Below are 230,686 nucleotides of genomic sequence, written 5' to 3' on the forward strand. Positions count from 1 at the left end.
TAGTAGGTCGTCGTTTGCCGCTTTTGTAATTTGGATACCTTGGATCATCACTATCTCCTAGACCACTTACGTGGTGATTATTGGTGTTAATTTTCGAATTTTCGTTGAGCTGAGTATTATATAGCTAATATCCACTATTTTAATATTGATTTAAGTCAAAAAACAACCAAAAACATTATTTTTATTAAGGTAATTTTGTTGAGTTAAATCAATAAAACCTTTGAAAACAAACTAATTACAATTTATTTGATAATATAAAAAATATTTAATAGCTCATTTTGTTGTAAATTTACTACAAGTTGAGCTTAAAGTTTAAACTGATTAACGCAACTATCTGTATTTAGGTAGCAATACTGAAAGTCTAAAGTGATTAAATGACAAACATGAAAAACAAGCTTGGGAATAAACTCATTGGTGCACATGTCTCTGCTGCTGGTGGGGTCGATCAAGCGCCGTTGAGAGCTCGCGAAATTGGGGCGAATGCGTTCGCACTATTTACAAAAAACCAACGCCAGTGGGTGGCGAAGCCTTTAGAAGCAAAAACCATCAGTGCGTTTAAAGCGAACTGTAAAATGCTGGGTTTCGGCGCAGAACATATTCTTCCCCATGACTCTTATCTAATTAACTTAGGTGCACCAGAAGCGGATAAGTTGGATAAGTCACGCGCTGCATTCATCGATGAGATGGAGCGTTGTAATCAATTGGGTTTAACGTTGCTGAACTTTCACCCTGGGAGCCACTTAAAGAAAGTCTCGGAACAGGAGTGCTTAGCGACGATCGCAGAGTCGATCAATCTTGCGCACAAAGCGGTGCCGAATGTGATCGCGGTAATCGAGAATACGGCTGGTCAGGGTACAAACCTAGGTTGGAAGTTTGAGCATCTTGCTGAAATCATCGATCAAGTGGAAGACAAAGAACGTGTTGGTGTATGTCTCGATACTTGCCACACGTTTACCGCCGGTTACGATCTGCGTACTAAAGAGGATTGTGAGCATACCTTTGCTGAATTCGACCGTATTGTTGGGATGCACTATTTAAGAGCAATGCATCTAAATGATTCAAAAGTTGAGTTTGCCAGCAAAGTGGATCGCCACCACTCATTAGGCAAAGGAGAGATCGGGTGGGATTGCTTTGAGTACATCGCTAAAGACCCTCGATTTGATGGTATCCCTCTGATTTTAGAAACAATTGATCCGGACATCTGGCAGCAAGAAATCAACGCACTGCGTCAGTTTCATCTAGCGGCGATAGATAACCAATGATGTGATCACAGAGTTGGCACCTTTCTTTCTTAGCCACTTAAGTCAATTTGAATTAAGAAAGAAGGATGCCACTATGTCTCGACCACTCTCTTTTGCTTCTTACGCATATAGCCGCCGCGTGCTTCGTTTGCCGATGCCTAATCGTCACATTACCGGACAGGGGCATTTTCGAACGCCACAGAAGCATTAGTCTTTTATTACTGTTCTCAAGTTCGTGGTAAGTTTTTGTTTGTTTGGGTTTCGCTCGTTAGAATAGAAGCAAAATTTAGGACAGGAACTTTCCATGAATCAGTCACCCACTTGGCACGATGTGATCGGCGAAGAGAAAAAACAGAGCTACTTTGTAGACACTTTGAATTTTGTAGAAGCAGAACGCGCCGCAGGCAAAGCGATTTTCCCGCCAGCGAAAGGTGTCTTTAATGCGTTTCGTTTTACCGAGTTTAACGATGTTAAAGTAGTGATTCTGGGGCAGGACCCATACCATGGTCCAAATCAGGCGCATGGTTTGTGCTTTTCCGTTCTTCCTGGAATCAAAACGCCACCGTCACTCGTTAATATGTATAAAGAGTTGGCTCAAGATATTGAAGGGTTCCAAATCCCTCAGCATGGATTCTTACAAAGCTGGGCAGAGCAAGGTGTATTGTTGCTCAATACAGTATTGACGGTTGAGCAAGGTAAAGCGCATTCACATTCAAAAACGGGGTGGGAAACGTTCACTGACCGAGTGATTGAAGCGATAAACCAGCATCAGGAAGGCGTGGTGTTTTTATTGTGGGGCTCTCACGCTCAGAAGAAAGGGCGCTTTATTGATCGCAATAAACATTATGTGTTAGCCGCACCACATCCATCACCACTCTCAGCACACCGAGGCTTTTTTGGTTGTAAGCATTTCTCTCAAGCAAACCAGTTACTTGCCTCGCAAGGAAAAGCACCAATCAACTGGCATTTGCCATTAACTGTATAAAAGAAGAGACAGCGATAATGCTACCATTATCGCTGTTTTTTTGAGCACGCTCGAGGCTGATGGCAAATTTCTCATGTACACTTATTAAAAGTAGGTGTTAAGGAGAGACGCTATGATGATCGAAAGAATTCGACGCGAACACGGTTATATGGTTCGTCTGTTGGCGATACTGCGCCATAAACTTAATGAGATAAAAGAAGAACGTGCGATCAACTACGCATTAGTAAGCGAGATAGTTGATTACCTCTCTAATCATTCAGAAAAAGTTCACCATCCGAAAGAAGATATTCTCTATCACCACTTTCTTGAGCACTATGGTAAGCAACAGACCATGGAAAACTTAGAGAAAGAACACCAAGAGTTAGCAAGTAAAACCAAAGAGTTTGCTTCCTTGATAGAGATGATCCTGCAGGATGCAGTTGTGCCTCAAGACATGTTTGTGGCCCACCTAGAGGACTTCATTGAATCACAAAGACGCCACTTGGAGTTAGAGGAACGAAAAATCCTGCCTCTCATTGAGGAGCTATTCACTACCGAAGATTGGCAGCATGTTGAAAGCTTATGGAGCGTCAGCGAAGATGACCCAGTTTTTGGTGACACTATTGCCGATCGTTATAAACAGTTAGCTGAACGTGTGCGTCAAAGTGATGCTGAGTATGTTTAAGTGTGTGCGGTAAAACCTGAGTGAGCGAAAGTATCACTCGGGTTTGTTAGCTGCATTTCTTATTTATTGAGAATTGGACGTAAATTTATCGTTTGCGCTTCTCGACCCAAAGACGGGAAAATTCCTATTGAGTAATAACGGTACTCATACTCAAATCCTGGTGCTTAAACTCAAGTCGTTTACCGTTACTGTAAACAAAAACAAAAGGCACCCTTAAGGTGCCTTTTGTTTGAATTAGAGTTTAATGTCTTCCAAGTTGTAGTCGGTACAGGCATCAAGTTCGCGTAGCTCTTTAAGCAAATTGCGCCTGTCGTTCATCTCTTCTATTTCACGCCACTTTCGCTTTACTGGTTTGGCACGAGATTTGGTTGTTGAGGTAGTATCCAGATTAAAAATGTCATCTAGTTGAAAGCCTTCCATAAGCCACCTTTACCTTTCTTAAGCTAAACTGTTGTAACCAGTCCTTGTGGAGTTTTTTAAGTACCACAATAGCCGTGAGAATAACCATGATATATTTCGCATTTGTGTCGGTAGCATGACATTTTCGTGCAAAAATATTCTCAAAATCACACTTTTCATTGCAATGTGATGGCTAAAAAATGCACAAACGATCTCAAGAAAACGATTAAATAGAGAGATTTTCAATGTTAATTCGATTTGGCGAGTGGGGGGACAGTGCAAAGGTCAAAGTTGCATAAAACCAGTTTGATGAAATAGTGTTCAATTAGATGGTAAGGCACTAGAGCAAATTTATGTAACACCTTGTGAATACTAGCTTGGTCTTAATTATATGGGTCTCCGTTCTGTTTGGTGGGCGATAATTATTTATGTTGGCATTTGGTAATTGAAATGTTGCGGCTTATGGGTGTTAAGTCTTCCATTTATGTTATTTTTTGGTGACTTTATAGTGAAAAATAACAATGTTATTATCATGATTGCATATTGATTTTTGCGCTCCTAGGTTGCATTATCCGCCCGTCAAAAAATACGCTGGTACGTAAAATGGATGCATGAAGCGACGTTTACGATTCTAGATTGCCCATAAACATTACTTAAAAAGCTAAGCACACTTTGACACTTAGCAGGCAATTTGGTGGATGGCTTGGACGCATAGACCGGCGCAACTCACTTTGAGGTACACATGACAGACTTAATCAATTTGATGAACGATCTCCTTTGGGGTTCGATTCTGGTTTATCTTCTTGTTGGTGTTGGTATTTACTTCACCGTTCGATTAGGGTTCATTCAGTTCCGCCATTTCGGCCACATGTTCTCTGTTCTTAAGAACAGTCGTAAAGCAGACAAAGCTGGTATTTCTTCTTTCCAAGCGCTTTGTACTAGTCTTGCTGCACGTGTTGGTACAGGTAACATGGCGGGCGTTGCAGTTGCATTGACTGCAGGTGGTCCTGGCGCGATCTTCTGGATGTGGCTGATCGCAATGCTTGGTATGGCAACGTCGTTTGCAGAGAGTACTCTGGCGCAGCTATACAAAACCAAAGATGATGATGGCAACTACCGTGGTGGTCCTGCCTACTACATGGAAAAAGGCCTGGGCATGCGTTGGATGGGCGTATTGTTCTCAGTTTTCCTAATCATCGCTTTTGGTTTGGTATTCAACGCCGTACAAGCTAACTCAATTGCAAATGCAATGAGCACCGCATTTGGTTGGAGTGACCTGTACGTTGGTATCGCGGTTGTAGCACTGTCTGCGATTGTAATTTTCGGTGGTATCAAGCGTATCGCAAAAGTCGCAGAGATGATCGTTCCGATCATGGCGCTGCTTTACTTGGCTCTAGCACTGTTCATCATGTTCTCTAATCTAGAGAAGCTACCTGATGTATTAATGCTTATCTTTAAGAGTGCATTTGGTCTGCAAGAAGCGGCGGCTGGTGGTCTTGGCTACGCGATTGCACAGGCAATGATTAACGGTATTAAACGCGGTCTATTCTCGAACGAAGCGGGTATGGGTTCTGCGCCAAACGCGGCGGCTTCAGCAACGCCTTACCCACCACACCCTGCATCTCAAGGTTATGTTCAGATGCTAGGTGTATTTATGGATACGATCGTTATCTGTTCAGCGACAGTGGCTATCATCCTGATGTCAGGTGAGTATGTCGGTCAAGCAACAGAAGTGACGGGTATCGAGCTAACTCAGCGTGCATTGAGCTCGCAAGTTGGTGATTGGGGTGGCATCTTTGTTGCCGTGGCAATCTTCTTCTTTGCATTTACATCAATCATCGCGAATTACTCGTACGCTGAAACGAACCTAATCTTCCTAGAGCACAACCATAAGGCGGGCCTAAGCATTTTCCGCGTTGTTGTTCTTGGTATGGTGATGTTTGGTGCACTTGCTTCGCTCCCAGTCGTATGGTCACTTGCTGATGTTTCGATGGGGCTGATGGCGATAGTCAACTTGGTGGCAATCATCTTGCTATCTGGCATCGTGATTAAGCTAGCAAAAGATTACAACCGCCAACTTGGTGAAGGTAAAGTACCAACGTTTGATGCGAATGACTTCCCTGAGCTGAAATCTCAGCTTGAAGAAGGCATTTGGTACAACGATAAAAAAGACTAAGTGAGCTATCACTCATAGTTGAAAGCTATTAGTACGATGTAAAAAGCCATGCAGACAATGCATGGCTTTTTTTGTACCCTATTAAAAAACAAAATTAGAGAAGGGAAAGTCATGCTTATCGTAGTTTCTCCAGCGAAGACTCTTGATTACGAGTCTCCGTTAGCGACAGAAAAATTTACTCAACCTGAGTTGGTCGAATACTCAAAAGAGCTTATCGATGTTTGCCGCAAACTGACTCCTGCTGATGTTGCCTCTTTAATGAAAGTGAGCGACAAGATTGCCGATTTGAATGTCGGGCGATTTCAAGAGTGGAGTGAAACGTTTACCACAGAAAACTCACGACAAGCCATTCTTGCATTTAAAGGTGACGTTTACACAGGGCTAGACGCCGAAAGTTTATCTGAAGCGGACTTCGAATATGCTCAAGATCATCTGCGTATGCTATCGGGTCTTTATGGTTTACTAAAACCACTTGATTTGATGCAGCCATACCGTCTTGAAATGGGTACCAAGCTTGCAAACGACAAAGGTACGAACTTGTACCAGTTTTGGGGCAATGTTATTACGGATAAGCTTAACGAAGCGATTTCTGCTCAAGGTGATAATGTGCTTATCAACCTTGCATCAAATGAATACTTTAAAGCGGTGAAGCCAAAGAATTTAGATGCGCAAGTGATCACGCCAGTATTCAAAGATTGTAAGAATGGCCAATACAAGGTCATCAGCTTCTACGCGAAGAAAGCGCGCGGCATGATGGCGCGTTACATCATCGAAAACCGTATTGAGAGTGTGGCAGACCTGACTAAGTTTGATACGGCGGGTTACTACTTTGTTGAAGATGAATCGACACCAACAGAGTTAGTATTTAAACGCGAAGAGCAAAACTAAAACTGATTGAGACGTAGTCTACGTTAATCTCAATAAACACAAACGAAAAAGGGTTGGCAGTGCCAACCCTTTGTTATGTTTTAGCTTAGGCTATTTCGCCCCAACAAGATTACTTCTTCTTAGCGGTTTTCTTTTTCGCTGGCTTCTTCTTGTCTTCTTTTTTCTTTTTCTTCTTAAACACAGGTTTTTTGTGTTTCGGACGCATCTCTTTTACGAAACGCTCTTTGATGTCTTCTTTCACGTAACGTGCAACGCGATCCATCATTGGTTGGTCGTGTGCTTCTACGATTGAGATAGCATTACCTTTCTTACCCGCACGAGCCGTACGGCCAATACGGTGAAGGTAGACATCAGCCGTGCGTGGCATGTCGTAGTTAATAACGTGTGACACATCCGGAAGGTCGATACCACGCGCAGCAACGTCCGTTGCGAGCAGCACGTTTACAGTACCATCGCGGAAGCGAGAAATCGCATTGTTACGACGATCTTGAGGCATTTCACCTTGAATCCAAGAACATGGAATCTGTGCGCTCTCAAGCTGCGCTCGTAGCTCTGCCAAACGCTCACGGGTCTTCAAGAAGACGATGGTGCGTTCTGCTTGTTGAGTAATAATGTGTTTTAGTAATTCAAGTTTGTGTTCAGCATCATCAGCACGGTGGTACCACTGAGCAATCTTCTTACGCTCACGCAGTGGCGATTTTGCATCGATCTCTGCTGGGTCATTCAACAGATCAGCGGTAAAGCCCTCTACGCCTTTACCTTCTAAAGTTGCTGAGAACAGAAGGGTTTGTTTACGCCAGCGGCACTCGTTAGATAAACGATCGACAGTAGGAGCAAAACCCATGTCTAGCATACGGTCTGCTTCATCCAGAATTAACCATTCAATCGCACGGCAATCAAAACGCTCTGCATCAATGTATTCTTTTAAACGGCCAGGCGTTGCAACCACAATGTCTTGTGTTGTCGCAAGGATATCGGCGTGCTCTTGGTATTGAACACCACCTGTGATGGTGAAAATGTTCAGTTTAGTGTTTTTTGCCAAAGCTCGTGCTTGATCGGCAATTTGCATCGCCAATTCGCGCGTCGGCGTTAGGATCAAAATACGCGCAGGTCCAGGCTTGCGACGAGGGAAGTCTTGCAAGTATTGCAATGCTGGCAGAACGAAGGCTGCCGTTTTACCAGTACCTGTTGGCGCTGACGCTAGAATGTCACGACCATCCAACGCTTGTGGAATCGCTTCTGCCTGAATTTTTGTTGGGCGTTCATAACCCATCTCTTCAATGGCTTCAAGTAGGTTTTGGTCTAGATCAAGTTCAGCAAAGGTTCTGATCACAATGAGTTCTCCACAAGCAAAGCTTGGTTAATGGTTCGCCACAACAGCATAGAATACAAAAAGGTCGCACATTATAAAGTGATTGGTGATAAGGATCACATGTTATTTCACATCTTAAGATAAAACTCGCGGGTTAATTGGACGAAATCGTCACTGTAACCGTCATGCGAATGAATTATTAAATGTGATTCTTGAGTATCGCAAGGCTGCTTCGCCAGTTCAAATAACAGTCGATGTACTGGTTTCTTTTCTGATGGTTGCACACGACAGATCCTCGATAGATACCAACCTTGGTGTAATGCTAGCTCAATGAACTGCTCGCCTTCGGTGATTGGCAACGCAAAACTAGCCCTCCCTTCGTCATCAAGCAAATGATAGCAACGCTGTAGCAATACGTTATGGCCTAGTGTATCAGTATGCCTCGCGGTTGCACGTTGGCTGTGTTTCGATTGTTCGCCGCTGTTGAAGTAGGGCGGGTTACAAACGATGCGTTGGAATGGATGCGTCGGCGTAAAGTCTAGTATGTCGGAATGATGCACACTCACACGATCTGACCAAGGCGACTGAACTACATTTTTTTGCGCAGCTTCAATGGCTGTTAATTCAATATCGACCGCGGTTATTTGAGCTTCTGTAAAGCGTTGGGCACACATCAGGGCAAGCAACCCGGTGCCAGTGCCAATATCGAGAATTTGAGCGTTGTTCGGGCTTTGAATCCAAGCACCAAGCATTACCCCATCAGTGCTGACGGGCATACCACTCTCGCCGCCCTCAATACAAAATTTCTTAAAATTGAAGCCTTTAGTTTTCAGTTTTTTGCTCTTCATGATTGTTTTATGTTTGCTCAATAATTAAGTGAATTTCTCTATTGTTTCTTAATTGTATAGATTGTTGTTTTGTTGGTTATTAAATTGTATTGTTAATTGATCGAGATAAAGAACTGGTCTGTTATTTAGATCTGGTTATATCCACTGCTTTTAAGTTTGAAAACTAAATTAATATGGTGTTTTTTTCTTAAAGGTTGCCAAATGATGAGTCTTTCGTCATTATGCGGCGAAAATTTTATAGATTGAACCACGTGTACTTATTGACTTTAGGTATACAAAAAGTGGTCTAAGCATACACAACATTCATTAATTAAAAGACAAGGGTTATCTGTGAAGCAGACGTTAAAACTAACAGATATTATCGCAGTAGGCTTTATGCTATTTGCGTTCTTTTTAGGTGCGGGCAATATCATCTTTCCACCTCTAGCGGGTCAGCTAGCCGGTGAAAACTTAATGCCAGCGATGTTTGGTTTCTTGCTAACAGCGGTAGGTCTACCTCTTATTACTATCGTTGCTATTGCTGTTGCTGGTGGTTCTTGGGATCACTTAACGCAAGACCTTCCGAAAAAAGCAGCGGTTATTATGGCTGCGTTGATCTTCATCATCATCGGTCCTGCGTTTGCTGCGCCTCGTACTGGCCTAGTGGCTTACGAGATGGCGGTGAAACCTTTCTTCCTTGAAGCGTCACAAACGCATCTCACTGCATTTTCAGTGATCTTCTTTATTGCGGCGATGATGTTCTCATGGTTCCAAGGCCGTTTGATTGATCTTATCGGTAAAGTACTAACGCCGGCATTGTTCGTGGGTTTAATCATTCTTGCTGTCGCGGTATTTATTGATCCTCAAGGTGACATGCTGGGCGCGCACGGTGAGTACTTAACGCAACCACTGACCAAAGGCTTCCTAGAAGGCTACAACACAATGGATACGTTCGCGTCATTGATGTTTGGCATGCTGATGGTTGATGCACTGCGCGGTAAAGGCATTACTGAGCGTTCTGCAACCACTAAGTATCTAATCTATGCAGGTTGTATTGCCGCTGCCGGTCTTGCGTTTGTTTACATCTCACTATTCTACTTGGGCGCGACGAGTGCAACTGTTGCTGCAGGTGCAGATAACGGTGGTCTGGTACTTAGCCAATACGTTCAAGCGCTGTTTGGTCCATACGGTCAAATCGTTCTGTCTGTCATTGTATTACTAGCGTGTTTGACAACGGCTATTGGCTTGATTTCTGCGTGTTCAGACTTCTTCAGCTCGAAAACGCCACTGTCATACAAGCAATGGGTACTTATTAACGGGTCTGTTTGTGCGTTGGTTGCGAATGTCGGCCTTGCACAACTGATTTCTCTGTCAGTGCCAGTATTGTTTGCGCTGTACCCTGTGGCGATTGCGTTGGTTGCACTAACATTTGTACGCAGCAAACTGCCAAATCCACGTTTTGCTTACCGCGCGGTACTGCTTGTATCTCTGCTGTTTGCGTTGGTTGATGCGGCAAAAGTATCGGGTGTTGATGTTTCTGCGTTTAACATGTTGCCACTATTCGAAGTGGGCATGGGTTGGGTGCTTCCAACATTTGCGGCTATTGTGTGCATGTTCTTCATCGCGAAACCTCGTCCAGAGCTAGCACAAGAAACAGCGTAATAACTTCGCACTATCAAGATATTAAAAAGCCCGATGAATGACTTCATCGGGCTTTTTATTTTTTATCTTTGAAGCGTTCACACTATTAAAGTGTGTCGTGGAACTCCACAAGAACTTGTTCACACCATTTTTCGATGCGCTCATCACTCAGTTCGTACTGCGAGTCTTCATCTAACGCTAGTCCAACAAACTTTCTGCCATCTTCAATCAGTGCTTTCGATGCTTCAAATTCGTAGCCTTCATTTGGCCAGTAACCGATAAAGGTTGCGCCAGTCGCTTGTAATTCATCGTGAAGTAAGCCCATCGCGTCCAAATACCACTCACCGTAGCCTTCTTGGTCACCCAGGCCAAACAGCGCGACAACTTTACCTTTTAATGGTGTTGTTGCGATGTCTTGCCAAATCGCGTTCCAATCTTCTTGGATTTCACCAAAGTCCCAAGTTGAGATGCCAAGGAGTAATAAGTCGTAGTCTGCCATTAGTGATAACGGTGTCTCTTTCACATTGTGAATGTCGACAAGGTCTTCACCAATAATGGTACGAATTTTCTCTGCTGCCATTTCGGTGTAGCAGGTTGTTGAGCCGTAAAAGAGTCCGATTTTCATTATATTCATCGTTATTTGTGTTGCTGTTGTGGAAGATTCTAACCATAAATTGAGGAAGATTGCAGCGAATATCCTAAGCGGGATGATTTTTTTATGGTATTGGATCGGCAGGTGCCTTAATCTAAATACTGTAAATATAAACAGATAAGGAAGCGTTCATGACGGCACAACAGCCTGTCAATCAACAAGATTTTTCGCTTGTTGAGCAATTCTTAGATGCGATGTGGATGGAGCGTGGGCTATCAGAGAACACGCTGGCTTCCTATAGAAATGATTTGATGAAGCTGCTCACGTGGATGGAGAAACATCGCTACCGTCTTGATTTCATTAGTTTGTCTGGCTTGCAAGAATACCAAAGCTACCTTGTAGACTTGGATTACAAGCAGACGTCCCGTGCGCGTATGTTGTCGGCAATTCGCCGTTTATTCCAATATCTGCATCGTGAGAAAGTACGTGCTGATGATCCGAGTGCGCTCTTGGTCAGTCCTAAACTGCCACAACGCTTGCCCAAAGATATTAGTGAAGAGCAAGTGGACGCCTTGCTCGAAGCGCCAGACCCGAATGATCCTGTGGAATTGCGGGATAAAGCGATGCTGGAACTATTGTATGCGACTGGTTTGCGTGTGACGGAATTGGTCAGTTTAACTATGGAAAACATTAGTTTGCGTCAAGGAGTTGTACGTGTCACAGGTAAAGGCGGTAAAGAGCGCTTAGTGCCAATGGGGGAGAACGCGGTAGATTGGATCGAGACGTTTATTCAACAAGGGCGTCCTGCGTTACTTGGTGATACATCATCTGATATTGTTTTTCCTAGCAAACGCGCAAGGCAAATGACTCGTCAGACGTTTTGGCATCGTATTAAGTACTATGCTTTGATAGCAGGGATTGACACTGAACAGCTGTCGCCGCACGTACTGCGTCATGCCTTTGCCACGCATTTATTGAACTATGGCGCAGATCTCAGGGTCGTACAGATGCTATTAGGACATAGTGACTTATCGACCACGCAAATTTATACTCACGTGGCGACTGAACGATTGAAGCAGATCCACAGTCAACACCACCCAAGAGCATAACAATGGTTAGATTCATCCATGTATTCTTGGAAAAACGATTTTATATTAAGGTGAATTTCATGAGCGTATTACGCCGACTAACTCTGCTGACTTTACCATTTTTTGTTACCGCTTGTGGTGCAGAAGAAAGTCAGGCTAAAACGGACACTCCTGCACAGCAATTGGCGCCAGCTGCGCAAAGCAATTTTGATGAAGCAGCATTAAAAACTAAGTTCTCAAAGCTTGGTTTATCTATCGTTGATATTCAGCCATCAGAAGTTGCTGGTTTATTGGAAATCCAAACTAATGGCGGGATCTTGTTTGCTTCAAATGATGGTAGCCATTTTATCGCCGGTACGCTTTATGCCATCAATGACGATGGTAGTTACAAAGATGTCATTGCAGAGCGCCAAGCGCCGCTTAATGCGGAGAAAATCGCGCAGTTCTCCGATAGCATGATTGAATACAAAGCCGACGATGAAAAATATGCTGTGACGGTATTTACTGATATCACTTGTGGTTACTGTGTGCGTCTGCACAGCCAAATGCAAGGCTATAACGATCTAGGCATTACAGTGCGCTACATGGCTTACCCTCGCCAAGGTGCTACTGGCCCAGTGGCAGAACAAATGGCGACGATTTGGTGTGCTGAAGATCCAAAGTCGGCAATGCACAATGCGAAAGTGAATCGTACGTTTGATAACCCTGCGAAAGACTTAAAACAGTGTAAAGAAACCATCCAATCACATTACAATTTAGGTCGCCAATTGGGAATTTCTGGTACGCCAGCGATCTTCTTACCGAATGGCGAAATGGTTGGCGGTTACCTACCACCTGCAGAGCTATTGAAACGTTTAAAGCAACAATAATCCTTTAGGAGCAGAGCCGGCAAAGTCGCCGGCTCTTTTCAAGCATGATAGAAATTCAACGACGTCCTGAACCTGATCTTTCCCTTCTTCCTGATTCCATTCCTCCGATTCTAAAACGTATCTACATCAACCGTGGGATTACGGATCCTGCGCAACTAGAAACGTCAGCTCGTGGTTTGCATTCTTACCAAAAACTCGGGGGGATTGAGCAAGCTGTCGAGCTTTTGTTTCAGGCAATAAAAGAACAAAAACGCATCATCGTTGTCGGTGATTTTGACGCTGATGGTGCGACGAGCTCTGCATTGTCGGTGCTCGCGCTGCGTATGCTTGGTAGTCACAATGTGGACTACCTAGTACCGAATCGTTTTGAAGACGGTTATGGGTTAAGCCCAGAAGTCGTTGACCAAGCATTAGAGCTTGGCGCTGAGATGATCATGACGGTAGATAACGGTGTGTCATCAATCGAAGGCGTGCGTTACGCAAAAGAAAACGGCATTACCGTGCTCGTTACCGATCACCACTTGCCAGGACAAGTGTTGCCTGATGTGGATGCAATGGTGAACCCAAACCTTGAGAGCTGTCATTTTCCGTCTAAAGCGCTCGCTGGTGTCGGGGTCGCGTTTTATCTCATGATGGCACTATGCGTTCATATGCGAAAACACAATTGGTTTGCTGAGCAGGGCATGCAAGAGCCTAAGTTGATGGAACTGATTGACCTTGTTGCACTTGGCACTGTAGCTGACGTTGTCCCATTGGATGAAAACAACCGCATTCTTGTACACCAAGGCTTGCAACGTATTCGTGCGGGCAAAGCGCGCCCTGGCATTCAAGCATTGATTGAGGTAGCGAAGCGCGATGCGCGTCGTTTGGTGGCGTCCGATTTTGGTTTTGCGTTAGGTCCTCGTATCAATGCTGCTGGTCGCCTTGATGACATGTCATTTGGTGTTGAACTGTTGATGTGTAACAACATTCACGCCGCTCGTCGTATGGCAAGTGAACTGGATGGTTTGAACCAAACTCGTAAAGAGATTGAAGAAGGCATGAAGCAAGAAGCGATGGCTTTCTGCGAGCGTCTTCAGTTTGGTGAAGGCAGTGAGCTTCCTTATGGCTTAGCCTTGTTCCAACGTGATTGGCACCAAGGTGTGATTGGTATTTTGGCCTCGCGCATCAAAGAGAAGTTTCACCGTCCAGTCATCGCATTTGCTGATGGCGGAGAAGGGACAATTAAGGGCTCGTGTCGTTCTATTCCGGGGTTACACATGCGTGATGCGTTGGATTTCATCGACACGCAAAACCCAGGTTTGATCATCAAATTTGGTGGTCACGCGATGGCGGCAGGCTTAACAATTAAAGAGCAGGATTTCGAACGTTTCAGCCGTTTATTTGATGAAGTGGTAAAAAAGGAACTCGATGAAGCGGCGCTAAAAGGCGTGATCATGTCAGATGGTGAACTTAAGCCTGAAGAATTCTCTATGCATGTCGCTGAACAGCTGCGGTCTGGTGGCCCTTTTGGACAAGCCTTCCCTGAACCAATCTTTGATGGTGAGTTTAAAGTGTTGCATCAAAAGCTGGTGGGTGAGAAGCATCTTAAATTGATGTTAGAACCGCTTTACAAAGGTCACCCTACCAATGTGATGATCGACGGCATTGCATTTAATGTCGATTTGCGTCGCTGGCCGGATGCATCAGTTAAAACGGTACGTTTAGCTTACAAATTGGATGTGAATGAATTTCGTGGTAATCAATCACTGCAATTGATGATCGATCATATCGAAGCTAAGTAATATTTAGATTAACTTTTCTTATAGAGTACGGTTGCCCCTAAGAGGGTGTAAAATTTTATGACCGTGCTCTCTCTAACCGCAATCTGATTTCTCATCCGAAATTTTCCTGTATCTCGGTCACATTTTTCAGTAGAATTTCTCGGTTAAATTCTATTCTAAAATGTTGAGTAAACATGTTTGAAATCAATCCAATTAAAAACCGTCTGCAGGACGTGTCTCAGCGCACAAATGTCCTGAGGGGGTATCTTTGACTATGACGCGAAGAAAGAGCGTCTAGAAGAAGTCAACGCAGAGCTTGAACAACCTGATGTATGGAACGAACCTGAACGTGCACAAGCACTGGGTAAAGAGCGTGCATCGCTAGAAGCGGTTGTTGAAACTATTGATCAACTAGAGCAAGGTGTAGAAGACGTAGAAGGTCTTCTTGAGCTGGCTGTAGAAGAAGAAGATCAAGAAACATTTGACGAAATCGAACCAGAACTTGCTGAGTTGGAAGAGAAGCTAGAAAAGCTTGAATTCCGTCGTATGTTCTCGGGCGACCATGATAGTTCAGATTGCTACATCGATTTGCAAGCTGGCTCTGGTGGTACGGAAGCACAAGACTGGACCAACATGCTGCTGCGTATGTACCTACGCTGGGCAGAGGCGAAGGGCTTCAAAGCTGAAGTGATTGAAGTCTCTGAAGGTGAAGTCGCGGGTCTTAAGTCGGCAACAGTTCGCATCTCTGGTGAGTATGCCTACGGTTGGTTGCGCACTGAAACGGGCGTTCATCGTCTTGTTCGTAAATCTCCGTTCGATTCAGGCGGCCGTCGCCATACGTCATTTGCGTCTGCGTTCATCTATCCAGAGATTGATGAAAACATCGATATCGACATTAATCCTTCTGACCTACGCATCGACGTTTACCGTGCGTCAGGCGCAGGTGGTCAGCACGTCAACACCACAGAATCTGCGGTACGTATTACGCACGTACCAACGAACACTGTGGTTCAGTGTCAGAATGACCGTTCTCAACATAAGAACAAAGATCAGGCAATGAAACAGCTTCGAGCGAAGCTATTTGAGCTTGAATTGCAAAAGCAAAACGCGGAAAAACAAGCTAATGAAGACGCTAAGTCTGACATTGGCTGGGGTAGCCAGATCCGTTCTTACGTATTGGATGACTCACGTATTAAGGACCTCCGTACGGGCATTGAAAACCGTAATACTCAAGCGGTTCTTGATGGCGATCTGGACAAATTTATTGAAGCTAGCCTGAAATCAGGCCTATAAAGCTTTTCACCGACAAAAACAGGATACATCGAAAATGACTGATGCTGTTCAAAACGAAACTGTACTAGAAGAAAATAAGCTGATTGCTGAACGCCGCGCTAAACTGGATGAAATCCGAAAGAGCTGCAAAGCAAACGGCCACCCAAACGACTTCCGTCGTGACGCACTAGCGGGCGACCTTCAAAAAGAGTTCGGTGAAAAGACGAAGGAAGAGCTAGAAGAGCTTAACCACGTGGTTGCAATTGCTGGCCGTATTATGGCTAAGCGTGGTCCATTCCTAGTAATTCAAGAAACATCTGGCCGTATCCAAGCTTACGCTGCTAAAGACGTACAAAAAGAGCTAAAAGAGAAATACCAAGGTCTTGATATCGGTGACATCATCGGTGTTAAAGGTGCGCTGCACAAATCTGGTAAGGGTGACCTATACGTGAACATGGAAGAATACGAGTTGCTAACTAAAGCACTTCGTCCACTTCCTGAGAAGTTCCACGGTCTTACTGACCAAGAAATGCGTTACCGTCAGCGTTACGTTGATCTGATTGTGAACGAAGATTCACGTAAAGCATTTATTGTACGTTCTAAAGTGATGTCTGCAATTCGTAACTTCATGATCTCAAAGCAGTTCATGGAAGTAGAAACGCCGATGATGCACGTGATCCCTGGTGGTGCAAGTGCACGCCCATTCATCACACATCACAACGCGCTAGACATGCCAATGTACCTACGTATTGCACCTGAGCTATACCTGAAGCGTCTAGTAGTTGGTGGCTTCGATCGCGTATTCGAAATTAACCGTAACTTCCGTAACGAAGGTCTTTCTCCACGTCATAACCCAGAATTCACTATGATGGAATTCTACATGGCGTACGCGGATTACAAAGATCTGATGGACTTTACTGAAGAACTACTAAGCTCGGTAGCGCAAGAAGTTCTAGGTTCAACATCAATGCCTTACGGTGATGAAACGGTTGAATTTGGTGGCACTTACACTCGTATGAGCATGTTTGAAGCAATCAAGCAGTACAACCCAGATCACGCGCAAATCCAAGCGCTAACCGAAGAAGATCTACAAAACCGTGAACTGATGGTTTCTATCGCGAAATCAGTACATGTTGAAGTAGAAGACTTCTGGACATGTGGTCAGCTTCTAGAAGAAATCTTCGGTGAAACAGCAGAACCTAAGCTAATGCAGCCAACGTTCATCACTGGCTACCCAGCGGACATCTCTCCATTGGCTCGCCGTAGCGATGACAACCCGTTCTTTACAGACCGCTTTGAATTCTTCATCGGCGGCCGTGAAGTGGCGAATGGCTTCTCAGAGCTTAACGATGCAGAAGATCAAGACGCGCGCTTTAAAGCACAGGTTGAAGCTAAAGAGTCTGGTGACGACGAAGCTATGTTCTACGATGCAGATTACATCACTGCACTAGAGCACGGCCTACCACCAACGGCAGGCCAAGGTATCGGTATCGACCGTCTGGTTATGCTACTGACTAACACGCACACTATCCGTGACGTGATCCTATTCCCAGCAATGCGCCCACAAGCGTAATTTGGCAGGATGATCAAAAAAACCACCTTCGGGTGGTTTTTTTATGCCTTTTAGTTAAATAAGTTCAAGTTGTTGCATTTGCTTTTTAATAGGATATGCAAATAAACATTCGCCAAATCTCAATCTATTGCATAGTCTTAATACTGAGACAGACGTGGGGGCGCGGAGTCTCGATAATGTTACCTGCTCGCAAAGATAGGTTTGTGGCGCAAAATTTCTATTAACAATGAAAAAGGGTTAGAGAATGGCTGGGCAGTTTAAGATGGATTCCATCCCGGGATCGCTTGTGGTAGTTGGCGGTACTTATGAGCCTTGGTTATCAGTACTTGAGCAAGTGGGCTGGAAGTGTCACCAAGTGGGTGACTTACGCAAAGCTAATACGTTGTTAGAGGATATTGGTCCATGTATCGGTATTGTCGATCTCAGCCATGACGAATTCAGCTTGAACGGTTTGGCGAACTTAGTCAGTTCTCACAAACACGTGCGTTGGTTAGCGTTTATTCGTGAATCTCAGCTTGGTACTGACACCATATGCCAGTTCATTGTTAACTTTTGTATCGACTTTTTCACTGCGCCAATCCCGGATGCCCAGCTTTTAAGCACGATTGGTCACCAGCTTGGTATGCTCAAGTTGGAGAAAAAGTTTGGCCTAGTTTTGGTAGCAGCTTAGACATGGGGCTGATAGGTGAATCTATCCCGATGAAGCGTTTACGCGATCAAGTAAAGCGAATCGGTCCGACGGACGTCAGTATTCTGATTTCTGGGGAAAGTGGTACAGGTAAAGAAGCGGTTGCTCGCGCTATCCACAAAGTCTCTTCACGTTCTCATAAACCGTTTATGGCAATTAACTGTCGCGCACTCAATGAGCAACGTTTCCAAGCTGAAGTATTTGGTATTAACGCCGATGAAGATATGGAAGCATGCCTGCTTGAACAAGCAAATGGCGGTACGGTGTTGTTTAATGACATTCTTACCATTTCAAAAGAGCAGCAAATGAATCTGCTGAGATTCTTGCAAGAAGGCACCATTGATACCAAAGATGGCGTAAAAGCGGTTAACGTACGCATCCTTGCGGCTAACTCGTCAGATGTTGAAAAAGCTTTGATTGACGGAAATTTTAATGAAGAGCTTTATCACTACATTAACGTATTACGCATTAATGTCCCGAGCTTAAAAGAGCGCGCGAGCGATATTTCTTTGTTAGCGCGCTATTACTTACAAGAGTTTTCTAAAGAGTATAACTCGCAAGCAAAAAGCTTTTCTGAGGATGCACTCAAGGCACTGACACGTTATTTCTGGCCAGGTAACGTACGTGAGTTGATGAACCAAGTGAAACGAGCGGTTCTGATGTCTGACAGCGTAATGATTGAAGAGCATCACCTAGATTTGCCTCAGCGTAATGACTCAAAGCGTAGTTTGAAATCGATTCGTGAGAAGAGTGAGCGTGACGCGTTACTGGTTGTTTTGGAATCTCATTCTGGTCAAGTTTCGAATGCGGCGAAGGAGCTTGGTGTTTCACGCGCGACGATGTATCGACTACTGAACAAACATAATTTGATTTCTGATCAAGCCATGTAAATTTGTTCTTTCTGAAGTTAAATTGGTGAATGAATATCAGTGAAGGAGCGGCTACAAAGCCGCTCTTTTTGTTTTGTATTCAGTTTGATTTATAAAATCCGTAATTTCATATATTCCCTAGGTGAATATGTTATATAGAAAAGTATATGAAACTGAATTGCGGTGTATTGATTTGTTTTTAATCAAAAAGACAAAAAATGTTTGATATATATTCATCAAAGCTTACAATTTAACCGTAACTCAATGAGTTATATCTTTCATAAACGGATTAATTTTTAGCTAGGAGGCGCAAGATGAAACATTACGTTGTTAACACCACTGCTTGCGCTGATCGTATGCCTATCGCTCCGATGACTCTTAAGTCGGATGATACCAGTACCACTGGCTCACAAGATAAAAATTAATCCGTAACCTATCTTATTTATTACTAGGCTGCGGAAAAGTAGCGGCTTAGTATAAACAGAACACCTCTGTTCATTTTACGCACTATTTTTCCCAGTCGAATACATCGATAATCGGAGAAAATATTATGCGTCACTCTATTTACTTACAACTGGCAACTTTGCTATTGAAAGCAGACCTTAAACGCGAAGAAAAGCAATGGCAGCGAACCATACGCCGCACTGCTCATGATGTTCCATGGACGAATGTTCATCTATTGAGGGATATTGGTTTAGATAGCGATGGTCGTTCCACACGCGCCAATGTTCCGGATGCAGTAAAAGTTGAACGTCGAGTTCGTCACCTTCGTCGAGTTTTAACGTCGCGAATAATGACGTAATCGTTAGCGTGTTGGACTGACTGAGTTGCTATCGAGTCATTCAACACGCTTAACGTGCGATATGAAGTCATACTTCATTTGATAAACAGCTGACCTTGAAGGTCAGCTGTTTTCGTTTGAGGGAGCTTTACTGTTAAGGGCATGGATTCGAGTAGGTTGTACCAATTGCTTGAATCTCAGTAAGGAGCTCATCGCTTAGTTTTAGATCGATACTGTCGATGTTGGCTTTTAATTGGTCGAGGTTGGTCGCGCCGATAATATTAGATGCTACAAATGGGCGCTGATTGACAAATGCGAGTGCCATTTGTGCAGGATCCAAACCATGCTCTTGGGCTAAATTGACGTAAGCTTCGGTCGCTTTTATCCCCTGAGGAGTAAAGTAGCGCGCAAAACGCTCCCACTTCGTGCATCGAGCACCCTCTGGTCTCTCACCATTCAAGTATTTGCCGCTTAGGCAGCCAAATGCTAGTGGAGAGTAGGCCAGTAACTGGACACCTTCATAGTGGCTGATTTCAGACAAGCCCACTTCAAAGCTGCGGTTCAATAAGTTATATGGGTTTTGAATCGAGACAATGCGTGGCAAATCATGCTTTTCAGCTAAACGCAGTAATGACATCACACCCCATGGCGTCTCGTTTGATACACCGATGTAGCGTACTTTGCCTGCATTCACTAGCTCAGTCAGCGCTTCCAAGGTTTCAATTAATGTGACTTCTTCTTGTTTGTCTGGGTAAGGGTAGTTGAGTTGACCAAAGCAGTTAGTTTGGCGTTGAGGCCAATGTAATTGGTATAAATCGACATAATCCGTTTGCAGGCGGTTAAGGCTGTCATCAATTGCTGTATGGATGTGGCGACGATTAAGGCTCATGTTGTCTCGGATGTGAGGGACGCCGCGAGGGCCAGCCACTTTTGTTGCCAGCACAACTTTTTCACGTTTGCCGCTCTTTGCTAACCAATTACCGATGTATTGCTCGGTGAGTCCTTGCGTTTCCGCTTTGGGAGGTACAGGGTACATCTCTGCGGTATCAATGAAATTCACCCCATGATCAAGGGCAAAGTCGAGCTGTTCAAAGGCGTCCTTTTCTGTATTTTGCTCGCCAAACGTCATGGTTCCGAGGCAGATTTTACTGATCTCAAGTGATGAGTGCGGTAGTTTTGTGTATTGCATATCACGTCCTTGAAGAGTTACCGACTAAATAAGTGATTCCAATATAGGGGATTTTTAACCGCTATCGCAAATGATTTACGTATAAAGGAAGACCAAACTCGAAAGCTATACATAGCCTAACTACACTTAAATGATCGTGTAAAGGAGGTACGTTATGCAGAAGCATCAATTGGACATGTGGTTACACGGTCCCCATAAAGATACTTATAAAACTCCCAAAGTATTTGTGATTGGGTGTTCTGATGTCTCTGACTATTTGCTAGCAGTGGAGTACAAGCATCAACTTGAGCCGATTAAAGACGGTGAAGATCCGATACATTTCGGTTCGCTAGATTTGGTGAAAGAAGAGCTGCTGAGGTTAGGGGTAGATAAAGCGTACTTAAGGCTGCACAATGCGTATGACGAATGTGGCACTGAAGAGGCAGCCTCGTACTGTGATATCGAGTTATCGCTCGTGACGCACTAAATGGCGGAAACAACATTACTCAGATGGCGTGCTGATGTAGTGCTTGAGTAAGATCTGCTCAGTAAACTGTGTTCTGAGGTAAAAACCTCGGGGCAGAGTTTTTATCGGCTTGCCATTTGAGCTATATGCTTCGGTGAGGGCTTTTGCATTCGCGGCTTTAGGGCGAAGATGCAGCGCTTCTCCGTGTCTGGCGGAAATTTGATCAAATTTCCCCAAGACGATCATCTCCATTAGCTCTTCCCAGTCGTTTCGTAAAATACGCTCTTCGTCGTCGTCTGGTGACCAAATCAGTGGGCTACCAACACGTCTTTCTGCAAGTGGAATTTCTCGTTCCCCTTCCACTGGTACCCAAAGCACACGAGATAGCTTGTTTCGAACATGACTTGTTTCCCATGTAAGACCATGAACACCTGTGAGGGGAGCCACCGAAACAAAGGTTGTTTCCAATGGTTTGCCAGAGTGACTGATCGGAATACTTTTCAACTCGATCCCTAGTTTTGCGAAATCTTGTTGAGGTTTACTGCCAGCTGGGGCGCCCAAGTGCCATTCGAGTAATTGACCCACCCAACCTTTATCACGTTTTAAGTTTTCAGGAACAATCATATTCGCCTCGGCGGCCAACTCAGCAAAACTGAGTCCTGCCATATCATGCGCTCGTTCCAATAGCTCAGCTTCTGTTTGTGGTTCTGGTTTCATAGTCACAAGGTGGTATTACAAAAAATATAGTTTATCAAACTCCGGCCAAATCTACTGTTTAAGATTTCACCGAGGCGGTGTAGGAACGATCAATTCATAACTTATCCACAGGTGGAGAAGGTGTTGATAAGATCCTGACGGGGTCTGTATGAATAAACAGGGGTTAAAATGCATTTTTGGGGTTGATTTTGTTGTAATCATCTAAACGAATAGCAGGTGAATGTGGATAAATAGCCTGTTGGTGGATCTTTGACCGATCTGAGTTTGGTGAAAAGATCATCAAAAAACTGAAGATCGATTTATCGTTATTTTTGAAAATAAATATTTTTATATCAATGTTTTATGTTTATTTTCTTGTTTCTTTATTTGTTTTGCTTTTGATGGGATTGAACTGAATTACTCATTTGAATTGAATTCTTCACAAAGTTATTCACAGAAAAGGTGAATAAATGTGGGCAATGTCTCACTCTTGTGTTGATAAGGTATGATTTGATTAAAAGATATCCAAATATGGTGAAAAGGTAATAAATCTTGCTCATATCACATCAGTAAGTTTGCTAGTAATGGGGATATGTGGAAAAATCACGGTAATAAAAAATTTATTCATAGAGGTTAGCCAGTGATAGATGGCGATGGTTACCGACTTAATGTTGGTATTGTGATATGTAATAACCATGGTCAGGTCTTCTGGGCTAAACGATACGGGCAACACTCATGGCAATTCCCACAAGGTGGAATTGACGAAGGTGAAACTCCTGAACAAGCCATGTTCAGGGAGTTATATGAAGAAGTCGGTTTAACGAAAAAAGACGTTAAGATCATTGCAACAAGTCGTCATTGGTTAAGATATAAGCTACCAAAACGATTGGTGCGTTGGGACTCCAAGCCTGTTTGTATCGGCCAAAAACAGAAATGGTTTCTGCTGAGATTAGAATGCGATGAATCTCGTATTAATATGCAACGCGGAAAATCCCCTGAATTTGATGGTTGGCGCTGGGTGAGTTACTGGTATCCAGTTAGGCAAGTTGTTTCTTTCAAGCGAGATGTTTATCGACGAGCGATGAAAGAGTTTGCATCCTTAGCCATGCCTTTTCGAGAGAGAAAAGCGAAAGGGAAAAGAAAAAAGCAACGTAGAGGATAATCATGCTCAGTCAGCTAAGGGAAATAGTTGAGAAAGTCTCCAGGGTCGATGATGTGCATCTGGCACTCGATATATTGGTGAAAGAGACTTGTGCTGCCCTTCGCACTGAGTGCTGTACTATCTATCTTGCTAATGAAGAAATGCAGCGCCTTGAGTTAATGGCAACTCAAGGCCTTATTTTTGAAGGTGATAGTATTCATATCAACTTCAATGAAGGCTTGGTTGGGTTGGTTAAACGAAGCGCAGAGCCACTCAACCTTGCCGAAGCCTCAAAACATCCCGAGTTTAAATTTTTCCCTCAACTCGGCGAACAGATTTACCACTCCTTTTTAGCCACTCCAATCATTCATCGAAAACAAGTTTTAGGTGTGTTGGTGATCCAGCAAAAAACACCGCGCTTGTTCAGTGAAATGGAAGAGTCGTTTCTTGTCACGTTGTCCGCTCAGCTAGCAGTGCTTATTGCGCATGCGCAGAATCTTGGGCATTGGCAGTTGGCATCTAAACCCACGGTATTAAAAGGTTTGCCTGCATCTACTGGTGTCGCGATTGGAGAGTTTTGGTTCGACAATACCCAACCGAGTTTATCGGATGTTTTCCCATCGTCCACGTTAGATAAGGAACGTGAGCACGAGACATTGCTGGTGGCCATAGAGCGAGCGTTAAATGATTTTCGCCGTATGCGGAAAAAGCTGGACAGTGAAATCAACAAAGATGCGCTGGCGATCTTCGATCTGTTTACGCACTTACTCAATGACCCGATGCTTCGTGGTGATTTGAAGAAACAGATTGAAAAAGGAGACAGGGCAGATTGGGCGTTACGCCAAGTGGTAGAATCATACTCGAATCGATTTGCCAGAATGTCGGATGTCTACATGCGCGAGAGAGCGCAAGACATCCGAGAGTTAGGGCAAAGGCTGCTCTATTTTCTACATAACAGTGAGCAAGAAAATTCTGCAATTGATCGTCCCATTATTTTGGTGGCGAGTGAACTCACAGCCACCTTGCTCGCGTCTGTACCTAAAGAGTTTTTGTTAGCCGTCGTGTCACTAGAAGGTGGCGCGAACTCTCATGCGGCTATTTTGTCTCGCGCACTTGGAGTTCCCGCTGTCATGGGCGCCAACATTAACCCGGATGTGGTCAATGGCAAACTCGGGATAGTGGATGGTTATACGGGCGAGATCTTCCTAGAGCCAAACCGTCAATTATTGCGAGAGTATCGCAGCTTAGTGAGTGAAGAGTCAGAATTGTTTGCCATGGTAAACAAGGACCTAGCACTCCCAGCGGTTACGCAAGACAATCACCACATCGAAATTATGCTCAATGCGGGGCTCAGTGCAGACAGTAATATTGCCATCAATACAGGTGTTGATGGAGTTGGGTTGTACCGAACTGAGATTGCATTTTTACTTCAGCATCACTTTCCGTCAGAAGATGAGCAGTATCATCAATACCAAGCGATACTCAACAGTTATCCGAATCAACGAGTGGTGATGCGCACTTTGGATATTGGTGGTGACAAACCTTTGCCATATTTGCCGATCGAAGAAGATAATCCGTTTCTAGGCTGGCGTGGCATTCGTTTTACATTAGATCACCCAGATATTTTCTTGATCCAGCTGCGTGCAATGTTAAGGGCGAGTGCAGAAAGCGGTAATTTAAGTATTTTGTTGCCAATGGTGTCTGGGGTAAAAGAGCTAGACGATGCCATTAGCTTGATTAATCAAGCCCACAGCGAAGCCGTGTTGCTTGATGATAGAATTCAGTTCCCACAAGTTGGGGTCATGATCGAAGTGCCATCAATGGTGTATTTATTGCCAACGATTGCTCACCGTGTTGATTTTGTTTCTGTCGGGACAAACGATTTAACTCAGTATTTATTAGCGGTAGATAGGAACAATTCGCGCGTAGCGGATGTCTATGAATCTATGCATCCTGCGGTACTGTTAGCGCTTAAGCAAATCCATGAGGTGTGTGATAAATATCAGGTGCCCGTGTGTATTTGTGGTGAGCTAGCGGGTGATCCATTTGGCGCTCTTCTCTTACTTGGGTTAGGGTATACCAGTTTGAGTATGAACACCTCCAACGTGGCTAAGGTGAAATATTTGATTCGTCATAGTCAACAAGAAGAATTAGAAAAATTAGCGGAGCAAGCAATGACAAAATCCTACGGGGAGGACATCCATCAAATGATGCATGACTTCTTCATTCAACAGGGCTTTGCGGGCTTTATCCGTGCAGGTAAAAAAGTAGGAAATCGTGACCGTCTCTTTATTTTTGTTATTGTTGGCGCTAGGCGCTTTTGTGGGTGTGATGGCGGGGTTACTCGGTATCGGTGGTGGTTTGATTGTTGTTCCTGCCTTGTTGTATTTGCTTCCTCTTGCTGGAATCTCTCCAGAAATGAGTATGCACATGGCCCTAGCCACTTCGTTAGCGAGTATTATTGTCACGTCAGGCTCATCGGCGATGAATCACCTTAAGCTCGGCAATGTCGATATGTTCGTCGTAAAATGGTTGATGCCAGGTGTGGTTATAGGTGGTTTTGTCGGTGCCAATATTGCTGAGTGGATCCCTACGCACTACTTGCCGAAAGTATTTGGTGTCATTGTTCTTTGCCTGTCAGTACAAATGTTCCGTTCCATTAAAGTTACGAGCAGTAAACCTATGCCGAGCAGCCCGGTGACCGTTGCGTATGGCACGGGGATTGGCGTCGTATCAAGCCTTGCTGGTATTGGTGGTGGTTCACTATCGGTCCCATTTTTAAATAAACACGGGATAGAAATGCGTAAAGCGGTGGGTTCATCTTCCGTTTGTGGTTGCGTGATTGCTATTTCTGGTATGATCGGTTTCATCTTACATGGCTATAAAGTGGAAGGCTTACCTTCATACAGTATTGGCTATGTTTATCTTCCAGCATTATTAGCTATTGCCATGGCCTCGATGCTCACAACAAAAGTGGGTGCGAAGCTGGCAACTAACCTTCCAACTGCGGTATTAAAAAAGATATTCGCGGTGTTCTTAATGTTTGTAGCAGCGACCATGCTGCTCTAAGTTTGTACCCAAGTCATTCTCGCTGAACCAAGCATCTAGAGGTTACTTGGGTATATTTATTTTGTTGTGATAAGAAGAGAATGATTTATGTCTCAGGGATATATTGAATTTCCCAATATTGATCCGGTTTTAATCTCTATTGGTCCTGTTTCGGTTCGTTGGTACGGTTTGATGTACCTTGTGGGCTTTATGTTCGCCCTATGGTTGGCGAACCGACGTGCGGATAAGCCGGGAAGTGGTTGGACACGAGAACAGGTTTCTGATTTGTTGTTCGCAGGCTTCCTTGGCGTGGTGATTGGTGGCCGTGTTGGCTACGTGCTTTTCTACAATTTTGAGCTTTTCCTGGCTGACCCTTTGTATTTGTTTAAAGTGTGGACCGGTGGTATGTCTTTCCACGGGGGCTTACTGGGTGTGATTACCGCGATGTTCTGGTATGCACACAAAAACGGGCGAACGTTCTTCGGCGTTGCCGACTTTATCGCGCCGCTTGTGCCATTTGGTTTGGGTATGGGGCGTTTAGGTAACTTCATGAACAGCGAATTGTGGGGCCGAGTAACGGATGTGCCTTGGGCGATCGTTTTCCCAAATGGCGGTCCACTGCCACGTCATCCATCGCAGCTTTATGAAATGGCGCTTGAAGGTATCGTACTTTTCTTCATCTTGAATTGGTTCATCAAGAAACCTCGTCCTCTAGGTTCTGTTTCAGGGCTCTTTCTTGCGGGTTACGGAACCTTCCGTTTCCTAGTAGAATACGTGCGCGAACCAGACGCTCATTTGGGTTTATTCGGTGGCTTTATTTCCATGGGACAGATTCTATCCCTGCCAATGGTGGTTATCGGTGTCCTAATGATGGTTTGGGCATACAAACGTGGTCATTACAAAGACGAGTTACCACAAAAGACGAAGTAAGGTATTGGTGTGAAACAGTATTTAGATTTGTGTCAACGCATCGTTGACCAAGGTGTTTGGGTTGAAAATGAGCGTACAGGCAAGCGCTGCCTGACCGTAATCAACGCGGATTTAACCTACGATGTTGCGAACAATCAATTTCCGTTGGTCACCACACGTAAAAGTTTTTGGAAAGCGGCCGTTGCAGAGCTACTAGGGTATATTCGTGGTTACGATAATGCGGAAGATTTTCGTAAGCTGGGCACGAAAACCTGGGATGCCAATGCCAACCTAAATGATGCTTGGTTAAATAATCCATATCGTAAGGGCGAAGATGACATGGGCCGTGTCTACGGTGTCCAAGGGCGCGCATGGGCGAAGCCTGATGGCGGACATGTTGATCAATTACGCAAGATAGTGGATGACTTAACGCGTGGTTTTGATGATCGCGGTGAAATCTTGAACTTCTACAACCCGGGTGAATTCCACATGGGGTGCTTGCGTCCTTGCATGTATAGCCACCATTTTTCATTGCTGGATGATACGCTTTACCTGAACAGTACTCAGCGTTCGTGTGATGTACCGCTTGGCTTAAACTTCAATATGGTTCAAGTTTACGTGTTCTTGGCGATCATGGCGCAAATCACGGGCAAGAAACCTGGTCAGGCATTTCATAAGATTGTGAATGCGCACATTTATGAAGATCAGCTTGAACTGATGCGTGATGTTCAGTTGAAGCGTGAACCATTAAAAGCGCCGACGTTCCACATCAATCCAGAGATTAAATCTCTAGAAGATCTGGAAACATGGGTCACACTGGATGACTTTTGGGTTGAAGGATACGAGCATCACGACCCTATTCGTTACCCATTCTCAGTGTAACCAGTGTTGTTCTTCAAGATATGAAAAAAGCTCCGAATGGAGCTTTTTGCTTTTTCGTACTTTGAAGATATTACTTGAGTGCACTGACAATATAGCGGTGAATAGGGTTGGTCTGCTTCGGTGCAGACAGTGCCGGGCTAATAAACTTGGGTTGGGTGAATATTTGTTTGCTCACTAATGAGTGAATAAGCTCAAAATACTTCAGTTCTGTTTTCCCACATAGCAACAATGAAAAGTCATCGCCCAGTTTATCGTAGGCATTGAGCACCTCTCGGAACCCTCTGAGGTACAAGTAATCCTTCGTCAAACCGCCTCCTCGATACACACGAGCAGTCGTTGTAAATGCTTGAAGGTCAGACGTTTTATACTGTTCTTTTAATAGCATGAACGTATGGCGGAAATCTCGTTCCTTGATCATCGACTCTACCGCCAGGACTCGTAAGGCTAAGGTTCTTAGGCGTTTGATACTGAAATGTCCTGACAGATATTCACACAATATAGCCAGCCCTTCTTGGGTGTTGGTATTGGCTGGGCACCCTAAGCTCAGGACCTTTAGCGGTTGTTGACGACCATTAAGCGTAGTAAGAAGGTGTACACCCATTTCATGATGTGCGAGAGCCTCTAACTCATCGGTCGTGATGTATGCTGCGTGGTTAATTTTGACTCGAGACCCCGAAACGAGTGCGTTTGCTAACATCCCATCCAACACCTGTATTTCACACTCATATCTATTACGTTGAGCAAAGTTTTGCATGAAGTGTGCTATCGCACGGCTATCATGCTGCGGTTTGCTCTCTTCTTCCGTGGGAAGGTGTAAAATGAAATGGGCGTTGGCAATATCTTTGGCGCTCGGCTCTCCGTAATAGCGCAAGGAGTTATAAAGAAACTCTTGTGTACCGATAGTATTCACTTGATCCAATTTATCTGCGTAAGACTGAATCACATCCGCGTACAGCTTTTGTAATTGGGTGTCTTGAATATTTTCTAAAGGCAGTTCATACAGACGTCGCTTTGCGCTGTGAGTATCTAGATTGGTAGTTGAGTATTGGAAGTTAGGCTCTTGAGAGTATTTGTTCTTAATAAAGCGCTCTCTTTCCTGAGCATAATTGAGAGGATTCACGCTACTGAGGATATCAATATCAGCAACCAGTTGAGTTAGGTTTTCGTCTATTGCGAGTAGCTGATCAGAAATAGTGCCATTAAGCTGCGTCATGTTGTCGACTCCAAATGAGGTAGCCCAGCATAAGTATGCTGGTATGGCTCAAATTATCACCAGACAACGAATTTGAACAGCGTCATTAACGCAAAAAAGGCCCCACAATGTGGAGCCTAAACAATAAGCGATGGTATGTAAGTTATTGTTATGTCGTTAGGGCTAAGATCGCGCCTGGTAAAATAACGAATACAGACATTAGGTAGCCACCGACAACAGCTTTGTTCTTGATAGCCATTTCAGAAATCATCTCAGCGCCTTTCACTGGAATTTCACGTAGGAACGGAATACCAAAGATAAACAGTGTTGCCATGATATTAAATACTAGGTGTACCAGAGCGATTTGAAGCGCGAATACCGCAAACTCACCCGATACGGCTGTTGCTGCTAGTAGCGCCGTAATACAAGTACCAATGTTTGCACCTAGCGTGAATGGGTAAATATCACGAACTTTAAGAACGCCTGTACCCACAAGTGGAACCATCAAGCTAGTTGTTGTTGATGAAGATTGTACCAACACAGTCACGATTGAACCCGATACAATACCGTGAATAGGGCCACGACCAATCGCGTTTTTCAAAATTTCACGTGCGCGGCCAACCATTAGGCTCTTCATTAGCTTACCCATTACCGTAATTGCAACGAAGATTGTCGCAATACCCAAAACGATAAGCATGATGCCACCAACAGTATCACCGAATGTTGAAAGTGGCTCTTTAATTGCACCCACAACTGGTTTTGTTATTGGCTTAATGAAGTTGAATCCTTTAATGCTCATATCGCCAGTAGCAAGTAGTGGAGAAACAAGCCAATGAGAAACTTTCTCTAAAATGCCGAACATCATTTCCAACGGAAGGAAAATAGCAACAGCAAGTAAGTTGAAGAAGTCGTGAATAGTTGCGCTTGCAAATGCACGTTTGAACTCTTCTTTACAACGTACGTGACCAAGAGAAACAAGCGTATTAGTCACTGTGGTACCAATATTGGCACCCATCACCATTGGAATCGCGGTTTCTACTGGTAAGCCACCTGCAACCAAACCTACAATAATAGACGTTACAGTACTTGAGGACTGAATTAAGGCTGTTGCTACCAAGCCGATCATTAGCCCTGCAACAGGGTGAGCGGCAAACTCAAATAGCACCTTAGCTTGATCGCCAGTTGCCCATTTGAAGCCACTACCAACCATAGATACTGCTAGAAGAAGCAGATACAACATGAATGCCAAGTTAGCCCAGCGTAACCAACGAGCAGTGCTCGAAATTGGCGCCACTGTTGAAGTAGCTTGGTTCATCATAATTTTCTCCGTTGACCTTTCAGTTCATTTTTCGGTCTGTAGTTGAAACTGCGGGCGATGTTAGAGAACAAATATTTCAGTAATATTACAGATTTCTTGCTGTGAGTAATTTTTATTGTTCTTTTTGATAGTGGTGTGAGTAGGGAAAATTGATGGTTTTTAACTCCTTGAATTTAATGAGTAAATTTGACTTTTGTTTTGTGTGGTTTTTGCGTTTTCTTTAGAAAGAAAATGCGCCTCAGTTCAACTTTTATGACAGTATTAATTTTATATATTCGGTAAAACTTATGTTTTTGTAATGTATTGTATGGTTTTGTCGAGTTTATTGTTTGTCTCTGTCACATTTGGTATAAAAAGCATCACTTTCTTTTCGGGACTTGATCATGTCACATCTAAACTACAACCATCTATATTATTTCTGGATGGTGTGCAAACAGGGCTCTGTAACTAAAGCGGCCGATGCGCTTTTCCTGACACCGCAAACCGTGACAGGGCAGATTAAAGCGCTTGAAGAACGCATGAAAGGAAAGTTAACCAAACGAAATGGTCGTACAGTTGAGCCAACTGAGTTAGGGCAACTTGTTTTTAAGTACGCCGACCGAATGTTTGGTTTGAGTTATGAGATGTTAGATATCGTCAATTACAGTCAGCACTCGAACATTCTGTTTGAAGTTGGCGTAGCCGATGCGTTATCTAAGCGCTTGGTCAGTAAAGTACTAATGACGACTGTCCCGGAAGATAACAGTATTCATTTACGCTGTTATGAGTCAACCCACGAATTGCTACTTGAACGACTGTCTCAGCACAAGCTGGATATGATCCTCTCGGATTGTCCCGTTGACTCAACTCAAAGCCCTGGCCTTTATAGCAAAAAGCTAGGTGAGAGCAGCATGAGCTTTTTCGCCTCTTCTGAAATTGAAAATGTGCGTTTTCCTGAGATTCTGGAACAGAAAAAGCTTTTGATTCCTGCAAGCCGAACAGCAATGGGGCGTAAGGTTATTCAGTGGTTTGATCGTCAAGGTCTTCAGCCTAATGTGTTGGGAGAATTTGATGATGTCGCGTTGATGAAGGCTTTCGCACGGTACCACGATGATGTGATTTTCTTGGCGCCGACCGTATACATGTCGGAGATTGAGGACGACCGAAATCTACAGCTAATTGGTCATGTCGATGGGTTAAAAGAAGAGTACTACGTGATTTTTGCGGAACGAATGATCCAACACCCAGCGGTAAAAAATGTTTGTGATGCTGATTTCAGTCAAATGTTTGAGTAAACCCGTATCGTTGCGCAAATAAATAGATTACTATCAATAAAAATATAATTCTAAATAATACCTAAGTAACTCAAGATACTTGTTTTAGTGAGCAAAACTATTAATTATTGATGGCGCATCAATTCTCCACTTTGGTGGATAATATTGGTGTATCACTAACAACTAAATTAGAGGTTCTAATAATGAAGACTCTGGAAGTGTATCTTGATTTTCTTAGATATATAAATCAGTGCAACACAACAAGCTGGCCAGGGTTGGAATAAGTAAGTTGTAGCTAGAGGTCCAACACATGAATCTACAAGAAATGGAGCAGAACTCCGCAAAAGCCGTCGTGTTGCTCAAAGCGATGGCAAACGAGAGACGCCTACAAATCCTTTGTATGCTGCATAACCAAGAGCTGTCCGTGGGAGAGCTGTGTGCAAAGTTAGAGCTAAGCCAGTCGGCATTATCTCAGCATCTTGCTTGGCTTCGCCGTGATGAGCTAGTCACGACAAGGAAAGAAGCACAAACCGTGTACTACACATTAAAGAGTGATGAAGTGAAAGCGTTAATAAAAACACTGCATAGTCTTTATTGTGCTGAAAGCGCTTAGCGTTAATTACATATACCTAATATATCGTTCATTTTAGGCTGTGAGTCTAACTCGTTGGAATATTTGAGAGTGGCGTTAAACTTTTGATGGTAGAGTTGCTGCGCATCGACCAATTTGCTTTGTTCTCAAGTGTTTTATTGGTGCTTTCCAGTTTGAGCTTTATAAGGTAAATAAGCTGATGCCTTTGAATAGGCGTGCAGAAAAAAGAAAAGCTGGCATTGCCAGCTTTTTATTAAGAAAATTTTGTAGATATAAAAAAACCGACACAAGGTCGGTTTTTTCTTCACTGTAAAATCAGGACTCTATTAAAGAGCTTTGATTTGTGCAGCGAAACGAGACTTATGGCGAGCTGCTTTATTCTTGTGAATAAGGCCTTTAGTTGCCATGCGGTCTAGGATAGGTGTAACTACAGCGAATGCAGCAGTTGCAGCTTCTTTGTCGCCTGCTTCGATAGCAGCAACAGTTTTCTTCATGTAAGTACGCATCATTGAGCGACGGCTAGCATTGTGCTGACGACGTTTCTCAGCTTGGATAGCGCGCTTCTTAGCAGATTTACTATTTGCCAAGGGTCTAACTCCCAAAAACTTAGTTCTGTGACAATTTAAGGGCGAGGAATATCCCTCATTTGCGCTTAAATGTCAAATGATTTGTGCAAAAACCGATCTAAGCCAAAACAAATTTTGGTAAGAGAGGTTATCGCGGTTAAGATGGCGGGGATTCTAACAGCATTTTTATACCAATGCTAATAATTATCCGCGAAAGGCACACTTATTCCTTACAACCCGCGGATAGATTTTTGACGTCTATTTACAGCACCTGTCAGAGAAACAGTATAGGGTTAGCTGTCTTATGGTGATATTCCGAGGTTACAGTGAGTAAACGACTACTCAAGTCTGGCATGATCGTCAGTGCTATGACATTTATTTCCCGCGTTCTTGGCCTAGTTCGTGATGTTGTAGTGGCAAATTTAATGGGGGCAGGAGCAAGCGCAGACGTCTTTTTCTTCGCCAATAAAATTCCTAATTTTTTACGACGTTTGTTTGCTGAAGGTGCTTTTTCCCAAGCGTTTGTACCTGTTTTAACGGAAAGCCATGCTCAAGGCGACATGGATAAAACTCGGGAGCTCATTGCTCGCGCGGCGGGTACGTTAGGGGTGATAGTCTCGATTGTTACCATTTTAGGTGTCCTAGGCTCCGGCGTGGTCACTGCTGTGTTTGGTTTTGGTTGGTTCCTTGACTGGATGCATGGTGGCCCGGCTGCAGCAAAGTTTGAGCTTGCTAGCGTGATGCTCAAAATCACCTTTCCCTATTTATGGTTCATTACCTTTGTCGCTCTATCGGGCGCTATCCTCAATACATTAGGTAAATTTGCTGTCTCCTCCTTTACCCCTGTTTTCCTCAATGTGATGATTATTTTTGCGGCGTGGTTTATCTCGCCGCAAATGGAAATGCCAGAAATAGGGCTTTCCATTGGTGTTTTCTTAGGTGGTTTGGTCCAGTTCTTATTCCAAATTCCCTTCCTTATTAAAGCAGGCGTCATGGTTAAGCCAAAATGGGGCTGGCGCGATCCGGGTGTAGTGAAAATCCGCACTTTGATGATCCCCGCTTTATTTGGTGTATCGGTCAGTCAGATTAACCTGTTGTTTGATACGTTCATCGCCAGTTTTTTGCAAACCGGTTCGATTAGCTGGCTATATTACTCAGACCGCTTATTGGAATTTCCTTTAGGTCTGTTTGGTATTGCGATTGCGACTGTGATTTTACCCGCGCTTTCACGTAAACACGTTGACGCACAAAGTGAAGGCTTCGCGCAAACCATGGATTGGGGGGTGCGCATGGTGATCTTGCTTGGCCTTCCTGCAATGCTTGGTCTGATGGTACTGGCAAAACCTATGCTGATGGTTCTGTTTATGCGAGGTGAATTTTCTCCTCAAGACGTACATCAAGCATCATTGTCGCTTTTGCCTACGCTTCAGGTTTGTTGAACTTCATGCTGATTAAGGTGCTCGCGCCAGGTTATTACTCGCGTCAAGATACTAAAACGCCAGTAAAGTACGGCATCATTGCGATGGTGACCAACATGGTATTTAACGCAATTTTTGCGTACTTTTATGGTTACGTTGGTTTGGCTATCGCGACGGCACTTTCGGCGTTTGTGAATATGGCATTGCTGTATCGTGGTCTACATATCGCAGGGGTATACCAAATCACCAAACGAACCGTCTTCTTTATTATACGTTTGGTTATTGCAGGTGCGGCGATGGTGGCTGCGATCTTATGGCAATTGGAAGACATGTCAGTGTGGCTAGATTGGAGCTTTGCTCACCGCAGCGGTGTACTAGGAATGTTGATCGGTCTAGGAGCCGTGGTTTACCTAGTGGTTCTATTTTTAACTGGTGCACGCTTAAAAGACCTAAAAGCTGGGACAGACTAAGGGTGATTAGTATATAATCCGTCAGTTTCACACAGTGTAAAGTAAAAACAGAGGCAGAAAGCAGTATCCAATGGAACTGATTAGAGGCATTCACAATATCACCCCGCGACATCATGGTTGCGTGCTGACTATTGGCAATTTCGATGGTGTCCATAAAGGCCATCAACAAGTATTGCAGCAAGTGTCTGAGCAAGCGGACAGGCTATCATTGCCTTCTGTTGTGATGACCTTTGAACCTCAGCCGATGGAGCTGTTTGCCAAAGATAAGGCACCTGCACGGTTGACGCGATTACGCGATAAGTTCGTGCAATTGAGTAAGCTCGATATTGATCGCTTGCTCTGCGTCAATTTCAATCGTCATTTTGCAAGTTTAACCGCGGAAGAATTTATCCGTGACTTGTTGGTCGAGCGTTTGGGTGTTAAGTTTCTTGTCGTTGGTGATGATTTCTGCTTTGGCAAAGGCCGTACAGGTAACTTTGCAATGCTGCAGGAAGCGGGGGAAAAGTACGGTTTTGATGTCGTGAGTACCCAGAGCTTTTGTTTACAACAATTACGTGTCAGCAGTACGGCTATCCGTCAAGCGCTGGCGCGTGACGATTTGCATTCCGCGCAACAGATGCTGGGAAGAAACTACAGCATCAGCGGTCGTGTTTCTCACGGAAGAAAGCTGGGAAGAACGATAGGTTTTCCTACTGCGAATATTCCTTTGAAACGCTGTGTTTCTCCGGTTTCCGGAGTCTATGTTGTTCAAGCGCTTGGCTTAGGAAATAAGCCAATTGGCGGTGTCGCTAATATTGGTCAAAGACCGACTGTCAATGGCGTTCGCCAGCAGTTAGAAGTACACTTATTCGACTTTCATGCCAATTTATATGGCAAGCAACTAGAAGTGGAACTTTTGCATAAACTTCGAGATGAGCAAAAGTTTGAGTCGTTTGAAGCACTTAAACAACAAATCGAATTGGATGCTGAAGCAGCAAGGGTGTGGCTGCGTCAGCTTAAGCGTTGAGCGGTTTATTCCACCGTTCAACATAATGTCTAATTTTCGCCCAATATAACGGAATTAAGAATCGATGAGTGAGTATAAAGATACCCTGAACTTACCTGAAACAGGGTTTCCAATGCGCGGCAACCTGGCCAATCGTGAGCCAGAAATGCTTAAGCGTTGGTACAAAGAAGATCTTTACGGTGAAATCCGTAAAGCTAAGAAAGGCAAAAAGTCATTCGTATTGCACGATGGCCCTCCTTACGCAAATGGTGACATTCATATTGGTCACGCACTAAACAAGATTCTTAAAGACATTATTATTAAATCCAAAACACTTTCAGGTTTTGACGCACCTTACATTCCTGGCTGGGATTGCCACGGTCTACCTATTGAATTAATGGTAGAGAAAAAAGTAGGCAAGCCAGGCCAAAAAGTGACGGCAGCAGAATTCCGCGAGAAATGTCGTGAATACGCAGCAGGTCAGGTTGAAGGTCAGAAAGAGAGCTTCAAACGCCTTGGTATCATGGGTGAGTGGGACAAGCCATACCGCACTATGGATTTCGCAACTGAAGCGAACATTATTCGTGCTCTTGGTAAGATCGCAAGCAATGGTCACCTGCTAAAAGGTTTCAAACCTGTTCACTGGTGTACAGACTGTGGTTCTGCTCTTGCTGAAGCGGAAGTAGAATACAAAGATAAAGTATCGCCATCTATCGACGTTCGTTTTAAAGCGGCTGACGAAGCGGCACTGTTGTCTAAGTTTGAGCTGACTGAAGGTCATGAAGGTAAAGGCGATATCTCTATTGTCATCTGGACGACAACTCCTTGGACGCTTCCTGCGAACCGTGCTGTGTGTCTACGTGATGACCTTGAGTATGTACTTATCCAAGTTGAAGGCGAGCAACCTGAACGTATCATCGTTGCAGCTGAACTAGCGAAAGACGTGATGGACCGTGCTGGTATCGAGCACTTCCACAACCTTGGTTTTGCTAAAGGTGCGGAGCTTGAGCTTTCTCAATTCCAACACCCATTCTACGATTTCACTGTACCGGCGATCCTGGGTGATCACGTTACGACTGATTCAGGTACTGGCGTTGTTCACACTGCACCTGGTCACGGTCAAGAAGACTTCGCGGTTGGTAACAAGTACAACCTAGAAGTAGCAAACCCAGTTGGTTCAAACGGTGTTTACCTACCAGATACAGAGCTATTTGCTGGTCAGCACGTATTTAAAGCGAACGATGCGGTAGTAGAAGTACTGAAAGAAAAAGGTGCACTACTACACCACCACGCTTACGAGCACAGCTACCCACACTGTTGGCGTCATAAGACTCCAATCATCTTCCGTGCTACACCTCAATGGTTCGTTTCTATGGACCAAGCTGGCCTACGTGCTAAAGCATTAGAGTCAATCAAGAATGTAGAGTGGATGCCTGAGTGGGGTCAAAGCCGCATCGAAGGTATGATCGAAGGTCGCCCTGAGTGGTGTATCTCTCGTCAACGTACTTGGGGTGTGCCAATCGCTCTGTTTGTTCATAAAGAAACAGCAGAACTTCATCCAAACACACTAGAGCTGATTGAAAAAGTCGCGAAGTTGGTTGAAGAGAAAGGCATCCAAGCATGGTGGGATGTAGATGCCGCTGAACTACTAGGTGCTGACGCTGACCAATACGAAAAAGTACTAGATACGCTAGACGTATGGTTCGATTCAGGTGTCACTCACTTCTCCGTTGTTGATGCTCGTGAAGAGTACAACGGCAACAGTGCAGACCTATACTTAGAAGGTTCTGACCAACACCGTGGTTGGTTCCAGTCTTCTCTAATTTCATCTATCGCGATGAAAGACGAAGCGCCTTACAAACAAGTACTGACACACGGTTTCGTGGTTGATGGTCAGGGTCGTAAGATGTCTAAATCTATCGGTAACGTGGTTGCGCCAAAAGACGTAACTAACAAGCTAGGTGCTGACATTCTTCGTCTATGGGTTGCTTCAACAGACTACACTGGTGAAGTTGCGGTTTCGGATGAAATCCTAAAACGTAGCGCAGATGCTTACCGTCGTATCCGTAACACAGCGCGTTTCTTCCTTGCTAACCTAAGCGGCTTCAACCCTGAAACAGACATCGTTCCTGTTGAAGAGATGGTTGCGCTAGATCGCTGGGCAGTTGGTCGTGCGCTAGCAGCACAAGAAGAGATTGTTAAAGCATACGAAGAGTACAACACACACGGTGTGACTCAGCGTCTAATGCAATTCTGTTCGATCGAAATGGGCTCTTTCTACCTAGACGTAATTAAAGACCGTCAGTACACAGCAAAACGTGGCGGCAACGCTCAACGTAGCTGTCAGACTGCGCTTTACTACATTGTTGAAGCGCTTGTTCGTTGGATGGCGCCTATCATGTCGTTCACTGCAGATGAAATTTGGAACGAAATGCCAGGCGAGCGCGACAAGTTCGTATTCACTGGTGAGTGGTTCGACGGTCTATTCGGCCTTGCTGAAGGTGAAGAGCTGAACAATGAATTCTGGGCTGAGATCCAAGCGGTTCGTGGTGCAGTAAACAAACTTCTAGAAGATGCGCGTAAAGAGAAAACCATCGGTGGTGCACTACAAGCTGAAGTGACTCTATTTGCTGATGACGCTTTAGCGGCGAAGATCAACAAACTTGAAGATGAACTGCGCTTTGTTCTACTAACCTCTGCGGCGAAAGTTAAGCCTCTAGGTGAGAAGACTGATGCAGCACAAGCCACGGATATCGAAGGCTTGTTTGTTGAAGTAGCAGCAGCTGAAGGCGAGAAGTGTGATCGTTGTTGGCACCACACGCCAGACGTAGGCACAATTGAAGGTCACGAGAAAATCTGTGGTCGTTGTGTATCTAACGTAGAAGGCGAAGGTGAAGTACGTAAATTCGCGTAATTGCCTAGAACGACTGAACTTTTTAAAATTAACAGCCCCAGTATTTACTGGGGCTGTTTGTAGGTAAAGTAATGAGTGAAAAAGCACTGTCTTTAAAGCAATCTGGTATTCGCTGGTTATGGTTAGCGGTGGTTATCTTTTTAGCTGATATTGGCATTAAGTATGTTGTAATGAACAACATGGGATATGGCTGGGCAAACCGCATAGAAATTTTGCCATTCTTTAATCTTTTGTACGTGCATAACTATGGTGCTGCTTTTAGCTTTTTGAGTGATCAAGCGGGCTGGCAACGTTGGTTATTTACAGGTATTGCTTTTATCGTTACAGGTCTTTTGACTTACTGGATGAGCAAACTACCAGCGAAAGAGAAATGGAATAATATTGCTTATGCCATGATTATTGGTGGCGCAGTAGGCAACGTATTCGACCGAGTAATACATGGGTTTGTCGTGGATTATTTGGACTTTTTCTGGGGTAATTATCACTGGCCAGCGTTCAACCTTGCAGACATGGCGATCTGTATTGGTGCCGCGATGATTATTCTTGACGGCTTTCGAAAGAAAGACGAGGCGAAAGCCTAAGTAGTGGCAGTGTATATTGTGAAAAGTTGAATAACCCTAAGCGTCGCCCGTTGATTCGAGCGACGCTTTTTATTATGTTGGAGCGCCAATCAGCATATCAATGTATAAAAAGACCAAGCTGACAGCGTAATAACCCAAGAACAAGGAAGCAGTAACGTGACAACAATAACCAATGCATCTGTAGTAACCCTTCACTTTACGATTAAAATGAAAGACGGATCGGTTGCGGATAGTACTCATAACATGGGTAAACCAGCGAAATTTGTTATGGGTGATGGCAGCTTGAGTGAAAACTTTGAGCAGTGCTTGATAGGCCTCGAAACAGGCGCACAAAAAGCGATTGAGCTAAAAGCAGAAGACGCGTTTGGCATGCCAAATCCAGACCATGTACACCATATGGATCGCACCAAATTTGTAGGTGATGCAGAAGTAGAAGTGGGTACAATCATGGCGTTCAGTGGTCCTGATGGTATGGAAATCCCGGGCATTATTACAGAGATTGCTGGCGATTCAGTCACTGTGGACTTCAACCATCCTCTAGCGGGACAAGACGTGACTTTCGAAGTTGAAATTTTGTCAGTAGAATAGCGAACCCAATAAAGATAATTTCCATGAGCAATGAAATGAAAATCCTATTAGCTAACCCACGCGGCTTTTGTGCTGGTGTAGACCGTGCGATTAGCATCGTAGAGCGTGCGCTAGAGATGTATCAGCCACCGATTTATGTGCGTCATGAAGTGGTGCATAACCGTTTTGTGGTTGAAGGGCTAAAACAACGTGGCGCTGTCTTCGTTGAAGAGCTGCATGAAGTGCCAGACAACAACATTGTGATTTTTTCTGCTCATGGTGTATCGCAGGCGGTTCGTCAGGAAGCCAAGCAGCGAGATTTGACCGTATTTGACGCGACGTGTCCGTTGGTAACCAAAGTGCATATGGAAGTAGCGCGAGCAAGCCGCCGCAATATGGAAGTGGTTCTGATTGGTCACGCAGGTCACCCTGAAGTGGAAGGCACAATGGGGCAGTACGCGAGTGAAACCGGTGGTATGTACTTGGTTGAAACCCCGGCCGATGTTGAGAAACTGAAGTCGATTGTGAAAGATCCATCCGATCTTCATTACGTAAGCCAAACGACACTTTCTGTAGATGAAACTGCCGATGTTATCGAAGAGCTACGCCGCGTCTTCCCAGATATCCAAGGACCACGTAAAGACGATATCTGTTACGCGACACAAAACCGCCAAGATGCCGTACGTGAATTAGCGGGTGACGTAGATGTGATGGTTGTTGTGGGTTCAAAAAACTCATCAAACTCTACACGTCTTAAAGAGCTAGCTGAAAAGCTAGGGACACCTGGCTACTTAACCGACTGTCCGGAAGATATCAAACCTGAATGGTTCGAAGGCAAAACAAAGGTCGGCGTGACTGCGGGGGCATCTGCTCCGGAAGAGCTCGTTAATCAGATTCTAGAGCGAATCAAAGAACTCGTCGGTGCCGAAGCGGTCGATGAAGTGCTTGGTCGTGAAGAGAATATGTTCTTTGAAGTACCCAAAGAACTGCAAATCAAGCAAGTGGATTAATCTCCATTTATCGAATATTAAAAAGACGACCCGCGGGTCGTCTTTTTTACATCTCTCTCAGTGCATTTAGGTAATCACGAATCTGGTCTTTCCCTAAACCATCGATAATCATATCGGACATCTTCGTGATTCTTCGCTCAAGCGACTGAGCAACTCTTTCGCAATGTGCGTACACCTCTTCATCAGAACCTTCAGTCGGAAAGGCATCGACTTGCCAGTTTACTCGAACGCCACCCGCAAGCCACTGAGGAGCTGCCTCTTGATGTAAAGAGTCACAGAGAATAATAACGATGTCAGGAAGAAACTGAGTTCGCTCTTCCCATGAGTGGGTGTGGATATGTGGAATGGGAAGTTGGTGGTCATCTAAATATTTTTGCACCACCGGGTGAACTTTGCCTGTGGGATGAGAGCCACCGCTGGCGACACTAAAATCTGCTGGCAGGATATGGGTTGCGATCGACTCAGCGAGCACACTTCGTCCAGCATTGTGCTTACATATGAACAAAACTTTATACATCATCGCCTCGTCTTTTCGGAGCGTCTTATTTATACGCTAGCGGAAACTCAGCGGTGATGTGTGAACTTTTTGTGTTAGTGGCTAATGCCCAGCATCTCTTTGAGCACTTTAAGGTAGCGGCGGCTTACTGGTATCTCAAAGCCAGTTTTGGTGATGATTTCTGCTAATCCGTTTTCGAGTAATTTGATTTCGCTGATGGCCTTAATGCTGACTAAGTATTGGCGATGACAGCGTACCAGTGGGGTTTTCTCTTCTAGCGTTTTTAATGTTAGTTGAGTGCTCGCAGCTTGGCTGGTGGAACGTACATGCACGCCGCTGATGTCACTGTATGCACATTCTACCGTGTCGGTGGCCATGATGACGATACGGTTGTGCCCGATGCACGGAATCTGATCTAAAGTGTCGGGCGTAATAGCAGACAGCTGTTGAGTTAGGGCGGATTGACTAATGACTTTATTTAGCCGTTTGACCGTTTTGGTTAAACGGCATGGGTCGACAGGTTTGAGCAAGTAATCAAAGGCGTTGTCTTCAAACGCTTGAATTGCATACTGGTCGTAAGCCGTGACAAAAACCACATAAGGCATGGTTTCTGGATCAAGCATTCCAAGTAGTTCAATCCCAGTGACTTGAGGCATTTGGATATCGAGAAACACCACATCAGGTTTGAGCTCATTGATTTTTTTAGACCAAGGATCGCGTTTGAGGCATCGCCCACCACTTCAACTTGGCCTGTTTCATCCAATAACTCTGTCAGCTCTTCACGAGCAAACTGTTCATCATCAATGACGAGTGCGGTTAACATCCAACATTACCTTTATTGCTTCAGCGTGCTTTTATGATTTTGGGGGAATGATAAAGCTCATTTTAGTAAATTGATGTGGCTCGCACGTAATTTTTAGCGATGCATCACGCCCAAATTGATTAGTGAGACGTTTGTCGACAATTTCTAAACCTAGCCCGGAGTGGTTTTCTTTTGGCGGTTCAAAACTGCCTGCATTGTCTTCGACGGTAATCAAATGACCTTGTGGGTGTGCTTCGCTGTATATATGAACTTTACCACCTTCAAGCATGTTTGAAATGCCGTGTTTAATGGCATTCTCAACCAAAGGCTGGAGTGTAAAGCTTGGCAATTTGATGTCCAGCAATTCAGGTTGAATATCGATTTCAACCTCTAAGCGGTCCGTAAAACGAGCTTTTTCGATGCTCAAGTACGAGTTCACATGTGCAAGTTCTTCCTTTAGCGTCACGGTATTAATGTTCTGCTTTAAATTGCTGCGGAAGAAGTGCGATAAATTTTGGATTAGCTCGCGCGCTTTGTCAGGATCACGACGAGTAATCGCACTAATAGTATTGAGTGCATTAAACAAAAAGTGTGGATTCACCTGAGCGTGAAGCAGTTTGATTTCTGCTTGAGCGAGTAAGGCTTGTTGTTGTTGGTAATCGCCATACAGGATTTGGCTAGAGAGAAGCTGAGCTATCCCTTCCGCCATTGACATGTTGGCCGTGGAGAACAATTTACGCTTCGGTTCATACAGCTTTATGGTACCAATGACCTCTTTTCCCGCACGTAGTGGGATGATCAGCGCGGAGCCAAGTTTGCAGTCTTTTGCGATGGAACATTGGTATGGACGTTCTGCGCCATCAAGATAAATGATGTCGTTTTTCTCCATGGAGTCTAATGTGCTTTGCGATGAAATCGGCGTGTTCGGTTTATGGTGATCATCGCCAATGCCCACAAACGCCAAGATTTTTTCTTGGTCGGTAATCGCGACAGCGCCCACTTTGGTTTCTTCATAAATAATACGCGCGATTTTCTCAGCGTTTTCGGTGTTGAAGCCGTTGCTTAGAATTCCCACTGAGCGATCAGCAATGGTGAGTGCTCGACGCGAAAACGTCGCAGAAAACTTTTCAAAGATCGCTTTTCTGTCTTGCAGGATACTCATGAACAATGCCGCACCAAATGAGTTCGCGATGATCATAGGCGCTGCAATAGCGGACACCAGTTCATAGGCTTGATCAAAAGGTTTCGCGACGGCGAGCAGCAAAATCATTTGCACCACTTCTGCAACAAACGTGACGCTGAATACAACGCTTGGATTAAACAGCAATGCGCCTTTATTTCGCTTGATAAGGTAAACGTGGAGCAAGCCACCAATTACGCCCTCGGCGGTGGTTGAAATTGCACAGGCTAGGTCAGTAAAGCCACCAAGAGAGTATCGATGGATGCCACCAGTAAATCCGACGGCGAAACCTACCACTGGGCCACCAAACAGCCCGCCCATGACCGCGCCGATCGCGCGAGTATTGGCAATAGCGTCGTTGATATGCAGACCGAAATAGGTGCCGAGAATACAAAAGCCAGAGAAGAGTACGTAACAAATTAGGCGGTGGCTTAAGCGCGAAGAAATACTCAGCAAAGGTAAGATGATTGGCGTTTTACTTAGCATGTAAGCCAAAACTAAGTACACACACATCTGTTGTAAAAGGGAAACGACCAGTTCCATAGTGAACCTAACCTAGAATCAATGTTGTTATTGTATACCTAAGTCACCTCAAGATACTTGGCTCAGATAAATAAAGACACCTAAATACATGGCGCTGCGCTCCGAGTTCTGAATCTTAAAGTAACTTGGGTATAAAACAAAAAGAGCCCGCAATTGGCAGGCTCTTATCTTAGTCACTTGGATGTGACGAGTATTACGCTGTTTCTGATACGGCTTGTGGTTTCTCTTCGTCAGCCAGTTCAGTTTCACCTTTACCCTTAGAGGTTTTGATAACGTAACCAGTCACTGCTAGGGCAAACACAATACCGACGATAGTTGATAGTTGCATTGGCAGGCCAAAACCTAGCGAGCTGTTGTTTAAGATGAACGTGACACATACCGTGGTCATGAAGATAGCAGGGATAGTGGTAATCCAGTGCAGCTTGTTGTGACGTAGTAGGTAAGCGGACGCAGTCCAAAGCATCATTACTGCTGTTGTTTGGTTAGCAAAACCGAAGTAGCGCCAGATAATGCCGAAGTCTACTTGAGTTAAGATACCGCCGATAACGAACAGAGGAAGTGCCATCAGTAGACGGTTACGTAGCGTCTTTTGTTCCATGTTGAAGTATTCAGCAAGGATCAGACGGCTTGAACGGAATGCTGTATCGCCAGACGTAATTGGTAGGATAACCACACCTAGGAACGCAAGTATACCACCGAACACACCAAGCAGACCAAATGATGCGCTGTATACCACGTTACCAGGACCACCGTTTTTCACAGCTTCTGATAGTGCGTCTAGAGAGCCGAAGAAAGACAGAGCGATAGCACACCAGATTAGCGCGATAACACCTTCACCAATCATTGCTCCGTAGAAGACGAAACGACCGTTTTTCTCGTTTTCCATACAACGCGCCATCAGTGGAGACTGAGTCGCGTGGAAGCCAGAGATCGCGCCACATGCGATAGTGATGAACAGTGCTGGCCATAGTGGCATATCATTTGGGTTAAGGTTCGAGAACATGTCTGAAACTTGGAAGTCACCCATTACTGTGTGTTCGCTAGAAAACGCAACGGCTGTCATTAGACCAACAGACATAAAGATAAGTAGAGCGCCAAACAGTGGGTAGAAGCGGCCAATGATTTTATCGACAGGAACAATCGTCGCAATGATGTAGTAAGCGAAGATAGCGATAACCATTGTAGTCATGCTTACGCTCAAGCTTGTTTGATCATTGATGAGGTTAGTAATCATGCCTGCAGGAGCAGAAACGAACACTACGCCAACAAGAAGCAGTAGGACAATGGCAAAAATATTCATAAAGTGTTTTGCGCCATTACCTAGGTAGCGACCTGTGATAGTAGGTACAGATGCGCCGCCGTTACGCACTGAAAGCATGCCAGAGAAGTAATCGTGTACTGCGCCAGCAAAAATACAACCGACAACAATCCAAAGCATTGCCGCTGGACCGTATAGCGCACCCATTATTGGGCCGAAAATTGGACCAACACCAGCGATGTTAAGTAGCTGAACTAGATAAACTTTCTTTGTTGACATTGGAACGAAGTCAACACCGTCCGATTTGGTGTGAGCAGGCGTTTGGCGTTTTTCATTGATGCCGAAAATCTTCTCGACGAAAGCGCCGTAGATGAAGTATCCGCCGATTAGGGCTGCGACACAGGTTAGAAACCACATCATAGCAATTGTCCTTGGTCTTAGTTGGGTAGGGTAATTTTTTAATCTCAGGATGCATGTTATGCGTCACTTGTGTTAAATGCATTCGGTTAGTAGATGAGTGGTCGAATAGAGCACTGAGTGGTCGATATACTGCTTGAGCGGTTTTTAAAAATGGCGAACGGTTGATTGTAGTAGTGAGCGGTTGATTCGAGGCGTCAGTGGTTTAATCTGCAAGCTAAGCGGCAAACGCCAATAATTAGTGGTAAGCTTATTTTTGAAAACAATTACTTAAGGAAGAACCATGAAAAAGGCAACGTTAGGTTTGGCGCTGGCTTTACTTGCAGGATGCGCTGCAACGACGGAAGATCTTGCCAAGTCAGGAGATTGGCATCAGATCGGATATCAAGATGGTGTAGCCGGACATACATCACGCACGATGAGCGAGCTGCGTGAGTTGGGTAGCGTTAAGCAAAGTGATTACGACCAAGGTTATTTAGAGGGGCTACGTGAATACTGCAACCCTGCTTTTGCGTATCAAATGGGGCTATCTGGTCAGTATTATGAAGGGGTTTGTGAGGGTACTGAGCAAGCACAAAAATTCCGTATGGAATGGCAGCGTGGCTGGAATGAGTACTCAAATTAATAGTCAATAAAGCCGTTGTGATACCGTCCGCAAAACATAATTGTGGCAAAATTCCCATTATTAAACTATGTTCATATTGCTTGATAGTGAGCACAGAAAAAAGGAATCACATTATGTCAACGCAAATGGCTGGTGGCTGGAGTCCATTTAATGAACTCAAAGCAGAGGATAAAGAAGTATTTGCTAAAGGTATCGAGGGGTTTGTCGGCGTCAAATATTCCCTTTGGTTGTGGCTACTCAAGTCGTAGCCGGACAAAACTATGCGTTTTTCTGTAATGCAGAAGTTGTCTACCCTGGAGCACAACCATACCCAGCAATGGTTCATATGTTCAGCGACCTTGAAGGTAAAGTCGGTATTACTCACATTGAACGATTGAACTACTAAATTAAGCCATAAAAGGCGCCTGACTTTTAAATAAGTGAGGCGCTTTATTGATTAAGATTGATTCGCTTGATCGATCATGACTTTTCTTAAATATCCTTGTTTGGCTTTCAGTTGCTCAGTCGCGCTTTCTTTATCCAGCCCGGTTAAAATTATCAAAATCGCTAACTTGGCGTCGTAGTCCGTTTCTTTGAGCGCAGTTTTAGCCTCTTGGTTAGTACAATCTGTTGCTTGCATAACAATACGAGCCGCTCTTGCAACTAGCTTTGCATTCGTCGCTTTCACATCTACCATTAAGTTCTGATAACTTTTGCCTAGGCGAATCATGCTTGCAGTAGTGAGCATGTTCAGGACGAGCTTTTGCGCCGTCCCTGATTTTAAGCGAGTGGAGCCCGTTAACGCTTCAGGTCCAACAACGGGGCTGATCGCAATATCGGCAATATCTGCAATCGGAGAGTCAGGGTTACAAGATAGTGCTACAGTGGTGGCACCAAGTTCGTTCGCATACTCTAAGCCACCAATCACGTACGGTGTCCGTCCACTTGCCGCAATACCAACGACGACATCGCGTTGTGTTAGCGCATTCTCTTTAAGATCTTGCTCGCCTAGTACAGGATCGTCCTCTGCCCCTTCTTTCGCGCGGAACATTGCCTCTTTTCCACCCGCAATAATACCAACGACCATCTCTGGATCCGTGCCAAAAGTTGGTGGGCATTCTGAAGCGTCCAAGACGCCGAGCCGACCACTGGTGCCTGCACCGATGTAAAACAACCGACCTCCGATCTTAAATGCTTCCGTGATCTTATCAACGGCTTGAGCGATCTCTGGTAGCACTTTCTCGACCGCAATTGGGACGAGTTTATCTTGTTGGTTTAAACGCTGCACAATATCGAATGAAGGAAGAAGATCGATATCCATTGTTTCAGGATTTCGACCTTCAGAGACAAGGTGAGAAAGAGCCGCAATAAGCGCGTCATTTGTCATAGTAATTTAAGCCTTCGTGATTAATTTTTTGAGTAGAGTACGCCAAGTGAAGCGAGACGACTTGCCCCTGTGACTTCCGGTAAATTGCTAGGGAGGCTATGAATATAGCGCTGCGCAAGCCAAGCAAATGCCATGGCTTCCATGTAGTCACCATCAACGCCTTTTTCTGCCGTTGTCTCAACGTGCCATTGTGGCAATAACTTAGTCAATCGCTGCATTAAAAGTGGGTTTCTTGCTCCACCGCCACAGACCAATAGTTGAGGTGTGATGCCATGAGAAAACTTGTCGACTTCGTTGGCAATGGTAATCGCAGAATATTCGCAGAGTGTACGCTGTACGTCTTCGGTTGGTAAATTGTAATGAGCCAGTTGCTGATGCAGCCAGTCAATATTGAACAGTTCTCGCCCGGTACTTTTAGGTGCTGGCATGGCGAGGTAAGCTTCTTTAAGTAATTGAGTCAACAAAGTAGCGTTTACCGTTCCTTTCAGTGCAAATTGTGCATCTTTGTCGAAGCTTTGCCCAGTGTGCAGCGCACACCACGCGTCCATCAACATGTTGCCCGGACCAGTGTCATAGCCAATGACTGGTTGCTCGGGATGCAGTACAGAGATGTTGGCTATGCCACCGATGTTCAGCACCACGGTAGTGGAATCTTGCATGGCAAAGATACTTTTATGAAAAGCGGGAACCAGCGGTGCACCTTGACCACTTAGCGCCATATCTTTACGTCGAAAATCTGCAACCGTATCAATCCCTGTTTTCACTGCGATGATGTTGGCATCACCCAACTGAGTGGTAAAGGGTAACTCTCCAGTAGGTTGGTGGAATACCGTTTGACCGTGATTACCAATCGCACGAATTTGTTCCGCGACGCAGCCAGACTTATTGAGCAGTTGTAAAACGGCGTCAGCGAAGAGGTGGCCAAGTTGGTGATCCAATTCACCTATGGCTTTTAAATTTGTGGCTTGACCGGTACAAACAGATAACAGCATTTCTTTCAGTGCTGTGGGCATTGGGTAATCGTCGTGCGCAACCAGACGAACGTGCTCATCACTTATTTCAACCAGAGCGGTATCAACGCCGTCCATACTCGTTCCAGACATCACACCAATGTACAGTTCGTTAAATTTCATAGCCGATCTCGTCAATTCTTCATTCACTTATTGTAAAGCAAATCTGAAGCGAATAACCTCATCGAATACGAGATATTCAGCCGATTTTGAGGAGAAAACATGGGACCGTTATGGGTTGACGTCGCGGGTTATGAACTGACCGCTGAAGACAAAGAAATTCTGGAACATCCTACGGTTGGTGGCTTAATTCTATTTGCTCGTAACTATCATGATAGTGAACAGCTTCAAGCACTTACTCAATCAATCCGCAAGGCAGCCAAGCGCCCGATTTTGATCGGTGTGGATCAAGAAGGGGGCGAGTACAACGCTTCCGTGAAGGTTTCTCATTGATCCCTGCAGCCGAAGAATACGCCAAACATCAAAATGGTGAAGAGTTAGCACGTATGGGCGGTTGGCTAATGGCAGCGGAGTTGATAGCACACGACATTGATTTAAGCTTTGCACCCGTGCTCGATAAAGGTCATCAATGTAAAGCGATCGGTAACCGAGCATTTGGCGAAGATGCCGATACCATTCTTCGATTTAGCACCGCTTACATGCAGGGCATGAAGAGCGTTGGAATGGCAACAACAGGCAAGCACTTCCCGGGTCACGGTGGTGTGATTGCTGATTCACACTTAGAAACGCCATACGACGAGCGCAGCGACATTTTTGAACAAGACATGGCTATCTTTAAAGCGCAAATTGATGCCGGTATTTTAGATGCCATGATGCCTGCTCACGTGATTTTTCCGAACTACGACTCTCAGCCTGCGAGTGGTTCAGAATACTGGTTGAAACAAGTTTTGCGACAGCAACTCGGTTTTAAAGGCTTGGTTTTCTCCGATGATCTGACGATGGAAGGCGCTGCAATCATGGGTAGTCCTGCCGAGCGTGGGGTTCAAGCCTTGAAAGCTGGTTGCGATATGCTATTGATGTGTAATAAGCGCGAAGCACATATTGAGGTGTTGGATAACTTGCCGGTATCAACTGTGCCACTGGCGGATGCGTTACTGAAAAAACAGTCGTTTTCTCTAAGCGATCTCAAGTTATCTCAAGAGTGGAAAGCGGCGAGTGAAGCGATGAAACGCTTGACCAGCTAAACCTCTTGTAAACGATTCAAAACACCGATTAGAAGCCAAAGTTAATTATACTTTGGCTTTTTATTTGTCTGTAAATAATATTTTACACCAAATGTTTTTTATTGTGTACGCTTGTTTTTCTTTTTTAGCCTGTTATCTTGTCGTTAAAGCTTAGTTGTCTCACCAAGGATTTGGTTGGGTGTAAAAATAAATATACAGGTTAGAGTTATGCAGAAAAGTGAGTTGAGTAATATTAATATTAGTGAGGAACAGGTTCTTATTACCCCAGAGGAGCTAAAAACCAAGCTTCCTTTGAGTGAAAAAGCGCGCCGCTTTATTCAAGAGTCTCGCCAAACTATCGCTAATATTATTCATAAAAAGGATCATCGCCTGCTGGTTGTATGTGGTCCATGTTCTATCCACGACGTGGAAGCGGCGAAGGATTACGCAAAACGTCTTAAAGCGCTCTCAGAACAACTGAGTGACCAACTGTATATTGTTATGCGTGTTTACTTTGAAAAACCACGCACCACGGTCGGCTGGAAAGGGCTGATTAACGATCCGCACCTCGATGGCAGCTTCGATATTGAACATGGTCTGCATGTTGGACGCGAACTGCTAGTGGAATTGGCAGAGATGGAAATCCCGCTCGCGACTGAAGCTCTGGACCCAATTAGCCCACAATACTTGGCGGACACTTTTAGTTGGGCTGCGATCGGCGCACGTACTACGGAGTCACAAACTCACCGTGAAATGGCAAGTGGCCTGTCTATGCCAATCGGTTTTAAAAATGGCACGGATGGCAGTTTGGCAACCGCAATCAATGCGATGCAAGCTGCGTCTTCTAGCCACCGTTTTATGGGGATCAACCGTGAGGGACAAGTAGCGCTATTGACCACTCAGGGTAATGCTAATGGACACGTGATCTTACGTGGTGGCAAGCAAACTAACTACGACTCAGTGTCAGTTACTGAGTGTGAGCAAGAAATGGCGAAATCTGGCCTTGATGCATCATTAATGGTGGATTGTAGTCACGCCAACTCACGTAAAGATTACCGTCGCCAGCCATTGGTCGCAGAAGATGTTATTCACCAAATCCGTGAAGGTAATAAGTCCATTATCGGCCTTATGATTGAAAGCCATATCAATGAAGGAAATCAATCTTCTGACTTAGCTCTCGAAGAAATGAAATACGGTGTATCTATCACTGACGCATGTATCAATTGGGATTCAACTGAGGCACTATTACGTCATGCACATGAAGAGCTAGTGCCTTTCTTAGAAAATCGTCTAAAGGCTAATTAATACAGGATTTAAGGAACATCAATGGCAGTTGAACTTAACGCATTGCGCGATCAGATTGATGCAGTCGACAAGCAAATGTTGGAGCTATTGGCCCAGCGTTTGGCGCTCGTAGAGAAAGTTGGGGAAGTTAAAAGCGAACATGGTTTGCCTATTTATGCCCCTGATCGTGAAGCGGCGATGCTGGCTTCTCGCCGAGCAGAAGCTGAGAAAATGGGAATTCCTCCACAGCTTATTGAAGATATTCTGCGTCGTACCATGCGTGAGTCTTATGCCAGTGAAAAAGACTCCGGTTTTAAGTGTTTGAACCCTGAATTACGCTCAGTGGTCATTATTGGTGGTAATGGCCAGTTAGGCGGCCTTTTTGGACGTATGTTCAAGCTATCTGGTTATCAAGTCAAAGTGCTTGGTAGCAAAGACTGGGAGCGTGCGGATGACATCCTAAAAGATGCGGGCCTGGTGGTGGTTACTGTGCCGATTAACTTAACAGAAGGTGTGATTGAAAAGCTAGGTAATCTGCCACAAGACTGTATTCTGTGTGACCTGACTTCTATAAAATCTAAGCCACTGCAAGCAATGTTGAATGTGCACCAAGGACCGGTGGTTGGTTTACACCCAATGTTTGGTCCAGATGTGCCGAGCCTTGCCAAGCAGGTGATTGTGTACTGTGATGGGCGTGGAAATGATCAATACCAATGGTTGCTGCAACAGTTTGGTATTTGGGGCGCGAGCTTGTGTCAGATTGATGCGCAAGAGCACGATCATGGCATGACGTTAATCCAAGCGCTGCGTCACTTCACCTCATTTGCTTACGGCATGCATCTAAGCAAAGAGAACCCGAACATTGAGCAACTGTTAAAGTTGAGCTCACCAATCTACCGCCTGGAGTTGGCGATGGTAGGGCGTCTGTTTGGTCAGGATCCAAACCTCTACGGTGACATTATTCTCTCATCGCAAGAAAACATCGACATGATTAAGCGATTCCACCAACGCTTCGGTGAAGCACTTGCGATTTTGGATGGCAAAGATAAAGCCAAATTTGTCGAAAGCTTTGAGCAGGTGAGTGAGTGGTTTGGTGATTATTCACAACAATTTATGAATGAGAGCCAAAACTTACTCAAACAGGCGAATGATAATATTCATCGCGGTTAATCACTGGTTATCTATCCGTGTGGAGCCCGAAACGAAAAGAGCAGCTTACGCTGCTCTTTTTTGTGTCGAGAGATAAATCAGTTAGTCGCGGTATTGCTGGTATCTTCACTTGATACTGTATTGATACTGGTGTCGCGATAGGGGAGTTGGTTAAATTGACTTGCAGACGCACGACATTATCAATCAATTGAACTAAAGGGCCCCATTTCACTTTTTTCTCTTTTTCAAATACATAATTGAAGTTTTCAGGTGTCCACTCCATCAAGTATTGAGGGTTGAGTGCTCGCCCAAGAAAGCGCACCTCGTAATGCAGGTGCGGGCCAGTGGAATTACCTGAACTACCACATTGAGCAATCACATCGCCTTTACTGACAAATTGGCCGCTTTTCACTTTAAAGCGTTGTAAGTGAGCAAAGGAGCTCATAAAACCAAATGAGTGACGAATAGTGACATAGTTGCCATAGCCACGATTACTCGGGCGAACGGTTTCCACCACTCCGTCTGCAGGTGCGAGGATTTCTTCTCCTCGTTTACAGGTAAGATCGATACCAGTATGAACGTGTCGTTTACCTGAAATCGGATTAATTCGACTGCCATAGGAAGAAGAAATACGTTGGTATGTCACTGGGCTATCATTTGGAATCAAACGAAACATGGTTGCTCGAACCGCGGAATCGATAGCTGCTGCATCAATTCGCTCTTCTAACGCCATGTTGTTTTCATCGATCATCAGCTCTTCGTCAGCGAGACCTAGAACCGATTCGACGTCGAATACCCGTTTTCCTAATAGCTGAATTTGATTGTTTTTATCGGTCAATGACTGAGAAAGCGAGTGGTTGGTATCAAGCTGCTCTTCATAAAGCGCGGTGATTTCGGCCTTTTCACTTTCTAGTTTGGCGATGGTTTGTGTTAGTTCGTCTTTATTGTGTATCTGCTGTTGATTGAGATACCACGCGCCACCAACGACGGCGGGTAATGCCAATACCGAAGCAAATACTGCTAGGACCGAACTGCGGCCCAAATAGAACTGCTGATCGCCGTCTTTCGTCGGGATCTGCATGATGATTTTTTTAGACATAGTTATTGTTACTTAAATAGGCGTTCATTTATTTTTCTCCTAAATCAGAGAGATGTTCTAACTCTCGGTTCAGAAGGTCGTTATTGCCTACATTCAATTCTATAAATCGTTTTAGTTGGCTAATGCTCTCGATGTCTATCTTGATGATCTTTAACCTAATCTCACACTTAGAAATATCCACAATTTGCGCTTTTAACGTAATCACTTGTTCGGATTGATCAAATGAAAAAGTCACATGGGCTGGAAGGGCTGGATCCAAAGCCTCAGTCTCTTCCACTTTCATGAGTAAACCATGTAAGGAAAGATCTTGAATCCTAGCTTCAATTGCCAAGTCACGTTGTTCTACCTTCGCTGGCGCTTGATGGAGAATGCGTGAAAAGCGTCGTCTCTCTGCCATGTGCATTTTCTCGTCATGTCTTCAAACAGAATTGAATAGTATATCAACGTGAACAAAAAATGTTCGATTGCTGTTTGAAAAGTGTCGAGGTCGCTACAGAGTGACGTAAGTGCAATGTCATGTTCTTAACGAACGAGACGGGCTAATGAGCTCTTTTTTATAACAAAGAAAACAAAGGCCGCTATGATAGCGGCCTTTGTACAAATTACAATCAAACTTTGCGGGTTGCGATTACTTCGCAATACGCTTGTATTTGATGCGGTGTGGTTCTGCGGCTTCAGGGCCCAACGTTTTCTTCAACCAGTCCATGTACTCGGTGTAGTTACCTTCGTAGAAGTTAACTTGGCCTTCGTCACGGTAGTCAATGATGTGGGTCGCGATACGGTCAAGGAACCAACGGTCGTGCGAGATAACCATTGCACAACCAGGGAACTCTAGTAGTGCTTCTTCTAGAGCACGCAGTGTTTCCACGTCAAGGTCGTTGGTCGGTTCGTCGAGTAGTAACACGTTACCGCCCGCTTTAAGCAGTTTCGCAAGGTGGACACGGTTACGCTCACCACCTGATAGCTCACCAATGATTTTTTGTTGGTCGCTGCCTTTAAAGTTAAAGCGTGAACAGTACGCGCGAGCAGGGATTTCGAAGTTGTTGATCTTAATGATATCAGCACCTTCAGAAATCTCTTGGAATACGGTTTTAGAATCGTCCATGCTGTCACGGAACTGATCGACCGATGCAAGCTTCACAGTATCGCCCATTTCAATTGTGCCTGAATCTGGTTGTTCAGTACCACTTAACATCTTGAATAGGGTCGATTTACCTGCGCCGTTCGCACCGATGATACCAACAATCGCACCTTTAGGGATGCTGAATGATAGGTCATCAATTAGAACACGGCCGTCAAATGACTTCGTTAGGTTCTTCACTTCAATAACTTTATCACCTAGGCGCTCACCTGGCGGGATAAACAGTTCATTGGTTTCGTTACGTTTTTGGTGATCAGAGCTTTGCAGTTCTTCAAAGCGTGCCATACGTGCTTTTGATTTCGCTTGACGACCTTTAGGGTTTTTACGTACCCACTCAAGTTCTTTCTCGATGGTTTTTTGACGAGCACTTTCTTGAGATGCTTCTTGTTGTAGACGAGCGTCTTTTTGCTCCAACCATGAGGTGTAGTTACCTTCCCATGGGATACCTTCACCACGGTCAAGCTCTAAGATCCAACCCGCGGCGTTATCTAGGAAGTAACGGTCGTGGGTGATAGCGACTACAGTACCTGTGTAATCCACTAAGAAGCGCTCTAACCAAGCGACAGATTCTGCATCTAGGTGGTTGGTAGGCTCATCAAGCAGCAGCATGTCTGGCTTAGAAAGTAGCAGGCGACAAATAGCGACACGACGGCGTTCACCACCTGATAGATGCGCAATTTTTTGGTCCCATTCAGGTAAACGAAGTGCGTTTGCTGCTCGCTCAAGTGCGTTTTCTAGGTTGTGACCATCTTTCGCTTGAATCAGAGCTTCAAGTTCGCCTTGCTCTTTTGCAAGTGCGTCGAAGTCTGCATCTGGTTCTGCGTAAGCCGCATAGACCGCATCCAAACGTTTCAGTGCGTCAGCAACGTCAGCAACCGCTTCTTCAACAACTTCACGAACGGTTTTTGATTCGTCTAGTACTGGCTCCTGGGGTAGGTAGCCTACGTTTAGACCAGGTTGTGGACGCGCTTCACCGTCGATATCCGTGTCGATACCTGCCATGATACGTAGCAGTGTGGATTTACCTGCACCGTTCAGACCTAAAACACCGATTTTCGCACCAGGGAAGAAGCTCAGAGAGATGTCTTTAAGAATTTGACGCTTAGGTGGCACAATCTTGCTCACCCGCGACATGGTATATACGTATTCAGCCATTGCCGATCGTTCCTAAATTAACTGTCATTCAAACCCATCATTTTATACCAAGTGCTTTGTTTTTGTTACCGCATTGCAAGAATTTCCCTTTCGAATGGATTTCTTATTTTGAGCTGACCGGAAACTTACACGGTTAGGGTATACACTTTTGTTATTCGTTATAAATGACGAAGTGCTTTCTGCATAAGTTAGGAACTCCTTGTCTCCATCGTCTTAAAAGTTTCACGAGTACAATTTTTAATACACTAAGTTGCTTTACATGGACATCTGCATTCTGTGTAAATAGATGCATGTGTGAAAATTGCCTTAACATCACATGAACGCTAACAAAACGAGGCTTTGGGGCAGTATATGTCTGGGGAAAATGACACAAATGAGATTCAACGTATCTGAATTGGCTAAAAACGTATGCTGCGCCGCCGCGCTGTGTGCGATGAGTTTGAGTGCTAATGCCGCGCTGAGCTTGGAAAAGCAGCGTGAAGTTTATGAGCAAGCTCAAGATTTATTAGATAAAAATGACATCGACGGATACCTTTCGATCCGTCCTAAAATTTCTGACTATCCACTGACGCCTTATGTGGACTACCGAACGTTTATTAGACAGTTACCGGAAAAGTCGCCACAGCAGGTGAACGAATTTATTTCGGAGCACGAGTCGTTTCCTTTTTCTCGTCGTGTGCGCGCTCCATACCTCAACCATCTTTATAAGCAAAAAGATTGGAAAACCATTACTGAGTTTCAAAAAGTCATTCCAAGTGGCGAGCGTTACCAATGTATTTTCTACGTGGCTCAGTTAGAGCAAGGTAAGAAAGTCGCCGCGTTTAAAGGGGCTGAGCATATGTGGTTGCGTGGCAGAAGTATTGCCGATGAGTGCGATCCATTATTCGCAGCATGGGACAAGGCCGGTGAACGTACTGATGAATTAATTCTCCAGCGTATGCTACTGGCGTTTGATGCACGTAATGGCAGTTTGATGAGTTACTTACTTAAATTGCCTAAATCCTCGCAGGCAAGGCAACAAGCGAAAGAAATGAAGGCGTTGTTTGATAACCCTTCAAGCGTTGCGGAGTTCGCGAAGAAAAAACCGGCTAATGATTTTAATCGAGCGCAAAGCGAATATGCGTTGGAAAAGCTAGCTCGCATGAATACCAGTCAAGCGCAGAGTGCGTATGATGCCGTCATTAAAGGGCAGAAGTTTTCTCCAGAAAAGGCGCAAGCCCTGGCTGACTATATCGCATTTCGATTGACCCGTACTGAGTCTGAGTCACTAGCTAAGTGGCGCGATGATAAAACGAAAACCAGCCAGTACTTACCGCTCATTGAAACTCGCATTCGCTTAGCGATTCAGAACGCGGATTGGAAGGGCGTACAAGAGTGGATTGCCGTTCTCAATAAAGAAGAGCAAGCGTCGCTTCGCTGGCAATACTGGCTTGGACGAAGTGAAATTGCGTTAGGTGATGACATCGCAGGGAAACAGCGTTTAGCGACTTTGGTCGGGCAGCGAAACTTTTATAGTGTGGCAGCCGCTAATGCGATTGGACAATCAATCAAATACCCTACGCATACGGTTAAGTTTGATAAGCGAGTGGTTCAACCCTATCAAGACTCGTTAGTTCGTATTGAAGAGTTGATCGCGACGGACAAAATTGCAGCAGCGAAAAGTGAATGGGCACATTTATTGCGCCGCGTAGGGAAAGATGAAAAGGCGATGTTGGCGGCTTATGCGTCTTCTAAGCGTTGGCATAACCTAACGGTGACCGCGAGTATTCAAGCGCAGATGTGGGATAATATCGAACTGAGGTTCCCGATTGCGCATCGCTGGTGGTTTAACTTTTATGCAAAAAAACACAACATAGATCCCGTGACGATGATGTCCCTGGCTCGACAGGAAAGTGCGTTGGATGTCGAAGCCCGTTCTCCAGTTGGTGCTCGTGGTCTTATGCAGATCATGCCCGCTACAGCAAAGTACACAGCACGTAAATATAAGTTGAGTTATCAAGGTACGCAGGACCTCTACAATGTAGGTAAAAATATCGAAATTGGTAGCCATTATTTGCAAGGCTTATTAGAGGATTACGATAATAATCGTATTTTTGCTCTTGCTGCTTATAATGCAGGTCCTAACAGAGTAAAAACGTGGCGAGAGCGTACCCAAGGAAAAGTGGATGCTTATGCCTTTATTGAGGCAATTCCATTTAGAGAGACACGCGGTTATGTACAAAACATCCTGATGTTTGAAACATATTACCGTGATCTTTTGGGTATCGATGGCGCGTTCTTGAATCAACATGAGATCAATACCAAGTATTGAGTGAGGTAACTTGATGTCGCACGAACCCGAGTACAAAGACTGGCAACAGATTATTGAGCTAATTCGAACTAGCATGGACAGTGAGCAAGATGACATGCTGCTAACCATGCTGATGTCACGTGATGAGAGAGAATCATTAATATCACGCGTTAATATTATTAACGAGCTTCTTAAAGGAGAATTATCTCAACGCCAGATCAGCCAGATGCTTGGCGTGGGTATTGCCACTATTACTCGTGGCTCTAACGAGTTAAAATCTAAATCTGATGAAGAGAAAGACAAACTCAAGGTTTTGTTAGAGCAAGTTGCGGTATCTAAGTAGCCAGTGATTCCAATTCGCTTTAGGTATTGGTATCACAAGTGGTTAAGATAACGTGTTAAAAAGGGCGGAAATATCCGCCCTTTTTCGTACCTAGCGAATAGGATGAGCGTTATAAATTTGAAGGGAAGTGCTCAGGGTTTGTGAATGGAATCAGAGCCAGAATCAAGGCTTGATGGTAAACCGAACTTCGAGTCAGCTGGTTTTGGGTGAGCAGGCTGATGGCACCACCTTTCTGTTTGATGTTCTCGGTACCAAACACCTCATCCATGACATCTCCCAGCTCATTCGCATGCTCGAGTTTTTCCAATACTTTGGGCGGCAGCATTAAGCTCGCAGAGCGAGATTCACCGCGGTGAGTATTCGACTCAATCACCATCCACGCAAACGTCACGTTTGTTTCAATTCCCGCTTCAAGTCCGACATAGTAATCCGCGTTTGGCATCCCTACTTTTGCGTTTTTAACGCGGTTTAGTGCACCGCGATGAGTTTCTTCATCAGTCATAGGTTGATCTGCGACTTCACTAGGTACACTGACGCCGACGAAGTTGAACTCTTGGTGCGGAAATGCACTGTTAAATGCACTTTGAACGGCATTAATTTTAGCTGGGTTTAGCGATGCGATTACGACTTTTTGGGTTGCCATGATCTTTTTACTCACTGGTGTCTATTAACTCAATTTTACTTGGGTAGGCTTTACGTTCTCACTAGGGTAACAGCCTAATACTTTCAAGTGTTTAGTTATTTTTGTTAGCTCTTCTAGTGCCTGTTGCATTTCTGTCGAAGCAAGATGGGATTCCAAGTCTACGTAGAACATTTCTTCCCATGGGTTCCCCATAATTGGACGTGATTCTAGCTTGGTCATATTGATGCCGTAACGTTGCAGCACTAATAGTGTTTCAACCAATGAGCCAGCCTCTTGGGAGGTCGACATAATCAAGGTGGTTTTTGCTGGAATCTGAGTTGAAACCTCAACTGGTTTGCGAGCAACCACGATAAAACGAGTATGGTTCTCAGTTTGGTTTGCGATGTTGCCTTGAATTGCTTGCAAGCCGTATAGCTTACCGCTTGATGCATTACCAATTGCAGCAACATCATCACGATCCATCTCTTGGACTTTTTGCATTGCATCTGCCGTGCTGGCGCAAGACTCCAGTTTTACACCTTTCATACGGCTTAAAAACTCACTGCACTGTTGGTGTGGCTGAGGATGTGAATACAGCGTTTTAATGTTTTCCAGACGAATGTCTTTTTTCGCAACCAAGCAGTGCTCGATTGGTTGAGTTAGCTCTCCAACGATGTACAGCGTCGTGTGTTGTAGTAGGTCATACACTTCATTAATAGAGCCTGAACTGGTGTTTTCGATAGGCAGAACACCATAATCAGCATGGCCCGATTCTACTGTTTGAGTCACTTCTTTGAAGTGTTCGCAGTTGAGCTCGATAAGTTCTGTATTTTTACGGCTGAAGTATTCGCGGCTTGCCAAGTGCGAGTAAGAGCCTTTGGCTCCTAAGAAAGCGACGCGAGCAAGTGGCTTACGACTTTGTTGCGGGTTAACGAGGTTTTGCAGGTAACTTTGCTGAAGAAGCACAGAGTCTTCAATGATGGTATGGAAAAGTTTAGTGATGTACTGCGCGTCGAGTTCGTATTTATCTCGGCCATTAGAAATCAGCTTAACTAATAGTTGTTGTTCTCGAACGGCATCACGAACGGGTTTTGAGGTTTGTACTTTGCTTTTGGCTACTTCAATGCTGAGTTTACGGCGCTCAGACAATAAGCTGAGGAGTTGATCATCCAACTCATTCAAGCGCAAACGAATTTCTTCGAGGGAAATAGGTTGGTCTGTCATCAATTCTTTCCTTATAAAAAAGCCTCCCGATTTGGGAGGCTTTCTGTTTGTTTTTGACTTTTCTTTCACAAACGAGTTCGCCCCTCCGACTATGGGAGGAAAAAGAAGTCAAAAAGAAACAGGTTTGTTGAATGCATAAATAGTGCTTAATTTGTGAGTGTTTAAACACAATAAGCAAGCAGGCGGGGAGCGTCAAGCAAAAAAATAGCGCCTTTCGGCGCTATTTCCTCAATCTGGTCAGTTTACTCTTCTTCTTCCACTAGCTCAGGCTTATTTGCACGTCGAGCTTCAGGTTTGTGGGTCAGCTTGTTCAATTGTCGTTCTAGTTTTTGCTCCACTTCGTTGATAGCTGCGTAAAGATCTTCGTGAGTTGCTGAGGCAATGAGCTGGCCTTTAGGAACTTTAATAACCGCTTCGAATTTCTTCTGTTTGTTTGGTTCCTCACTGAAAGTTGCTTGGCAACCAATTAGGTCTACTTGCCATTTCTCCAGTTTTTTAAATTTGCTCTCAATATGAGCTCGGATTGCAGAGGTGATTTCGATGTTTTTGCCAGTGATATTCATTGTCATAAGTGTTTTTCCTCTGTTGCATCCCTCATGGGTTGAGTTCAGATTACCGCTTTAAGTATAAAAAAATGTGACTCAGATCATTATTTTGTTCGGGTTTTTTATGATGAAAAATGAATGTGATCTCACTCAAGATCTGCTGAGATTTATCGTGAAATTGCTTGTTATTGGTTAGTAAATCCGTAGATTGGATAGAGTACTCAGCTGAAAACGTCTTCGTTTTTAGGGAAGTTTTGCGGCCTAATATTAGAGGTGGTTAAAATTTAACTATACGTAAAGTGTGATGACAATCACTGAGTCTCTCAGACGAATTTATTTACAAAGCCGCTTATTGTACAAGCGGCTTTTTTGTGTCTGGCGTTTGACTGACTTTTCGTAGCGGTATCATGAAGACGGGATCCTTTGGAGCCAGTGATACCCGCTCTAGACTTTTGACCTGGTCCAAACTTTCTAGCTGTTTGTATATAACGTAATAGCGATTAATGCTGGTAACGTACCCAACCGTTGAGCTTAAACTTTTCCGCATAACGACTTCCACGTTATTGAACCAAACATTAGGATCGTAGCCTTGCTGGGCTGCACGTTTACGAATTCGTTCTACATTCCCGGGGCCAGCATTGTAAGCCGCTAAGGTAAAGTAGAGTTTATTTTCCGCCGTAATAGCAGGATCACTGAAGTACTGCTTACGCAAAAATGCTAAATACTTCACGCCAGCATGAATATTGTTTTCTAGCTGCCGAACGTTTTTGATATTGATATTAGGGTCTCGAGCCGTGCTGGGTAGAACTTGCATTATGCCGACTGCACCTCGACTTCCAACGAGGTCGTTATTAAAGCCGGACTCTTTATAAGCGACGGCTGCGATCAGTAGATAGTCGATATCGTACTTCTCACCATAGTGTGAAAACAACGTAGCAAGCTTTTCTAGTTGAGCAATTTTGTTGGGGTTAAGGGCTTTGTTTAGCCAACCTGTGTTATCGATGTATTTTCCGTAAATGACGTTACCGAGCAGTGTCCCAGAACGAGATTTCTGAATAAACTTGTTCACGACGGCTTTCAAACTTGGGCTGTTTTCCCGCATTGCCCAAGCGATTTTACCATTTTCACGAATAGGGATTTCTGGGTGAGCTCGAATATCATCCATCACTTTCAGCCAAAGTTTGGCTTTATGACTATCGAGAACAATGGCTTTGACGTAGCCGTTATTGAGCATCCCAACCAGTTCGTAGTCTTGCAGTGTTTCTTCAATAAAATGTACGACAACGGGTGGCAAGCCTTTTTTATTTAGCTTCTTATTTAGTGCTTGAATACTCTCAAAGTAGCTAGAACTGGCACGTACCCAAACCTCTTTGCCGCTCAGTTGCTCAATGTTAGTCATGGCTGGTGTGCTTTTGTTCGTGACTATCCACTCGTCAATACCAGTAAGAATGGGTGAACTAAAATCGACTTTCTGTTTACGTGTGTTGGTAATGGTCAGATTGGCTACGACTAGATCACCGGAGCCATTTTCTAAGGCTGGCAGAAGTTGGTCACGGGCTAGAGGAATAATTTGTACGTTAAGTTTCGGTTTGAGCTTACGAAGGTCTTTTTCGAAATGCGCCAGGAGTTCTGCACCTATTCCTTTTGGTGTACCGCCTTCAATGTAATAGAAGCCTAGATCAGCAGAAACGAGGACACGTAAAACATTCTTCTCTTTAATAACATCGAGATCCCCAGTGTAAGGAGGTTGCTTGAGTGGTGATATTTGCAGTGCGCAAACGGAAGCAGACAATAAGAGCAGCATAACTGCGCATAGCTTAGGTATCGTCACGTTCACATCCTTTTATAAAGGGGAGGGGAACTTTAAGCATATGTAGAGCCCCGTAGATCATCAAGCAAGGGCAGAGTACGCTATTGCGGGTAATAAAAAACCGCCACGGTAAAAACGGTGGCGGTTTAGTTTGAAGCGGCTCAGTTACTTCACAGGGTTGAGCTCGATAAGCTTTTCAGTTCTTGCTACGGCGTCTTCCAAACCGAGTTGCTTGTAGGCCTCTAGCTGGATAGTCAGTGACTTACGTGCCGCTTCTGTGTCTGGGAATGCTTTTTGTAGCTCTTGACTGCGATTAATTGCAGCTACCCAGGCTTCACGGCGGAGGTAGAAGTCAGCCGTCGCTAAGTCATAGTTCGCTAGGCGGTTTTTTAGCGCAACCATGCGTTTTTGTGAATCTTCTGCGTATGGACTGTTCGGGTAGCGTTGGAGCAGTTTTTTGAAGTCATCAAACGCTTTTTTTACTGGCTCAGGATCGCGATCGCTTCGATCTACGCTGAACAGATCATGCATAAAGTTACGATCTTGCGCCATATGGCTTAGACCGCGCATGTACAGTACCCAGTCCATTTTTTCATGGGTTGGGTTTAAACGCATAAAGCGAGAAATGGTTGCCAAGCCCAAAGCAAGGTCGTCGTTTTTGTAGTACGCATAGATTAGGTCAAGCTGCACCTGTTCTGAGTAGGCACCGAATGGGTAACGTGAGTCTAATGCTTCCAGTTTCTCAATTGCAGAAAGCCAATTACCACTTTGAAGAGAAATCTGTGCGTCTGCATACAGTTCCGAAGGCGGCACATCAGGAACGATTTCTTCTTTTGCTTGCACATCCAAACAGAAGGGATACCGCTAAAAGGCCTGTTAAAGTCTGACGTTTCATATCAGGAGTCTGTTCCTTGAATCTAAATATTTCTTAAGCTGCCGTTACTTTCTTTCCAGTAACAGATACAATGACGTAATAGTCTATTTTTTCACAGTCGTGAGCATTAGTCTCACAGTTTTTAAAAAAGTTCGATATGGCTCAGCAGATTGTATTAACAAATACCGTAAAAGATAGCCAGTTAGGTCAACGTTTAGACCAAGCTATCGCCGAATTATTCGCGGACTTCTCTCGCTCGCGCCTGAAAGAGTGGCTGCTTGATGGGAAAGTTCAAGTTAATGGTGAAGTTGTCACCAAACCTCGCACCAAAGTAATGGGTGGCGAGGAAATTACATTGCAAGCCGAGTTAGAAGATGAAGAACGCTGGGAAGCGCAAGATATTCCGTTAGATATCGTTTTTGAAGATGACGATATTATCGTTATCAATAAGCCTCGTGACTTTGTGGTTCACCCAGGTGCCGGTACGCCAGATGGTACGGTACTTAATGCGTTGTTGCATCATTACCCTGATATCGCAGAAGTACCTCGTGCAGGTATTGTGCACCGTCTGGATAAAGACACAACGGGTCTGATGGTGGTGGCGAAAACCGTTCCTGCACAAACTCGTCTGGTTCGCGCACTGCAAAAACGTAATATTACTCGAGAGTACGAAGCGATCGCTATTGGTCGTATGACAGCGGGCGGTAAAGTGGACCAACCTATTGGTCGTCATTCTACCAAGCGCACGCTTATGGCGGTAGCACCAATGGGTAAACCAGCGGTAACGCACTACCGTGTCGCTGAACGTTTCCGCGAACACACACGTATCCGTCTGCGTCTTGAAACGGGTCGTACGCACCAGATCCGTGTGCACATGTCTTACCTCCAGCATCCGCTGCTCGGTGATATTGCATATGGTGGACGTGCTCGCATCCCGACAGGTGCTTCTGAAGAGCTAACGGCAATGATCCGTGGCTTTGACCGCCAAGCATTGCACGCCGTAATGCTACGCTTTGAACATCCAATTACGGGAGAAGTACTTGAGTTCCATGCCCCTGTGCCTGATGACATGGTGGCGATGACTGAAGCGCTTCGTCAAGATACGGAAGAGCACGGTTTACCGGAAGAGTTCTAAGATGAAGACAATCATTCCGAATTGGCGTGCGCCTAAAAATGTCAAAGCTTTTGCCTCAACACGTATAGGCGGTTTTTCGACAGGCCCTTATCAAGGGCTAAATTTAGGTACTCACGTTGGGGATGATTTGTCTTTAGTAGAGAAGAACCGAGCTTGGTTGGCGCAGCAGGCGAACATGCCCAATGCGCCAATCTGGTTAAACCAAACACATTCGACTGTTGTGGCTCAAGCAAATGAACCAACAACACAAGTGCTTGATGCGGACGGTGTATTTACTTCTTCAAGCCATGTTGTTTGTTCAGCGATGACCGCCGATTGTCTACCTGTATTATTGACGAATACACAAGGCACTCAGGTAGCCGCCGTTCATGCAGGTTGGCGCGGCTTAGCAAATGGTATTGTCGAAAATGCATTAGCGTTATTTTCAGGTGAAGTGATAGCGTGGCTTGGCCCTGCCATTGGCCCTCAAGCCTTTGAAGTGGGTGAAGATGTTCTGCAAGCTTTTGTTGATTTTGACTCACAGGCGCATCAAGCATTCACTCCACGCGATATCGACGGCAAATGGTTTGCTGACATGTCGGTGCTGGCAACGCAACGTCTAAATCGAGCTGGAGTGACACAAGTGTTTGACTCTGGACTTTGTACTTACCAAGATAAAGCCTCTTTTTATTCGTATCGCCGTGATGGTAAAACTGGTCGGCAAGCCACCTTTATTTGGATTGAAGATTAGTTATAAGCACTAAAGTGCCAAGATGCATAGTGCTATTTTTGCAAAGCTATCTTTATTCATTCACTCCCTTGAAATTCCTCCTCTGAGTATCCATCTTTCTAACTGTCAAAAGAATTTCCTTTAGTTGAGGTTAGGAAGGTAGATATGCGTCTTGATCGATTCACAAGTAAGTTTCAAATCGCTATCTCTGATGCTCAATCACTAGCGTTAGGGCGCGATCATCAATATATCGAGCCAGTTCACCTAATGGTGGCTTTGCTTGACCAAAATGGCAGTCCAATTCGTCCATTGCTTACTATGCTGGATGTGGACGTAACGCATTTACGCTCTAAATTGAGTGAAATGCTAGATCGATTACCAAAAGTCAGTGGCATCGGTGGAGATGTACAGCTCTCTAGTTCGATGGGCACGTTGTTTAACCTGTGTGACAAAGTGGCGCAAAAGCGTCAAGACTCCTATATCTCGTCTGAAATCTTCCTGCTTGCTGCTTTAGAAGATCGCGGACCATTGGGGCAATTACTCAAAGAGATCGGTTTAACAGAGCAAAAAGTTAGCCAAGCAATCGAAAAGATCAGAGGTGGTCAAAAGGTTAATGATCCGAATGCAGAAGAGCTTCGCCAAGCATTGGAAAAGTTCACCATTGACCTGACCGAGCGAGCAGAACAGGGCAAACTGGATCCGGTTATCGGCCGTGATGATGAAATTCGCCGTACCATCCAAGTATTGCAGCGCCGTACTAAAAACAACCCTGTGATCATCGGTGAACCTGGCGTAGGTAAGACCGCAATTGTTGAAGGCTTAGCTCAGCGCATTGTCAACAATGAAGTGCCAGAAGGTTTACGTGGTCGCCGCGTGCTGTCATTAGATATGGGCGCACTGGTTGCTGGTGCTAAGTACCGTGGTGAATTTGAAGAGCGCTTGAAGTCGGTATTGAATGAACTCGCTAAAGAAGAAGGTAATGTCATTCTATTTATCGACGAGCTCCATACTATGGTTGGTGCGGGTAAAGGTGAAGGTTCAATGGATGCGGGGAACATGCTCAAACCTGCATTAGCCCGTGGTGAACTGCACTGTGTTGGCGCAACAACACTGGATGAATATCGTCAGTACATCGAAAAAGATGCGGCGTTAGAACGTCGTTTCCAAAAAGTGCTGGTGGATGAGCCGACCGTTGAGGATACAGTGGCGATTTTACGTGGCTTGAAGGAGCGGTATGAGCTTCATCATCACGTTGAAATTACTGACCCAGCGATTGTTGCAGCGGCGAGTTTGTCACATCGTTATGTTTCTGACCGTCAACTGCCAGATAAAGCGATCGACTTAATCGACGAAGCGGCTTCAAGCATTCGTTTACAAATTGACTCTAAGCCAGAGTCATTAGATAAGCTTGAACGTAAAATCATCCAACTTAAGATTGAGCAACAGGCGCTTAGTAACGAGCACGACGAAGCGAGTGAAAAGCGTTTGAAAGCGCTTAATGAAGAACTCAATGAAAAAGAACGTGAGTACGCTGAACTAGAAGAGGTTTGGAATACAGAAAAAGCCGCACTTTCTGGCACTCAACATATTAAGTCTGAGCTTGAACAAGCTCGTATGGATATGGAGTTTGCTCGCCGAGCTGGTGATCTAAACCGCATGTCGGAACTTCAATATGGTCGTATTCCTGAACTTGAGAAGCAGTTAGATCTTGCAACCCAAGCGGAAATGCAGGAAATGACACTATTGCGTAATAAAGTAACCGACAACGAGATTGCAGAAGTACTTTCTAAGCAAACTGGCATCCCAGTATCCAAGATGCTAGAAGCGGAAAAAGAGAAACTACTTCGTATGGAAGACGTACTGCATAATCGTGTGGTAGGGCAAAGCGAAGCGGTCTCTGTTGTATCGAATGCCATTCGTCGTAGTCGAGCTGGGCTTTCTGATCCAAACCGACCAATTGGCTCCTTCTTATTCTTAGGTCCAACAGGTGTAGGTAAAACAGAGCTTTGTAAGACACTTGCGAGCTTTATGTTCGACAGCGAAGATGCGATGGTCCGTATCGACATGTCTGAGTTCATGGAGAAACACTCAGTGGCAAGATTGGTGGGTGCGCCTCCAGGCTATGTCGGATATGAAGAGGGGGGTTACTTAACGGAAGCGGTTCGTCGCAAGCCGTATTCGGTAATTTTGTTAGATGAAGTAGAGAAAGCGCATCCGGATGTATTTAACATTCTGCTGCAAGTTCTCGATGACGGGCGTTTAACGGATGGTCAAGGTCGTACTGTTGACTTCCGTAATACGGTTGTGATCATGACATCGAACTTGGGTTCATCTCGTATCCAAGAGAATTTCGCAACATTAGATTATCAAGGTATCAAGAGTGAAGTAATGGATGTGGTTAGCAAACACTTCCGTCCTGAGTTCTTGAACCGTGTTGACGAAATAGTGGTGTTCCATCCACTTGGTCAAGAACACATCAAGTCCATCGCTTCTATTCAATTAGAACGTTTGGCGAAACGACTAGAAGAAAAAGGATATCAACTAGAGGTTTCTGACAAAGCACTCGATTTGATCGCTCAAGTTGGTTTCGACCCTGTATATGGTGCGCGTCCTTTAAAACGCGCAATTCAACAGAATGTCGAGAACCCATTAGCCAAATCGATTCTTTCTGGTGAAATTGTTCCAGACAAGAAAGTGCAGCTAATCGTTACTAATGACCAAATTCGTGCCCATCAGTAATTGCATAGATACAATAAGAAATGAGATAAAAATCACATTCAAGGGGCCATTTGGCCCCTTTTCTATAATGTTTTAGAACCTTTTGCCTGTTTTCTATACGAATGAACTAAAAAGGTGAGTTTTTTTAAAAATGCACTTGTGTTCCTTAATGAACGCCCTATAATGCGCCTCCGTTGTCAAGGGAAAGCAAGTTAAGCGATGCCTAGACAACAAGGTCAGTGAGTTAAGAATTAACTCGCAGATAAATAACTTAAAAAAGTGTTTGACACGATAAGTTATCTAGCTAAAATGGCCGTCCACTTTGAAGAGAAGTTCAAAGTGTGCTCTTTAAAAATATAGACCTATCAATCTGTGTGGGCACTCGTTGATGATAATCCAATTAGAAGCTTCGGCTTCAAATTAGGTTTCAATGAAACGAAGTGACCATTGAATCTTCGGATTCAGCACAGTCAATTCAAACATTACTTTATGTAATGTTCAGTATTCATTGAGCCGAACAAAATCTTAAATTGAAGAGTTTGATCATGGCTCAGATTGAACGCTGGCGGCAGGCCTAACACATGCAAGTCGAGCGGAAACGAGTTATCTGAACCTTCGGGGAACGATAACGGCGTCGAGCGGCGGACGGGTGAGTAATGCCTAGGAAATTGCCCTGATGTGGGGGATAACCATTGGAAACGATGGCTAATACCGCATGATGCCTACGGGCCAAAGAGGGGGACCTTCGGGCCTCTCGCGTCAGGATATGCCTAGGTGGGATTAGCTAGTTGGTGAGGTAAGGGCTCACCAAGGCGACGATCCCTAGCTGGTCTGAGAGGATGATCAGCCACACTGGAACTGAGACACGGTCCAGACTCCTACGGGAGGCAGCAGTGGGGAATATTGCACAATGGGCGCAAGCCTGATGCAGCCATGCCGCGTGTATGAAGAAGGCCTTCGGGTTGTAAAGTACTTTCAGTCGTGAGGAAGGCGGCGTCGTTAATAGCGGCGTTGTTTGACGTTAGCGACAGAAGAAGCACCGGCTAACTCCGTGCCAGCAGCCGCGGTAATACGGAGGGTGCGAGCGTTAATCGGAATTACTGGGCGTAAAGCGCATGCAGGTGGTTTGTTAAGTCAGATGTGAAAGCCCGGGGCTCAACCTCGGAATAGCATTTGAAACTGGCAGACTAGAGTACTGTAGAGGGGGTAGAATTTCAGGTGTAGCGGTGAAATGCGTAGAGATCTGAAGGAATACCGGTGGCGAAGGCGGCCCCCTGGACAGATACTGACACTCAGATGCGAAAGCGTGGGGAGCAAACAGGATTAGATACCCTGGTAGTCCACGCCGTAAACGATGTCTACTTGGAGGTTGTGGCCTTGAGCCGTGGCTTTCGGAGCTAACGCGTTAAGTAGACCGCCTGGGGAGTACGGTCGCAAGATTAAAACTCAAATGAATTGACGGGGGCCCGCACAAGCGGTGGAGCATGTGGTTTAATTCGATGCAACGCGAAGAACCTTACCTACTCTTGACATCCAGAGAACTTTCCAGAGATGGATTGGTGCCTTCGGGAACTCTGAGACAGGTGCTGCATGGCTGTCGTCAGCTCGTGTTGTGAAATGTTGGGTTAAGTCCCGCAACGAGCGCAACCCTTATCCTTGTTTGCCAGCGAGTAATGTCGGGAACTCCAGGGAGACTGCCGGTGATAAACCGGAGGAAGGTGGGGACGACGTCAAGTCATCATGGCCCTTACGAGTAGGGCTACACACGTGCTACAATGGCGCATACAGAGGGCAGCCAACTTGCGAGAGTGAGCGAATCCCAAAAAGTGCGTCGTAGTCCGGATTGGAGTCTGCAACTCGACTCCATGAAGTCGGAATCGCTAGTAATCGTGGATCAGAATGCCACGGTGAATACGTTCCCGGGCCTTGTACACACCGCCCGTCACACCATGGGAGTGGGCTGCAAAAGAAGTAGGTAGTTTAACCTTCGGGGGGACGCTTACCACTTTGTGGTTCATGACTGGGGTGAAGTCGTAACAAGGTAGCGCTAGGGGAACCTGGCGCTGGATCACCTCCTTATACGATGATTATTGCGATGAGTGTTCACACAGATTGATATGGTTTAGATTTCAGAGCAAAATTGGTTCTGCATAAAATGCTGAAGCAATTTATGTGGGGCTATAGCTCAGCTGGGAGAGCGCTTCGCTGGCAGCGAAGAGGTCATCGGTTCGATCCCGATTAGCTCCACCACATACTTCTGTGTCCCGTTCGTCTAGAGGCCTAGGACACCGCCCTTTCACGGCGGTAACAGGGGTTCGACTCCCCTACGGGATACCATCTTTAAGCGCATTTAATTAAGTGTTCTTAAAAATGGTTACTTCTTTGAAGTGATTAGCTCTTTAACAATTTGGAAAGCTGACAAAACAACAATTTATTGTTGTTTGTAAAGTTCTCAAAGTATTCATGTATTTGAATACAACTAAAAACACATTCAAGTGTTCTTGGAATTTGAGTCCGGCAAAATCGATATGTCTCTCGCTCATTCAAATAATGAGAGACAACTTTGGTTGTTTAACATCAATTCGAAACTCCTTCGGGTTGTATGGTTAAGTGACTAAGCGTACACGGTGGATGCCTTGGCAGTCAGAGGCGATGAAGGACGTATTAACTTGCGATAAGCCCAGATTAGGTAGTAAAAACCATTTGAGTCTGGGATTTCCGAATGGGGAAACCCACTTACATAAGTAAGTATCGTTATGTGAATACATAGCATAACGAGGCGAACCGGGGGAACTGAAACATCTAAGTACCCCGAGGAAAAGAAATCAACCGAGATTCCGAAAGTAGCGGCGAGCGAAATTGGACTAGCCCTTAAGCTTTATAGGCGTTAGGTGAACAAGCTGGAAAGCTTGGCGATACAGGGTGATAGCCCCGTAACTGACGACGCATATTCAGTGAAATCGAGTAGGGCGGGACACGTGATATCCTGTCTGAATATGGGGGGACCATCCTCCAAGGCTAAATACTACTGACTGACCGATAGTGAACCAGTACCGTGAGGGAAAGGCGAAAAGAACCCCTGTGAGGGGAGTGAAATAGAACCTGAAACCGTGTACGTACAAGCAGTAGGAGCAGGCTTGTCCTGTGACTGCGTACCTTTTGTATAATGGGTCAGCGACTTATATTCAGTGGCAAGGTTAACCATCTAGGGGAGCCGTAGGGAAACCGAGTCTTAACTGGGCGTTCAGTCTCTGGATATAGACCCGAAACCAGGTGATCTAGCCATGGGCAGGTTGAAGGTTGAGTAACATCAACTGGAGGACCGAACCGACTAATGTTGAAAAATTAGCGGATGACTTGTGGCTAGGGGTGAAAGGCCAATCAAACCTGGAGATAGCTGGTTCTCCCCGAAAGCTATTTAGGTAGCGCCTCGGACGAATACTACTGGGGGTAGAGCACTGTTAAGGCTAGGGGGTCATCCCGACTTACCAACCCTTTGCAAACTCCGAATACCAGTAAGTACTATCCGGGAGACACACGGCGGGTGCTAACGTCCGTCGTGGAGAGGGAAACAACCCAGACCGCCAGCTAAGGTCCCAAATTACTACTAAGTGGGAAACGATGTGGGAAGGCTCAGACAGCCAGGATGTTGGCTTAGAAGCAGCCATCATTTAAAGAAAGCGTAATAGCTCACTGGTCGAGTCGGCCTGCGCGGAAGATGTAACGGGGCTAAGTAGTAAACCGAAGCTGCGGCAATACTCTTTGAGTATTGGGTAGGGGAGCGTTCTGTAAGCGGTTGAAGGTGTGTGGTAACGCATGCTGGACGTATCAGAAGTGCGAATGCTGACATGAGTAACGATAAAGGGGGTGAAAAACCTCCTCGCCGGAAGACCAAGGGTTCCTGTCCAACGTTAATCGGGGCAGGGTAAGTCGACCCCTAAGGCGAGGCCGAAAGGCGTAGTCGATGGGAAACGGGTTAATATTCCCGTACTTCTTACAATTGCGATGGGGGGACGGAGAAGGCTAGGTGGGCCTGGCGACGGTTGTCCAGGTTCAAGTGCGTAGGCTTGAGAGTTAGGTAAATCCGGCTCTCTTTAAGGCTGAGACACGACGTCGAGCATCTACGGATGTGAAGTCATTGATGCCATGCTTCCAGGAAAAGCCTCTAAGCTTCAGATTGTAAGGAATCGTACCCCAAACCGACACAGGTGGTCGGGTAGAGAATACCAAGGCGCTTGAGAGAACTCGGGTGAAGGAACTAGGCAAAATGGTACCGTAACTTCGGGAGAAGGTACGCTCTCGACGGTGAAGTCCCTCGCGGATGGAGCTATTGAGAGTCGCAGATACCAGGTGGCTGCAACTGTTTATTAAAAACACAGCACTGTGCAAAATCGTAAGATGACGTATACGGTGTGACGCCTGCCCGGTGCCGGAAGGTTAATTGATGGGGTTAGACTTCGGTCGAAGCTCTTGATCGAAGCCCCGGTAAACGGCGGCCGTAACTATAACGGTCCTAAGGTAGCGAAATTCCTTGTCGGGTAAGTTCCGACCTGCACGAATGGCGTAATGATGGCCACGCTGTCTCCACCCGAGACTCAGTGAAATTGAAATCGCTGTGAAGATGCAGTGTACCCGCGGCTAGACGGAAAGACCCCGTGAACCTTTACTACAGCTTGGCACTGAACATTGACCCTACATGTGTAGGATAGGTGGGAGGCTTTGAAGCGCAGTCGCTAGATTGCGTGGAGCCGTCCTTGAAATACCACCCTTGTAGTGTTGATGTTCTAACGTCGACCCCTTATCGGGGTTGCGGACAGTGCCTGGTGGGTAGTTTGACTGGGGCGGTCTCCTCCCAAAGCGTAACGGAGGAGCACGAAGGTGGGCTAATCACGGTTGGACATCGTGAGGTTAGTGCAATGGCATAAGCCCGCTTGACTGCGAGAATGACAATTCGAGCAGGTGCGAAAGCAGGTCATAGTGATCCGGTGGTTCTGAATGGAAGGGCCATCGCTCAACGGATAAAAGGTACTCCGGGGATAACAGGCTGATACCGCCCAAGAGTTCATATCGACGGCGGTGTTTGGCACCTCGATGTCGGCTCATCACATCCTGGGGCTGAAGTCGGTCCCAAGGGTATGGCTGTTCGCCATTTAAAGTGGTACGCGAGCTGGGTTTAGAACGTCGTGAGACAGTTCGGTCCCTATCTGCCGTGGGCGTTGGAGAATTGAAAGGGGCTGCTCCTAGTACGAGAGGACCGGAGTGGACGAACCTCTGGTGTTCGGGTTGTGTCGCCAGACGCATTGCCCGGTAGCTAAGTTCGGGATCGATAACCGCTGAAAGCATCTAAGCGGGAAGCGAGCCTTGAGATGAGTTCTCCCTGATACTTTAAGTATCCTAAAGGGTTGTCGTAGACTACGACGTTGATAGGCAGGGTGTGTAAGCGTTGTGAGGCGTTGAGCTAACCTGTACTAATTGCCCGTGAGGCTTAACCATACAACACCCAAGGGGTTTTGATGGACTCAATGAAAGAACATTGAATGTGTAAGAACGAGAATTAAGAAACAGCTTTCCGAATTAAAGAATTTGCTTGGCGACCATAGCGTTTTGGACCCACCTGACTTCCATGCCGAACTCAGAAGTGAAACGAAATAGCGCCGATGGTAGTGTGGGGCTTCCCCATGTGAGAGTAGGACATCGCCAGGCTTTAAATTTTGGACACTTACTGATTACAAGCGAGTGATACCACTGCGGAGTGGTAGTTCAGTTGGTTAGAATACCGGCCTGTCACGCCGGGGGTCGCGGGTTCGAGTCCCGTCCACTCCGCCACTTATTTGAGAGTCGTCTCATTAAACACGAACTGCAGGGGTGTAGCTCCAATTGGCAGAGCAGCGGATTCCAAATCCGCGTGTTGGGAGTTCGAATCTCTCCACCCCTGCCATATATCAAGGCTCTGACTTAGGTCAGAGCCTTTTTCGTTTCTAACGAATAGTTCGAATAGTTGTCGATATCTGATACACATTGATCTTAAGAACATATTACATCGGTGACTTAAGCCATTCTATTTTTCCTTGCAATAGATTGCGTCACTAAGCTTCGGTGTATCGTTTTACCCCTTCTTACCTCTATTCATACTCCCATTATTCTTCGTTAGTGAGCTAGTTGATTTACTACTTGATCTATATGACGTGTATAGAAAAGGTTAGTGGTTACATTGGCTTGGATGATTACTGACTTGGTTCCTGTTATTATCATGAGTTAATGCTAATAATTAGGAAGTAAGTTTATGCCACATTTTCGATTCCGTGCTGTAGAGCCGCAAGCTGTTCAGGCACTATCAAAGCCTCTGACGGATGAACTTCAGCCTCTGATGGACTGTCCGCGTGAGGATTTTACTTTTGAGTACATCTACACTACGTTTTTCAATGAGGGCGAGGTGAGTGCTGCATATCCTTTTGTCGAAGTGCTTTGGTTTGACCGTGGTCAGGAAGTACAAGATAAAGTTGCTAAGCTTATTACACAGCAAGTTCGTGGTATTGCTGGTGCGGATATTGATGTTGCAGTTATCTTTTCAGCTTTATCCCCTAAAGCTTATTACGATAATGGCGAACACTACTAAAGGCTAAAAGCTATGAAGCTGAGTTTCATTGTATCTTTGGGTTTATGTTTCTCAGCTTCTGTATACTCTACTCCTTGGGAGTCTGTTGCTAACCCTACCCTAAACTCTTCTTCCTCTATTGGTAGTTATGCCAACGGTTGTTTGGATGGCGCATTACCTTTGCCTCTTGATGGCGTTGGTTATCAAGTTTTACGTAGTAAAACGAAACGCTACTATGGGCACCCTAAAACGATAGAATTTATTGAAAACCTAGCGCTTCAAGCTCATCAAAATCTCAACACAACGCTGCTTATAGGTGATCTGTCTTTACCACGAGGAGGAAGGTTTTCTTCTGGCCATTCTAGTCACCAAACTGGGTTAGATATTGATATCTGGTTAAGACTCGCTGACCAACCGCTTTCTTATAACGAATTACAACTCCCTAAGCCAATGAGTGTGGTGGACTTAAAAGGCTATTCCATACTTAACCATCGCTGGGAAGATAGGCACTTTAGGCTGATTCGATATGCTGCACAGAGTGAGGATGTTGCACGAATTTTTGTACATCCTGTCATTAAGGAGCAGCTTTGCTCGCAAGAAGAAGGCAAAGAACGTTCTTGGTTACGTAAAGTTCGCCCTTGGTGGGGGCATCATTACCACTTCCACGTCAGGTTATCTTGTCCTGAGTCGAGTGGCTATTGTGTTGAACAAGTTCTGCCTCCCGCTGGTGATGGTTGCGGGGTAGAGCTTGCTAGTTGGGGACCGAAAGTTAAGCCTATCGATAAGCCTCCGTCTGCGAAAGTTATTACTAAGCCCAAGCGAAAAAAGCGATTCCACCGCAATGCCAATCACTTATCTCTACTAACTAGAGTGACTCTACAGGTTTATATTCCCTTACGTATCTCTTTTATGAAACTGGAGAAACATCATACTTTTGTCTACAGTGAATAATACCAATACAAAAACTAACCTAATTAGTTTTGGTGACATAATATAGAAATCTAAATTAAACAAAGAGTTGTAGTATAGATAAGTCGTAACTTCTCTGTTTAGAAAGATCTTTCGTCACGATACTTTGGTTTCTTAGCAATATGTCTGTCAGTTGGCTAGCGAAGCAATAACAAGGCAGACAAGTGTGTGATGCAGGAATGGATACTTCTCCTGCTAGAAGAGTAAATCAAGGATAAAACCATGACTATGATTTGTGCAAAAGAATTTGCAGAGTGGTTAAGACACAGATTTAGCAGTGAAACGAAAGGGGTCTTATTGACTCGGGTTGATGTAAACCACCTGACAGGACGTCAGCGTCTTGATCCCGGATTTGTTAATGATGTGCATTACGAGCTGATGCAATATGGAATGGCTTTCGTTACGGATACGAGCCGAGAAAACTTTTATCTTGTGCCGGTTTCCCAAGCAGAAAATTGGCGAGATAGGTTAGAGTCTCATTTTGAAAAAGAGTTGTTTTGTAATATCTATCCTATTGAAAAGTCGGGTTAAAAAAAGGTTCAACTTTGTCTCCAAAGTTGAACCTACTTGTTCTTATGCCAACCCTTGAATAATCACGAACTTCTCCAGTAACTGCTCTTCTGTTTCTATATGCTCCGGGTCTGTGATGATGCATTTTGTAATCGGACACACTGACTGACAGGTCGGCTTTTCGTAATGTCCCTTACACTCTGTACATAGAGCTGGGTCAATCTCGAAAATGCTTTCTCCCATGCTGATTGCCCCATTGGGGCATTCGGGATCGCACATGTCGCAGTTGATGCATTTATCAGTAATGAGCAAGGCCATGATTACTTACCAGTCGGGTTACGGGTGTCCTGCCCTGAGTTTAAGTTACGCATCAATAGACCGTATTCTAAATCTAGATCTGCTGGTACTGGAATGAAGACGAAGTGACCATTCCCTTTGGCATCCTCAATAGACTCTGACTTACGGTTTTCCATCGCTTCTAGCGTGAAAACAACATTACCTTTTGGCGTCATTAGCTCAAGACTATCACCGACAAGGAATTTGTTTTTCACTTCTACTTCAGCCATATCACCACGACGTTTACCAGTGAACTCACCGACAAACTGTTGAGCATCAGAGACTGAGTAGCCGTAATCGTAATTTTGGTAGGTGTCGTGAGTATGACGACGTAGGAAGCCTTCGGTATAGCCACGGTGAGCTAGGCTCTCTAGTGTACCCATTAGGCTTTCATCAAATGGTCGGCCTGCTACAGCGTCATCAATTGCTTTGCGGTAAACCTGTGCAGTACGAGCACAGTAATAGAATGATTTAGTACGACCTTCGATTTTCAGCGAGTGCACACCCATCTTAGTTAAGCGCTCAACATGCTGTACCGCACGTAGGTCTTTAGAGTTCATGATGTAAGTACCATGTTCATCTTCGTACGCTGCCATTTTTTCTTCTGGACGGTGCGCTTCAGAAAGTAGAACGACTTCATCCGTTGGTTTACCACGACCAATTGTGGTTTCAGGGCGTTCGTCTTGTACTTCGACAGGCTGTGCTTCAGATGGGTCAAATTTCTCTACAATATCACCAGCGTCGTTTTCTTTGCCTTCTTCTACTTTGTATTCCCAACGGCACGCGTTAGTGCAAGTGCCTTGGTTAGGATCACGTTTGTTGATGTAACCAGAAAGTAGGCAACGACCAGAATAAGCCATGCATAATGCACCGTGAACGAATACTTCAAGTTCAGTTTCAGGACAATGCTCACGAATTTCTTCGATTTCTTCTAAAGATAGTTCGCGAGAAACGATCACTCGCTCCACGCCATTCGCTGCCCAGAACTTAACAGTCGCCCAGTTTACAGCGTTTGCTTGTACAGAAAGGTGAATTGGCATTTCTGGGAAAGCTTCACGAACCATCATGATTAGGCCTGGATCTGACATGATCAATGCGTCAGGACCCATTTCTACGATTGGTTTAAGATCACGGATGAAGGTTTTTAGCTTCGAGTTGTGTGGTTGAATGTTACATACCACATAAAGCTTTTTGCCTAGAGCATGCGCTTCATCGATACCGATTTTTAGGTTTTCGTGGTTAAACTCATTGTTACGTACGCGGAGGCTGTAGCGAGGTTGGCCAGCGTAAACTGCATCTGCGCCGTAGGCGAATGCGTAACGCATGTTTTTCAGGCTTCCCGCAGGAGACAGTAGCTCAGGTACGAATGCTTTCTCAGTTGTCATTGCTCAATTCTCTTTTATCTGATCACAAGTCAGGCCAATTCCACCTAATGGAAATGGGGCGCAAATTTTACGTCAAAATGTGAACTGTGACTAGGATAATTGTGCTTCAGATAGAAAAACGCCCTCAAAAAAAGTGAGGGCGTTATGGTTAACCTTTATACAACATTAAGCGTTGGGATTTGGTAAGCCGCCTAGCGCATCGTATAGGTTGGGTAGGAAAGCACTGAACTCCCCACACATCAGAGAGAAGTCTGCATCAAATCGAGCTGCTTGATCTTCACGTGGAATATCGTCATTTTGATCTTTCAATTCATCAGAGAATTTTAGACGCTTAATACCCGCATCTTCTGTCATGATGAATTCAATACGATCTTGCCAATTAAGTGCAAGCTTCGTTACGACTTTATCTGCTGCGATGTGGTTGCGGATTTCATCTGTGGTCAGCTCTTGCTTCTTACAACGAATCACGCCACCTTCTTCAAGCACGGATTTTAGCTCAGCTTCGTCCATCATGGTGATACCTTGAGGTGTGTCACCCGTTTTCACCCACTCGGTTAGCGTTGTTTCAATCGCTACTTCTGGAATGGCAGGAACAACAGGTAAACTACCCATGGTTTTACGAAGTAGTGCTAATACGTCTTCCGCTTTTTTGTAGCTGCTTGCGTCAACAAGGATGAACCCTTCTTTTGGCATGATGAGCACGTGAGTGTGGCTGCTGCGGCTAAATGCGCGAGGCAGTAAATCCATTACGATGTCATCTTTCAGGTTGTCTTTCTCTTTCTTCTTCAGAGGACGACCTTCTTGCGCTTCCATTGCTTCTACTTTTGCATTCAATGACTCTTTGATCACTGAGGCAGGTAGCATTTTCTCTTCTTTCTTGGCGCAAATCAGAATGCGGTTTTCTGACACGTGAGTCATCATGTCGCCATGTCTACCCATTGCACTGACCCAGCCAAATTTCTGTTTATCTTGACTGCCACATGGGGTGAATCGGAATTCAGACAGTTGAGTTTCTAGTTGTTCGGCGTTGAAAGTAACCTCGCGGTTAACGCGGTATACCAGACAGTTTTTAAACCACATAAATCTTCTCTAGGCTTGATGACAAGGGACTAATCATAGGGAATTTTTGTGCTGATGTCTTAATAGAAATGAAAAATATCCGAATGAACCTCAAAAGAAAGTTATATGAAAATTTGTTTTCAAAGGTCACAAAAGTGTCATAATTGGTAGTGATAATGCTTATGCATAGAGGGGCGCTTTGTCTCTTAAATTCATTAGCTCAACGAACATAAGGTTACTCAATTATGTCTAGAAGGATTCTGGTTGTTGAAGACGAAGCTCCTATTCGCGAAATGCTGTGCTTCGTACTTGAGCAGAAAGGTTACCAAGCGGTAGAAGCGGAAGATTACGATACTGCAGTAACCAAACTGGCTGAACCCTTCCCTGATTTAGTTTTACTGGATTGGATGTTACCAGGCGGCAGCGGCATTAACTTCATCAAGCATATGAAGCGAGAGGAATTAACGCGCAACATTCCAGTTGTGATGCTTACCGCTCGTGGTGAAGAAGAAGATAAAGTGCGCGGTTTAGAAGTCGGTGCGGATGACTACATTACTAAGCCATTCTCTCCTAAAGAGTTGGTTGCCCGCTTAAAAGCGGTGATTCGTCGCGTAACCCCGACCGCACTGGAAGACGTAATTGATGTGCAGGGATTGAAGCTTGATCCTGTATCACACCGTGTCACGGCTAATGATGCACCATTAGATATGGGCCCAACAGAGTTTAAAATGCTGCATTTTTTCATGACGCATCAAGAGCGTGTGTACAGCCGTGAGCAGCTATTAAACAATGTTTGGGGTACTAACGTGTATGTTGAAGATCGTACGGTCGATGTTCATATTCGCCGCCTGCGTAAAGCATTGGAAGCCGCAGGTCATGATAAGCTGATCCAAACTGTTCGTGGTGCTGGATACCGCTTCTCGACAAAGGCATAAATTAACACGCAGCTTATCGGTACCATTTCTGGAGTTATGAGTGGTTGAAAGATTAACGTGGAAAAAGCTGGCCTGGGAGCTGGCTTTTTTACACCCCATGGGTGATAGTAGGTTGGATATTCGGTTATATGCCGTGGTTGCTTTTGGCAGCTACGGCATTGCAGCTTGTGTGGCATTTGCATAACCAAGTACGTTTATCTTCTTGGTTATGGGATGAAAAGCGCCTTACGCCACCGTCTGGTAGCGGTAACTGGGAATCTTTGTTCAATGGCTTGTATCGCTTACAGCAGCGCCAACGCCGTAAACGCAAAGAGCTTACTAATCTCATTCGCCGATTCAGAAATGGTGCGGAATCTTTACCCGATGCCGTCGTGGTGTTCCGTGCTGAAGGCAATATCGTTTGGTGTAACAAACTGGCTCAACACTTATTGGGTTTCCATTGGCCGGAAGACTCTGGTCAACCTATCTCCAACCTCATTCGTACGCCTGACTTTATCAAGTACCTCAACAAGAAAGACTTCTCAGAGCCATTGGAAATGCGTTCACCACTCAATGTCGAACGCATGCTAGAACTACGTATCGTACCGTATACCGAAGGTGAACATTTGATGGTGGTGCGTGATGTTAGCCAGTTAAAACAACTTGAGGGAATGCGCCGCAACTTCTTTGCTAACGTTTCTCATGAACTTCGTACACCAATGACGGTGCTGCAAGGTTATTTGGAGATGACAGAAGATCCTGACATGGTTGTGGGCCCAATGTGGAGCAAAGCGCATGGTGTTATGACGGAGCAGCTCAACCGCATGAACAGTTTGGTGAACCAACTACTGACGCTATCTAAAATTGAAGCGGCACCTATGCATGAGCTTGAAGATGTCGTGAATGTACCTGCGATGCTAGAAGTACTAGAAAAAGAGGCGGTCAGCCTTAGCGGGGACAACCAGCATAAATTGAAATTTGATGTTGATGCTAGCCTACGCGTACTGGGCGATGATGACCAGTTACGTAGTGCTATCTCTAACCTCGTTTATAATGCTGTCAAATACACACCGCCTGGCGCGAACATTAATGTTCGTTGGTTCCAGACATCTCAAGGCGCATGCTTAGAGGTGGAGGATAGTGGTGATGGTATAGAGCCTCAGCACCTCCATCGACTTACTGAGCGTTTTTATCGCGTCGATAAAGCAAGATCACGCGATACCGGAGGGAGTGGGTTAGGGTTGGCTATTGTGAAACATGCGCTGAGCCACCATGATTCTCATTTGGAAATTCACAGTGAAGTGGGCGTGGGCAGTAAGTTTTCTTTTGTATTGCCTGAACGTTTGGTGGTGAAATAATGGCATTAAGAGTCGCAAAAGTGTTCAGTCTACTGGCTCTTGCTTGTTCCGGTATGGCTGTCGCTCAAGATAAACCATTGCCGAATTATCATAAAACGACTGGGATTGTCGGGAATTTGCTCTCTGTCGGCTCCGATACGCTTGCGGGCATGACGACACTTTGGGTTGAAGAGTTTAAATCCATTTACCCGAATATTAATGCGCAAGTCCAAGCGTCTGGCTCTTCCACTGCTCCCCCAGCATTGACCGAACAAACAGCTCAGTTTGGTCCCATGAGCCGTCCTATGCGTTTAAGAGAGGTTGAAGCGTTTGAACGTGAACATGGTTACAAGCCAACGGCACTTAGAGTTGCGATCGATGCAATAGGTATTTTTGTTCATCAAGACAATCCAATTCAAGGGCTTAACTTTAGTCAGTTAGATGCTTTGTTTTCTGCCACGCTACGCTGTGGTGAAAGTCAATTTATCACGAACTGGCAGCAACTCGGTCTTGAATCACAGTGGGCAAAGCGCAACGTACAGTTGTTTGGTCGTAACTCCGTTTCTGGAACTTATGGTTACTTCAAAAGCAATGCCTTATGTGGCGGCGACTTTAAAACCCGAGTTAACGAGCAGCCAGGCTCCGCGTCAGTTGTGCAAGCTGTAGCGTCAACCATCAGTGGAATTGGTTATTCCGGTGTCGGCTATCGAGTAGCAGGCGTGCGCTTAGTTCCGGTGGCAAAAATAGGAAATGACTACGTGACGCCAACGCGAGAACATATTGTTAGTGGTAAGTACCCACTATCACGTTACTTATATGTTTACGTGAATAAGCACCCGGATTACCCATTAACACCAATTGAAGCCGAGTTTATTCGCTTTATTTTCTCCGCTCAGGGGCAAGCGTTGGTTGAGAAAGATGGTTATGTGCCCATTACAGCAGACTTTGCAGAAGAAGAGTTAAAAAAAGTCGGCCTGTAAGCCGACTTTTTGTTTAGGTATGAACAGCACGAGATCAGAAAGTGAGTGTCCACTTCGCGCTGTCCCAACGTTCTTGTTCTTCCTGCAAATCAGCATGAAGCAATTTGTTGTTTTCTAGCCATGCTTTATCTGTGCACGTAAGAATCCATTCATCATTTTTGATGGATAAAGTGATGTCAGGCAATGGATCTTCGTTACGCTGTCCATTTAATACGATAGAAAGTCGTAATATTTTGATGAGGCTTATCACGTCACTTTGTTTGTAGAGGTTGAAATCTGGCAGTTCTTGCAGTTTAAGTGCTTTGCGTTGGAAGCGGGCTAATGTTGCGAGCACTAATTGCTGTTCACGGTTGAAGCCTTGTAGAGTGGAATGCAACAGAATATAGAAAGAGTGGCGATGGAAGCTACGTAAGTTGATACTTAATCCGACTTCATGAAGCAATGCTGCCCATTCTAGTAAGTCAAATAACTCACTCTTTTTCTTAATGCCTAGTTCAGAGCGCACCTGACATAACATCTCACGTGCATGGCCTTTAACACGAGCAGCATGTTCTAAGTCAACCCGGTGTTTGTTGGCTAAATTTTCTGTTGTGCGCATACGTATATCGGAGCGCGCAAAACGCTCTTCCATTTCGTACAACAGACCTTCGCGCAGAGCACCATCGGAGAAAAACATCTGCTCAATGCGAAGCGCTTTGAAAATTGCGGACAAAATCGCCACGCCTGCCGCGAATACGGGCTTACGTTCTTCTGTTAAACCTGTCAGTTCAATCTCTTCAATTGAATCAAAATTACACAGAGTTTCAATAAGCGTGTCCAGTCTCTTCGCGGTGATCAGGCCATCTTCAAAACCTAATCCTACTAGCACTTCTTGAATCGCTTTGATGGTTCCTGATGAGCCGAGAGCGATATCCCAGCCTTTTTTACGGTATGCTGAAGCGATGGACTCGAGTTTTTGCTCGGCGGCTAACATCGCTTTATTAAAGTTTTTCCCAGACAGTTTGCCGTTTTTAAAATATTGCTCTGTAAAGCTGACGCATCCCATCTGTTTACTGTTGAGAAGCTCAGGCTCAAACTCTTGTCCAATGATCATTTCGGTACTGCCGCCGCCAATATCAACGACCAACTTGGAGTTTGACTCTACTTGAGTGTGAGCGACACCTAAGTAAATCAAGCGGGCTTCTTCTTCCCCTGGGATGATTTCTATTGGGAAGGGCATCACTTCTTTCGCACGCTCAATGAATAGATGAGCATTTTTAGCGCGTCTTAGTGTGTGTGTCGCGGCGATACGCACATTCGACTCATCAAGCCCTTGCAGTCTCTCAGCGAACATGGCTAAGCACTCTAACGCACGTTCCATCGCGGAATGACTTAAGTTCAATTCACTGTCGAGTCCTGATGCTAAGCGAACACGCTGTTTATGACGGCTAACCAGTTGTAAGTCACTGCCTACAACCTTGGCCACCACCATGTGGAAACTGTTTGAGCCGAGGTCTATCGCGGCAATGTAGCGAGTATCTTGTTCAAGTATTTGAGGCATCTGAATTTTGTTTTCTAGTTTGCTTTTCTATATTTTTAAGATAGTCATAGATAGCGATTTGAGAACGAACTTTTTTGCGATTACCTCGTGGTACGTAAGCGTTACTCATTTCCTTATCTATAAAACGAGCCTTTACTGTATCGGTAAAATGGATATTCGTTATATCAATAATTCTCTGTTTCAAACGTGGATCACGGACTGGCGCCGCCACCTCAATGCGGTGATCGATATTTCTTGTCATCCAGTCAGCAGAGGAGATATAGACTTGCGGATCGCCATCGTTATGGGTAATCACCACGCGTGGGTGTTCCAAAAAGCGGTCAACAATACTGATGATCCGAATGTTGTCGCTGATTCCCTCAATGCCTGGTACTAAGGAGCACATGCCGCGAATGATCATATTTATCTTCACTCCCGCCGTACTTGCTCCATATAGCTTATTGACGATGCCTTTATCGACTAGGTTATTGACCTTGATCGTAAGGGCGGCTTTCTTTCCTAGCTTGGCATTCGCAATTTCATTATCGATCAGGCGGTAGATTTGGGTACGAGAATTACGTGGAGATACCATGAGGTGGTTGAACTTCACTGGGCGGTATGGATTCTCAATATAACCGAAGACATTACGAACTTCGTTAGTGATTTCTTGATCTGCGGTAAGGAGAGAGAGGTCGGTATAAATTCGTGCCGTCTTCTCATGGAAGTTGCCTGTGCCGATGTGCGCGTAGCGAATAATTTCTTCACCTTCACGGCGACTGATCATCAGTAGCTTTGAGTGAATCTTAAGGCCAGGCGCTCCGAAGATGACGTGCACACCAGCTTCGGTCAACACTTTTGACCATTCGATATTGGCTTCTTCATCAAAGCGAGCCCGCAGCTCGACGACCACGGTGACGTTTTTGCCGTTGTGCACGGCATCAATTAACGAGTTCATCAAGCGAGAATCTTTCGCGACACGGTAAATGTTAATCTTGATACTAAGTACTTTCGGATCGAAGGAGGCTTGGCGTACCAACTCACTAATGTGGTCAAAAGTGTGGTAGGGGTAATAGAGTAGAATATCTTTCGCTTTAATCGCATCAAAGCTGTTAGCGTAACCTTCGAAATCGGCGCACTTCATTGGCGGAAGCGGTTTATTTTCAAGGTACTCTCGCCCAACATTTGGAAACGCAATGAAGTCTTTAAAATTGTGATAGCGGCCGCCGGGGATAAGGTTATCGTAATTAGAGATATTGAGCTTGTTACAAAGAAACTCTAACATTTGAGGCGGCATATCACGTTCGTAGACGAAGCGAACGGGCTTTGCTGTCAGTCGCTGATTGACACCTTCCGACATTTGTTCGAGCAAGCTGTATTCGATTTCGTTGCGTAAATCGTATTCGGCGTCGCGCGTCATTTTCATCGCATAGCCGCTAAGCTCATCATAATCAAAAAAGCCTTTGAACAGCTCATCCAAACAGTGGCGGATAATATTATCAAGTAAGATGATGGTTTTTCGACGCTTTCCTTTCTGTTCTGGTACCATCACAAAGCGGGGAAGGTGATCGGTCGGAATTTCGATCAGAGCGTATTGGTAATGTTCTTCTTTACGTAGCTCTACGGCGATGTAAGCGTACTCGTCTTTGAGAAATTGCAGAACATCGATCTCGTCTTTCATTAGCAGAGGAGTGATATGCGGCATGACCTCTCTACGGAAGTATTTCGCGATCCACTTTTGTTGCGATTCATCCAGTTGTTGTTCGTTGACCAAGAAAATGCGACGTCGCGCCATTTCTCGAATCAATTCGCTGTAAAGCTCATCAAATTGTTCGTTAAGCTTGAGTGCTTTCGACTGCATTTTGGTTAACAGTCGTTTAGGGCTATCGCTGCCACCACGCTCTTGGCTGATTAGGATTCTGCGCTTCACGTCCGCAAAGCGTACTTTGTAAAATTCATCTAAATTGTTGGAAAAGATCCCAAGAAAGCGAATACGTTCGATCAAAGGGACGGTTTTATCGGCAGCTTCTTGTAATACTCGTTCGTTGAAAGACAACCAACTCAGTTCTTTTTCTATATATAGTTTTTCTGCGCTCATAACCTTACCTAGCCAAAATTGAAGTAATACGTACTCATCTTGGAAAAATGGATGAGTGAGAACATTATGAGATTTTCATTACAGATTTATTTCATACCACGCATTGCATAAGAGTTGTATTCTTTTCAGGTGTTTAATGTGATCTGTAATATAATTGTCATCTTAACGACATATTCTAGTACTAAGTCAAAAAAGGTAGATATTTAAATGGCACAAGCCGAGTTTTCATTGCAGGAAAAAGATAAGAAACGACTGATAAAAGATCGTTTAGTTCGACTTGCAGTGACATCCGGTGGTGTCGGCGTACTCGCGGCGCTTATTTTGATCTTTGTCTACCTCGCCATGGTGATCATTCCGCTTTTTTCTGATGCGGAGATCAAAACCAACCAAGCAATTCGAGCCACTCATATTGAAACACCACTGGCGATTTCAGTGGATGATTACGCTCAGCTCGCGTTCGTTCTAACCCAAAGTGGTGAGATTCAATATTTGTCGATGGACGATCCTACGAAACCTGCGGTGTATAAACAGCAAATCGTCCAGGAACCCGTCGCTTTCTCTCAATCGGCTCCTGGACTAGGTTGGTATGGGTTTGTTGATGGGCAGGGTAAAGCGCACCTTTTCAAGCCTGAATTTAATGCCACGTTGAGAGAAAATACACGTCCTCCGGAAGTGATTGAGCTAGACACCAGCATGGATCTGACACTAAGTACGCCTCAAGATCCTGTGACTCAGTTTGTATTTGCAGCTTCGACGCCCTTACCAACGGTTGTTTGGCAGACGCAAAGCGGTGAAGTGAAAGCTCGCTGGCAAGTGGCTTCGTCTTTGGATACGCCTCCGACAACGATCGATTTTACGTTCTCTTCAGGCTTTGATGCACCTCAGCAAATGTTATTGACACCTGATGGTGAAACGCTTTATTTACGCGATGGCTCTGAGTTGATCGTGTTAAAGAAAACCGCACGTAAATTTGCTGTGCGAGAGGTGGTCGATCTCACTCAAGGTGATAAGAAGCATTCCGTTCGTACGATAGACTTATTGGCTGGTGCTTACTCGCTTTTGGTGACGCACAACGATGGTCGGGTGTCGCAATGGTTTGATACGCTGCAAGAAGAGAAACGCACGTTAACGCATATTCGTGATTTTAAATTGGCATCAGAGCTTAAGTATTTGTTGCCGGATTCTCATCGAAAAGGATTTTATAGCTTTTACACCAACGGCACGTTGCAAAGCCATTATACAACCAGTGAAAAACTGGTGTTGTTTAAGCGTGCGTACAATCAAGCGCCCGCAATCGCAGCAATGTCTAACAATGAACGCTACTTAATCACTTGGCAAAATAATGCGTTAAATGTTGCGGAAGTGGACAATGCCTATCCAGAAATTTCATTGTCCTCATTATGGCAAGAAGTGTGGTACGAAGGGTATCCTGAGCCTGAATTTGTGTGGCAATCGACTTCGGCGAGCGATAACTTTGAGGCTAAGTTCAGCCTAGTACCTATTGCGTTTGGGACGATAAAAGCGGCGATGTTTGCGATGCTGTTTTCAGTGCCGCTCGCAGTGCTAGGTGCTATTTATACGGCTTACTTTATGTCGCCACGCATGCGTCGTGTCGTAAAACCGTCGATTGAGCTAATGGAAGCACTGCCGACGGTGATCATTGGTTTCCTCGCGGGATTGTGGTTCGCGCCTATTGTCGAAGATCACCTGATTACGATCGTCGTTATGCTGTTTGTTTTGCCCTTGAGCACCATGATTATGGGCGGGCTATGGGCATTAATACCGCAACCTTTGCGAAATCGTCTGCCTAATGGTTGGCATGCTTTAGTGCTCATGCCTGTCATATTGGTACTGATTGGGCTTGGAGTGTGGATTTCGCCTACGATTGAGCAGACGTTCTTTGGTGGCGATATGCGCTTATTCTTAACCGAGCATGGTATTGGATACGATCAACGCAATGCATTGGTGGTGGGGTTAGCGATGGGGTTTGCTGTTATCCCGACGATTTTTACCATTGCCGAAGATGCCATTTTCTCTGTACCGAAGCATTTATCGGATGGCTCTTTGGCATTAGGGGCCACGCCTTGGCAAACTTTAATCTATGTTGTCTTGCTTACCGCAAGCCCAGGTATTTTTTCTGCCATTATGATGGGCCTGGGACGCGCTGTTGGTGAAACCATGATTGTTTTAATGGCAACGGGCAATACGCCATTAATGGATTGGAATATTTTGGAAGGATTGCGCAGCCTGTCGGCGACCATCGCCGTTGAGTTGCCAGAGTCGGAAGTTGGAAGTTCGCATTATCGCCTGCTGTTCCTAGCTGCATTGATTTTGTTTGTGTTTACGTTTGCAGTAAACGCGCTTGCGGAGTGGGTTCGTCAGAGACTGAGAGACAAGTACCGTGCGTTGTAATAATGGTTTGAATAAAGAGCGAGTAATGACGTGTTAAATTGGATTCGTTCTGGCGCACCGTGGATATGGCTAACAGGCGGTGCAGTCAGCATCAGTTTGTTGTCGGTATTAGGGTTGTTACTCCTTATCGGCTGGAAAGGCCTGACTTACTTTTGGCCAGCTCCCTTGTATCAGTGGAATGTTGCAGCGCTGACCCCTGTGCAAGGCGAAGTACTACATGAAAATACTATTCTGATTGGTCAAGTGTATGAACGCAGCTTTGTACCGAAGAGTTATCTGCCTGAAAGCGCGGCGCAGCAATTAGAAGACGATGAAGACTTTGCTACGCGACTCAGTATCAAAATCGCCAACCGAGAGTTGTATCCTGCTGATTTTATCTCCGTATTGCAAATGCAGTTGGATGAGCCCACGACGCCAAAAGAGTGGGCAGTGATCGAGCGCAGTAGTGGCGGTTACTTTTTTGGTAAGCTGGTGGCGTTTCAGGATGGAGATAACTTATACACCAACGATATTCAATCAATCTTGAACAAAAAACTGGATGATGCAGAAACTCTGCGCCATGAGATTGATTCTTTGGTGGTCGATCAGCTAAAAGAGCTTGGTTGGAAGCTAGAGCAGTTGCGATTAGAAAAGCGCAAGCATGAGTTGAATGAAACGCTGACAGAAAGCTTCTTAAAGGAAAACCAGACGAAAAAAGAGCGGATAGAGAAAGCTCTGGCGACGTTAGATTTACAGCTTGATGGCTTACGATTACAGCTTTCTGGCTATGCCCTGATTGTCGAGGATATGACGGGCTCACAAGTATCGATTCCGCTCGAAGACATTTTGGACTACTGGTACCCAAACCAAATGTCACTGCCTGATAAAGTCATGCACTGGGGGAAGCAGGTTTGGAAGTTTTTATCTGAAGATCCAAGAGAGTCGAACTCTGAAGGAGGCGTGTTCCCTGCGATATTTGGTACGGTTTTCTTAGTACTCATCATGTCGATCATTGTGATGCCACTTGGGGTGATCGCCGCTATCTATCTGCATGAATACGCTAAGAATAACGCTCTAACCAGGGTTATTCGTATTGCAGTTATAAACCTAGCGGGTGTTCCATCGATTGTTTATGGCGTGTTTGGTTTAGGCTTCTTCGTTTATACGATAGGTGCCTCTATCGACAACGTATTCTATGCGGAGAAGCTACCGGCACCAACCTTTGGTACGCCGGGTTTGTTATGGTCTGCACTAACTCTTGCCGTGCTGACGCTTCCAGTTGTGATTGTGACGACAGAAGAAGGTTTAACTCGTATTCCGAGCTCAGTACGACATGGTTCTCTGGCGCTTGGTGCAACTCAGTTCGAAACACTATGGCGTGTGGTTTTGCCTATGGCGACGCCAGCTATTATCACAGGGCTCATCCTTGCGATTGCGCGTGCAGCTGGCGAAGTAGCGCCACTGATGCTGGTGGGGGTCGTGAAATTGGCATCCAGTTTACCGGTTGACGGGCAATTCCCTTATGTGCATTTGGATAGAAAGTTCATGCATTTAGGTTTTCACATTTACGATGTTGGCTTTCAAACCTCCAACATCGAAGCTGCGCGACCATTAGTTTATGCCACCTCTTTCTTACTCGTGACAGTGATTGTCGGGCTAAACTTAACAGCAATCAGTATTCGCAATAATTTACGAGAAAAATACAGAACGTTAGGACAAGATTAAGTATGTTTAATTTTGATAGTACATTAGGTTATGAGCCACCATTGGACGTTCATAATTTAACGGATGAACAAACAGCAATCTCAATCGAGAACCTTAATCTGTTCTATGGTCAAACTCAGGCGCTGCATGATATTTCGATGCGAATTCCCAAAGGGCGAGTCACCGCTTTTATCGGTCCTTCAGGGTGTGGAAAGTCGACGTTATTACGTTGCATCAATCGCATGAACGACTTAGTGGAAGGGTGTCGAGTCACAGGTAAAGTGCGTCTACATGGCAAGAATGTTTATCATCCCAATGTCGATGTTGCGACACTTCGACGCCGAGTGGGGATGGTGTTTCAAAGACCCAATCCATTTCCTAAGTCTATTTATGAAAATGTAGTTTATGGCTTACGCTTACAAGGTGTAAAAAACAGCCGCAGTTTAGATGACGCAGTGGAGCGATCCTTGCGCTCGGCGGCGTTGTGGGATGAGGTAAAAGACCGCTTGCATGAGAACGCATTTGGTTTATCTGGTGGTCAGCAACAGCGCTTGGTCATTGCGCGCGCGGTGGCGATTGAGCCGGAAGTCCTGTTATTGGATGAGCCGACATCAGCGTTGGATCCAATCTCAACTTTAACTATTGAAGAGCTTATCAATGAGCTTAAGACTCAATATACTGTCGTTATCGTTACCCATAACATGCAGCAAGCGGCGCGAGTGAGTGATCACACCGCATTCATTCATATGGGTAAGTTAATTGAATACTCTGACGCGGACTCGATCTTCACCTCGCCAATGAAGAAACAGACCGAAGATTACATTACGGGTCGCTACGGTTAAGTCGCGACTCTATACGGAATAAGGAACATCATGCACTTTGGACGTCATATTTCAGGACAATTTAACGTAGAGCTAGAATCGATTCGTACTCATGTATTAACCATGGGTGGCTTGGTAGAACAGCAGCTTTCGTATGCTATTCAAGCCTTGCATAAAGAAGACATCGAACTGGCGCGTAAGGTTGTGCGTGACGATCATAAAGTGAATGCGATGGAAGTCTCGATCGATGACGCCTGCACACGCATTATTGCTAAGCGTCAGCCAACGGCAAAAGACTTGCGCTTAATCATGGCTATCATCAAAACGATCACTGATTTAGAACGTATCGGTGACGTGGCGACACGCATTGCTTACGTTGCCATTGAAAGCCCATCATCAAAAGAACGACAGTTCCAAGTGTCGTTAGAGCCTCTCTGCCGTCAGGCTATTAATATGCTGCATCAGGTTTTAGATGCGTTCGCCCGCATGGATGTGGAAGCGGCAGCAGAGGTGCACAAACAAGATGACAAACTAGACGCCGAGTATGAAGCGGTGATTCGTCAGTTGATGACCTACATGATGGAAGATCCAAAAAATATCCCCAACATTCTGCAAGTGATGTGGTCGGCACGCGCGATTGAGCGTGTTGGTGACCGCTGCCAGAACATCTGTGAATACATTATTTACTTCGTGAAAGGGAAAGATGTACGCCATCTAGGTGATCAAAGCATTGATGACGTACTGAAGTAACTGATTTCAATAAATAGACCAGCTTTTAGGCTGGTCTATTTATTAGAGAGAGGGAAAGTACATCAATATTTACCGGGCACGAAGGTCTGATCATCAATGGGCGCTCTGACATAACCTTCTTTATTGAGATCAGGTAATTCAATCGGTGGGTACTCAAGCGCTTTGTAATCAATCTGGCTAAGTAAATGGCTGATACAGTTCAAGCGCGCTTTCTTTTTCGAGTCAGAGGGCACGACCCACCAAGGACAGCTCTTCGTATCTGTGTAAGCGAACATTTTATCTTTTGCCTCAGAATACTCGACCCAGCGATGACGTGACTCCAAATCCATTGGGCTGAATTTCCAACGTTTAATCGGCGTATTAATTCGACCTAGAAAACGTTTTTCCTGCTCTTCGTCTGAAACCGAAAACCAATACTTAATCAGAATAATCCCAGAGCGTTGCAACATTCTCTCGAATTCAGGGCAAGAGCGTAAAAACTCTTCGTATTCGTCTGGAGTACAGAACCCCATGACTTTTTCGACACCCGCTCGGTTATACCAACTTCGGTCAAATAAAACGATTTCACCAGCAGATGGTAAATGAGCGACGTAACGTTGGAAGTACCATTGCGTTTTTTCTTTTTCTGTCGGTGCAGGCAGAGCGACCACGCGACAAACACGCGGGTTTAGCTTTTCTGTGATGCGTTTAATCACCCCGCCTTTGCCCGCAGCATCACGGCCTTCAAACAGAACCACCACTTTTAACCCTTTGTGTTTGACCCACTCTTGAAGTTTTACGAGCTCAACTTGAAGGTTTTTGAGCTCCTTTTCGTATTCCTTTTTCTTCAATTTAGACATACACCTTTCCTCACTCCTTGATAAACAATATGTTAGCACTCAAAAGCTATGCGTGTGAGGTTACGGTCGTCTATTTGAGAGCTGCTACGACATCGGTAATGGCTTGTGTACTTGTGATGGGGATTAAGAAATCATCGACATCAGTTGCGCCCATTTTGCTTTGTTCAGCAACAAAGTTCATTTTACTAGGTCGAGTCGTTTTGCCTGACAGATGGATTTCAGGAACTTGAGTGTCTTCTACTAATGCACGTACGTTACTTGCATTAACGCCAGCACCCGCCATGACTGCAATGCGGCCTTGGGCTTGTTCAACAAGAGATTTAAGTGCTTTCTGGCCTGCTGGCGCAGAAGGTGCTAGCCCTGAAGTGAGAATGCGTTCGCAGCCCAAACTGATGACCTCTTCCAATGCTGATTGAGCGTTTCTACATTGATCAAAAGCACGATGGAACGTTACGCCCAGCCCTAATTCCTGTGCGAATTCGCACAGTGCTGTTGCAAAGGGCATGTGGATATCCCCCTCTTGAGTGAGTACACCTAAAACCACACCATCCAAGCCCGATTGGTGAGCCGCTTCAATATCCCAACGCATCATTTCGATCTCTTCTTCACTGTAGAAGAAGTCACCTTGGCGCGGGCGAATCATGGCATAAATAGGAATAGTCGAAATCCTAGCGGCTTGCTGCATAAAGCCATAACTGGGTGTTAGCCCGCCTAAAGCCAAAGAGGAGCAAAGTTCAATCCGAGTGGCGCCGCCAGCAATGGCGTAGTGCAGAGATTCAATATTATCGATACAGACTTCTAGGTGAGTAACCACGTTCATTCATCCTACTAACGTTACAAATAAGTGTTGTGGCTAAGATATTAGCAGGGCCAGTAAGCAGAATCTGTATGGAGGGCATGAGAAATAGAGGTAAAGTTTACGCTGCAGCGTTACCTCATTTTGGCGGTTTATCTGAAGGTAAAAGAAAACCCAGAGCATTTGCTCTGGGCTTTGATAGGACTTTACTTAGACTGATTGGCGTTTGCGGTTTTCCGCATTAGCTTTTTGCTTTATATACATCCAACCATCACACCCGTTGAGCTAGGGTGAAGGTCTATTATTTTTTGCCTAGGTCAGCTGCGTGCTCAGATAGGAACGCTGCAACACCTTTTGGAGATGCGTCCATACCTGCTTTACCTTCTTCCCATTGTGCAGGACATACTTCGCCGTGCTTCTGGTGGAAGTTAAGAGCGTCAACCATGCGTAGCATTTCGTCGATGTTACGGCCTAGAGGTAGGTCGTTAACTACTTGGTGACGTACAACGCCTTCTTCGTCGATTAGGAAAGAACCACGGAAAGCAACGCCTGCTTCTGGGTGCTCAACGTCGTAAGCTTTACAGATTTCGTGCTTAACGTCAGCAACTAGTGGGTACTTAACTTGACCGATACCGCCATCTTCGATAGCAGTGTTACGCCATGCGTTGTGAGAGAACTGAGAATCGATAGAAACACCGATTACTTCAACACCTTTAGCTTGGAAATCAGCTAGACGGTTGTCGAATGCGATTAGCTCAGATGGGCAAACGAAAGTGAAATCTAGTGGGTAGAAGAATACTACTGCTTTCTTACCTTTAGTGAACTCTGCAAAGTTGAAGTTTTCAACGATTTCACCGTTACCTAGAACAGCTGCTGCAGTAAAATCAGGGGCTTGACGACCTACTAGTACCATTTTTTTGCTCCTAAAAAGTATGGTTAGTTCCAAACCGAATTCAGTTGTGTCGGTTTGGTCCGTGTTTGTACGAGACAAACTATAGTACAGATTGTAGTATTGAAAAAAGCGAAATAAATAGATTGAGTTAATCGAAAAAAACGATAATAGCAAAACTCTTAACTCGATCACTGGAACGGCGGTAGATACAAATACAATTATGAATAAATGGCCCAGTTTGAAGCAGTTGCACTACTTAGTCACGCTGCATGAAACAAGACATTTTAGTGACGCTGCAGAGCGTTGTTTTGTCAGTCAGTCGACTTTAAGTAAAGGTATTCAAAACTTAGAGGAATTGATTGGTTGTCCATTATATGAAAAGAAAGACAAGAAAAGTCCACTGGTTTTTACCCAAACAGGAGAAATGGTAGTAAAGCAGGGGCGAGAGCTGTTAGCAAAAGGGCAAGATTTGGTCGAGCTTGGACGTATGTGCCAAGGCGACGATATGCAAGGCCAGCTAAAAGTGGGATGCATACCAACAATTGCTCCGTTTTTACTGTGTGATTTGGTGCAAGAGGTTAACTATCGTTTCCCACAACTGAATCTTTTATTAAGAGAAGACACGACAACAAACTTACTTCAAGCGCTTAGACACGGTGAGTTGGATGTACTCATTTTAGCGTTGCCAGTTGAAATTGACGGTATGGAAAGTCGAGTGGTGGGTAAGGATCCGTTTCGAATGGTTATTAGTGCGAATCAAGCCCAATCGGTGCCTGTGCCTATTCGTTACGCAGATTTACCTGACGAATCCGTCTTTTTATTAGAGAAAGAGCATTGCTTAACGGAACACGCGGTATCTGCGTGTAAATTAACAGATAAAGAAAAAATTAATCCGTTTACAGCAACCAGTCTTCATACTTTGGTGCAAATGGTTGCGAATGGTTTGGGAACAACGTTCATTCCTCAAATGGCTATCGACCACGGCCTGCTGCATAACCAGAATTTAGTCGTGATCGATCCCCCAGGAAAGCAAGCCTATCGCGAAATTGGCTTAGTTTGGCGTCCGAGTTCATCAAGAACGAAAACATTTAATCAGCTTGCAGAAGTCGTTTCCGAACTGCTTTAGCTATTAGTATTAGCCTCTACATCTCCATTATTTATCTAAAAGCGCACTGAAAACAGTGCGCTTTCTAGTATTTTATTCTGTTGGTGAACTTTGACTTGTAAAATTTTACAGCTCTTCTTTGATGAAGCTTTCATAAAATAGTGAAATTTCACAATGTTAATTTTACACAAAACCTTGTATGTCTTGTTTGACCCTTGTTTGAATCCACCTTGCCAGCCCTTGTGAATACAAGGCGTTTGTTTACCAGTCTATATTCATACACTCGTTTGAAATGATAAATCGACCTTAAAATTAATGTAATTTAATTACGTAATAAATTACAAAAATAGGTGTTCGATAGGCGGTTTTTACCCTGCCGAATAAAACTTCGAATTTTCTGTTTTGTTTATCTTGGGGGTTTCGTTAAACCCTTTGTTGAGATAGCTTATTTAAAGGCCGATAAGACTTATGTCTAGATTGAAAATACACATAACATTACGCAATCTATCGACATGGCTAGACGAGTTGAACACAAAGTTAAAGGATGTAATTTGTTGTTCATAACTTACAAATGTAGCTTTATGCTGACTGCCCAAGATGGATAAAGCACGTTAAGGATGAATGATTATGCTTGCTCAGACAGAACAAAAAACACAACAACTAAAGCAAACCCAAGGCATGCTTGAGGTGAATGGAGTCGTTGCTCCAGAACATCAAGCAATTTTCCCTGTTGAAGCCCAAACCTTTTTATCTCTGCTGTGTGAAAAATTTGCCGGACGTGTTGAGCAGTTGATGGAAGCACGAGAAGAGAAGCAAGCGCGTATCGATGCAGGTGAGCTGCCAGACTTTTTACCAGAGACACAAGACATCCGTGAAGGAAGCTGGAAGATCCTGGGAATCCCACAAGATCTGCAAGATCGCCGTGTGGAGATTACCGGACCAACTGATCGCAAGATGGTGATTAACGCACTGAATGCGAATGTAAAAGTGTTCATGGCAGACTTCGAAGATTCAATGTCTCCAGCATGGAGTAAAGTGCTGGATGGGCAAGTGAATTTACGCGATGCCGTGAATGGAACCATCAGTTACACCAACCCTGGCAATGGCAAGCATTATCAGCTGGAAGATGACCCAGCGGTGTTGATCTGCCGTGTTCGCGGCCTTCATTTAAAAGAAAAACACGTTACGTGGCACGGTCAGATCATTCCAGGTGCGCTATTCGATTTCGCTCTGTACTTCTATAACAACTACAAAGCGTTACTTCAAAAAGGCAGCGGCCCTTATTTCTACATTCCAAAACTGCAATCGCATCACGAAGCGAAGTGGTGGAGCGAAGTGTTCCATTTCACGGAAGACTATTTCGGTCTTGATACAGGCACCATCAAAGCGACTGTGCTGATTGAAACCTTACCAGCCGTATTCGAAATGGATGAGATTCTGTTCTCACTTAAAGAGCACATCGTAGGGCTGAATTGTGGTCGTTGGGATTACATTTTCAGTTACATCAAAACACTGAAGAAACACCCAGCTCGTGTTCTGCCAGATCGCCAAGTCGTCACCATGGACAAACCATTTTTGAACGCCTATTCGCGTTTGCTGGTTCGTACTTGTCACAAGCGTGGTGCTTTCGCGATGGGAGGAATGGCCGCATTTATCCCAGCTAAAGACCCGAAAGAGAATCAAAAAGTATTAGACAAGATCCAGACTGACAAATCGTTAGAAGCTAACAACGGTCATGACGGTACTTGGGTAGCTCATCCAGGTTTGGCTGACACCGCGATGGAAGTTTTTAGTGCTGTACTGGGCGAGCGCACCAATCAATTGGATGTGAGTCGTTCAGAGGATGCACCTATTACAGCGGCTGAACTACTCGAGCCTTGTGAAGGCGAGCGTACAGAAGCCGGAATGCGCCACAATATTCGTGTTGCGCTGCAATACATCGAAGCTTGGATTTCTGGTAATGGTTGTGTACCGATTTATGGCTTGATGGAAGATGCGGCGACAGCTGAAATCTCTCGCGCTTCTATCTGGCAATGGATTCAACACGGCAAGTCGCTAGATAACGGATTGAAGGTCACTAAGGATCTGTTCGAGCTCTATCTAAAAGAAGAGATTGAAGTAGTGAAACAAGAAATTGGCGAGCAGCGCTACCAAGCGGGTCGATTTGAAGAAGCGGCAGACTTGATGGCAAGGCTCACTACGAGCGATGAGCTGACCAACTTTTTAACAGTTCCTGGTTATGACTACCTGGATTAATAAAGAATAACTGTAACACCAATAACGTGAAGGATTTTCAAGGCAGATAGGGAAGTACTGCCTGAGAACGGAAACTCAACGCACACTCATAAAGTGCAAATTATAAAGAGGGATAGACCAATGACTAACTTAACTCGCCGCCAACAAATTGAAGCTCTGGAAAAAGACTGGGCAACTAACCCGCGCTGGAAAAATGTAAAGCGTACATATACTGCCGAGGAAGTGGTGGAACTGCGTGGTTCTATGGTACCAGCCAACACAATTGCACAACGTGGTGCAGACAAACTTTGGTCACTGGTCAACGGTAGCGCGAAAAAAGGTTACGTAAACTGTCTTGGTGCGTTAACTGGCGGCCAAGCTGTTCAACAAGCTAAGGCTGGTATTGAAGCGATTTACCTATCTGGTTGGCAGGTAGCGGCGGACAACAACACCGCTTCAACGATGTACCCTGACCAGTCTCTATATCCAGTCGATTCTGTACCGTCAGTAGTAAAACGCATCAATAACTCGTTCCGTCGTGCAGACCAAATCCAATGGTCTGCAGGTAAATCGCCTGAAGATGAAGGCGGTATTGACTACTTCCTACCAATCGTAGCGGATGCTGAAGCGGGCTTTGGTGGTGTGCTTAACGCTTACGAGCTCATGAAGTCGATGATCGAAGCAGGCGCAGCGGGCGTTCACTTTGAAGACCAGCTAGCATCGGTGAAAAAGTGTGGCCACATGGGCGGCAAGGTATTAGTTCCAACGCAAGAAGCGGTACAAAAACTGGTTGCTGCTCGTTTAGCTGCTGATGTAGCGGGTACAACAACCTTGGTTATTGCTCGTACTGATGCGAATGCGGCAGATCTCATTACTTCAGATTGCGACCCATACGATAAAGACTTTATTGAAGGAGAGCGTACTCAAGAAGGTTTCTACCGCGTTCGCGCTGGTATCGACCAAGCCATCTCTCGCGGCCTAGCTTACGCACCGTATGCAGATTTGATCTGGTGTGAAACAGCGACGCCATGTTTGGAAGAAGCACGTAAGTTTGCAGAAGCGATTCATGCAGAGTACCCAGACCAATTGTTGGCATACAACTGTTCGCCTTCATTCAACTGGGAGAAGAACCTAGACGCAGAAACCATTGCTAAGTTCCAACAAGAGCTGGCAGACATGGGCTACAAGTACCAATTCATCACGCTAGCAGGTATTCACAACATGTGGTTCAACATGTTCGAACTGGCACACGCTTATGCTCAAGGTGAAGGTATGCGTCATTATGTTGAGAAAGTTCAGCGTCCTGAATTCCAGGCGGCAGAAAAAGGCTATACATTTGTTGCACACCAACAAGAAGTAGGTACAGGTTACTTCGATAGAATGACCAATACTATCCAAGGTGGTAACTCTTCAGTGACCGCATTGACAGGTTCGACCGAAGAAGACCAATTCTAATTGGCAGAGAAACACTTCCTTAATCAGCGTCAGTAATGGCATTTTGAGCGGCAACCCTGCCGCTCTTTTTTTCGTTTAAAACGTTTAAGAAACGAAATTTACACCCAAGATAAAGCGTTTGCGTATTATTCTTCTGGCTCGATTTCTTCGGGTTCCACTTCTTCTTGCAGTTCCAGTAAGTTAATCGCAATGGTCACAAAGTCACTGTCAGTAATGATGCCTACCAATCGACCCTTGGTGACAACAGGTAAACAGCCAACTTTGTGCTTTTGCATATAGATAGCGCTCTCTTTAAGCCCCGCGATGGGTTCGGCAGTCATGATGTTAGTGTGCATCATTTCGTAGAGCGGTGTATCTAGAGTAAAAGATTGTTCAGCCTCATCTGGGTGCAAGCTCGATTCTTGAGCAGCAAGAATGTCGCGTTGAGTCACCAAGCCTTGTAAGTGGTTATTGGCATCAACAACCGGAATATGGCGAATATCAAGCGCATCCATCATGCTTTTTGCATCACGCAAGGTGTGCGTGCGCAGTAAGGTATGAGGATTACGAGTCATCATGTCTTCAACCTTGATCATAGAGACCTCCAGCGGCATTGTCCTTCTCTTAAATATAGAGAATATTTTTCTGTATATCTGGGAGCTAACTCGTTTTTCATCAATTAAATAGCACAATACATTTGCGCTTCTTTTTGTCTGCGTAATCTGTGTCTTATCGACGTTTTTATTAATTTGAATAAGTCGGTTTGTGTGCGAGTCAGTTGGCATTTTTGATTGATATTGAATGGATCGCCAAGGTAATCCAATGAATTGAATCGCACATTTTTATTCGCTGGATTTTCCAAGATTCGTCTCTCGAAGAAGATACGTTCAGGCTTACCAAATTGAAGACAGCAACCTAAATGAAAAGAACAACGTGTAACAAACTCATTGCGCTGGCAGTGGCGGCATTCAGTGTGCAATCAGCACAGGCGATTGTGTTAGGAGATGAACTAACCGACTCTGTTGACCGCGTTACTTTACGAGCAAGTAATATGGCAGAGTTCCCACTGTGTGGCGGCACCATGCTGACGGAGCAGTGGGTGTTGACTGCGGCACACTGCGTGGTAATGGGGCAGGGAACGAACGAAGCAAGCTACTATGTGACCCCGCCGGGCGAGTTGTCGGTGAATGCGAATGTGCATGAACTTAATTCAGCAGGGCTTGATAACTTCTATCCGGTGTCTCACGTTGTGGTTCACCCTGATTACACGCGGATTTCAAAAGCTGAGACCGACAGTAATGGTAACGTGAAACCTATACAAACCGGTTTAGACTCAGACATCGCGTTGCTGTATCTCACGCGCCCAGTGGCAAACGCAAGCTTTGCTGATTTAGCAAACAAAGCCGACATGGAGAGTATCGAAGCGCGGTTGGCAGCGGATTGGAACGATAATTACCTGACCAATCAACGTGTCGAAAATGTGCAAGTGTTTGGGTGGGGAACCACTCAGCCGGATGCTTCTGAACCTTCCAATACGCTCAAAACCACCATTAGTACATTTTTACCCATCGACAAATGTTATGAGCGTTTAGAAATTGGCAGCAGTTTTCCGGGGATTATCGACTCAAGAGAAAACCAAACCAAAATCTGTACGCTACCAACGAAAAACCGAGTATTAGAGCCGGATAGCCACACCCAATATGGTAACTCTGCATGTAAAGGTGACAGTGGTGGTCCGCTGGTCGATGTGGCAACGGGCAAACAGATTGGTATTGTTAGCGGTGGACCTCTCATTCTTCCGACATGTGGCTCTTTGACGATTCCAAGTTTCTACACCAAGGTGAGCCAATATTACGACTGGGTACAGTCTTACATTACTGTCGATGTGCCACCAAGTAGCTACATCATTGCACCGAACTTTATTAAAGAGGCTAATAACGAAGTCGGCGGAGATAAAGAGTGTCACGACGGTATCGCAACTAATAACTGTGATTTCAAAGGGTCAGATGATGATGGTGGCAGTCTGGGTCTGTGGCTATTGGGTCTATTCGTGCCCTTGGCGTGGTGGCGAAGGCGTGAGGTTTGATAGGGCGATTTGAATACCAAACGAGTAAGCAGCGTTATGCGCTGCTTTGCTTTTTAATGTTCCATTTCTGTCGGCTTAAACTGAAAAATAATGCCAAGTGATCGCGGTTTTTCACGTTTTATTACACTCTTCATCATGGCTTTTACAGTGATATTCTGGGGATTTGCTTGCTATTGCAGCATGTAAACATATACTAGTCTGCTGCGAAAAACTCGTCGCAATTTTATCGTCGTCCTAGACGTGATTTGACCAATATATAAGACAAGTAACATGCAAGTATCAGATTTCCATTTCGACCTTCCAGATGAACTTATCGCTCGTTACCCTCAGCCAGAGCGTACCGCTAGCCGACTATTACAAATGGACGGCAATACCGGAGAGCTAATTGATGGCACATTTACTGATGTATTGGGCCAAGTTCAACCCGGTGATCTCGTGGTGTTTAATAATACTCGTGTTATACCTGCTCGTCTTTTTGGTCGTAAAGAGTCGGGTGGTAAGCTAGAGGTGCTGGTGGAGCGCATGCTTGACGAGAAAAGCATCCTCGCGCACGTTCGCTGCTCTAAATCTCCAAAACCAGGTACAACCATCATTGTTGGCGAGAATGATGAATACTCAGCAGAAATGGTGGCGCGTCATGACGCTCTATTTGAACTGAAATTTAACGCTGATAAGACGGTATTAGACATTTTGGAAGAAATCGGCCACATGCCGCTTCCTCCTTACATTGACCGCCCAGATGAAGATGCAGATAAAGAGCGTTACCAAACCGTATATAACCAGAAGCCAGGCGCAGTAGCGGCGCCGACAGCGGGTCTTCATTTTGATGATGTTCTACTAGAGAAAATTAAAGCGAAAGGCGCAGAGTTTGCTTACGTCACTTTGCACGTTGGTGCTGGTACATTCCAGCCAGTAAAAGTAGAAAACATCAACGATCACCATATGCACGCTGAGTACGTAGAAGTACCGCAAGAAGTCGTCGAAGCAATTAAAGCGACGAAAGCGCGTGGTGGACGAATTATTGCTGTTGGTACTACATCGGTACGCTCACTTGAAAGCGCAGCGCAAGACGCATTGAAAAAAGGGACTGAGTTGGTCCCATTCTTTGGTGATACAGAAATCTTTATTTTCCCTGGCTACGAATATCAGCTTGTGGATTGCTTGATTACCAATTTCCACTTGCCAGAATCCACACTGATCATGTTGGTGAGTGCATTTGCAGGTTATGAGAACACCATGAATGCTTACAAGCATGCGGTAGAAAACAAATATCGCTTTTTCTCATATGGTGATTCAATGTTCATCAAGAAGAAAACGATTTAGTAAAAAATAAGATTTACGAGTGCTAGCAGTAAGCTAGGAAATAGAGCAGAACCTCTGCTTTATCTCTCGCAAGGAAAAGCGACCGCTCCTTAAAGTAGGGTAGAGCCCTAAACACTCAGTCAGACTGTTTCTCTGACACCCGGAGGCATCGTGAAATTAAAATTCGATCTTAAGAAGAAAAACGGCAATGCGCGTCGTGGTCAACTGACTTTCGAACGTGGCACTGTTCAAACCCCAGCGTTTATGCCAGTTGGTACTTACGGTACGGTTAAAGGCATGACGCCAGAAGAAGTGAAAGGTACGGGCGCAGAAATCCTACTAGGTAACACCTTCCACCTTTGGCTGCGTCCAGGTCAAGAAGTCATGAAAATGCACGGCGACTTGCATGATTTTATGAACTGGCACGGTCCTATTCTTACTGATTCAGGCGGCTTCCAAGTATTCAGCCTTGGCAAGATGCGTACTATTACCGAAGAGGGTGTGCACTTCCGTAACCCAGTTAATGGTGACAAGATTTTCATGGACGCAGAAAAGTCGATGGAAATTCAAAAAGACCTAGGTTCTGACATCGTCATGATTTTTGACGAGTGTACGCCATACCCAGCGACACACGATGAAGCGAAGAAATCGATGGAAATGTCACTACGTTGGGCACAGCGCTCACGTGATCACTTCGAGAAGCTAGAAAACCCGAACAACCTGTTTGGTATTGTTCAAGGTGGTGTTTACGAAGATCTACGTGATGTGTCGGTAAAGGGTCTAACTGAAATCGGTTTTGACGGTTACGCGGTTGGTGGCTTGGCAGTAGGCGAGCCTAAAGAAGACATGCACCGTATTCTTGAGCACACTTGTCCGCAGCTTCCAGAAGACAAGCCTCGCTACCTAATGGGCGTGGGTAAACCAGAAGACTTGGTTGAAGGTGTTCGCCGCGGTATCGATATGTTTGACTGTGTAATGCCAACGCGTAACGCGCGTAATGGTCACCTGTTTGTGACTGGTGGTGTGATCAAGATCCGTAATGCGAAACATAAAACGGATACAACCCCGTTGGATCCACACTGTGACTGTTACACTTGTCAAAACTACAGTAAATCGTACCTTCATCACTTAGAGCGTTGTAATGAAATTCTGGGTGCTCGTCTGAATACGATCCACAACCTACGCTACTACCAGCGTCTGATGGAAAGTATTCGTAAAGCGATTGATGAAGATCGTTTTGATGAGTTTGTTACCGAGTTCTATGAGCGTCGTGGCCGTGAAGTGCCACCACTAGCAAAAGAACAGTCATTGACGGACTAAAAAGAATTAAAGCCTTTGGCATGTCGCCAGAGGCTTTTGCTAATAAAGTAGGCTAACGCACGTTATTTTTGAGAGAGTGATCGCTATTAGTTACTCTCAGACTTGAATCTAAAATGCGAAAGCCCAACTTGTTGGATTATCAATAAAATATAATGAGGATGTTTTAATGTTTATTTCTCAGGCTCACGCAGCAGCAGAAGGCGCGCCAGCAGGCGGTGGTTTTGAAATGCTAATCATGCTTGGCATGTTCGCAGTGATCTTTTACTTCATGATTTACCGCCCACAAGCGAAACGTGTAAAAGAGCACAAGAACCTAATGGCTTCTATGGGCAAAGGCGACGAAGTTCTAACTAGCGGTGGCCTAGTGGGTAAAATCACTAAGATTGCTGAAGACAATGACTACATTTCAATCGAGCTTAACGCGAACAATGAAGTGGTAATCAAGAAAGACTTCATCACTGCAGTGTTGCCAAAAGGTACGCTTAAGTCTCTATAAAACAGCTAAAGGATCCTCGCTGTGCTAAACCGTTATCCATTATGGAAGTACTTGATGGTATTTTTTGCCATCATCACCGCTGCGTTATACGCACTTCCAAATATCTACGGTGAAGATCCGGCTATTCAAGTTACAGGGGCGCGTGGCGCCTCTGTAGATATGTCAACGCTGGATGCTGTCACTACTGCTCTTGATAAAGAGCAACTCTCTCATAAATCCATTGCTCTCGAGAATGGATCAATTCTTGTTCGTTTTAACGACACTGACACGCAAATCAGTGCTCGTGATGTCATCAGCGAAGCGCTTGGCAAAGACACAATTGTTGCACTTAACCTTGCTCCTTCTACACCCGATTGGCTAGAAGCGATTGGCGCGTCACCATTAAAGCTGGGTCTTGACCTTCGTGGTGGTGTCCACTTCTTAATGGAAGTAGACATGGACGCTGCGATGGAAAAGCTCGTTGGTCAGCAAGAAGAAGCTTTCCGTAGCGAACTTCGTGAGGCAAAAATTCGTTATCGTGCTATCCGCCCTTCTGGCAAAGAAGCGGTAGAGGTTCTGCTACGTAACGAAGAGCAATTAGCAGAAGCGAAAGCAATGCTAGAAAAGAATCACCCGGACATGCTCTTTGTCGAATCTGATTCAAATGGCCGTTACGCTCTTACTGCGACCTTTACCGAGCAACGTTTACAAGAGATCCGTAACTACGCTGTTGAGCAAAACATTACGATTTTACGTAACCGTGTAAACGAGCTAGGTGTTGCAGAGCCTCTCGTTCAACGTCAAGGTGCAAGTCGAATTGTTGTTGAGCTTCCTGGTGTTCAAGATACTGCTCGTGCAAAAGAGATTCTAGGTGCGACTGCAACGCTAGAATTCCGTGAAGTTGACGATAAAGCTGACCTATCAGCGGCGGCAAATGGTCGTGCGCCAGCAGGCAGTGAAATCAAAATGGACCGAGACGGTCGTCCGGTTGTGCTTAAGAAGCGTGTTATTCTTGGTGGTCAAAGCATTACGGATGCAAGCTCAAGTGTCGATGAATACGGTCGTCCACAAGTTAACATCTCGCTAGACAGCGAAGGTGGTAACAAGATGTCAGCGTTCTCTAAGAAGAACATCGGTAAGCTAATGGCTACCGTGTTTGCTGAGTACAAAGACAGTGGTCGTCGTACGCCAGAAGGCAAAGTCATCCTAGATAAGCATGAAGAAGTCATCAACCAAGCGACGATTCAATCGGCTCTTGGACGTAACTTCCGTATCACGGGTATAGACTCCGCAGCTGAAGCGCACAACCTTGCACTTCTATTACGTGCTGGTGCACTGATCGCACCTATCTCTATCGTTGAAGAGCGTACTATTGGTCCATCAATGGGCCAGCAAAACATCGATATGGGTATCCAAGCGTGTATCTGGGGTATGGTTGCCGTAATGCTGTTTACGCTGCTTTACTACCGTGGCTTTGGCTTGATTGCCAACATCGCTCTAATGGCTAACTTAGTGTTGATCATTGGTGTGATGTCGATGATTCCAGGCGCTACCATGACGCTTCCGGGGATTGCCGGTATCGTGTTAACGGTCGGTATGGCGGTTGATGCGAACGTACTGATCTTCGAGCGTATCCGTGAAGAGCTTCGCGATGGGCGTAGTCCACAACAAGCTATTCACCAAGGTTACGCGAATGCATTCAGTACGATTGCCGATGCGAACATCACGACACTGATTACTGCAATTATTCTATTTGCAGTCGGTACTGGTGCAGTGAAAGGTTTCGCGGTTACTCTATCTATCGGTATCTTAACTTCAATGTTCACCGCCATTATTGGTACACGTTGTATCGTGAACCTTATTTACGGTGGCAAACGCGTTGATAAATTGTCGATCTAAGGCTGGGAATTAATATGTTTCAAATTCTAAAAGCAGAGAAGACGATCGGCTTTATGCGTTGGTCGAAAGTAGCATTCGTTTTTTCAATCTTTATGATTGCTGCTTCTATCTTCACTTTGTCAACTAAGTGGCTAAATTGGGGCCTAGACTTCACTGGCGGTACGCTAATTGAAGTTGGCTTTGAAAAACCTGCGAACCTTGAAAAAATCCGAACCGCTTTAGATGCGAAAGGTTTTGGTGATGCGACAGTACAAAACTTCGGTAGTGCTCGTGAAGTAATGGTTCGTCTTCGTCCACGTGACGACGTTTCTGGTGAAACGCTGGGCAACCAAATCATTGGTGCTATCAAAGATGGTACTGGCGAAAGCGTAGAAATGCGTCGTATTGAATTCGTAGGTCCTAACGTTGGTGATGAGCTAACAGAAGCTGGCGGTCTAGCGATCCTCGTGTCGCTGATCTGTATCTTGCTTTATGTCTCGATGCGATTTGAATGGCGTCTAGCGGCTGGTGCGGTTATGGCATTGGCTCACGATATCATTATCACGTTAGGTGTTTTCTCATTCCTACAAATAGAAGTTGACCTAACCATCGTCGCGGCATTATTAACGGTAGTCGGTTACTCGCTCAACGATACCATCGTTGTGTTTGACCGTATCCGTGAAAACTTCCGTAAGATGCGTAAAGGTGAGCCAGCCGATATCATGGACGCTTCAATCACCCAAACGTTGAGCCGTACGTTGATTACCTCGGGTACAACATTGTTCGTGGTAATTGCACTGTTCATGCAGGGTGGTGCGATGATTCACGGCTTCGCAACCGCACTTCTACTTGGTATCACTGTAGGTACTTACTCTTCTATCTACGTAGCATCAGCACTAGCGCTAAAACTGGGCATCCAGAAAGAGCACTTGATGCCACCTCAAGTAGAAAAAGAAGGCGCAGAGTTCGACGAAATGCCATAAGGCAGGTTGAGAGTCGAAAACAAAAACCGCTGAGCAATCAGCGGTTTTTTTTGTATCTGAATCGAGTTTTGTGCTTGCAGAACCTCACGGTATGAAGAGCCTTACATTGCAGCTAAGTAGATACAAAAAAGCCCCGCTCATTGAGCGGGGCTTTTTAAAGTCATCAGCGTGACGGGCTAAATATGACTTTCAAATCTTACTTAAGGATCGCGCTGTTACCGTTTTCGCGGATGTGCTTAAGGATAGATTTTACGCCACGAGCGCTTGAAGCAACAATGTTACCAGACTTCATGTACTCAGTGCCGCCAGCAAAGTCAGTTAGGATAGCGCCAGCTTCACGAGCAATAAGCTCACCTGCTGCCATATCCCAAGGTTTTAGACCTAGCTCGAAGTAACCATCAACACGGCCAGCAGCCACGTAACATAGGTCAAGAGCAGCAGAGCCGCTACGACGGAAATCAGCACATTCAGTGAATAGCGCACCAACGATCTTGATGTAAGACTCAGCGTGTTGTTTCTGTTTGAATGGGAAACCAGTAGCTAGAACAGTACCTTGAAGGTCTTTTAGTTGAGCAACACGGATACGCGCACTGTTTAGTTGAGCGCCTGCACCACGTTGTGCAGTGAATAGCTCGTTTTGCATTGGATCGTAAACACAAGCAACTTCAGTTTTGCCTTTGATACGAACTGCGATAGAAACCGCGAAAGTTGGGTAACCTTTTACAAAGTTAGTGGTGCCATCCAGTGGGTCGATGATCCATTGTACGTCTTTATCTTTACCTTCGATAAGACCTTGTTCTTCAGCAACGATACAGTGCTCAGGGTAAGACTGCTTGATAGTATCGATGATGATGTATTCTGCTTCTTTATCTACATTAGTGACAAAGTCATTAGTGCCTTTAAGAGTAGATTCTACTTTATCAGTGTTTTCTAATGATTTAGCAATATGATTGCCTGCCTTTCGCGCAGCGCGAATAGCAATGTTTAGCATTGGATGCATACGAATTTCCCAACGGATGTTAAAGAACAAATGAAAGCGGCGGCGAGTATACCAGAGATCAGTAAAAAGGGAAGTGGTTATTTTTTGTTCTAAAGTCAGTGGTTTTATTGTATTTAGCTTGAGGCGAACGAGAACAATGACCAAGAATGAGAAGAGAGGCCTGCTTCGCCCTAGGGTGTGTTAAAAAACTATGGTAACATTCTGCGGTTTTAATTTAGGTAGCAAACACAGATGTTGGATCAAGTAAAAATTGTACTCGTAGGTACCTCTCATTCAGGCAATATTGGCTCAGCAGCTCGAGCTATGAAAGTGATGGGTTTAAGCCAACTAGTATTAGTCGATCCACAATGTGAAGTGGATGAACAAACTCTTGCTTTGGCTGCGGGGGCTGGTGATATTGCTCAAAATGCAAAGATTGTCGGCACATTAGAGGAAGCGGTTGAAGATTGCAGCCTCGTGGTGGGCTCCAGTGCTCGCTCTCGTACATTAGAATGGCCAATGCTTGAGCCACGTGAATGTGGTGAGAAATTTGCGGTTGAGGGTAGAAAACATCCTGTCGCGCTCGTGTTTGGTCGTGAAAGAACTGGTCTAACAAACGAAGAGCTGCAAAGGTGTCACTACCATGTTTGCATTCCTGCTAACCCTGAATATAGCTCGCTTAACCTAGCGATGGCCGTACAAACACTGAGTTACGAAGTACGAGTTGCGCATTTGAACTTAGAGCAAAGCCAGTTTGCCCCAAATGAGCCGGAAGAGTACCCACGTCATAGAGAGCTCGAAATGTTCTTCGAGCATCTTGAAAAGGTGATGGTTGAGACCCAGTTTATCAATAAAGAGCAACCAGGACAGGTGATGAATAAATTGCGTCGCTTGTTCTCTCGTGCTCGGCCAGAAACCCAGGAGCTCAATATTCTACGCGGCATTTTAACCTCGATAGAAAAGAAGTTCTGAATAAAGAATAACCACTCTAGGTGTAAGGATGAATACCTGAGTAAAATGGTCAAATAAATACTTGACCAAATTACTCAGGTATGGAAAAATCTTAACCATTACAAACCATGTGGATACGGTGTGGTATGAAACTTACATCTAAAGGAAGATATGCGGTGACAGCCATGCTGGATGTGGCACTGCATTCGCAACAAAACCCTGTACCTCTTGCTGACATCTCAGAGCGTCAGGGGATCTCGCTCTCTTACTTAGAGCAGCTATTTTCAAAATTGCGTAAAGCAGGTCTCGTTGCCAGCGTTCGTGGTCCTGGTGGTGGTTACCGACTTGGTGCCGACGCACACAGTATCGCTATTGGTACCGTGATTGCAGCCGTTGATGAGTCAGTCGATGCAACCAAATGCCAGGGCAAAGGAGATTGCCAAGGTGGAACACGTTGCCTTACTCACACGCTATGGCGCGACTTAAGCTCTCGCATTAGTGACTTCTTGAATAACATCACTCTTGGTGAGTTGATGACAGACAATGAAGTCCTCGAAATTTCTGATCGTCAGGACATTGATCTGGCGGTAACCCATGGGCTATCAAACAAAAATACAACCGCCGCGCCCATCGGTGTAAACGTCCGCTCTTAGCGGTCAGCTTTTTACATTGGAGTAGAGAATGAAACTGCCGATTTATCTTGATTATTCCGCTACATGTCCAGTTGATCCACGTGTTGCTGAAAAAATGGTTCAGTACATGACAATGGATGGCACATTTGGCAACCCAGCGTCGCGTTCGCACCGTTACGGCTGGCAGGCAGAAGAAGCGGTCGATACTGCTCGTGAGCAAATTGCTGACCTTCTAAATGCAGATCCTCGCGAAATCGTATTTACATCTGGTGCGACAGAATCAGACAACCTTGCGATTAAAGGTGCAGCGCACTTTTACTCGAAGAAAGGTAAGCACGTAATCACTTGTAAAACAGAGCACAAAGCCGTTCTTGACCCATGTCGTCAACTTGAGCGTGAAGGCTTTGAAGTGACTTACCTTGAGCCAGAATCAAATGGCTTGATCGATCTAGAGAAGCTTAAAGCGGCAATGCGTGATGACACAGTGCTTGTGTCTATTATGCACGTAAACAACGAGATTGGTGTGGTTCAAGACATTACTGCGATCGGCGAATTGTGTCGTGAGCGTAAAATTGTTTTCCACGTGGATGCAGCGCAATCTGCAGGTAAATTACCAATCGACGTTCAAGAGATGAAAGTTGACCTAATTTCGCTTTCTGCTCACAAAGTTTATGGCCCTAAAGGCATCGGTGCACTTTACGTTCGTCGTAAGCCTCGTATTCGTCTTGAAGCGCAAATGCACGGTGGCGGCCATGAGCGTGGTTTCCGCTCTGGTACACTTCCTACCCACCAAATCGTTGGTATGGGTGAAGCATTCCGCATTGCAAAAGAAGACATGCAAAAAGATTACGATCACGCTTTAGCGCTTCGTAACCGTCTTTTTGATGGCGTGAAAGACTTAGAAGCAGTGACGGTAAACGGTGACCTTGAGCAACGTGTACCACACAACCTAAACATCAGCTTCGCATTCGTAGAAGGTGAATCACTACTAATGTCGCTTAAAGATCTAGCGGTATCTTCTGGTAGTGCTTGTACGTCTGCAAGTCTTGAGCCTTCTTACGTTCTTCGTGCCCTAGGCATGGATGATGAATTGGCTCACAGCTCGGTTCGTTTCTCGTTTGGTCGTTTCACGACTGAAGAAGAAATTGATTACGCAATTGAACAAATCCGCGTTGCAGTGACTAAGCTACGCGACATGTCTCCTCTATGGGATATGTACAAAGAAGGGATTGATTTGAGCACTGTTGAATGGGCTCACCATTAATCTCAGGGATTGAAATAGAGGATTCGAGGTAATTTATCATGGCATACAGCGAAAAAGTAATTGATCACTACGAGAACCCACGTAACGTTGGTTCATTCGATAAAGAAGACCCATCAGTAGGTAGCGGCATGGTTGGCGCTCCAGCTTGTGGTGACGTAATGAAGCTTCAAATCAAAGTGACACCTGAAGGTATCATCGAAGATGCGAAGTTCAAAACATACGGTTGTGGTAGTGCAATCGCATCAAGCTCACTAGTAACTGAGTGGGTAAAAGGCAAGTCAGTTGATGAAGCAGCAGCAATTAAAAACTCTGAAATTGCTGAAGAGCTAGAGCTTCCACCAGTGAAAGTTCACTGTTCAATTCTTGCTGAAGATGCAATCAAAGCAGCGGTTGCAGACTACAAGAAAAAACACCAAGAATAATTATTCCGTAATATAATGGGAGCTTTGACGCTCCCATTCCAATCGAAATTTAGACAGACTAAGGTGCAGTATGGCCATCACAATGACAGAATCAGCGGCAAGTCGCGTAAGAGCATTCCTAGATAACCGAGGCAAAGGTATCGGTTTACGTCTTGGAGTGAAGACGACTGGTTGTTCAGGCATGGCATATGTACTTGAGTTTGTTGATGAGCTTAACGAAGAAGATGAAGTTTTTGAACTCTCTGGAGTGAAAATCATCATCGACAAAAAAAGCTTAGTGTACCTAGACGGTACCGAATTGGATTACGTGAAAGAAGGGTTGAATGAAGGTTTTGAATTCAACAACCCTAACGCGAAAAGTGAATGTGGTTGTGGTGAAAGCTTCAACGTCTAATTGATTGTCCTTCTGGGCAAGCGAGTCCGGAAGGCTTTACTAGGACCCGAACTTAATGAATCACTTTGAATTATTTGGGCTACCAAGTCAGTTTAAGCTGGATGGTAGCCTTCTTTCTTCTCAGTTCCGAGAACTACAAAAACGCTTCCACCCGGATAACTTTGCAACGGGATCTGAACGTGACCGTTTGATGGCGGTGCAAAAGGCAGCGCAAATCAACGATGCCTATCAAGTTCTGAAAAATCCTATCTCCCGTGCCGAGTACATACTCGCAGAGCAGGGAGTTGAGATCCGAGGTGAACAGCAGACAATGCAAGATCCAATGTTCTTAATGGAGCAAATGGAGCTGCGCGAAGAACTGGAAGAAATTGCTGACAGCACCGATCCTGAATCGGCGCTTTTTGACTTCGATTCTAAGGTCAGCAAAATGTACAAACAGCATCTGGCAAGCGTCGAGCAAGAGCTTGATGATGGTCTTTGGGCTGAAGCCGCAGACCGAGTTCGTAAGCTAAAATTCATTGCCAAACTAAAGAACGAAATTGAACTAGTCGAAGACAAACTCCTCGGCTAGTTAGCGTGACAAGGACCTATCATGGCACTACTTCAAATCGCAGAACCGGGCCAAAGCTCGGCACCTCATGAGCATAAGTTAGCAGCGGGTATCGACTTAGGTACTACCAACTCTTTGGTTGCTTCTGTACGTAGCGGCGATGCAACTCCACTTGCGGACGAGCAGGGCCGTACTATTTTACCTTCAGTCGTTAATTACACTGAGGAAACGTTAACGGTTGGCCACGAAGCCAAAGCCAAAGCAGAGCTTGAACCAGAGAACACTATTATCTCTGTAAAACGTTTGATCGGTCGTTCATTAAAGGACATCCAGTCCCGTTACTCTTCACTTCCTTATCGTTTTCGAGAGAGTGAAAATGGTCTTCCGATCCTGCAAACGCCTCAAGGTGACAAAAACCCGATTGAAGTATCTGCGGACATTCTAAAAGCGCTAGGTAAGCGAGCAGAAGAAACGTTAGGTGGTGAGTTAGCGGGTGTTGTGATCACTGTTCCTGCTTACTTTGATGATGCTCAGCGTGCAGGTACGAAAGATGCCGCGAAATTAGCTGGCCTTCATGTGCTGCGTCTTCTGAACGAACCAACTGCCGCGGCAATTGCTTATGGCCTAGACTCAGGCCAAGAAGGGGTGATTGCAGTTTATGACCTAGGTGGCGGTACATTTGATATCTCTATCCTACGTTTGTCGAAAGGCGTATTTGAAGTATTAGCAACAGGTGGTGACTCTGCGTTAGGCGGTGATGACTTTGACCATCTGTTAGCGGATTACCTAATGGAGCAAGCGGGTCTCGAAGCCCCACTTTCTGCTGAAAAAAACCGTACGCTACTGAACATTGCTACTGCGACTAAGATTGCTTTCTCTGAGCAAGACAGCGTTGACGTTGACGTGTTTGGTTGGAAGGGCACCGTTACTCGTGAGCAGTTCGAAGATCTGATTCGCCCATTAGTGAAGAAAACACTAATGTCTTGTCGTCGTGCATTAAAAGATGCTGATGTTAACGCAGACGAAGTACTCGAAGTTGTCATGGTTGGTGGTTCAACACGCACATTGCTGGTTCGTGAAATGGTAGGCGAGTTTTTTGGCCGCACACCGCTAACAAGCATTAATCCTGATGAAGTTGTCGCAATCGGCGCGGGTATCCAAGCCGACATTCTAGCGGGTAACAAGCCTGATTCAGAAATGTTACTTCTTGACGTGATCCCACTGTCGCTTGGTATTGAAACCATGGGTGGTCTGGTTGAGAAGATCATCCCTCGCAATACCACGATTCCTGTTGCGCGTGCGCAAGAATTTACCACATTCAAAGATGGCCAAACGGCCATGAGTGTTCATGTGGTACAAGGTGAGCGTGAAATGGTTGATGATTGTCGTTCACTGGCTCGTTTCTCATTGAAAGGCATTCCACCGATGGCGGCGGGTGCGGCACATATTCGTGTGACTTACCAAGTTGACGCTGACGGCCTTCTTTCTGTTACGGCAATGGAAAAGAGCACCGGTGTTCAGTCAGAGATTCAAGTAAAACCTTCTTACGGGTTAAGCGATAATGAAGTGGCGGATATGCTGCGTGATTCAATGACTCACGCTAAAGAAGACATGCAAGCTCGTGCGCTAGCTGAACAGCGTGTTGAGGCCGACCGTGTGATAGAAGGCTTGATTGCAGCCATGCAAGCTGATGGTGACGAACTACTATCAGAACAAGAGAAACAAGACCTGATAAAAGCCATCGAAGCCTTGATTGAGCTGCGTAATGGTGATGATGCAGATGCGATTGAGCAAGGCATTAAAGATACCGATAAAGCGAGCCAAGATTTCGCATCGCGCCGTATGGATAAATCGATTCGAGCTGCGCTGTCAGGTCAATCAGTAGACGATATATAAGAGATAAGTAGTTATGCCTAAGATTATTGTATTACCACACGACGATTTGTGCCCAGAAGGCGCAGTGTTGGAAGCAAACACTGGTGAAACCGTTCTGGACGTAGCGCTAAAAAATGGTATCGGTATTGAACATGCGTGTGAAAAATCATGTGCGTGTACCACTTGCCACGTGATCATCCGTGAAGGTTTTGATTCGCTAGAAGAAAGTGAAGAGCTGGAAGACGACATGCTGGATAAAGCGTGGGGTCTAGAGCCTGAATCACGTCTAGGGTGTCAGGCGAAAATTGCTGATGAAGACTTAGTGGTAGAAATTCCTAAGTACACGCTAAACCACGCTTCAGAAGATCACTAAAACTATCTTCCCAATATAGGGAAGAAGCAAAAGGAAGATGAGCAATGAAATGGACAGATTCTCGCGATATCGCGATTGAGCTTTGTGACAAGTTTCCAGATGTTGATCCGCAAACGGTGCGTTTTACCGATCTTCATCAATGGATCATGGAGTTAGATGAGTTTGAAGATGACCCAAACCATTGTAACGAAAAGATTCTGGAAGCCGTTATCATGTGCTGGATGGATGAAGCAGACTAAGTCTGTAAAACACAGCCTAGTTAACAATTCTTACTAAAAAAAGCGGACCTTTAGGTCCGTTTTTTTATCCAATTGACATTTTGGCCCTACATAATGCTAACATCCATGAGTTATTAAAAAGAAGCAGCGTAGGCAACGCTGCTATAAGACAAGGAGAAACCATGTCTACACAGATGTCTGTATTTTTAAGTCAAGAGTCGGCAGCACCACATTGGGGGAAAAAGCACTGCTTTCATTCGCTGAAAACGGCGCAACCATTCATTTAGGTGAAGGTCACGATCTTGGTGCAATTCAACGTGCAGCTCGTCAGCTAGATGGCCAAGGAATTCGTTCTATTTTTCTTTCCGGTGATAACTGGGATTTAGAGAGCGTTTGGGCTTTCCACCAAGGTTACCGTAACCCCAAAAAACATGGCTCAGTTGAGTGGTCTGCATTGTCTGAAGAAGATCAAGCAGAGCTTCAAGCGCGTATTACTGCGACTGATTTTACCCGCGATATCATCAATAAAACCGCAGAAGAAGTTGCCCCTCGTCAGCTAGCGACAATGGCCGCTGAATTCATCAAATCTGTTGCGCCTAAAGGCACAGTGACAGCTCGTATCGTCAAAGACAAAGACTTGTTGGCAGAAGGTTGGGAAGGCATTTACGCCGTAGGCCGTGGTTCGGAGCGTACTTCTGCGATGCTCCAGCTAGACTACAACCCGACAGGTGACGAGAACGCACCAATATTCGCGTGTCTTGTCGGTAAAGGTATCACCTTTGATTCGGGTGGTTACAGCTTGAAGCCTTCTAACTTCATGAGCGCAATGAAAGCAGACATGGGTGGCTCAGGCACCATCACCGGTGGTCTTGCACTGGCGATTCTTCGTGGTTTGAACAAGCGTGTAAAACTGATCCTTTGTTGTGCAGAGAACATGGTTTCTGGTCGCGCACTCAAGCTTGGCGACATCATCACCTACAAAAACGGTAAAACCGTTGAAATCATGAACACCGATGCAGAAGGTCGTTTAGTGCTTGCTGATGGTCTTATCTACGCCAGTGAGCAAAAACCTGAGTTAATCATTGATTGTGCAACACTAACAGGTGCGGCGAAGAATGCGTTGGGTAATGATTATCACGCACTAATGAGTTTCGATGACGAGTTATCGCATCAAGCGCTCACTGCGGCAAACCAAGAAAAAGAAGGTTTATGGCCGCTACCACTTGCTGACTTCCACCGTGGAATGCTGCCGTCAAACTTTGCTGACCTATCGAATATCAGTTCTGGCGATTACTCTCCGGGTGCAAGCACAGCAGCAGCATTCTTGTCTTACTTCGTAGAAGACTACAAAAAAGGCTGGTTGCACTTCGACTGTGCGGGTACATACCGTAAAGCCGCGTCTGATAAATGGGCTGCGGGAGCTACGGGTATGGGCGTTCGTACGCTTGCTCGTTTCCTCAATGAGCAAGCTGTTAAATAAGATTGATTGCGGCACTCTCTTGCTTGAGTGCTGCTCTTACCCAGTAAGTCACTTTAAAAACACAACTATTATTACAAGTACAGAAAGGAAACTTTATGGCTCTAGAAAGAACATTTTCAATCATTAAGCCGGATGCGGTAGAGCGAAACCTAATTGGTGAAATCTATAACCGTATTGAAAAGGCTGGCCTACGTATTGTCGCTGCTAAAATGGTTCACCTGACTGAAGATCAGGCAAGCGGTTTTTATGCAGAGCATGAAGGCAAAGAGTTTTTCCCTCCACTAAAAGAGTTCATGACATCTGGTCCTATTATGGTTCAGGTACTGGAAGGTGAAAATGCGATTGCACGTTACCGTGAGCTGATGGGTAAAACTAACCCAGAGGAAGCGGCATGCGGCACTTTGCGTGCTGATTACGCACTTAGCATGCGTCACAATTCAGTTCATGGTTCCGATAGCCCTGAATCTGCAGCGCGTGAAATTGAGTTTTTCTTCCCTGAGTCAGAGGTTTTCTCTCGCTAATTAGGCGTGATACTTCACTTGTTAGTGATGCTCTGATACAGAAAAGCCTCGGAACTTTCCGAGGCTTTTTCATTTCATATACCTAAGTTGAGTGGCAATGTTGACTGCATAAGTGATCTCTTACATGCTAACTAGTCTGACTATATAATGGGCTTTAAAGCCCAGTAACGTGAGTTATTTTTAGTCTTTTCCCTTTACGATTTCTACGCTTTTACTTTTGATAGTGTAATAGCCACTTATAGCGTAAGGGGTGCTTGAAATTTAATCATTTTGATTTTAATGCCTTAGCAAACTCAGGGTTTTACACCCCTTGTTGTGGCTGCATAAAGGCTGTACAATTCGCGCCCTTATTCTTGTTTCAGTCATTGAGAGGCAACATGACCACTGAAAAAATCAATCTACTCGACTTTGATCGCAAAGGCATGCGTCAGTTTTTCGCAGAAGAACTCGGCGAGAAAGCGTTTCGTGCCGATCAGGTTATGAAGTGGATCTACCATTTCGGTGTAGATGACTTCGAAAAAATGACAAACATTAACAAGAAGCTGCGCGAAAAGCTTTTACACAAGTGCGAAATCAAGGCACCAACAGTCGCAGAAGCTCAGCACTCTTCTGATGGTACAATCAAGTGGGCGATGAACGTTGGTGATCAGGATGTGGAAACGGTTTACATTCCAGAAGATGACCGTGCAACGCTTTGTGTGTCTTCTCAAGTAGGTTGTGCGTTGGAATGTAAGTTCTGCTCAACTGCACAGCAAGGTTTTAACCGTAACTTGAAAGTTTCAGAGATCATCGGTCAGGTGTGGCGCGCTGCACGTGAAATTGGTCTTGAGAAAGAAACAGGTCGCCGCCCAATTACGAACGTCGTGATGATGGGGATGGGTGAACCGCTTCTAAACATGAAGAACTTGATCCCGGCATTAGAGCTAATGCTGGACGACCTTGGCTTTGGTTTGTCAAAACGTCGTGTGACTGTATCTACATCAGGTGTGGTTTCTGGCCTTGATCAGATGACAGGAAAAATCGATGTCGCGTTGGCAATTTCCCTTCATGCGCCAAACGATAAGTTGCGTAGTGAAATCATGCCAATTAACGATCGTTGGGATATTCAAGATTTCCTAGCATCAGTTCGTCGTTACATCGCTTCATCGAATGCAAACCGCGGTAAGGTAACGGTTGAGTACGTACTTCTTGATCATGTGAATGATGACATGGACCATGCTCGTGAACTGGCTGAGCTGATGAAAGACACACCATGTAAGATTAACTTGATTCCGTTTAATCCGTATCCAGGTTCACCTTACAAGAAACCAAGTAACTCACGTATTGATCGCTTCCAAAAAACATTGATGCAATATGAGCATACAGTAACGGTTCGTAAGACTCGTGGCGATGACATTGATGCTGCGTGTGGTCAGTTAGTCGGTGATGTGATTGACCGAACTAAACGTACTGCAATGTTAAAAGCGTCGCGCGGTGCTGATACCATTGAAGTAAAAGCGGTATAAACGACCGGAATTCAAAAATAGCCAGAGCCATTTGCTCTGGCTATTTTGTTTATCGATAAGAGCATTTCTGCCAAGATTTATGACGACAACTCTCCAACTCGAGGTTATTTGGGTATAATTTCGAATTCCTTTGTCAAAGTTTGGACAAAAGCTTGAGCTATCTGTTAGTTTGAGTGTAAAGAGTTTTTGTCTTCGTTACACATTCGCTTATCATGATATGTGACATTAACGATGACACCAATAATTCTCAGCATTTTCTCACATACGCTTTGCTGATTTTGGCAAAACGGGTATTCACACTCAAATCGCTGAGAGTTTCTTAAAATTATTATTTTGGTTAACGCGTTTAGGCTAGCTATCTTTTAAAGAGGCTTAAGAACAATAACGAAAATACATAACCACGTTAGCCACTAAAACAGATTAAATACCACCATTATGACAGAACACGAAAATACGAATGAAGTGCCACTTTCTATTGAAGCTGGCACATTACTGAAAAACAAACGCGAATCTCTTGGGATGAGTCAAAAGCAAGTTGCTGATCGCCTGAGGCTTCGCGTTTCTGTTATTGAAGATATTGAAAATAACCGATTTGAGTCTCAACAAGTTGCGACATTTACGCGTGGTTACTTGCGTTCTTACGCGAAGTTCGTGGGCCTTGATGAGAAGATGGTTTTGACTGCGTTAGAGCAGACAGCAGATGTACAGCCACAAGAGCAAGAAATTGAAATGCAGAGTTTCTCTCGCAAAACAAAAGATGAGAAGCACAATAGCCGTATCATGCTCCTGACTTGGGTTATCGGGTTGGTCATTATTGGTATTTCTGCAGCTTGGTGGTGGCAAAACCAGCAAGAGAATAGCCTAACGAAGGAAGTTACGGATTCAAGTGTTGAAGCGCCGAAGCCCACAGCGCAAGAGTTAGCTGATATCGATTTAATGACGGCTGAGGAGTTAATCGCAAGTACTCCTGAAGACGTTGTTTCAACAAGTAATGATGTTGTTGAAACGAGTGAAGTACCAGTCGAGCAAGGTAGCGATCCTCTGCTTGCTGAAACTGAAAATACAACAAGCGTAGATTCTGAAGAACCTGTTGCCGTGATTGAAACTGCGGAAGAGGAACAGCCTACGCCAGTCGTACCTGAAGGCATGACACTTCTTACTATGAAGTTTAAAGCGGACTGTTGGATTCAAGTAAAAGACACCAATGGTAAAACGCTGGTAAGTGGTACTCATAAACCAGGACAAGATGTAGAACTTACCGGAAAAGCGCCGTTTAAAGTGATATTAGGCGCACCGGAAGGGGTTACAATGACATTTGCAAGTGAACCTGTCGACCTTTCTGGGTATACTTCAGGCAAAGTAGCTAGATTCACTCTACCGTTATAAAAAATTATGCAACACGAATCTCCAATTATTCGTCGTAAATCGACGCGTATTTATGTGGGTGATGTGCCAATTGGTGATGGTGCGCCAATTGCCGTACAGTCAATGACTAACACTCGCACGACTGACGTAGAAGCGACAGTCGCTCAAATCCGAGCACTAGAAAAAGTCGGTGCAGATATCGTTCGAGTTTCTGTACCTACCATGGACGCAGCAGAAGCTTTCAAACTGATTAAACAGCAAGTTTCTGTACCATTAGTGGCTGATATTCATTTCGACTATCGTATCGCGCTGAAAGTGGCGGAGTACGGTGTTGACTGTTTACGTATCAACCCAGGTAACATCGGCAATGAAGAGCGCATTCGCGCTGTTGTTGACTGTGCTCGCGATAAAAACATCCCAATCCGTATTGGTGTCAACGGTGGATCTTTGGAAAAAGATTTACAGATGAAATACGGTGAACCAACGCCAGAAGCTTTGGTTGAATCGGCGATGCGTCACGTAGATCATCTCGATCGTCTTAACTTTGACCAATTTAAAGTTAGCGTGAAAGCTTCAGACGTTTTTCTTGCGGTGGATTCATACCGTCTACTAGCAAAGAAAATCGATCAGCCTCTTCACTTGGGGATTACAGAAGCGGGCGGTGCTCGCGCTGGCGCTGTTAAGTCATCTGTTGGCTTAGGCATGCTGTTGTCTGAAGGGATCGGCGATACGCTGCGTATCTCTTTGGCTGCCGATCCAGTTGAAGAAATCAAAGTCGGTTTCGATATCCTTAAATCTCTGCGCATTCGCTCTCGAGGCATCAACTTTATTGCTTGCCCAAGTTGCTCGCGCCAAGAATTTGATGTGATTGGCACAGTGAACGCACTTGAGCAGCGTTTAGAAGACATCATCACGCCAATGGATGTGTCTATCATCGGTTGTGTGGTAAACGGCCCTGGTGAAGCAGAAGTTTCTCACTTAGGTCTAGCAGGTAGTAACAAGAAGAGCGCATTCTACGAAGATGGTAAACGCCAGAAAGAACGCTTTGATAACGATGACCTTGTGAATCAGCTAGAAGCTAAGATCCGTGCGAAAGCAGCCATGATGAATGGCGAAAACCGCATCGAAGTTAAAGTACAAGATTAATCTCAACGAGAATTACGGTAAGTATTGTGGCAAAAACAATTCAAGCAATTCGAGGCATGAACGATTGCCTCCCAACTCAGTCTCCACTGTGGCAGAAACTAGAAAACACAGTGAAAAATGTAATTAGCGCATACGGTTATAACGAAGTGCGCATGCCAATCGTTGAAGAAACAAACCTATTCAGCCGCGCTGTTGGTGAAGAGACAGACGTCGTTTCAAAAGAAATGTACACCTTTGATGATCGTAACGGAGACAGCCTAACACTTCGCCCTGAAGGTACGGCGGGTTGTGTACGTTCGTGTATTCAAAACAGCCTGATCAACCGTGACGAACAGCGTCTGTGGTACATGGGGCCTATGTTCCGCCATGAACGTCCGCAGAAAGGTCGTTACCGTCAATTCCACCAGTGTGGTGTTGAGGTGTTTGGTCTAAATGGTCCAGATGTTGATGCAGAGCTTATCATGATGACGGCGCGTCTATGGCGTGAGCTAGGTATCAATGAACATGTTCGTCTTGAGCTGAACTCTATCGGTTCTCAAGAAGACCGCGCAGACTACCGTACTGCACTGGTTGCGTTCCTTGAGCAACATATTGATGTGCTAGACGAAGATTGTAAGCGTCGCATGCACACGAACCCACTGCGTGTTCTGGATACGAAGAACCCTGACGTTCAAGCTATTTTAGGTGATGCACCTCGCCTTTCAGATTACTTAGGTGAAGAATCTAAAGCACACTTCGCAGGTCTATGTGAACTTTTAGACGCCGCAGGTATCGAATACACAGTTAACGAACGTCTAGTTCGTGGTCTGGATTACTACAACCGCACGGTATTTGAATGGATCACTGAAAGCCTAGGTGCTCAAGGCACCGTTTGTGGCGGTGGACGTTACGATGGTCTTGTAGAGCAATTAGGTGGTAAACCAACACCAGCAGTTGGCTTTGCAATGGGCCTAGAGCGTCTTGTTCTGATGCTAGAAACACTAGAACTAACAGACGTTCGTCGCAGTGTGGATGTTTACGTAGTAACAGCAGGCGAAGGCACCATGATGGCAGGAATGAAGCTAGCAGAGCAGCTTCGTGAGTCTATCCCTGGCGTTCGTGTGATGAATCACTTCGGTGGCGGTAACTTCAAGAAACAGTTTAAACGCGCAGACAAAGTTGGTGCTGTTGTAGCATTAGTTCTGGGTGAAAACGAAGTTGCGGATAATACCGTAGTACTGAAAGATTTGGCCGGTGGTGAGCAAGAGACTTACAACCAAGCAGAAGTTGCAGAAAAGATCGCAGCACTGATTTAAGTCTTTTAGTAATCTAACAAAATTATATCCTAGTTCGTAAGCTAAGGCTCCCAAATGTGGAGCCTTTAAACGAAATAGGAACAATGGCAGCTAAGCTGCCATTTACATGTTTTAAGAGGACAGGAAGTGGAACTTTACGATACTGAAGAACAACAAGTTGAAGCCATTAAAGACTGGTGGAAGGAAAACGGCAAAGCCGTCATCATCGGTGCGGTTGTTGGCTTAGGTGGTTTATTTGGCTGGCGTTACTACCAGGATTCTGTGATTCAGGCGAGTGAAGCAGCTTCTCAAAGCTACACGACAGCAATGAATGCTTTGCAAGATAAAGGTACTGATGCTCAAGCTGACGTGAAAGCTTTCATTGAGTCAAATGAAGTAAAAGAATATTCAGTATTGGCTGCGCTACAACTTGCTAAAGCACAAGTTGAAGCTCAAGATCTTTCTGCTGCATTAGAGCAATTGAAGTGGGCGCAAAGCAACACTCAAGATGCTGCGCTATTACCATTGATTAGTTACCGTATTGCACGCATTGAAACGGAAATGGGTAACTTTGACGCTGCAACGGCTGAGCTAAGTAACGTCACTGATGCAGCATGGACAGGGCGTATTGCTGAACTTCGTGGCGATATTGCGATTCGCCAAGGTGACAAAGATGCCGCATACGCTGCGTATACTGAAGCTCAGCAAGCGGCAGACGCAAGCCCGACGCTACAAATGAAATTGGACGATCTGGCGAAATAAGGACCGCATTGGATGAAAAGAGTCTTTAACAAAGCCTTGTTAGGGGTGTTAACAATGGGAATTCTTGCCGGTTGTGCTGGTGAGAAAGATACCATTGTAATGGCGTCACTACCTCAGGTAGACAGTGAATTTACAACCAGTAGTGAGTGGAGCACATCAGTTGGCGATGGTGTTGGTCATTACTTTTCAAAGCTATCCCCTGTATTTGCGAATGATACATTGTTCGTGGCAAGTCGCGATGGCTTAGTAAAAGCGCTGGATCCTGAAAACGGTAAACAACGTTGGCAAACGGACCTAGAAGAAGATGTCATTGCTCGTCTCTCTGGTGGTATCACAGCAGCATACGGAAACCTTTATATTGGCTCTGAGAATGGTGAAGTCATCTCTCTTGACCAAGAAACAGGTGAAGTTGTTTGGCGTGTGAAAGTTGGTGGTGAGGTACTGGCGAAGCCAGTTGCAGATTCAGGCCTTATTATCATCAATACTAGCCGAGGCATGTTGATTGCCCTTAATGAGAGTACAGGTGAGCAACGCTGGGCATTGAGTACAGAAGTGCCGAACCTAACTTTACGTGGCGACAGTACTCCGACTGCAATTGGCGGCGGTGTATTTTGGGGAACGGCAAATGGCCGACTCGCAGCTGCTATCGTTGAGCGTGGTCAGCTGATTTGGCAACAGCCTGTTGGTACGCCAAAAGGCGCGACAGAAATTGATCGTTTGGTTGACGTTGATTCATCGCCAATTGTGCTAGGCGGTACTCTTTTCACCATTGGATACAATGGTCAACTTATCGCCATTGATTTGCGTTCAGCGAACCCGATTTGGAAGCGTAATTACTCATCTGCAACAGACATTTCTACAGATGGTAGCCGCATCTTTGTGATAACGGAAAAAGATCATGTTGTTGCCGTTGATTCACGAAGTGGGACTGAGTTGTGGGAAAACAGCTTGCTTGAGCACCGACAACTTACAGCGCCAGTTATTGTCGGCAATTATCTCGTTGTCGGTGACACGCTTGGTTACCTTCACTGGATGGATCGCTCAACGGGCGAATTTGTTGCACAGCAGTTTATCGATGATAGCGGCTTGGCCGTTGGCCCGACGTTATTGTCGGATGGTTATGTGATTACAACTCGCAACGGCGATGTAAAGAAACTAACCATTAACGAATAATATCGTGATATAATTCACATTCGGCTCCTGGCTGGTGACAGCTAGGAGCCGTTTTGTTGTTTGAATTTATTAACCCTGACGTGGTTATAGGTAAAAAGCTGGTTTGATTTGGCATCGAGCAAGTCGTTACCTATAACTACAGAAGAAAGATTATTGTAGAGGTTGTTATGGTACCTGTTGTAGCTCTAGTAGGGCGTCCGAACGTAGGTAAATCTACACTATTTAACCGATTGACTCGCACTCGTGACGCGTTGGTTGCGGACTTTCCAGGCCTAACGCGAGACCGTAAGTATGGCCAGGCGAGACTTGGTGAAGAGCACGAATTCATTGTGATTGATACCGGCGGTATTGATGGCACAGAAGAAGGCGTGGAAACAAAGATGGCAGAACAGTCATTAGCCGCGATTGATGAGGCTGATGTTGTATTGTTCCTTGTTGACGGTCGTGCTGGTCTGACTCCTTCAGATGCAGCAATTGCTGCGCATCTGCGTAAAATTGAAAAGCCAGCGATGCTGGTGGTAAACAAAATAGATGGTATTGATGCCGATGCGGCGTGTGCTGATTTTTGGCAGCTCGGCGTGGATGATATGTACCAGATTGCGGCCGCTCATGGCCGTGGTGTGACCGCTTTGCTTGAGCGTGCTTTATCTCCATTCTTTGATGATCTATTAACAAGTGAATCTGAAGAAGGTGAGATTGAAGACCTGACTGGATTCGAAGACGAAGAGCCTCTTGTTGAAGATTACACTGAAGAAGACGCAGAAGCTGAATTCAAGCGCCTTCAAGAGCAGCCGATTAAGTTGGCGATCATCGGTCGTCCTAACGTAGGTAAATCGACACTGACTAACCGTATTCTGGGTGAAGAACGTGTGGTTGTATACGATATGCCTGGTACGACGCGTGATTCTATCTACATCCCGATGGAGCGTGATGGACGCGAATACGTACTAATTGATACCGCAGGTGTTCGTCGCCGTGGTCGTATCAATGAAACGGTTGAAAAGTTCTCTGTTGTTAAGACGCTGAAAGCGGTAGAAGATGCAAACGTCGTTCTACTGGTGATTGATGCACGTGAAAATATTTCAGATCAAGACCTAAGCTTGCTTGGTTTTGCACTGAATGCTGGCCGCTCAATTGTCATCGCCGTTAACAAGTGGGATGGCCTAGACAGTGACGTGAAAGAAAGCGTGAAGAAAGAACTGGACCGCCGTTTAGGATTCGTCGACTTCGCGCGTATCCACTTTATCTCTGCGCTGCACGGTACTGGCGTTGGTCACTTGTTTGAATCTATCCAAGAAGCATATAACTCGGCGACAACGCGTGTGGGTACGTCAGTACTGACGCGTATCATGAAGATGGCAGTGGATGATCACCAGCCGCCAATGGTTCGTGGTCGTCGTATCAAACTCAAATACGCACACGCAGGTGGTTACAACCCACCGATCGTTGTTATCCACGGTAACATGGTTCGTGAATTGCCAGATTCGTATAAACGTTATCTGATGAACTACTTCCGTAAGTCTCTGGAAATTATGGGAACACCGATTCGCATTAACTTCCACAACAGTGATAACCCATACGAGAATCGTACGAATAAGCTTACGCTATCACAAGAGCGTAAACGTAAGCGTATGATGTCGATGGTGAAAAACCGCAATAAATAATGAAATTCGAATACCCAAGTTTCTACTTGGGTATTTTTTTATCAAAAGTAATCGTAAAAATGACTATCACAGCAACAAAGACTCGTTTTTGTCATCAAATATGGCAATTAGAAGCACAAATACAGCTCGTTCAATCTACGGAAGAAGTGACTTACGTTATTACAGATGTCACGCCGTTCCATCCCGTTAGTCACATATGGCCGGATCACCCTGCAGACAAAGGAACGTTGAAGGTGAATTGGGCTGAGCATGACGTGGTAGATTGCCAAGTTGGAGCAGTGGAGCAGGAAAGTGGTGCTCTGTATGTGGGTAGTGACATTCCTGTAAAGCGTGATGCTGAAGGTTGGGTGTTTGTCGTCGTGCATGTTTTATCACGTACGGAATCACTTGCAATTAATGACTTGGTGACATTAGCGGTAGATAAAGACTATCAAAATGCTTTGAGCCGAGGCCACACTGCAGGACACTTAGCGTATTTGGCGTTGAATAAAGTACTAGCGGAAGACTATTGGCGAAAAGACGCAGACCGCAAAGACCCACATGGTTATTATGACTTTAATAGCTATGCGCAAGTTACGAGTTATGTCACTCCAGACAAGTGCCTCGATACGTACCGTTTAGGCAAAACACTCCGTAAAAGAGGATTAAACAGTGCAGATATGCTGAATGACCTCCAGGCGATTGCAGAAAAAGTGAATGGCCAACTGGTTGAATGGCTTCAAAGAGATACGATGATCACCATGGAATGCCACGGCGACAGATTAACGGATTCTCGCTATTGGAAGTGCGATTTAGGGGAAGGTCAATTAGCGGTAATCCCTTGTGGTGGAACGCATGCGAGCCATTTAAATGAGTTTGCTTTTATCCAAGTTAAACTCGTTGAGCTCGACGCTCAAACTATCGAAATGCACACCAATGTAAATGCTGCTTTCTGAATAAGATCTTTTTATTAAATTCTAATTTTTCGTTTAATTAAATTCAAATTAGGTTTTTTATTCTGTCTTAAATTGGAATGCAGAATATGTAACTTATGCTTTCGGTGTGTGGTTATATAAATATTCTTTTAAGGGGTGATCGCTGATCAAGGAGTAAATATCAGACGATCAGTATAAGATCTTACGTATCAAGTATGGTTATCGCCTCGTGAAACTTGTTAGGGCGGTGATGAAGATCAACATACTTGTTCGTTATTTTGAGTAGCATGCGTTACTCGAAATTGCTTAGTTTAGAGAGAGGAACGGGATATGCAGCAGAACATTTGCCCGACTTGCAATGTCGAACTGGAATGGACAGGACAATACCATTGTGAACAGTGTGAATCGGATTTTAAAAAAGTAGGTTTTTGCCCTGACTGTGAGGTGGAGCTGGAGAAGCTGCAAGCATGCGGTGCTGCGAGTTACTTTTGCAATGTGTGTAATGAACTCAAATCAAAATCACGTGTCCGATTTGAGTTCCAGAAAATCAGTTAACCAGAGTTTGTATTCAGTTAACGGTAGAACGAACGTCGCCTTCGGCTAATCGAGTAATCAATACATCTCCCGACTTAACATCTGAAGATTGCGTAATTACTTTACCTTGCTCAGTTTGAGTAATTGAGTAACCTCGTTTCAATGTCGCTAGTGGGCTGACGGTGTCTAACTTCTCTGCAGCAATCGCGAGTTGATGGCGCATAGTCAGTAATTTGCGATCCATTGCATCCATGAGCTTTTGCTCAACACGTTCTAGCTTCGACTTCTGCTCACCAAGGCGTATTACAGGAGAGTTCAATTGCAGCCGATAATGTTGACGCTCGATTCGCTGTTGGCGCAAGGCAATAAAACGACTCATCGCTCGCTGTAAGCGCATGTCCAACTCATCTAACTGTTGCGTCTGACGTTGCAAGCGATAGCTTGGGTGCTGTCTCTCTAGACGGTGCATTAATTGCGCAGATTGCTGCTTTTGCTGTGCTAGGTAGTAACGCATCGCGCTCGCTAACTTATGCTGGCGGGTAACTAAAGCTTGATCTTTGTGGCTGTTATCACGACTTACTAGCTCAGCGGCAGCTGATGGAGTAGGTGCGCGTACGTCGGCGACAAAATCTGCTATTGTCACGTCGACTTCATGTCCAACGGCGCTAATAATAGGAATTTGGCTTGCTGCAATCGTGCGAGCTAATATCTCGTTGTTAAAGCACCATAAGTCTTCTAATGAACCACCACCTCGGCCCACAATTAGCACATCACATTCATCACGGCTGTTAGCGCGACCAATGGCTTGTGCGATTTGAATGGCTGCATCTTCACCTTGTACCACTGTCGGATAAATCACAACGGGTAGGGAAGGATCACGACGTTTCAATACGTCTAAGATATCGTAAATCGCGGCACCAGTTTTCGATGTGATGACGCCAACACGTTTTGGGTGTTCAGGCAAAGGTTGCTTATTGGTTTGAGCGAACAACCCTTCTGCGGCAAGCTTCATTTTCAGCTCTTCAAACTCTTGCTGAAGACGGCCGTCACCTTCCGGTTGCATGCTTTCGATGATCAATTGGTAGTCACCGCGAGGCTCATAAAGAGAAAGACGAGCTTTTACTAGGACTTGATTACCGTTAGCGGGCTTGAAAGTAACGCGGCGATTGTTACCACGAAACATGGCACATTTAACTTGGGCGCGAGAGTCTTTAAGAGTGAGGTACCAGTGACCAGAGACAGGAGCTGAAAAGTTGGATATCTCTCCGACGAGCCAAACGATCCCCATTTCGTTTTCAAGGAGTAAACGAACTTCTGCGTTGAGACGAGAAACAGTAAAGATGTTTTGATTGGTCTTGGAGAGCACAGCTAATCTCTTAGACGTGAGTATGGAAATTAGCGGCAATATAATACATAGCAAGGGGGTAATTGCAAGAAAAAAATTAAAAAACTTGTGGTCAAGCGATTGCGTTAACCGTATAATCCCTCCGCAATATCTAATCCAAATGTAGCTTGTTGCTGACACAGGTTACCCTCATTATGCGAAACGATGAGATTGGATTGTTCTTTTTACTCCTCTAATTGTGAGATATTGCAAATGCTAAGAATTGCCAAAGAAGCGCTGACATTCGATGACGTACTACTTGTGCCAGCACACTCCACCGTTCTCCCAAACACAGCTGATCTTCGCACTCAGCTAACTAAGAACATCACCCTAAACATCCCAATGATTTCAGCGTCTATGGACACTGTTACTGAAGCTCGTCTAGCGATCGCGCTAGCGCAAGAGGGTGGCATTGGCTTTATCCACAAGAACATGTCTATTGAGCAGCAGGCAGCCGAAGTTCGTAAAGTTAAGAAGTTCGAAGCTGGTATGGTGACTGACGCGGTTACAGTAAACCCTGACGCGACCATCGCTGATGTTGTTGCACTCACTGAAAAGCATGGTTTTGCAGGTTTCCCTGTTGTCACTGAGAGCAATGAGCTTGTTGGTATTATCACTGGTCGTGACGTTCGTTTTGTGACGGACCTTTCTAAGAAAGTATCTTCAGTAATGACGCCAAAAGAGAAGTTGGCAGCAGTTAAAGAAGGTGCAACACGAGAAGAAGTGCAAGAGAAAATGCACGAAGCTCGTGTAGAGAAAGTATTGGTTGTGAATGATGAGTTCCAACTAACCGGTATGATTACTGCGAAAGACTTCCACAAAGCAGAACGTAAACCAAACGCATGTAAAGATGAGCGTGGTCGCCTACGTGTTGGCGCAGCCGTTGGTGCTGGCGCTGGTAACGAAGAGCGTGTTGCTGCTCTAGTTGAAGCAGGCGTTGACATTCTACTTATCGACTCTTCACACGGACATTCTGAAGGTGTACTAAACCGCATCCGCGAAACTCGCGCTGCTTACCCAGATCTAGACATCATCGGTGGTAACGTAGCAACAGGTGCTGGTGCTAAAGCACTAATCGAAGCTGGCGTAAGCGCAGTGAAAGTTGGTATCGGCCCTGGTTCTATCTGTACAACTCGTATTGTAACGGGTGTGGGAGTTCCACAAATCACTGCAATCGCAGATGCGGCAGAAGTGGCTAATGATTATGGTATTCCGGTTATTGCTGACGGTGGTATCCGTTTCTCAGGTGATATCTGTAAAGCAATTGTAGCTGGCGCATCATGTGTGATGGTTGGTTCTATGTTTGCTGGTACTGAAGAAGCGCCGGGTGAAGTGATTCTATACAATGGCCGTTCTTACAAGTCTTACCGCGGCATGGGTTCTCTTGGTGCTATGTCTCAAGGTTCTTCTGACCGTTACTTCCAGTCTGACAACGCAGCGGACAAGCTAGTACCAGAAGGCATTGAAGGTCGTATCGCATACAAAGGCCGTCTAAAAGAGATCGTACACCAACAAATGGGTGGTCTACGTTCAAGCATGGGTCTAACTGGTTCTGCAACTATCGAAGATATGCGTACGAAAGCTGAATTTGTACGTATCTCTGGTGCAGGTATGCAAGAGTCTCATGTACACGATGTTCAAATTACTAAGGAAGCGCCGAACTACCGTCTAGGGAACTAATTACCTAACGGAAACGTTTGCTTTTTCCTTGAAGCATTAAGAAGAGGCGAGTACACTCGCCTCGGTTTTAATCACTTAGCCTTAAAAAGACTGCTCAAAATGACTAAAAATATCCATGACCAACGTATTCTGATCTTGGACTTCGGTTCTCAGTACACTCAATTAGTAGCACGCCGCGTACGTGAAATCGGCGTTTACTGTGAACTATGGAGCTGGGATGTAGAAGAAGCGGATATTCGCGAATTCAACCCAGATGGCATTATCCTATCTGGCGGTCCAGAAAGCGTAACGGAAGAGAACTCTCCACGCGCGCCTCAATATGTATTTGACTCTGGTGTTCCTTTACTTGGCGTATGTTACGGCATGCAAACTATGGCGGAACAACTAGGTGGCAAAGTAGCAGGCTCTAACGAACGTGAGTTTGGCTACGCTCAGGTTAAAGTTTCTGGTGAATGTGCCTTATTTAAAGATCTTGAAGCAACTCAAGACGTTTGGATGAGCCACGGCGACAAAGTAGTAGAGATCCCAGCCGATTTCGTAAAAGTTGGTGAGACAGATACTTGTCCTTATGCTGCGATGGCGAACGAAGAGAAGAAATACTACGGCGTTCAGTTCCACCCAGAAGTGACACACACAAAAGGTGGCCTACAAATGCTTGAGAACTTTGTTCTTGGCGTATGTGGCTGTGAGCGTCTATGGACATCGGAATCTATCATCGAAGACGCGGTTGCTCGCATTAAAGAGCAAGTGGGTGACGACGAAGTTATCCTAGGCTTATCTGGTGGTGTGGATTCATCTGTTGTTGCGATGCTGGTGCACCGCGCAATTGGCGACAAGCTAACGTGTGTATTTGTTGATAACGGTCTACTTCGTTTAAATGAAGGTCAACAAGTGATGGATATGTTTGGCGATAAGTTCGGCCTAAACATCATCAAAGTTGATGCAGAAGATCGTTTCCTTGAAGCACTGAAAGGCAAGTCTGACCCTGAAGAGAAGCGTAAGACAATCGGCCACGTATTCGTAGATGTATTCGATGAAGAGTCGAAAAAGCTGAAAAATGCAAAATGGCTAGCGCAAGGTACCATCTACCCAGACGTAATCGAGTCTGCGGCATCTAAGACTGGTAAAGCGCACGTGATAAAATCACACCACAATGTGGGCGGTCTACCAGATGAAATGGAAATGGGTCTTGTTGAGCCACTACGTGAGCTGTTCAAAGATGAAGTTCGTAAGATTGGTCTAGAGCTAGGCCTGCCTTATAACATGCTTTACCGCCACCCATTCCCAGGTCCAGGTCTAGGTGTTCGTGTTCTTGGTGAAATCAAGAAAGAATACTGTGACTTGCTACGTCGTGCTGATGCTATCTTCATTGAAGAGCTGCACGCTGCAGACCTATATGACAAAGTATCTCAAGCGTTCACGGTATTCCTACCAGTTCGATCTGTAGGTGTAATGGGAGATGGCCGTAAATACGACTGGGTTGTATCACTGCGTGCAGTAGAAACCATCGACTTTATGACGGCACACTGGGCGCATCTACCATACGACTTCCTAGGTAAGGTATCTAACCGTATTATCAACGAAGTTGATGGCATCTCACGTGTTGTTTACGATATTTCAGGTAAGCCACCAGCGACAATCGAGTGGGAATAATTTTCCTCTAGACTGTTGAGTTTATAAGAACCAGCCTCCGGGCTGGTTTTTTTGTGCTTCAAATTTGTGAATAGGGGACTCAACTTTTTTACAGGAGATATATACATGCGGTAAAATTAAATATATATTCACTTTGAATGTTTAAATATTATAAATGGTATTGCTATGGAACAGGCTGAAGTTACCTCTCTCATTCCCATCCTTATTACTCTTTTCCTCGCGCTGACGACGAGAAATGTCGTTGTTGGCTTATTCGCCGGTGTGGTCAGTGGTGTCGCTATGCTCGAAGGGACATTTGTCGAAAAAGGGCCACTAGACTCGTTTAGTGCGTTGATGAAAAGCTATCTACTGCCTCAATTAACTGACAGCTACAATGCGGGCGTCATTCTGCTCTTGGTCTTTATTGGTGGCTTTGTTGCCTTGATGGAGAAATCTGGCGGTGGTGTAGCGTTTGCTAAAAAGGTCACTCAATGGGTGGCGAGTAAGTGCCAAGCTCAACTGTCCGCATGGTTCGGTGGTGTTGTTATTTTCTTCTCAGACCTTGGTACACCGTTGATTGTTGGTCCTGTTTTTCGCCCTTTATTTGATAAGTTAAAAGTATCACGCCAAAAATTAGCTTTTATTATCGATTCGACTTCCTCTCCGGTCGCAATCTTGATTCCTTTTATCGGATGGGGTGTTTACATCATGGGGTTGATTCAAAAAGAGTTTACTGCCCTGAATGTCACTATGAGTGATTGGGATGCTTTCATTGGTGCGATCCCGTATCAGTTTTACGCCTTTCTTGCGATCGCGATTGTGCCGATTGTCTCTTTCTTCAAATTAGATTTCGGACCGATGGCGAAGGCTGAACAACTAGCAGAGCAGGGTTCCGACTTTGGGAAAGTGCAGGAGTCCATGAATGTGTTTACGCATAAAAATGCAAAATCTAGTTTTGTATGGGCACCTTTGCTCGTTATGCTGGTGGTTTTATGTACCATCCTCGTACCACACGGTTTTCCATTTCAAAAAGTAGCAGGCTCAACGTTCAGGGCTGCACTTTCTTCGGCATATTTCTTCGCAGCCTTTACTTTGATCGCGCTGATGGCGTTTTATGGCGTAAGAAAACTCTCTGATGGCATTCAGGTTTACCTAAAAGGGATGTCGAACATGATGTCTGTAGCCGTGATTTTGGTATTGGCTTGGGCACTTAGCTCGGTTGGGAAAGAATTAGGTGCAGCTGCATACATTGCTGAACAAGCTCAAGCCGGTTTCCCGTATTGGCTATTGCCAGCAGTCGCCTTTTTGCTTGCTGGTATTATTTCGTTCGCTACGGGATCATCTTGGGGGACATTTGCCATCATGATGCCACTAGTGATCCCAACGGCCGTCGCGATTGATGCTCCATTGTTAGTTTGTATTGGTGCGGTGTTATCTGGTGGCCTGTTTGGCGATCACTGTTCTCCAATCTCTGAAACCACGATTCTGTCGTCGACAGGGGCAGGGTGTGAGCAGTATGAGCACTTCCGAACTCAGTTACCTTACGCATTACTCAATGGAATGATTGCATTAGGGTGTTTCCTTTTAGCTGGAATCAACGCCTCGCCAGTGATTGTGCTTGCCGCCATTGTTGCCCAGTGTGTGGTTTATTTTGTGTTGTCTAAACAAAAATCAACCGCGCAGCTAGACGTGGTTTCGGCAGAACAATAAAGATAGAAATATCATAAAGCGGAGGCTCATTGGGTCTCCGCTTTTCTTTTGAGTCAAGGTAACATTTTTCTTGTGACAAAATGTGTGCGAGGACTTATTTATTCATTTTGTCTCGCAGAATCAACGCACTTAGCTCGGCGTTTTGTATATATGATCCACTATATGTCTAGTTATTCCTTGTATATTGTATTGTTAAAATCCGGAGACTAGACATGTTTGCACTCAAACATCTTCCTCTTGCATTGAGTTGTGTCCTAGCTGCACAAGCGAATGCGAGTATGAATATCCAGCCCGATCCGCAGAATCCAAACGGTTATGTCATTGCTCGTGGTGACGTTCAAGCCGTAGAGCAAAGCAAAACCTCTGACCCTATGTATGCCATTTGGTCACAAGCATTAGAGACGCGCCCGAACTCAGTGGTGGAGGCGATTGTTCCTGGAGCGGCAACCAATCCAGAAAACGTGAAGCGTGTAGAGCGTGTGTTCCCTGAAAGTGAGTGGGACTTCCTGACTCAAATGGCGGCACCTGAATACACTTACACGCGTTTCCTGCGTGCAATTGGTAAGTTCCCAGCATTCTGTGGTGAGTACACGGATGGTCGAGATTCGGATGCGATTTGTAAAAAATCGATCGTGACTGCCTTTGCTCACTTTGCGCAGGAAACTGGTGGTCATATTTCGATTGATAACGTATCGGATAACCCTCTTGGATTGGAAGAGTGGCAGCAAGCTTTGGTTCATGTGCGTGAAATGGGCTGGTCAGAAGGTCAAGAAGGTTACACGACAGGTTGTGGTCAGAATGACTGGCAAAATAAGCGTTGGCCATGTGAACCAGGACAAGGTTACTTTGGACGTGGTGCTAAACAGCTTTCTTACCATTTTAACTATGGCGCGTTCTCTGAAGTGATGTTTGATGGTGATGCATCTGTATTGCTAAAAAATCCAGGCTTGGTTGCGGATTCATGGCTGAACTTGGCATCGGCTATCTGGTTCTTCCTAACTCCACAAGCACCGAAACCTGCAATGCTGCATGTGATTGACCGTACTTGGGTGCCTTCACAGCGTGAGCTTGATGCTGGCATTGGTTACGGCTTTGGTACCACCATCAACGTGATCAATGGTGGTATTGAGTGTGGTGAGCAAAACAAGGATAAAGGTCAACCTGTTAACCGTATTCGTTATTGGGAAGGTCTTGCCGCCCATTATCAAATTCCAATTGAAGCTGATGAAACAAACACTTGTTGGCAGCAGACGCCTTACGGCAGTCTGAACCTAAATGGTGCGACAGACGTGCTTTACACCAACTGGGATGGTAACTGGAAATACTACTCAGATCGTCCGGGAGGTCACTCATTTGAATGTGAGCTGGTTGGTTTCCAAACGGCTTACTCTGCGCTAGTTGCGGGTGATTATGAGAAGTGTGTAACTAACTTTTACCAATCTCATGCGGGGTGGCCAGAAGTTCGTGTGGTTGAAAAACTAGACCCTGTTGATCCGGTCGATCCACCTGTAGGTGGCGTGGCGGCTTGGGATGCAGGTAAAGTGTATAACACAGGTGATCAAGTCTCTTACCAAGGTGCTGTTTATGAAGCGAAATGGTGGTCACAAGGTAATGAACCCACGCAAGGTGACCCGTGGAAGTTGGTCTCAGGCACTCCGACAGAGCCGCCAACAACGGAACCTGAACCGCCGGTGACTGAGCCAGAACCGCCCGTCACAGAACCTGAGCCACCAGTAACCGAGCCAGAACCACCAGTGACAGGTAATTTTATTCAGTGGGAGCCGGGCGTAACGCAAGTCGCTAACGGCGATAAAGTGACGTACCAAAACAAATGCTTTGTCGCAAAAAACGGCCCTGGAGTGTGGGAAAGCCCAACGCAAAGTAACTGGTTCTGGGACGAGATCTCTTGCCTGTAGTTGATTGAAAAGTAGTCTAACCATCTATAAAGACTCTGCTTTTTAGCGGGGTCTTTTTTTATTTGAGCGTTTGCTTATTTATGGAATCTAAGTTTTCAATAACAGTTTTTCTCTTTTGTTCTGGGGCCCATTAAAATTCGCGCGCATTTTTTATCAACATTTTTGAAAAAAGGTATTTGTACATGTCGACAAAACTGGCTAACCCAGCACCGCTAGGTCTAATGGGTTTCGGTATGACCACTATTCTGCTCAATATTCATAACGCAGGATTTTTCCCAATTGACTCTATGATTCTAGCGATGGGCATCTTTTACGGTGGCCTTAGCCAAGTAATCGTTGGCATCATGTGCTTTAAACGCGGCGACACGTTCGGCACAACTGCGTTTACTTCTTACGGTCTATTTTGGCTAACACTAGTAGGCTTGATCGTAATGCCTCATATGGGTCTTCCTGCAAGCCCAGCAAGCTTTATGGGTTGGTACCTAGCGCTTTGGGGCATCTTCACTGGTTTCATGTTCATTGGTTCTCTATGCTACCCAACAGCGAAGCAAGTGGTATTTGGTTCTCTAACTATCTTGTTCTTCTTGCTTGCTGCTCGTGATTTCACTGGTAGCGAAGTGATCGGTGCTATCGCTGGCTTCGAAGGTATCTTCTGTGGCGCAAGTGCAATTTACTTCGCAATGGCGCAAGTACTAAACAACGAATTTGGTCGTGAAGTTCTACCTGTAGGTAAAGCAAAAATCGCTCGTAAAATTGAAGCTGTCGCTGCTTAATCCTTTACACATAATACAGAAAAGGGGATTAACCAATGGTTAATCCCCTTTTTTATGCCCTTAAACGGACCACTGCTTTTTCTTGTTTATGCGTTAAGGCTATGTTGATGGTTGTTCAACAGTTTCTGTAGTACTGTTGTCTGCCGTTGGTGCCTTACCCGTTTTACGCTTGTACTTATCTTCCCAGTAATCTGCGCCTTTAATGCCTAGCGCTACAGGGTTGAATGTAAAGTCGGTCACACCACGTTTTTGTTGTTCTTCGTAATCGTTCAATGCTTTGAGAGCTGGTTTCGACATAAAGAAGATGATCAAAATACCGACGATGTTAAGCCATGCCATTAGACCTACACCTACATCACCCATCGCCCAGGCTAAGTTGGCGGTTTTCACGGTTCCGTAGAACACGGATGAAATAATGATGACTTTCAGAATAAACATCAGCCCATTTACTTTGAATGTACGACGAATGTAAGCAATGTTCGTTTCTGCAATGTAGTAGTAAGCCAGAATGGTCGTAAACGCAAAGAAGAAGAGTGCGATTGCGATGAATGGCTTACCCACACCAGGTAGCGCACTTTCGATCGCCATTTGCGTAAATACAGGACCATTCGCACCAATATCAGCCGGTAGGTTTTGAATTAGGAACGTACCTTCAACTGCACCATTTACGTTGTACGCGCCAGTGATAAGAATCATAAACGCGGTTGCTGAACACACAAGTAGTGTATCGATGTAAATAGAGAAAGATTGAACAAGACCTTGCTGAGCTGGGTGATCAACACTCGCTGCAGCTGCAGCGTGAGGACCTGTACCTTGACCTGCTTCGTTGGAGTAAACGCCACGTTTTACACCCCAACCGATTGCCGCACCAACACCTGCCATTGGTGTGAACGCGTCACCAATGATCATGCCGAAAATGCGTGGAACCTCACCAATGTTTAGAAGGATGATGACAAATGCAGTGATGATGTAAGCCAGCGCCATAAATGGCACAACGATTTGGGTAAAGTTCGCAATACGTTTTACGCCACCGAAGATGATGAAGGCCAGAATGACACAGACAACCGTACCAGTGAAAATTTTAGCAAAACTGAAGGTACCAATAGCGGTTTCAATCATGTCACCTGAGCCAAATGCTGCTTCTACTGCGTTACCGATGCTGTTCGATTGAACGCCTGGAAGTAGAACACCACATGCAAAGATGGTTGCGATAGCGAAGATCCAAGCGTACCATTTTTGTCCCATTGCTTTTTCAATGTAGTAAGCAGGACCACCACGGAATTCACCTTCGTCTTCTTCTTTATAGATTTGTGCAAGTGTCGACTCTGCGTATGCGGTTGCAGCGCCAAAGAAGGCAACGACCCACATCCAGAATACGGCGCCTGGGCCACCGAAACCGATAGCGGCAGCAACACCAGCAATGTTACCTGTACCTACACGGCCAGATAGTGAAACGGCAAGTGCCTGAAATGACGATATCCCTTTTGTTGAACTCTTCCCTGAAAGTAATAAGCGCCACATCTCAAAGAAGTGACGAATTTGTACAAAACGCGTCATGATTGAATAGAACAAACCTGCACCAAGGCACAAATAGATCAGTACCGGGCTCCAAATAATTCCATTCAGAAAATCAACTAATGACTGCATGAGTATTTTCCCTGTTAGTTGTGTTTGTGGTTGTTTTTCACACAATACATTACCCTTTATGTAATGCAATTGTTAACTTTTTTGGCTATAAATCCTTTGTAGCGTGATGGTGAACACAGAATGGAGAGTGATTGTTAAAATTTAGTTCTTGTTGCTTATTTGCTCCTTTGGGGTAGAAGATTTGTCTGATGATTAAATATGCAGCATATTGTCATTAAAATGTGCTGCATATTTGATGAGTTAAAAATGCCAAATGTTATGCATTTTGTAGAGTAAAGGCCTGTTTGTTTTTTATGCAGATATGTCCTTATGCATAACGGCAAAGGTTAAGCTCTGTGTCATCCATCACTTTCGCTTTTTCGCCAGCCATAATGCTCGCTAGCAATTGGCCAGAACCACAAGCCATCGTCCAACCCAGAGTGCCGTGTCCGGTGTTAGTAAAAAGGTTATCGTATTTAGTTGCGCCAATAATCGGTGTGCCATCAGGCGTCATTGGTCTAAAGCCACTCCAAAACTCGGCTTGGCTAAAGTCGCCGCAGCGAGGGAAAAGATCACGGATGACCATTTCGATGGTATTTTTTCGTTTTTGCGGAAGGGAGGCATCAAACCCTGCTAATTCTGCGGTGCCCGCTACGCGAATTCTGTCATCAAACCGAGTCATGGCGACTTTATAGGTTTCATCCATCACAGTAGAGCGAGGAGAGAAGTGCTCATCTTCCATTGGGATGGTGAGCGAATAGCCTTTTACTGGATAGACAGGAATCTCAATGTCGAGTTGCTTGAGTAGCGCTGTAGAATAGCTGCCAGAGGCAACCACATATTGGTCCGCTTTAAACTGTCCTCGATTCGTTTGGACACCTATGATCTTTTTGCCTACTGTAACCCAATTGCTTACTTCGGTGTCGAACTCGAACCTCACGCCATGGGCCTTAGCGAGCTCTGTTAGTTGTTGGCAAAACTGATAGCAATCGCCTGTTTCGTCATCTGGCAGATGCAAGCCACCAACCAGTTTATCTTTCACAAGATCCAGTCCAGGTTCTTGTTCAATGCAGCGTTCTACGTCCATCAACTCAAACCGAGTCCCGCTTTGCTCTAGAAGCTGCATATCCTTTTCAATGGCTTGCAGCTGTTGAGGCGTTCGAAATACTTGCAAGGTGCCGAACTGGCGACCTTGATATTCAATGGCATGTTCTTGACGTAATTGTTCCAGACACATACGGCTGTGGTTAGCGATAGAAAGCATGCGAGCTTTGTTGACTTGATAGCGAGACAGGGTGCAATTGGCCACCATCCTACTTGCCCAACTGATCATATCGGCATTGAGGGTTGGCTTGATTTTGAGTGGAGCATGCTCTTCCATTAACCACTTTATGGCTTTAATAGGAACACCAGGCGCAGCCCAAGGCGAAGAATAGCCATACGAGATCTGCCCAGCATTGGCGAAACTTGTTTCCATTGCACTGCTTGGTTGACGGTCAATAACGGTAACTTGATAGCCTGCTTGAGATAAATACCAAGCAGAGGTTAAGCCGATGACGCCGCTGCCTAATACGATGACTTCCATTGATGTACTCCACACATTTATCAGAGTGGTTAGTTTCTTTTCTTTACCTTTTGTTAACAATCGATATAAATTACATACAGCGTTTAGAAAAACTATAGGCTCAAGGATGAGAAGTAATTTAATAAGTGGCTTGTGTCTGTTTAGCCAAGTCGCGGAACACAACAGCTTTACTGGCGCGGCTAGGTTTTTGCACCTCACTACGGGAGCCGTGAGCCAACAAATTATTCATTTGGAAGAGTTATTAGGTTTTACTTTATTTGAACGCCATTCCCGCGGTATTCGTTTAACCGCTAAAGGCACTCAGCTACACCAAGCGACGCAGTTTCACTTTTCCGAGCTGAGCAAACTGCTTGATGAGCTCAAAGTAGAAAAGCACACCAATGAGATTCGCTTAAAATTAACGCCTTCTTTTGCTTTTAAATGGTTAGTCCCAAAGCTGGAAAGTTTTCATCACGAGAACCCGGATATCCAAGTGCAAATCTTCGCGGAAGGTGCGTTAGTGAATAGTGAGATAAAAGACTATGACGTCGCGATAGACTATGGTCTTCATCCTTACCGAAATGCTAACGCGGAGTTGATTTTGGATGAGCAACTGCTGCCCGTAATGAGTCCGAAGTACCTTGAGGATCATGGTTGGCTAAAAGCGCCTTTTGATGAACAAGAATCCTCAATGTCTGTGAAGAAATGGCAGGAGGCGACGCTACTACACGATGCGATGCCATGGGAAAAAGCGACGCGTGACTATGAGTGGCTATATTGGGCGTCAGCAATGGGATTAGACTTTAAAACCGATGTTGGACACTTTTTTAATCGAACGGATATGGCGATGTCTGCAGCGGAAGCAGGAGTTGGGATTGCGATGGCACGAATGGCACTGATTGAGGATGAATTGACAACAGAGCGTTTAGTTTCTCCCTTTCAGCCGGTTCCAGCCAATGCAGGATACTACTTGATCATGAACACACGAAGCCAGTCCACAAACAAGTTTCGTACTTGGTTATTACAGCAAGTGGCGAGCAAATAGATAAAGTGCTTGGTGAGTCAGATAGAAAACACCGCCTCGATAGCGGCGGTGTTTTATTTTGGATTACTGTCGTTGATAAACCGATTGACCTCTGCTGATGGTTTCTTCCACGTTTAGGTCTTTTAGCGCCTTAGGTTCAATCTTCATCGGGTTGTTATCGAGGATGATTAAATCCGCATTCTTACCCACCTCGATAGAACCTTTATACGACTCCTCAAAGTGTTGGTAAGCCGGCCAAATCGTCATGGCTTGCAGTGCGGTATACGTGTCAACGCGCTGATCTGGCCCCAGTACTTTATCGGTTCTGGTGGTGCGATTGACGGTCGCATCCAATACTCGGAATGAGCTTGGCAGCGCCACAGGTGCGTCATGGTGTGTACTGAATTTTAACCCCGCTTTTCTCACCGCTTGAGTTGGTGAAATGAAATCGGCACGAGGATGGCCGAGTACCGAGTCCACATGCCAGTCACCCCAATAGAAAGTATGCATTGGGAATAGAGAAGGGAAGATGCCTTGCGCCGCTAAGCGATCCACTTGGTCTTGGCGCATGGTTTGGCCGTGAATGAGTACAGGTCGGCGGTCTTGCTTTCCTAGCTTTTCATTTGCTTTGGTCACTGCGTTGATAAATTGCTCGATCGCTGCGTCACCATTGGCATGCGTCAGCACTTGCCATTCATTTTTAAAGGCTGTTTCTACGTAATCGTAAGCTTGTTGATCTTCGAAAGTTGGGTAGCCAGCGTAGTCTTTATCTTGTCCATGTGGTGGGTGGAAGTAAGGCTGACTTAGCCATGCCGTTTTACCTTGTGGAGAGCCATCAAAGTTCAGCTTTACGCCACCGATGCGGAAATGGTTGGTGTACTCTGGCGTGTTGTATTCCGAGTCCATAAAATCACTGCTCGATACCATATCGGCGTACGCAACCAAGTCGATCATCAGTTTGTCGTTTTTCGACGCGCGTTTCATCGCTTCATAACCTTCTGATGTTGCTCGTCCTTCTTGAGCCGTGGTATAGCCATATTTCGCGTACATACCTTGCGAGGCTTCTAACATGCGATCTTGAAGTTCAGAATCAATCAACTTATTGAGGTTGAACAGCATTGCAAAGTGCGCGTTTTCTTCTAGAACACCATTTGGTTCTTGGCTGTTTTCCATTCGGCGGATAATGCCACCTTTTGGATCTTCCGATTCTGATGTGATACCTGCTAGCTCTAACGCTTTACTGTTCGCGACACTCAAATGCCCCGAAGTATGGATGATTAATACAGGCTTATCTGTGCTGACTTTATCGAGATCCGCTTTGGTAGGGTAGTAATCCAGTTGGGCGTCGTCGTAACCAAAACCTAAAATCCAACCCGTTTTCTCAATGAATAGGCGTTGCGTATCATTGTTCGCGGCATTTTTCAGAGTTTCGATGATTCTCGCCACGGTATCGGCTTCGCCATCAGGAGATGGCAGCACGTTTGCGACCATGGCTTGCAGACCAACACCATACACATGACTGTGCGGATCAACAAAGCCAGGCAACATAGTTCTGCCTTTTAAGTCGATCAACTGTGTTTTACCGAACTTGTGTTCCATCGCTCCATCTTTGCTGCCGACATAAATGATTTTCTCGCCTAATGTGGCGACGGCTTCGGCGTACTCTGGCTTATCGCCTGCCATGGTTAGGATGTCGCCACCATAATAAATTTTGTCTGCGGCGGTTACTTTTAGCGGCTCGGCGACGGCTTCTACTTCTTTCGCTTCTTCAGAAAAACACCCCGTTAAAGCAAGCCCAGAGAGGGCAATGGGGATCCAGTTTTTGTTCATCGGTCATCTCCATACAGAGTAAGGTTTTTGCCTATTGCCCCCATCTCAATGAGTTTGAGAACTCAATAGGTCACATTCACTTTAGTTCATATTGAAGGAGGATTATCAACAAGATTAAAGACTTTCAATCAAGCGCAAGTTATACCTATCGATGAATATCAAAAATGTTACCTTTTCCCATTTCATAAACGTTTCAGGACTTGGGCAATGTGACCCATAACGAGGTTCTGTGGTTAAAAAGTCGGCATGATAAGTCCACGATTTATCTCGATGACGCTCAAGGAAGAACATGAAAGACGAAACGCTATCCATCCATTTTGGTTACGAAACTGACCCTACCACTAAATCTGTCGCGACACCGATTTATCAAACGGTCGCGTACGAGTTTGATAACGCGCAGCACGGCGCTGATCTGTTTAACTTGGAAGTACCGGGGAATATCTACACTCGCATCATGAATCCGACTAACGACGTTCTGGAAAAGCGCATGGCGGCGTTAGAAGGCGGCATTGCCGGGTTGGTCGTGAGTGCGGGGAGTGCAGCGATTAACTATGCGATTCTGACGTTAGCACAAGCGGGCGATAACATCGTCTCTACGCCGCAACTTTATGGCGGTACTTACACCTTGTTTGCGCACATGTTGCCAAATCAGGGGATTCAGGTGAAGTTTGCCAAAGATGACAAACCAGAAAGTTTGGCTGAGTTAATTGATGAAAATACCAAAGCGGTGTACTGCGAGAGCATTGGTAACCCAGCCGGTAATATCATTGATTTAGAACGTGTAGCGGAGCTTGCTCACGCACAAGGCGTGCCTGTGATTGTGGATAACACCGTCGCGACACCAGTACTGTGCAAACCCATCGAATTCGGTGCGGATATCGTCGTTCACTCTCTCACTAAATACGTTGGTGGGCATGGCACCACATTAGGTGGCGTGATTGTGGATTCCGGTAAATTCCCTTGGGCGCAGCACAAAGACCGCTTTCCCGTTTTCAACCAACCAGAACCTTCTTACCACGGCGTGGTGTATACCGAAGCGTTTGGTGAGGCGGCATTTATCGGGCGCGCGCGTACCGTACCATTGCGTAATACCGGATCGGCATTATCACCGATGAATGCATTTATGCTTATGCAAGGGCTAGAAACGTTACCGCTGCGTATGGAGCGCCATACCGAGAACACTCTCAAAGTGGCTGAGTTCTTGGAACAGAATGACAAAGTCAGTTGGGTGAGTTATGCCGGATTGCCAAGTTCTGAACACTTCCATCTCGCCGAAAAATACATGAAAGGTAAGCCTTCTGCGATTTTGTCGTTTGGTTTAAAAGACGGCTATGACGCAGGTGTGCGCTTTTATGACGCTCTGAAAATCTTTAAGCGTTTGGTGAACATTGGCGATGCAAAATCATTGGCTTGCCATCCCGCCTCGACGACCCATCGTCAGTTGAGCGAAGCAGAACAAAAACAAGCTGGTGTGTCTCCAGAGATGATTCGTTTATCGGTGGGTATTGAACACATTGACGATATTCTAGCCGATTTAGAACAGGCGCTAAACGCGTAAACGATTCTGTTTTTAGCTTTTGGTTACCCATAGGCCAGCCTTTAAAAAAGCTGGCCTATTTTTATTTTATTATTTAAATATCAAATGCTTTGGTGCTTTTGGTTTGTGGTATTCCAAAAGCTCATAGAGGGTGAAATTTATTCCCTTGTCACGTATGGGGTTTTTCCTGATGATGTGTGCAAATATTACACATTGGAAGGGACTCAAATGTCTTACGTATTTCACCGTCATTGCCATGCCACGCTGCCAATCATCGATAAAGGTGAAGGTGTTTATCTATTCGATAAGCATGGAAAGCAGTACCTCGATGCTTGTGGCGGCGCTGCGGTATCAAACCTTGGCCACAGTCATCAAGCCGTTAAAAAAGCCATGTTGGAACAGCTCGAGCGAGTGCCGTTTGCTCATACTGGATTTTTTACTAGTGACAGCGGTGAGCGACTAGCGGAATTGATTTGTCAGTACATGCCTGAGCAGTTCAACCATGTGTATTTAGTCAGTGGCGGGTCAGAAGCGGTGGAGTCGGCACTAAAAATGGCGCGGCAGCACTTTGTGGAATCAGGTAAGCCAGAGAAGAAGCAATTCATCGCGCGTCAGCAAAGTTATCACGGCAATACGTTGGGAGCTCTAGCGGTCGGTGGTAATGAATGGCGACGTGAACCGTTCAAACCCATCTTGCATCCGAGCCATCACATTGCCCCTTGCTATGCTTATCGGTATCAGCAGACTCATGAGTCGGAATTGGATTACTCATTACGAACGGCGAATGAACTTGAGGCAAAAATTCTTGAGTTGGGGGCTGAGAATGTCATGGCTTTTGTCGCCGAGCCTATTGTGGGAGCCACCGCTGGAGCTGTACCTGCGACTCAAGGTTACTTTAAACGTATTCGCGAAATATGCGACCAATACGATGTGTTATTGATCTTGGATGAAGTCATGTGTGGTGTTGGGCGCAGTGGCAGTTTTTTTGCGTTTGAGCAAGAAGAGGCAGAGCCCGATCTGGTTTGCATGGCTAAAGGGCTTGGTGCGGGTTATCAACCTATTGGCGCGGTGGTTGCGAATGATCGAGTCTATCAAGCTATTGCTGATGGAAGTGGTTTTTTCCAACACGGTCATACCTTTATGGCGCACCCTGTGGCGTGCGCTGCCGCCGTGGCAACCATTGAAACCATCTTCCAAGATGATTTATTAACGGCGGTGAATCAGCAAAGTGCTTTGCTGCGTAATGAGCTTACTTCTGCATTGGCCCATTTATCATACATTGGCGACATTCGTGGTAAAGGCTTGTTTTTTGGCATTGAGCTGGTGGCGGATAAAGAAAGCAAGTCGCCGCTGAGTAAAGCCACATTGGCAGACAAACGCATCAAACAGCGAGCAATGGAAAATGGCTTAATGTGCTATCCAATGGGCGGAACGATTGATGGCGTTAATGGGCACCATATTTTGCTCGCACCGCCATTCATTATTCAGTCTCATCATATTGATGAACTAGTCGGTAAACTCTCACTGACGTTAAAAGAGGTGGCGGAGACATGGAAGTAGCAAACCAATATTTGCGAGAACCTATCGCTATTATCGTGGCTCCAAACGGCGCAAGAAAAACCAAGCACGATCACGTCAACTTACCCATGACAACAGACGAACTGGTTGCAGAGGCTATCGCTTGTCAAACAGCAGGGGCTGCCATGATCCATTTGCATGCTAGGGACGCTAACGGACGTCATTCACTAGACATCGACGACAACATGGCAATTTACCATGCCGTGAAAGAAGCGGTGGGAGAAAACATGATGGTTCAGCTCACCACAGAGGCGGTGGGCTTGTATTCTCCGCCACAACAGATGGCGTTAGTTAAAGCTGTGAAACCAGAAGCGGCTTCTTTCGCATTGAGGGAGTTAATCCCCGATCGCGCAAGTGAGAAAGAAGGGCATGCCTTTTTCCATTGGTTGGCAGAAAACAACATCGTGAGCCAAATTATTCTCTACGATACAACCGACATTGAACGTTATTTTCAACTGCGTGATGCGGGCGTGTTACCTAAAACGCATCAGCATGCATTAGTGGTGTTGGGGCGTTATCACCAAGCTCAGCAGTCTTCACCATGGGATTTACGAGGTTTGAATTTGGCGCGTTTTGTCGAGGAAGAAATTCGATGTGCCATTTGTGCTTTTGGCGCGCGAGAGCAAGACTGTTTAGCGAGTGCGATGTTACTTGGATTCGATGTGAGAGTGGGGTTTGAGAATAACCACTTCGATGTGGCAGGCAAATTAGCAATCAGTAACGCGGCTCAGGTGGAAGCTCTACGCGATGTGGCGCATCGATTTGCGATTCCTTTACACAGTGCGCAAAGTTTGCGTTCAGCTTTGAAGTAAATCTGCTCGCAGCAAGGAAAATAAAGAAGAAAGTAAAAAGGCTCCATCGGAGCCTTTTCGGTATTTGTCGTTAGTTTTCGGTTTGCACTACAGGTTGACGCGCGGGATGTTTGATAAATACCGCGACAACAGCCGCTATCGCTAATGCAAAACAGTAGTAAGAATTAGCAACTACTTCAAGTGGCGATAGGTTGAATACGGAACCTAGCAGCAGTACTTGAGCACCGTAAGGCAACACGCCTTGCACCACGCATGAGAAAATGTCTAACAAGCTTGCTGAGCGGCGAGGAGAGACATTATTCTCTTCCGCCAGTTGGCGAGCAACGCTGCCCGATACAATGATGGCTACGGTGTTGTTTGCCGTACAGCCATTGACCATCGACACCAAGCCTGCGATACCTAGCTCACTCGCGCGGCTGTTGGCATGCTTAGAGTGGCTAGAGCCAAACGCGTGGATAAGGCTGCTAACGAAATTGGTTAGGAACGCAAGACCGCCTTGACGACGCATCAGTTCACTCAAACCTCCAATTAGCATGGATAACAAAAAGATCTCTTGCATGTTACCAAAGCCTTTATAAACGTCTTGGGCTAGATTAGTCAGTCCGTAATTGTCAATCGATGCCAAGCTCACGCCGCCAGCCAAAAGGATACCAATCGACAGAACCACAAACACATTCACACCAGATACCGCTAGGATCAAAATAGTGATGTACGGCAGGACTTTTAGCCATTCGATGTCGCCAGTTGCAGGCACTTGAGTCGCTGTACTGTTGAAAGCGAACACTGCAATCGCGATCAACGCCGCAGGCAAAGCAATACGAATGTTCTCTTTAAACTTGTCTTTCATCTCACAACCTTGAGAGCGTGTCGCCGCGATGGTGGTGTCAGAGATGATAGAAAGGTTATCACCAAACATAGCGCCGCTCAGCACAACGCCTGCGGTTAAGGGTAAGCTCATTCCTGCTGATTCAGCAATCCCCAACGCTACGGGGGCAACGGCTGCGATGGTACCCATCGATGTGCCCATCGCTGTTGCGATAAAAGCAGAAATCAGAAAAATGCCCGGCAAAATCATGCTGGTTGGAATTGCGGATAAACCAAGGTTCACCGTTGCATCAACACCGCCAGAGGCTTTTGCTACCGCAGCAAAGGCACCAGCAAGCAGATAGATCATACACATTGCGATGATGTCTGGGTGGCCAACACCATGCATGAAGTGTTCGATTGAGCGGTTAAGTTTCTCTTTACTTAAAAGAAACGCAATGATGATGGCTGGTAATACCGCGATGGGTGCAGGCAGCTGGTAGAAGGCAAATTCAACGCCTTGCAAAGATAAGTAAGTGCCTACGCCAATAAACAGCGCAAGGAATACAATCAATGGGATCAGTGCGACCGCAGAAGGTGCAACTGTTTTAGTTGTTTGTTGGGAACCGGACATGTAAACGACAATGTTAATAATAAGAGAGAAGAGCAGACTAATATCACATTTACGCATTGTCAACGTCTAGACGTCTAAATGGCTGTTTAAATTTTGCACGTAAAGAAAAAGATAAAAGCTCGTATTACGTATCTCACTGATACCACGAGCTTTAGTTATGCACTAATGAAGGGACTGTCGTTATTGCATTGATTTGGCTTTTTTGCGTTTAACAATACCTAAAACCATCCACGTAAATAAGACAGCAGCAAATGCCCATACAAGGTATTTGTATTCGGTGTACAGGTTGCTCAACACGCTTAAATGTTCAAATGCAAAGTGAGTTAACAAGCTGAATACCAATACCCAAACCGTCGCCGCGAGGGCGTTACCGAGCAAAAACTTTCTACGTGGCATTTTCGCGATACCGCATGCAAGAGGCATAAATTGCTTCATTCCTTCAATAAAGCGACTGACGACCAAGCACGTAGGGCCGTATTTCTGGATAGTCAGTTGAAGTGTTTGCATCTTCGGGCCAGAGATATAGCCTTTTTTATCCAACCAGCCTTCAAAGTAATAACCGATTAGGTAACCACAGGTATTCCCAAAAAGCAGCTTAGCCACGATACCATCATAACCATACTTAGATTCATGACTTGTTCTGAAGAGAGCAAAGATGCCGCGATCATCAGCGATTGACCAGGCATCGGTACACCTATCCCTTCTAGAAATATACTGACAATCAGCGCCAAGTAGCCGTATTGCTCGAGCAAAGGCTTCATTGACATGAGAAGTTCGTTAATGTGTTCCAAAAGCTTTCCCCTAATAAAAGCGGAACGAAGTTGGAGTGATACTCCGAATGTCCTACTGGGTCAATTCTTGTTTCTCACTGCTGAGAAAAACTGACATGCCTCTGATTATTGTGCGGAATCAATCTGCTGCTTGTTTTATTCGCCGCCACGCTCCCGTGTGACGGCGAATAAGGCACACCTTTATGACTCTTTAGCTTTAGTAAATGCGCCATACAAATCAAGACGTCGGTGACGTAAGTTGGTTACTGAACCCTCGGTATTAAGTTGCTTCAACTTAGTCAAATCAACATCGGCGAAGATCATCATTTCGGTGTTGGCGCTTGCTTCTGTCAAGGTCGCATCGTGCGGGAAGTAGATATCCGACGGTGAGAATACGGCAGATTGTGCGTACTGGATGTCCACGTTATCAACACGAGGTAAGTTACCGACACTGCCACCAATTGCAACATAGCATTCGTTTTCAATGGCTCGCGATTGGGAACAAATTCGTACTCGTTGATAGCCATTTTTTGTGTCCGTCCAGAAAGGAACGAATACAATTTGTGCGCCTTGTTCTGCTAACATTCTTCCCAATTCAGGGAATTCGCTGTCATAACAAATCAGTATGCCGACTTTGCCCGCATCGGTTTCGAACACTTGAACATTGTCACCACCGTCGATCACCCAGTCTCTTTGTTCATGAGGCGTGATGTGGATTTTATATTGAGCGTTAATTTCACCATCTCGTTGCAGCAAGTAGGCCACATTATACAGTTTGCCATCTTCGATAACGGGCATACTGCCTGCAATAATGTTGATGTTGTAGGTGACCGCCATCTGCGAGAAACGGTTTTTGATCTCTTCTGTAAAGCTAGCCAAAAAGCGGATTGCTTCAACGGAATTTTTGTCGTTTTGCAAGCCCATCAGCGGTGCGTTAAAGAACTCAGGGAATAGGGCGAAATCGGCTTTATAGTTCGCAAGAGAAGAGATGAAGAACTCAGCCTGATCGAGCAAATCCTCCAGGTCATTCATCGCGCGCATTTGCCACTGGACGACACCAATCCGAATCAGCGTTTTTTCTACATCGTGTACGGATTGAATATCCTCTTCGTAGAAAAAGTTATCCCACTCCAGCAGTGTCGCGTAACCTTTAGAAGCACTGTCCTCTGGCAAGTATCCACGCATGATACGTTTTACATCGAAGTCGTTAGCAAGCTGAAAAGACAAAATAGGGTCATGAAGCTCACGGCGTTTTACTTTGTCGATGTACTCTGCAACGCTCAGTTCATCTGCGTATCGGTGGTAATTAGGAATGCGGCCACCGGCTAAAATGGCTTTGAAGTTCTTACTACGGCAAAGCTCTTTACGCGCATCATATAAACGGCGACCTAAACGTAGCCCTCGATAGTCTGGGTGGACAAATACATCGAGACCATACATTGCATCACCGGTTACTTGATTCTGTATGACGTTGTTTTCGGTAATGATGTCGGTATACAGGTGAGGAAGAGAAAAGCGGTTGTAGTCCACTTTAATGGTTAATGCTGCACCGACTATTTTGCCGTTATCCTCAATACAGATTTGGCCATCAGGAAACTGATGAATGAGATCCATAATCGTCAGCCGTGGCCATGAGCCGCCAACATCAGGAAACACTAAGTCCATTAGTTCTGCAAGCTCAGGGTAATCCGTTGGCTCAATGGTACGTAATGAGAGTTTGGGCGAATTGCTGTCCATATCTTTCAATCCATTTATCCTTTTGAAACAGTGTTAATGAGAATGCCACAATTTGGAGCAGACATATACTGAAGTCTTTGAGTTGTTTTGGGTTACCAAAAGCATTTCAAGAAAACAATATTAGCTTAGTTTGCTCTTCAACCATTCGTAAAACGCCGCCACTTTCTTAGCCGATAGGCGATAATTTGGGATCATCACGTAATAACCATAATCACTCTGTAAAGATAGGTTAAGAATACGTTGGATATCCCCTCTTAAAATAGAATTCTGCGCCATAAAATCAGGAAGTAAGGCGAGTCCTTTTCCCATTTTGACGGCTTCGTAAGCTAGGTAAAAATGTTCAAAGCCTACAGAGTGATAGGTAACGGTTGATTCTACTGCATGTGCAGCCTTAAATTGCTCCCACAACTGAGGGCGAGTGATTTGAGGTATCAACGGATAGTCGCTAACAGCGTGTACACTCTCGAGTGCAGGAGTGTTAGTACAACCGACCAATAGTAGTATTTCTTCGCATAGTAAGTGGCTGTATTCATAATGAGTGGACAATGGAAGACAACGAATATGCAAGTCGCTTTCACCGCTTGAACCTTTGACGTTCCCATCTCCGGTACAGATTCTTACACGGATATTGGGATGTCGCTGGTGGAAGTCATCAATATGAGGTACCAACCAAAGGCTAGCGAAAGAAGGAGTAACATCCACGGTGAGCAATTCTTGCTTTGAATCTGATTGTATTAAGTTGGTGGTTGCATTCTGAATAAGTTCTAGTGCTTCTGTGACTTGCGGTAGGTAGCGTTTTCCTTCCTCAGTTAACTCAATACCATTCGAGCCTCTTTGTATTAAAGGTAAACCCACTAGTTGTTCAAGCGCGGCAATTTGTTTGCTTACTGCACTTTGTGTAATGCATAGGGCATCCGCCGCTTTAGAGAAGCTGAGGTAATTTGCAACCGCGACAAACGTCCTTAATGCTCGGATAGAAGGGTACTCACTGCCTTTTAACATACTTCAGTCCCATGGAGATAGCCTATTCACAGAGTAGGAGATTTACCTATTGAAGCAAAGAGAGAAAAAGCCGATGTGTGATTTCCTTCCTTACTCGTTCATAAAGAACCCAGACCAAAAATTAAGAATCCTAAATATAATGGGTATGTAAATAATTGATGATTGGGGTTTGTTTATTGACTTTTCCTATCTTTTGAAAAAACTACAAATAAAATAGAATGTTTTACATCATTAGTATTTACACAAATCTAATATTGTTTTCTCAAGGTAAATAAAACGGTATAACTTTTATTTTTGTTGTTTTAATTTCAAAATAATGTCAATTTTTTATAAAGTAGAAAATGTTTTTCATTAAATTAAAATTGGCATTGCATTTGCTTTGTATAATTCGAACTTTCAATGGCACTTATATTAGGAGAACGAAATGAAAAGCAATGTTGTTACTTTGATTGGCCTTTTTTCTTTAGCAACGTTTAGTACTTTATCTCACGCAGCGGACTCCAAAGATCATGGTGTTTATGTCGGCGCCAACTATGGTTACTTAAAAGTTGATGGACAAGATGACTTTGATGATGACAGCGATGCTATTCAAGGTTTGGTTGGTTACCGTTTTAACCCTTACTTAGCGTTAGAGGGCGGTTACATTGATTTTGGTAGCTATGGTAATAACCTAGCAAATGCCGAAACGGACGGTTACACCGCAGCACTAAAAGTTACAGCCCCTATTGCTGATCGTGTCGATCTTTACGCAAAAGGCGGTCAAATGTGGTACTCGACGGATTACAACGTTGCGGGCTTCCAAGGCAACAAAGATGACGAAGGTGTATTCGCTGGTGCCGGTGTTGGTTTTAAAGTTACTGATAACTTCTTAGTTAACGCAGAATATATGTGGTATGACGTAGAACTGAATGCAGAGAACGTCGCGAATGGTGCAAGCACAAAAACTGATTTTAACCAAGCATCGCTAGGTGTGGAATATAGATTTTAATATTGTTAACCATGTTTAATCCAATAAAATTGCGAAGCTAAATGGCTTCGCTTTTTTTGAGCTCAATCTAGTTGAGGCTAATAGAGCTGTTTTTAGAATAATTGTTAGTGTCTTTTACTGTCACTCTACTATATTTAGAGCATTTCTAACATGACTGTCTAACCTTCTTACTAGTCTCGAAAAACAAAGTTTTATCACTCTATAAGTAATACTCGATAGGTCGATCGCTGCGCTACCTGACATTACATTCATGTGACCTAAAATACCGCGGACGTGTTCTGTATACTCGTTTTTTAGTTTTGAAATGTACGCCATAGCTTTAGCTAGTTGATCCCAAGCAGTAAGGCCTACGGTTGCTATTTGTTGTATTATATGACCCAGACCTGAAATTCTTAGTAAGGTCAAAATTGAAGAGACTATTTTACTTACCCAACCATCAGTCATTCGAGCATTATATCTATTGTTGAAGTCAAGAAATACGTTGCGTTCTAGGTAAGTTTGAGATTTGGGTTGTAGTGCCGACCACTCATTACTTGTAGCGGTATTGACATAACCCGGAACAGATTTTTTTCCTAGTCCATGAGCGCAGAAGTAGATGCCAGAACTTCCATCTAGCCGATACTCAATACCACCGTGAGTAAATGGCCAAAGAGGAGACATCGGAACTGGATCTGCACCATGAGTGCAGCGATATGAAGAATCTAACTCCCTTCTTGCGTATGGTTTAAAGCCAACTTTTGGTGCGCCAAAAGTATATAGGTGTACGCTATAGCCGTACTGACTCTTCACCCAATCTGCCGCTAATGAAGCAAGAGCACCACCTAAACTATGACCTACACAGTGTACTGCCTTCGGTGCTTTCATGTTCTTTTTCGAATAACCAGCGATGTATGCTGCAAGTTGTGGCTTTATCGTATTGAAGAGATTTACAAAACCTGCATGTACCCTATAACCGGATGAGGTACCTGATATCCCAATGTTTCCATCGGTCATAATGTCGCCGATGTTTGCTTGAGTGCCTCGGAAGGAAAATACTAAAGTATCGGCAAACTCGCCCTTACCTCGACCTATCGCTACAAAATCTGATGTCATTCCACCAAATCCCATAAAGCCACTTGTCGTTCCTTTTTTGACATCATTCCTTAGATCAAATGTAAAAAACTTTGCTATATAACCACTAACGTTACGAACATTAGTTGCGAATACAGAATAAGGGATTTCTGCGATTCTAGATGATAGCTTTGGTGAGAGTGATTGCATTCTTTAATTTCCATATAAGTCAGAGTCAATATATCCAAATAAATCACATTGACTATTTACGTAGTAGTCATCGTTTTCGTCATCATCAATTGAAAAAGCAAAGTACTTAAGAGGGTTTGCTGCATCACAGACTAGATTAGCCATATTGTTTTTTACGTAATCCTCTATTTCATAGCCATCGAACGAACCTTCCCAAATAATAACGTTTTCATCAATATCTAGTTCTGTGGTTAAAACAATAGTTACATAATGTTCAATAAGCGGGATCTTAACGCTCTCTTTGTTCTCATACACAGGAGAAAATTCAAACCGACCACTGCTGTCAGTAAATGTTGATAAGTCTATTGATTTTCCTGAAGCGCTTAAACCAATACTAAGACTAACCTTTTGGTTATTAATCGGCTTCCCTTTTTTTGTTAGCACACCATTGATTTGTGGTGTGTATTGGTTAACTTTATCGCTATTCAATATACTCTCTCCAAAACTCATATTAATGCTCAACAATATGATTGTAATAAATCCAACTAAGTAATTTTTCACATCAAATTTTTTCATTTTAAAAATCTATAAATGTATATGTATTGTGTGTTTTTACAATATTTAATGTTAACTATGTGATTCGTACTGCATTGTCCTTGTAACTTGTGAATTTGAAAATTACATTTTTAGATTTATGTTTATCTACTTGACCGCTTTTTATTAGCATTAATAAAGTTTAAATCTGGAACACTCAGTCTTCGCTAATCTTAGGTAGTTATATTATATTGGATTTTTGAGGCTTTCATCAGGTAATGTGGAAGCAAAATAAACGAGAGCTATCGAATGGTAAAGATCTCTATAAATACTAGGTTTCAGACAATGAAATCATATTGAAAATAGTTAATTAGTCGCTTGGTCAAGAGGTGTTTTTATTAATTTACATCGTAATGCTAGATTGACTTGATAATTTATGTTTCCGCCAATTGTGATAACCAAGAACTGCGTATTTCGGAGCATTCCGAACAGCCATTTCGGTATGACCCGAACACCTATTTCGGTTTAATCCGAACGTACATTCCGCGATTATCCGAACACTTTTAAGCGAACTCCGAAATCAGCGTTCGGAATAGCGAAAACCGCGTTCGGAATGCCCGAAATCCTTCCTTTTTCTCTTTTAAATCAATAGCTCGCTATTCTTTACTTCTTAAACAAGAACGTAAGGAAGCGACAATGGCTAAAAAGAGAACTCCAATGAACAAAATCAAAGAGATATTACGCCTTAAGTACGAGTGTGGGTTGTCCTACCGTAGTATTGCTAGTTGTCTCAATGTCAGCCTTGCAACAGTCTCAGAGCTTGTCGCTCGCTTTAAGCAAAGTCAGATAGGCTGGCCTCTCCCAGAAGGTTGCAGTGATACGGACCTTACCAAAGCCCTATATCATTCGAAGCAAGCCAGTCGAGACAAGGTTATGCCAGACTTCGCTCAGTACGCTGTCGAACTCAAACGTAAAGGCATGACAAAGATGTTATTGTGGCAGGAGTACCATGAGCAATATCAAGAGCAAGCTTACGCTTACACTCAGTTCTGCGAGCACTTCACTCGTTGGTTCAAAACCCAAAAGCGCAGTATGCGTCAGCTCCATGTTGCAGGTGATAAGCTGTTTATCGATTACTGTGGGCCTCGGCTTCAAGTGGTCAACCCTGATACAGGTGAAGTGCGCGAAGCAGAAGTGTTCGTAGCAAGCTTAGGCGCGTCCAACTACACCTATGTGGAAGCCTTCCCCAGCCAAGGGAAGTCTTACTGGTTAGAGGCGCATGCCAATGCCTTCGAGCACTTCGGTGGCGTCCCCCATCTCTTGGTTCCCGATAATCTACGCAGCGCGGTCAGCAAACCTAACCGTTATGAACCGAGGCTTAATGAAAGCTATCAAAAACTGGCAAATCATTATCAAACTGCCGTGATGCCAGCTCGCCCCTACAAACCGAAAGACAAAGCCAAAGCAGAAAATGCCGTCCTCCTAGTGGAACGTTGGATCATGATGCGACTTCGCCATCAAACCTTCCATACCTTTAAAGAGCTGAACCTCGCCATCCGTGAGCTTATGAATGACTTAAACGAACGTGAGATGAAGCAGTATGGTGCGAGCCGCAAAGCACTGTTCGACAAACTCGATAAACCCGCGTTAAAGCCCCTTCCTAAACAGCGATATCTCTATACCGAAACCAAGCGAGCCAAAGTTGGGCCTGATTATCACATCGAATATCGCCGTCACTACTACTCGGTTCCCCATCAACTGGTTGGCCACCATGTCGAGCTGGAAGCCTCCAACCGTCTGGTGCAGATCTACCACCAAGGTAACTTGATCGCTCAACATCCACGCAGCCAAAGGGAACGTGGAAACAGCACTCAACCAGAGCACATGCCGAGTAACCATCAACATCAAAAGTGGTCGCCTGGACGCTTGCTCAACTGGGGAGCCAATATCGGCCCAGCCACCCGAGAAGTCGTCAATAAGATGCTGAACGCCAAACCTCATCCAGAGCAGGCCTATCGTTCCTGTCTTGGGCTGCTCAATCTGAGTAAAACCTATGGCGAGTCGCGCCTAGAACAAGCCTGTAAAGATGCATTGATGCTGACAAAACCCAATTACACCTTCGTCAACAATCTACTCAAGAACAATCGTGAGGGGCACCTGAGTAAAGATAAAGCGAATACGCCGAACCTTGTTCACAGCAATGTTCGTGGCCCGAACTGTTATCACTAGGAGAAAGGATATGAACGCACTGAATGACCAACTCAAAACCCTGCGCTTAAGTCATGCGGCGAAAGCGTTAGAGCAGCAACAAGAGCAACTGACCACCTACGCAGAGCTGGACTTCGAGGAGAGGTTAAGCCTACTTCTGGAAAGTGAAATCTTGAATCGCAATCAAACCAAAATCCAACGCCTGAAACGACAAGCCAAGCTGAGAGTGGATGCTCAGCCGAGCCAACTTATTTACAAGGAGGGACGAAACCTCAACCGCAAGCAGATGAGCGAACTGCTAACGGGTGGCTATCTGCACAAGCACCAGAACATCTTGATCACAGGCCCAACAGGCGCAGGTAAAACGTATCTTGGTTGCGCACTGGCAACCAGCGCCTGCGACCAACAGCAAACGGTCAGATACTACCGATTAACTCGCTTGCTCGATGACCTGACCGCAGGTCGTCTGGATGGTAGTTATCAAAAACAACTTCAGTCGCTGGCTAAGAAAGGCTTACTACTCCTCGACGACTGGGGGATGGAAAAACTGACTCAAGAGCATGCTGGTCACTTGTTAGAAGTACTTGAAGATCGTTACCAAAACAGCAGCACAATCGTCATCAGCCAGTTACCAGTAAAAGAATGGTACAACATGATCGGCAACGCCACTGTCGCTGACGCTCTAATGGATCGTCTAGTTCACAATAGTCATCGAATAGAACTGGGAGGAGAATCAATGAGAAAACTGGCGCAATCCGAACACTTAGAGTAAAAATAGGGAAAGAGAAAAAGTGCTGGTTAAGGTGTTCGGAATAAACCGAAACAAGCGTTCGCAATCACCGAAATACGCAAGAACAAAAGAAAAGGCTTATTAAGTATCTTTTGATGGTTAGTGATAAACCCAAATTGTTCAACTTTAACCCATCATAATTCTATAACTTAGATTTAGCACTCGTAGTTGTTGATACCCCAAAAACTTAGAACACTTTAAATCGAAGAGCATATAGTACACACTTTTTGGCCTTGAATGAGTTCTTCTGAACTTCCATGTGCTCTTGGTTGTGTATTTATGAGCGTATCGTCTGTTACTTAATACTCAACGAGTTTTTAAATCGGCGTACGTTCAGAGTTATGCAGCAATGCTCGTGAAAAGTTATCAGATAGCATGAGTGCGTGAGAAAAGAAGACAATGTGGAAAGTGGATTGTTGATACAAAAAAGGCCACCCGAAGGTGGCCTTTTCCAAACGTTTGGTGGGCTGGCGGCATCTGAAACTGTTTTTTATCTCAATGATTTTAAATGAAAAATTTCATTTTAGCTTTTGCTTTGGGTAACTTGTTGGGTACTAAAAGAAAAAGTGGGTCAGATTTAAGAAATGTGATCTATGTTGAGTTTAGTCACCCATGTGAGTGTGTTCTGTTCTCCCAACTCTTTTTTAGAATAGGTGAAGATTATCTAAATAGAGAAATCTTCATCTCGAAACACCTCACATTCTCGTCTTATATGAGGTTTCTTGCGAATTATCCTTTTTGGACGATGACACTCGCCAATGAGTTGGGTTTGTTTTTGAACATAGCTTTCTTTTTTTAATCTTCCTACAAGCACATCAGTCCATTTCTCTACCATTCTAAGACGATATTTTTGTGTATTGACCACTCTTTTGGCGATGAACGGTGTCTCATAGCCAGAATCTTCAAGAAAGTTAGATATAGCTTTGTCATTGAATCCTTGTTGCTTTTTGAACTTAGCTATGTTGTGGATTTGCATCAGGTACAGAGCTTCTTTGCGGTTCGCTTTACCTTCAAAGCTTCCGTCTAAAAAAGTACTAAGACAAAGCTCGATAATTGCGGACAAATTTTCACTGTTACGGAGTTCCTTACTTGAGAAGCCAAGTTTAGTTCCAATGGCATCAAGTTTGTCTAGTGCGACATTTGACACATGAATTCTCTTGGTTACGAGTCCTGAATCTTTTCTTCTTTGTGTTACATATTGTTGTCTTATAGCTGCATCACTTCTACGTTTCATAATCAATTCTCGTTCCTTATTACATCCTTTACGCTACACGATTTTTCCATCTATTTAAATGCATTTTCAATGTGAGACTCACATAATAATGTTTTAATTTACTGTTTTATAGTGCTTTTTAAGTTGTGAGTCTCACTGTTTTTTTGTGATGACTTGTGAGGCTCACAAGGTGGTTTCTGTAGTTTGATACGATAGCACCATTATTTGAAACAGAGACAAAAGACATGGCGAATGAGAGATATATGAAAATTGGAGAGGTGTTAGAAAGAACTTCGTATAGCAGAGCTCAGATCTATCGCTTGATGAAATCAGGAGAGTTTCCAAGTTCATATCGACTTTCGAAAAACCGAGTCGCATGGAAAGAATCTGAAGTGGATGCTTGGGTTGAAGAGCGCCAAAGTATTTTTCTATTACCACAATTAGATAAAGGGCAAAAGCTACTCGAAGAGGTATGGAGAAGATGAAACTAGACATATTCTTATCTGGAAGCAGATTAGAAGAGTGTGATTGGTTAATGAGCGAGTACGAAGCCTATTTAGAGAACGATTATCGTATTAAGCTGCTCAGAAAAATGGCTGATCATGTCTATGAGAGTCGTGGTCAAAGATACGGTTGTGGTCGATTGCATGAGTTGGCAGATAAGCTTGAGTCTTGCAATGAAGGTTTATACGAGTGTAAGAGCGTGGCATGTAAAAAATGCAATCGTCAGTTTAAAATAGAACGTGTTAACAACATCATTGCTTCAATCTTACTTGACCAAGAGCAAGCAATGGGTACTGAATATGGTATCTATACTATTATTCAATACTCGCGTGGAGTCGATGCATATGACTTCGTCAATTATGATATCCCTAAAGATAAAGACAGATTGAGAAAGTTATTATCTAGATGTGGTATCAGTGGTCCGGTATTGGGGGCGTTCGAGTTAGATTTTCATGATTCGCCACAAAAATGGTTACCTCATTACCATGTTCTTATGCGTAAATCGGGTAATGAAGAGGCAATTGAACGGCTAGGAGAGAAGTTATCGAAGTTACACCCTAAGCATATCAAACAGAATAGACAAGCTAGACCATTTATGAAGCAGGAGTTTAGAGATCCTCTCAAGCAGTTGAGTTATTTACATAAGTTGGCTTGCTTTGAAGTTCGGGATTATCAATCGTTTTGGGGTAAGAATCTGACTAAGAAGTATCGGCTTAACAAATTGATGTTCTGTGAATCACTTTGTTGGTTAGATGAGCAAGACAGAAGAACGTTGCCATTTCAATGGCATGCGAGAGCATGGTTAAAGAAGTCCAAAGTGTAATCTGCGATTTTTGTTGACTACACGAACACCACCTATTTCGAATGCTTAAATAGGTAGTTTTAAGAAAACCCAACACAACACTAGTTAACTATTAATTGTGTTCTAGTCAAAAGGTGTCCATTTTAAATTTATTCATTTAACAGGCGCATTCGCGCTGCGTTTCTTTTTGTTTATAGTCCATTAAGTTAACAAATTGCTTAGGGGAGTTCCCATATGTTTCCTTAAATTTTTTGCAAAAGTAAGATGCGCTAGAAAAACCTGTTAAGTGAGCTACCTTTTTTATAGGATGTTTTTTCTTCAATAGTAAATAAGCAGCTTTATTCATTCTTGCTGAAAGTATCAAGTCTGATAACGTCGTTTTTTCTTGAGATATCCTCCTCATAAGTGTAGATTTTGACATATTAAGGTTTTTGGATATTTCTTCTGCTGTCCAACGATGTTGGATTTGTTTAGATATTAGACGATGAATACGTTCAGATATAGAGTTAGTTCTTTTAATATCAAGTTTTTTTAGAGTTCTAAAAGCATCTCTATTTATTAATTCTTGTAGAAAATTAGTGTGTTCGAAAATTCCATTTTGAACATGAATTAACGAGTCGATATAAGGTTTCATTTTATTAAAAGCATAGTTATCATAATCCATGTCACACATTACTAAATATAAATAAAAGTCATCGGATAACTCTTCTTTCAACGAAAAATTTATTAATGTATTTGAGGGTAACTGAATCAAAGCTTCACCCTCGATCACGATGACGCATCCTGGGTATGAGATAGCTCCGAAAAAACCAGTAAGTTTAATTATATGTTTTGACTTAGATACAAAGCTTCCGGTATCTTTTGTTTTTAAATTTACTTTTATCTTTCTTATCTTAAACATGTTTTTTATTCGTTGTGTTCATCTTTCTTTCTAGCTGTGCCCAGCTTATTGGAGGAGAATAAAAGTATCCTTGAACCAGAACATCAAGGTTCTTCACGACGTCGTGCTGATAAGAGGTTTCAACACCTTCTAAAATAATACCTTTCTTGGCGTAAGGAGATATTACTCTCAATAGATATTTTATTGCATTAATATCATCGCAGTTATGATGAAGGAAAGACTTGTCTACTTTAATGTAATCCCAATCTATAAACCCTAATGATATGTTAGCAATATTGTTTCTATGATAATAATCATCTAATAACAATCCTACGCCAGAGCGCTTTAATAATCTGATACTACTTTGTAAACGGCCGCAATTTACATCACAGTCGATATCTGTAATTTCAATATCAAAGTTAACGTCACGTTCATTTAAGAGACTTTGTAAAAAAAAACTATCCTTTAAACATGATAAAGTGATATTAACAGTTATGGGAATACGGACTTTTAGCTTACTGCAAAACCTAATCTGAGCTAGCGCAACCATTTTTATGAACTCTTGATCAATTTCAGAGAAAAACGTTTCGTTGTATAAAGATTCACCGGAATCACTCAAGACTTTAGACAAGATTTCAAGATGCTTTACTTTCCTCTGCTTCAAATTGATTATTGGTTGAAACAAAAAGTCAAGCTTAACAAATGAAGCATCGGTTCTTACGATGACTCCAGTATCCGTATAGTTATATTCGTACATATTATTCTTACACTGAACTGATGTTGTTTTTCGTATCATCTATATGCATAACTTTTCCGTCTACTAAGCGCGTTGATCTTACAAAAGATTGAGTTGATATTTTCATTATTAACAAAACGTCATAATCCTGACGCACAAGAATAAGTTGAAATAACAAAACGATATGCTGTTTATTTACAGCCTTCTTAGAGACTCTATTGATACGGCTAAAGTGTGATTTCGGTTCAGAGATTGCGTTAAATTTTTCTATTTTGCTTGATAATGATCTCTATTTGTTGATGGTATCACATTTTTTAGCCAAATTGACGAGTATCAAGTTCTACTTGGATTGGTTAGTAAAGAAAGATTGATTGCTCTTGCTTGTGATCGTTTAATCAACTAACAGATTCTAACTAAGCCTTATAATGTTAATATTTAACGGTATTTCACTCCATATAAAGCTGTCAGATGTTCTTTTTGAAACGTTGTCGTCAAAATTAATGCCATTATCGCCCAAGGCTGATCTGCAACTCTAGCGGTTCTTCGCTGTGTAGAAGTAAGTAAAGTTCTTTTTAGCATCACGATGATTATTGTCCTTCGAACTGCGCTAGCTTAGCTAAATACCTGTTCGAGTGGCATCAACAATGTGCTTACTCCACCAAGCCATAAGATCTCTTCTACGTTCTAGGTAATCTGTTCGGCTATATGCGCGATGTGTTTTGGTACCAATAAGGTGAGCGAGTGCTGATTCAATTAAAATGTAGTCGTGTCCAGCTTCATTTAGCGTTGAGCTAGCTATAGAACGTAAACCATGGGAAACTAATCGACCTCCAAACCCCATGCGTTTTAGAGCCATATTAGCAGTTTGACTATGCATTGGTTTTTTTGGATCTGTTGCCGACGGAAAAACATATTCGCTATTTACTCTCATCGAGCTCATCGTATTTAATAGAACGATGACTTCGTCCGTTAGAGGTATTCGGTGTTCTTTGCGTTTTTTCATCCTCTCTGCAGGTATTGTCCAAACTCGATTTTCTAAATCGAATTCTGACCACTTGGCTCCAGAAGCTTCGTTTGGTCTGGTCATTGTATGTAGTTGAAACTTGATCAGGCATCGTGTAGAACGTTTGATGTTTGCTTCAGTTAAAGTTGCCATTAATTCGGGTAATTCGTGTGGTTCTAGCGCTTTCATATGCTCTTGTTGAGGCTTTTTAAAAGTAGCAAAAATATTGCTTATTGGATTGGAGTTAATTAAGCCACTGTGCATAGCGTAAAGCATGACTTCATTTAGCCGTTGAGATAATCGTTTGAGTGTTTCTAAAGAGCCTTTGGCTTCGACAACCTTTAGAGTTTGAATTACAGTTTGAGCTGTAATCATAGAAATAGGTTGTGAGCCCAAAGAAGGAAAAACATGCAGCTCAAATGAACGCCAGATATCTTTCGCATAATCTTCGGTAACTGTTGATTTCTTTTGTTCTATCCACTGCTGTGAAACATTGAATAGCGTGTGCTTATATATAGCGTCGGCTTTTTCCTTTTCTTCTTTTTTGTGGTGTTTTGGATCAATGTCTAATGCTACTAACTCACGGTGGCCTTCTGTTATTTTCCGAGCATTAGCTATCGATAGATCTGGGTACTTGCCCAAGGTTATATTGCTGCGCCTCCCTGTCGCTGGACTCTTGTATACGAAACGCCAAGACTTAGTTCCATTTGGCATTATTCTAAGCTGTAAGCCTCGTCCATCACTGAGCAATTGTTCTTTGCCAGTTGGTTTTGTGCTTTTGACTTTTTTGTCTGTCAGTTGAACTGCTGGTCTTGCCATTTTTAAACCTATTTAGTACCCGAAATATCTTGGATGAGAGTATAGGGTAACTGGGCGGGTACTAAAAACGTGAGCAGATATGAGACGCGATGAGACAGAATAAGACAGGAAGGTGAGTTAAGTGATTGAATTTTTGATGTTTTAGGTACAAAAAAGGCCACCCGAAGGTGGCCTTTTCCAAACGTTTGGTGGAGCTGGCGGGAGTTGAACCCGCGTCCGAAAACCGTTCATCATTGGTACTACATGCTTAGTCGATCTTTAATTTCGCCACCCACCTGCGAACCGACACGCTAATGAATGACTAGCCTGAATTAAAATTCGCCGTTCATCTCTCAGGCGGGAGAATCCGGGCTAGCGCGTTTGGGTTTGATCCCTCGTTATTCCCCGTCTTACGTGCGGAAGCTAGGGCGAGAGAGCTCTGAGCAGGTTATTAAGCTGCTAGTGCGTAGTTTTCGTCGTTTGCGACTATTTTTTTGCGGTTTGTTAACGAGGCCTACCGCACCTCGGCATGCACCTCAGACTTCTGAATTCCCGTCGAATCCTAAATCAGCCCCAGGTAATATTCGCATAGTAACAGAAAAGCATTGGCTGTCCAGTACTATGCGTTTAAGTGGTCAAGATTAACGCAGTGTACTCTTCATTACGCGTGCTTTCTCTCTTGCCCAGTCTTTTTCTTTTAAATCCGTACGTTTATCGTGCAGCTTTTTACCTTTTGCTACGCCAATTTTTAGTTTCACCCAAGAGCGAGACCAGTACAGAGAGAGCGCCGTTAATGTCATACCTTCACGGCTCACACGTCCGAATAGGTTGTCTAGTTCACGACGACTCATTAGTAGTTTACGCACACGTGTGGGGTTCGCCACAACGTGTGTCGATGCCTGATTTAAAGGAGTGATTGTCATGCCACTCACAAAGGCTTCACCGTCACGCATAAATACGTAACTTTCAGAAATATTGGCTTTACCTTGGCGAAGGGCTTTCACTTCCCAACCTTGGAGCTCCAAGCCAGCTTCGATTTCATCATCGATGAAATACTCGTGGCGAGCTTTTTTATTCAGCGCGATAGTATTGCTACCCGCTTTTTGTTTCGTTTTTTTCTTTGCCATAATAGCGACATTATACGGGTTGGATATCGGATAGGAAATCCTTTTATTTGCGCAATCGTGGAATAAAAGTAAAATTGGCAGGAGCTTTAAATCTGTACATGTATCGATAGGAGTATGTATGAAGCAAGTCAGCCGTTCTGCGCTTGTGTCTTTTAGTGCTGAACAGATGTTCAATCTGGTTAACGATGTTGCTAAATACCCTGAGTTTCTGCCTGGTTGCTCGGGCTCTAGAATCATTGAGTCTTCGGGTAATGGTATGGTGGCTTCTGTCGATGTGGCGAAGGCTGGTATCAGCAAAACGTTTACTACTTCAAATGAGCTGATCCCAGGCCAAGCAATTATGATGAACTTGGTGGATGGTCCGTTTAAGACATTGCGTGGTGGTTGGGTTTTTACCGCGCTAGATGAGGAAGCTTGCAAGGTTGAGCTAAAGCTTGAGTTTGAATTCTCAAGTAAAATGATTGAGATGGCCTTCGGTAAGGTTTTTAACGAGCTTACCAGTAACATGGTAAATGCATTCACTAAACGCGCAAAACAGGTCTACGAGTGTTATGAGTATTGAGTCAGATATGATTCACGTAGAGGTTGTCTATGCTCTTCCTCATGAACAGCGTGTATTTAATTTAGTGGTGAATAATCACGCAACGGTAGAAGAGATCATTCGACAATCTGGCGTGTTAGAGTTATACCCTGAAATTGATTTATCTAAGAATAAAGTGGGTGTGTTTAGTCGTAATGTGAAGTTAGATGCGACCGTTCGAGATCGAGATCGAATAGAGATATATCGTCCGTTACTCGCAGACCCGAAAGAGATTCGTCGTAAGCGGGCGGAGCAGGCTAAAGCCGAGGGGAGTGCAGACCCTGTCACCGGTGGTAAGCCTAGCTCTGTACGTAAGAATAAGTAGACTTGATATCAGTCCCAATGGATGGCGTCATTGATTCAAAGTGTGATTGCGCGATATCTAGATAATAAAAAACCTCTCATGTGAGAGGTTTTTTGCAAAAAGCCGTTTACTGGATCTGCTCGTAAAATGCGTCACTTTTTGGGAAGTCACCACTGATATCTGCGAGCGTGCCTTGGTCGTTAAAGTTAACGATCAGGTCTTTTTGCACTGGATCACCGTGACCAGGAGTATGGTGATAAATGTAGTACCAAGTGTTCGGGTAGCCGTTTTCAATAAGCATTGGCGACCCTAGTACGAAGCGAACCTGTGCTTTAGTCATCCCAAACTTTAATTTATCTACCGCACTTTGTTCTACATAGTTGCCTTGGTTGATATCAATGCGATAAACCAGTTTTTCCAATACCGAACATCCTGTCAGCAATGTCATTGCTAATGGTACGGCAACTAACCACTTCTTTAATTGCATAATAATTTCTTAGTAACCTTTAAAATACTGCGCTGATAATAAACAAGCTCGACGCAGATGTAAAAAGCTATGCGTCGTATGATAGGAAATCTGACAACGAATTTTGAGTTGAGTTGCATTTATTGATTCTCTCACATGTATGTTTATGTCGATGAGCGATTTTCTATCCAGTTTAAGCGGTAACTAATGACAAATAGCCAAGTTATTGAGCTATGGGGTGGCACTGACCATTGTTTCGAAAGGGAATCAGCACCCAAGCACTTTGATATGGTGATGGGGGAGGTAGAGTCACGGAGTAGTGTTCGTGACTCTATCTTTGAAAGAGCATGGCTAAGCGGCGATGAGGAGCTCTTTGGCGTTTGCAAGGGTAGAATCTGTAATTCGGCTACCTCCAAGTAGGCGAGCTAATTCTGCCACACGTTGTTGTTCATCTAATGCGTGCATCTGTGTTTCGGTTTGGCCAGCTTTGGTTTGTTTAGCCACGAACATTTGTTGATGGCCACAACCTGCAACTTGAGGGAGGTGAGTGACACACAATACCTGAGTAGACTCGCCAAGCTTGCGTAGCATTTTGCCGACTACAGCTGCTGTTGGACCACTAATACCGACATCCACCTCATCGAAGATCAAGCTTGGTGTATCCACTTTCTGAGCGGTAATCACTTGGATAGCTAATGAGATGCGTGATAGCTCACCGCCTGACGCAACTTTTGCTATAGGTTGCAATGGCTGTCCTGGGTTGGTCGATACTAAGAAGCACACACTGTCCATGCCAAGTGGTGATGGGTGCGTGTTTTCATTGCTGACCTCGATATTGAATACCGCTTTTTCCATGCTCAATTCGTGCATGCTTTGCGTGATCAGCTTATTCAGCTCTTTAGCGTAACGGCTGCGTGATTTGTGTAGTTTTTCTGCTTGGTTTAGGAAGCTTTGGTACTTTTGTTCCACTTCTTGCGCGAGTTCAGCTAAACGTTCATCAGAGCAATCTAACGCTTCTACTTGGGCCAGAAGATCTTGGTGATGTTGGTATAGCTCTTCTGGCATCACGTGGTGTTTGCGAGCAACAGACATCACTTTAGAAAAACGTTCTTCTACATAAGTCATACGAGCAGGATCCACATCGATGCCATCTAGATAACTGCGTAATTCGTTCTTCGTTTCTTCTAGTTGAATCATCGCTTCTGACAACATGTTGGGTAGCTCAGATAGCTTTTCATCTAACTCTGCTAGTTGAATTAGGGAGTGATTGGCCGATTGCAAAATACCAAGCGCATTGACTTCTTCACCTTCGTAAATAAGTTCGATGGCTTGCTGACAGGTAGTGGCGAGTTCACCACTATTGGATAGTCGTTTGTGCTCTTGCTCGAGCTCTGCAAATTCTTCTTCACCTAGCGATAACTCATTTAGTTCTTTGATTTGGTATTCAAGCAACTGTTTTTGCGCCTGGTTTTGCTGGCTATTTTCTTTTAGTTGCTTGAGGTTATTGTCTGCCTGACGCCAATGCTGGTAAGCACTTCGTGTGCTTTTTAGTAGGTTTAGATGACCTGCATATTGGTCGAGCATAGCCATTTGGTGTTCGCTTTTCATCAATTGATGATGAGCGTGTTGCCCATGGATATTGATCAGCAGTTGCCCTAGAGATTTGAGTTGTGATAGTGGGACAGGACTGCCATTAATGAAGGCTCTTGAGCGACCTTCTTTTGTGATGATGCGACGCAAAATACATTCACTGCCATCAAGCAGATCGTTATCTTCTAGCCAACGCGTTGCATGTAGGTTGTTGTCCAGTAAAAAAGCGGCACTAACTTCGGTTTTTTCTTCACCTTGTCGAACCATGCCAGCTTCGGCTCGTCCGCCTAAGCAGAGCCCAAGTGCATCGATAGCAATGGATTTACCCGCGCCTGTTTCACCTGTGATGGTGGTCATGCCCTTAGACAGCTCGAGTTGTAAAGACTTAACAATCGCAAAATTATTAACACTTAGATGAGCCAGCATTTTTTATTTACCTGTATAACTGAACAATACTGTATAAGAGAACAGTATATACTGTTTCTTTATACAGTAAAGACAGGTGAGAAAAAATTTCTGTGTGGGGTGCTTTTTTGTGATGAAGTGGGAAAAATGAGCCGAAGTGATTACAACGACTCATTAAAATTTAACAGGTTACGGACGAGTTGGGTTAATCGTGAGCGGCTCTAATGTGACTACTGCATTCACACCAGCACCTGGATGATCCACGTATGATGTGTCTTGCATTAGTGTGTAGTAAACGTCGACGAAGTCATCATCATTCGTTAGGACGCCGTCAGGGATCGTGTCGATGATCTTATTCGTGATTTGCGGAATAATCGCGTAAGCCTGAACTTCTGGATCTGGAATCGCTTTCAGCACTTCTCCAGCAACTTGAACAAGGAGTTTTGCCAACTGTTTATAGTCTGTACCATCATCTTGTTCCATGAGCACGATGTCCGCAGCGCCCCAACGGTAACGAGACCAGTGAATAATGATCTGATTTGGGTAGTAATCTTGGTTATCGTAGTCTAAGTATGGAAGCTCTACTAAATCGAGAGTAGGTTCATCACGACTTGGATTGACGCCCGTTACGATAGCGTAGATTTCTGCCTTGCCAGAGATCCAAGGTTCTTTGTCATCGGCTAGACGGATCTTTTTCAACTGCGTTGTTTGAATTGGAGCCGCTTCGCCCACTGTGCTACTTGACAATAGCGGTGCATTTTGGCGTTGTTCATCAGCAATATATGGTTGAACTAAAGCTGGCTGACCGAGTTTTTTCATCTCAGCTTGCATAGCTTGCAAGCCTGCTTTTAGCTCTGCAGAGCTGTTGTTATCAACAACGAGTACAGGTACCTCAGGGAGTTGGTAAACATCGAGTTGATGGATGTTGCCATACACATCAAATGCTTCGATATATTGCCAATTCTCATCATCACCACTTGGTTCAAATGCAAATAATGGCTCGACCTCGCCACTTTGCCATGCTGTTATCATGCTCTCATTCGCTAAACGAACTTCCAGCAACTGATCTGAGTATTCAGAAATACCTTTCCAGCTACGAATTTGAGTGTCAGCTTGTACAAGCTGACGGCTAAACTCGGAGTTGGGGTTTTGTTGAACAAATGCTGATACAGAGACGCTAGTCTGTTGTGGAGTAATATCTCTTCTCAACATGGGTTCAATGGCAGCATAGTTCTCACTCAATTGTTGAGCGAGGGCACGCTTCGTCTTAGTGATATCTTCCGCTTTTGCGTTGGATACACTGTTGACTTGCGTTTCCTCTGATTGGCAGCCAATAAGTGCTAATGTACTGAGAACAGACAGAATGATGGTTTTCTTCATAATATGTCCTTTATTGATTTTATGAAATAGAGTTAATACTCTATTCATGGTGAGAATATCACCGGACATAGATCATTGAATTTGCTTTTCTATCTTTTGTGTAAACTTTGCCCACAGGATCAAAATTTATAAACTTCTCTTTAATGACAGCAAATATCGTGTCGCCTCACTACTTTGTGTCTATTTCTTGTCTAAGAAAGCCAAAAGCCAGTGGCAATTAAGCTGCTGGCTTTTTTATTGAAGTCAATTCCTGAGTAACAAGTGTTAGAACAATTTACTAGACCAACCAAGTTTGTTACGTAAAACGTGATAGTAGCTGTAATCTTTGGGATGGATGAGTTTGAGCACATTTGGACTTTGATAGATGTGGATTTCGTCTCCTGGAGAAACAGGGAGAGACACTTGTCCATCACAGCTAACTTCTTGTGTTCCTCGGTTCTCTGGTGACACCACCAATTTAATTCGACGCTTTCCATCAACCACCAAAGGTCGACTCGACAAGGTATGAGGAAACATTGGCACGAGTGAAATGGCATTCAAGCTAGGCGAAAGAATTGGACCACCGCCAGAAAGCGAATATGCGGTCGAGCCCGTTGGTGTGGAGACAATCAAACCATCGGCTCGTAAAGAGAAGGCGAAGCTTTCATCAATGTACACTTCAAATTCAATCATATGGGCAATTTGCCCTGGGTGAAGTACAGCTTCATTTAGCGCAGCGTTGTGGCTTTTAATTTGCCCGTGACGGTGTACTTCCGCTTCTAAGAGAAAGCGCTCTTCTTCAATATACTCACCGTCGAGTACCGCTTGCAGAGACGCTTGGAACTCGTCTGGGTTTAAGTCAGTTAAGAAGCCCAGGTTTCCACGGTTAACCCCTATGACTGGAACATCAAATCGGGATAAAATTCTTGCCGCGCCTAGCATGTTGCCATCCCCACCAACCACAATGGCTAGATCGGCATTTTTTCCTAGTTCAACTAAACTGGCAAATTGACTCTGCGGGATATCATCCAGTATTGCGGCAAGGCGATCGTCAATAAATACTTTATAGCCTTCAGAGGTCAGCCATTGGTACAACTCTTTATGAGTTTGAATTGCTTGTTGATCTCTTGGTTTTCCGATAATCGCGATCACGTTACATGGATTTTTCATAGCATTTCCGCATTAAAGAGGCTTGAATCAGGAATCTTCATCCCCATAATAATGGCAAGTCACCTAAATATGCGAATTTTTATGTGGTTAAAGCCCGCAAAAACGCGCATGGCTTTAAGGGCATTATGTTGAATTCTGGAGATATCATGAGCAACGAAGAAAACAAAGTTACAGAAGAAGAGCTTGATCAAATCATCGAAGAGGCTGAAAAAGTAGAAGCTGAAGCACAAGAAGTTGAAGCTGAGCTTGAAGAAATTGGTGATGAGACAGACGCTAAGATTGCTCAACTAGAAGCGGCACTACTGTCTAGCGAGGCAAAAGTAAAAGAGCAGCAAGATGCGGTGTTGCGTTCTAAAGCTGAAGTAGAAAACATGCGTCGTCGTACTGAGCAAGAGATCGATAAAGCACGTAAGTTTGCGTTGAACAAGTTTGCCGAAGAGTTGCTTCCTGTTATTGATAACCTAGAGCGTGCAATTCAAGCGGCAGATACAGAGAATGAAACGGTTAAGCCGTTCCTAGAAGGTGTTGAGTTAACACACAAAACGTTTGTCGACGTTGTGGCGAAATTTGGCTTGAAAGCAATCAACCCTGAAGGTGAAGCATTCAACCCAGAGTTTCATCAAGCGATGTCGATTCAGGAAAGCCCAGATCATGAATCAAACACAGTTATGTTTGTTATGCAAAAAGGCTACGAACTAAACGGCCGTGTGATTCGTCCGGCAATGGTAATGGTTGCTAAATAACCTTAACTGCCTGTTTTCAAATATAAAGCGCCCATCATTTTTGATGGGCGCTTTTTTGTTTTAAACGTAAGTTATTGCAATGAGCTTCATTGTATATCGACAAAATGGAAGTTTGATCCCCTTCATATTTTTTCTTATTGGTTAATTATTTTCCTATAGGAGATTTCTTCTCATCTCACTGCGTGTTTATGAACGAAGAGGGCTATAAGTATTTGTAATCATTCGTTGTGTGAATGTTTGTGCTGCATAGGAATGTAAATATAGTCATTTTTTCTACAACAAATCCGTTAACAAAAATGTAAATTATCACTTTATTTTGTAACCTTGCTGTGTATGATTTGCGACTAATGCTTTAAAAGTAAGTATATATAACTACAAAGATGTAAATAGCAAACACAACATATCGGAGATTTATAATGGATAAATCGCTTTCTAGTAAGATTTTTATAGGCTTGTTTGCCGGCCTTGTGCTGGGAACAGCAATTCAGTACTTATTTAGCGGTATTGCGATTTTTGATACATACCTACTTGGAGCAGCAGAAGGCGTTGGCGGCATGTTTGTCTCGCTGATCAAATTGCTTGTTGTTCCTTTAGTTTACGTTTCAATCGTATGCGGCATTGTTGACTTGAAAGACATCAGTGCATTTGGTCGTCTTGGTGGAAAAACTTTTACCCTCTACATTCTTAACACCATCATTGCGATTACGGCGGCTTTGACTGTTGGTTTGATTTTCCAGCCAGGAGCGGGTGCTAATCTGGCAGGAACGGTATCTGAGGCCGTACAGCTGACGACGACAGAAACGCCGGACATTTTCTCTCTAGTTGTTAACATTGTTCCTAGCAATCCAGTACAAGCGTTTGCTAACGGCGACATGCTGCAAATTATCTTCATGGCAATTCTGACAGGTCTTGCAATTCAAGCTTTGGATTCTCGTGGTGGTCCTGCCATCCGCACATTCAAAATGGCAAATGAAATCATGATGAAACTGGTTGGATTAGTGATGAGTCTTGCACCATATGGTGTGTTCGCACTAATGATTCAACTAGGTGCAACGCTAAACGCCAATACATTGATGTCCGTGGCTGGTTACGTGGCTTTGGTGGTTGCGATGTTGGTGTTCTGGATCTTCTTCTTCTACCCAATGGCAGTGAGTATTGCGACCGGAACTTCTCCAAAGACTTTCCTACGTGCAACTCGTGAGCAGATTCTGTTCTCTCTATCTACCGCGAGCTCAAACGCGACTATCCCGGTAACGATGCGAACACTGACAGAAAAGCTTCAGGTCTCTAAATCGGTTGCTGGCTTCGGTGTACCACTGGGCGCAACGATGAACATGTCTGGTGTGTCTATCTATATTGCTCTAGCAACGATGTTTGTTGCGAACGCTTTTGGCCAGCCAATTAACACCGCAGACATCTTCACGCTTGGTTTAACTATTCTTCTATTATCTATTGGTGCTGGTGGCGTTCCTGGAGGCGGCGTGGTAATGGTAGGCGTTTTGCTTCACCAACTAGGCTTACCACCTGAAGGCTTGGCAATTATTGCTGCGGTTGACCGTATTAATGACATGTTCTGTACGTCTTCAAACGTTGTGGGCGACACGGCAGTGAACACCATTGTGGCAAAAACAGAAGGTGAGATTGGTAAAGAAGAAGGCGTTGACGCTGAGCCTGCTCAAGCGAACGCTTAATGTCTTGAATCATTTATTTTAACCCTAATATTGAAACGAGCTCTTATGAGCTCGTTTTTTGTTTAGGAAGAGTCGGGCATAAATACATTTACCTGAGAAATGGTGTTTTGTTGCGCTACAGCAGTGTGACGAGTTCCCAACTAATCAGAAAGAAACACATAAATTTCGAAAAAAGACGCTTTTTTTAATTCTGCCCTTGAAAAGCATTTTGCCGCCCTTATCTATGTGGCATAGAGAAGCAAACATTGATTATTTTTGTTTGTGAGCAAGGGTTGAAACCCGATTCTCCTCCCCCACATTGGGGTTATAACCAAACGAAAATAGAATTTATTCGGAGATAGCCAGATGGGTAAAATCATTGGTATTGACTTAGGTACTACTAACTCATGTGTTGCTGTATTAGACGGCGACAAACCACGTGTAATTGAAAACGCAGAGGGCGAACGTACTACTGCATCGGTTATTGCTTACACTGACGGTGAGACGCTAGTAGGTCAACCTGCGAAACGTCAAGCAGTAACTAACCCAGAAAACACGCTATTTGCAATTAAGCGTCTAATCGGTCGTCGTTTTGAAGACGAAGAAGTTCAGCGTGACATCCAAATCATGCCTTACAAAATTGTTAAGGCTGACAACGGTGACGCTTGGGTAGAAGCAAAAGGCCAAAAAATGGCGGCTCCTCAAGTTTCTGCTGAAGTTCTTAAGAAAATGAAGAAAACTGCTGAAGATTTCCTTGGTGAGGAAGTAACTGGCGCAGTTATCACAGTACCTGCTTACTTTAACGATGCTCAGCGTCAAGCTACAAAAGATGCTGGCCGTATCGCAGGTCTAGAAGTTAAACGTATCATCAACGAACCAACAGCAGCAGCGCTAGCTTACGGTCTTGATAAGAAAGGCGGCGATCGCACTATCGCGGTATACGACCTTGGTGGTGGTACATTCGATATCTCTATCATCGAAATCGATGAAGTTGAAGGCGAGAAAACATTCGAAGTTCTAGCGACTAACGGTGATACTCACCTTGGTGGTGAAGACTTTGATAACCGCCTAATCAACTACTTAGTAGACGAGTTTAAGAAAGAGCAAGGTATCGATCTTAAGAACGATCCACTAGCAATGCAGCGTGTTAAAGAAGCAGCAGAAAAAGCGAAAATCGAGCTTTCTTCTACTTCTCAAACTGACGTAAACCTACCTTACGTTACTGCAGATGCAACTGGTCCTAAGCACATGAACATTAAAGTGACTCGTGCAAAACTAGAATCTCTAGTTGAAGACCTAGTACAACGCTCTCTTGAGCCACTAAAAGTAGCTCTAGCTGACGCTGATCTATCAGTAAACGACATCACTGACGTAATCCTAGTTGGTGGTCAGACTCGTATGCCAATGGTTCAAGCGAAAGTTGCTGAGTTCTTTGGTAAAGAAGCGCGCCGTGACGTAAACCCTGACGAAGCAGTAGCAATGGGTGCTGCAGTTCAAGGTGGTGTACTTGCTGGTGACGTTAAAGACGTACTACTACTAGACGTAACTCCACTGTCTCTAGGTATCGAGACAATGGGTGGCGTAATGACTAAGTTAGTTGAGAAGAACACAACTATCCCAACTAAAGCGAACCAAGTTTTCTCTACAGCGGAAGACAACCAGAGCGCGGTTACTATCCACGTTCTACAAGGTGAGCGTAAGCAAGCGATGTACAACAAGTCTCTAGGTCAATTCAACCTAGAAGGCATCCAGCCTGCACCACGTGGTATGCCACAAATCGAGGTTACTTTTGACCTTGATGCGGACGGTATCCTACACGTGTCAGCGAAAGACAAGCAGACTGGTAAAGAGCAGAAGATCACTATCCAAGCTTCTGGCGGTCTAAGCGATGAAGACATCGAGAAAATGGTTCAAGAAGCAGAAGCTAACAAAGAAGCGGACAAAAAGTTCGAAGAGCTAGCGACTGCACGTAACCAAGCTGACCAAATGATTCACGGTACTCGTAAGCAAGTAGAAGAAGCTGGTGAAGCACTACCTGCAGAAGAGAAAGAGAAGATTGAGGCAGCAATTTCTGAGCTAGAAACAGCGCGCAAAGGCGAAGACAAAGAAGCTATCGATGCTAAAGTTCAAGCACTAATGACAGCTTCTCAAAAACTGATGGAAATCGCTCAACAACAAGCTCAAGCGCAGCAAGCACAAGGTGCTGACGCAGGTGCACAGTCTAAAGAAGACGACGTTGTAGATGCTGAGTTCGAAGAAGTTAAAGACGACAAGAAATAATATTTCTTAACCAGATGGCTGCAAAGCCATCTGGGGTCGATAAGACTTCGTGTGCGGGCGTTTGGGGCAACTCTTACGCCCGTCTGTTTGTAAACGCTGTCTTTCTAGTTAAGTATGTTGCGGATAAGTGCACTTACCTAGAACGATACAAACACCAAGCGGTGAATCGATGCCGTTTGTAGTAATTAACTGGTGACGAAGAACATGTCAAAACGTGATTTTTACGAAGTATTAGGCGTAAGCCGTGATGCCTCAGAGCGCGATATCAAAAAGGCGTACAAGCGTCTAGCGATGAAATTCCACCCAGACCGAAACCAGGGTGATGAGTCTGCGGCGGACAAGTTTAAAGAAGTAAAAGAAGCGTACGAAGTTCTGACCGACCCTCAAAAGAAAGCGGCGTACGACCAGTACGGTCATGCTGCTTTTGAACAAGGCGGCGGTGGTTTCGGTGGCGGCGGCTTTGGTGGCGGCGGCGCTGATTTCGGCGACATCTTTGGCGATGTATTCGGCGACATTTTTGGTGGTGGTCGTCGTGGCGGTGGTGGTCACCGTGCTCAACGTGGTGCGGACTTACGTTACAACATGGAACTGACGCTAGAAGAGGCGGTTCGTGGTGTAACGAAAGAGATCGAAGTACCAACACTAGTACACTGTGATACCTGTGATGGTAGTGGCGCGAAGAAAGGCTCATCTGCTGAAACATGTGGTACCTGTCATGGTCATGGTCAAGTACAGATGCGCCAAGGCTTCTTCGCAGTGCAACAAACCTGTCCAACCTGTCACGGTAAAGGCAAGATCATTAAAGACCCTTGTAATGAGTGTCATGGTCAAGGTCGTAAACAGAAAACCAAAACACTTAACGTTAAGATCCCTGCAGGTGTTGATACTGGCGACCGTATTCGTCTATCTGGCGAAGGTGAAGCGGGAGAAATGGGAGCACCAGCGGGTGACTTGTATGTACAAGTGCACGTGAAAGAGCACCATATCTTCGAACGTGATGGTAACAACCTATACTGTGAAGTGCCTGTAAGCTTTGCGATGGCGGCTCTAGGTGGTGAAGTTGAGGTACCAACTCTAGATGGTCGCGTAAGCCTAAAAGTGCCTTCAGAAACGCAAACAGGTCGTATGTTCCGCATGCGTGGTAAAGGTGTGAAAGGCGTCCGCGGTGGCGGTATCGGTGATCTTATTGTTAAGTTGGTTGTTGAAACACCAGTAAACCTAAGCTCACGCCAAAAAGAGCTGCTTAAAGAGTTTGAAGAGTCTTGTGGTGGTGAAGCGGCGACAAAGCACAAGCCTAAATCAGAAGGCTTTTTCAACGGTGTGAAAAAGTTCTTTGATGATTTAACCAGCTAGGACGTTAGTGAAAAGCACAAATACAAAGGCCTGCTAAAATGCAGGCCTTTTTGCATCTCGGTGTTCTTTTAATTCCAGCAATCACTTGGTTCTTCGACATTTGTTGACGTTAAAGTAATCGTTTTAGCGCCAGTCAAGCACTCGTCGTCGTCTTGTCCCAGAGCCGATTTTGCTGTTGCTGTAATGGTATAGGCCGTACTTGCAGAGCTCGCAATATTGAAAGAAAATCTATCTGTGTCTGAATCACATAGAGTGCATGTGCCTCCAGAGATAATATGACTCCAGTCGTACCCACCATCATAAGATGTCTCTAGCTCTAGCTGAATTCGACTAAGATCGCTCAAGGCAACCGTCCTATGAGACTTAATTACATGATTGGTATAAGAAGGGTAGGCGACAGCAGTAATGATCCCGACAATCACAACGGCTATCAGTAATTCGATCAATGTCATCCCTCCCAATCTTTTTTTGTAGCTGTTACAGCGAGAAATTCGAATTATCACGAGTTGTTTCCTTTTCACTTTTCCGCCTATTTTTGGCAGGTGATAGCATCTGTGCAAGATGAATTACGGCCCTTCTGCCGTTTACATAGGAATTTGGGAAATGCCTCGCGGGTTTACGTTGTTGGAGCTTCTTATTACTGTTGCTGTACTGAGTATTATATTGGCGTTTGCAGCTCCAAGCTTTAGCCGTGTTTCACAAACTGTGCAAATGCAGCGATTGGCAACTGAATTAGCTGGTTTTCTAAGCCAAAGTAAGTCCGAGGCGGTAATGAGAAATCAAAAGTTATATATACATTTCTCAATGGCTAAAAACGTTGTTGTCAGTCAAGGTGCATGGTCTCTACAGTTAACTGACTCATCTAGCGGCTCAGGGGGAGTAATCTTAAACCTTTCCGGCTCCGCATACTCTGAATTATCTTTGAAGCACAGTTACGATAATCAAAAAATAAGCTTCGATGAGGTCCGTGGACGGCCCCAAGGAGGAAATATAGAGTTTTTCCCAACCAATGCTCAAAACATAAAACTACAAGCAAAGCTCTCAAACCCTCCTGGGAGGATTAAGATTTGTAGTAATTCTGGAGCGAAGTTATATGATTACCATCAGTGCTAACAAACGCTATCAAAGAGGTAGCTCTTTAATTGAATTAATGATTAGTTCTTTAATTGGGTTAATTGTTCTTAGTGTAGTGGGCTCTATATTCTTGAGTTTACAAAAAACAGCAAAAGAAAAAAGCTTAGAGCTAAATTTATTGCAAGGTCTTAATATCACTTTATCTGTTATGAAAGAAGATATTCAAAGAGCAGGTTATGATGGTGGGAACGGTAGTTCACTCAAATTATCCGGAGCTACAGGAACCATAATGCTGAGCGGCGCCTCTTCTGTTGGTTTTGTGTATTTTAAAGAAGACTCAGCTGCCAATGAAGACTATCGAAATATTAAGTATGAGAAGAGAGATACTCGGTTTTTTATATGTGAAAAAGGCGTTGTGTCTCAAACACAAATATTATCTTTTGATGGTATAGATTTTTGTCGTTCTCTATTTGATGATGATATTTTCCAAGTCACCCAATTCACCGTTAGTTCAGAAACAGTGACTAATGGAGGAAATGTAAGTTCGGTCACGAACGTTAAGTTAGGTTTGCAAACGATTGATGGAGTCTTTAGTGAAGTCGCGGAGTTTTCTATCAAACAAAGGAATTGGCAATGACATCTAAATATAGCTATTCCGGTTATACCACTTTGCTTGTGACTTCTATACTTTTATTACTTGCTTTAATTGCATCATTAGCATCATCCAAAGGTGTATTTTTTCAAATAAAAGTTGCGCAAAACGAAATAAAATCTCGACAAGCACATTGGTTAGCTGAAGGAGGTGTTGAATGTGCATGGGCGCAATTTAGAGTTAGTAATATTGTACCTGCAGTAATAACAGATTGTGGCTCAGGGCTTTGGACGGTTCCGAATTTTACGAGTACTTCCAATGGGTATTTGGTTACTTCTAATGTTGGATTTACAAGCATTAGTAAGGAGATTATTTTGGGAGGTAACTTGAGCTATGGTGCAATGCAGTCTAGTGCCGACATTTATTTTCATTCTAGTGCAACGTTTTCTACTCCAGATCCAGGGGAATTGAGCAGCGATGGGTGGGAGTGTATTGCGTTAAGGTATAAAAAGCGCTTTTACTCCTCTTCAGTTGATAATAAAGGCGTAATTCATGGAGAGTCTCCCTATGCCGATTTTAACAACCCTACAAATAAAGATTGTGCAAACACGACGGCAAACCGTCATCTCTCATCTAGTGTTGGCGGGGTTGGTGCTGGTGATGATTTTACTCAAGATACAGATTTAAAGCCATTTGAATCCTTCTTTGGAGTAAAGGCTGAAGAGCATAACGATGTCCGAGATAATGGTGTATTTCATGTTATGACGGGCTCAGTGGCTGGTGGCATACCTAATTGTGGTGCTGCTTTAACAGCAGAAATTCAGTCAGGGAAGCATCATTTATGGGTTGAAGGGAGCTGTGAAATCAAGCAATCGGAATACAATGATTTGGTGAATGCTACATCATCGACCAATGGCGTAACAGTGCTCATTCATGATGGTCTTTTCTCCGTGATGGGACCACCGAGCTCCGGCGCTACATCAAATAAGTTTAAAGGGGTCTTGTTTCATTTCAATCATGATTATGCTCCGGCAACAGCGGATTGGGTTGGGTTCGAAGCCAATGCTCACCTAAATCATGTGCCAAGTGTTGTAGAAGACTCATACAGGACAATAGCTTCTTATTATCAGCATGGTTCTTTTACGGTATCTGGTGGTCAATATTTTGATAGTGAAGATCAGGCAGCGGTTTTCTTCGATTCTTTGGACTTTAGATACAATAAAGATGTGATAGACAATTCAAGGAATGCGCATGCAATTCCTAGATGGAAGAAGGGCTCTTGGAATGATCTCTAAACAAAAAGGTTTTAACCTTCTTGAAGTTCTAATTTCTTTTCTGCTTATCGGTGTTGGGGCTCTAGGTTTAACGAAGCTAAACGTGTATCTAGAACGCGAATCCGAATATGCCATAAAAAGTATTGAAGCACTGCGTCTAGCAGAAAACCAGCTCGAATGGTTCCGGACGCGTGGTGCTTCTGCGGCGATGTCTACCATCACACCTGCAAATTTTGCTTCTATTGCAACAGGCTCTTCTGTTACTGGATCTTATGTCGTCGAGTGGGAAGTTCCAGCTGCCACGGTTTCAGGAACACTGAAAACTATCACTATTACCTCTAGCTGGAAGGATAGAATCGGCGAGACGCGATCAGTTCAGCTTAAAACGATGATCTCACAATACAGTGAATTCGAAAACTAAGTTCAATTGCATGCATGCGCTGAGACAAATGCGGGTGTAATTCCTGTTTGATACCGGATTTGTCACGGTTAATAAATGGTTTTTGAACTGTTAATCGAGTTGATGTGCTACTGTTTTTATTATGTTTAATTGAAGTGGTGTTTTTGCAAAATATGTCTCCAATTATGAAAAAAATATAGAACCTTGTGCTTTCTCCATTAGTGTTTACTAGAATACTCGTTGGATAGTAGGCCGTTATAATTATTCAAATAGGCCTTGGCACCAACATCATTCACTATGGAGTTACCATGAGTAACCAAGCTGTAAATAAGGCACCATCATCGAAGCCGAGCGGGATGGAGCGCTTTTTAAACTTTATCGAGAGAACAGGTAACAAAATCCCTGATCCTGCGATTTTGTTCTTCTGGGCATTGATCATTACTTGGGCGGCGTCAGCACTTTTGTCGAATGTATCATTCGATCTTCCAAACCCTCGAACGGGCGAAGCTCTTACTATCACCAACTTACTTACGGGCGAAGCGCTAGCAAGTTTCCTTGCTAACATGGTGACGACGTTTACTGGCTTTGCGCCACTGGGTATCGTACTTGTCGCAATGCTAGGTGTGGGTGTTGCAGATTCTTCGGGCTTTATTACGACGGGTCTTAAGAAGATGCTGAACTTCACGCCAGCTAAGCTTCTTACTCCAATGCTTATTTTGGTTGCTATTGTATCGCATACTGCGGCAGATGCAGGCTATGTTCTGGTTATTCCTCTTGGCGGTATTATCTTCCATGCGGCAGGTCGTCACCCTTTAGCGGGTATTGCGGCAGCATTTGCAGGTGTATCTGGTGGCTTCTCTGCAAACTTTATCCCTTCTGGTATCGATCCACTACTAGCTGGCTTTACGCAAACCGCGGCGCAGGTTCTTGATCCTGAATACGTGGTTAACCCATTAGCAAACATCTTCTTTACTGGCCTATCTTCCATCATTATTGTGGGGATTGGTTGGTACGTGACAGAGAAAATCATCGAGCCTCGTTTATCAAAAATGCCAATTGATGACGATGCGGAAACCGCGCCAAACCTAGGTTCATTTACTGAACTGGAATCAAAAGCATTCCGTTATGCAGGTTGGGCAATGATGGCGGGTATTGCTTTACTTGTTGCAGCGTTAATTCCAGAAACATCAGCACTTCGCTCGCCTGAAGGTGAAATTACGGCCTTCTCAGCACCGATAATGAAGTCTATCGTGCCGTTGATCTTTATTCTGTTTATCATTCCTGGTTATGTTTACGGTAAAGTGTCTGGAACGTTCAAGACCAGCAACGACATTATCAAAGCGATGGCTGATACCATGTCGACTATGGGCGCATACATTGTAATGTCGTTCTTCTGTGCTCAGTTCTTATCTGCATTTGCTCAGTCAAACATCGGTACGATGCTAGCGTTGTATGGCGCAGAAGGCTTAAAAGCGATGAACCTACCAGGTGAAGTGACCATCATCGGTATGATCCTTCTAACCGCGTCTGTAAACCTACTTATTGGTTCGGCATCGGCAAAATGGGCTTTAATTGGTCCAATCTTAGTGCCAATGCTAATGGCGGTTGGTATCTCGCCTGAGCTGTCTCAAGCGGCTTACCGTGTGGGTGACTCTGTATCGAACATCATTTCGCCTCTAATGGTATTTTTCCCTCTTGTAGTGGTTTACTGTCAGCGTTATGTGAAGTCGGCTGGTATCGGTACGCTTGCGTCACTAATGATGCCATTCTCGATTGCAATGCTGATCGGTTGGTCTATCTTCCTAGTTGCTTATTGGATGGTAGGTATCCCGCTAGGCATTCAAGCTCCTTACACTTACACAATGTAAAAACGTGTAGGTAATTGGCAGCCGAAAAGCGCAGGTCTTCGATCTGCGCTTTTTTGTTCTCGCAAAACGAACATCGATAGGTCTTGTAACTAGGTTTTTTGGAGTTGCAAACTTTGTCCCGTGATGTGTTGCTGTAGTGAAACCGAAGTTGGTGATAAAATTCCTGACTTCAATCGTTTTTTGTTTCTTTGGAGCCTCCTTTGTCTAACCATCCGTTTACCCCTCAAGATGAATTGTTTATGCGCAGAGCGATGGTGCTTGCTGAGCAAGCAGAAGCTGAGGGGGAAGTACCTGTCGGCGCAGTGCTTGTCAAAGATGGTGAAATTATCGCTGAGGGGTGGAATCGCTCTATTGGTACTAATGACGCTACCGCACATGCTGAGATTCAAACACTGCGTAAAGCAGGCCAAAAGCTAGAAAATTACCGCCTTCTGGATACGACTTTGTATGTAACACTTGAGCCATGCCCAATGTGTGCGGGAGCCTTATTGCATAGCCGCGTTAAGCGGGTCGTTTTTGGAGCGCCAGATTTAAAAGCGGGAGCAGCAGGAACAGTGCTTAATTTGTTTGAAAGCCAAGCTGCTTACCATTACGCCTTGATTGAAAAGGGGCTGCTAGAAGATGAGTGCCGTACTCAGCTACAAGCGTTTTTTAAGCGTCGCCGAAAGGAAATTAAAGCAAAGAAACAAGCACAAAAAGCATTAGAAAATGGAGAGAGCGAACAAGGTAGTGGGAGTAGTGAGGGCTAGCAAACACCTACAACGTGGTAGATGTTTGCTTGGACGCACTAGTGATTGACTAAATGTACAAAAACACGATTACGTGAACTTACTTTCTTTTTCATACATGTCAGTTTACGTTTACGTCGGATAGCAGCTACTGTGTTATTTAAACGCTTTGACTGCACTCTACGTCTTCTCATATTCAAAACCTCCTGCAGACAAGACTTATACCAGTAAAGCGCGGCTCATCGATGCTTGGCAATAGGCTCGATAATCGCACTAAACATTGTATGGTTTAAACGTTCTTCATTTGACTTCTGCATTGCACAGAGCCAGCAAACAATTTCAATACGGTGCTTAATAATAGGAGTGGCGTTATTTCGGCAGAGCGTAGCCGATAGCGCCGCTTCATCAACTGAGCTAAACAATGTGGTTACGAAGCAATCTGTTACAAAGCAATCAGTTTAACTAACGGTGAAAAAGGCGACCAACCAAAGGAATGGTTGAGTGTGGTTGGTGTCACTCAGAGTCTTGGATTCTAGATAAGTTTTCGCTAGGACTCAACAAAAATGACGAGCTTCATAGGCTCGTCATTTTTTAGTTTACCGCGGGTCTATTCTTCAGGGCTTTCTTGTTCGGTGTCTTCTTCAACTGTGACGTCAGAAGCACCTGATACTTGCTCTACGACGGCCTCTACAGCCCCTGATATCAAAATGTCGGGGTTGAGCGGCGGAATCACTTGTAAGTCATCGCTATTCTCATCAATCGCTGGCTGTTGGCTGACATGACCAATGATGGATTGGTAGTAACGTCGAATATTTTCTACGTAATTACGCGCTTCATCACCTCTGGCGTACCCATAGCGAGTTTGACTGTAGTAACGCTTCTGACGCAGTAAAGGCAATCTGTCTTTTACATCCGCCCAAGCGTTTGGATCGCCACCTTGCGCTTTAGTAAGTCGTCGTGCGTCCATCATGTGGCCATAGCCAATGTTGTATGAAGCCAGGGCAAACCATATTTTTTCATGCTCGTTGATGCTATCAGGCACGCGACCTACAATGCGACGTAAGTACTCGACACCACCACGAACAGATTGCTCAGGGTCTAAACGGTTTGTTACCCCGACGCTTTTCGCTGTTGGCAGAGTAAGCATCATCATCCCTCTAACACCCGTTGGCGATTTTGCCGCTGGCTTCCAGTGTGATTCTTGATACGCCAATGCTGCAATTAAGCGCCAGTCGAACTCTTCGCTGTACTTTTGGAATAAAGGTGCCCACTTAGGCAATTTGTCATCCAGAGCTCGAATGAATGCGCGAGTATCAACGTAGTCAAATGCTTCAATATGACCAATGTACTTCTCTTCGAGAGTGGACAGTTCTCCTGATTGTTTAATGTTACCGAAAAACTCTATCAGCATCGCATACAAACTTTCGTCTTCAGAGCGTCGAGTAAACCAAGACACCGGTTGATCTTCTGTAAGTTCAAACGCGAGTGCAAGATCGGGGTAAAGGCGCTGAGCTAGGGAAAGTTCCACCGAATCAGTCACAGTAAAACGCAACTCACCAGTGGATACGTATTTAAGTAAGTCTCTCGTGTCAGCATCGCCAACAATTTCAAACTGCAGCTCTGGGTATTGCTTCTTTAATGCGGTTAGGGTCGGAACATATTGCGATTGTTCAACGATCTTTAATGTTTGCGCGCCTGCATTTGTATCTTCGTCAGATTCGCTGTCTTTCGATGCTTGGTATTCAATCAGCTGTTCGATATCACGTGGTCGAAGTTGCCCCTTTTTATACACAACTTGTTGGCTTACATAATAATAAGCAGGGCCAGGTCTAAAGCGTTTTACCGCTTGTGACGTTTGATTTAAGCCCGTAGCGATGAGATCAATATCTCCTTTCTTAAGAGCTGGAAAAAGCTCGGCTTGGCGAAAGGCAGGTTTAATCTCGAGCTTGACGCCAAGCTGCTCCGCAAACTGACGCGCCAATTCGTAATCCAACCCAGCGGGACCATCGGGACCAATATAATAGGAAAGCTGATTGTTTAGCGTGCCAACACGAAGCACGCCACGTTCCTGAATTTTTTCGAATTCACTTTTGGGTTCCGACTCAATCTGGCAGGCAGAGAGTAGTAGCACAGAAACAAAAATTAGAGCGCTGCGCTTGAGTCGGTTGAGCTGGCTTATTTGCATTAATAGGTACATCTTAGGAAATTTCTATTTGCCTTTATATCAAAGCGAGCTCATGGGGCAAAGTGAATCACACACTTATAGCGTGACATTGTGTGTTTTATCGACATTTTAGTCGTAATTCAAATTTGACAAAAAAAATGACGCAAACGGTTGCTTTTGGTGTTACATCACAAAAACAATTGCTATATAATGCGCTCGCAATGACGAGGTGGAATCGGCATAGGTTCGACAGGGCTTATTTTAAGTGTCTGAATTTATTCCAATATCACCTTAATCAATTGCATAAGAGACCTAAGCACATGAGAATTTTGCGTGGCTCCCCAGCTCTTTCTGAGTTTCGTGTTAATAAACTACTGGAACTTTGTCGTGAACAAGATCTGCCTGTAACTGGCATTTATGCCGAGTTTATGCACTTTGCCGATCTAAAGTCTGACCTTGATGACCAAGAGTTAGAAAAACTTGAAAAGTTACTAACTTACGGCCCAACCATCGAAGAGCATGAGCCAGAAGGTCTTCTACTTCTTGTTACGCCTCGTCCAGGCACTATCTCGCCTTGGTCTTCTAAATCTACCGATATCGCTGTTAACTGTGGCTTGGATAAAGTGAAACGTCTAGAGCGCGGTACGGCTTATTATGTCGAATCTTCAGTTGTTCTATCAGAAGCTCAAGTTGGCGCTGTCAAAGCGTTAATTCATGACCGTATGATGGAAACGGTATTTACAGAATTTGAAGCTGCGTCAGCGCTGTTTACAGTCGCTGAGCCTAAGCCAGTCGCACATGTTGATATCTTAGCGGGCGGTCGTCTTGCGCTTGAAGAAGCAAACGTTTCCCTAGGCTTGGCACTCGCAGAAGATGAAATTGATTACTTGGTAGAGAACTTTACTAAGCTTGGGCGTAACCCAAACGACATTGAATTGATGATGTTTGCTCAGGCGAACTCAGAGCACTGTCGCCACAAAATTTTTAACGCAGATTGGACTATCGACGGGGTAGAACAACCTAAGTCTCTGTTCAAAATGATCAAAAACACGTTCGAAACGACACCTGACTATGTGCTGTCTGCATACAAAGACAACGCGGCTGTTATGACGGGCTCTAAAGCGGGTCGTTTCTTCCCAGACCCTAAATCTCGTCAATACACTTACCACCATGAAGATGCACACATCTTGATGAAGGTAGAGACGCACAACCACCCAACAGCAATCTCTCCATGGCCAGGCGCATCGACTGGTTCAGGCGGTGAGATCCGTGACGAAGGCGCGACGGGTATCGGCGGTAAGCCAAAAGCGGGTCTGGTTGGTTTTACAACCTCTAACTTACGTATTCCTGGTTTTGAACAGCCATGGGAAACCGACTTTGGCAAGCCAGGTCGTATTGTTAACGCGCTAGACATCATGCTTGAAGGTCCTCTAGGCGGCGCGGCATTCAACAACGAATTTGGTCGTCCAAATCTATTGGGTTACTTCCGTACTTACGAAGAAAAAGTGACCTCTCACGCGGGTGAAGAAATCCGTGGTTACCACAAACCAATCATGATTGCTGGTGGTATGGGTAACATTCGTGACGAACACGTGCAGAAGAAAGAAATTCCAGTGGGTGCGAGCTTAATCGTACTTGGTGGTCCGGCAATGAACATCGGTCTTGGTGGTGGCGCGGCGTCCTCAATGGCGTCTGGTCAGTCAGCAGAAGATCTGGACTTTGCTTCAGTACAGCGTGAAAACCCAGAGATGGAACGTCGCTGTCAGGAAGTGATCGACCGTTGTTGGCAGTTAGGCGACGACAACCCAATCGCATTTATCCACGATGTGGGTGCAGGCGGTATCTCTAACGCATTGCCTGAACTTGTCGACGACGGTGAGCGTGGCGGTAAGTTCCAATTACGCGATGTACCAAACGATGAGCCGGGCATGAGCCCACTGGAAATCTGGTGTAACGAATCACAGGAACGTTACGTTCTAGCGGTAGCGCCAGAAAACATGGAAGCATTCGACGCAATCTGTAAGCGTGAACGCGCACCGTATGCAGTGGTGGGTGTGGCGACAGAAGAGCGTCATCTAACGTTAGAAGATTCTCACTTCGACAATACGCCAATCGATATGCCAATGGATATCCTACTTGGTAAGCCACCGAAGATGCACCGTGACGCAACCACACTAAAAGTGGAAAGCCCTGCCATTGTTCGTGATGGTATTGAGCTTAATGAAGCGGTGGATCGCGTACTTCGTCTTCCAGCGGTTGCAGAAAAAACATTCCTAATTACTATCGGTGACCGAACAGTAACGGGTCTGGTTGCTCGTGATCAAATGGTTGGCCCTTGGCAGGTACCAGTAGCAAACTGTGCAGTAACAGCGGCAAGCTATGACACTTACCACGGCGAAGCAATGTCGATGGGTGAGCGCACGCCAGTGGCATTACTAGACTTTGGTGCATCGGCTCGCCTAGCGGTTGGTGAGTCACTAACGAACATTGCGGCAACAGAAATCGGTGATATTAAACACATTAAACTGTCTGCGAACTGGATGTCGCCAGCGGGTCACCCAGGTGAAGATGCAGGTCTTTATGAAGCAGTCAAAGCGGTGGGTGAAGAGCTCTGTCCTGCATTAGGTTTGACGATCCCAGTTGGTAAAGACTCCATGTCGATGAAAACCAAGTGGGAAGAGAACGGCGAGAGTAAAGAAGTCACTTCTCCACTGTCTCTAGTTATCACGGCATTTGGTCGTGTGGAAGACGTACGTAAGACCGTGACTCCACAACTACGCACTGACAAAGGCGATACTTCTCTAGTTCTTGTTGACTTGGGTAACGGCAAAAACCGCTTAGGTGCGACAGCATTGGCACAAGTATACAAACAGCTGGGTGACAAACCTGCTGACGTAGATAACGCAGAGCAGCTAAAAGGCTTCTTTGATGCAATGCAAGCGTTAGTACGTGATGACAAGCTAGTGGCTTACCACGATAAGGGCGATGGCGGTCTATTTGTTACACTGGCTGAGATGGCGTTCGCGGGTCACTGTGGCGTAAAAGCGAACATCGCAGAGCTGGGTGATGATGCGCTAGCCGTTCTATTTAACGAAGAGCTAGGTGCGGTTGTTCAAGTTAAGAATGATGATCTGGATTCAGTTCTATCTACTCTGGCGGCAAACGGCTTAGAGGCATGTTCACATGTGATTGGTTCAGTTAACGCTTCAGACGACTTTATTATCACTTCTGGTGATGCAGTTGTGCTTGAACGTTCACGTACCGAACTACGCGTTATCTGGGCTGAAACAACGCATAAGATGCAAGGTCTACGTGATAACCCAGCGTGTGCTGACCAAGAGCACGAAGTTAAGAAAGACAACTCTGACCCAGGTTTAAACGTTAAGCTCAGCTTCGACGTAAATGAAGACGTTGCAGCACCGTACATTGCGAAAGGTGCTAAACCTAAGATGGCGATTCTACGTGAGCAGGGTGTTAACTCCCACGTTGAAATGGCAGCAGCGTTTGACCGCGCAGGCTTTGAAGCAACCGACATTCATATGAGCGATATCCTAACGGGTCAAGCGGTACTGGATGAATACCATGGCCTAGTAGCTTGTGGTGGCTTCTCTTATGGCGACGTACTAGGTGCGGGTGAGGGTTGGGCTAAGTCTATCCTGTTTAACGCACAAGCCCGTGAACAGTTCCAAGCCTTCTTCAACCGTAAAGAGACGTTCTCTTTAGGTGTATGTAACGGTTGTCAGATGCTTTCTAACCTGAAAGAACTTATCCCGGGTGCAGACTTGTGGCCACGTTTTGTTCGTAACGAATCTGAGCGTTTTGAAGCGCGCTTTAGCCTAGTTGAAGTTCAGAAATCTGATTCTGTATTCTTCGACGGAATGGCTGGTTCGCGCATGCCAATCGCGGTTTCCCACGGTGAAGGGCGTGTAGAAGTACGTGATGCAGAGCACCTAGCAGCGATTGAAGCATCAGGTACGGTTACGGTTCGTTACGTGGATAACCTCGGTAACCCAACACAACAATACCCGAACAACCCGAACGGTTCGCCAAACGCGATTACTGGCTTAACAACAGCAGATGGTCGCGTGACTATCATGATGCCTCACCCAGAGCGCGTATTCCGCACAGTTGCAAACTCTTGGGCTCCGGAAGGTTGGGGTGAAAATGGTGCTTGGATGCGTATGTTCCAAAATGCCCGTAAGAATATCGGTTAATTAACCAAAGGTTAATCTAGCTTAAGTAAAGCGTTGGTTGAGAGACCAGCGCTTTCTTTTTCTTATCACTCTTTTTCTTCGCCGCTCTTTCTAGTGACTTGGCGAAACGTTGCTTTGTTCTGCCTCTTCTTTGTCATCTATTATCTAGCGTAAAAAACTTGCAGCGTTTAGATTACTTTTATGCTCTAATACCGCGCTTACCAAGGGATGGTGTTAAACAGCTCAGCTTAGATGGAGTTATCAAGTTGACCGAATCCCTGATTGATCCCTAAATCCCTTAGGAAATGAAAGAAATGTCTAAGAATCCAAAATTTGCTATCCGCGTCACTGAAAAACGTAACGGCTGGAGCGCAGAAATCACTCGCCAAGTGACATCTCGTAAGACTGTAGTATCAAAGCGTGAAACTGGCTTTGACAGCGAAGAGAAAGCACAAGCTTGGGCTGAACAAGAACTGGCTGGTTTTATCCAAAACCAAGTGGTTCGTAACGAGCGTAAAGCAGCGCAACGTCAAGAGCGTGAAGCAGAACAACTAGCGGCAAAAGTTCGTAAAGAAGAAGCCCGCAAAGCACGTGACGCTGAAGTAGACGCTGACGAAGAATAGATTCAAGTCGGTGAGATGGTGACGTCACCCATCAAACAAAAAGTGAAAATGCCCTGAGCTTTGTCTCAGGGCATTTTTTATTGTATCGACTTAAAAACAATCCGAGGATACTGACAGACTAAACGTAGCGTCTTCAGGGGCTGCAAATTGTTTATTGCCAGGAAGAAGGTGAGGGTTATTAGCATAAGTGCGATGTGTTGACTTACCCTTTGCCGAGTGCCTCTCTGGTAAATCAAAGTGTTGCAATCCGTCAGATAGATCGTTTGCTTCACCGTAGTCGAAATGTGTTGCGACGTCCTTGGGCTGCTTGGCGTAACGACAGTGATCCGGCTTGCCATCTTCGTGCCAAGTTAACGCGTTTGCTTTGGCGTCTAGATTCAGATTATTTGTTGTTGGTTGTGCGTAATGATCCTCAATGACTTGGTGCTGACTCTGCTCTTGTAAGTAGTCAGCAATGCTCTCAGAAGTCTGTGCCAGGCTTTGACTTGCTGGAACGAAGCAAGCAAGAAGAAACAGTGTTTTTAAGTTGTTCATAGTGTGTATGCAAGCAAAAAGAAATGATAGTACTGGTAAATAAAACGGTGTGCAATTATGTCCGTTGGACACGATATAACAGGGCAGTTAATGTCTGCCCTGCATCTTTTAGGTATGGTTAGTATTGATAAGTGAGGTGCAGTTTGACTTCGCGACCAGGCGAAGGCACGCCATTAGATAGGTATGCTTCGTAGTAACGATCGGTTAAGTTTTTCACAACAGCGCCAACACTCAAGCCTTCGACTTGTTGTATTTCCCAAACCACGTAAGCGTTTTGTAGCGTGTATTGCTCACTTGGCGATTTCACTTTTAAATTGTTACCGCTTGCCTTGGTTTTGGTTTGCGCATCATACCAACGGACTTCCCAGCCCGTACGTAAACCCGGAATCCATTCGTAACCTAAACCCAGATTAATGTTTAATGGTGGCACATCAGGGTGATCATCATCTGAACCTGTAGAGTCAGATAAACTGCCTTTGTTTTTGCCGCGAATGTAACTTGCTGAGAAATTACTGTAGAAATCTTCAATCCGGTATTGTGAAATTAGCTCAAAGCCGTAGTTTTTAAAGCCATCTAGGTTTGTATTCCAGCTTTGTAACTCAGTAGTATTTGTGTCGAGGTTTTCGCCCGTTCGTATATCAACCGTGTCGCTAACATCGTTATAGAATAAAGTTAACTCTGTTGCGAGGTTATCGCGAGTATTCACCAGCCCTTCCGTTAAGTTGATAACGCTTGCTTGATAAGCATGGATACGAGACACGTCCAGATTCAAAGCAGTAGCCGTAGCGGTAGCTCGTGCATATTGCACTGAGTAGATGTTATCAACGGTTGGTGCTTTTAAAGCGTAGGCGTAGGAGGCGTTTAAACGCGTATTATTGGTCGCATCAAAATCGATATCCAAACGTGGGCTAAAGCCTTTATGCGTCGTTTCACCGTAGTCATGTCCGGCGGCTGGATCATTATAATCCGGTGCGGCGTTCCCTTTTCCTTCACTCTTGATGTATTCGTAACGCAGAGAAGGTGTGATGGTTAGACGGTCTGTTGCTTGATAGTGATCAGCAATGTAAGCCGCATAAATTGACTGAGTGCCAGATGGTTCGTAGTAAGGGGTATACCAACCGTAGTTTTTGGCTTCATTACTGTCGTATGATGCGTTGAATACTAATGAATCTCTATCTGTTTTTTGATATTGAAGCCCTGTCACTAGAGTGTGGTCTCCGAACTGCGCTTGGTTAAACACATCAGCATAGTCACGCTCGTAACTCAACCAAGACTCGTGACCGTAACTGCCAACAGAAACGAACATTTTCTCGAATGCAACGTCAGGGCGAACCCAGTGACGATCGTTTTCAGAACGTGCCATTTTGATATTGAAATCAATATACGGGTTAGTCGGCATGTAGTGGTAAGAGATGGTCGTGGTGTTATCCGTGTATTTATTATTGACGGTGTATGCGTATTTGGCTTTTTCTAATGATCCGTATTTCTTGATGTTGTACTCAGTGATGTTAGGCATTTTTCCGCGGCGGTTAGCCCAAGGTTTACGACCTTCATCTTTGTAGCGAGTGTGGCTAATTTCAAACTCGTGATCGTTGTTTTCATAACCGACTTTTACGAGCATGTTTTCTTGCTCATAACCTGAGTAATCCAGCGTTTCACCACCACCGACTTTAATGTCATCAGAATCTTTTACCGAGCCATTCGCTAGAAAATAAAAACCAGTATCGTTTTTACCATAGAGTGTTAGCGTGTAGGCATTCTCATTGCCGTTGGTGTTGTATGCACTTGAGATGCGAGCACCAAAGTTTCTGTCGCCGTAAAGGAGATCATCGACACTCTTGGTTTTAATACGAATTGAGCCACCAAACTTTCCGTTGAGTGCTCGATAGTCGTGCGCGCCCTTGATAATTTCTGCTTCACCAATCAAGAACGGATCAAAAAAGAAAGTTCCGTAGCGGTATTGTTGAAAGCCAATTGGAGCGCCATCGACAAATACGGCGATATCGCTTGGATCATCAAAACCACGTATATTAATACGTTCGCCGCCGGAACGGCCGCCACCATCTAATGATGCGCCTGGAACGGCATCGATCATTGAGGCAAAATTAGAGTACTGTTGCTCTTCAATCTCTGACCAATTAATGGTGGTTTGCGCAGGCTCTGCAATGGTAATAGGTTTGGCATAACGCACACCGATGACTTCAAGCTCTTCATTTGGCGTTGTCTCGGCATATGAATAAAGAGGGAAGAGCAAAGTCAGTGAAATGAGATTTACTTTGAATGGATGACTTTTTAATCGTTTCATATTGATGATTTATAGTGTTTTTATGAAGCTCGGATTATAAGAACATTATTACGATTAATAAATGATAATGAGATTAATTATCAAATGTGTTTTTGCGATGGCTTGTAAAGTTTTTTATCCATTCGTGGAAACTACGATGAGTATCGTTAGCTTACAGAAAACAAAAAGCCCAGCATCATGGACGCTGAGCTCATTGGCTTTTAAACAAGATGGTGCGAGCACTGTTGCTCCTTTCGAGCTAATCAAGTGCGTACTTGGTAGGAATTACTGAGTTTCTAACGGGATCTGTCCGGTAGTCAGTGGCTCGACATCGAACTCGGTCAGTCCTTCAATGTAACTTTCAACGGCTTGTTCTACCGAATCATCACCTTGGTTGAAGTAAGCAAGGTGGAAGATCGCATCGCCTTCATTAACCAGTGGCAAAGTTTGTTGACCGATCACCAAGCCACGCTTTGGCGCTTTGAGCTCTACCTCATCATGTCCAAGAGGAGAGCTGATATAGGCGAGCGTTTCACCCTGTTCCACTTTGTCTCCCAGATTAACGACAGTACGCAAAATACCGTTACCTGACGCACGAACCCAGCTGGTGGACTTCGCTATGATAGGCTCTGGCAGCTTTTTCCTGCTCGCACGCAACATACCAATGGCTTGCATTACGCGCCGAACCCCGAGTACACCAGCGCTGATCGAAAGTGGATCAAAACGCAATGCTTCGCCAGCCTCGTAGGTTAGCACGGGGATATCACATTTTTCTGCTTCACTGCGTAAAGAGCCATCACGCAATGCTGAGTCAACAATCACTGGCGTTGCAAACGCCTGAGCAATACGCAGAGTTTCTGGGTTGCTTAAGTTTGCGCGAATCTGTGGCAAGTTCGTGCGGTGAATGGCCCCGGTGTGCAGATCCAAAATGTAGTCACAACGCTTGGCAATGTTGTTAAAGAACCCGTGTGCCATTCGAGATGCAAGCGCGCCTTTTTCACTGCCAGGAAAACAACGGTTGAGATCTCGTCGATCGGGCAAGTAACGTGATTTATGGATGAAACCAAAAACGTTAACGATAGGTACTGCAATGACAGTGCCTTTCAGTTTTTGTGGATCCAGTTGGTTAATGATCTGACGAACGATTTCTACGCCATTAAGCTCATCACCATGGATAGCAGCATTCACCATCAACACAGGCCCTTCTTGTTTCCCATGGATGATTTCCACAGGAATAGATAAAGGCGAATGTGTGTATAGCTTCGCTGCTTCAAATTCGATCTCTAATCGTTGTCCTGGTTGTATTTGATGCCCTAAGAGCTCAAACACTTTGCTTTTTTTACTTCTGGCCATAAACCATCTCTGTCAAATGCGTTATCAGCAATGTAACAATTGCTGCAAAATTGCACTAATCATTCTCATTAAGGACACGACAAATTACTTTAATCGTCATGCGCGAAATCTCAGCATGTGTGAAGTTTTTGTTTTCAATATGATCTTTTCTATCAGTTTAATACATAACGAGAGGTACAGAAGGAAGAGCAATCATAGGCTTAAAAAATGTGACTGTATTAAAAATAATACTGATAATGAGGGACAAAAAAACGGACTTTTAACCCTACTTTTTATCCGATAATATCCGCGCCGAATTTGAGGTCTAACATTTCTAACTAGAGGTTTTGATGAAAAAGGCAATTGCTAAAATTGGTGCATTGACTGCTGTAGCAGTTTCACTTTCAGGTTGCGTTGGCAGTAATGCCGTGACAGGTTATGTCATGGGGTTTAACTTGAAAGCTGTAGATAACCGTTACGCTCGAGGTGGTCTAAACATGCTTTTAGCACCTGTTTATGGTGTCGCAATCGCAGCGGACTACATCGTATTTAACTCTCTAGAGTTTTGGACGGGTAAGAACCCTTTAAATGGTAAGCCACATATCTTCGATACAAAGATGGATACTTACATCGATGTAAACCACCAGTTAGATAAATCGTTAACGACGGCGCCAATTGCACCGTTAGCGAATAACCGTGTTATTGAGCAGGGTCGAATGCAGCAAATCGATGAGAATACTGTTCAAATGGATATTACTTACAATAACGGCGAGAAGGCGACACTCATGGGTGTGCGCGATGGTGAGTTTGTCACTTACTACATTGATGGCGAGGTCGTTGCACAAACCTCAATGGATGAGCTAGCTGCTTATACGCAAAATCGCGTGTAAATTGGTCCAGCCAAACAACAAAGGGTGCCGTAAAGCACCCTTTGTTGTATTTCGTGATTGAATTACGCTTTCTCTGGAATTGCCTCTAGAAGCGCTACCATCTGATCCCAGTACAACTGAACAGTATCAATCTTCACTTTCTCATCTGGTGAGTGAGGGAATTTTATTGTTGGACCGAAAGAAACCATATCCATGTGTGGGTATGGTTCTTTAAATAGGCCACACTCAAGACCAGCATGGATGACCATGATGTTCGGCTTATGACCGTAAATGCCTTCATACATATCACGGAAAATTGCCATGATCTCGGAATCTGCATCTGGCTTCCAGCCAGGGTAAGCACCTGAGAACTGAATTTGTGCGCCAGCTAATTCAGCAATTGAACGTAGCATACTCTCAACTTGGCTGCGGCCAGAGTCAATCAAAGAGCGAATCAGACACAGAACTGTCACTTTATTTTCTTCAGTAGTGATCACGCCAACGTTCAGTGACGTTTCGACCACACCTTCAATTTCGTCGCTCATGCGCATGACGCCATTTGGGCATGCGTTAAGTGCGGCAATGAAGCGTTGCTGATCGGCGATTGAAAATACTTGCGCGTCAGTAGCGAGCAGTTCATTAAAGGTTACGATACCTGTTTCGATTTTACCCAGTTCAGTTTTAAGCAGCTCAGTGTAGTGATCGAACAACTCTGCAAGTTTGTCTTGGTTTTCGACAGGAAGCGCAACAGTAACAAACGCTTCGCGAGGGATTGCATTACGTAAGCTACCACCACGGAATTCTACCAAACGTAAATCAAGCTCTTGCCCATGACCCGCGAGGAAACGACCAAGTAATTTGTTGGCATTGCCGCGACCTGTGTGAATGTCACAACCTGAGTGACCACCTTTTAGGCCTTTCAGCGTCAGTTGGCGTGTTACAAAACCTGCAGGCGTTGATTCTCGAGAAATATCGAAAGTCATGGTGCCATCAACGCCACCTGCACAACCCATGTAGACTTCACCTTCTTGCTCAGAGTCTGTATTTAGAAGAATCTCACCTTCTAACCAACCAGCTTCAAGGCCAAATGCGCCAGTCATGCCTGCTTCTTCATCAATCGTAAGCAGAACTTCGAGTGGACCGTGCTTAATGTCTTTAGATGCCAATACAGCAAGGCAAGAAGCCATACCAATCCCGTTATCTGCACCAAGCGTCGTGCCTTTCGCCGTTACCCATTCGCCATCGATGTAAGGTTGGATTGGATCTTTGGTGAAGTCGTGTTCGGTGTCTTCGTTTTTCTGCGGCACCATGTCGATGTGTGCTTGAAGTACAACAGCCTTCTTATTTTCCATTCCAGGTGTCGCGGGCTTTTTGATGAACACGTTACCGGTTGGATCACGGCGAACGTCAAAGCCTTGCTCTGTTGCCCAGTTGATAATGTACTGTGCTAATGCTTCTTCATGTTTAGATGGGTGAGGGATAGAACAAATCTTATCGAAAAACTGCCAAAGTGGAGCAGGTGATAAGGTACTGATCTCAGAATGGAACTCAGACACGGAGGACTCCTTTTGATGTGCTTTGCCAAATATATACCGTAAAAATATTGTCGAAATAGCATTAAATGCTAGACGATTTGGCCTTCAAATTGCCGTTTAGCATACCACCTGATAAGGAGTACGAGTAGTCGCGTGCACAAGGATTTCTCTCAGAACTGTCACAGTTTGTGAACACAATAACAGGCACTATGTGTTCTTTATCATACATTCTGAAAGTGGCTTTATTTTTTAATTCACAAAACTGTAATTTAATTACATTTAAACTTTGATGAAGGTCAATTTATACATTTTTTGTGATTTTAATCACTAAAATGCTTGTAATTAAATTTCTTAGTGGTATATTTGTAACCAGCTTCTGAGAGAAGAATGAAATGCTCAAAGGATGAGTCCGTTTTATCGCCTCCAAGGAACCGAGAATCAACGAATGTTTAATTGATTTAAAAGGTGATAGTTATGAAAGGTTTACCAAGTACAATGTTCTGGAATAGCAAGTCTGTTTACACCGGCAACTTTGTATACCCAACAAGCTTTGGCTACTAAGTGAAGTCAACGCATGTGACTCGAACAGTTTGTTCACCCCTATAAATTGGAATTTTTTTTCAGTGATAGTGCTGACATGATTCGCCGCCACCCAAATTGGGTGGCGTTTTTTTATCTCCACTTTCTATTTCTGACACATTTTCTGCCATCAAGGCTAGATTCTATTCTCCGTTCTTTAGTTTTATCGACTTCCCCGTCAAATCCACCTAGATATGACGCTTAAAACGCCCAGTTTCTATTTGAAAGTTTAGTACATTGTTCAGTTTTTATTCTGTTGTTGGGGTCTGAACGATAATTATTAATTGTTGTTTTATAAGAATATATTTCCTGTTTTGCTTTTAAGAATTAGCGAATGGGTTTCATATCCAAAGAAAAAAATCGCATTAGAGTGAAGATTCTATCTAGAATTTGCTATTTGATAACTTTATAATTCCCGCCAATCGATTACGCAACCGTTTACTTTTTACCTTTACAGGATTCGATCATGCTCGAGAGGCTTTTTAAGCTCAGTGACAATGGCACAAATGTGCGCACTGAGATCATTGCAGGTGTTACCACCTTCCTAACTATGGCTTACATTATTTTTGTAAACCCAGCGATCCTGTCGGATACCGGTATGGACCGTGGTGCCATTTTTGTTGCAACTTGTCTTGCGGCCGCTATCGGCTGTTTCATCATGGGATTTGTTGCCAACTACCCAATTGCACAAGCACCAGGAATGGGGCTGAACGCATTTTTCACTTACTCTGTTGTGTTGGGAATGGGCTATACGTGGCAAGTTGCGTTAGCGGCGGTGTTTGTTTCAGGCCTGCTGTTTATTCTTTTGAGTATATTTAAGATCCGTGAGTGGATTATTAACTCGATCCCGCATTCTCTTCGAACTGGTATTTCAGCCGGTATCGGTCTTTTCTTAGCATTTATCGCATTAAAAAATGCAGGCATCGTCGTTGATAACCCTGCGACATTAGTTTCTATGGGAGAGATCACATCATTGCCATCTGTATTGGCTGCGATTGGTTTCTTCCTTACTATCGCGCTTGTTCACCGTGGTGTGAAAGGTGCGGTGATGATCGCCATTCTTGGTGTTACAGCGCTTGGCCTTCTATTTGGTGATGTGCAGTGGAGCGGTATTATGTCAACGCCACCAAGCATTGCACTCACTTTCATGCAACTGGATTTCTCTGGTTTGTTTGAAGTTGGCATGATTTCCGTTGTGTTCGCTTTCCTATTTGTCGATTTGTTTGATACCGCAGGTACGCTAGTTGGTGTTTCTCAAAAAGCAGGCCTCACGGATGAGAATGGCAACATCCCGCGTTTAAACAAAGCGTTACTTGCAGACTCAACGGCAACGTCAGTAGGTGCACTACTTGGTACCTCAAACACCACATCTTACATTGAGAGTGTTTCTGGTGTGGCGGCTGGTGGTCGTACTGGTCTAACAGCAGTGGTTGTTGGTGTACTCTTCCTACTTGCTCTATTGTTCTCACCACTAGCAGGAATGATCCCAGCTTACGCAACATCGGGCGCTCTGTTCTATGTCGCGATTTTGATGTTGTCTGGGCTAGTAAGCATTGATTGGCGTGACCTAACGGAAGCATCACCAGTTGTTGTGACTTGTTTGGTGATGCCATTAACGTTCTCGATTGCAGAGGGTATTACGTTAGGCTTTATCGCGTACTCGGCGATCAAATTATTCAGCGGCAAGGGCCGTGAAGTGTCGATGAGTGTGTGGGTGATGTCTGCCATCTTCATCGTCAAATACCTCGTCGGTTAATTTCTCGAGCAAAAGCCAGTGTGGATTTATTCACGCTGGCTTTTTCTTTTTTCACGTTGTTCACTTCAGACGGTTTTTCTGCGGAATAGGCAGAGAATTTTGATATCACCGTTGGTATTAGCGGTGTGTTTCGGTAGAATAATCGTTTGCGCAGCTTGAAATCCTCATCTCCATACGTTTTGGAGAGGTCAGTGAGCATTCCGCTTTTGAGTGAGTTCGCTAGATTTTGAGGATGCATATTTTCAAATTATTAGGTTATTACAATGAGTAAAAAATTCATTATCACTTGGGATGCAATGCAGACTTACTGCCGTGAACTGGCTGAAAAACAAATGCCAGCTGAGCAATGGAAAGGGATTTGGGCGGTAAGCCGCGGTGGTTTGGTTCCTGGCGCTATCTTGGCTCGTGAACTGGGTATTCGTTACGTTGATACAATCTGTATTTCAAGCTACGACCATGATCATCAGCGCGATATGACGGTACTAAAAGCACCTGAAGGCGATGGTGAAGGTTACCTAATCGTTGAAGACCTAGTAGACAGTGGTGATACGGCGCGCAAATTACGTGAGATGTATCCAAAAGCGAAGATGATCGCTGTGTGTGCGAAACCTTCAGGCAAAGCGTTGCTAGATGATTACGTGGTAGATATCGCGCAAGACACTTGGATTGAACAACCTTGGGATATGTCAATCCAGTACGCTGAGCCTGTAAACCGCAAGCAAAAATAAACGCTATTAAAGAATATTGAGAAATGCCCCTGTATAGGGGCATTTTTTTTATTATCATAACAACTCATGCTAATAGCCTAAGGTTCTTCCTATGTCTGAAGACGTCAGTAAAAATCTTTCCGAAACTTTGTTCGTGAAACATAAGCAAGCAAAAGAAACCTCTGCGCTTACCCAGTACATGCCGACCAGTCAAAAAATACTTGATGAGCGAGAGGCGCAGGGAGATCGTGCTTGGTATCGTCATTTGCGCCGCTTGCAATGGGCTTGGCAAGGGTTGTCTCCGATAGAGATGGAAGGTGTGCTTTCTAAAATTGCTTCTTCTTCCCACTCTCGAACCAATGATGATTGGTTAGACACCGTAATGGGATACCACAACGGCAACTGGACATTTGAGTGGATTAAGCTCGGCATGGAGCATCAGAAGCGTTCAAATGAAATGCAAGGTGAGGAGGCCGCCGATGAACTCTTCACTGCATCTCTATGTTTTAGTATCGCAGGCTACCCACATCTGAAGAATGATAATTTGGCCTTGCAGGCTCAAGTGCTGGCAAACAAAGCGTACTCTGACGGCGCAGAGAAGACCAAGTACACCATCAAGCAAATTGAAGTGCCTTACCAAAATCGCAAAATCATCGCGAACCTTCATTTGCCAAGAACCGACAAACAACTGCCTGTGGTGATGGTGAGCGCTGGTCTCGATACGTTACAAACCGACATGTGGCGTTTGTTCCGCAATCATCTTGCACCACGAGATATTGCGATGTTGACGGTTGACATGCCTTCGGTAGGGCACAGTTCTCACTGGCCTTTGACTGAGAACTCAAGCTGTCTGCACCAAGCGGTACTAAATGAGCTGTATTCATTGCCTTGGGTGGATCATCACAAAGTGGGGTTAGTTGGATTTCGTTTTGGTGGTAATGCCATGATCCGACTCTCTTTTGTTGAGCAAGAGAAGATCAAAGCTTGTGTAGCCCTTGGCGCACCCGTACATGATATTTTTACTTCCCCTGAGAAGCTGCAAAAAATGCCGAAGATGTACTTAGATCTGTTGGCTTCTCGCTTAGGGAAAAGCGCGGTTGATATTAATAGCATGGCGGGCCAGATGATGGCCTGGTCATTGAAGGTTCAGGGCTTCTTGAGCAGTAGAAAAACTAAAGTACCTATTTTAGCTTTGAGCCTTGAAGGCGATCCGGTGTCTCCACACAGTGATAACCAACTCGTTGCGCTGTTTAGCCAGTATGGCAGAGCGAAAAAAATCAGTTCCAAAACGATTACAAAAGGATATGAGCAATCCCTCGATTTAGCCATAAAGTGGCTAGAAGATGAATTATTAGGGTGACAATTCTCCTAAATTAGTTAAGAGTGATATATCTGAGCAAAAAATAAGCTCATGATAATTAAAAATAATAATCATTCTTGGGTGTTTACTTTTAACTATGAAAACGGAGATTCATATGTCAGAGACGACTCAGGGCCCGACTCACTTTCGCTTGATGTCAAAGTTGAAGGCGATAGGGCCTTACCTGCGCGAACCACAATCGCAAGAAGGGCGCTATTATTTTGATTGTCTATCTGTTTGTGTAGACGACAAAAAATCGCCTGAAAAGCGTGAATTTTGGGGCTGGTGGATGGATTTGGAATCCATCGAAGGAGGCTTTACTGCCAAATATCATATCGGCAAGTACAACAAAGAAGGGCAATGGGTATCTGAAGCCCTGCCTAAAAAAGCGGTAGAGGAAGTGTATCTGACGCAGAGCACATTCCATCAAAAGCTGGTTGATACTTTAGAAGAACACTTCAAATTAGAAGTCGAATATCACACGGAGTCTTTCGATTTCGCTTAATTTGGTTGTTTTCATTTAATACCAAACAAAAAGGTGCGAAAACGCACCTTTTCTCTTGTTAATTCCCTCTTTGATTGTTAAAACATCCTCTCTTTATTTGTTTTTCACTTCAGAAGACATCATGACAACGAATCAACAAAATGCAGTTGTTTCACAACCACAAACTGTCGTTGTGAAACTGGGTACAAGTGTGCTGACAGGCGGCACTCTGGCACTCGACCGTGCTCACATGGTTGAGTTAGCGCGCCAGTGTGCTGAGCTTAAAAAACAAGGCCATTCAGTGGTAATGGTTTCGTCTGGTGCTATTGCAGCAGGCCGTGAGCATCTTGGTTACCCCGCATTGCCCAACGAGATGGCGAGTAAACAATTACTTGCGGCGGTAGGGCAAAGTCGCTTGATTCAAACATGGGAGTCTTTGTTTGGTATTTACGGTATCAAGATCGGCCAAATGCTACTAACTCGTGCTGATTTAGAAGATCGCGAGCGATTCTTAAACGCACGTGACACCATCAATGCGCTCGTTGCGAACGATATTATTCCTATCGTAAACGAAAATGATGCCGTTGCGACCAGTGAGATTAAAGTGGGCGATAACGACAACCTTTCCGCTTTGGTGGGCATTTTGTGTGGCGCAGATAAGCTCTTGCTTTTAACTGACCAAAAAGGTCTGTTTACTGCTGACCCTCGTAAAGACCCAAATGCAGAGTTGATCAAGGAAGTAAAAACCATCGACGATACGCTGCGTAAAATCGCAGGAGGAAGTGGTACAACATTGGGTACTGGCGGTATGGCAACGAAGCTGCAAGCCGCAGACATCGCTCGCCGCGCTGGTATCGAGGTTATTATTGCTGCCGGTAGTGCACCGAATGTTATCTTTGACTCTTTGAGTGCAGAGCCACAAGGCACACGCTTCCTACCTTGCGCTGAAGCTTTAGAAAACCGTAAACGCTGGATTCTGGCGGGACCTGCGGCATCGGGCGACATCATTATTGATGACGGTGCGGTAAATGCTGTGGTCGGTAAGGGCAGTAGCCTACTTGCTAAAGGGGTAATCAAAGTAAGTGGTGACTTTGCTCGAGGCGAAGTGGCGCGTGTAACAAATTCTCACGGTAAGTTGGTGGCTCGTGGCATCAGCGCCTACTCAAGTGATGACCTAACTAAAATTACTGGTAAGCACAGTAAAGATATCATCTCTATTTTGGGTCATGATTATGGCTCTGAGGTGATTCATCGCGATGATTTGGTCGTCATTCAGGAATAGAATTAGAGGGAAGCAAAGTGGATTTAACGAATATGGGTAAAGCTGCTAAAGATGCAGCTTTCGAATTAGCGACAGCGTCAACTGCGCAAAAGAACCAAGCTTTAGCGATCATTGCTGATGAGCTAGAAGCAAACTCCGTTGCTATTTTGGCGGCAAACGCTAAAGACATCGAACTTGGCCGTGAAGCGGGTTTAACCGATGCACTGCTTGATCGCCTTTTGCTTAATGAAGAACGATTGACTGCAATTGCTAATGATGTTCGCAACGTCATTAGCTTGAACGATCCTGTAGGCAGCGAAATCGACAGTAAGGTACTGGAAAATGGAATGTCATTGTCTCGTCGCCGCGTACCACTGGGTGTTGTGGGCGTAATTTATGAAGCGCGTCCTAACGTAACTATTGATATTGCGGCACTGTGCTTGAAAACCGGCAACGCAAGCATTTTGCGTGGCGGCAAAGAGACATTTTTCTCGAATATGGAATTAGTGAAGGTTATTCAGTCTGCGCTAGCAAAGGCGAACCTTCCTGCCGCTTCGGTTCAGTACATTGAAAAGCCAGATCGTGAGTTAGTCTCTCAACTGCTTAAATTGGACGATTACGTCGACATGATCATTCCACGCGGTGGTGCTGGCCTACACAAAATGTGTAAAGAAAACAGCACGATTCCGGTGATTATTGGCGGCTTTGGTATTAGCCATATCTTTGTCGACGAATCCGCTGATCTAGAGAAATCCCTGAATGTGGTTGAAAACTCGAAAGTTCAACGCCCATCAGCATGTAACTCACTAGATACGCTGCTCGTGCATGAAAAAATTGCAGAACAGTTTCTACCAATGATCGTTGAGCGTATGGACGAAAAAGTGACGTTCGTGGCAGAGCCAAAAGCAAAAGAACTCATGGAGCAAGCGAAACAAGTACGCGATGCTGTTGAAGGTGACTTTGATACGGAATGGTTGAGCTACACCCTTGGTGTAAAAGTCGTGTCTGATGTGAAAGATGCAATTGATCATATGCGTGTTCATAACGCGAGCCACTCAGATGCGATCATGACCAATAGTTTGGAAAACTCAGAACTGTTCATCAATTCTGTCGGTTCGGCGGCGGTTTATGTGAATGCTTCAACGCGCTTTACAGACGGTGCGCAATTTGGCCTTGGCGCAGAAGTCGCAGTATCCACGCAAAAGCTACATGCCCGTGGTCCAATGGGCTTAGAAGAGCTAACTAGCTACAAGTGGGTTGGTAAAGCGAATTACTTAGCACGCAGTTAACACATTCAACGAGATCTTGAGTGAAAAAGGGGCCTTTGGGCCCCTTTTTGTTTTGTCTAACATACCAATTCCGCTACACTACATGAGCTTTTATTTCGGTTTGAAAGCGTTATACCCAAATAGCTTTAATAGAGTCCGTATAACCATGAACGCGTGGTTAGCCGTGATTGCTCATGAGGTTATTTGGGTATAGATATGGAGGTGATATGCATTGTCCTTTTTGTTCCGAGAACGATACCAAAGTTATTGATTCCCGCTTAGTGGCTGATGGCCATCAAGTTCGACGTCGCCGTCAGTGCTTGGCGTGTAGCGAGCGTTTCACTACGTTTGAAAGCGCAGAGTTAGTGATGCCTAAAGTGATCAAATCGAATGGTAACCGTGAACCATTTGATGAAGATAAAATGGTTGGCGGTATTCAACGCGCTTTAGAGAAACGCCCAGTGAGTGCTGATTCTATAGAGTTAGCGATCAGTATGATCAAATCACAACTGCGTGCGACGGGTGAGCGAGAGGTTCCGAGTGAAATGATTGGTAATTTAGTCATGGACCAACTCAAAGAGCTCGACAAGGTCGCTTATATCCGTTTCGCCTCAGTTTACCGCAGCTTTGAAGACATTCGCGAGTTTGGCGAAGAGATTGCCCGCCTAGAAGACTGAGTAGCTCATGACTCAACACACTCCTGAAAGAGCGTTTTCTGATTTAGATTTCGCCATGATGTCACGAGCTATTAAGTTAGCGAGACGTGGCATTTATACCACCGCACCAAATCCAAATGTGGGGTGCGTCATCGTTCGTGATGAAGAAATTGTTGGTGAGGGCTATCACCATCGCGCTGGTGAGCCGCATGCCGAAGTGCACGCGATGCGCATGGCGGGTGAAAAAGCAGTTGGTGCAACCGCTTATGTGACGCTAGAACCTTGCTCTCATTACGGCCGTACACCGCCATGTGCTGAAGGGTTAATCAAAGCCAAAGTGGCACGTGTGGTTTGCGCAATGGTAGACCCAAACCCTAAAGTTGCGGGGCGGGGCATCCAGATGTTGCGTGATGCTGGAGTTGAAGTACAAATCGGCTTGTTAGAGCGAGATGCCCTTGCCCTTAACCCTGGTTTTATAAAGTACATGCGTACAGGCATGCCGTTTGTTCAATTAAAAATGGCGGCCAGTTTGGATGGGCAAAGCGCACTCAGCAATGGGCAGAGCCAATGGATCACCTCCCTGCGGCCCGCCAAGATGTGCAGCGTTATCGAGCGATGAGTGGTGGTATTCTCTCTACCAGCAAAACGGTGATTGATGATAATGCGTCACTCAATGTGCGTTGGGATGACTTACCTACCAGTGTTCAAGCGCAGTATTTACGAGAAGAACTTCGTCAACCAGTACGTGTAATCTTAGACCGTCAGAACCATTTAACGGATGCGCTCAAGCTGTTCCACACCGATGGAGAGCGAGTTATTGTTAGCCCAGATGGAGACTGTATCCCTCTATTGGACAGCGCTGACCAAATTGACTTATCAACAACATTAAAGCGTATCTCGGATGAGCACCACATCAATCACTTATGGGTTGAAGCTGGAGCTACGCTAGCGAGTGCGATGATAAAGGCTAATCTTGTAGATGAGCTCATTGTTTACCTTGCGCCAAAACTCATGGGCAGCGATGGTCGGGGGCTTATCGGTGCTTTAGGGTTAAGCGCTATGGCTGACGTCATAGATTTAAACATTACAGACGTTCGTATGGTTGGGGTAGACATTCGCATCACTGCCACCATCAAACGTAAAGAACTTAGATAAGAAATAGTATGTTTACAGGAATAGTAGAAGCAGTTGGCAAGTTAGCTGCGATTACGCCGAAGGGCGAAGACATCACCGTCACAGTTGAAACGGGGACGCTTGATATGTCAGACGTTAAGTTAGGCGATAGCATCGCGACCAATGGTGTTTGCTTAACGGTAGTTGACTTCGGAAGCCATTATTACAGTGCTGATCTGTCATTAGAAACCTTGAAGAAAACTGGGTTTGCTGAATACCAAGTAGGCGATAAGGTGAATCTAGAAAAAGCCATGTTACCAACAACGCGATTGGGGGGACATATCGTTTCTGGCCATGTCGATGGGGTTGGTGAAATTGTCGAACGCAATTTAGTTGGCCGCGCGATAGAGTTTTGGGTTGCAATGCCTGCGGAAATTAGCAAGTACGTCGCAGAGAAAGGCTCGATTACCGTTGATGGTATTAGCCTAACTGTCAACGACTTACGTAAAAATGCTTTTAAGCTGACGATCGTTCCTCATACGAGTGAAGAAACTACGATTGACCAGTTTCAAGTGGGACGTAAAGTAAACTTAGAAGTTGATGTACTTGCTCGTTATATGGAGCGTTTACTGCAAGGACAGCAAGAAGATAAGGCCGAGTCTCGTATCACGATGGACTTTTTACAGCAAAACGGTTTTGCATAAGTCTTGGGAGTGGCTGCGTGAGGCATGCGATAAAGAGCAGACTCACAGAACACCGCGAGATTCATTGACTTGCTTGGTGCAAAGCTCAAACTATTGACCTAACTAGCATTCACTGCAACATGATTTTTCATTGCTGTCGCAATAACAAATTTAGAATAACGGGATAACAGACTATGCCAATCAGTACGCCACAAGAAATTATTGATGATATTCGCGCAGGCAAAATGGTCATCCTAATGGATGATGAAGACCGCGAGAATGAAGGTGACTTGATCATGGCTGCCGAGCATATTACGCCGGAAGCCATCAACTTTATGGCAACCTATGGCCGTGGCCTGATTTGTTTAACCATGACCAAAGATCGTTGCGAAAGCCTAGGTCTGCCACCAATGGTGCAAGACAATAATGCGCAATACACCACCAACTTTACCGTTTCTATTGAGGCGGCAGAAGGGGTAACGACGGGTATTTCAGCTGCGGATCGCGCACGTACCGTTCAAGCAGCAGTTGCGCCAAACGCCAAAGCTGCAGATTTGGTGCAGCCTGGTCACATCTTCCCTCTCGCAGCTCAAGACGGCGGTGTACTGACTCGCGCGGGTCACACTGAAGCTGGCTGTGATTTGGCTCGCCTTGCTGGTTTAGAGCCTGCATCGGTTATTGTTGAGATCTTAAATGACGACGGCACTATGGCTCGTCGCCCTGATCTAGAGATCTTTGCAGAGAAGCACGGTATTAAATTGGGCACTATTGCCGACCTAATTGAATACCGCAATAACACTGAGACAACGATTGAACGTGTGGCAGAGTGCAAGTTACCGACAGAGTTTGGCGAGTTCACGTTATTCACCTACAAAGACACCATTGATAACCAAGTGCACTACGCAATGTGCAAGGGCGATTTGAAAGAAAAAGCGCCACTGGTTCGCGTACATCTTCAAGACGTTTTTACCGACTTACTACGTAGCGATCGTAATGCAGAGCGCAGCTGGACATTAGATAAGGCAATGAAACGCATTGGTGAAGAAGGCGGTGTGCTGGTTGTTCTTGGCCATGAAGAATCGACCGATCTACTTATTCATCGTGTGAAGATGTTTGAAGCGCAAGACAAAGGTGAAGCACCAACGCTTGCTAAGAAACAGGGCACGTCTCGCCGTGTCGGTGTGGGCTCACAGATTCTTGCGGATCTCGGTGTACATGATATGCGCCTTCTGTCATCGACCAACAAAAAGTACCACGCATTAGGTGGTTTTGGTCTGAACGTGGTTGAGTACGTCTGCGAGTAACAACCGAACAATAAGTTCCTAGTCTTTTACGCACTCAACTCGTCAATGGCTAGGAACCGGTGATTTGCCTCCAATTTCCATTAGATATTGCTCACAAATTTGTGCTAGAATCCGGCGATTCTCACTTGATGAACATATTTCACTTATAAATAGAGTTAAAGGAAAGCTTATGAAAGTGATCGAGGGTGGCTTCCCAGCGCCAAATGCAAAAATTGCTATCGTTATTTCTCGTTTCAACAGTTTTATTAACGAAAGCCTACTTTCTGGTGCGATCGATACACTAAAGCGTCACGGACAAGTAAGCGAAGACAACATCACGGTTGTGCGTTGTCCAGGTGCCGTAGAACTACCTCTAGTAGCTCAGCGTGTTGCTAAAACTGGCAAATTCGACGCTATTGTTTCTCTAGGGTCTGTTATTCGCGGTGGAACGCCTCACTTTGACTATGTTTGTAGTGAAATGAACAAAGGTCTAGCACAAGTGTCTATGGAATTCAGCATTCCAGTAGCATTTGGTGTTTTGACTGTTGATACGATCGATCAAGCGATTGAACGCGCAGGAACCAAGGCTGGTAATAAAGGTGCAGAGGCTGCACTAAGCGCACTTGAAATGATTAATGTACTATCTGAAATTGATTCCTAATGGGGGCCAGTGTGAAACCAGCCGCACGTCGTAACGCACGTCAATTCGCTCTACAGGCGATCTACTCATGGCAAATTACTAAAGAGAATGTTGCCAAGATTGAAGAACAGTTTTTGTCTGGCGACAAATACGATGAAGAAGAACTTCATGCATCTGAGCCAGCGCTTGCTGCTCCAGAAACAGACGTAGCTTACTTCCGTGAACTACTAAGCGGTGTTGTACTTAGCCACGCTGAGCTAGATAGCAAAATTCGTCCATACATCTCTCGTCCTATGCAGGATTTAGATATGATGGAACTTGCTCTTCTTCGCCTTGCTATGTACGAGATGACTCGTCGCGAAGATGTTCCTTACAAAGTTGTTATCAATGAAGCGATTGAACTTGCAAAAGTCTTCGCAGCAGAAGATAGCCACAAGTTTGTGAACGGTGTACTTGATAAAGCAGCACCTCACATTCGTAAGAAATAACGATTTCTTCAATGAAAAGGTCAGCACATGCTGACCTTTTTTGTATCAAAAGCTTTTACATCAAAAAGTAAGTGAATTATGTCTGGTGAATTTAATCTGATAGACAAGTACTTCGTCGGTCGTCAGAGCCAACGTAAAGATGTCCATCTAGCAGCTGGTGATGATTGTGCTTTGGTCAAAGCGCCAGCTAATGTTCAGATTGCGATTAGCACGGATACATTGGTAGCTGGAACGCATTTCTTAGCCGACGCGAACCCAGCATGGGTCGCACACAAAGCATTGGCTTCTAACATCAGTGATTTGGCTGCGATGGGCGCAACGCCTGCGTGGGTGAGCTTTGCATTAACGATGCCCGAGCCAGATGAAGAATGGCTGGCTCCTTTCTGTGATGCATTTTTCGAACTGGCTGATTACTATGGTATCCAGTTAATAGGCGGTGACACCACCAAAGGGCCATTGTGTCTGACACTAACGGTGCAAGGTTTTGTACCTGAAGACAAAGCGCTCACGCGATCCGGCGCAAAGCCTGGGGATTGGGTATACGTAACGGGAAACCTTGGCGATGCAAAAGCTGGTTTGGATGTGATTCTAGATGACTCTCTGCGCAGCAGAGTCGGCGCGGAAGCACTAGAGCGAGCTCATTACCTTAGTTCTCCGCGTGTGCTTGCTGGACAAGCTCTTGTTGGCTTAGCCTCGTCGGCGATAGATATTTCAGATGGTTTAATCTCTGATATTAAGCACATTTTACAGCGATCTCAGGTTGGGGTGAGTATTGATGTCTCTCAGCTACCGATCTCTTCAGAATTAGTCCAGTTTTTAGATGATAAGATCAGCGCGCAGCAGTATGCTTTAGCAAGTGGCGAAGAATACGAGTTGTGTTTTACCGTGCCGGAGCAAAATCGAGGCTCGTTACAAAGCGCTTTATCTCATACTGGCTGTAAGGTCACATGTATTGGTCAAATCCGACCAAATGGAACCTTCGAGCTGCATGATAACAATCAACCACTTGATTGGGACTTAAGTGGCTTCGACCACTTTAAATGATCTGAGCTAAGCTCTAGCCAAGAGCCTGTTACTATTGAGCAACTCACAGGCATGACGATTGAAACCAAACTAGCAGTATAGGTTTAAGGATATGACCAACCCTCTTTCTCTGATTTCATTAAAGAACCCGTGGCATCTATTGGCGACGGGTTTTGGCAGTGGATTATCCCCGTTTATTCCAGGAACAATGGGGACACTGGCGGCCGTGCCCTTCTTTTTGTTGTTGGCGCAATTGCCATTTACGGCGTATGTCATTGTTGTTCTGATTTCGTGTGTGATCGGCATTCAAATCTGCCAAGTGACGTCTGCAGACATGAAAGTACATGATCATGGTTCAATCGTATGGGATGAATTTGCGGGTTTTTGGATTACGATGGGTATCGTCCCTGCGTTAAATATTCCGTTGACCGAGTGGAAGTGGTTGCTCACTGGCTTCATCCTGTTCCGTTTTTTCGACATGGTAAAACCGTGGCCAATTGGGTGGCTAGATAAGCGAGTTCACGGTGGGCTGGGTATTATGGTTGATGATATCGTGGCGGGAATTATGGCTGGTGTTGCCCTGTTTCTAGTCGCAAAATACGCAGGCTGGATGAATTAAACGTTGGACATAAAAAAGGGATGCCATGAGCATCCCTTTTTAAATTCATTTTGCTAAATAATCCAAGATGGATTGTTCAATCCCTTTTGCATCGAGACCAAGCTCTTCATGCAGTTCATCTTGTGTTCCTTGATGAATAAACTCATCTGGTAAACCTAGGTTCAACACAGGTTTAATGATTTTATCTTTCATCATGAACTCAACAACACCAGCACCAGCACCACCCGCGATAACATTTTCTTCTAACGTCACGAGCACGTCATGATCTGCGGCTAATTGACGAATTAATGCTTCATCGAGCGGCTTCACAAAGCGCATATCAGCAACAGTGGCGTTAAGGTATTCTGCCGCTTCTAGCGCGTTACCCAAGAAAGTACCAAAGTTCAGAATAGCAACTTTTTCACCTTGGCGAACCATGCGTCCTTTACCGATTTCTAAAGCCGTAAACTCAGTTTCGATTTCTACGCCCACCCCGCTACCGCGAGGGTATCGAACCGCACTAGGGCCAGTATGTTTATGGCCAGTGTAAAGCATTTGTCGACATTCGTTTTCGTCACTTGGCGCCATGATCACCATGTTCGGAATACAGCGCATAAAGCTTAGATCGAATGCGCCTTGGTGAGTTTGGCCGTCTGCACCAACGAGACCTGCACGGTCGATAGCGAACATTACTGGTAAATCCATGATCGCGATATCGTGGATCAGTTGGTCATAACCACGTTGCAAGAAAGTCGAATAGATAGCTACGATTGGATGATCGCCAGCAATTGCCATGCCTGTTGCAAGTGTCACAGCGTGTTGCTCAGCAATCGCCACGTCAAAGTATTGGTCTGGATATTCTTTTGAGAAACGTACCATACCAGAGCCTTCGCGCATTGCTGGCGTAATTGCCATTAGCTTAGGATCTTGGGCCGCCATATCACATAAAAAGTCACCAAAGATCTTTGAGTAAGTTGGCTTACCGCCACTGCTTTTCGGTAGACAGTTATGCGTTGGATCGAATTTAGGAACACCGTGGTAGCCGATAGGATCTTTCTCGGCAGGCTCATAACCTTTGCCTTTCTTGGTCATGATGTGCAGGAATTGAGGGCCTTTGAGCTCACGCATGTTTTTTAGCGTTTTGACGAGTTCATTGACGTCGTGTCCATCAATCGGGCCAATGTAATTAAAGCCGAACTCTTCGAACAGAGTACCAGGCACTACCATGCCTTTGAGGTGCTCTTCCGTACGGCGAACCAACTCTTTAATAGGTGGAACACCAGACAACACTTTTTTACCGCCTTCACGGATAGAAGTGTACAAGCTGCCAGAAAGTACTTTCGCAAGGTGGTTATTCAGGGCGCCGACGTTTTCTGAAATCGACATTTCGTTGTCGTTCAAAATCACCAACATATCAGGATGAACGTCGCCAGCGTGGTTCATGGCTTCGAATGCCATGCCTGCTGTAATTGCGCCATCACCAATCACACTGACAATTTTACGACCTTTGCCCTCTTTTTGGGCGCTGATGGCCATGCCAAGACCTGCACTAATCGATGTCGAAGAGTGACCGACAGATAAGGTGTCATATTCACTTTCTTCACGCCAAGGGAAAGGGTGTAGACCATCCTTTTGGCGAATTGTTGGCATTTTATCGCGACGTCCGGTGAGGATTTTATGCGGGTAAGCCTGATGACCAACATCCCAGATCAATTTGTCGATAGGGGTGTTGTAAACATAATGCAGAGCGACAGTTAGCTCCACGGTGCCTAAGCCAGACGCTAAGTGTCCGCTAGATTGGCTCACTGAATTTAGCAGATACGTTCGCAGTTCATCACACAGATTTGGTAATGTTTCTTTCGGAAGGAGACGTAATTCTTCCGGTGTATTTGCTAACGCCAGTGTTGGGTACTTTGAAATATCAAGAGTCATATAAATGCGCGCTTATAGTGTTAATTTTTGCGCTCGATGACATATCGGGCGAACTCTTCGAGTAACTGAGTATTGTATGGGATAGCTTCCAATGCTTGAAGTGCTTCCTGTAACAGAGTGTGAGCTTTCTCTATGGCTCCCTCTAAACCCAGCAGGGAAGGATAAGTGCTCTTATTCAGACCTTGGTCGGAACCTTGAGGCTTACCCAGTGTTTCTGTGTCACTGATGATATCAAGAATATCGTCTTGAACCTGAAACGCCAAACCAATTGCTTTTGAGTAGCGCTCCAAGTGAGGTAGAACCTCGATACCTTTCTCACCAGCAGCTAATGCACCTAATTTTACCGCACAATCAATCAGAGCTCCGGTTTTTTTACGGTGTATCTCTTCCATTTCTTCAAGAGAAACTTGGCGATTTTCTGCGCCTAAATCTAAGGCTTGCCCAACACACATGCCGTTGGCGCCAGAAGAATGCGCCAACGCTTTGATCATGTTGATGCGTTGAGTCTCGGCTGCCGGGTTTAATTGACCATCGGCAATAATGGTGAAGGCGAGAGTTTGTAGTGCATCACCTGTCAGTATTGCGGTTGCTTCATCAAACTTAATGTGACAAGTTGGTTGACCTCGACGCAGTTCATCATCGTCCATGGCAGGCAGATCATCATGAATGAGTGAGTAGGCATGTATACATTCGATAGCAGCGGCAGGAGTGTCTAAGTCTTCTGGTTTACAGCCGAGCATTTGACCTGTGATGTAAACAAGAAAAGGGCGAACGCGTTTTCCACCTAGCAAAAGGCCGTATTTCATTGCTTGAATCAATGGCTGCTCTTGATATGGAAGCTGATCGAGCCACAAATTCAATTGCTGATTGTTTCTTTGTTGAAAAGACGTCAATGTCTGTTGCATCACATTGCTCACTACTGATGGTTATTCTGAATCTGGTTTGAAGTCACTCAGTGGTGCTTCATCATCTTCGCTAAGAAGAATACTTACGCGCTGTTCGGCGTCGCTAAGTTTAGTTTGGCCAGCACGAGCTAAGGCAATGCCTCGTTCAAACTTACGTAGAGCATCATCTAGGGCAAGATCGCCATTTTCTAATTGATCAACCAAGCTATCAAGCTCTTCAATGGTTGCTTCGAAGGTCATGTTTTCTGGTTTCTTGACCGCCATCTTTTTTCTGCCTTAATCAAGCCTTGGAGAAGATGCACGAAAGTTACCTTAGCCTAGTAACTTGGTCAAATTTAACCTTATATAATTGTCACAAAATTAGCGTTAAACGAGCCTAAGCGCTGAAACCCCATATTTTGGTTAAGGTTGTTAAGTCTAATTTGTGATCCATTAGCTAAGATTTTTCTAAAAATTCTGCGCGAGTTGTCGATACAGGTAATAATCCGCCCAATGGCAGTATTTGAGTATAGCGTGAGGAGTGCTTTGTGGATTTAGCAACCCTATTAGGTTTGATTGGTGGTTTTGCATTCGTCATTATGGCGATGGTGCTTGGTGGCAGCATCGGCATGTTTGTCGATGTCACGTCGATCCTTATTGTCGTTGGTGGCTCAATATTCGTCGTATTGATGAAGTTCACAATGGGACAGTTTTTTGGTGCAACAAAGATCGCAGGCAAAGCCTTCATGTTTAAAGCGGATGAACCGGAAGACTTGATCGCAAAAATTGTGGAAATGGCCGATGCGGCACGTAAAGGTGGTTTTCTTGCTCTTGAAGAGATGGAAATTAATAACACTTTTATGCAAAAAGGCATTGATTTGCTTGTTGATGGCCATGATGCCGACGTGGTAAGAGCAGCCTTAAAAAAAGACATCGCGCTTACGGATGAACGACATACTCAAGGCACTGGCGTATTTCGCGCCTTTGGTGACGTTGCCCCTGCAATGGGGATGATTGGTACCTTGGTTGGCTTAGTCGCAATGCTTTCGAACATGGATGACCCAAAAGCGATTGGACCAGCAATGGCGGTTGCGCTCTTAACCACATTGTATGGCGCGATCCTGTCCAACATGGTGTTTTTCCCTATTGCGGATAAGCTTTCTCTGCGCCGTGACCAAGAAACGCTAAACCGCCGTTTGATCATGGATGGTGTATTAGCGATTCAAGATGGTCAAAACCCGCGAGTGATTGATAGCTACTTGAAGAACTACCTCAACGAAGGTAAACGTGCCCTTGAGATTGACGAGTAACTTGGAGAGTAGTGATGGATGATGAAGATAACAAATGCGATTGTCCGCCACCCGGTCTCCCGTTATGGATGGGGACATTCGCGGACTTAATGTCGCTACTGATGTGTTTCTTTGTTCTTCTGCTCTCGTTTTCTGAGATGGACGTGCTGAAGTTCAAACAGATTGCGGGATCAATGAAATTTGCCTTCGGTGTACAAAATCAACTTGAAGTGAAAGACATTCCCAAAGGTACTAGCATCATTGCTCAAGAGTTTCGACCGGGCCGACCGGAACCAACGCCGATTGATGTCATCATGCAGCAAACCATGGACATCACTCAACAGACGCTCGAATTTCATGAAGGGGAGTCTGACCGAGCTGGTGGCACAAAGCGTGATGAAGGAAAGTTAACCGGTGGTCAATCGCCAGAAACGTCAACGCAAAACAATCAATCTGCAGAAGCGGACATGCAACAGCAGCAATCTGAAGAGATGTCGCAAGAGATGGAAACCTTGATGGAAAGTATCAAGAAAGCCTTAGAGCGAGAGATTGAACAAGGTGCGATTGAAGTTGAAAATCTTGGCCAACAGATTGTTATACGCATGCGTGAAAAAGGTGCATTCCCTGAAGGTTCGGCCTTCTTGCAGCCTAAATTCCGTCCTTTAGTTCGACAAATTGCAGAGTTAGTAAAAGACGTGCCAGGCATTGTGCGAGTATCTGGTCATACGGACAACCGACCGTTAGACTCAGAGCTTTATCGTTCTAACTGGGATCTCTCTTCTCAGCGCGCCGTATCGGTTGCACAAGAGATGGAGAAGGTGAGAGGCTTCTCTCATCAACGTTTGAGAGTGCGAGGCATGGCAGATACTGAACCATTGTTGCCGAATGATTCTGATGAAAATCGCGCGCTTAACCGACGGGTTGAAATCAGCATCGTGCAAGGCGAGCCACTATACAGTGAAGAAGTGCCTGTAATTCAATAACTAGACTTTAGTTTCAAGTCAGTAGAGAGATAAGAAAGCGAGCAGATTGCTCGCTTTTTTTGTTTTTCCAATCCGCTTGGGTGTATAATCTTGCGCCTTAAAAGTGAGCTCAGACTACTTTTTGTGACTGAAACGCGGTTTTACTGCGTATGAAGCATTGAAGTTGAGTGTCACTCTTTGTTGATTGCGAAACTAACCTGCGAATTAGACTATGAAATTTATTGTAAAGCCCCATCCAGAAATTTTTGTAAAAAGTGAATCTGTGCGTAAGCGCTTCACAAAGATTTTAGAGTGCAACATTCGTAACATCATTAAGAGCCGCACGGAATCTGTCGCGGTATTCAACCGTCGTGATCACATTGAAGTGACCTCTGAGAGTAACGAATTCCACGCTGAAGTTCTTGAGGTTTTGACTCATACACCAGGCATTCACCACGTACTGGAAGTGAAGCAGAGCGAATTTAAAGACTTGCACGATATCTTCGAACAAGTACTGGAGCTAAATCGCTCTGCACTCGAAAATAAAACCTTTGTTGTACGTGCGAAGCGTCGCGGTAAGCACGACTTTACCTCTATCGAACTAGAGCGTTATGTCGGCGGTGGTTTAAACCAAGCGATTGAGAGCGCAAGAGTTAAGCTGCAAAACCCAGACGTGACGATCAAGGTGGAAGTCTCGAACGATAAGCTAAACCAAGTGCTGGCTCGTCATAAAGGTTTAGGCGGCTTCCCACTGGGCACGCAAGAAGACGTGTTGAGCTTGATCTCTGGTGGTTTTGACTCTGGTGTTTCTAGCTACCTTCATATCAAGCGTGGCTCAAAAGTACATTACTGCTTCTTTAACTTAGGTGGTCCAGCACACGAAATCGGCGTTAAGCAGGTTTCTCACTACCTATGGAACAAATACGGCTCTTCAGCAAAAGTACGTTTCATCTCAGTTGATTTCGAACCTGTGGTTGCGGAAATCCTAGAGAAAGTCGATGACGGCCAAATGGGGGTTATCTTGAAGCGTATGTTCATGCGTGCAGCAGGCATGATCGCTCAGAAGATGAAGATCGAAGCATTGGTAACAGGCGAAGCGCTCGGTCAAGTATCGAGCCAAACGCTAACTAACCTCCGCCATATCGATAACGTAACGGACACGTTGATTCTGCGCCCACTTATCAACTGGGATAAAGAAGACATCATTAACCTAGCACGCGAAATCGGCACGGAAGACTTTGCGAAGACAATGCCAGAGTATTGTGGTGTTATTTCTAAGAAGCCGACAGTAAAAGCGATTAAAGCGAAGCTAGAAGCGGAAGAAGAGAAATTTGACTTTAGCATTCTTGAGCAAGTAGTTCGTGATGCACGCATGATGGACATTCGTGATATCGCGAAAGAGTCTGAGCAAGCAGCACCAGAAGTCGAGCAGGTTGAAGCGGTAGAAGAGCACGCGGTTGTGCTAGATATTCGTAGTCCTGAAGAGGAAGACGATAACCCGCTCGAAATCGAAGGTGTGGATGTGAAACATATCCCATTCTACAAGTTGGGTACACAGTTTGGTGATTTAGACCAATCTAAGACATATCTATTGTACTGTGACCGTGGGGTGATGAGCCGTCTGCAAGCACTTTACTTGCAAGAGCAAGGCTTCAATAACGTAAAAGTTTACCGCCCATAGTTGACTGATAAAAAGACGTTAAAAGGCGCAAATTGAGACATCAATTTGCGCCTTTTTTGTTTTTGATCGCGTTACAGCTAATCATTACTTAGCATAATGTTGAGGCTTATCGCAAAGCCATACACTTTGTGTTGATATAACGATAATTAATCCGAAAGAAGAGTAATAAAGTGATGTTGCTGCCAGATATACGGATGAGATTTTCGATAGATAAAAAAACACCGCCTAATTTAGGCGGTGTAACAAATTTGACAGACAGGTCAAAAATAAATACAGGAAGTATATGTTTTGTCACAGGGAGTGTGGACAAAACATTATGGTAGAAATCTACCTAACTCGAAATACGAGTTTGCAAACACAACATCGCAACAACGAAGCCAATTGATTTCCAAAGAAATCAAGCCGTTCAGGCTCGTGTTGCGGGGTGAAATATAGAATTTATCTGGCTGTTCGACAACGGACATTTTATAATGTTTCAGATTAAAAAAACTAATCCTATTTGAGGTCCCATATGTCTCGCAGATTGCCTCCATTAAATTCGCTTCGAGTCTTCGAAGCGGCTGCTCGCCATCTCAGTTTTACGCGAGCGGCAGAAGAGTTGTTTGTTACTCAAGCCGCGGTCAGTCACCAGATTAAAGCACTCGAAGAGTTCTTATCGTTGAAGCTCTTTCGTCGCCGTAATCGTTCGCTATTGTTGACAGAAGAAGGACAAAGTTACTTTCTCGACATCAAAGATATTTTCACCTCGATTGCCGAGGCGACAGATAAGGTATTGGAACGTAGTGAAAAAGGAGCATTGACGATCAGTCTACCGCCGAGTTTTGCTATCCAATGGTTGGTGCCTCGTTTGGCCGATTTTAATGCTCAAGAGCCAGATATCGATGTACGTATTAAAGCTGTGGATATGGATGAAGGTTCACTGACTGATGATGTAGATGTGGCTATCTACTATGGTCGAGGGAATTGGCCGGGTTTGCGAGCGGATAAATTGTACCAAGAGTTTCTGATCCCACTTTGTTCACCTTCGTTACTTTTAGGCAACAAACCATTAGAATCTCTAAGTGACCTCAAATTACACACTTTGTTACATGATACTTCGCGTAAAGACTGGAAGCAGTTTGCGCGTCATTACAACATCGAAGGTATCAATGTAAACCACGGTCCTATTTTCAGTCACTCGACGATGGTGCTACAGGCTGCTGCGCATGGTCAGGGGGTTGCGCTTGGTAACAACGTACTCGCCAAGCCAGAAATGGAAGCTGGACGACTCATCGCGCCATTCGACGAGGTGTTGATCTCCAAGAATGCATTCTACGTGGTGTGTCATGAACAGCAGGCAGATATGGGCCGAATCGCAACGTTTAGAGACTGGATGTTAGCGACCGCGAGAAAAGAGCAAGAGGAAGTACTAGATGAGCCAATGGATAGTTGAGGGACCTGAAAGCGGTCCTCTATTTATCTTTGCCCATGGCGCTGGAGCGGGGATGGAACATGATTTCATGGCCGCCGTTGCCAAAGGATTAGTTGAGCAAGGAATTCGCGTGGTGCGATTTAACTTCCCGTATATGATTAAGCGAGCGGAAGATGGGAAAAAGCGTCCACCAGATCGTGCGCCAAAACTGCTGGAAGCCTATGAAGAAGTGATTGCTCACTTTACCTCTCAACCTATTGTCATTGGTGGTAAGTCAATGGGTGGCCGCATGTCGAGTTTACTGGCTGAAAATGAGCTGGTGGCGGGCATTGCCTGTTTAGGGTTTCCCTTTCACCCTCCGGGAAAGCCAGAAAAGTTCAAAGGCGATCACTTAGCGAATATCGAGAAACCTACGCTGATTCTACAAGGGGAGCGAGACACCTTTGGTAAGCGTGAGGAGTTCGATGACTTTGTCCTTTCATCGCAAGTTAAGGTGAGTTTTTTACCCGATGGTGACCACAGCTTTAAACCGCGCAAGAGCTCAGGCCATACCGAGGCGGGTAACATCGATCTCGCGGTAGAGCAGTTAGCGGCGTTTATCAAAGAGGTGCACCGTGAAAAGTAAGTGGTTACTCTCATTTTCTGGTCTGTCTGGGCTGGTTTCTGTCGCTCTAGGAGCCTTTGCTGCACATGGGCTAAAAGCTCAGCTAGCTCCGTATTTACTTGGCGTATTTGAGACCGGAGTTTTGTACCAATTTATTCACACGTTGGCGATTGTGTTTTGTGCGGTTTTATTGCTATTGAATTTGGGACAAAAAGCACAAAAATATTTTTTCATTGCAGCGATTTGCTTTATCATCGGCATCTTTTGTTTTAGCGGCAGTCTTTACGCACTGGCGCTGACAGGCATTAAGTGGTTTGGGCCGATTACTCCAATGGGAGGATTGCTGTTCATGATTGGTTGGTGTCTGTTCTTTTTTGCTGCGTTCAATATCAAAGAGGTCTCCAAGTGAAACAACTAATGCTCTATTGCCGTTCTGGCTTTGAGAAAGAGTGTGCTGGTGAAATTCAGGACAAAGCGACACAGTTGGAAGTGTATGGCTTCCCTCGTGTGAAGAGAAACTCAGGTTATGTTGTCTTCGAGTGTTACCAAGATGGAGATGCGGACAAACTTGCGAGAGGTTTGGACTTTAAGTCGTTAATCTTCGCTCGCCAAATGTTTGCGGTAGCGGCTGAGTTTCAATCGCTGCCAAGTGATGACCGCATTAGCCCAATTTTGAATGAGCTAGCAGACATTGAAGCGTTTCCTCGCTGTGGGGATTTGAGAATTGAAACTCCGGATACGAATGAAGCGAAAGAGCTACTGAAATTCTGCCGTAAATTTACTGTCCCAATGCGTCAAGCGTTGCGCGGTAAAGGTCTAATGTTGAACAAAGACAACGCGAAGAAGCCAGTGCTGCACATTTGTTTTGTGGAGCCTGGCCACTGTTATGTCGGTTATTCTTACACAGACAATAACTCTCAGTTCTTCATGGGTATTCCTCGCCTTAAGTTCCCAGCAGACGCCCCAAGTCGTTCAACGCTTAAACTGGAAGAAGCATTTCACGTCTTTATTCCACGTGAAGAGTGGGATGAGCGTTTGGCTCCAGGAATGTGGGGGGTCGATTTAGGGGCATGTCCAGGCGGTTGGACGTACCAACTGGTGAAGCGCTCGATGTTCGTTCACTGTGTCGATAACGGCATGATGGCAGACAGCTTGATGGAAACTGGCCAGATCAAGCATCATATGGTGGATGGTTTTAAATTCGAACCAGACCGTAAGAACGTAACATGGATTGTTTGTGACATGGTAGAAAAGCCAGCTCGTGTTGCTCACCTTATGGGCCAGTGGCTGTTAAAAGGTTGGGCGAAAGAGGCAATCTTTAACCTTAAGCTGCCAATGAAAGGCCGCTATGACGAGGTGCTGCAAGACCTTGAAAACCTGAAGCAGTTCCTGATTGATAATAAGGTAAAGTTCAGACTACAAGCTAAGCATTTGTATCATGATCGTGAAGAGATCACGATTCATATCCAGTGTCTATCGAACATTTCTCCGTACTAATTCTATCTCCGAGTCATTTGGGGATAGTCCCGAGAATAGAAAAAAGCGCCTTCAAATGGCGCTTTTTTATTGTCTGAGAGCTTTATGGTTTGAAACCATCATCAGACACTATTCCGCTTTATTTGGTCCTGTAAAGCGAATGTCCTGTAAGTTAAAGCCGAGTTCAATGTCGCACTTTAAAGCCGCGACGCGTTTACATAGGCGTGCAGACTCAATGTGCTCGTCTAATTTTTTACGGTATTTCGGTGCAAGGTCTTCACTGGCGTAGGCTGCTTCAATATTCTCAAACTGAGTAAGAATCTCTTTCGCCGCTTTTGGTCCAATGCCCGGAACCCCCGGCACTTGGCTAGAGCTGATCCCCGTTAACCCCCAATAATCGGCCAGTTGGCTCGGTTTTACGCCGAACTCTTTTTCGATAAACGGTTCATCTAACCAACGATGTTGGAAGTAATCACGGATCTGTAGGGTAGGAGAAAGCAGCTGACAGTAGCCTTTATCCGTAGAAACGATGGTGACTTTTTCACCATGACTGGCCACTTTAGTCGCGAGAGTCGCAACCAAGTCGTCCGCTTCATCGCCTTCAGAAAGCAATGAATCAATACCTTGTTCCCACCATGCTTGCTGAATCGCATCTAGACCTAGCATCAGTGGTTCCGGCATTGGTTTTCGATTTTGCTTATAGTCTGGGAGAATCTCAGCTCGCCATCCTCTGTCTTGTTCATGGTGATCGAAAACCGCGATGATGTGTGTCGGGTTGGCTTCTGACAGAATGCGAGTGAGGGTTCTTTGTGTCGTGGTGATGGTTCTTGCTATGTCGGTTGGATCCGGTTGTGCAGAGTGCACACGGCGGATCAGGTTTAGGGCATCAATAATAACAAGATGAATAGACATAATGACTTAGCAATAAAAAAGGGGCGTAATGCCCCTAGTGTAACGAATGCTAGCCTGACTATCGACCACCAATTTCTGGGTGAGCGATGCGATAACACGGTTCATAGTCTGAACCGCCAGGCAGTTTCATTCGGTGTTGTTCGACAAAGTCTTGTAGTAACTTATCGAGCTTTTTCATTAGCACAGGATCACCGTGAATGGTGAAAGGGCCTCGACGTTCGATTTCTCGAATTCCTTCGGCTTTCACGTTACCAGCCACGATACCGGAGAAGGCTTGACGCAGGTTGGCCGCTAAGACTTGAGGTTCTTGATCTAAGCTTAAATCCAATTGCTCCATCGACTCATGAGTTGGATCGAATGGTAACTGGAAGTTAGGCTCGATTTTTAATGACCAGTTAAAGCTATAAGCATCGCCTTTTTCTTTTCGGTGAAGGCGTACAGAGTCCATTGAGCGCTTCATGATACGTGCCACTTCTGCCGGATCGTCAATGACGATCTCGTAATGCTTTTGACCTTCTTCGCCAAGTGTATCGCGAACAAACTCGTCGATAGAGCGGAAGTACTCTTCACTCTCTTTCGGTCCTGTTAACACGATAGGCATTGGCTGATCGGCGTTGTCTGGGTGCATCATAATGCCAAGAATATACAGCAACTCTTCTGCAGTGCCCGGACCACCAGGGAAAATCACAATGCCATGCGCCATACGTACAAAGGCTTCCAAACGCTTTTCGATGTCCGGCATGATAACCAGCTCATTCACGATTGGGTTTGGTGGCTCGGCTGCAATAATCGAAGGCTCGGTTAAACCAAGATAACGTTGCTGAGTATAACGCTGCTTCGCATGTCCGATAGCGGCACCTTTCATTGGCCCTTCCATCGCACCAGGGCCACAACCCGTGCAGATATTAAGTTCACGCAAGCCAAGCTCGTTACCGACTTCACGTGTGTATTGATATTCCACGCCATTGATAGAGTGACCACCCCAACACACGACGAGGTTTGGCTCGATACCTGGTGTGAGTGCTCTGGCATTACGCAGAATACCGAACACGAGGTTAGTGATGTGAATTGGGTTCGTCAGGTTGAGTCGTTGTGCGTCTGCTAAATGCATATTGACATAAACAATATCGCGTAACACGGAGAACAGATGCTCTTGGATACCTTTAATTATCTCGCCATCGACAAAGGCGTGCTCAGGTGGGTTAGTCAGCTCAAGCTTAATACCACGCTCGCGGCGCACTACGTTGACATCAAACGACTGGTGTTTATCGAGCAGCTCTTTCGAGTTATCGGTATGACTGCCGGAGTTCAACACCGCTAACGTGCAGTTGCGGTACAGTTGATAAAGTTCACTCGAGGCCGTGTTTTTTAAGCGCTCTACTTCTAATTGAGATAGCAAGTCCATGCTACCAGCGGGGCTTATATGGGTAATCATAACGCCTCCTTGTGTTGCATTATTTTGAGGGAAAGTACCAACTCACCTTTTGGGGTTATACGTATGGTTTGATGAAAGGCAGTTGGCCGATTTGGTTTTATGGTTATTGACTCCCAAGCAACCGCAAGATGGTACATTCGCGTTCTGTAAATGCATCATCTTGAAGTGACTTGGGTTTTTACAGCTTAGCAGACTGAAAGGGAAGAAATGTGATAACTCGTTGAAAATGGGTGGTTATAAAGCGTAAATTGCACCAATTCTGGTTTGTTTGTTCGATTTTTGTACGAAATCTAGCTCCAGTTAAGCTGATTTGTTCCACGTTTTTTAGCGTCCGCAAGCATCTTGCCGAGTCGATCGAGTACATACTCTGGCGTATCGGACTCTTTAAAAGAGGTCGACACAGCCGCTAGGGTGATTATGATATTTTGCTCACGGAACTTAAATGGTAATTGGCTAATATCACGCTGGATATGTTTAATGAGATCCAGTGTGTATTCTTCAGATTGTTCTGGAACGAGTAAAATAAACTCTTCGCCACCAAAGCGAGCTACCGTTTCAGTTTCTGATACGCGTTTATTAATGGTGCGAGCGATGATCTTCAACGCTTTATCACCAGCCGTATAGCCATAGCTGTCATTCACCGCTTTGAAGTTATCAACGTCAAACAACACTACACGCAGGTTCTGTTGAGAGCGAATCCAACGGCGATACTCTAGCTCTAGTCGATCATTAAATGCGGTGCGGTTATAGACTTTAGTCAGAGGGTCGAGCAACATGCGCTGAGCTTGGTCATCTAAGCGTCGACGATGATCTTGGGTGGTTTCAAACACGGCTTCGAGCTGGTTCTTACTGTAATTCAAACGCTCTTGCAGCGCTTGTTCTCGTTCTTCCGTCATTTTAAGTCGCTCTGTCAGCGACGCCATTTTCGCAAGTAACGGGGCGATTTCTTTTTTTACATCCGCTAGATCTTGAGCTTGGTCGAGCGAAAGTTGACTCAATTCAACCAGACTGTTCATTTCTGTGTTGAGCTCTTGGCGGTGCTCAAAGTAGGTATGATGTTGGTCGACGTTCTGATGAACGGTTTTTAGGTTACTTGCGAGAGAAGTGTTCAGCTGATCAAGAAATTGGCTAGACGCTTCGCGCTCGAACTTTGTTGCTTCGACAACCAATTTCAGCGTTGAGAGCGTAAGCTCAATGAGAGACTCTGCACTCACGCCAAGAAGCAGCTTAGCCCGAATATCGAGCAATCGATCTCCCGTTTCTCCCTCAAAATCCAGCTCGGTGATGGTATGTTGTAGATCGCTGGCTAAGCACTCAAGTTGAGACTTATCAGGATTATTCTCAAACTCACTGAGATGCAAACGCGAGTTGGAAGTGATGATTTTCAGAGCGCGTTCGTAAATGCTCAGTAGCTTAGTGGCTTGATCGGCTTTATTGCTGGCATGAGCTTCTGAGAAACTCATTAAGTTCCGTAGTTCACGTTTTAACTGCGCAGGTAAACCTGTGACACGTTGGAGTGTTTCACCACTGTGTTTGATTTGTTCGTCTAGGTAGCCGTTCTGTTTGTCCATCGTCTTCGACTGCTGTTTGAGCATTCTCTCTAATACCGCTAAACGTGGGATAAGAGTACTGATATCTTTTTGATGTTGCAGCTCTTGTTGGATTTCAAACAGGTAATTGGATACCTGGGTATTCGAACCCTGGCAAGCTGAAGACAATGATGCCACAACGCGTTTAAGAACTTGTTGTTCACGTTTGAATTTGAGTGAAGTATCACGATGTGTCAGTCTGAGTTGGTCAAGTTGACAACTCAGCTGATGAAGCTGCGACTGAATATCGGATTCCAAGATTCCCATGAAGTGACTACGGTTAAGTCCATGTACTACTGACAATTATCCGATAATAACAAAAAACGTTATAGCGTCATTAGTTATTATGTCTAACAGGCGTTTAATTATCCATTTTTTAATATTTTCTTGATGTCGTCCTCATTCTTGTAGGACGAATGGATCTTAATCAGGCCTTGGCTAATGGCATGCTGACAGGCAGTTCTTATGTTACCCGTTGCAAAGCTTGCGGCGGGTGCGTTATCGATGGCTTTCAAGAAAACCCAGTGGCTTTGCTTATCCTTCAAGCTGACTTCTCGCGCAATGTGAGTCGCAAGCAGCAACAGATCGAGTAATTCCTCATCGTTAATTGCAGTGTAGGCTCGTGGTAAGAACGGATAATCGCTGATACCCATGCGAATAATACGGTTGACGTTGTGCTGCTGAGCGAACTCATCCACCCAAGTCTGGAATTTCTCGAACATGACTTCGGCAGAAGCATCACGGTCAGCATTCGGTTCGATATAGAGTAGGTTTGCATCTGAGAAATGGTAAAGGCGCGACGGTTTTTCTATCTTTTCCGCTAGGAAGTCACCAAATGCGCGCTCCAGCTCCAAGCCCGCTTTATAACCGTTGTGGACGTACATGCTTCGTAGGAATGGCAAGTCGATCATGACAAAGCGCAGGCGATCGTTAAGTGGCTCGTGGATCAATTCGCCCATTTGCCATTGTTCGAAAGTTTCGCTCGACTTTTTCAATGAGCGAGACAGCTTCACGTTCAGCATACGCAAGTTACGCAAACGGGAACGAGAGTGAGTGAAGAGATCATTACGCAGTTTTTCGATTTCACTTGCTTGGCGTTGCATGATCACGCCGCGGCGCATAATGAACAAAAACATCACCAACACAGTAATAAACAATGCGAATGAGATTTTCTGGAATTTGCGGTGTTCCCTTTCCACTTGCTCAAGGCGTTCCGATTGGCCGATATAGTGGATGGTTTGTTCAGCAAACTCTTTTTGTTGGCGGAATGCATCCTCACTGATTTGGTTGAGCTGTTTTTGCTCTAAACGCACAAGGTTGGTGTATTTCTTATAAGCCTGCAGAGAAAGTTGGTATTCGCCTGCCTGCTCGTAACCAAGCCCGAGTAAGCGGTAAGACTGCTGCTTAATGAAGTTGTTATTTTCAGGTGACTTTTCAGCAAGTGCTAACGCCAGCTTTGCATTGGTAATGACGTTTTTACTGTCGTTTTGATGATAAGCCAGGCCTGACTGAAGCAATGCTGCCTTTGCTTCAAGCTTAGGAATGTCAGTGTATTCTAAAAGCTCTTTAGATCGGTCTAGGTATTGTTCTGCTAGCGCGTAATTGTAGAGTTGCAGATAGGTAGCCGCCAAGCTTAAGCGAATCTTAATGATCCGATTAATGTTCTTACTGGTGCTTTCATGGTCCAGCACGTTGAAGTAGTGCACCAAGGCAAGGTTAAACTTGCCTTGGTAAAAATAAATGTCACCCATTTGCTCAAGGACATCCGCTAGGATGGGAGAGCTAGGGTAGGAGTCATAGAAGTCTGCGGCTTGAGATAAGTATTCGATCGCTTTGTCGTAAACTCGGCGCTCTTGGAAGAGTCTTGCCAACAGGCGATTAACTTTTGCTAACCTTGCGCCACTGTCACTCTCAATAGATTGCCAATAACCGTAAAGCAGTTCCGACAAAGCCAAATTGTATTTCTTGCTATTCAGATAAAACTCGCCGACGGCTGTGTAATAGTCGATCAAGGCTAAGTCAGATCGGCTGTCTTCAAGCATAGTTTTGGCTTGAGAATACAAACTTTCCGCTTTAATCAGATCGCCACTATGTGAAGCGAGGAGCGCTCTTTGCATCACTAATCGATAGCGGACGCTGTCGGTACGTTGCAATACCGCATCGGCTTCATCGAGTTGCTGCTCAATTTGGTTAAGCGTATCTTCCGCTTTTGAATAGTTTTTGTCGTACATCCAAATCATTTGGTTGCGCATCAGCTGGAGATCTAAGTCCATGTACGGCAATTGATATTCTTGCGCTAAGCGCTCGGCTTTGTTTAGGTGTTCGATAGCCGAACGAACGTTACCCATGGCGTAGTCTGCCTGAGCGATAATCTTGTGTGCTTCGATGGTGCTGCTTGGTGTGCGAACGCTACGATCGGTCTCGTCACGAGACATAGCCGAAGGGCTGTCACTCTCTTTGCGTTCCGTTAGCTCACGTTGTGACAAGTAGTTGGTTGCCGCTTGTTTTGCTTGTGATGGCTCTATTTCCGCCAATTGTTGTGCTTCGTTGAGTAACGCGGACGATAAAATGGTCGCGTGAAGCGGCTGTACAAACAGCAAGCAAAGAAAGCCAATCAACTTGAATAGACGCGAACTGTCCCAAAACATCCTTTCGTTCCCTCGAACTGTTTTTAGATATGGCGGATAACGGTAAAAGACCTCAACAAGCCTCTTAAATGCAGGTTGAAGCCATTTGATATAGTAACATGCTTGGACAATAAAAACGTCCGGTAACCCTTTGGATTACCGAACTTATTTCTGTCACTAACGCGATTACTGACGAGCCATGCGGTGGTTGTGATCTGGCTTGTCTTGTTCCGTTGAGCGGTACGGGTTGATGTCCAAGCCACCACGGCGCGTGTAGCGGGCGAATACGGTCAGTTTGCTTGGTTGGCAGTATTTCATTAGATCAGTAAAAATACGCTCAACACATTGTTCGTGAAATTCGTTGTGCTCGCGGAAAGATACCAAGTAACGCAGCAGTTTCTCGCGATCTATTTTCGCACCTTGGTAGCGAATTTCTACACTGCCCCAGTCAGGCTGGTTAGTGATTAAACAGTTTGACTTCAATAGATGGCTATGTAGGATTTCTTCCACTTGCTCTTCACCTGCTGCGCCTTCAAGCAAATTGGCATCAAAATCGTAACTGGTGATGTCAATGTCTTGGTCATCAATGCATTCGCCTTCCATTGTCACAATAGGCTGATTGGTGTAGTGAGTAACCGGGTTCACCTCGACCAACACCTTTTCACCGGCACATTCAGATAGGTCTTGCGTTAAACGCTCTTCAACTTCTTCCCAGCTTGAAAAACGGGTTTGGTTGTAGCTGTTTAAGTACAGTTTGAAAGACTTCGACTCAATCAAGTTTGCACTGGTGGCTGGAATGTATACTTCGCCAACGGCCACTTGTGGTAAGCCTTTACTATTTAACCAAGATAGCTCGTACAGCGTCCAAATGTCGTGGCCCATAAAAGGAAGGCTGTCGCCTAACTGAAGGTCATCTCGGTTTAGGCTACGAGGAACTGGTTGCAGCAAGCTTGGGTCGTATTGGTTCGCATACTCGGTCTTTTTACCTAGTGTTAGGCCAGCAAGCTCTTTAGCGTCAGAATATTTGCTCATACTTTGTGGTCGTTTTCGATTAGAATGGCGAGAATTTTACTGAATCCGCTGGTCAATTGCCATCCGGCAAACACGGCTATCTGATAAATAAGGAATGAGGAGACCTTCATGACCCAAAACGTTACTCAGGCGCTACAAGAGTTCAGCCTGCGCTACCAACAAGCTTGGCAAGCTAAATATAATGAGTTGCCAAGCAGTGAAGAGCTTGCAGATCTTGTTTCTCCTTGTGTCGAAGAGAAGCGTGATGGAAAGGTGCTTTGGAAAGCGGTCGCACGTGATGAAATGGCCGATTTCACTAATGTGGAAAATGCGATTGAGTTGTCACTGCAAGATGATGTAAAAGCCTTTTATGGTTCTCAATACAGCGCCGATATGGAGGCAACTTGGCAAGGTAATTCGTTGACGCTGCTGCAAGTGTGGAGCGATGATGATTTTGTGCGCCTACAAGAAAATATTCTTGGTCATTTGGTGACGCAACGTCGCCTGAAACTTAAACCAACGGTATTTATCGCGGCGACAGATGAGGAAATGGATGTAATCTCTATTTGTAACCTCACTGGTAATGTGATTTTAGAGCGTTTAGGTACGTCTAAACGCGATGTGCTGGCGGATTCATTGGCTGAGTTCTTGAGCAAGTTAGAGGCCGCTGTCTAAATATGTACGTTGTTGAGTTGCAGTTTGAGTGTTTTGATAACACCACCGTCAGCGCGGTAGACAAAGCCATTAATGGCTTGATGGATGCGTTGCGTTACAACGGCCAAGTACTAGGCCGTGAATTCCCGATAGTGATGGGAGATGGCGAGTTTTATGTTCGTGTCGTTTGCCCAGAGCAAGACAGTTTGCATCCACGTTATCACTCAGATTTTGTCAAAGTGTGCATGAACCGTTTGTCAGACGCGTCTTTGCTTGCACCGAAAATGCGTATGCTTGGCCGTGATTTAAATTCAGAACAAGCGGCCGAAGAAGAGACACCTAGCTGGCAAGTGTTGTACACGACTTATGTTCATACGTGTTCGCCATTGCGCAGTGGGGAAACGTTGTTGCCGATTCCTTTGTATCGCAATGAGCCGACGCTAAATGGTGACCATAAAGCCGTCATCAAATGGCAGACAGAATGGCAAGCGTGCGATGAAATCCAAATGGCTGGCGGGTGCCGTGCAGAGCATGCGGCGCTGCACGAGATTTGCGATGTAGACAGCGTGTTGTTCCGCAGAGGTTGGGATTTGCGAGGTCGTATCGAATACATCACCAAGGTTCCAACATACTATTACCAGTATCGCGTGGGCGGTCAGTCGCTGGAGAGCGAGAAAGCGCGCAAGTGCCCAAAATGCGGTGGAGAGTGGCTACTCGATGAGCCACTACATGACATATTTCACTTTAAGTGTGATGACTGCCGAATCGTGTCGAATATCTCTTGGGACCACCTAAAGTAACTAATTGAGGTTAGTTAAATGGTTAGATAGAGAAATAAAAAGGGCTGATGTTTTCACATCAGCCCTTTTATGTTCAGACTATTATTTTCAGTACGGTTTAGAAAAGTGGGATTACCAACCTTTCACTACGCCGCCTTTGAATAGCTCTTTTGCCGCTTCGTAAACTTCTTCCGTTTGATAAGCTTTTACGAAGTTTTGTACGTTTTGCGCATTAACATTTTCTTCGCGAGCAACAATTAGGTTTACGTATGGTGAGTCTTTATCTTCAACGAACACGCCGTCACGCTCTGGCGATAGGTCGATAGAGCTTGCGTAAGTGGTGTTGATGATAGATAGCGTTACGTCATCCAATGAACGTGGAAGTTGTGGCGCTTCTAACTCAATGATTTCGATATTTTTAGGGTTGCCTACGATGTCACGTACTGTAGCGAGTAGACCAACGCCATCACGTAGCGTAATCAAACCTTGTTGCTCAAGAAGCAGTAGTGAGCGACCTAGGTTTGTTGGATCGTTTGGAACTGCGATGCGTGCGCCATCTTGGATTTCATCGATTGACTTCACTTGCTTAGAGTAACCAGCAATCGGGTAAACGAATGAGTTACCCGCGATAGCCAGTTTGTAGCCGCGGTCTTTCACTTGTTGGTCTAGGTATGGTTTATGTTGGAACGCATTCGCGTCTACTGAACCATCATCCAGAGCGGCATTTGGCGTTACGTAATCGGTAAATGTTACTAATTCAACGTCTAGGTTGTACTTTTCTTTTGCTACTTTAGCTGCAACTTCGGCAACTTGTGCTTCAGCACCAGCAATAACGCCAACTTTTACTTTATTTACGTCTACTTCTTTGTCGCCACAACCCGCTAGAACAAGAGCAGAAGCGGCCGTTGCTGCAGTCAAAAGACCTTTAAGGCTAAATTTCATCTTTATCTCCTTATAATTTGTATTTTCAATGCTTATCTGTGGTCTACACGGCGCACCACTGCGTCACCGATAGACTGAATAATCTGTACTAGAACAATCAGCATCACGACAGTCACAGCCATGATAGTTACATCGTAGCGGTGGAAACCGTAACGGATGGCTACGTCGCCGAGTCCGCCGCCGCCTACCGTACCCGCCATGGCCGAGTAGCTAACGAGAGTGACTAAGGTGATCGTTACTGAGTTAACAATAGTCGGCATTGCTTCAGGTAGTAGAACTTTTGTGATGATCTGTGTTGGTGTCGCCCCCATTGATTGTGCCGCTTCCACCAAGCCTGTTGGTACCTCTAACAAAGCACCTTCAATAAGACGGGCAACAAACGGAATGGCACCAATAGTAAGTGGGACGATTGCTGCGGTTGTACCGATAAAGGTTCCAACTAGCATTTTTGTCACTGGAATAATCGCAACCATCAGGACGAGGAATGGCACAGAACGACCAATGTTAACGACAGCGCCTAAGCTGCTATTTAGTTTGGTGTTTTCAAGTAGGCCGCCTTTCTTAGTAATGTGGAGGATTACGCCTAATGGAATACCCACGGCAAAGCCGACTAATCCGGCAACCGCAACCATGTAAAGCGTTTCCCACGTTGCACCTAAAAGTAGTTTGCTGTTTAAACTCAGCCATTCAGAAATCGTATTAAAGGACATAACCAAGTACCTCTACTTTTACGTTGTGCTTACGCAGGTATTCCAGTGCTGCGTTGTCATCTTCTTCATTACCAAATAGCTCTGCGACCATCATGCCGAATTTCACGCCGCCAGCGTAATCGAGATCGGAGCTTAAAATACTCACATCAATATTGTATTTACGAGAGATTTGCGACATTAGCGGAGCATCGACGGTTGCGCCAGTAAACTCTAAGCGAACTAATGGGTAGCTGCCTTCAACACGCTCTGCTTGCAGACGTGCTTGGTAATCTTCAGGAATGGATAGATCCAGCGTTGAGCGAATGAATTGGTGCGCCAGCTCCGTTTTAGGGTGCGCGAAAATATCGCCAACGGTGCCTTTCTCCACCAACTCACCACCACCGATGATCGCCACTTCGTGACAGATGCTTTTTACCACTTCCATTTCGTGGGTGATCAGTAGAATCGTGATGTTGAGTTTGCGGTTGATCTCTTTCAATAGCTCAAGGATAGATTGAGTTGTTGCAGGATCCAGTGCGCTAGTGGCCTCATCACAAAGCAGAACGCTAGGATCGGATGCCAATGCACGAGCAATCGCCACACGTTGTTTTTGGCCGCCACTTAAGTTCGATGGGTAGCTCTCGTGTTTGTCGGCTAAGCCAACAAGTTTTAGTAACTCAGTGACTTTTGTTGTGATTTGCGATTTGTCTTTGCCTGCCAGTTCCAGTGGTAGCGCCACGTTATCAAACACAGTACGAGACGAAAGCAGATTAAAATGCTGGAAGATCATGCCGATGTTACGGCGCGTTTCGACCAACTGCTTTTTGCTGAGTTTTGTTAAATCAATGCCATCAACGATGATGGAGCCAGATGTTGGTGCTTCTAACATGTTTACGCAGCGGATCAGCGTACTTTTACCAGCACCAGATGAACCGATAACACCGAAGATGGTGCCCTTGGCGATGTGTAGGTTAATGTCTTTCAGGGCAAGGATTTCCTTACTGCCTTGGTAGAACACTTTATTGACGTTTTTTATTTCTATCATGTTTCAACCTGCCCAAAGATACGGGGAACTTCGCTGTCAAAAACGGCCTTTGACAGAACTTAATGTTGAGCTTTATCTCACTTCTCAGTTGATGCTATGGGTTAACCAGAATGAAGTCAATAGATATTTTTACGTCTAGACGTCTAAATGT

Annotated in this window: 184 protein-coding genes, 4 tRNA genes, 3 rRNA genes, 1 other RNA gene, 15 pseudogenes and 1 other annotated feature (1 of these 208 cut by a window edge); of the genes and pseudogenes, 136 read left to right on the forward strand and 71 right to left on the reverse strand. The window is 44.8% G+C overall.

From position 1 onward, the window contains the following. On the reverse strand, nucleotides 1-48 hold the 5' end (the start) of the coding sequence (gene grcA / locus P4S59_RS02735; protein ID WP_262628742.1) for an autonomous glycyl radical cofactor GrcA. Its footprint begins 330 nt before the window's first position; 48 of the gene's 378 nt are visible here — the first part of the coding sequence; its start codon is at nucleotides 46-48; its stop codon lies off the left edge, out of view. 326 nt (nucleotides 49-374) lie between these two features. Between grcA and nfo the strand changes: the two genes are divergently transcribed. From nfo to P4S59_RS02750, 3 genes are all read left to right on the forward strand, one after another. Beyond that, nucleotides 375-1,262 carry a deoxyribonuclease IV gene (gene nfo / locus P4S59_RS02740; RefSeq protein ID WP_046873969.1) on the forward strand — a complete coding sequence of 296 codons (888 nt, stop codon included), beginning with the start codon at nucleotides 375-377 and terminating at the stop codon, nucleotides 1,260-1,262. Nucleotides 1,263-1,545: 283 nt separating this feature from the next. After that, the gene (ung, locus tag P4S59_RS02745) at nucleotides 1,546-2,226 is read left to right on the forward strand and encodes a uracil-DNA glycosylase (RefSeq protein ID WP_337167956.1); all 681 of its coding nucleotides are present in this window, start codon (nucleotides 1,546-1,548) and stop codon (nucleotides 2,224-2,226) included. Nucleotides 2,227-2,338: 112 nt separating this feature from the next. Continuing rightward, entirely contained in the window at nucleotides 2,339-2,890 is a 552-nt protein-coding gene (locus P4S59_RS02750; RefSeq protein WP_005396296.1) for a hemerythrin domain-containing protein, read from the forward strand. A gap of 234 nt (nucleotides 2,891-3,124) precedes the next feature. On the opposite strand, the gene P4S59_RS02755 is transcribed toward P4S59_RS02750, so the two are convergent. Beyond that, entirely contained in the window at nucleotides 3,125-3,310 is a 186-nt protein-coding gene (locus tag P4S59_RS02755; RefSeq protein ID WP_005396294.1) for a DUF3545 family protein, read from the reverse strand. A gap of 721 nt (nucleotides 3,311-4,031) precedes the next feature. On the opposite strand from P4S59_RS02755, the gene P4S59_RS02760 reads away from it, so the two are divergent. Both P4S59_RS02760 and yaaA read left to right on the forward strand, forming a co-directional pair. Further along, nucleotides 4,032-5,465, forward strand: a complete 1,434-nt coding sequence (locus P4S59_RS02760; protein WP_012842138.1) for an alanine/glycine:cation symporter family protein — start codon at nucleotides 4,032-4,034, stop codon at nucleotides 5,463-5,465. Between the two features lie 111 nt (nucleotides 5,466-5,576). Further along, nucleotides 5,577-6,353, forward strand: coding sequence for a peroxide stress protein YaaA (gene yaaA, locus P4S59_RS02765; RefSeq protein WP_005396292.1), 777 nt, complete (start codon nucleotides 5,577-5,579; stop codon nucleotides 6,351-6,353). Nucleotides 6,354-6,462: 109 nt separating this feature from the next. On the opposite strand, the gene srmB is transcribed toward yaaA, so the two are convergent. Together srmB and P4S59_RS02775 are read right to left on the reverse strand one after the other, a co-directional pair. Next, nucleotides 6,463-7,686, reverse strand: coding sequence for an ATP-dependent RNA helicase SrmB (srmB, locus tag P4S59_RS02770; RefSeq protein WP_005396291.1), 1,224 nt, complete (start codon nucleotides 7,684-7,686; stop codon nucleotides 6,463-6,465). Between the two features lie 107 nt (nucleotides 7,687-7,793). Beyond that, on the reverse strand, nucleotides 7,794-8,513 hold the full coding sequence (locus P4S59_RS02775; RefSeq protein ID WP_337167957.1) for a tRNA1(Val) (adenine(37)-N6)-methyltransferase: 720 nt from the start codon (nucleotides 8,511-8,513) through the stop codon (nucleotides 7,794-7,796). Between the two features lie 330 nt (nucleotides 8,514-8,843). On the opposite strand from P4S59_RS02775, the gene brnQ reads away from it, so the two are divergent. Beyond that, nucleotides 8,844-10,154 (forward strand): branched-chain amino acid transport system II carrier protein, encoded by a 1,311-nt coding sequence (gene brnQ / locus P4S59_RS02780; RefSeq protein WP_006742676.1) that lies wholly within the window; start codon nucleotides 8,844-8,846, stop codon nucleotides 10,152-10,154. A gap of 85 nt (nucleotides 10,155-10,239) precedes the next feature. Here brnQ and fldB read toward each other — a convergent pair whose 3' ends face one another. Further along, entirely contained in the window at nucleotides 10,240-10,758 is a 519-nt protein-coding gene (gene fldB / locus P4S59_RS02785; RefSeq protein ID WP_150916293.1) for a flavodoxin FldB, read from the reverse strand. A 158-nt stretch (nucleotides 10,759-10,916) separates the two neighbouring features. On the opposite strand from fldB, the gene xerD reads away from it, so the two are divergent. The 7 genes and pseudogenes from xerD (at nucleotide 10,917) to P4S59_RS02820 (ending at nucleotide 19,649) form a co-directional block, all read left to right on the forward strand. Next, a complete protein-coding gene (xerD, locus tag P4S59_RS02790; protein WP_005397336.1) occupies nucleotides 10,917-11,834 on the forward strand; it encodes a site-specific tyrosine recombinase XerD in 918 nt (305 codons plus the stop codon). A gap of 59 nt (nucleotides 11,835-11,893) precedes the next feature. After that, a complete protein-coding gene (dsbC, locus tag P4S59_RS02795; RefSeq protein ID WP_301660823.1) occupies nucleotides 11,894-12,682 on the forward strand; it encodes a bifunctional protein-disulfide isomerase/oxidoreductase DsbC in 789 nt (262 codons plus the stop codon). A 44-nt stretch (nucleotides 12,683-12,726) separates the two neighbouring features. Next, nucleotides 12,727-14,466: a single-stranded-DNA-specific exonuclease RecJ gene (gene recJ / locus P4S59_RS02800; protein ID WP_006742673.1), complete on the forward strand. Its 1,740-nt coding sequence runs from the start codon at nucleotides 12,727-12,729 to the stop codon at nucleotides 14,464-14,466. Nucleotides 14,467-14,639: 173 nt separating this feature from the next. Beyond that, nucleotides 14,640-15,738, forward strand: a protein-coding gene (gene prfB / locus P4S59_RS02805; RefSeq protein WP_100068604.1) for a peptide chain release factor 2 whose coding sequence is annotated in 2 segments (ribosomal slippage) — nucleotides 14,640-14,714 and nucleotides 14,716-15,738 — 1,098 coding nt in all. Because the reading frame shifts where the segments join, the coding sequence is not laid out codon by codon here. A gap of 34 nt (nucleotides 15,739-15,772) precedes the next feature. After that, nucleotides 15,773-17,290 carry a lysine--tRNA ligase gene (gene lysS / locus P4S59_RS02810; protein ID WP_005397328.1) on the forward strand — a complete coding sequence of 506 codons (1,518 nt, stop codon included), beginning with the start codon at nucleotides 15,773-15,775 and terminating at the stop codon, nucleotides 17,288-17,290. Nucleotides 17,291-17,534: 244 nt separating this feature from the next. Beyond that, nucleotides 17,535-18,868 (forward strand): annotated as a pseudogene (gene vpsR / locus P4S59_RS02815) (cyclic-di-GMP-binding transcriptional regulator VpsR). A gap of 529 nt (nucleotides 18,869-19,397) precedes the next feature. After that, nucleotides 19,398-19,649, forward strand: a complete 252-nt coding sequence (locus P4S59_RS02820; protein WP_005397324.1) for a hypothetical protein — start codon at nucleotides 19,398-19,400, stop codon at nucleotides 19,647-19,649. Between the two features lie 133 nt (nucleotides 19,650-19,782). On the opposite strand, the gene P4S59_RS02825 is transcribed toward P4S59_RS02820, so the two are convergent. Continuing rightward, complete coding sequence (locus P4S59_RS02825) at nucleotides 19,783-20,817, reverse strand: NADP(H)-dependent aldo-keto reductase (protein ID WP_047009105.1); 1,035 nt, start codon at nucleotides 20,815-20,817, stop codon at nucleotides 19,783-19,785. Nucleotides 20,818-20,971: 154 nt separating this feature from the next. Between P4S59_RS02825 and P4S59_RS02830 the strand changes: the two genes are divergently transcribed. After that, nucleotides 20,972-21,283 (forward strand): DUF6482 family protein, encoded by a 312-nt coding sequence (locus tag P4S59_RS02830; RefSeq protein WP_005397320.1) that lies wholly within the window; start codon nucleotides 20,972-20,974, stop codon nucleotides 21,281-21,283. Between the two features lie 15 nt (nucleotides 21,284-21,298). On the opposite strand, the gene mutH is transcribed toward P4S59_RS02830, so the two are convergent. Then, on the reverse strand, nucleotides 21,299-21,979 hold the full coding sequence (gene mutH, locus P4S59_RS02835) for a DNA mismatch repair endonuclease MutH (protein ID WP_005397318.1): 681 nt from the start codon (nucleotides 21,977-21,979) through the stop codon (nucleotides 21,299-21,301). A 619-nt stretch (nucleotides 21,980-22,598) separates the two neighbouring features. Between mutH and rppH the strand changes: the two genes are divergently transcribed. The 5 genes and pseudogenes from rppH to P4S59_RS02860 all read left to right on the forward strand — a co-directional run bounded on the left by rppH (nucleotide 22,599) and on the right by P4S59_RS02860 (nucleotide 27,938). Next, complete coding sequence (gene rppH / locus P4S59_RS02840; RefSeq protein ID WP_005381953.1) at nucleotides 22,599-23,120, forward strand: RNA pyrophosphohydrolase; 522 nt, start codon at nucleotides 22,599-22,601, stop codon at nucleotides 23,118-23,120. Between the two features lie 2 nt (nucleotides 23,121-23,122). Further along, nucleotides 23,123-25,366 (forward strand): annotated as a pseudogene (gene ptsP, locus P4S59_RS02845) (phosphoenolpyruvate--protein phosphotransferase); the annotation flags it as partial. A 10-nt stretch (nucleotides 25,367-25,376) separates the two neighbouring features. Continuing rightward, complete coding sequence (locus P4S59_RS02850; RefSeq protein WP_006743341.1) at nucleotides 25,377-26,168, forward strand: sulfite exporter TauE/SafE family protein; 792 nt, start codon at nucleotides 25,377-25,379, stop codon at nucleotides 26,166-26,168. 87 nt (nucleotides 26,169-26,255) lie between these two features. Next, nucleotides 26,256-27,077, forward strand: coding sequence for a prolipoprotein diacylglyceryl transferase (gene lgt, locus P4S59_RS02855; RefSeq protein ID WP_005381948.1), 822 nt, complete (start codon nucleotides 26,256-26,258; stop codon nucleotides 27,075-27,077). A gap of 9 nt (nucleotides 27,078-27,086) precedes the next feature. Continuing rightward, nucleotides 27,087-27,938 carry a thymidylate synthase gene (locus tag P4S59_RS02860; RefSeq protein WP_337167958.1) on the forward strand — a complete coding sequence of 284 codons (852 nt, stop codon included), beginning with the start codon at nucleotides 27,087-27,089 and terminating at the stop codon, nucleotides 27,936-27,938. A gap of 70 nt (nucleotides 27,939-28,008) precedes the next feature. Here P4S59_RS02860 and P4S59_RS02865 read toward each other — a convergent pair whose 3' ends face one another. Beyond that, the gene (locus tag P4S59_RS02865) at nucleotides 28,009-29,151 is read right to left on the reverse strand and encodes a flavohemoglobin expression-modulating QEGLA motif protein (RefSeq protein ID WP_337167959.1); all 1,143 of its coding nucleotides are present in this window, start codon (nucleotides 29,149-29,151) and stop codon (nucleotides 28,009-28,011) included. Nucleotides 29,152-29,299: 148 nt separating this feature from the next. Next, a complete protein-coding gene (locus P4S59_RS02870; RefSeq protein ID WP_031780616.1) occupies nucleotides 29,300-30,445 on the reverse strand; it encodes a Na/Pi symporter in 1,146 nt (381 codons plus the stop codon). Nucleotides 30,446-30,831: 386 nt separating this feature from the next. On the opposite strand from P4S59_RS02870, the gene nhaR reads away from it, so the two are divergent. Together nhaR and P4S59_RS02880 are read left to right on the forward strand one after the other, a co-directional pair. Beyond that, nucleotides 30,832-31,722, forward strand: coding sequence for a transcriptional activator NhaR (nhaR, locus tag P4S59_RS02875; RefSeq protein ID WP_005381942.1), 891 nt, complete (start codon nucleotides 30,832-30,834; stop codon nucleotides 31,720-31,722). A 289-nt stretch (nucleotides 31,723-32,011) separates the two neighbouring features. Then, nucleotides 32,012-32,314 carry an ArsR/SmtB family transcription factor gene (locus P4S59_RS02880; RefSeq protein WP_005397309.1) on the forward strand — a complete coding sequence of 101 codons (303 nt, stop codon included), beginning with the start codon at nucleotides 32,012-32,014 and terminating at the stop codon, nucleotides 32,312-32,314. 305 nt (nucleotides 32,315-32,619) lie between these two features. On the opposite strand, the gene rpsT is transcribed toward P4S59_RS02880, so the two are convergent. Further along, the gene (gene rpsT, locus P4S59_RS02885) at nucleotides 32,620-32,880 is read right to left on the reverse strand and encodes a 30S ribosomal protein S20 (protein WP_005381938.1); all 261 of its coding nucleotides are present in this window, start codon (nucleotides 32,878-32,880) and stop codon (nucleotides 32,620-32,622) included. Between the two features lie 305 nt (nucleotides 32,881-33,185). On the opposite strand from rpsT, the pseudogene murJ reads away from it, so the two are divergent. The 6 genes and pseudogenes from murJ to ispH all read left to right on the forward strand — a co-directional run bounded on the left by murJ (nucleotide 33,186) and on the right by ispH (nucleotide 40,804). Continuing rightward, nucleotides 33,186-34,747, forward strand: a pseudogene (gene murJ / locus P4S59_RS02890) (murein biosynthesis integral membrane protein MurJ). A gap of 70 nt (nucleotides 34,748-34,817) precedes the next feature. Then, nucleotides 34,818-35,753: a bifunctional riboflavin kinase/FAD synthetase gene (gene ribF, locus P4S59_RS02895; RefSeq protein ID WP_046873948.1), complete on the forward strand. Its 936-nt coding sequence runs from the start codon at nucleotides 34,818-34,820 to the stop codon at nucleotides 35,751-35,753. 64 nt (nucleotides 35,754-35,817) lie between these two features. Beyond that, nucleotides 35,818-38,646, forward strand: a complete 2,829-nt coding sequence (ileS, locus tag P4S59_RS02900) for an isoleucine--tRNA ligase (RefSeq protein WP_182019269.1) — start codon at nucleotides 35,818-35,820, stop codon at nucleotides 38,644-38,646. A 71-nt stretch (nucleotides 38,647-38,717) separates the two neighbouring features. Then, nucleotides 38,718-39,227, forward strand: coding sequence for a signal peptidase II (lspA, locus tag P4S59_RS02905; protein WP_005397302.1), 510 nt, complete (start codon nucleotides 38,718-38,720; stop codon nucleotides 39,225-39,227). A 156-nt stretch (nucleotides 39,228-39,383) separates the two neighbouring features. Further along, the gene (fkpB, locus tag P4S59_RS02910) at nucleotides 39,384-39,815 is read left to right on the forward strand and encodes an FKBP-type peptidyl-prolyl cis-trans isomerase (protein ID WP_161442077.1); all 432 of its coding nucleotides are present in this window, start codon (nucleotides 39,384-39,386) and stop codon (nucleotides 39,813-39,815) included. Nucleotides 39,816-39,838: 23 nt separating this feature from the next. Next, nucleotides 39,839-40,804, forward strand: a complete 966-nt coding sequence (ispH, locus tag P4S59_RS02915) for a 4-hydroxy-3-methylbut-2-enyl diphosphate reductase (protein WP_047009110.1) — start codon at nucleotides 39,839-39,841, stop codon at nucleotides 40,802-40,804. A 46-nt stretch (nucleotides 40,805-40,850) separates the two neighbouring features. On the opposite strand, the gene P4S59_RS02920 is transcribed toward ispH, so the two are convergent. The 4 genes and pseudogenes from P4S59_RS02920 to P4S59_RS02935 form a co-directional block, all read right to left on the reverse strand. After that, complete coding sequence (locus tag P4S59_RS02920) at nucleotides 40,851-41,324, reverse strand: arsenate-mycothiol transferase ArsC (RefSeq protein WP_337167960.1); 474 nt, start codon at nucleotides 41,322-41,324, stop codon at nucleotides 40,851-40,853. Nucleotides 41,325-41,395: 71 nt separating this feature from the next. After that, nucleotides 41,396-42,123, reverse strand: a pseudogene (btsR, locus tag P4S59_RS02925) (two-component system response regulator BtsR). A gap of 31 nt (nucleotides 42,124-42,154) precedes the next feature. Next, nucleotides 42,155-43,825, reverse strand: coding sequence for a sensor histidine kinase (locus tag P4S59_RS02930; protein WP_005397519.1), 1,671 nt, complete (start codon nucleotides 43,823-43,825; stop codon nucleotides 42,155-42,157). 193 nt (nucleotides 43,826-44,018) lie between these two features. Further along, nucleotides 44,019-45,503 carry a carbon starvation CstA family protein gene (locus P4S59_RS02935; protein ID WP_005381914.1) on the reverse strand — a complete coding sequence of 495 codons (1,485 nt, stop codon included), beginning with the start codon at nucleotides 45,501-45,503 and terminating at the stop codon, nucleotides 44,019-44,021. A gap of 280 nt (nucleotides 45,504-45,783) precedes the next feature. On the opposite strand from P4S59_RS02935, the gene P4S59_RS02940 reads away from it, so the two are divergent. Then, a complete protein-coding gene (locus P4S59_RS02940; protein ID WP_012842128.1) occupies nucleotides 45,784-46,125 on the forward strand; it encodes a DUF2799 domain-containing protein in 342 nt (113 codons plus the stop codon). Nucleotides 46,126-46,238: 113 nt separating this feature from the next. After that, nucleotides 46,239-46,510, forward strand: a pseudogene (locus tag P4S59_RS02945) (hypothetical protein). 51 nt (nucleotides 46,511-46,561) lie between these two features. On the opposite strand, the gene murQ reads toward P4S59_RS02945, so the two are convergent. Then, nucleotides 46,562-47,491: an N-acetylmuramic acid 6-phosphate etherase gene (gene murQ, locus P4S59_RS02950; RefSeq protein ID WP_337167961.1), complete on the reverse strand. Its 930-nt coding sequence runs from the start codon at nucleotides 47,489-47,491 to the stop codon at nucleotides 46,562-46,564. A gap of 20 nt (nucleotides 47,492-47,511) precedes the next feature. Next, nucleotides 47,512-48,624, reverse strand: coding sequence for an anhydro-N-acetylmuramic acid kinase (locus P4S59_RS02955; protein ID WP_337167962.1), 1,113 nt, complete (start codon nucleotides 48,622-48,624; stop codon nucleotides 47,512-47,514). A 99-nt stretch (nucleotides 48,625-48,723) separates the two neighbouring features. Here P4S59_RS02955 and nagZ point away from each other — a divergent pair. The 3 genes and pseudogenes from nagZ (at nucleotide 48,724) to tyrA (ending at nucleotide 52,139) form a co-directional block, all read left to right on the forward strand. Beyond that, nucleotides 48,724-49,706 (forward strand): annotated as a pseudogene (nagZ, locus tag P4S59_RS02960) (beta-N-acetylhexosaminidase). A 207-nt stretch (nucleotides 49,707-49,913) separates the two neighbouring features. Then, nucleotides 49,914-50,990 (forward strand): 3-deoxy-7-phosphoheptulonate synthase, encoded by a 1,077-nt coding sequence (locus tag P4S59_RS02965; RefSeq protein WP_005397501.1) that lies wholly within the window; start codon nucleotides 49,914-49,916, stop codon nucleotides 50,988-50,990. A 21-nt stretch (nucleotides 50,991-51,011) separates the two neighbouring features. Then, complete coding sequence (gene tyrA, locus P4S59_RS02970) at nucleotides 51,012-52,139, forward strand: bifunctional chorismate mutase/prephenate dehydrogenase (RefSeq protein WP_337167963.1); 1,128 nt, start codon at nucleotides 51,012-51,014, stop codon at nucleotides 52,137-52,139. A gap of 77 nt (nucleotides 52,140-52,216) precedes the next feature. Here the strand turns inward: tyrA and P4S59_RS02975 are convergent. From P4S59_RS02975 to ettA, 3 genes and pseudogenes are all read right to left on the reverse strand, one after another. Then, nucleotides 52,217-53,217, reverse strand: a pseudogene (locus P4S59_RS02975) (peptidoglycan DD-metalloendopeptidase family protein). A 28-nt stretch (nucleotides 53,218-53,245) separates the two neighbouring features. Beyond that, nucleotides 53,246-53,614: a PilZ domain-containing protein gene (locus P4S59_RS02980; RefSeq protein ID WP_150916465.1), complete on the reverse strand. Its 369-nt coding sequence runs from the start codon at nucleotides 53,612-53,614 to the stop codon at nucleotides 53,246-53,248. A 231-nt stretch (nucleotides 53,615-53,845) separates the two neighbouring features. Next, nucleotides 53,846-55,513 (reverse strand): energy-dependent translational throttle protein EttA, encoded by a 1,668-nt coding sequence (ettA, locus tag P4S59_RS02985; RefSeq protein WP_005381894.1) that lies wholly within the window; start codon nucleotides 55,511-55,513, stop codon nucleotides 53,846-53,848. 364 nt (nucleotides 55,514-55,877) lie between these two features. On the opposite strand from ettA, the gene sltY reads away from it, so the two are divergent. Both sltY and trpR read left to right on the forward strand, forming a co-directional pair. Then, entirely contained in the window at nucleotides 55,878-57,824 is a 1,947-nt protein-coding gene (gene sltY / locus P4S59_RS02990) for a murein transglycosylase (RefSeq protein ID WP_104969092.1), read from the forward strand. Between the two features lie 13 nt (nucleotides 57,825-57,837). Continuing rightward, a complete protein-coding gene (gene trpR / locus P4S59_RS02995; protein WP_012842123.1) occupies nucleotides 57,838-58,146 on the forward strand; it encodes a trp operon repressor in 309 nt (102 codons plus the stop codon). Between the two features lie 109 nt (nucleotides 58,147-58,255). Here the strand turns inward: trpR and yjjX are convergent, their stop codons facing one another. The 5 genes and pseudogenes from yjjX to P4S59_RS03020 all read right to left on the reverse strand — a co-directional run bounded on the left by yjjX (nucleotide 58,256) and on the right by P4S59_RS03020 (nucleotide 63,242). Beyond that, nucleotides 58,256-58,789, reverse strand: a complete 534-nt coding sequence (gene yjjX, locus P4S59_RS03000) for an inosine/xanthosine triphosphatase (protein ID WP_337167964.1) — start codon at nucleotides 58,787-58,789, stop codon at nucleotides 58,256-58,258. Between the two features lie 24 nt (nucleotides 58,790-58,813). Beyond that, entirely contained in the window at nucleotides 58,814-59,992 is a 1,179-nt protein-coding gene (pheA, locus tag P4S59_RS03005; RefSeq protein ID WP_005397485.1) for a prephenate dehydratase, read from the reverse strand. A 12-nt stretch (nucleotides 59,993-60,004) separates the two neighbouring features. Further along, nucleotides 60,005-60,126, reverse strand: a sequence feature (Phe leader region). Between the two features lie 108 nt (nucleotides 60,127-60,234). Further along, nucleotides 60,235-60,561, reverse strand: a complete 327-nt coding sequence (gene hpf / locus P4S59_RS03010; protein WP_005397484.1) for a ribosome hibernation-promoting factor, HPF/YfiA family — start codon at nucleotides 60,559-60,561, stop codon at nucleotides 60,235-60,237. Nucleotides 60,562-60,886: 325 nt separating this feature from the next. Further along, on the reverse strand, nucleotides 60,887-62,341 hold the full coding sequence (locus P4S59_RS03015; protein ID WP_443089042.1) for a transglycosylase SLT domain-containing protein: 1,455 nt from the start codon (nucleotides 62,339-62,341) through the stop codon (nucleotides 60,887-60,889). A gap of 171 nt (nucleotides 62,342-62,512) precedes the next feature. Then, nucleotides 62,513-63,242, reverse strand: a pseudogene (locus P4S59_RS03020) (outer membrane protein assembly factor BamD). A gap of 136 nt (nucleotides 63,243-63,378) precedes the next feature. On the opposite strand from P4S59_RS03020, the gene rluD reads away from it, so the two are divergent. From rluD to P4S59_RS03085, 13 genes and pseudogenes are all read left to right on the forward strand, one after another. Then, nucleotides 63,379-64,356: a 23S rRNA pseudouridine(1911/1915/1917) synthase RluD gene (rluD, locus tag P4S59_RS03025; protein WP_005385913.1), complete on the forward strand. Its 978-nt coding sequence runs from the start codon at nucleotides 63,379-63,381 to the stop codon at nucleotides 64,354-64,356. A gap of 1 nt (nucleotide 64,357) precedes the next feature. Then, nucleotides 64,358-65,086, forward strand: a complete 729-nt coding sequence (gene pgeF / locus P4S59_RS03030; protein WP_006743119.1) for a peptidoglycan editing factor PgeF — start codon at nucleotides 64,358-64,360, stop codon at nucleotides 65,084-65,086. A gap of 144 nt (nucleotides 65,087-65,230) precedes the next feature. Then, entirely contained in the window at nucleotides 65,231-67,804 is a 2,574-nt protein-coding gene (gene clpB / locus P4S59_RS03035) for an ATP-dependent chaperone ClpB (protein WP_005397478.1), read from the forward strand. A gap of 506 nt (nucleotides 67,805-68,310) precedes the next feature. After that, nucleotides 68,311-69,862, forward strand: a 16S ribosomal RNA gene (locus P4S59_RS03040). A gap of 95 nt (nucleotides 69,863-69,957) precedes the next feature. Next, nucleotides 69,958-70,033 (forward strand) — tRNA-Ala (locus tag P4S59_RS03045). 11 nt (nucleotides 70,034-70,044) lie between these two features. Then, nucleotides 70,045-70,120: transfer RNA gene (locus P4S59_RS03050), tRNA-Glu, on the forward strand. A 267-nt stretch (nucleotides 70,121-70,387) separates the two neighbouring features. Next, nucleotides 70,388-73,276, forward strand: a 23S ribosomal RNA gene (locus tag P4S59_RS03055). A 93-nt stretch (nucleotides 73,277-73,369) separates the two neighbouring features. Beyond that, nucleotides 73,370-73,486: ribosomal RNA gene (gene rrf, locus P4S59_RS03060) — 5S ribosomal RNA — on the forward strand. The 16S, 23S and 5S rRNA genes sit together here with 4 tRNA genes alongside, the layout of an rRNA operon. Nucleotides 73,487-73,532: 46 nt before the next feature. Further along, a tRNA-Asp gene (locus P4S59_RS03065) sits at nucleotides 73,533-73,609 on the forward strand. A gap of 35 nt (nucleotides 73,610-73,644) precedes the next feature. Next, nucleotides 73,645-73,721: transfer RNA gene (locus P4S59_RS03070), tRNA-Trp, on the forward strand. A gap of 345 nt (nucleotides 73,722-74,066) precedes the next feature. Continuing rightward, nucleotides 74,067-74,399: a DUF1904 domain-containing protein gene (locus P4S59_RS03075; RefSeq protein WP_005391613.1), complete on the forward strand. Its 333-nt coding sequence runs from the start codon at nucleotides 74,067-74,069 to the stop codon at nucleotides 74,397-74,399. A 12-nt stretch (nucleotides 74,400-74,411) separates the two neighbouring features. Beyond that, nucleotides 74,412-75,247, forward strand: a pseudogene (gene mepA, locus P4S59_RS03080) (penicillin-insensitive murein endopeptidase). 322 nt (nucleotides 75,248-75,569) lie between these two features. Then, entirely contained in the window at nucleotides 75,570-75,878 is a 309-nt protein-coding gene (locus P4S59_RS03085) for a hypothetical protein (protein ID WP_005391608.1), read from the forward strand. Between the two features lie 42 nt (nucleotides 75,879-75,920). On the opposite strand, the gene P4S59_RS03090 is transcribed toward P4S59_RS03085, so the two are convergent. From P4S59_RS03090 to rdgC, 3 genes are all read right to left on the reverse strand, one after another. Beyond that, entirely contained in the window at nucleotides 75,921-76,175 is a 255-nt protein-coding gene (locus tag P4S59_RS03090) for a YfhL family 4Fe-4S dicluster ferredoxin (protein ID WP_065646335.1), read from the reverse strand. A 2-nt stretch (nucleotides 76,176-76,177) separates the two neighbouring features. Continuing rightward, nucleotides 76,178-77,578, reverse strand: coding sequence for a prephenate-dependent tRNA uridine(34) hydroxylase TrhP (gene trhP / locus P4S59_RS03095; protein WP_006741904.1), 1,401 nt, complete (start codon nucleotides 77,576-77,578; stop codon nucleotides 76,178-76,180). Between the two features lie 165 nt (nucleotides 77,579-77,743). Continuing rightward, nucleotides 77,744-78,658, reverse strand: coding sequence for a recombination-associated protein RdgC (rdgC, locus tag P4S59_RS03100; RefSeq protein WP_005391604.1), 915 nt, complete (start codon nucleotides 78,656-78,658; stop codon nucleotides 77,744-77,746). Nucleotides 78,659-78,882: 224 nt separating this feature from the next. Here rdgC and phoB point away from each other — a divergent pair, with 224 nt between their 5' ends. From phoB to P4S59_RS03115, 3 genes and pseudogenes are all read left to right on the forward strand, one after another. Then, nucleotides 78,883-79,572: a phosphate regulon transcriptional regulator PhoB gene (gene phoB, locus P4S59_RS03105; RefSeq protein WP_005381752.1), complete on the forward strand. Its 690-nt coding sequence runs from the start codon at nucleotides 78,883-78,885 to the stop codon at nucleotides 79,570-79,572. Nucleotides 79,573-79,612: 40 nt separating this feature from the next. Further along, nucleotides 79,613-80,909, forward strand: a pseudogene (phoR, locus tag P4S59_RS03110) (phosphate regulon sensor histidine kinase PhoR). Then, complete coding sequence (locus tag P4S59_RS03115; RefSeq protein WP_226421992.1) at nucleotides 80,909-81,868, forward strand: PstS family phosphate ABC transporter substrate-binding protein; 960 nt, start codon at nucleotides 80,909-80,911, stop codon at nucleotides 81,866-81,868. The pseudogene phoR and the gene P4S59_RS03115 overlap by 1 nt, the downstream one beginning before the upstream one ends. Nucleotides 81,869-81,902: 34 nt before the next feature. Here the strand turns inward: P4S59_RS03115 and ppx are convergent, their stop codons facing one another. After that, a complete protein-coding gene (ppx, locus tag P4S59_RS03120) occupies nucleotides 81,903-83,408 on the reverse strand; it encodes an exopolyphosphatase (RefSeq protein WP_047010200.1) in 1,506 nt (501 codons plus the stop codon). Continuing rightward, nucleotides 83,392-85,482, reverse strand: coding sequence for a polyphosphate kinase 1 (gene ppk1 / locus P4S59_RS03125; protein ID WP_337167966.1), 2,091 nt, complete (start codon nucleotides 85,480-85,482; stop codon nucleotides 83,392-83,394). Before ppk1 ends, ppx begins: the two co-directional genes overlap by 17 nt. Nucleotides 85,483-85,689: 207 nt before the next feature. Here ppk1 and P4S59_RS03130 point away from each other — a divergent pair, with 207 nt between their 5' ends. From P4S59_RS03130 to phoU, 5 genes and pseudogenes are all read left to right on the forward strand, one after another. Beyond that, on the forward strand, nucleotides 85,690-87,894 hold the full coding sequence (locus P4S59_RS03130; RefSeq protein WP_337167967.1) for an ABC transporter permease subunit: 2,205 nt from the start codon (nucleotides 85,690-85,692) through the stop codon (nucleotides 87,892-87,894). A gap of 30 nt (nucleotides 87,895-87,924) precedes the next feature. After that, nucleotides 87,925-88,156 (forward strand): annotated as a pseudogene (locus P4S59_RS24385) (phosphate ABC transporter permease PstA); the annotation flags it as partial. Between the two features lie 65 nt (nucleotides 88,157-88,221). Beyond that, a pseudogene (pstA, locus tag P4S59_RS03135) lies at nucleotides 88,222-89,598 on the forward strand (phosphate ABC transporter permease PstA); the annotation flags it as partial. 2 nt (nucleotides 89,599-89,600) lie between these two features. After that, a complete protein-coding gene (gene pstB, locus P4S59_RS03140) occupies nucleotides 89,601-90,419 on the forward strand; it encodes a phosphate ABC transporter ATP-binding protein PstB (protein ID WP_005381745.1) in 819 nt (272 codons plus the stop codon). Between the two features lie 30 nt (nucleotides 90,420-90,449). After that, nucleotides 90,450-91,148, forward strand: a complete 699-nt coding sequence (gene phoU, locus P4S59_RS03145; protein ID WP_005381744.1) for a phosphate signaling complex protein PhoU — start codon at nucleotides 90,450-90,452, stop codon at nucleotides 91,146-91,148. 62 nt (nucleotides 91,149-91,210) lie between these two features. Here phoU and ppk2 read toward each other — a convergent pair whose 3' ends face one another. The 3 genes from ppk2 to P4S59_RS03160 form a co-directional block, all read right to left on the reverse strand. Continuing rightward, nucleotides 91,211-91,987: a polyphosphate kinase 2 gene (ppk2, locus tag P4S59_RS03150; RefSeq protein ID WP_104974456.1), complete on the reverse strand. Its 777-nt coding sequence runs from the start codon at nucleotides 91,985-91,987 to the stop codon at nucleotides 91,211-91,213. A 70-nt stretch (nucleotides 91,988-92,057) separates the two neighbouring features. Further along, nucleotides 92,058-92,801, reverse strand: coding sequence for a copper homeostasis protein CutC (locus tag P4S59_RS03155; protein ID WP_104975092.1), 744 nt, complete (start codon nucleotides 92,799-92,801; stop codon nucleotides 92,058-92,060). Nucleotides 92,802-93,084: 283 nt separating this feature from the next. Beyond that, nucleotides 93,085-93,696 carry a peroxiredoxin C gene (locus tag P4S59_RS03160; protein WP_005381738.1) on the reverse strand — a complete coding sequence of 204 codons (612 nt, stop codon included), beginning with the start codon at nucleotides 93,694-93,696 and terminating at the stop codon, nucleotides 93,085-93,087. 199 nt (nucleotides 93,697-93,895) lie between these two features. Between P4S59_RS03160 and P4S59_RS03165 the strand changes: the two genes are divergently transcribed. The 3 genes from P4S59_RS03165 (at nucleotide 93,896) to aceA (ending at nucleotide 98,470) form a co-directional block, all read left to right on the forward strand. Next, complete coding sequence (locus P4S59_RS03165) at nucleotides 93,896-94,801, forward strand: hydrogen peroxide-inducible genes activator (protein WP_005383681.1); 906 nt, start codon at nucleotides 93,896-93,898, stop codon at nucleotides 94,799-94,801. Nucleotides 94,802-95,407: 606 nt separating this feature from the next. Next, on the forward strand, nucleotides 95,408-97,036 hold the full coding sequence (gene aceB / locus P4S59_RS03170; protein WP_337167969.1) for a malate synthase A: 1,629 nt from the start codon (nucleotides 95,408-95,410) through the stop codon (nucleotides 97,034-97,036). A 120-nt stretch (nucleotides 97,037-97,156) separates the two neighbouring features. After that, nucleotides 97,157-98,470: an isocitrate lyase gene (aceA, locus tag P4S59_RS03175; RefSeq protein ID WP_005391585.1), complete on the forward strand. Its 1,314-nt coding sequence runs from the start codon at nucleotides 97,157-97,159 to the stop codon at nucleotides 98,468-98,470. Between the two features lie 125 nt (nucleotides 98,471-98,595). On the opposite strand, the gene P4S59_RS03180 is transcribed toward aceA, so the two are convergent. Then, a complete protein-coding gene (locus tag P4S59_RS03180) occupies nucleotides 98,596-99,045 on the reverse strand; it encodes a CBS domain-containing protein (protein WP_005391583.1) in 450 nt (149 codons plus the stop codon). 323 nt (nucleotides 99,046-99,368) lie between these two features. On the opposite strand from P4S59_RS03180, the gene P4S59_RS03185 reads away from it, so the two are divergent. The 6 genes from P4S59_RS03185 to secF all read left to right on the forward strand — a co-directional run bounded on the left by P4S59_RS03185 (nucleotide 99,369) and on the right by secF (nucleotide 106,493). Next, on the forward strand, nucleotides 99,369-100,535 hold the full coding sequence (locus P4S59_RS03185) for a S1 family peptidase (protein WP_048626043.1): 1,167 nt from the start codon (nucleotides 99,369-99,371) through the stop codon (nucleotides 100,533-100,535). A 270-nt stretch (nucleotides 100,536-100,805) separates the two neighbouring features. After that, nucleotides 100,806-101,858 (forward strand): tRNA preQ1(34) S-adenosylmethionine ribosyltransferase-isomerase QueA, encoded by a 1,053-nt coding sequence (gene queA / locus P4S59_RS03190; protein ID WP_048626044.1) that lies wholly within the window; start codon nucleotides 100,806-100,808, stop codon nucleotides 101,856-101,858. Between the two features lie 150 nt (nucleotides 101,859-102,008). After that, nucleotides 102,009-103,157 (forward strand): tRNA guanosine(34) transglycosylase Tgt, encoded by a 1,149-nt coding sequence (gene tgt / locus P4S59_RS03195; protein ID WP_005391577.1) that lies wholly within the window; start codon nucleotides 102,009-102,011, stop codon nucleotides 103,155-103,157. A 166-nt stretch (nucleotides 103,158-103,323) separates the two neighbouring features. Further along, nucleotides 103,324-103,653, forward strand: coding sequence for a preprotein translocase subunit YajC (yajC, locus tag P4S59_RS03200; protein WP_005381725.1), 330 nt, complete (start codon nucleotides 103,324-103,326; stop codon nucleotides 103,651-103,653). 21 nt (nucleotides 103,654-103,674) lie between these two features. Continuing rightward, nucleotides 103,675-105,531, forward strand: coding sequence for a protein translocase subunit SecD (secD, locus tag P4S59_RS03205; RefSeq protein WP_006741889.1), 1,857 nt, complete (start codon nucleotides 103,675-103,677; stop codon nucleotides 105,529-105,531). Between the two features lie 14 nt (nucleotides 105,532-105,545). After that, nucleotides 105,546-106,493, forward strand: a complete 948-nt coding sequence (gene secF, locus P4S59_RS03210; protein WP_005391572.1) for a protein translocase subunit SecF — start codon at nucleotides 105,546-105,548, stop codon at nucleotides 106,491-106,493. 196 nt (nucleotides 106,494-106,689) lie between these two features. On the opposite strand, the gene suhB is transcribed toward secF, so the two are convergent. Beyond that, nucleotides 106,690-107,493 carry an inositol-1-monophosphatase gene (suhB, locus tag P4S59_RS03215; RefSeq protein WP_047010191.1) on the reverse strand — a complete coding sequence of 268 codons (804 nt, stop codon included), beginning with the start codon at nucleotides 107,491-107,493 and terminating at the stop codon, nucleotides 106,690-106,692. A 231-nt stretch (nucleotides 107,494-107,724) separates the two neighbouring features. Between suhB and trmJ the strand changes: the two genes are divergently transcribed. The 20 genes and pseudogenes from trmJ (at nucleotide 107,725) to P4S59_RS03315 (ending at nucleotide 126,510) form a co-directional block, all read left to right on the forward strand. Next, on the forward strand, nucleotides 107,725-108,444 hold the full coding sequence (gene trmJ, locus P4S59_RS03220; protein ID WP_006741887.1) for a tRNA (cytosine(32)/uridine(32)-2'-O)-methyltransferase TrmJ: 720 nt from the start codon (nucleotides 107,725-107,727) through the stop codon (nucleotides 108,442-108,444). 125 nt (nucleotides 108,445-108,569) lie between these two features. Next, nucleotides 108,570-109,076, forward strand: coding sequence for a Fe-S cluster assembly transcriptional regulator IscR (gene iscR / locus P4S59_RS03225; protein WP_005381720.1), 507 nt, complete (start codon nucleotides 108,570-108,572; stop codon nucleotides 109,074-109,076). A gap of 28 nt (nucleotides 109,077-109,104) precedes the next feature. Then, nucleotides 109,105-110,319 (forward strand): IscS subfamily cysteine desulfurase, encoded by a 1,215-nt coding sequence (locus tag P4S59_RS03230; protein WP_005391556.1) that lies wholly within the window; start codon nucleotides 109,105-109,107, stop codon nucleotides 110,317-110,319. Between the two features lie 38 nt (nucleotides 110,320-110,357). Continuing rightward, nucleotides 110,358-110,741 (forward strand): Fe-S cluster assembly scaffold IscU, encoded by a 384-nt coding sequence (iscU, locus tag P4S59_RS03235; RefSeq protein WP_005381718.1) that lies wholly within the window; start codon nucleotides 110,358-110,360, stop codon nucleotides 110,739-110,741. A 70-nt stretch (nucleotides 110,742-110,811) separates the two neighbouring features. Next, nucleotides 110,812-111,135 carry an iron-sulfur cluster assembly protein IscA gene (iscA, locus tag P4S59_RS03240; RefSeq protein ID WP_005391554.1) on the forward strand — a complete coding sequence of 108 codons (324 nt, stop codon included), beginning with the start codon at nucleotides 110,812-110,814 and terminating at the stop codon, nucleotides 111,133-111,135. Nucleotides 111,136-111,190: 55 nt separating this feature from the next. Further along, on the forward strand, nucleotides 111,191-111,706 hold the full coding sequence (hscB, locus tag P4S59_RS03245) for a co-chaperone HscB (protein ID WP_012842113.1): 516 nt from the start codon (nucleotides 111,191-111,193) through the stop codon (nucleotides 111,704-111,706). Nucleotides 111,707-111,727: 21 nt separating this feature from the next. Continuing rightward, the gene (hscA, locus tag P4S59_RS03250; protein WP_046874339.1) at nucleotides 111,728-113,581 is read left to right on the forward strand and encodes a Fe-S protein assembly chaperone HscA; all 1,854 of its coding nucleotides are present in this window, start codon (nucleotides 111,728-111,730) and stop codon (nucleotides 113,579-113,581) included. A 13-nt stretch (nucleotides 113,582-113,594) separates the two neighbouring features. After that, the gene (gene fdx / locus P4S59_RS03255; RefSeq protein ID WP_005391548.1) at nucleotides 113,595-113,933 is read left to right on the forward strand and encodes an ISC system 2Fe-2S type ferredoxin; all 339 of its coding nucleotides are present in this window, start codon (nucleotides 113,595-113,597) and stop codon (nucleotides 113,931-113,933) included. 44 nt (nucleotides 113,934-113,977) lie between these two features. After that, complete coding sequence (gene iscX / locus P4S59_RS03260) at nucleotides 113,978-114,172, forward strand: Fe-S cluster assembly protein IscX (RefSeq protein ID WP_005391546.1); 195 nt, start codon at nucleotides 113,978-113,980, stop codon at nucleotides 114,170-114,172. 161 nt (nucleotides 114,173-114,333) lie between these two features. Continuing rightward, nucleotides 114,334-115,631: pseudogene (gene pepB, locus P4S59_RS03265) on the forward strand (aminopeptidase PepB). 95 nt (nucleotides 115,632-115,726) lie between these two features. Next, entirely contained in the window at nucleotides 115,727-116,152 is a 426-nt protein-coding gene (gene ndk / locus P4S59_RS03270) for a nucleoside-diphosphate kinase (RefSeq protein ID WP_005391542.1), read from the forward strand. 377 nt (nucleotides 116,153-116,529) lie between these two features. Further along, nucleotides 116,530-117,657 carry a bifunctional tRNA (adenosine(37)-C2)-methyltransferase TrmG/ribosomal RNA large subunit methyltransferase RlmN gene (locus P4S59_RS03275; protein WP_005391540.1) on the forward strand — a complete coding sequence of 376 codons (1,128 nt, stop codon included), beginning with the start codon at nucleotides 116,530-116,532 and terminating at the stop codon, nucleotides 117,655-117,657. Nucleotides 117,658-118,092: 435 nt separating this feature from the next. After that, nucleotides 118,093-119,043 (forward strand): cytoskeleton protein RodZ, encoded by a 951-nt coding sequence (gene rodZ, locus P4S59_RS03280; protein WP_337167970.1) that lies wholly within the window; start codon nucleotides 118,093-118,095, stop codon nucleotides 119,041-119,043. A gap of 6 nt (nucleotides 119,044-119,049) precedes the next feature. Next, nucleotides 119,050-120,168 (forward strand): flavodoxin-dependent (E)-4-hydroxy-3-methylbut-2-enyl-diphosphate synthase, encoded by a 1,119-nt coding sequence (ispG, locus tag P4S59_RS03285; RefSeq protein ID WP_005391537.1) that lies wholly within the window; start codon nucleotides 119,050-119,052, stop codon nucleotides 120,166-120,168. Between the two features lie 26 nt (nucleotides 120,169-120,194). Beyond that, a complete protein-coding gene (gene hisS / locus P4S59_RS03290; RefSeq protein WP_046874336.1) occupies nucleotides 120,195-121,463 on the forward strand; it encodes a histidine--tRNA ligase in 1,269 nt (422 codons plus the stop codon). Nucleotides 121,464-121,589: 126 nt separating this feature from the next. Further along, nucleotides 121,590-122,204 (forward strand): YfgM family protein, encoded by a 615-nt coding sequence (locus tag P4S59_RS03295; RefSeq protein ID WP_005391529.1) that lies wholly within the window; start codon nucleotides 121,590-121,592, stop codon nucleotides 122,202-122,204. A gap of 12 nt (nucleotides 122,205-122,216) precedes the next feature. Beyond that, nucleotides 122,217-123,377 carry an outer membrane protein assembly factor BamB gene (gene bamB / locus P4S59_RS03300; protein WP_337167971.1) on the forward strand — a complete coding sequence of 387 codons (1,161 nt, stop codon included), beginning with the start codon at nucleotides 122,217-122,219 and terminating at the stop codon, nucleotides 123,375-123,377. A 167-nt stretch (nucleotides 123,378-123,544) separates the two neighbouring features. Beyond that, nucleotides 123,545-125,041 (forward strand): ribosome biogenesis GTPase Der, encoded by a 1,497-nt coding sequence (der, locus tag P4S59_RS03305; protein WP_005391527.1) that lies wholly within the window; start codon nucleotides 123,545-123,547, stop codon nucleotides 125,039-125,041. Nucleotides 125,042-125,100: 59 nt separating this feature from the next. Beyond that, a complete protein-coding gene (locus P4S59_RS03310; RefSeq protein ID WP_337167972.1) occupies nucleotides 125,101-125,976 on the forward strand; it encodes an alanyl-tRNA editing protein in 876 nt (291 codons plus the stop codon). Between the two features lie 309 nt (nucleotides 125,977-126,285). Beyond that, nucleotides 126,286-126,510, forward strand: coding sequence for a zinc ribbon domain-containing protein (locus tag P4S59_RS03315; protein WP_048626049.1), 225 nt, complete (start codon nucleotides 126,286-126,288; stop codon nucleotides 126,508-126,510). A 13-nt stretch (nucleotides 126,511-126,523) separates the two neighbouring features. Here P4S59_RS03315 and xseA read toward each other — a convergent pair whose 3' ends face one another. After that, nucleotides 126,524-127,855, reverse strand: coding sequence for an exodeoxyribonuclease VII large subunit (gene xseA / locus P4S59_RS03320; protein ID WP_337167973.1), 1,332 nt, complete (start codon nucleotides 127,853-127,855; stop codon nucleotides 126,524-126,526). Nucleotides 127,856-128,086: 231 nt separating this feature from the next. Between xseA and guaB the strand changes: the two genes are divergently transcribed. The 5 genes from guaB (at nucleotide 128,087) to P4S59_RS03345 (ending at nucleotide 135,584) form a co-directional block, all read left to right on the forward strand. Next, a complete protein-coding gene (gene guaB / locus P4S59_RS03325; RefSeq protein WP_017633908.1) occupies nucleotides 128,087-129,553 on the forward strand; it encodes an IMP dehydrogenase in 1,467 nt (488 codons plus the stop codon). Nucleotides 129,554-129,652: 99 nt separating this feature from the next. Then, nucleotides 129,653-131,206 (forward strand): glutamine-hydrolyzing GMP synthase, encoded by a 1,554-nt coding sequence (guaA, locus tag P4S59_RS03330; protein ID WP_005391523.1) that lies wholly within the window; start codon nucleotides 129,653-129,655, stop codon nucleotides 131,204-131,206. A gap of 165 nt (nucleotides 131,207-131,371) precedes the next feature. After that, nucleotides 131,372-132,895 (forward strand): Na+/H+ antiporter NhaC family protein, encoded by a 1,524-nt coding sequence (locus P4S59_RS03335; protein ID WP_337167974.1) that lies wholly within the window; start codon nucleotides 131,372-131,374, stop codon nucleotides 132,893-132,895. Nucleotides 132,896-133,107: 212 nt separating this feature from the next. Continuing rightward, nucleotides 133,108-134,811: a chitinase gene (locus tag P4S59_RS03340; RefSeq protein ID WP_170903107.1), complete on the forward strand. Its 1,704-nt coding sequence runs from the start codon at nucleotides 133,108-133,110 to the stop codon at nucleotides 134,809-134,811. 182 nt (nucleotides 134,812-134,993) lie between these two features. After that, nucleotides 134,994-135,584: an acetate uptake transporter gene (locus tag P4S59_RS03345; protein WP_104971313.1), complete on the forward strand. Its 591-nt coding sequence runs from the start codon at nucleotides 134,994-134,996 to the stop codon at nucleotides 135,582-135,584. A 99-nt stretch (nucleotides 135,585-135,683) separates the two neighbouring features. On the opposite strand, the gene P4S59_RS03350 is transcribed toward P4S59_RS03345, so the two are convergent. After that, nucleotides 135,684-137,231 carry an alanine/glycine:cation symporter family protein gene (locus tag P4S59_RS03350; protein WP_012842106.1) on the reverse strand — a complete coding sequence of 516 codons (1,548 nt, stop codon included), beginning with the start codon at nucleotides 137,229-137,231 and terminating at the stop codon, nucleotides 135,684-135,686. A gap of 307 nt (nucleotides 137,232-137,538) precedes the next feature. Next, nucleotides 137,539-138,795, reverse strand: coding sequence for a D-amino acid dehydrogenase (locus tag P4S59_RS03355; protein WP_337167975.1), 1,257 nt, complete (start codon nucleotides 138,793-138,795; stop codon nucleotides 137,539-137,541). Nucleotides 138,796-138,901: 106 nt separating this feature from the next. Here P4S59_RS03355 and P4S59_RS03360 point away from each other — a divergent pair, with 106 nt between their 5' ends. Beyond that, entirely contained in the window at nucleotides 138,902-139,819 is a 918-nt protein-coding gene (locus P4S59_RS03360; protein ID WP_337167976.1) for a LysR substrate-binding domain-containing protein, read from the forward strand. Nucleotides 139,820-139,882: 63 nt separating this feature from the next. On the opposite strand, the gene P4S59_RS03365 is transcribed toward P4S59_RS03360, so the two are convergent. Further along, nucleotides 139,883-141,628: an amidohydrolase gene (locus P4S59_RS03365; RefSeq protein ID WP_337167977.1), complete on the reverse strand. Its 1,746-nt coding sequence runs from the start codon at nucleotides 141,626-141,628 to the stop codon at nucleotides 139,883-139,885. A gap of 289 nt (nucleotides 141,629-141,917) precedes the next feature. Here P4S59_RS03365 and P4S59_RS03370 point away from each other — a divergent pair, with 289 nt between their 5' ends. The 3 genes from P4S59_RS03370 (at nucleotide 141,918) to P4S59_RS03380 (ending at nucleotide 145,555) form a co-directional block, all read left to right on the forward strand. Then, nucleotides 141,918-143,186 carry an O-acetylhomoserine aminocarboxypropyltransferase/cysteine synthase family protein gene (locus P4S59_RS03370; RefSeq protein WP_005391505.1) on the forward strand — a complete coding sequence of 423 codons (1,269 nt, stop codon included), beginning with the start codon at nucleotides 141,918-141,920 and terminating at the stop codon, nucleotides 143,184-143,186. A 207-nt stretch (nucleotides 143,187-143,393) separates the two neighbouring features. Beyond that, nucleotides 143,394-144,725 (forward strand): aspartate aminotransferase family protein, encoded by a 1,332-nt coding sequence (locus P4S59_RS03375; protein ID WP_337167978.1) that lies wholly within the window; start codon nucleotides 143,394-143,396, stop codon nucleotides 144,723-144,725. Next, nucleotides 144,716-145,555, forward strand: coding sequence for a 3-keto-5-aminohexanoate cleavage protein (locus P4S59_RS03380; RefSeq protein ID WP_337167979.1), 840 nt, complete (start codon nucleotides 144,716-144,718; stop codon nucleotides 145,553-145,555). The genes P4S59_RS03375 and P4S59_RS03380 overlap by 10 nt, the downstream gene beginning before the upstream one ends. Nucleotides 145,556-145,625: 70 nt before the next feature. Here P4S59_RS03380 and P4S59_RS03385 read toward each other — a convergent pair whose 3' ends face one another. The 4 genes and pseudogenes from P4S59_RS03385 to P4S59_RS03400 all read right to left on the reverse strand — a co-directional run bounded on the left by P4S59_RS03385 (nucleotide 145,626) and on the right by P4S59_RS03400 (nucleotide 150,502). Next, a complete protein-coding gene (locus tag P4S59_RS03385) occupies nucleotides 145,626-146,993 on the reverse strand; it encodes a Na+/H+ antiporter NhaC family protein (protein ID WP_337168633.1) in 1,368 nt (455 codons plus the stop codon). Nucleotides 146,994-147,173: 180 nt separating this feature from the next. Beyond that, a pseudogene (locus tag P4S59_RS03390) lies at nucleotides 147,174-147,760 on the reverse strand (DedA family protein). A 204-nt stretch (nucleotides 147,761-147,964) separates the two neighbouring features. Next, nucleotides 147,965-149,500, reverse strand: a complete 1,536-nt coding sequence (locus tag P4S59_RS03395) for a bifunctional GNAT family N-acetyltransferase/carbon-nitrogen hydrolase family protein (protein WP_006741862.1) — start codon at nucleotides 149,498-149,500, stop codon at nucleotides 147,965-147,967. A gap of 120 nt (nucleotides 149,501-149,620) precedes the next feature. Further along, nucleotides 149,621-150,502 (reverse strand): LysR family transcriptional regulator, encoded by an 882-nt coding sequence (locus P4S59_RS03400; protein ID WP_337167980.1) that lies wholly within the window; start codon nucleotides 150,500-150,502, stop codon nucleotides 149,621-149,623. A 424-nt stretch (nucleotides 150,503-150,926) separates the two neighbouring features. On the opposite strand from P4S59_RS03400, the gene P4S59_RS03405 reads away from it, so the two are divergent. After that, nucleotides 150,927-151,490, forward strand: coding sequence for a porin family protein (locus P4S59_RS03405; RefSeq protein WP_012842100.1), 564 nt, complete (start codon nucleotides 150,927-150,929; stop codon nucleotides 151,488-151,490). A gap of 120 nt (nucleotides 151,491-151,610) precedes the next feature. Here P4S59_RS03405 and P4S59_RS03410 read toward each other — a convergent pair whose 3' ends face one another. Together P4S59_RS03410 and P4S59_RS03415 are read right to left on the reverse strand one after the other, a co-directional pair. Next, entirely contained in the window at nucleotides 151,611-152,750 is a 1,140-nt protein-coding gene (locus P4S59_RS03410) for a lipase family protein (RefSeq protein ID WP_005391480.1), read from the reverse strand. Nucleotides 152,751-152,753: 3 nt separating this feature from the next. Continuing rightward, complete coding sequence (locus tag P4S59_RS03415; RefSeq protein WP_301579649.1) at nucleotides 152,754-153,305, reverse strand: DUF6795 domain-containing protein; 552 nt, start codon at nucleotides 153,303-153,305, stop codon at nucleotides 152,754-152,756. 654 nt (nucleotides 153,306-153,959) lie between these two features. On the opposite strand from P4S59_RS03415, the gene istA reads away from it, so the two are divergent. Continuing rightward, entirely contained in the window at nucleotides 153,960-155,492 is a 1,533-nt protein-coding gene (gene istA, locus P4S59_RS03420) for an IS21 family transposase (protein WP_337167981.1), read from the forward strand. Nucleotides 155,493-155,502: 10 nt separating this feature from the next. Further along, nucleotides 155,503-156,243 (forward strand): IS21-like element ISVch3 family helper ATPase IstB, encoded by a 741-nt coding sequence (gene istB, locus P4S59_RS03425; RefSeq protein ID WP_238131037.1) that lies wholly within the window; start codon nucleotides 155,503-155,505, stop codon nucleotides 156,241-156,243. Nucleotides 156,244-156,925: 682 nt separating this feature from the next. On the opposite strand, the gene P4S59_RS03430 is transcribed toward istB, so the two are convergent. Further along, nucleotides 156,926-157,495 (reverse strand): hypothetical protein, encoded by a 570-nt coding sequence (locus tag P4S59_RS03430; protein WP_152919171.1) that lies wholly within the window; start codon nucleotides 157,493-157,495, stop codon nucleotides 156,926-156,928. A 242-nt stretch (nucleotides 157,496-157,737) separates the two neighbouring features. Here P4S59_RS03430 and P4S59_RS03435 point away from each other — a divergent pair, with 242 nt between their 5' ends. Together P4S59_RS03435 and P4S59_RS03440 are read left to right on the forward strand one after the other, a co-directional pair. Then, nucleotides 157,738-157,959 carry a helix-turn-helix transcriptional regulator gene (locus tag P4S59_RS03435; RefSeq protein WP_005492292.1) on the forward strand — a complete coding sequence of 74 codons (222 nt, stop codon included), beginning with the start codon at nucleotides 157,738-157,740 and terminating at the stop codon, nucleotides 157,957-157,959. After that, nucleotides 157,956-158,801, forward strand: coding sequence for a hypothetical protein (locus tag P4S59_RS03440; RefSeq protein WP_005455952.1), 846 nt, complete (start codon nucleotides 157,956-157,958; stop codon nucleotides 158,799-158,801). Before P4S59_RS03435 ends, P4S59_RS03440 begins: the two co-directional genes overlap by 4 nt. 136 nt (nucleotides 158,802-158,937) lie before the next feature. Here the strand turns inward: P4S59_RS03440 and P4S59_RS03445 are convergent, their stop codons facing one another. The 5 genes from P4S59_RS03445 to smpB form a co-directional block, all read right to left on the reverse strand. Beyond that, complete coding sequence (locus P4S59_RS03445) at nucleotides 158,938-159,681, reverse strand: helix-turn-helix transcriptional regulator (protein WP_005483066.1); 744 nt, start codon at nucleotides 159,679-159,681, stop codon at nucleotides 158,938-158,940. Next, nucleotides 159,674-160,417, reverse strand: a complete 744-nt coding sequence (locus P4S59_RS03450) for an EAL domain-containing protein (protein WP_053305003.1) — start codon at nucleotides 160,415-160,417, stop codon at nucleotides 159,674-159,676. The genes P4S59_RS03445 and P4S59_RS03450 overlap by 8 nt, the downstream gene beginning before the upstream one ends. A 595-nt stretch (nucleotides 160,418-161,012) precedes the next feature. Continuing rightward, a complete protein-coding gene (locus P4S59_RS03455) occupies nucleotides 161,013-162,218 on the reverse strand; it encodes an integrase domain-containing protein (RefSeq protein ID WP_005483014.1) in 1,206 nt (401 codons plus the stop codon). Between the two features lie 186 nt (nucleotides 162,219-162,404). Continuing rightward, nucleotides 162,405-162,772: a transfer-messenger RNA gene (gene ssrA, locus P4S59_RS03460) on the reverse strand. Between the two features lie 66 nt (nucleotides 162,773-162,838). Next, on the reverse strand, nucleotides 162,839-163,324 hold the full coding sequence (gene smpB, locus P4S59_RS03465) for an SsrA-binding protein SmpB (RefSeq protein WP_337167982.1): 486 nt from the start codon (nucleotides 163,322-163,324) through the stop codon (nucleotides 162,839-162,841). A 118-nt stretch (nucleotides 163,325-163,442) separates the two neighbouring features. On the opposite strand from smpB, the gene P4S59_RS03470 reads away from it, so the two are divergent. Beyond that, nucleotides 163,443-163,886 (forward strand): SRPBCC family protein, encoded by a 444-nt coding sequence (locus tag P4S59_RS03470; RefSeq protein WP_258636041.1) that lies wholly within the window; start codon nucleotides 163,443-163,445, stop codon nucleotides 163,884-163,886. Beyond that, a complete protein-coding gene (locus tag P4S59_RS03475) occupies nucleotides 163,876-164,229 on the forward strand; it encodes an RnfH family protein (RefSeq protein ID WP_114323832.1) in 354 nt (117 codons plus the stop codon). Before P4S59_RS03470 ends, P4S59_RS03475 begins: the two co-directional genes overlap by 11 nt. A gap of 106 nt (nucleotides 164,230-164,335) precedes the next feature. Here P4S59_RS03475 and bamE read toward each other — a convergent pair whose 3' ends face one another. From bamE to nadK, 4 genes are all read right to left on the reverse strand, one after another. Beyond that, on the reverse strand, nucleotides 164,336-164,695 hold the full coding sequence (gene bamE / locus P4S59_RS03480; protein ID WP_005391468.1) for an outer membrane protein assembly factor BamE: 360 nt from the start codon (nucleotides 164,693-164,695) through the stop codon (nucleotides 164,336-164,338). 330 nt (nucleotides 164,696-165,025) lie between these two features. Then, entirely contained in the window at nucleotides 165,026-166,690 is a 1,665-nt protein-coding gene (gene recN / locus P4S59_RS03485) for a DNA repair protein RecN (protein ID WP_337167983.1), read from the reverse strand. 168 nt (nucleotides 166,691-166,858) lie between these two features. Continuing rightward, nucleotides 166,859-168,049: a DUF3103 domain-containing protein gene (locus tag P4S59_RS03490; RefSeq protein WP_005391464.1), complete on the reverse strand. Its 1,191-nt coding sequence runs from the start codon at nucleotides 168,047-168,049 to the stop codon at nucleotides 166,859-166,861. Between the two features lie 264 nt (nucleotides 168,050-168,313). After that, nucleotides 168,314-169,198, reverse strand: a complete 885-nt coding sequence (gene nadK / locus P4S59_RS03495) for an NAD(+) kinase (protein WP_005391462.1) — start codon at nucleotides 169,196-169,198, stop codon at nucleotides 168,314-168,316. A gap of 146 nt (nucleotides 169,199-169,344) precedes the next feature. On the opposite strand from nadK, the gene grpE reads away from it, so the two are divergent. The 4 genes from grpE to dnaJ all read left to right on the forward strand — a co-directional run bounded on the left by grpE (nucleotide 169,345) and on the right by dnaJ (nucleotide 175,244). Continuing rightward, nucleotides 169,345-169,941: a nucleotide exchange factor GrpE gene (grpE, locus tag P4S59_RS03500; protein ID WP_012842091.1), complete on the forward strand. Its 597-nt coding sequence runs from the start codon at nucleotides 169,345-169,347 to the stop codon at nucleotides 169,939-169,941. Between the two features lie 416 nt (nucleotides 169,942-170,357). Continuing rightward, nucleotides 170,358-171,632, forward strand: coding sequence for a dicarboxylate/amino acid:cation symporter (locus tag P4S59_RS03505; RefSeq protein ID WP_047010172.1), 1,275 nt, complete (start codon nucleotides 170,358-170,360; stop codon nucleotides 171,630-171,632). A 345-nt stretch (nucleotides 171,633-171,977) separates the two neighbouring features. Next, nucleotides 171,978-173,891: a molecular chaperone DnaK gene (gene dnaK, locus P4S59_RS03510; protein WP_048626076.1), complete on the forward strand. Its 1,914-nt coding sequence runs from the start codon at nucleotides 171,978-171,980 to the stop codon at nucleotides 173,889-173,891. A gap of 204 nt (nucleotides 173,892-174,095) precedes the next feature. Further along, entirely contained in the window at nucleotides 174,096-175,244 is a 1,149-nt protein-coding gene (gene dnaJ, locus P4S59_RS03515) for a molecular chaperone DnaJ (RefSeq protein WP_005391453.1), read from the forward strand. Nucleotides 175,245-175,312: 68 nt separating this feature from the next. Here dnaJ and P4S59_RS03520 read toward each other — a convergent pair whose 3' ends face one another. After that, nucleotides 175,313-175,744 carry a type IV pilin protein gene (locus P4S59_RS03520; RefSeq protein WP_258619431.1) on the reverse strand — a complete coding sequence of 144 codons (432 nt, stop codon included), beginning with the start codon at nucleotides 175,742-175,744 and terminating at the stop codon, nucleotides 175,313-175,315. Between the two features lie 103 nt (nucleotides 175,745-175,847). Here P4S59_RS03520 and P4S59_RS03525 point away from each other — a divergent pair, with 103 nt between their 5' ends. The 6 genes from P4S59_RS03525 to tadA all read left to right on the forward strand — a co-directional run bounded on the left by P4S59_RS03525 (nucleotide 175,848) and on the right by tadA (nucleotide 181,201). Then, complete coding sequence (locus P4S59_RS03525; protein WP_047010169.1) at nucleotides 175,848-176,357, forward strand: GspH/FimT family pseudopilin; 510 nt, start codon at nucleotides 175,848-175,850, stop codon at nucleotides 176,355-176,357. After that, on the forward strand, nucleotides 176,338-176,955 hold the full coding sequence (locus P4S59_RS03530; protein ID WP_104974426.1) for a PilW family protein: 618 nt from the start codon (nucleotides 176,338-176,340) through the stop codon (nucleotides 176,953-176,955). Before P4S59_RS03525 ends, P4S59_RS03530 begins: the two co-directional genes overlap by 20 nt. Continuing rightward, a complete protein-coding gene (locus P4S59_RS03535; protein WP_047010167.1) occupies nucleotides 176,952-178,205 on the forward strand; it encodes a hypothetical protein in 1,254 nt (417 codons plus the stop codon). Before P4S59_RS03530 ends, P4S59_RS03535 begins: the two co-directional genes overlap by 4 nt. After that, nucleotides 178,195-178,605, forward strand: a complete 411-nt coding sequence (locus tag P4S59_RS03540) for a type IV pilus modification PilV family protein (protein WP_005381606.1) — start codon at nucleotides 178,195-178,197, stop codon at nucleotides 178,603-178,605. The genes P4S59_RS03535 and P4S59_RS03540 overlap by 11 nt, the downstream gene beginning before the upstream one ends. A 287-nt stretch (nucleotides 178,606-178,892) precedes the next feature. Beyond that, complete coding sequence (locus P4S59_RS03545) at nucleotides 178,893-180,452, forward strand: AbgT family transporter (protein ID WP_017635695.1); 1,560 nt, start codon at nucleotides 178,893-178,895, stop codon at nucleotides 180,450-180,452. A gap of 239 nt (nucleotides 180,453-180,691) precedes the next feature. Beyond that, complete coding sequence (tadA, locus tag P4S59_RS03550) at nucleotides 180,692-181,201, forward strand: tRNA adenosine(34) deaminase TadA (protein WP_443089043.1); 510 nt, start codon at nucleotides 180,692-180,694, stop codon at nucleotides 181,199-181,201. Between the two features lie 586 nt (nucleotides 181,202-181,787). Here tadA and mltF read toward each other — a convergent pair. Further along, nucleotides 181,788-183,365 carry a membrane-bound lytic murein transglycosylase MltF gene (gene mltF / locus P4S59_RS03555; protein WP_258634410.1) on the reverse strand — a complete coding sequence of 526 codons (1,578 nt, stop codon included), beginning with the start codon at nucleotides 183,363-183,365 and terminating at the stop codon, nucleotides 181,788-181,790. 299 nt (nucleotides 183,366-183,664) lie between these two features. Between mltF and purL the strand changes: the two genes are divergently transcribed. After that, nucleotides 183,665-187,558: a phosphoribosylformylglycinamidine synthase gene (gene purL / locus P4S59_RS03560; RefSeq protein WP_337167985.1), complete on the forward strand. Its 3,894-nt coding sequence runs from the start codon at nucleotides 183,665-183,667 to the stop codon at nucleotides 187,556-187,558. Between the two features lie 293 nt (nucleotides 187,559-187,851). After that, complete coding sequence (locus P4S59_RS03565) at nucleotides 187,852-188,160, forward strand: DUF3622 domain-containing protein (RefSeq protein WP_005391432.1); 309 nt, start codon at nucleotides 187,852-187,854, stop codon at nucleotides 188,158-188,160. Nucleotides 188,161-188,250: 90 nt separating this feature from the next. On the opposite strand, the gene P4S59_RS03570 is transcribed toward P4S59_RS03565, so the two are convergent. From P4S59_RS03570 to P4S59_RS03580, 3 genes are all read right to left on the reverse strand, one after another. Then, nucleotides 188,251-188,694: a DNA-directed RNA polymerase subunit beta gene (locus P4S59_RS03570; RefSeq protein ID WP_104969120.1), complete on the reverse strand. Its 444-nt coding sequence runs from the start codon at nucleotides 188,692-188,694 to the stop codon at nucleotides 188,251-188,253. Between the two features lie 118 nt (nucleotides 188,695-188,812). Then, nucleotides 188,813-190,999 carry a TonB-dependent receptor domain-containing protein gene (locus tag P4S59_RS03575; RefSeq protein ID WP_337167986.1) on the reverse strand — a complete coding sequence of 729 codons (2,187 nt, stop codon included), beginning with the start codon at nucleotides 190,997-190,999 and terminating at the stop codon, nucleotides 188,813-188,815. A 264-nt stretch (nucleotides 191,000-191,263) separates the two neighbouring features. Then, nucleotides 191,264-192,331, reverse strand: coding sequence for a succinylglutamate desuccinylase/aspartoacylase family protein (locus P4S59_RS03580; protein WP_005391426.1), 1,068 nt, complete (start codon nucleotides 192,329-192,331; stop codon nucleotides 191,264-191,266). A gap of 329 nt (nucleotides 192,332-192,660) precedes the next feature. Here P4S59_RS03580 and P4S59_RS03585 point away from each other — a divergent pair, with 329 nt between their 5' ends. Next, nucleotides 192,661-193,200, forward strand: a complete 540-nt coding sequence (locus P4S59_RS03585; protein ID WP_047010162.1) for a DUF3332 domain-containing protein — start codon at nucleotides 192,661-192,663, stop codon at nucleotides 193,198-193,200. A 62-nt stretch (nucleotides 193,201-193,262) separates the two neighbouring features. Here the strand turns inward: P4S59_RS03585 and P4S59_RS03590 are convergent, their stop codons facing one another. Next, nucleotides 193,263-194,735: an aminoacyl-histidine dipeptidase gene (locus P4S59_RS03590; RefSeq protein WP_337167987.1), complete on the reverse strand. Its 1,473-nt coding sequence runs from the start codon at nucleotides 194,733-194,735 to the stop codon at nucleotides 193,263-193,265. Nucleotides 194,736-195,759: 1,024 nt separating this feature from the next. On the opposite strand from P4S59_RS03590, the gene P4S59_RS03595 reads away from it, so the two are divergent. The 14 genes and pseudogenes from P4S59_RS03595 (at nucleotide 195,760) to pgpA (ending at nucleotide 208,634) form a co-directional block, all read left to right on the forward strand. Beyond that, nucleotides 195,760-197,049: an NCS2 family permease gene (locus P4S59_RS03595; RefSeq protein WP_337167988.1), complete on the forward strand. Its 1,290-nt coding sequence runs from the start codon at nucleotides 195,760-195,762 to the stop codon at nucleotides 197,047-197,049. 263 nt (nucleotides 197,050-197,312) lie between these two features. After that, the gene (tet(34), locus tag P4S59_RS03600; protein WP_005391418.1) at nucleotides 197,313-197,777 is read left to right on the forward strand and encodes an oxytetracycline resistance phosphoribosyltransferase domain-containing protein Tet(34); all 465 of its coding nucleotides are present in this window, start codon (nucleotides 197,313-197,315) and stop codon (nucleotides 197,775-197,777) included. 91 nt (nucleotides 197,778-197,868) lie between these two features. Further along, nucleotides 197,869-199,116 carry an esterase FrsA gene (gene frsA / locus P4S59_RS03605; protein WP_005391416.1) on the forward strand — a complete coding sequence of 416 codons (1,248 nt, stop codon included), beginning with the start codon at nucleotides 197,869-197,871 and terminating at the stop codon, nucleotides 199,114-199,116. A gap of 115 nt (nucleotides 199,117-199,231) precedes the next feature. Beyond that, nucleotides 199,232-199,621, forward strand: coding sequence for a sigma factor-binding protein Crl (gene crl, locus P4S59_RS03610; RefSeq protein ID WP_005391414.1), 390 nt, complete (start codon nucleotides 199,232-199,234; stop codon nucleotides 199,619-199,621). A 121-nt stretch (nucleotides 199,622-199,742) separates the two neighbouring features. Then, nucleotides 199,743-200,882 (forward strand): glutamate 5-kinase, encoded by a 1,140-nt coding sequence (gene proB / locus P4S59_RS03615; protein WP_005391413.1) that lies wholly within the window; start codon nucleotides 199,743-199,745, stop codon nucleotides 200,880-200,882. A gap of 17 nt (nucleotides 200,883-200,899) precedes the next feature. After that, on the forward strand, nucleotides 200,900-202,150 hold the full coding sequence (locus tag P4S59_RS03620; protein ID WP_337167989.1) for a glutamate-5-semialdehyde dehydrogenase: 1,251 nt from the start codon (nucleotides 200,900-200,902) through the stop codon (nucleotides 202,148-202,150). A gap of 206 nt (nucleotides 202,151-202,356) precedes the next feature. Continuing rightward, on the forward strand, nucleotides 202,357-202,806 hold the full coding sequence (gene nrdR, locus P4S59_RS03625) for a transcriptional regulator NrdR (RefSeq protein ID WP_005381578.1): 450 nt from the start codon (nucleotides 202,357-202,359) through the stop codon (nucleotides 202,804-202,806). A gap of 7 nt (nucleotides 202,807-202,813) precedes the next feature. Beyond that, nucleotides 202,814-203,940: pseudogene (gene ribD / locus P4S59_RS03630) on the forward strand (bifunctional diaminohydroxyphosphoribosylaminopyrimidine deaminase/5-amino-6-(5-phosphoribosylamino)uracil reductase RibD). 8 nt (nucleotides 203,941-203,948) lie between these two features. Continuing rightward, on the forward strand, nucleotides 203,949-204,602 hold the full coding sequence (locus P4S59_RS03635) for a riboflavin synthase (RefSeq protein ID WP_053811835.1): 654 nt from the start codon (nucleotides 203,949-203,951) through the stop codon (nucleotides 204,600-204,602). A 173-nt stretch (nucleotides 204,603-204,775) separates the two neighbouring features. Beyond that, nucleotides 204,776-205,885, forward strand: a complete 1,110-nt coding sequence (ribBA, locus tag P4S59_RS03640) for a bifunctional 3,4-dihydroxy-2-butanone-4-phosphate synthase/GTP cyclohydrolase II (RefSeq protein WP_047010155.1) — start codon at nucleotides 204,776-204,778, stop codon at nucleotides 205,883-205,885. A gap of 169 nt (nucleotides 205,886-206,054) precedes the next feature. Then, a complete protein-coding gene (gene ribH, locus P4S59_RS03645) occupies nucleotides 206,055-206,525 on the forward strand; it encodes a 6,7-dimethyl-8-ribityllumazine synthase (RefSeq protein ID WP_005381572.1) in 471 nt (156 codons plus the stop codon). After that, nucleotides 206,525-206,992 (forward strand): transcription antitermination factor NusB, encoded by a 468-nt coding sequence (nusB, locus tag P4S59_RS03650; protein ID WP_005381571.1) that lies wholly within the window; start codon nucleotides 206,525-206,527, stop codon nucleotides 206,990-206,992. Before ribH ends, nusB begins: the two co-directional genes overlap by 1 nt. A gap of 78 nt (nucleotides 206,993-207,070) precedes the next feature. After that, nucleotides 207,071-208,036, forward strand: a complete 966-nt coding sequence (gene thiL / locus P4S59_RS03655; RefSeq protein WP_109169997.1) for a thiamine-phosphate kinase — start codon at nucleotides 207,071-207,073, stop codon at nucleotides 208,034-208,036. A gap of 91 nt (nucleotides 208,037-208,127) precedes the next feature. Continuing rightward, on the forward strand, nucleotides 208,128-208,634 hold the full coding sequence (pgpA, locus tag P4S59_RS03660) for a phosphatidylglycerophosphatase A (protein ID WP_046874310.1): 507 nt from the start codon (nucleotides 208,128-208,130) through the stop codon (nucleotides 208,632-208,634). Nucleotides 208,635-208,679: 45 nt separating this feature from the next. On the opposite strand, the gene dxs is transcribed toward pgpA, so the two are convergent. Genes dxs through xseB form a run of 3 tightly spaced genes read right to left on the reverse strand, consistent with a single transcriptional unit; the run spans nucleotide 208,680 to nucleotide 211,714 of the window. Continuing rightward, nucleotides 208,680-210,545 carry a 1-deoxy-D-xylulose-5-phosphate synthase gene (gene dxs, locus P4S59_RS03665; RefSeq protein ID WP_337167990.1) on the reverse strand — a complete coding sequence of 622 codons (1,866 nt, stop codon included), beginning with the start codon at nucleotides 210,543-210,545 and terminating at the stop codon, nucleotides 208,680-208,682. A gap of 20 nt (nucleotides 210,546-210,565) precedes the next feature. Further along, nucleotides 210,566-211,450 carry a (2E,6E)-farnesyl diphosphate synthase gene (ispA, locus tag P4S59_RS03670; RefSeq protein WP_005391389.1) on the reverse strand — a complete coding sequence of 295 codons (885 nt, stop codon included), beginning with the start codon at nucleotides 211,448-211,450 and terminating at the stop codon, nucleotides 210,566-210,568. A gap of 21 nt (nucleotides 211,451-211,471) precedes the next feature. Beyond that, a complete protein-coding gene (gene xseB / locus P4S59_RS03675) occupies nucleotides 211,472-211,714 on the reverse strand; it encodes an exodeoxyribonuclease VII small subunit (protein ID WP_005381566.1) in 243 nt (80 codons plus the stop codon). A 263-nt stretch (nucleotides 211,715-211,977) separates the two neighbouring features. Here xseB and pomA point away from each other — a divergent pair, with 263 nt between their 5' ends. From pomA to rlmM, 7 genes are all read left to right on the forward strand, one after another. Next, nucleotides 211,978-212,739 carry a flagellar motor protein PomA gene (gene pomA / locus P4S59_RS03680; protein ID WP_005381564.1) on the forward strand — a complete coding sequence of 254 codons (762 nt, stop codon included), beginning with the start codon at nucleotides 211,978-211,980 and terminating at the stop codon, nucleotides 212,737-212,739. Nucleotides 212,740-212,753: 14 nt separating this feature from the next. Next, complete coding sequence (locus P4S59_RS03685) at nucleotides 212,754-213,701, forward strand: flagellar motor protein MotB (protein ID WP_337167991.1); 948 nt, start codon at nucleotides 212,754-212,756, stop codon at nucleotides 213,699-213,701. Between the two features lie 211 nt (nucleotides 213,702-213,912). Beyond that, nucleotides 213,913-215,361 (forward strand): tRNA uracil 4-sulfurtransferase ThiI, encoded by a 1,449-nt coding sequence (gene thiI, locus P4S59_RS03690; RefSeq protein ID WP_337167992.1) that lies wholly within the window; start codon nucleotides 213,913-213,915, stop codon nucleotides 215,359-215,361. A gap of 511 nt (nucleotides 215,362-215,872) precedes the next feature. Next, on the forward strand, nucleotides 215,873-216,793 hold the full coding sequence (locus P4S59_RS03695) for a transcriptional regulator GcvA (RefSeq protein ID WP_005391378.1): 921 nt from the start codon (nucleotides 215,873-215,875) through the stop codon (nucleotides 216,791-216,793). After that, the gene (locus tag P4S59_RS03700; RefSeq protein WP_074190974.1) at nucleotides 216,774-217,397 is read left to right on the forward strand and encodes an alpha/beta fold hydrolase; all 624 of its coding nucleotides are present in this window, start codon (nucleotides 216,774-216,776) and stop codon (nucleotides 217,395-217,397) included. The genes P4S59_RS03695 and P4S59_RS03700 overlap by 20 nt, the downstream gene beginning before the upstream one ends. Then, on the forward strand, nucleotides 217,387-217,785 hold the full coding sequence (locus P4S59_RS03705; protein ID WP_005391376.1) for a DUF423 domain-containing protein: 399 nt from the start codon (nucleotides 217,387-217,389) through the stop codon (nucleotides 217,783-217,785). Before P4S59_RS03700 ends, P4S59_RS03705 begins: the two co-directional genes overlap by 11 nt. Next, the gene (gene rlmM / locus P4S59_RS03710) at nucleotides 217,782-218,873 is read left to right on the forward strand and encodes a 23S rRNA (cytidine(2498)-2'-O)-methyltransferase RlmM (RefSeq protein ID WP_005391375.1); all 1,092 of its coding nucleotides are present in this window, start codon (nucleotides 217,782-217,784) and stop codon (nucleotides 218,871-218,873) included. The genes P4S59_RS03705 and rlmM overlap by 4 nt, the downstream gene beginning before the upstream one ends. A 108-nt stretch (nucleotides 218,874-218,981) precedes the next feature. Here rlmM and xni read toward each other — a convergent pair whose 3' ends face one another. From xni to queF, 5 genes are all read right to left on the reverse strand, one after another. Beyond that, the gene (xni, locus tag P4S59_RS03715) at nucleotides 218,982-219,764 is read right to left on the reverse strand and encodes a flap endonuclease Xni (protein ID WP_114323816.1); all 783 of its coding nucleotides are present in this window, start codon (nucleotides 219,762-219,764) and stop codon (nucleotides 218,982-218,984) included. A gap of 58 nt (nucleotides 219,765-219,822) precedes the next feature. After that, nucleotides 219,823-221,199: a nucleotide 5'-monophosphate nucleosidase PpnN gene (gene ppnN / locus P4S59_RS03720; protein ID WP_005391372.1), complete on the reverse strand. Its 1,377-nt coding sequence runs from the start codon at nucleotides 221,197-221,199 to the stop codon at nucleotides 219,823-219,825. Nucleotides 221,200-221,489: 290 nt separating this feature from the next. Beyond that, nucleotides 221,490-223,055, reverse strand: coding sequence for a GGDEF domain-containing protein (locus P4S59_RS03725; protein WP_337168634.1), 1,566 nt, complete (start codon nucleotides 223,053-223,055; stop codon nucleotides 221,490-221,492). Nucleotides 223,056-223,153: 98 nt separating this feature from the next. Further along, a complete protein-coding gene (locus P4S59_RS03730) occupies nucleotides 223,154-225,436 on the reverse strand; it encodes a tetratricopeptide repeat protein (RefSeq protein WP_005391368.1) in 2,283 nt (760 codons plus the stop codon). A gap of 165 nt (nucleotides 225,437-225,601) precedes the next feature. Further along, nucleotides 225,602-226,447, reverse strand: coding sequence for an NADPH-dependent 7-cyano-7-deazaguanine reductase QueF (gene queF / locus P4S59_RS03735; protein ID WP_139060582.1), 846 nt, complete (start codon nucleotides 226,445-226,447; stop codon nucleotides 225,602-225,604). Nucleotides 226,448-226,555: 108 nt separating this feature from the next. Between queF and syd the strand changes: the two genes are divergently transcribed. Continuing rightward, complete coding sequence (syd, locus tag P4S59_RS03740; protein ID WP_053808745.1) at nucleotides 226,556-227,101, forward strand: SecY-interacting protein; 546 nt, start codon at nucleotides 226,556-226,558, stop codon at nucleotides 227,099-227,101. 2 nt (nucleotides 227,102-227,103) lie between these two features. Next, on the forward strand, nucleotides 227,104-227,880 hold the full coding sequence (locus P4S59_RS03745) for a Zn-ribbon-containing protein (protein WP_048626099.1): 777 nt from the start codon (nucleotides 227,104-227,106) through the stop codon (nucleotides 227,878-227,880). 111 nt (nucleotides 227,881-227,991) lie between these two features. Here P4S59_RS03745 and P4S59_RS03750 read toward each other — a convergent pair whose 3' ends face one another. Genes P4S59_RS03750 through metN form a run of 3 tightly spaced genes read right to left on the reverse strand, consistent with a single transcriptional unit; the run spans nucleotide 227,992 to nucleotide 230,535 of the window. After that, nucleotides 227,992-228,801, reverse strand: a complete 810-nt coding sequence (locus P4S59_RS03750; RefSeq protein ID WP_301571345.1) for a MetQ/NlpA family lipoprotein — start codon at nucleotides 228,799-228,801, stop codon at nucleotides 227,992-227,994. A gap of 32 nt (nucleotides 228,802-228,833) precedes the next feature. Next, nucleotides 228,834-229,511, reverse strand: coding sequence for a methionine ABC transporter permease (locus P4S59_RS03755; RefSeq protein WP_005391355.1), 678 nt, complete (start codon nucleotides 229,509-229,511; stop codon nucleotides 228,834-228,836). Continuing rightward, on the reverse strand, nucleotides 229,501-230,535 hold the full coding sequence (gene metN, locus P4S59_RS03760; protein ID WP_047010146.1) for a methionine ABC transporter ATP-binding protein MetN: 1,035 nt from the start codon (nucleotides 230,533-230,535) through the stop codon (nucleotides 229,501-229,503). The genes P4S59_RS03755 and metN overlap by 11 nt, the downstream gene beginning before the upstream one ends. Nucleotides 230,536-230,686 lie beyond the last annotated feature (151 nt).

The organism is Vibrio sp. M60_M70 (assembly GCF_037162085.1).
GTDB lineage: Bacteria > Pseudomonadota > Gammaproteobacteria > Enterobacterales > Vibrionaceae > Vibrio > Vibrio diabolicus.

Bases quoted from the DNA above. Each gene is read 5' to 3' on its own strand.
- lysS (WP_005397328.1), top strand. From the start codon at position 15,773: ATGACTGATGCTGTTCAAAACGAAACTGTACTAGAAGAAAATAAGCTG.
- der (WP_005391527.1), top strand. From the start codon at position 123,545: ATGGTACCTGTTGTAGCTCTAGTAGGGCGTCCGAACGTAGGTAAATCT.
- P4S59_RS03440 (WP_005455952.1), top strand. From the start codon at position 157,956: ATGAAACTAGACATATTCTTATCTGGAAGCAGATTAGAAGAGTGTGAT.
- P4S59_RS03130 (WP_337167967.1), top strand. From the start codon at position 85,690: ATGGCACAAGCCGAGTTTTCATTGCAGGAAAAAGATAAGAAACGACTG.
- suhB (WP_047010191.1), bottom strand. From the start codon at position 107,493: ATGCATCCAATGCTAAACATTGCTATTCGCGCTGCGCGAAAGGCAGGC.
- P4S59_RS02870 (WP_031780616.1), bottom strand. From the start codon at position 30,445: ATGAACCAAGCTACTTCAACAGTGGCGCCAATTTCGAGCACTGCTCGT.
- yajC (WP_005381725.1), top strand. From the start codon at position 103,324: ATGTTTATTTCTCAGGCTCACGCAGCAGCAGAAGGCGCGCCAGCAGGC.
- P4S59_RS02935 (WP_005381914.1), bottom strand. From the start codon at position 45,503: ATGATGTGGTTTCTAACCTGTGTCGCAGCCCTAATCGGCGGATACTTC.
- P4S59_RS03230 (WP_005391556.1), top strand. From the start codon at position 109,105: ATGAAACTGCCGATTTATCTTGATTATTCCGCTACATGTCCAGTTGAT.
- pstB (WP_005381745.1), top strand. From the start codon at position 89,601: ATGTTTAATTTTGATAGTACATTAGGTTATGAGCCACCATTGGACGTT.
- P4S59_RS03405 (WP_012842100.1), top strand. From the start codon at position 150,927: ATGAAAAGCAATGTTGTTACTTTGATTGGCCTTTTTTCTTTAGCAACG.
- P4S59_RS03490 (WP_005391464.1), bottom strand. From the start codon at position 168,049: ATGAAGAAAACCATCATTCTGTCTGTTCTCAGTACATTAGCACTTATT.
- queF (WP_139060582.1), bottom strand. From the start codon at position 226,447: ATGAGCAAATATTCTGACGCTAAAGAGCTTGCTGGCCTAACACTAGGT.
- hpf (WP_005397484.1), bottom strand. From the start codon at position 60,561: ATGACAATGAATATCACTGGCAAAAACATCGAAATCACCTCTGCAATC.
- P4S59_RS03350 (WP_012842106.1), bottom strand. From the start codon at position 137,231: ATGCAGTCATTAGTTGATTTTCTGAATGGAATTATTTGGAGCCCGGTA.
- nfo (WP_046873969.1), top strand. From the start codon at position 375: ATGACAAACATGAAAAACAAGCTTGGGAATAAACTCATTGGTGCACAT.
- rdgC (WP_005391604.1), bottom strand. From the start codon at position 78,658: ATGTGGTTTAAAAACTGTCTGGTATACCGCGTTAACCGCGAGGTTACT.
- P4S59_RS03310 (WP_337167972.1), top strand. From the start codon at position 125,101: ATGACTATCACAGCAACAAAGACTCGTTTTTGTCATCAAATATGGCAA.
- P4S59_RS03400 (WP_337167980.1), bottom strand. From the start codon at position 150,502: ATGTTAAAAGGCAGTGAGTACCCTTCTATCCGAGCATTAAGGACGTTT.
- P4S59_RS03455 (WP_005483014.1), bottom strand. From the start codon at position 162,218: ATGGCAAGACCAGCAGTTCAACTGACAGACAAAAAAGTCAAAAGCACA.
- metN (WP_047010146.1), bottom strand. From the start codon at position 230,535: ATGATAGAAATAAAAAACGTCAATAAAGTGTTCTACCAAGGCAGTAAG.
- fldB (WP_150916293.1), bottom strand. From the start codon at position 10,758: ATGAAAATCGGACTCTTTTACGGCTCAACAACCTGCTACACCGAAATG.
- P4S59_RS03430 (WP_152919171.1), bottom strand. From the start codon at position 157,495: ATGAAACGTAGAAGTGATGCAGCTATAAGACAACAATATGTAACACAA.
- P4S59_RS03545 (WP_017635695.1), top strand. From the start codon at position 178,893: ATGAGTAACCAAGCTGTAAATAAGGCACCATCATCGAAGCCGAGCGGG.
- P4S59_RS03575 (WP_337167986.1), bottom strand. From the start codon at position 190,999: ATGAAACGATTAAAAAGTCATCCATTCAAAGTAAATCTCATTTCACTG.
- P4S59_RS03445 (WP_005483066.1), bottom strand. From the start codon at position 159,681: ATGTTTAAGATAAGAAAGATAAAAGTAAATTTAAAAACAAAAGATACC.
- rluD (WP_005385913.1), top strand. From the start codon at position 63,379: ATGGCTCAGCAGATTGTATTAACAAATACCGTAAAAGATAGCCAGTTA.
- thiI (WP_337167992.1), top strand. From the start codon at position 213,913: ATGAAATTTATTGTAAAGCCCCATCCAGAAATTTTTGTAAAAAGTGAA.
- P4S59_RS03580 (WP_005391426.1), bottom strand. From the start codon at position 192,331: ATGGCCAGAAGTAAAAAAAGCAAAGTGTTTGAGCTCTTAGGGCATCAA.
- P4S59_RS03340 (WP_170903107.1), top strand. From the start codon at position 133,108: ATGTTTGCACTCAAACATCTTCCTCTTGCATTGAGTTGTGTCCTAGCT.
- pgeF (WP_006743119.1), top strand. From the start codon at position 64,358: ATGAAGACAATCATTCCGAATTGGCGTGCGCCTAAAAATGTCAAAGCT.
- ppk2 (WP_104974456.1), bottom strand. From the start codon at position 91,987: ATGTCTAAATTGAAGAAAAAGGAATACGAAAAGGAGCTCAAAAACCTT.
- yaaA (WP_005396292.1), top strand. From the start codon at position 5,577: ATGCTTATCGTAGTTTCTCCAGCGAAGACTCTTGATTACGAGTCTCCG.
- P4S59_RS03185 (WP_048626043.1), top strand. From the start codon at position 99,369: ATGAAAAGAACAACGTGTAACAAACTCATTGCGCTGGCAGTGGCGGCA.
- P4S59_RS03015 (WP_443089042.1), bottom strand. From the start codon at position 62,341: ATGCTGCTCTTATTGTCTGCTTCCGTTTGCGCACTGCAAATATCACCA.
- dnaJ (WP_005391453.1), top strand. From the start codon at position 174,096: ATGTCAAAACGTGATTTTTACGAAGTATTAGGCGTAAGCCGTGATGCC.
- P4S59_RS03725 (WP_337168634.1), bottom strand. From the start codon at position 223,055: ATGGGAATCTTGGAATCCGATATTCAGTCGCAGCTTCATCAGCTGAGT.
- lgt (WP_005381948.1), top strand. From the start codon at position 26,256: ATGTCTCAGGGATATATTGAATTTCCCAATATTGATCCGGTTTTAATC.
- bamB (WP_337167971.1), top strand. From the start codon at position 122,217: ATGAAAAGAGTCTTTAACAAAGCCTTGTTAGGGGTGTTAACAATGGGA.
- P4S59_RS03415 (WP_301579649.1), bottom strand. From the start codon at position 153,305: ATGAAAAAATTTGATGTGAAAAATTACTTAGTTGGATTTATTACAATC.
- P4S59_RS02865 (WP_337167959.1), bottom strand. From the start codon at position 29,151: ATGACGCAGCTTAATGGCACTATTTCTGATCAGCTACTCGCAATAGAC.
- P4S59_RS02825 (WP_047009105.1), bottom strand. From the start codon at position 20,817: ATGCAATACACAAAACTACCGCACTCATCACTTGAGATCAGTAAAATC.
- aceA (WP_005391585.1), top strand. From the start codon at position 97,157: ATGACTAACTTAACTCGCCGCCAACAAATTGAAGCTCTGGAAAAAGAC.
- phoU (WP_005381744.1), top strand. From the start codon at position 90,450: ATGCACTTTGGACGTCATATTTCAGGACAATTTAACGTAGAGCTAGAA.
- recN (WP_337167983.1), bottom strand. From the start codon at position 166,690: ATGCTGGCTCATCTAAGTGTTAATAATTTTGCGATTGTTAAGTCTTTA.
- mutH (WP_005397318.1), bottom strand. From the start codon at position 21,979: ATGAAACCAGAACCACAAACAGAAGCTGAGCTATTGGAACGAGCGCAT.
- P4S59_RS03085 (WP_005391608.1), top strand. From the start codon at position 75,570: ATGACTATGATTTGTGCAAAAGAATTTGCAGAGTGGTTAAGACACAGA.
- frsA (WP_005391416.1), top strand. From the start codon at position 197,869: ATGTCTGAAGACGTCAGTAAAAATCTTTCCGAAACTTTGTTCGTGAAA.
- xni (WP_114323816.1), bottom strand. From the start codon at position 219,764: ATGTCTATTCATCTTGTTATTATTGATGCCCTAAACCTGATCCGCCGT.
- purL (WP_337167985.1), top strand. From the start codon at position 183,665: ATGAGAATTTTGCGTGGCTCCCCAGCTCTTTCTGAGTTTCGTGTTAAT.
- P4S59_RS03355 (WP_337167975.1), bottom strand. From the start codon at position 138,795: ATGGAAGTCATCGTATTAGGCAGCGGCGTCATCGGCTTAACCTCTGCT.
- P4S59_RS02755 (WP_005396294.1), bottom strand. From the start codon at position 3,310: ATGGAAGGCTTTCAACTAGATGACATTTTTAATCTGGATACTACCTCA.
- ppnN (WP_005391372.1), bottom strand. From the start codon at position 221,199: ATGATTACCCATATAAGCCCCGCTGGTAGCATGGACTTGCTATCTCAA.
- ispA (WP_005391389.1), bottom strand. From the start codon at position 211,450: ATGCAACAGACATTGACGTCTTTTCAACAAAGAAACAATCAGCAATTG.
- grpE (WP_012842091.1), top strand. From the start codon at position 169,345: ATGAGCAACGAAGAAAACAAAGTTACAGAAGAAGAGCTTGATCAAATC.
- P4S59_RS03530 (WP_104974426.1), top strand. From the start codon at position 176,338: ATGATTACCATCAGTGCTAACAAACGCTATCAAAGAGGTAGCTCTTTA.
- P4S59_RS03165 (WP_005383681.1), top strand. From the start codon at position 93,896: ATGAATAAATGGCCCAGTTTGAAGCAGTTGCACTACTTAGTCACGCTG.
- P4S59_RS03635 (WP_053811835.1), top strand. From the start codon at position 203,949: ATGTTTACAGGAATAGTAGAAGCAGTTGGCAAGTTAGCTGCGATTACG.
- P4S59_RS03750 (WP_301571345.1), bottom strand. From the start codon at position 228,801: ATGAAATTTAGCCTTAAAGGTCTTTTGACTGCAGCAACGGCCGCTTCT.
- P4S59_RS03525 (WP_047010169.1), top strand. From the start codon at position 175,848: ATGCCTCGCGGGTTTACGTTGTTGGAGCTTCTTATTACTGTTGCTGTA.
- P4S59_RS03475 (WP_114323832.1), top strand. From the start codon at position 163,876: ATGAGTATTGAGTCAGATATGATTCACGTAGAGGTTGTCTATGCTCTT.
- P4S59_RS03395 (WP_006741862.1), bottom strand. From the start codon at position 149,500: ATGGACAGCAATTCGCCCAAACTCTCATTACGTACCATTGAGCCAACG.
- P4S59_RS03365 (WP_337167977.1), bottom strand. From the start codon at position 141,628: ATGAACAAAAACTGGATCCCCATTGCCCTCTCTGGGCTTGCTTTAACG.
- dsbC (WP_301660823.1), top strand. From the start codon at position 11,894: ATGAGCGTATTACGCCGACTAACTCTGCTGACTTTACCATTTTTTGTT.
- P4S59_RS03275 (WP_005391540.1), top strand. From the start codon at position 116,530: ATGACCACTGAAAAAATCAATCTACTCGACTTTGATCGCAAAGGCATG.
- ppk1 (WP_337167966.1), bottom strand. From the start codon at position 85,482: ATGAGCGCAGAAAAACTATATATAGAAAAAGAACTGAGTTGGTTGTCT.
- P4S59_RS02955 (WP_337167962.1), bottom strand. From the start codon at position 48,624: ATGAAATTTAACGAACTGTACATTGGTGTGATGTCTGGAACGAGTATG.
- pheA (WP_005397485.1), bottom strand. From the start codon at position 59,992: ATGACAGACCAACCTATTTCCCTCGAAGAAATTCGTTTGCGCTTGAAT.
- P4S59_RS03585 (WP_047010162.1), top strand. From the start codon at position 192,661: ATGAAAAAGGCAATTGCTAAAATTGGTGCATTGACTGCTGTAGCAGTT.
- P4S59_RS02965 (WP_005397501.1), top strand. From the start codon at position 49,914: ATGCAGAAAAGTGAGTTGAGTAATATTAATATTAGTGAGGAACAGGTT.
- xerD (WP_005397336.1), top strand. From the start codon at position 10,917: ATGACGGCACAACAGCCTGTCAATCAACAAGATTTTTCGCTTGTTGAG.
- P4S59_RS03695 (WP_005391378.1), top strand. From the start codon at position 215,873: ATGTCTCGCAGATTGCCTCCATTAAATTCGCTTCGAGTCTTCGAAGCG.
- P4S59_RS03450 (WP_053305003.1), bottom strand. From the start codon at position 160,417: ATGTACGAATATAACTATACGGATACTGGAGTCATCGTAAGAACCGAT.
- ribF (WP_046873948.1), top strand. From the start codon at position 34,818: ATGGAACTGATTAGAGGCATTCACAATATCACCCCGCGACATCATGGT.
- tyrA (WP_337167963.1), top strand. From the start codon at position 51,012: ATGGCAGTTGAACTTAACGCATTGCGCGATCAGATTGATGCAGTCGAC.
- ppx (WP_047010200.1), bottom strand. From the start codon at position 83,408: ATGCCTCAAATACTTGAACAAGATACTCGCTACATTGCCGCGATAGAC.
- fdx (WP_005391548.1), top strand. From the start codon at position 113,595: ATGCCTAAGATTATTGTATTACCACACGACGATTTGTGCCCAGAAGGC.
- P4S59_RS03380 (WP_337167979.1), top strand. From the start codon at position 144,716: ATGGAAGTAGCAAACCAATATTTGCGAGAACCTATCGCTATTATCGTG.
- P4S59_RS03090 (WP_065646335.1), bottom strand. From the start codon at position 76,175: ATGGCCTTGCTCATTACTGATAAATGCATCAACTGCGACATGTGCGAT.
- ettA (WP_005381894.1), bottom strand. From the start codon at position 55,513: ATGGCTGAATACGTATATACCATGTCGCGGGTGAGCAAGATTGTGCCA.
- P4S59_RS03595 (WP_337167988.1), top strand. From the start codon at position 195,760: ATGCTCGAGAGGCTTTTTAAGCTCAGTGACAATGGCACAAATGTGCGC.
- P4S59_RS03385 (WP_337168633.1), bottom strand. From the start codon at position 146,993: ATGTCCGGTTCCCAACAAACAACTAAAACAGTTGCACCTTCTGCGGTC.
- iscU (WP_005381718.1), top strand. From the start codon at position 110,358: ATGGCATACAGCGAAAAAGTAATTGATCACTACGAGAACCCACGTAAC.
- nadK (WP_005391462.1), bottom strand. From the start codon at position 169,198: ATGAAAAATCCATGTAACGTGATCGCGATTATCGGAAAACCAAGAGAT.
- secF (WP_005391572.1), top strand. From the start codon at position 105,546: ATGTTTCAAATTCTAAAAGCAGAGAAGACGATCGGCTTTATGCGTTGG.
- ispH (WP_047009110.1), top strand. From the start codon at position 39,839: ATGAGCAATGAAATGAAAATCCTATTAGCTAACCCACGCGGCTTTTGT.
- P4S59_RS03315 (WP_048626049.1), top strand. From the start codon at position 126,286: ATGCAGCAGAACATTTGCCCGACTTGCAATGTCGAACTGGAATGGACA.
- hscB (WP_012842113.1), top strand. From the start codon at position 111,191: ATGAATCACTTTGAATTATTTGGGCTACCAAGTCAGTTTAAGCTGGAT.
- guaA (WP_005391523.1), top strand. From the start codon at position 129,653: ATGACTAAAAATATCCATGACCAACGTATTCTGATCTTGGACTTCGGT.
- tadA (WP_443089043.1), top strand. From the start codon at position 180,692: ATGCGCAGAGCGATGGTGCTTGCTGAGCAAGCAGAAGCTGAGGGGGAA.
- nrdR (WP_005381578.1), top strand. From the start codon at position 202,357: ATGCATTGTCCTTTTTGTTCCGAGAACGATACCAAAGTTATTGATTCC.
- istA (WP_337167981.1), top strand. From the start codon at position 153,960: ATGGCTAAAAAGAGAACTCCAATGAACAAAATCAAAGAGATATTACGC.
- iscX (WP_005391546.1), top strand. From the start codon at position 113,978: ATGAAATGGACAGATTCTCGCGATATCGCGATTGAGCTTTGTGACAAG.
- P4S59_RS03470 (WP_258636041.1), top strand. From the start codon at position 163,443: ATGAAGCAAGTCAGCCGTTCTGCGCTTGTGTCTTTTAGTGCTGAACAG.
- P4S59_RS03685 (WP_337167991.1), top strand. From the start codon at position 212,754: ATGGATGATGAAGATAACAAATGCGATTGTCCGCCACCCGGTCTCCCG.
- P4S59_RS03755 (WP_005391355.1), bottom strand. From the start codon at position 229,511: ATGTCCTTTAATACGATTTCTGAATGGCTGAGTTTAAACAGCAAACTA.
- trmJ (WP_006741887.1), top strand. From the start codon at position 107,725: ATGTTGGATCAAGTAAAAATTGTACTCGTAGGTACCTCTCATTCAGGC.
- nhaR (WP_005381942.1), top strand. From the start codon at position 30,832: ATGTCACATCTAAACTACAACCATCTATATTATTTCTGGATGGTGTGC.
- hscA (WP_046874339.1), top strand. From the start codon at position 111,728: ATGGCACTACTTCAAATCGCAGAACCGGGCCAAAGCTCGGCACCTCAT.
- P4S59_RS03375 (WP_337167978.1), top strand. From the start codon at position 143,394: ATGTCTTACGTATTTCACCGTCATTGCCATGCCACGCTGCCAATCATC.
- P4S59_RS03505 (WP_047010172.1), top strand. From the start codon at position 170,358: ATGGATAAATCGCTTTCTAGTAAGATTTTTATAGGCTTGTTTGCCGGC.
- P4S59_RS02830 (WP_005397320.1), top strand. From the start codon at position 20,972: ATGCAGAAGCATCAATTGGACATGTGGTTACACGGTCCCCATAAAGAT.
- P4S59_RS03730 (WP_005391368.1), bottom strand. From the start codon at position 225,436: ATGTTTTGGGACAGTTCGCGTCTATTCAAGTTGATTGGCTTTCTTTGC.
- P4S59_RS03370 (WP_005391505.1), top strand. From the start codon at position 141,918: ATGAAAGACGAAACGCTATCCATCCATTTTGGTTACGAAACTGACCCT.
- P4S59_RS02775 (WP_337167957.1), bottom strand. From the start codon at position 8,513: ATGAAGAGCAAAAAACTGAAAACTAAAGGCTTCAATTTTAAGAAATTT.
- P4S59_RS02920 (WP_337167960.1), bottom strand. From the start codon at position 41,324: ATGATGTATAAAGTTTTGTTCATATGTAAGCACAATGCTGGACGAAGT.
- P4S59_RS03565 (WP_005391432.1), top strand. From the start codon at position 187,852: ATGTCTAAGAATCCAAAATTTGCTATCCGCGTCACTGAAAAACGTAAC.
- ung (WP_337167956.1), top strand. From the start codon at position 1,546: ATGAATCAGTCACCCACTTGGCACGATGTGATCGGCGAAGAGAAAAAA.
- ileS (WP_182019269.1), top strand. From the start codon at position 35,818: ATGAGTGAGTATAAAGATACCCTGAACTTACCTGAAACAGGGTTTCCA.
- murQ (WP_337167961.1), bottom strand. From the start codon at position 47,491: ATGACAAATGACGCGCTTATTGCGGCTCTTTCTCACCTTGTCTCTGAA.
- pgpA (WP_046874310.1), top strand. From the start codon at position 208,128: ATGACCAACCCTCTTTCTCTGATTTCATTAAAGAACCCGTGGCATCTA.
- bamE (WP_005391468.1), bottom strand. From the start codon at position 164,695: ATGCAATTAAAGAAGTGGTTAGTTGCCGTACCATTAGCAATGACATTG.
- trpR (WP_012842123.1), top strand. From the start codon at position 57,838: ATGTCGCACGAACCCGAGTACAAAGACTGGCAACAGATTATTGAGCTA.
- ispG (WP_005391537.1), top strand. From the start codon at position 119,050: ATGCAACACGAATCTCCAATTATTCGTCGTAAATCGACGCGTATTTAT.
- iscR (WP_005381720.1), top strand. From the start codon at position 108,570: ATGAAACTTACATCTAAAGGAAGATATGCGGTGACAGCCATGCTGGAT.
- clpB (WP_005397478.1), top strand. From the start codon at position 65,231: ATGCGTCTTGATCGATTCACAAGTAAGTTTCAAATCGCTATCTCTGAT.
- P4S59_RS03435 (WP_005492292.1), top strand. From the start codon at position 157,738: ATGAAAATTGGAGAGGTGTTAGAAAGAACTTCGTATAGCAGAGCTCAG.
- proB (WP_005391413.1), top strand. From the start codon at position 199,743: ATGACAACGAATCAACAAAATGCAGTTGTTTCACAACCACAAACTGTC.
- P4S59_RS02930 (WP_005397519.1), bottom strand. From the start codon at position 43,825: ATGGAACTGGTCGTTTCCCTTTTACAACAGATGTGTGTGTACTTAGTT.
- P4S59_RS03410 (WP_005391480.1), bottom strand. From the start codon at position 152,750: ATGCAATCACTCTCACCAAAGCTATCATCTAGAATCGCAGAAATCCCT.
- P4S59_RS03075 (WP_005391613.1), top strand. From the start codon at position 74,067: ATGCCACATTTTCGATTCCGTGCTGTAGAGCCGCAAGCTGTTCAGGCA.
- thiL (WP_109169997.1), top strand. From the start codon at position 207,071: ATGTCTGGTGAATTTAATCTGATAGACAAGTACTTCGTCGGTCGTCAG.
- P4S59_RS03570 (WP_104969120.1), bottom strand. From the start codon at position 188,694: ATGAACAACTTAAAAACACTGTTTCTTCTTGCTTGCTTCGTTCCAGCA.
- P4S59_RS03345 (WP_104971313.1), top strand. From the start codon at position 134,994: ATGTCGACAAAACTGGCTAACCCAGCACCGCTAGGTCTAATGGGTTTC.
- lspA (WP_005397302.1), top strand. From the start codon at position 38,718: ATGAGTGAAAAAGCACTGTCTTTAAAGCAATCTGGTATTCGCTGGTTA.
- dxs (WP_337167990.1), bottom strand. From the start codon at position 210,545: ATGACTCTTGATATTTCAAAGTACCCAACACTGGCGTTAGCAAATACA.
- P4S59_RS03360 (WP_337167976.1), top strand. From the start codon at position 138,902: ATGAGAAGTAATTTAATAAGTGGCTTGTGTCTGTTTAGCCAAGTCGCG.
- dnaK (WP_048626076.1), top strand. From the start codon at position 171,978: ATGGGTAAAATCATTGGTATTGACTTAGGTACTACTAACTCATGTGTT.
- xseB (WP_005381566.1), bottom strand. From the start codon at position 211,714: ATGGCGGTCAAGAAACCAGAAAACATGACCTTCGAAGCAACCATTGAA.
- P4S59_RS03160 (WP_005381738.1), bottom strand. From the start codon at position 93,696: ATGGTACTAGTAGGTCGTCAAGCCCCTGATTTTACTGCAGCAGCTGTT.
- sltY (WP_104969092.1), top strand. From the start codon at position 55,878: ATGACACAAATGAGATTCAACGTATCTGAATTGGCTAAAAACGTATGC.
- istB (WP_238131037.1), top strand. From the start codon at position 155,503: ATGAACGCACTGAATGACCAACTCAAAACCCTGCGCTTAAGTCATGCG.
- P4S59_RS03335 (WP_337167974.1), top strand. From the start codon at position 131,372: ATGGAACAGGCTGAAGTTACCTCTCTCATTCCCATCCTTATTACTCTT.
- P4S59_RS02980 (WP_150916465.1), bottom strand. From the start codon at position 53,614: ATGGCAGAGAGACGACGCTTTTCACGCATTCTCCATCAAGCGCCAGCG.
- ribBA (WP_047010155.1), top strand. From the start codon at position 204,776: ATGCCAATCAGTACGCCACAAGAAATTATTGATGATATTCGCGCAGGC.
- syd (WP_053808745.1), top strand. From the start codon at position 226,556: ATGACCCAAAACGTTACTCAGGCGCTACAAGAGTTCAGCCTGCGCTAC.
- rodZ (WP_337167970.1), top strand. From the start codon at position 118,093: ATGACAGAACACGAAAATACGAATGAAGTGCCACTTTCTATTGAAGCT.
- ndk (WP_005391542.1), top strand. From the start codon at position 115,727: ATGGCTCTAGAAAGAACATTTTCAATCATTAAGCCGGATGCGGTAGAG.
- P4S59_RS02940 (WP_012842128.1), top strand. From the start codon at position 45,784: ATGAAAAAGGCAACGTTAGGTTTGGCGCTGGCTTTACTTGCAGGATGC.
- P4S59_RS03700 (WP_074190974.1), top strand. From the start codon at position 216,774: ATGAGCCAATGGATAGTTGAGGGACCTGAAAGCGGTCCTCTATTTATC.
- P4S59_RS02760 (WP_012842138.1), top strand. From the start codon at position 4,032: ATGACAGACTTAATCAATTTGATGAACGATCTCCTTTGGGGTTCGATT.
- ribH (WP_005381572.1), top strand. From the start codon at position 206,055: ATGAAAGTGATCGAGGGTGGCTTCCCAGCGCCAAATGCAAAAATTGCT.
- P4S59_RS03540 (WP_005381606.1), top strand. From the start codon at position 178,195: ATGATCTCTAAACAAAAAGGTTTTAACCTTCTTGAAGTTCTAATTTCT.
- recJ (WP_006742673.1), top strand. From the start codon at position 12,727: ATGATAGAAATTCAACGACGTCCTGAACCTGATCTTTCCCTTCTTCCT.
- yjjX (WP_337167964.1), bottom strand. From the start codon at position 58,789: ATGGCAACCCAAAAAGTCGTAATCGCATCGCTAAACCCAGCTAAAATT.
- P4S59_RS02750 (WP_005396296.1), top strand. From the start codon at position 2,339: ATGATGATCGAAAGAATTCGACGCGAACACGGTTATATGGTTCGTCTG.
- P4S59_RS02820 (WP_005397324.1), top strand. From the start codon at position 19,398: ATGCGTCACTCTATTTACTTACAACTGGCAACTTTGCTATTGAAAGCA.
- nusB (WP_005381571.1), top strand. From the start codon at position 206,525: ATGGGGGCCAGTGTGAAACCAGCCGCACGTCGTAACGCACGTCAATTC.
- smpB (WP_337167982.1), bottom strand. From the start codon at position 163,324: ATGGCAAAGAAAAAAACGAAACAAAAAGCGGGTAGCAATACTATCGCG.
- queA (WP_048626044.1), top strand. From the start codon at position 100,806: ATGCAAGTATCAGATTTCCATTTCGACCTTCCAGATGAACTTATCGCT.
- P4S59_RS03535 (WP_047010167.1), top strand. From the start codon at position 176,952: ATGACATCTAAATATAGCTATTCCGGTTATACCACTTTGCTTGTGACT.
- mltF (WP_258634410.1), bottom strand. From the start codon at position 183,365: ATGCAAATAAGCCAGCTCAACCGACTCAAGCGCAGCGCTCTAATTTTT.
- aceB (WP_337167969.1), top strand. From the start codon at position 95,408: ATGCTTGCTCAGACAGAACAAAAAACACAACAACTAAAGCAAACCCAA.
- P4S59_RS03115 (WP_226421992.1), top strand. From the start codon at position 80,909: ATGGCATTAAGAGTCGCAAAAGTGTTCAGTCTACTGGCTCTTGCTTGT.
- crl (WP_005391414.1), top strand. From the start codon at position 199,232: ATGTCAGAGACGACTCAGGGCCCGACTCACTTTCGCTTGATGTCAAAG.
- P4S59_RS03180 (WP_005391583.1), bottom strand. From the start codon at position 99,045: ATGATCAAGGTTGAAGACATGATGACTCGTAATCCTCATACCTTACTG.
- P4S59_RS03745 (WP_048626099.1), top strand. From the start codon at position 227,104: ATGTACGTTGTTGAGTTGCAGTTTGAGTGTTTTGATAACACCACCGTC.
- trhP (WP_006741904.1), bottom strand. From the start codon at position 77,578: ATGACAACTGAGAAAGCATTCGTACCTGAGCTACTGTCTCCTGCGGGA.
- iscA (WP_005391554.1), top strand. From the start codon at position 110,812: ATGGCCATCACAATGACAGAATCAGCGGCAAGTCGCGTAAGAGCATTC.
- phoB (WP_005381752.1), top strand. From the start codon at position 78,883: ATGTCTAGAAGGATTCTGGTTGTTGAAGACGAAGCTCCTATTCGCGAA.
- guaB (WP_017633908.1), top strand. From the start codon at position 128,087: ATGCTAAGAATTGCCAAAGAAGCGCTGACATTCGATGACGTACTACTT.
- P4S59_RS02880 (WP_005397309.1), top strand. From the start codon at position 32,012: ATGAATCTACAAGAAATGGAGCAGAACTCCGCAAAAGCCGTCGTGTTG.